The organism is Bacillus sp. GW823-FHT06A11, from assembly GCF_058795355.1.
On the sequence record NZ_JBXAHS010000002.1, the window covers coordinates 491,461 to 717,994 of the forward strand.

General features: G+C 35.8%; 260 protein-coding genes, 1 tRNA gene, 1 pseudogene, 4 riboswitches and 1 other annotated feature (2 of these 267 running past the window's edge). Of the genes and pseudogenes, 194 read left to right on the forward strand and 68 right to left on the reverse strand.

All coding sequences use genetic code 11. From position 1 onward, the window contains the following. The 15 genes from AC1Q8L_RS11015 to AC1Q8L_RS11085 form a co-directional block, all read left to right on the forward strand. A protein-coding gene (locus AC1Q8L_RS11015; protein WP_000091513.1) for an HD family phosphohydrolase crosses the window boundary here: on the forward strand, positions 1-1,997 show its 3' portion. It extends 148 nt beyond the left edge of the window; 1,997 of the gene's 2,145 nt are visible here — the last part of the coding sequence; its start codon lies beyond the left edge, outside the window; it ends in the stop codon at positions 1,995-1,997. Further along, complete coding sequence (gene ybeY / locus AC1Q8L_RS11020; protein ID WP_000054684.1) at positions 1,994-2,464, forward strand: rRNA maturation RNase YbeY; 471 nt, start codon at positions 1,994-1,996, stop codon at positions 2,462-2,464. The genes AC1Q8L_RS11015 and ybeY overlap by 4 nt, the downstream gene beginning before the upstream one ends. Continuing rightward, entirely contained in the window at positions 2,461-2,814 is a 354-nt protein-coding gene (locus AC1Q8L_RS11025) for a diacylglycerol kinase family protein (protein WP_000715464.1), read from the forward strand. Before ybeY ends, AC1Q8L_RS11025 begins: the two co-directional genes overlap by 4 nt. Before the next feature lie 99 nt (positions 2,815-2,913). Beyond that, on the forward strand, positions 2,914-3,312 hold the full coding sequence (locus tag AC1Q8L_RS11030) for a cytidine deaminase (RefSeq protein ID WP_001086285.1): 399 nt from the start codon (positions 2,914-2,916) through the stop codon (positions 3,310-3,312). Beyond that, on the forward strand, positions 3,305-4,210 hold the full coding sequence (gene era, locus AC1Q8L_RS11035) for a GTPase Era (protein ID WP_001080230.1): 906 nt from the start codon (positions 3,305-3,307) through the stop codon (positions 4,208-4,210). The genes AC1Q8L_RS11030 and era overlap by 8 nt, the downstream gene beginning before the upstream one ends. Positions 4,211-4,386: 176 nt before the next feature. Beyond that, on the forward strand, positions 4,387-4,530 hold the full coding sequence (locus AC1Q8L_RS11040) for a YqzL family protein (protein ID WP_000883924.1): 144 nt from the start codon (positions 4,387-4,389) through the stop codon (positions 4,528-4,530). Positions 4,531-4,563: 33 nt separating this feature from the next. Next, complete coding sequence (gene recO, locus AC1Q8L_RS11045) at positions 4,564-5,310, forward strand: DNA repair protein RecO (RefSeq protein ID WP_000487009.1); 747 nt, start codon at positions 4,564-4,566, stop codon at positions 5,308-5,310. A gap of 107 nt (positions 5,311-5,417) precedes the next feature. After that, the gene (gene ccpN / locus AC1Q8L_RS11050; RefSeq protein WP_000583756.1) at positions 5,418-6,050 is read left to right on the forward strand and encodes a transcriptional regulator CcpN; all 633 of its coding nucleotides are present in this window, start codon (positions 5,418-5,420) and stop codon (positions 6,048-6,050) included. A 29-nt stretch (positions 6,051-6,079) separates the two neighbouring features. After that, positions 6,080-6,892 (forward strand): pyruvate, water dikinase regulatory protein, encoded by an 813-nt coding sequence (locus tag AC1Q8L_RS11055; protein WP_088021659.1) that lies wholly within the window; start codon positions 6,080-6,082, stop codon positions 6,890-6,892. A 635-nt stretch (positions 6,893-7,527) separates the two neighbouring features. Beyond that, entirely contained in the window at positions 7,528-7,671 is a 144-nt protein-coding gene (locus AC1Q8L_RS11060) for a hypothetical protein (RefSeq protein ID WP_000479733.1), read from the forward strand. Positions 7,672-7,752: 81 nt separating this feature from the next. After that, on the forward strand, positions 7,753-9,549 hold the full coding sequence (gene dnaG, locus AC1Q8L_RS11065; protein ID WP_098311708.1) for a DNA primase: 1,797 nt from the start codon (positions 7,753-7,755) through the stop codon (positions 9,547-9,549). Between the two features lie 59 nt (positions 9,550-9,608). Next, positions 9,609-10,736, forward strand: coding sequence for an RNA polymerase sigma factor RpoD (gene rpoD / locus AC1Q8L_RS11070; RefSeq protein WP_000764066.1), 1,128 nt, complete (start codon positions 9,609-9,611; stop codon positions 10,734-10,736). Between the two features lie 386 nt (positions 10,737-11,122). Next, on the forward strand, positions 11,123-11,479 hold the full coding sequence (cccA, locus tag AC1Q8L_RS11075) for a cytochrome c550 (protein ID WP_000828142.1): 357 nt from the start codon (positions 11,123-11,125) through the stop codon (positions 11,477-11,479). A 165-nt stretch (positions 11,480-11,644) separates the two neighbouring features. After that, complete coding sequence (locus tag AC1Q8L_RS11080) at positions 11,645-12,352, forward strand: tRNA (adenine(22)-N(1))-methyltransferase (protein WP_001006801.1); 708 nt, start codon at positions 11,645-11,647, stop codon at positions 12,350-12,352. Beyond that, positions 12,349-13,470, forward strand: coding sequence for a Nif3-like dinuclear metal center hexameric protein (locus AC1Q8L_RS11085; RefSeq protein ID WP_000036247.1), 1,122 nt, complete (start codon positions 12,349-12,351; stop codon positions 13,468-13,470). The genes AC1Q8L_RS11080 and AC1Q8L_RS11085 overlap by 4 nt, the downstream gene beginning before the upstream one ends. A 40-nt stretch (positions 13,471-13,510) precedes the next feature. On the opposite strand, the gene AC1Q8L_RS11090 is transcribed toward AC1Q8L_RS11085, so the two are convergent. Together AC1Q8L_RS11090 and vrrA are read right to left on the reverse strand one after the other, a co-directional pair. Then, positions 13,511-14,461, reverse strand: a complete 951-nt coding sequence (locus tag AC1Q8L_RS11090) for a 4-hydroxy-3-methylbut-2-enyl diphosphate reductase (RefSeq protein ID WP_000706657.1) — start codon at positions 14,459-14,461, stop codon at positions 13,511-13,513. Between the two features lie 89 nt (positions 14,462-14,550). Beyond that, complete coding sequence (gene vrrA, locus AC1Q8L_RS11095) at positions 14,551-15,291, reverse strand: VrrA/YqfQ family protein (RefSeq protein ID WP_000484180.1); 741 nt, start codon at positions 15,289-15,291, stop codon at positions 14,551-14,553. A gap of 180 nt (positions 15,292-15,471) precedes the next feature. Here vrrA and AC1Q8L_RS11100 point away from each other — a divergent pair, with 180 nt between their 5' ends. Together AC1Q8L_RS11100 and AC1Q8L_RS11105 are read left to right on the forward strand one after the other, a co-directional pair. Beyond that, positions 15,472-16,782, forward strand: coding sequence for a DEAD/DEAH box helicase (locus AC1Q8L_RS11100; protein ID WP_000194023.1), 1,311 nt, complete (start codon positions 15,472-15,474; stop codon positions 16,780-16,782). Positions 16,783-16,950: 168 nt separating this feature from the next. Further along, positions 16,951-17,847 (forward strand): deoxyribonuclease IV, encoded by an 897-nt coding sequence (locus AC1Q8L_RS11105; RefSeq protein WP_000912471.1) that lies wholly within the window; start codon positions 16,951-16,953, stop codon positions 17,845-17,847. A gap of 18 nt (positions 17,848-17,865) precedes the next feature. Here AC1Q8L_RS11105 and AC1Q8L_RS11110 read toward each other — a convergent pair whose 3' ends face one another. After that, on the reverse strand, positions 17,866-18,120 hold the full coding sequence (locus AC1Q8L_RS11110; RefSeq protein ID WP_001048958.1) for a DUF2624 domain-containing protein: 255 nt from the start codon (positions 18,118-18,120) through the stop codon (positions 17,866-17,868). A 149-nt stretch (positions 18,121-18,269) separates the two neighbouring features. Here AC1Q8L_RS11110 and AC1Q8L_RS11115 point away from each other — a divergent pair, with 149 nt between their 5' ends. From AC1Q8L_RS11115 to AC1Q8L_RS11130, 4 genes are all read left to right on the forward strand, one after another. Beyond that, positions 18,270-19,148, forward strand: a complete 879-nt coding sequence (locus tag AC1Q8L_RS11115) for a YitT family protein (RefSeq protein WP_000435960.1) — start codon at positions 18,270-18,272, stop codon at positions 19,146-19,148. Between the two features lie 179 nt (positions 19,149-19,327). Continuing rightward, positions 19,328-20,098: a metal ABC transporter ATP-binding protein gene (locus AC1Q8L_RS11120; protein ID WP_001059662.1), complete on the forward strand. Its 771-nt coding sequence runs from the start codon at positions 19,328-19,330 to the stop codon at positions 20,096-20,098. Beyond that, positions 20,098-20,931, forward strand: coding sequence for a metal ABC transporter permease (locus tag AC1Q8L_RS11125; RefSeq protein WP_000613817.1), 834 nt, complete (start codon positions 20,098-20,100; stop codon positions 20,929-20,931). Before AC1Q8L_RS11120 ends, AC1Q8L_RS11125 begins: the two co-directional genes overlap by 1 nt. 13 nt (positions 20,932-20,944) lie before the next feature. Next, positions 20,945-21,358 (forward strand): Fur family transcriptional regulator, encoded by a 414-nt coding sequence (locus tag AC1Q8L_RS11130; RefSeq protein WP_001054516.1) that lies wholly within the window; start codon positions 20,945-20,947, stop codon positions 21,356-21,358. A gap of 79 nt (positions 21,359-21,437) precedes the next feature. Here AC1Q8L_RS11130 and ispG read toward each other — a convergent pair whose 3' ends face one another. From ispG to yqgB, 3 genes are all read right to left on the reverse strand, one after another. Next, entirely contained in the window at positions 21,438-22,547 is a 1,110-nt protein-coding gene (gene ispG, locus AC1Q8L_RS11135; protein ID WP_170955788.1) for a flavodoxin-dependent (E)-4-hydroxy-3-methylbut-2-enyl-diphosphate synthase, read from the reverse strand. Between the two features lie 164 nt (positions 22,548-22,711). Beyond that, positions 22,712-23,077, reverse strand: a complete 366-nt coding sequence (gene yqfZ, locus AC1Q8L_RS11140; RefSeq protein ID WP_000825415.1) for a protein YqfZ — start codon at positions 23,075-23,077, stop codon at positions 22,712-22,714. A gap of 65 nt (positions 23,078-23,142) precedes the next feature. Beyond that, positions 23,143-23,901: a protein YqgB gene (gene yqgB, locus AC1Q8L_RS11145; protein WP_000021893.1), complete on the reverse strand. Its 759-nt coding sequence runs from the start codon at positions 23,899-23,901 to the stop codon at positions 23,143-23,145. 242 nt (positions 23,902-24,143) lie between these two features. Between yqgB and AC1Q8L_RS11150 the strand changes: the two genes are divergently transcribed. From AC1Q8L_RS11150 to glcK, 14 genes are all read left to right on the forward strand, one after another. Continuing rightward, positions 24,144-24,217: transfer RNA gene (locus AC1Q8L_RS11150), tRNA-Ile, on the forward strand. 221 nt (positions 24,218-24,438) lie between these two features. Then, positions 24,439-25,050, forward strand: coding sequence for a superoxide dismutase [Mn] (gene sodA, locus AC1Q8L_RS11155; protein ID WP_001052036.1), 612 nt, complete (start codon positions 24,439-24,441; stop codon positions 25,048-25,050). Between the two features lie 117 nt (positions 25,051-25,167). Next, positions 25,168-26,445 carry an MFS transporter gene (locus tag AC1Q8L_RS11160; protein WP_000871362.1) on the forward strand — a complete coding sequence of 426 codons (1,278 nt, stop codon included), beginning with the start codon at positions 25,168-25,170 and terminating at the stop codon, positions 26,443-26,445. Positions 26,446-26,554: 109 nt separating this feature from the next. Further along, the gene (locus AC1Q8L_RS11165) at positions 26,555-28,681 is read left to right on the forward strand and encodes a peptidoglycan D,D-transpeptidase FtsI family protein (protein WP_000038978.1); all 2,127 of its coding nucleotides are present in this window, start codon (positions 26,555-26,557) and stop codon (positions 28,679-28,681) included. A 341-nt stretch (positions 28,682-29,022) separates the two neighbouring features. Next, a complete protein-coding gene (locus AC1Q8L_RS11170; protein ID WP_206702091.1) occupies positions 29,023-29,931 on the forward strand; it encodes a PstS family phosphate ABC transporter substrate-binding protein in 909 nt (302 codons plus the stop codon). A 27-nt stretch (positions 29,932-29,958) separates the two neighbouring features. Beyond that, a complete protein-coding gene (gene pstC / locus AC1Q8L_RS11175; RefSeq protein WP_000940904.1) occupies positions 29,959-30,909 on the forward strand; it encodes a phosphate ABC transporter permease subunit PstC in 951 nt (316 codons plus the stop codon). A 1-nt stretch (position 30,910) separates the two neighbouring features. Further along, a complete protein-coding gene (gene pstA, locus AC1Q8L_RS11180) occupies positions 30,911-31,777 on the forward strand; it encodes a phosphate ABC transporter permease PstA (protein WP_097853905.1) in 867 nt (288 codons plus the stop codon). A 28-nt stretch (positions 31,778-31,805) separates the two neighbouring features. Beyond that, positions 31,806-32,621 (forward strand): phosphate ABC transporter ATP-binding protein, encoded by an 816-nt coding sequence (pstB, locus tag AC1Q8L_RS11185; RefSeq protein WP_000226681.1) that lies wholly within the window; start codon positions 31,806-31,808, stop codon positions 32,619-32,621. Positions 32,622-32,910: 289 nt separating this feature from the next. Then, positions 32,911-33,567 carry a phosphate signaling complex protein PhoU gene (phoU, locus tag AC1Q8L_RS11190; RefSeq protein WP_098311707.1) on the forward strand — a complete coding sequence of 219 codons (657 nt, stop codon included), beginning with the start codon at positions 32,911-32,913 and terminating at the stop codon, positions 33,565-33,567. A gap of 340 nt (positions 33,568-33,907) precedes the next feature. Beyond that, positions 33,908-36,262, forward strand: a complete 2,355-nt coding sequence (locus AC1Q8L_RS11195) for a sugar phosphate nucleotidyltransferase (RefSeq protein ID WP_000679290.1) — start codon at positions 33,908-33,910, stop codon at positions 36,260-36,262. Between the two features lie 69 nt (positions 36,263-36,331). After that, positions 36,332-36,481: a 50S ribosomal protein L33 gene (gene rpmG, locus AC1Q8L_RS11200; RefSeq protein WP_001265616.1), complete on the forward strand. Its 150-nt coding sequence runs from the start codon at positions 36,332-36,334 to the stop codon at positions 36,479-36,481. A gap of 104 nt (positions 36,482-36,585) precedes the next feature. After that, a complete protein-coding gene (locus AC1Q8L_RS11205; RefSeq protein WP_000656861.1) occupies positions 36,586-37,164 on the forward strand; it encodes a 5-formyltetrahydrofolate cyclo-ligase in 579 nt (192 codons plus the stop codon). A 102-nt stretch (positions 37,165-37,266) separates the two neighbouring features. Further along, a complete protein-coding gene (locus AC1Q8L_RS11210) occupies positions 37,267-37,467 on the forward strand; it encodes a YqgQ family protein (protein ID WP_000253699.1) in 201 nt (66 codons plus the stop codon). A gap of 19 nt (positions 37,468-37,486) precedes the next feature. Then, positions 37,487-38,470 carry a glucokinase gene (glcK, locus tag AC1Q8L_RS11215; RefSeq protein ID WP_000391701.1) on the forward strand — a complete coding sequence of 328 codons (984 nt, stop codon included), beginning with the start codon at positions 37,487-37,489 and terminating at the stop codon, positions 38,468-38,470. Between the two features lie 80 nt (positions 38,471-38,550). On the opposite strand, the gene AC1Q8L_RS11220 is transcribed toward glcK, so the two are convergent. Continuing rightward, a complete protein-coding gene (locus tag AC1Q8L_RS11220) occupies positions 38,551-38,724 on the reverse strand; it encodes a DUF2759 domain-containing protein (protein WP_000524852.1) in 174 nt (57 codons plus the stop codon). Positions 38,725-38,894: 170 nt separating this feature from the next. Here AC1Q8L_RS11220 and AC1Q8L_RS11225 point away from each other — a divergent pair, with 170 nt between their 5' ends. Together AC1Q8L_RS11225 and AC1Q8L_RS11230 are read left to right on the forward strand one after the other, a co-directional pair. After that, positions 38,895-39,524: an MBL fold metallo-hydrolase gene (locus AC1Q8L_RS11225; protein ID WP_000871225.1), complete on the forward strand. Its 630-nt coding sequence runs from the start codon at positions 38,895-38,897 to the stop codon at positions 39,522-39,524. A gap of 9 nt (positions 39,525-39,533) precedes the next feature. After that, positions 39,534-40,646 carry a class I SAM-dependent methyltransferase gene (locus AC1Q8L_RS11230; RefSeq protein WP_000525147.1) on the forward strand — a complete coding sequence of 371 codons (1,113 nt, stop codon included), beginning with the start codon at positions 39,534-39,536 and terminating at the stop codon, positions 40,644-40,646. Positions 40,647-40,788: 142 nt separating this feature from the next. Here AC1Q8L_RS11230 and AC1Q8L_RS11235 read toward each other — a convergent pair whose 3' ends face one another. The 4 genes from AC1Q8L_RS11235 to metI all read right to left on the reverse strand — a co-directional run bounded on the left by AC1Q8L_RS11235 (position 40,789) and on the right by metI (position 44,466). Next, positions 40,789-41,079: an ArsR/SmtB family transcription factor gene (locus AC1Q8L_RS11235; protein WP_000894377.1), complete on the reverse strand. Its 291-nt coding sequence runs from the start codon at positions 41,077-41,079 to the stop codon at positions 40,789-40,791. A 433-nt stretch (positions 41,080-41,512) separates the two neighbouring features. After that, on the reverse strand, positions 41,513-42,025 hold the full coding sequence (locus AC1Q8L_RS11240) for a cysteine hydrolase family protein (RefSeq protein ID WP_000379178.1): 513 nt from the start codon (positions 42,023-42,025) through the stop codon (positions 41,513-41,515). Between the two features lie 168 nt (positions 42,026-42,193). Beyond that, positions 42,194-43,357, reverse strand: a complete 1,164-nt coding sequence (gene metC / locus AC1Q8L_RS11245; RefSeq protein WP_000122301.1) for a cystathionine beta-lyase — start codon at positions 43,355-43,357, stop codon at positions 42,194-42,196. After that, complete coding sequence (gene metI / locus AC1Q8L_RS11250) at positions 43,354-44,466, reverse strand: cystathionine gamma-synthase/O-acetylhomoserine thiolyase (protein WP_000103887.1); 1,113 nt, start codon at positions 44,464-44,466, stop codon at positions 43,354-43,356. The genes metC and metI overlap by 4 nt, the downstream gene beginning before the upstream one ends. Before the next feature lie 93 nt (positions 44,467-44,559). Continuing rightward, positions 44,560-44,670, reverse strand: a riboswitch (SAM riboswitch). Between the two features lie 203 nt (positions 44,671-44,873). Continuing rightward, positions 44,874-44,983: riboswitch (SAM riboswitch) on the forward strand. A 70-nt stretch (positions 44,984-45,053) separates the two neighbouring features. On the opposite strand from metI, the gene AC1Q8L_RS11255 reads away from it, so the two are divergent. From AC1Q8L_RS11255 to AC1Q8L_RS11280, 6 genes are all read left to right on the forward strand, one after another. Next, positions 45,054-46,886, forward strand: a complete 1,833-nt coding sequence (locus AC1Q8L_RS11255) for a bifunctional homocysteine S-methyltransferase/methylenetetrahydrofolate reductase (RefSeq protein ID WP_000770354.1) — start codon at positions 45,054-45,056, stop codon at positions 46,884-46,886. Further along, positions 46,886-50,284: a methionine synthase gene (metH, locus tag AC1Q8L_RS11260; RefSeq protein WP_025117832.1), complete on the forward strand. Its 3,399-nt coding sequence runs from the start codon at positions 46,886-46,888 to the stop codon at positions 50,282-50,284. Before AC1Q8L_RS11255 ends, metH begins: the two co-directional genes overlap by 1 nt. Positions 50,285-50,302: 18 nt before the next feature. Then, entirely contained in the window at positions 50,303-51,361 is a 1,059-nt protein-coding gene (gene murG, locus AC1Q8L_RS11265) for an undecaprenyldiphospho-muramoylpentapeptide beta-N-acetylglucosaminyltransferase (protein ID WP_000724770.1), read from the forward strand. 194 nt (positions 51,362-51,555) lie between these two features. After that, positions 51,556-51,816: a DUF3966 domain-containing protein gene (locus AC1Q8L_RS11270; protein WP_000817964.1), complete on the forward strand. Its 261-nt coding sequence runs from the start codon at positions 51,556-51,558 to the stop codon at positions 51,814-51,816. Positions 51,817-51,911: 95 nt separating this feature from the next. Further along, positions 51,912-52,286 (forward strand): nucleoside 2-deoxyribosyltransferase, encoded by a 375-nt coding sequence (locus AC1Q8L_RS11275; protein ID WP_001012331.1) that lies wholly within the window; start codon positions 51,912-51,914, stop codon positions 52,284-52,286. A gap of 79 nt (positions 52,287-52,365) precedes the next feature. Further along, complete coding sequence (locus tag AC1Q8L_RS11280; RefSeq protein WP_000764263.1) at positions 52,366-52,854, forward strand: hypothetical protein; 489 nt, start codon at positions 52,366-52,368, stop codon at positions 52,852-52,854. 34 nt (positions 52,855-52,888) lie between these two features. Here the strand turns inward: AC1Q8L_RS11280 and AC1Q8L_RS11285 are convergent, their stop codons facing one another. Further along, entirely contained in the window at positions 52,889-53,200 is a 312-nt protein-coding gene (locus AC1Q8L_RS11285) for a hypothetical protein (protein WP_001093240.1), read from the reverse strand. Between the two features lie 253 nt (positions 53,201-53,453). Here AC1Q8L_RS11285 and AC1Q8L_RS11290 point away from each other — a divergent pair, with 253 nt between their 5' ends. Further along, positions 53,454-53,669 carry a DUF3912 family protein gene (locus AC1Q8L_RS11290; RefSeq protein ID WP_001008326.1) on the forward strand — a complete coding sequence of 72 codons (216 nt, stop codon included), beginning with the start codon at positions 53,454-53,456 and terminating at the stop codon, positions 53,667-53,669. Between the two features lie 87 nt (positions 53,670-53,756). Next, on the forward strand, positions 53,757-54,149 hold the full coding sequence (locus tag AC1Q8L_RS11295; protein WP_098311706.1) for a hypothetical protein: 393 nt from the start codon (positions 53,757-53,759) through the stop codon (positions 54,147-54,149). 79 nt (positions 54,150-54,228) lie between these two features. On the opposite strand, the gene AC1Q8L_RS11300 is transcribed toward AC1Q8L_RS11295, so the two are convergent. The 3 genes from AC1Q8L_RS11300 to AC1Q8L_RS11310 all read right to left on the reverse strand — a co-directional run bounded on the left by AC1Q8L_RS11300 (position 54,229) and on the right by AC1Q8L_RS11310 (position 56,795). Further along, positions 54,229-55,623 carry an L-cystine transporter gene (locus AC1Q8L_RS11300; RefSeq protein ID WP_001094344.1) on the reverse strand — a complete coding sequence of 465 codons (1,395 nt, stop codon included), beginning with the start codon at positions 55,621-55,623 and terminating at the stop codon, positions 54,229-54,231. Positions 55,624-55,730: 107 nt separating this feature from the next. Then, on the reverse strand, positions 55,731-55,973 hold the full coding sequence (locus tag AC1Q8L_RS11305) for a DUF2626 domain-containing protein (RefSeq protein ID WP_000375619.1): 243 nt from the start codon (positions 55,971-55,973) through the stop codon (positions 55,731-55,733). A gap of 126 nt (positions 55,974-56,099) precedes the next feature. After that, a complete protein-coding gene (locus tag AC1Q8L_RS11310; protein WP_000434124.1) occupies positions 56,100-56,795 on the reverse strand; it encodes a helix-turn-helix transcriptional regulator in 696 nt (231 codons plus the stop codon). A gap of 205 nt (positions 56,796-57,000) precedes the next feature. Here AC1Q8L_RS11310 and comGA point away from each other — a divergent pair, with 205 nt between their 5' ends. From comGA to AC1Q8L_RS11360, 10 genes are all read left to right on the forward strand, one after another. Next, positions 57,001-58,044: a competence type IV pilus ATPase ComGA gene (comGA, locus tag AC1Q8L_RS11315; RefSeq protein ID WP_001013187.1), complete on the forward strand. Its 1,044-nt coding sequence runs from the start codon at positions 57,001-57,003 to the stop codon at positions 58,042-58,044. Beyond that, positions 58,037-59,068 carry a competence type IV pilus assembly protein ComGB gene (gene comGB / locus AC1Q8L_RS11320; RefSeq protein WP_000482394.1) on the forward strand — a complete coding sequence of 344 codons (1,032 nt, stop codon included), beginning with the start codon at positions 58,037-58,039 and terminating at the stop codon, positions 59,066-59,068. Before comGA ends, comGB begins: the two co-directional genes overlap by 8 nt. Positions 59,069-59,079: 11 nt before the next feature. Continuing rightward, the gene (gene comGC / locus AC1Q8L_RS11325; protein ID WP_001178687.1) at positions 59,080-59,379 is read left to right on the forward strand and encodes a competence type IV pilus major pilin ComGC; all 300 of its coding nucleotides are present in this window, start codon (positions 59,080-59,082) and stop codon (positions 59,377-59,379) included. Further along, a complete protein-coding gene (gene comGD, locus AC1Q8L_RS11330) occupies positions 59,376-59,831 on the forward strand; it encodes a competence type IV pilus minor pilin ComGD (protein ID WP_000813141.1) in 456 nt (151 codons plus the stop codon). The genes comGC and comGD overlap by 4 nt, the downstream gene beginning before the upstream one ends. Further along, entirely contained in the window at positions 59,824-60,126 is a 303-nt protein-coding gene (locus AC1Q8L_RS11335; protein WP_000829467.1) for a hypothetical protein, read from the forward strand. Before comGD ends, AC1Q8L_RS11335 begins: the two co-directional genes overlap by 8 nt. After that, the gene (gene comGF / locus AC1Q8L_RS11340; RefSeq protein WP_000923102.1) at positions 60,096-60,566 is read left to right on the forward strand and encodes a competence type IV pilus minor pilin ComGF; all 471 of its coding nucleotides are present in this window, start codon (positions 60,096-60,098) and stop codon (positions 60,564-60,566) included. Before AC1Q8L_RS11335 ends, comGF begins: the two co-directional genes overlap by 31 nt. Further along, positions 60,563-60,934, forward strand: a complete 372-nt coding sequence (comGG, locus tag AC1Q8L_RS11345; protein ID WP_001214888.1) for a competence type IV pilus minor pilin ComGG — start codon at positions 60,563-60,565, stop codon at positions 60,932-60,934. The genes comGF and comGG overlap by 4 nt, the downstream gene beginning before the upstream one ends. A 174-nt stretch (positions 60,935-61,108) precedes the next feature. Then, the gene (locus AC1Q8L_RS11350; protein WP_000183866.1) at positions 61,109-61,759 is read left to right on the forward strand and encodes a 2OG-Fe(II) oxygenase; all 651 of its coding nucleotides are present in this window, start codon (positions 61,109-61,111) and stop codon (positions 61,757-61,759) included. A gap of 115 nt (positions 61,760-61,874) precedes the next feature. Beyond that, a complete protein-coding gene (locus tag AC1Q8L_RS11355) occupies positions 61,875-62,372 on the forward strand; it encodes a shikimate kinase (protein ID WP_000836662.1) in 498 nt (165 codons plus the stop codon). Positions 62,373-62,410: 38 nt separating this feature from the next. Further along, positions 62,411-62,611 carry a YqzE family protein gene (locus AC1Q8L_RS11360; RefSeq protein WP_000106083.1) on the forward strand — a complete coding sequence of 67 codons (201 nt, stop codon included), beginning with the start codon at positions 62,411-62,413 and terminating at the stop codon, positions 62,609-62,611. A gap of 65 nt (positions 62,612-62,676) precedes the next feature. Here the strand turns inward: AC1Q8L_RS11360 and AC1Q8L_RS11365 are convergent, their stop codons facing one another. Both AC1Q8L_RS11365 and AC1Q8L_RS11370 read right to left on the reverse strand, forming a co-directional pair. Further along, positions 62,677-63,309 carry a VC0807 family protein gene (locus tag AC1Q8L_RS11365; RefSeq protein ID WP_001073111.1) on the reverse strand — a complete coding sequence of 211 codons (633 nt, stop codon included), beginning with the start codon at positions 63,307-63,309 and terminating at the stop codon, positions 62,677-62,679. Between the two features lie 141 nt (positions 63,310-63,450). Next, positions 63,451-63,567 (reverse strand): hypothetical protein, encoded by a 117-nt coding sequence (locus AC1Q8L_RS11370; RefSeq protein ID WP_003279814.1) that lies wholly within the window; start codon positions 63,565-63,567, stop codon positions 63,451-63,453. Between the two features lie 73 nt (positions 63,568-63,640). On the opposite strand from AC1Q8L_RS11370, the gene AC1Q8L_RS11375 reads away from it, so the two are divergent. Next, positions 63,641-63,868: a hypothetical protein gene (locus AC1Q8L_RS11375; protein ID WP_000032702.1), complete on the forward strand. Its 228-nt coding sequence runs from the start codon at positions 63,641-63,643 to the stop codon at positions 63,866-63,868. Positions 63,869-63,965: 97 nt separating this feature from the next. After that, a complete protein-coding gene (locus AC1Q8L_RS11380) occupies positions 63,966-64,097 on the forward strand; it encodes a hypothetical protein (RefSeq protein ID WP_000064666.1) in 132 nt (43 codons plus the stop codon). Positions 64,098-64,146: 49 nt separating this feature from the next. On the opposite strand, the gene AC1Q8L_RS11385 is transcribed toward AC1Q8L_RS11380, so the two are convergent. Both AC1Q8L_RS11385 and AC1Q8L_RS11390 read right to left on the reverse strand, forming a co-directional pair. Beyond that, positions 64,147-64,950, reverse strand: coding sequence for a YqhG family protein (locus AC1Q8L_RS11385; RefSeq protein ID WP_001183974.1), 804 nt, complete (start codon positions 64,948-64,950; stop codon positions 64,147-64,149). Then, complete coding sequence (locus AC1Q8L_RS11390; protein ID WP_001100040.1) at positions 64,937-66,619, reverse strand: DEAD/DEAH box helicase; 1,683 nt, start codon at positions 66,617-66,619, stop codon at positions 64,937-64,939. The genes AC1Q8L_RS11385 and AC1Q8L_RS11390 overlap by 14 nt, the downstream gene beginning before the upstream one ends. A 390-nt stretch (positions 66,620-67,009) precedes the next feature. Here AC1Q8L_RS11390 and gcvT point away from each other — a divergent pair, with 390 nt between their 5' ends. The 11 genes from gcvT to AC1Q8L_RS11445 all read left to right on the forward strand — a co-directional run bounded on the left by gcvT (position 67,010) and on the right by AC1Q8L_RS11445 (position 75,430). Next, positions 67,010-68,110 carry a glycine cleavage system aminomethyltransferase GcvT gene (gene gcvT / locus AC1Q8L_RS11395; protein WP_000631769.1) on the forward strand — a complete coding sequence of 367 codons (1,101 nt, stop codon included), beginning with the start codon at positions 67,010-67,012 and terminating at the stop codon, positions 68,108-68,110. 20 nt (positions 68,111-68,130) lie between these two features. Beyond that, positions 68,131-69,474, forward strand: coding sequence for an aminomethyl-transferring glycine dehydrogenase subunit 1 (gene gcvPA / locus AC1Q8L_RS11400; RefSeq protein WP_000903239.1), 1,344 nt, complete (start codon positions 68,131-68,133; stop codon positions 69,472-69,474). Then, complete coding sequence (gcvPB, locus tag AC1Q8L_RS11405; protein WP_000795702.1) at positions 69,471-70,946, forward strand: aminomethyl-transferring glycine dehydrogenase subunit 2; 1,476 nt, start codon at positions 69,471-69,473, stop codon at positions 70,944-70,946. The genes gcvPA and gcvPB overlap by 4 nt, the downstream gene beginning before the upstream one ends. 291 nt (positions 70,947-71,237) lie before the next feature. Beyond that, on the forward strand, positions 71,238-71,441 hold the full coding sequence (locus tag AC1Q8L_RS11410) for a DUF3929 family protein (RefSeq protein ID WP_000262496.1): 204 nt from the start codon (positions 71,238-71,240) through the stop codon (positions 71,439-71,441). A 70-nt stretch (positions 71,442-71,511) separates the two neighbouring features. Beyond that, positions 71,512-71,703 (forward strand): hypothetical protein, encoded by a 192-nt coding sequence (locus AC1Q8L_RS11415; RefSeq protein ID WP_000535933.1) that lies wholly within the window; start codon positions 71,512-71,514, stop codon positions 71,701-71,703. 118 nt (positions 71,704-71,821) lie between these two features. Continuing rightward, positions 71,822-72,196, forward strand: coding sequence for a GntR family transcriptional regulator (locus tag AC1Q8L_RS11420; protein WP_001021349.1), 375 nt, complete (start codon positions 71,822-71,824; stop codon positions 72,194-72,196). A gap of 3 nt (positions 72,197-72,199) precedes the next feature. Then, entirely contained in the window at positions 72,200-73,072 is an 873-nt protein-coding gene (locus AC1Q8L_RS11425) for an ABC transporter ATP-binding protein (RefSeq protein ID WP_000891322.1), read from the forward strand. Then, positions 73,053-73,721 carry an ABC-2 transporter permease gene (locus AC1Q8L_RS11430; RefSeq protein ID WP_001249554.1) on the forward strand — a complete coding sequence of 223 codons (669 nt, stop codon included), beginning with the start codon at positions 73,053-73,055 and terminating at the stop codon, positions 73,719-73,721. Before AC1Q8L_RS11425 ends, AC1Q8L_RS11430 begins: the two co-directional genes overlap by 20 nt. Positions 73,722-73,735: 14 nt before the next feature. Continuing rightward, on the forward strand, positions 73,736-74,368 hold the full coding sequence (locus AC1Q8L_RS11435) for an ABC-2 transporter permease (protein ID WP_001186549.1): 633 nt from the start codon (positions 73,736-73,738) through the stop codon (positions 74,366-74,368). A 32-nt stretch (positions 74,369-74,400) separates the two neighbouring features. Further along, the gene (locus AC1Q8L_RS11440; protein WP_142317965.1) at positions 74,401-74,997 is read left to right on the forward strand and encodes an ABC-2 transporter permease; all 597 of its coding nucleotides are present in this window, start codon (positions 74,401-74,403) and stop codon (positions 74,995-74,997) included. 244 nt (positions 74,998-75,241) lie between these two features. Next, positions 75,242-75,430, forward strand: a complete 189-nt coding sequence (locus AC1Q8L_RS11445) for a hypothetical protein (RefSeq protein WP_025117984.1) — start codon at positions 75,242-75,244, stop codon at positions 75,428-75,430. A gap of 16 nt (positions 75,431-75,446) precedes the next feature. Here AC1Q8L_RS11445 and AC1Q8L_RS11450 read toward each other — a convergent pair whose 3' ends face one another. The 5 genes from AC1Q8L_RS11450 to AC1Q8L_RS11470 all read right to left on the reverse strand — a co-directional run bounded on the left by AC1Q8L_RS11450 (position 75,447) and on the right by AC1Q8L_RS11470 (position 78,095). Beyond that, a complete protein-coding gene (locus tag AC1Q8L_RS11450; RefSeq protein ID WP_000265371.1) occupies positions 75,447-75,704 on the reverse strand; it encodes a DUF3975 family protein in 258 nt (85 codons plus the stop codon). A 15-nt stretch (positions 75,705-75,719) separates the two neighbouring features. Then, positions 75,720-76,034 (reverse strand): DMT family transporter, encoded by a 315-nt coding sequence (locus AC1Q8L_RS11455; protein WP_000312623.1) that lies wholly within the window; start codon positions 76,032-76,034, stop codon positions 75,720-75,722. A 1-nt stretch (position 76,035) separates the two neighbouring features. Next, the gene (locus AC1Q8L_RS11460) at positions 76,036-76,368 is read right to left on the reverse strand and encodes a DMT family transporter (RefSeq protein ID WP_000312339.1); all 333 of its coding nucleotides are present in this window, start codon (positions 76,366-76,368) and stop codon (positions 76,036-76,038) included. Between the two features lie 71 nt (positions 76,369-76,439). Next, entirely contained in the window at positions 76,440-77,021 is a 582-nt protein-coding gene (locus tag AC1Q8L_RS11465) for a TetR/AcrR family transcriptional regulator (RefSeq protein ID WP_002005730.1), read from the reverse strand. A gap of 96 nt (positions 77,022-77,117) precedes the next feature. Beyond that, complete coding sequence (locus tag AC1Q8L_RS11470; protein ID WP_001273986.1) at positions 77,118-78,095, reverse strand: LacI family DNA-binding transcriptional regulator; 978 nt, start codon at positions 78,093-78,095, stop codon at positions 77,118-77,120. A gap of 314 nt (positions 78,096-78,409) precedes the next feature. Here AC1Q8L_RS11470 and AC1Q8L_RS11475 point away from each other — a divergent pair, with 314 nt between their 5' ends. Further along, positions 78,410-78,946: a hypothetical protein gene (locus AC1Q8L_RS11475; protein WP_033657529.1), complete on the forward strand. Its 537-nt coding sequence runs from the start codon at positions 78,410-78,412 to the stop codon at positions 78,944-78,946. A 40-nt stretch (positions 78,947-78,986) separates the two neighbouring features. Here AC1Q8L_RS11475 and AC1Q8L_RS11480 read toward each other — a convergent pair whose 3' ends face one another. Beyond that, positions 78,987-79,370 (reverse strand): rhodanese-like domain-containing protein, encoded by a 384-nt coding sequence (locus AC1Q8L_RS11480; protein WP_000108654.1) that lies wholly within the window; start codon positions 79,368-79,370, stop codon positions 78,987-78,989. A 170-nt stretch (positions 79,371-79,540) separates the two neighbouring features. On the opposite strand from AC1Q8L_RS11480, the gene AC1Q8L_RS11485 reads away from it, so the two are divergent. Continuing rightward, positions 79,541-80,377 (forward strand): lipoate--protein ligase family protein, encoded by an 837-nt coding sequence (locus tag AC1Q8L_RS11485; protein ID WP_000514092.1) that lies wholly within the window; start codon positions 79,541-79,543, stop codon positions 80,375-80,377. Between the two features lie 28 nt (positions 80,378-80,405). Here AC1Q8L_RS11485 and AC1Q8L_RS11490 read toward each other — a convergent pair whose 3' ends face one another. The 3 genes from AC1Q8L_RS11490 to AC1Q8L_RS11500 all read right to left on the reverse strand — a co-directional run bounded on the left by AC1Q8L_RS11490 (position 80,406) and on the right by AC1Q8L_RS11500 (position 82,444). Then, positions 80,406-81,248: a hypothetical protein gene (locus AC1Q8L_RS11490; RefSeq protein ID WP_000111924.1), complete on the reverse strand. Its 843-nt coding sequence runs from the start codon at positions 81,246-81,248 to the stop codon at positions 80,406-80,408. Positions 81,249-81,449: 201 nt separating this feature from the next. Further along, entirely contained in the window at positions 81,450-82,121 is a 672-nt protein-coding gene (locus tag AC1Q8L_RS11495; RefSeq protein WP_000993596.1) for a DUF1129 family protein, read from the reverse strand. Between the two features lie 5 nt (positions 82,122-82,126). Further along, positions 82,127-82,444, reverse strand: coding sequence for a PadR family transcriptional regulator (locus AC1Q8L_RS11500; RefSeq protein ID WP_000556086.1), 318 nt, complete (start codon positions 82,442-82,444; stop codon positions 82,127-82,129). A 157-nt stretch (positions 82,445-82,601) separates the two neighbouring features. Here AC1Q8L_RS11500 and splB point away from each other — a divergent pair, with 157 nt between their 5' ends. The 3 genes from splB to AC1Q8L_RS11515 all read left to right on the forward strand — a co-directional run bounded on the left by splB (position 82,602) and on the right by AC1Q8L_RS11515 (position 84,917). Further along, positions 82,602-83,627, forward strand: coding sequence for a spore photoproduct lyase (gene splB, locus AC1Q8L_RS11505; RefSeq protein WP_098311704.1), 1,026 nt, complete (start codon positions 82,602-82,604; stop codon positions 83,625-83,627). Positions 83,628-83,771: 144 nt separating this feature from the next. Next, the gene (mntR, locus tag AC1Q8L_RS11510) at positions 83,772-84,200 is read left to right on the forward strand and encodes a transcriptional regulator MntR (RefSeq protein WP_001143080.1); all 429 of its coding nucleotides are present in this window, start codon (positions 83,772-83,774) and stop codon (positions 84,198-84,200) included. A gap of 54 nt (positions 84,201-84,254) precedes the next feature. Further along, positions 84,255-84,917 carry an HAD family hydrolase gene (locus tag AC1Q8L_RS11515; protein WP_033657528.1) on the forward strand — a complete coding sequence of 221 codons (663 nt, stop codon included), beginning with the start codon at positions 84,255-84,257 and terminating at the stop codon, positions 84,915-84,917. Here the strand turns inward: AC1Q8L_RS11515 and AC1Q8L_RS11520 are convergent. Further along, positions 84,914-85,315, reverse strand: coding sequence for an SA1362 family protein (locus AC1Q8L_RS11520; protein ID WP_001014464.1), 402 nt, complete (start codon positions 85,313-85,315; stop codon positions 84,914-84,916). The two genes, AC1Q8L_RS11515 and AC1Q8L_RS11520, sit on opposite strands and share 4 nt — an antisense overlap. 79 nt (positions 85,316-85,394) lie before the next feature. Then, the gene (locus AC1Q8L_RS11525; RefSeq protein WP_000807120.1) at positions 85,395-86,315 is read right to left on the reverse strand and encodes a DUF1385 domain-containing protein; all 921 of its coding nucleotides are present in this window, start codon (positions 86,313-86,315) and stop codon (positions 85,395-85,397) included. A gap of 244 nt (positions 86,316-86,559) precedes the next feature. Between AC1Q8L_RS11525 and AC1Q8L_RS11530 the strand changes: the two genes are divergently transcribed. Genes AC1Q8L_RS11530 through efp form a run of 4 tightly spaced genes read left to right on the forward strand, consistent with a single transcriptional unit; the run spans position 86,560 to position 89,186 of the window. After that, the gene (locus AC1Q8L_RS11530; RefSeq protein ID WP_000076886.1) at positions 86,560-87,048 is read left to right on the forward strand and encodes a YqhR family membrane protein; all 489 of its coding nucleotides are present in this window, start codon (positions 86,560-86,562) and stop codon (positions 87,046-87,048) included. Positions 87,049-87,100: 52 nt separating this feature from the next. Continuing rightward, positions 87,101-87,541, forward strand: coding sequence for a type II 3-dehydroquinate dehydratase (aroQ, locus tag AC1Q8L_RS11535; RefSeq protein WP_000735140.1), 441 nt, complete (start codon positions 87,101-87,103; stop codon positions 87,539-87,541). A gap of 4 nt (positions 87,542-87,545) precedes the next feature. Next, positions 87,546-88,607, forward strand: coding sequence for a Xaa-Pro dipeptidase (gene pepQ, locus AC1Q8L_RS11540; protein ID WP_000411057.1), 1,062 nt, complete (start codon positions 87,546-87,548; stop codon positions 88,605-88,607). Between the two features lie 21 nt (positions 88,608-88,628). Continuing rightward, complete coding sequence (efp, locus tag AC1Q8L_RS11545) at positions 88,629-89,186, forward strand: elongation factor P (RefSeq protein ID WP_016512321.1); 558 nt, start codon at positions 88,629-88,631, stop codon at positions 89,184-89,186. 36 nt (positions 89,187-89,222) lie between these two features. On the opposite strand, the gene AC1Q8L_RS11550 is transcribed toward efp, so the two are convergent. Beyond that, entirely contained in the window at positions 89,223-89,525 is a 303-nt protein-coding gene (locus tag AC1Q8L_RS11550) for a hypothetical protein (RefSeq protein ID WP_016512322.1), read from the reverse strand. Beyond that, on the reverse strand, positions 89,506-90,084 hold the full coding sequence (locus AC1Q8L_RS11555; RefSeq protein ID WP_016512323.1) for a GNAT family N-acetyltransferase: 579 nt from the start codon (positions 90,082-90,084) through the stop codon (positions 89,506-89,508). The genes AC1Q8L_RS11550 and AC1Q8L_RS11555 overlap by 20 nt, the downstream gene beginning before the upstream one ends. 191 nt (positions 90,085-90,275) lie before the next feature. On the opposite strand from AC1Q8L_RS11555, the gene AC1Q8L_RS11560 reads away from it, so the two are divergent. From AC1Q8L_RS11560 to AC1Q8L_RS11600, 9 genes are read left to right on the forward strand one after another with little or no spacing between them, the layout of a single operon-like run. Continuing rightward, a complete protein-coding gene (locus AC1Q8L_RS11560) occupies positions 90,276-90,557 on the forward strand; it encodes a YqhV family protein (protein WP_000816050.1) in 282 nt (93 codons plus the stop codon). A 27-nt stretch (positions 90,558-90,584) separates the two neighbouring features. Next, positions 90,585-91,511, forward strand: a complete 927-nt coding sequence (gene spoIIIAA / locus AC1Q8L_RS11565; protein ID WP_000665907.1) for a stage III sporulation protein AA — start codon at positions 90,585-90,587, stop codon at positions 91,509-91,511. Next, positions 91,505-92,020, forward strand: a complete 516-nt coding sequence (gene spoIIIAB, locus AC1Q8L_RS11570; RefSeq protein ID WP_000238703.1) for a stage III sporulation protein SpoIIIAB — start codon at positions 91,505-91,507, stop codon at positions 92,018-92,020. The genes spoIIIAA and spoIIIAB overlap by 7 nt, the downstream gene beginning before the upstream one ends. A gap of 15 nt (positions 92,021-92,035) precedes the next feature. Then, positions 92,036-92,239: a stage III sporulation protein AC gene (spoIIIAC, locus tag AC1Q8L_RS11575; protein ID WP_000020914.1), complete on the forward strand. Its 204-nt coding sequence runs from the start codon at positions 92,036-92,038 to the stop codon at positions 92,237-92,239. Between the two features lie 23 nt (positions 92,240-92,262). Beyond that, on the forward strand, positions 92,263-92,646 hold the full coding sequence (gene spoIIIAD / locus AC1Q8L_RS11580) for a stage III sporulation protein AD (RefSeq protein WP_077393170.1): 384 nt from the start codon (positions 92,263-92,265) through the stop codon (positions 92,644-92,646). A gap of 10 nt (positions 92,647-92,656) precedes the next feature. Then, the gene (gene spoIIIAE, locus AC1Q8L_RS11585) at positions 92,657-93,829 is read left to right on the forward strand and encodes a stage III sporulation protein AE (RefSeq protein WP_000946113.1); all 1,173 of its coding nucleotides are present in this window, start codon (positions 92,657-92,659) and stop codon (positions 93,827-93,829) included. Positions 93,830-93,841: 12 nt separating this feature from the next. Beyond that, positions 93,842-94,474 (forward strand): stage III sporulation protein AF, encoded by a 633-nt coding sequence (gene spoIIIAF, locus AC1Q8L_RS11590; RefSeq protein ID WP_001161037.1) that lies wholly within the window; start codon positions 93,842-93,844, stop codon positions 94,472-94,474. Continuing rightward, positions 94,464-95,126: a stage III sporulation protein AG gene (gene spoIIIAG, locus AC1Q8L_RS11595; protein WP_000368890.1), complete on the forward strand. Its 663-nt coding sequence runs from the start codon at positions 94,464-94,466 to the stop codon at positions 95,124-95,126. The genes spoIIIAF and spoIIIAG overlap by 11 nt, the downstream gene beginning before the upstream one ends. 15 nt (positions 95,127-95,141) lie before the next feature. Continuing rightward, positions 95,142-95,786 carry a SpoIIIAH-like family protein gene (locus AC1Q8L_RS11600; RefSeq protein ID WP_000914710.1) on the forward strand — a complete coding sequence of 215 codons (645 nt, stop codon included), beginning with the start codon at positions 95,142-95,144 and terminating at the stop codon, positions 95,784-95,786. Between the two features lie 113 nt (positions 95,787-95,899). Here the strand turns inward: AC1Q8L_RS11600 and AC1Q8L_RS11605 are convergent, their stop codons facing one another. Beyond that, the gene (locus AC1Q8L_RS11605; protein WP_002000935.1) at positions 95,900-96,094 is read right to left on the reverse strand and encodes a hypothetical protein; all 195 of its coding nucleotides are present in this window, start codon (positions 96,092-96,094) and stop codon (positions 95,900-95,902) included. Positions 96,095-96,563: 469 nt separating this feature from the next. On the opposite strand from AC1Q8L_RS11605, the gene accB reads away from it, so the two are divergent. The 16 genes and pseudogenes from accB (at position 96,564) to AC1Q8L_RS11685 (ending at position 113,271) form a co-directional block, all read left to right on the forward strand. Next, positions 96,564-97,052, forward strand: coding sequence for an acetyl-CoA carboxylase biotin carboxyl carrier protein (gene accB / locus AC1Q8L_RS11610; RefSeq protein WP_000472864.1), 489 nt, complete (start codon positions 96,564-96,566; stop codon positions 97,050-97,052). A 16-nt stretch (positions 97,053-97,068) separates the two neighbouring features. Then, entirely contained in the window at positions 97,069-98,421 is a 1,353-nt protein-coding gene (accC, locus tag AC1Q8L_RS11615) for an acetyl-CoA carboxylase biotin carboxylase subunit (RefSeq protein WP_000592870.1), read from the forward strand. Positions 98,422-98,443: 22 nt separating this feature from the next. After that, on the forward strand, positions 98,444-98,836 hold the full coding sequence (locus tag AC1Q8L_RS11620; RefSeq protein ID WP_000807630.1) for an Asp23/Gls24 family envelope stress response protein: 393 nt from the start codon (positions 98,444-98,446) through the stop codon (positions 98,834-98,836). A 346-nt stretch (positions 98,837-99,182) separates the two neighbouring features. After that, a complete protein-coding gene (gene nusB / locus AC1Q8L_RS11625) occupies positions 99,183-99,575 on the forward strand; it encodes a N utilization substance protein NusB (protein ID WP_000830247.1) in 393 nt (130 codons plus the stop codon). 23 nt (positions 99,576-99,598) lie between these two features. Continuing rightward, positions 99,599-100,459, forward strand: coding sequence for a bifunctional methylenetetrahydrofolate dehydrogenase/methenyltetrahydrofolate cyclohydrolase FolD (folD, locus tag AC1Q8L_RS11630; RefSeq protein WP_000226732.1), 861 nt, complete (start codon positions 99,599-99,601; stop codon positions 100,457-100,459). A 26-nt stretch (positions 100,460-100,485) separates the two neighbouring features. Next, positions 100,486-101,844 (forward strand): exodeoxyribonuclease VII large subunit, encoded by a 1,359-nt coding sequence (xseA, locus tag AC1Q8L_RS11635; RefSeq protein WP_000415244.1) that lies wholly within the window; start codon positions 100,486-100,488, stop codon positions 101,842-101,844. Further along, positions 101,834-102,064, forward strand: coding sequence for an exodeoxyribonuclease VII small subunit (gene xseB / locus AC1Q8L_RS11640; protein WP_000428423.1), 231 nt, complete (start codon positions 101,834-101,836; stop codon positions 102,062-102,064). The genes xseA and xseB overlap by 11 nt, the downstream gene beginning before the upstream one ends. Then, positions 102,064-102,954: a (2E,6E)-farnesyl diphosphate synthase gene (gene ispA, locus AC1Q8L_RS11645; protein WP_000150374.1), complete on the forward strand. Its 891-nt coding sequence runs from the start codon at positions 102,064-102,066 to the stop codon at positions 102,952-102,954. Before xseB ends, ispA begins: the two co-directional genes overlap by 1 nt. A 301-nt stretch (positions 102,955-103,255) precedes the next feature. After that, positions 103,256-105,148 (forward strand): 1-deoxy-D-xylulose-5-phosphate synthase, encoded by a 1,893-nt coding sequence (dxs, locus tag AC1Q8L_RS11650; protein WP_000366452.1) that lies wholly within the window; start codon positions 103,256-103,258, stop codon positions 105,146-105,148. A 3-nt stretch (positions 105,149-105,151) separates the two neighbouring features. Further along, on the forward strand, positions 105,152-105,991 hold the full coding sequence (locus AC1Q8L_RS11655; RefSeq protein WP_000111872.1) for a TlyA family RNA methyltransferase: 840 nt from the start codon (positions 105,152-105,154) through the stop codon (positions 105,989-105,991). Positions 105,992-106,133: 142 nt separating this feature from the next. Further along, on the forward strand, positions 106,134-106,583 hold the full coding sequence (argR, locus tag AC1Q8L_RS11660; protein ID WP_001032580.1) for an arginine repressor ArgR: 450 nt from the start codon (positions 106,134-106,136) through the stop codon (positions 106,581-106,583). A gap of 264 nt (positions 106,584-106,847) precedes the next feature. Further along, positions 106,848-108,587 carry a DNA repair protein RecN gene (gene recN / locus AC1Q8L_RS11665; RefSeq protein ID WP_000947734.1) on the forward strand — a complete coding sequence of 580 codons (1,740 nt, stop codon included), beginning with the start codon at positions 106,848-106,850 and terminating at the stop codon, positions 108,585-108,587. A gap of 118 nt (positions 108,588-108,705) precedes the next feature. Further along, complete coding sequence (gene spoIVB / locus AC1Q8L_RS11670; RefSeq protein ID WP_492339438.1) at positions 108,706-110,004, forward strand: SpoIVB peptidase; 1,299 nt, start codon at positions 108,706-108,708, stop codon at positions 110,002-110,004. Between the two features lie 287 nt (positions 110,005-110,291). Then, positions 110,292-111,086, forward strand: a complete 795-nt coding sequence (gene spo0A, locus AC1Q8L_RS11675; protein ID WP_033657527.1) for a sporulation transcription factor Spo0A — start codon at positions 110,292-110,294, stop codon at positions 111,084-111,086. Between the two features lie 339 nt (positions 111,087-111,425). Further along, positions 111,426-111,520 (forward strand): annotated as a pseudogene (locus tag AC1Q8L_RS11680) (hypothetical protein); the annotation flags it as partial. A gap of 224 nt (positions 111,521-111,744) precedes the next feature. After that, positions 111,745-113,271: a glycosyltransferase family protein gene (locus AC1Q8L_RS11685; protein ID WP_000172827.1), complete on the forward strand. Its 1,527-nt coding sequence runs from the start codon at positions 111,745-111,747 to the stop codon at positions 113,269-113,271. 177 nt (positions 113,272-113,448) lie between these two features. On the opposite strand, the gene AC1Q8L_RS11690 is transcribed toward AC1Q8L_RS11685, so the two are convergent. After that, the gene (locus tag AC1Q8L_RS11690; protein ID WP_001247671.1) at positions 113,449-113,595 is read right to left on the reverse strand and encodes a YycC family protein; all 147 of its coding nucleotides are present in this window, start codon (positions 113,593-113,595) and stop codon (positions 113,449-113,451) included. Between the two features lie 50 nt (positions 113,596-113,645). Here AC1Q8L_RS11690 and AC1Q8L_RS11695 point away from each other — a divergent pair, with 50 nt between their 5' ends. Next, the gene (locus AC1Q8L_RS11695; RefSeq protein WP_000172584.1) at positions 113,646-114,374 is read left to right on the forward strand and encodes a glycerophosphodiester phosphodiesterase; all 729 of its coding nucleotides are present in this window, start codon (positions 113,646-113,648) and stop codon (positions 114,372-114,374) included. Positions 114,375-114,423: 49 nt separating this feature from the next. Here AC1Q8L_RS11695 and AC1Q8L_RS11700 read toward each other — a convergent pair whose 3' ends face one another. Continuing rightward, the gene (locus AC1Q8L_RS11700; protein ID WP_001190211.1) at positions 114,424-114,657 is read right to left on the reverse strand and encodes a DUF2627 domain-containing protein; all 234 of its coding nucleotides are present in this window, start codon (positions 114,655-114,657) and stop codon (positions 114,424-114,426) included. Between the two features lie 137 nt (positions 114,658-114,794). Here AC1Q8L_RS11700 and AC1Q8L_RS11705 point away from each other — a divergent pair, with 137 nt between their 5' ends. The 19 genes from AC1Q8L_RS11705 (at position 114,795) to AC1Q8L_RS11795 (ending at position 133,426) form a co-directional block, all read left to right on the forward strand. Beyond that, positions 114,795-116,867 carry a sigma-54 interaction domain-containing protein gene (locus AC1Q8L_RS11705; protein ID WP_000810977.1) on the forward strand — a complete coding sequence of 691 codons (2,073 nt, stop codon included), beginning with the start codon at positions 114,795-114,797 and terminating at the stop codon, positions 116,865-116,867. Between the two features lie 195 nt (positions 116,868-117,062). Further along, the gene (yqiS, locus tag AC1Q8L_RS11710) at positions 117,063-117,962 is read left to right on the forward strand and encodes a phosphate butyryltransferase (protein WP_000764675.1); all 900 of its coding nucleotides are present in this window, start codon (positions 117,063-117,065) and stop codon (positions 117,960-117,962) included. 34 nt (positions 117,963-117,996) lie between these two features. Then, the gene (locus tag AC1Q8L_RS11715; RefSeq protein WP_000171355.1) at positions 117,997-119,097 is read left to right on the forward strand and encodes a leucine dehydrogenase; all 1,101 of its coding nucleotides are present in this window, start codon (positions 117,997-117,999) and stop codon (positions 119,095-119,097) included. An 87-nt stretch (positions 119,098-119,184) separates the two neighbouring features. Beyond that, entirely contained in the window at positions 119,185-120,288 is a 1,104-nt protein-coding gene (buk, locus tag AC1Q8L_RS11720; RefSeq protein WP_000115781.1) for a butyrate kinase, read from the forward strand. Between the two features lie 4 nt (positions 120,289-120,292). After that, entirely contained in the window at positions 120,293-121,714 is a 1,422-nt protein-coding gene (lpdA, locus tag AC1Q8L_RS11725; protein WP_001051295.1) for a dihydrolipoyl dehydrogenase, read from the forward strand. Positions 121,715-121,741: 27 nt separating this feature from the next. Continuing rightward, a complete protein-coding gene (gene bfmBAA / locus AC1Q8L_RS11730) occupies positions 121,742-122,743 on the forward strand; it encodes a 3-methyl-2-oxobutanoate dehydrogenase subunit alpha (protein ID WP_000852551.1) in 1,002 nt (333 codons plus the stop codon). Positions 122,744-122,756: 13 nt separating this feature from the next. Further along, positions 122,757-123,740 carry a 3-methyl-2-oxobutanoate dehydrogenase subunit beta gene (gene bfmBAB, locus AC1Q8L_RS11735; RefSeq protein ID WP_000290071.1) on the forward strand — a complete coding sequence of 328 codons (984 nt, stop codon included), beginning with the start codon at positions 122,757-122,759 and terminating at the stop codon, positions 123,738-123,740. A 15-nt stretch (positions 123,741-123,755) separates the two neighbouring features. Then, entirely contained in the window at positions 123,756-125,075 is a 1,320-nt protein-coding gene (locus tag AC1Q8L_RS11740; RefSeq protein WP_000257642.1) for a dihydrolipoamide acetyltransferase family protein, read from the forward strand. A gap of 342 nt (positions 125,076-125,417) precedes the next feature. Beyond that, positions 125,418-126,596 carry an FtsW/RodA/SpoVE family cell cycle protein gene (locus tag AC1Q8L_RS11745; protein WP_000831181.1) on the forward strand — a complete coding sequence of 393 codons (1,179 nt, stop codon included), beginning with the start codon at positions 125,418-125,420 and terminating at the stop codon, positions 126,594-126,596. Between the two features lie 108 nt (positions 126,597-126,704). Next, entirely contained in the window at positions 126,705-127,409 is a 705-nt protein-coding gene (locus tag AC1Q8L_RS11750) for a DUF421 domain-containing protein (protein ID WP_000550963.1), read from the forward strand. 70 nt (positions 127,410-127,479) lie between these two features. After that, positions 127,480-127,944 (forward strand): NUDIX hydrolase, encoded by a 465-nt coding sequence (locus AC1Q8L_RS11755; protein ID WP_000542551.1) that lies wholly within the window; start codon positions 127,480-127,482, stop codon positions 127,942-127,944. 121 nt (positions 127,945-128,065) lie between these two features. Beyond that, the gene (locus AC1Q8L_RS11760; RefSeq protein ID WP_000366603.1) at positions 128,066-128,473 is read left to right on the forward strand and encodes a YjdF family protein; all 408 of its coding nucleotides are present in this window, start codon (positions 128,066-128,068) and stop codon (positions 128,471-128,473) included. A gap of 144 nt (positions 128,474-128,617) precedes the next feature. Beyond that, on the forward strand, positions 128,618-129,031 hold the full coding sequence (locus AC1Q8L_RS11765; RefSeq protein WP_001979317.1) for a BrxA/BrxB family bacilliredoxin: 414 nt from the start codon (positions 128,618-128,620) through the stop codon (positions 129,029-129,031). A 252-nt stretch (positions 129,032-129,283) separates the two neighbouring features. Further along, the gene (locus tag AC1Q8L_RS11770; protein WP_098661977.1) at positions 129,284-130,063 is read left to right on the forward strand and encodes a transporter substrate-binding domain-containing protein; all 780 of its coding nucleotides are present in this window, start codon (positions 129,284-129,286) and stop codon (positions 130,061-130,063) included. 36 nt (positions 130,064-130,099) lie between these two features. Continuing rightward, positions 130,100-130,759: an amino acid ABC transporter permease gene (locus AC1Q8L_RS11775; protein WP_001046915.1), complete on the forward strand. Its 660-nt coding sequence runs from the start codon at positions 130,100-130,102 to the stop codon at positions 130,757-130,759. Further along, a complete protein-coding gene (locus AC1Q8L_RS11780; protein ID WP_000590203.1) occupies positions 130,752-131,474 on the forward strand; it encodes an amino acid ABC transporter ATP-binding protein in 723 nt (240 codons plus the stop codon). The genes AC1Q8L_RS11775 and AC1Q8L_RS11780 overlap by 8 nt, the downstream gene beginning before the upstream one ends. 100 nt (positions 131,475-131,574) lie before the next feature. Further along, complete coding sequence (locus AC1Q8L_RS11785) at positions 131,575-132,543, forward strand: aromatic acid exporter family protein (RefSeq protein ID WP_098311703.1); 969 nt, start codon at positions 131,575-131,577, stop codon at positions 132,541-132,543. Positions 132,544-132,559: 16 nt separating this feature from the next. Further along, positions 132,560-133,120: a L,D-transpeptidase gene (locus AC1Q8L_RS11790; protein WP_001146564.1), complete on the forward strand. Its 561-nt coding sequence runs from the start codon at positions 132,560-132,562 to the stop codon at positions 133,118-133,120. A gap of 66 nt (positions 133,121-133,186) precedes the next feature. After that, on the forward strand, positions 133,187-133,426 hold the full coding sequence (locus AC1Q8L_RS11795; RefSeq protein ID WP_000281167.1) for a DUF3894 domain-containing protein: 240 nt from the start codon (positions 133,187-133,189) through the stop codon (positions 133,424-133,426). Between the two features lie 72 nt (positions 133,427-133,498). On the opposite strand, the gene prli42 is transcribed toward AC1Q8L_RS11795, so the two are convergent. Next, on the reverse strand, positions 133,499-133,591 hold the full coding sequence (gene prli42 / locus AC1Q8L_RS11800; RefSeq protein ID WP_000549037.1) for a stressosome-associated protein Prli42: 93 nt from the start codon (positions 133,589-133,591) through the stop codon (positions 133,499-133,501). A gap of 189 nt (positions 133,592-133,780) precedes the next feature. On the opposite strand from prli42, the gene AC1Q8L_RS11805 reads away from it, so the two are divergent. The 3 genes from AC1Q8L_RS11805 (at position 133,781) to AC1Q8L_RS11815 (ending at position 137,154) form a co-directional block, all read left to right on the forward strand. Next, positions 133,781-134,326, forward strand: a complete 546-nt coding sequence (locus tag AC1Q8L_RS11805; protein ID WP_025118231.1) for a GNAT family N-acetyltransferase — start codon at positions 133,781-133,783, stop codon at positions 134,324-134,326. Positions 134,327-134,453: 127 nt separating this feature from the next. Then, positions 134,454-135,572, forward strand: coding sequence for a tripeptidase T (locus AC1Q8L_RS11810; protein ID WP_000609816.1), 1,119 nt, complete (start codon positions 134,454-134,456; stop codon positions 135,570-135,572). Between the two features lie 343 nt (positions 135,573-135,915). Continuing rightward, a complete protein-coding gene (locus AC1Q8L_RS11815) occupies positions 135,916-137,154 on the forward strand; it encodes a DNA polymerase IV (RefSeq protein ID WP_098311702.1) in 1,239 nt (412 codons plus the stop codon). 41 nt (positions 137,155-137,195) lie between these two features. On the opposite strand, the gene AC1Q8L_RS11820 is transcribed toward AC1Q8L_RS11815, so the two are convergent. After that, positions 137,196-137,897, reverse strand: coding sequence for an MgtC/SapB family protein (locus AC1Q8L_RS11820; RefSeq protein WP_000262339.1), 702 nt, complete (start codon positions 137,895-137,897; stop codon positions 137,196-137,198). 73 nt (positions 137,898-137,970) lie between these two features. After that, on the reverse strand, positions 137,971-140,676 hold the full coding sequence (gene mgtA / locus AC1Q8L_RS11825) for a magnesium-translocating P-type ATPase (protein ID WP_142317964.1): 2,706 nt from the start codon (positions 140,674-140,676) through the stop codon (positions 137,971-137,973). Between the two features lie 335 nt (positions 140,677-141,011). Continuing rightward, positions 141,012-141,179: riboswitch (M-box (ykoK) riboswitch) on the reverse strand. A 168-nt stretch (positions 141,180-141,347) separates the two neighbouring features. Here mgtA and AC1Q8L_RS11830 point away from each other — a divergent pair. Further along, positions 141,348-141,887 carry a hypothetical protein gene (locus AC1Q8L_RS11830; RefSeq protein WP_000249062.1) on the forward strand — a complete coding sequence of 180 codons (540 nt, stop codon included), beginning with the start codon at positions 141,348-141,350 and terminating at the stop codon, positions 141,885-141,887. 34 nt (positions 141,888-141,921) lie between these two features. On the opposite strand, the gene AC1Q8L_RS11835 is transcribed toward AC1Q8L_RS11830, so the two are convergent. Then, the gene (locus AC1Q8L_RS11835; RefSeq protein WP_000665709.1) at positions 141,922-142,173 is read right to left on the reverse strand and encodes a DUF3932 family protein; all 252 of its coding nucleotides are present in this window, start codon (positions 142,171-142,173) and stop codon (positions 141,922-141,924) included. 189 nt (positions 142,174-142,362) lie between these two features. Here AC1Q8L_RS11835 and rnz point away from each other — a divergent pair, with 189 nt between their 5' ends. From rnz to sdaAA, 4 genes are all read left to right on the forward strand, one after another. Further along, positions 142,363-143,286, forward strand: a complete 924-nt coding sequence (gene rnz / locus AC1Q8L_RS11840) for a ribonuclease Z (protein WP_000397454.1) — start codon at positions 142,363-142,365, stop codon at positions 143,284-143,286. 485 nt (positions 143,287-143,771) lie between these two features. Continuing rightward, positions 143,772-143,909, forward strand: a complete 138-nt coding sequence (locus AC1Q8L_RS11845; RefSeq protein ID WP_000943432.1) for a hypothetical protein — start codon at positions 143,772-143,774, stop codon at positions 143,907-143,909. A gap of 47 nt (positions 143,910-143,956) precedes the next feature. Then, complete coding sequence (gene sdaAB, locus AC1Q8L_RS11850; RefSeq protein WP_000877448.1) at positions 143,957-144,616, forward strand: L-serine ammonia-lyase, iron-sulfur-dependent subunit beta; 660 nt, start codon at positions 143,957-143,959, stop codon at positions 144,614-144,616. An 18-nt stretch (positions 144,617-144,634) separates the two neighbouring features. Next, complete coding sequence (gene sdaAA / locus AC1Q8L_RS11855) at positions 144,635-145,513, forward strand: L-serine ammonia-lyase, iron-sulfur-dependent, subunit alpha (RefSeq protein WP_000489464.1); 879 nt, start codon at positions 144,635-144,637, stop codon at positions 145,511-145,513. Positions 145,514-145,559: 46 nt separating this feature from the next. On the opposite strand, the gene proI is transcribed toward sdaAA, so the two are convergent. Beyond that, a complete protein-coding gene (gene proI / locus AC1Q8L_RS11860) occupies positions 145,560-146,399 on the reverse strand; it encodes a pyrroline-5-carboxylate reductase ProI (RefSeq protein WP_000027243.1) in 840 nt (279 codons plus the stop codon). 165 nt (positions 146,400-146,564) lie between these two features. On the opposite strand from proI, the gene AC1Q8L_RS11865 reads away from it, so the two are divergent. Then, positions 146,565-147,518, forward strand: coding sequence for an MBL fold metallo-hydrolase (locus AC1Q8L_RS11865; RefSeq protein ID WP_000125133.1), 954 nt, complete (start codon positions 146,565-146,567; stop codon positions 147,516-147,518). Between the two features lie 9 nt (positions 147,519-147,527). Then, entirely contained in the window at positions 147,528-148,322 is a 795-nt protein-coding gene (locus AC1Q8L_RS11870; RefSeq protein ID WP_000147794.1) for an SDR family NAD(P)-dependent oxidoreductase, read from the forward strand. Positions 148,323-148,354: 32 nt separating this feature from the next. Here the strand turns inward: AC1Q8L_RS11870 and AC1Q8L_RS11875 are convergent, their stop codons facing one another. Continuing rightward, on the reverse strand, positions 148,355-148,540 hold the full coding sequence (locus AC1Q8L_RS11875) for a YqzH family protein (RefSeq protein WP_001003221.1): 186 nt from the start codon (positions 148,538-148,540) through the stop codon (positions 148,355-148,357). A 224-nt stretch (positions 148,541-148,764) separates the two neighbouring features. Here AC1Q8L_RS11875 and argC point away from each other — a divergent pair, with 224 nt between their 5' ends. From argC to AC1Q8L_RS11910, 7 genes are all read left to right on the forward strand, one after another. After that, on the forward strand, positions 148,765-149,802 hold the full coding sequence (gene argC / locus AC1Q8L_RS11880; protein ID WP_000861239.1) for an N-acetyl-gamma-glutamyl-phosphate reductase: 1,038 nt from the start codon (positions 148,765-148,767) through the stop codon (positions 149,800-149,802). Between the two features lie 10 nt (positions 149,803-149,812). Next, a complete protein-coding gene (argJ, locus tag AC1Q8L_RS11885; protein ID WP_000598386.1) occupies positions 149,813-151,036 on the forward strand; it encodes a bifunctional glutamate N-acetyltransferase/amino-acid acetyltransferase ArgJ in 1,224 nt (407 codons plus the stop codon). An 11-nt stretch (positions 151,037-151,047) separates the two neighbouring features. Continuing rightward, on the forward strand, positions 151,048-151,815 hold the full coding sequence (argB, locus tag AC1Q8L_RS11890; RefSeq protein ID WP_001286794.1) for an acetylglutamate kinase: 768 nt from the start codon (positions 151,048-151,050) through the stop codon (positions 151,813-151,815). Then, complete coding sequence (gene argD, locus AC1Q8L_RS11895) at positions 151,812-152,972, forward strand: acetylornithine transaminase (RefSeq protein ID WP_000200545.1); 1,161 nt, start codon at positions 151,812-151,814, stop codon at positions 152,970-152,972. The genes argB and argD overlap by 4 nt, the downstream gene beginning before the upstream one ends. A gap of 12 nt (positions 152,973-152,984) precedes the next feature. After that, positions 152,985-153,935: an ornithine carbamoyltransferase gene (gene argF, locus AC1Q8L_RS11900; RefSeq protein WP_000105795.1), complete on the forward strand. Its 951-nt coding sequence runs from the start codon at positions 152,985-152,987 to the stop codon at positions 153,933-153,935. A gap of 138 nt (positions 153,936-154,073) precedes the next feature. Then, positions 154,074-154,634 carry a DUF2062 domain-containing protein gene (locus tag AC1Q8L_RS11905; RefSeq protein WP_002005691.1) on the forward strand — a complete coding sequence of 187 codons (561 nt, stop codon included), beginning with the start codon at positions 154,074-154,076 and terminating at the stop codon, positions 154,632-154,634. Between the two features lie 57 nt (positions 154,635-154,691). After that, positions 154,692-154,907, forward strand: a complete 216-nt coding sequence (locus AC1Q8L_RS11910) for a hypothetical protein (RefSeq protein ID WP_000291956.1) — start codon at positions 154,692-154,694, stop codon at positions 154,905-154,907. A gap of 24 nt (positions 154,908-154,931) precedes the next feature. Here AC1Q8L_RS11910 and AC1Q8L_RS11915 read toward each other — a convergent pair whose 3' ends face one another. Together AC1Q8L_RS11915 and AC1Q8L_RS11920 are read right to left on the reverse strand one after the other, a co-directional pair. Then, a complete protein-coding gene (locus AC1Q8L_RS11915; RefSeq protein ID WP_000445819.1) occupies positions 154,932-155,378 on the reverse strand; it encodes a MarR family winged helix-turn-helix transcriptional regulator in 447 nt (148 codons plus the stop codon). Between the two features lie 72 nt (positions 155,379-155,450). After that, positions 155,451-156,230 (reverse strand): GDSL-type esterase/lipase family protein, encoded by a 780-nt coding sequence (locus AC1Q8L_RS11920; protein WP_000755838.1) that lies wholly within the window; start codon positions 156,228-156,230, stop codon positions 155,451-155,453. 365 nt (positions 156,231-156,595) lie between these two features. On the opposite strand from AC1Q8L_RS11920, the gene cpdB reads away from it, so the two are divergent. Beyond that, positions 156,596-158,920: a bifunctional 2',3'-cyclic-nucleotide 2'-phosphodiesterase/3'-nucleotidase gene (cpdB, locus tag AC1Q8L_RS11925; protein ID WP_000748639.1), complete on the forward strand. Its 2,325-nt coding sequence runs from the start codon at positions 156,596-156,598 to the stop codon at positions 158,918-158,920. 48 nt (positions 158,921-158,968) lie between these two features. On the opposite strand, the gene nhaC is transcribed toward cpdB, so the two are convergent. Then, positions 158,969-160,342, reverse strand: coding sequence for a Na+/H+ antiporter NhaC (gene nhaC / locus AC1Q8L_RS11930; RefSeq protein WP_000253736.1), 1,374 nt, complete (start codon positions 160,340-160,342; stop codon positions 158,969-158,971). A 278-nt stretch (positions 160,343-160,620) separates the two neighbouring features. Beyond that, positions 160,621-160,841: a binding site (T-box leader), on the reverse strand. 143 nt (positions 160,842-160,984) lie between these two features. Between nhaC and AC1Q8L_RS11935 the strand changes: the two genes are divergently transcribed. The 8 genes from AC1Q8L_RS11935 to AC1Q8L_RS11970 all read left to right on the forward strand — a co-directional run bounded on the left by AC1Q8L_RS11935 (position 160,985) and on the right by AC1Q8L_RS11970 (position 167,748). After that, positions 160,985-161,341 (forward strand): hypothetical protein, encoded by a 357-nt coding sequence (locus AC1Q8L_RS11935; RefSeq protein WP_000726898.1) that lies wholly within the window; start codon positions 160,985-160,987, stop codon positions 161,339-161,341. A gap of 77 nt (positions 161,342-161,418) precedes the next feature. Continuing rightward, positions 161,419-162,852, forward strand: coding sequence for an adenosylmethionine--8-amino-7-oxononanoate transaminase (bioA, locus tag AC1Q8L_RS11940; protein WP_002094134.1), 1,434 nt, complete (start codon positions 161,419-161,421; stop codon positions 162,850-162,852). Further along, positions 162,852-163,580 carry a dethiobiotin synthase gene (gene bioD / locus AC1Q8L_RS11945; RefSeq protein ID WP_000012479.1) on the forward strand — a complete coding sequence of 243 codons (729 nt, stop codon included), beginning with the start codon at positions 162,852-162,854 and terminating at the stop codon, positions 163,578-163,580. Before bioA ends, bioD begins: the two co-directional genes overlap by 1 nt. Further along, positions 163,546-164,733: an 8-amino-7-oxononanoate synthase gene (gene bioF, locus AC1Q8L_RS11950; protein ID WP_001077298.1), complete on the forward strand. Its 1,188-nt coding sequence runs from the start codon at positions 163,546-163,548 to the stop codon at positions 164,731-164,733. Before bioD ends, bioF begins: the two co-directional genes overlap by 35 nt. Next, positions 164,730-165,470: an alpha/beta fold hydrolase gene (locus AC1Q8L_RS11955; RefSeq protein WP_001004157.1), complete on the forward strand. Its 741-nt coding sequence runs from the start codon at positions 164,730-164,732 to the stop codon at positions 165,468-165,470. Before bioF ends, AC1Q8L_RS11955 begins: the two co-directional genes overlap by 4 nt. Continuing rightward, positions 165,436-166,245 carry a malonyl-ACP O-methyltransferase BioC gene (bioC, locus tag AC1Q8L_RS11960; protein ID WP_000608912.1) on the forward strand — a complete coding sequence of 270 codons (810 nt, stop codon included), beginning with the start codon at positions 165,436-165,438 and terminating at the stop codon, positions 166,243-166,245. Before AC1Q8L_RS11955 ends, bioC begins: the two co-directional genes overlap by 35 nt. Before the next feature lies 1 nt (position 166,246). After that, positions 166,247-167,245 carry a biotin synthase gene (bioB, locus tag AC1Q8L_RS11965; RefSeq protein WP_000815858.1) on the forward strand — a complete coding sequence of 333 codons (999 nt, stop codon included), beginning with the start codon at positions 166,247-166,249 and terminating at the stop codon, positions 167,243-167,245. A 182-nt stretch (positions 167,246-167,427) separates the two neighbouring features. Beyond that, positions 167,428-167,748, forward strand: a complete 321-nt coding sequence (locus AC1Q8L_RS11970) for a hypothetical protein (protein ID WP_000280032.1) — start codon at positions 167,428-167,430, stop codon at positions 167,746-167,748. Positions 167,749-167,770: 22 nt separating this feature from the next. Here AC1Q8L_RS11970 and ribH read toward each other — a convergent pair whose 3' ends face one another. The 5 genes from ribH to AC1Q8L_RS11995 form a co-directional block, all read right to left on the reverse strand. Next, positions 167,771-168,232: a 6,7-dimethyl-8-ribityllumazine synthase gene (gene ribH / locus AC1Q8L_RS11975; RefSeq protein ID WP_000230895.1), complete on the reverse strand. Its 462-nt coding sequence runs from the start codon at positions 168,230-168,232 to the stop codon at positions 167,771-167,773. An 18-nt stretch (positions 168,233-168,250) separates the two neighbouring features. Beyond that, positions 168,251-169,444, reverse strand: a complete 1,194-nt coding sequence (ribBA, locus tag AC1Q8L_RS11980; protein ID WP_000468981.1) for a bifunctional 3,4-dihydroxy-2-butanone 4-phosphate synthase/GTP cyclohydrolase II — start codon at positions 169,442-169,444, stop codon at positions 168,251-168,253. A gap of 12 nt (positions 169,445-169,456) precedes the next feature. Next, positions 169,457-170,101 (reverse strand): riboflavin synthase subunit alpha, encoded by a 645-nt coding sequence (ribE, locus tag AC1Q8L_RS11985; RefSeq protein ID WP_000493869.1) that lies wholly within the window; start codon positions 170,099-170,101, stop codon positions 169,457-169,459. Next, the gene (ribD, locus tag AC1Q8L_RS11990; protein ID WP_016512334.1) at positions 170,083-171,195 is read right to left on the reverse strand and encodes a bifunctional diaminohydroxyphosphoribosylaminopyrimidine deaminase/5-amino-6-(5-phosphoribosylamino)uracil reductase RibD; all 1,113 of its coding nucleotides are present in this window, start codon (positions 171,193-171,195) and stop codon (positions 170,083-170,085) included. The genes ribE and ribD overlap by 19 nt, the downstream gene beginning before the upstream one ends. 305 nt (positions 171,196-171,500) lie before the next feature. Then, a riboswitch (FMN riboswitch) is annotated at positions 171,501-171,644 on the reverse strand. A gap of 190 nt (positions 171,645-171,834) precedes the next feature. Beyond that, positions 171,835-172,041, reverse strand: coding sequence for a CDGSH iron-sulfur domain-containing protein (locus AC1Q8L_RS11995; protein ID WP_001151582.1), 207 nt, complete (start codon positions 172,039-172,041; stop codon positions 171,835-171,837). Positions 172,042-172,329: 288 nt separating this feature from the next. Between AC1Q8L_RS11995 and AC1Q8L_RS12000 the strand changes: the two genes are divergently transcribed. Continuing rightward, positions 172,330-172,575 carry a DUF2552 family protein gene (locus AC1Q8L_RS12000; protein WP_000360796.1) on the forward strand — a complete coding sequence of 82 codons (246 nt, stop codon included), beginning with the start codon at positions 172,330-172,332 and terminating at the stop codon, positions 172,573-172,575. A 10-nt stretch (positions 172,576-172,585) separates the two neighbouring features. Here AC1Q8L_RS12000 and AC1Q8L_RS12005 read toward each other — a convergent pair whose 3' ends face one another. After that, positions 172,586-173,509 (reverse strand): alpha/beta hydrolase, encoded by a 924-nt coding sequence (locus AC1Q8L_RS12005; RefSeq protein WP_000819228.1) that lies wholly within the window; start codon positions 173,507-173,509, stop codon positions 172,586-172,588. Between the two features lie 81 nt (positions 173,510-173,590). Here AC1Q8L_RS12005 and AC1Q8L_RS12010 point away from each other — a divergent pair, with 81 nt between their 5' ends. Both AC1Q8L_RS12010 and AC1Q8L_RS12015 read left to right on the forward strand, forming a co-directional pair. Next, the gene (locus AC1Q8L_RS12010; protein WP_097845968.1) at positions 173,591-174,073 is read left to right on the forward strand and encodes a GNAT family N-acetyltransferase; all 483 of its coding nucleotides are present in this window, start codon (positions 173,591-173,593) and stop codon (positions 174,071-174,073) included. Between the two features lie 99 nt (positions 174,074-174,172). Continuing rightward, positions 174,173-175,036 (forward strand): LacI family DNA-binding transcriptional regulator, encoded by an 864-nt coding sequence (locus tag AC1Q8L_RS12015; RefSeq protein ID WP_000201347.1) that lies wholly within the window; start codon positions 174,173-174,175, stop codon positions 175,034-175,036. A gap of 24 nt (positions 175,037-175,060) precedes the next feature. Here the strand turns inward: AC1Q8L_RS12015 and AC1Q8L_RS12020 are convergent, their stop codons facing one another. Beyond that, positions 175,061-176,380 (reverse strand): Na+/H+ antiporter family protein, encoded by a 1,320-nt coding sequence (locus AC1Q8L_RS12020; RefSeq protein WP_000994810.1) that lies wholly within the window; start codon positions 176,378-176,380, stop codon positions 175,061-175,063. Positions 176,381-176,511: 131 nt separating this feature from the next. Continuing rightward, positions 176,512-177,510, reverse strand: coding sequence for an alpha/beta fold hydrolase (locus AC1Q8L_RS12025; protein ID WP_000898974.1), 999 nt, complete (start codon positions 177,508-177,510; stop codon positions 176,512-176,514). A 121-nt stretch (positions 177,511-177,631) separates the two neighbouring features. Between AC1Q8L_RS12025 and AC1Q8L_RS12030 the strand changes: the two genes are divergently transcribed. Next, complete coding sequence (locus tag AC1Q8L_RS12030) at positions 177,632-178,108, forward strand: ribbon-helix-helix domain-containing protein (protein WP_000151933.1); 477 nt, start codon at positions 177,632-177,634, stop codon at positions 178,106-178,108. A 125-nt stretch (positions 178,109-178,233) separates the two neighbouring features. On the opposite strand, the gene AC1Q8L_RS12035 is transcribed toward AC1Q8L_RS12030, so the two are convergent. Next, positions 178,234-179,823 (reverse strand): bifunctional metallophosphatase/5'-nucleotidase, encoded by a 1,590-nt coding sequence (locus AC1Q8L_RS12035; RefSeq protein WP_000265557.1) that lies wholly within the window; start codon positions 179,821-179,823, stop codon positions 178,234-178,236. A gap of 201 nt (positions 179,824-180,024) precedes the next feature. Here AC1Q8L_RS12035 and AC1Q8L_RS12040 point away from each other — a divergent pair, with 201 nt between their 5' ends. The 3 genes from AC1Q8L_RS12040 to AC1Q8L_RS12050 all read left to right on the forward strand — a co-directional run bounded on the left by AC1Q8L_RS12040 (position 180,025) and on the right by AC1Q8L_RS12050 (position 181,835). Then, positions 180,025-180,288, forward strand: a complete 264-nt coding sequence (locus AC1Q8L_RS12040; protein ID WP_000727561.1) for a YqkE family protein — start codon at positions 180,025-180,027, stop codon at positions 180,286-180,288. A gap of 67 nt (positions 180,289-180,355) precedes the next feature. Further along, positions 180,356-180,880 carry a GrpB family protein gene (locus tag AC1Q8L_RS12045; protein ID WP_001227176.1) on the forward strand — a complete coding sequence of 175 codons (525 nt, stop codon included), beginning with the start codon at positions 180,356-180,358 and terminating at the stop codon, positions 180,878-180,880. A gap of 127 nt (positions 180,881-181,007) precedes the next feature. After that, positions 181,008-181,835 (forward strand): aldo/keto reductase, encoded by an 828-nt coding sequence (locus tag AC1Q8L_RS12050; protein ID WP_098311700.1) that lies wholly within the window; start codon positions 181,008-181,010, stop codon positions 181,833-181,835. Between the two features lie 58 nt (positions 181,836-181,893). Here the strand turns inward: AC1Q8L_RS12050 and AC1Q8L_RS12055 are convergent, their stop codons facing one another. After that, entirely contained in the window at positions 181,894-182,808 is a 915-nt protein-coding gene (locus AC1Q8L_RS12055; protein ID WP_000747229.1) for an aldo/keto reductase, read from the reverse strand. 92 nt (positions 182,809-182,900) lie between these two features. Continuing rightward, entirely contained in the window at positions 182,901-183,035 is a 135-nt protein-coding gene (gene mciZ / locus AC1Q8L_RS12060; RefSeq protein ID WP_000870292.1) for a Z-ring formation inhibitor MciZ, read from the reverse strand. A gap of 74 nt (positions 183,036-183,109) precedes the next feature. Here mciZ and AC1Q8L_RS12065 point away from each other — a divergent pair, with 74 nt between their 5' ends. Further along, a complete protein-coding gene (locus AC1Q8L_RS12065) occupies positions 183,110-183,649 on the forward strand; it encodes an NUDIX domain-containing protein (protein WP_016080378.1) in 540 nt (179 codons plus the stop codon). 24 nt (positions 183,650-183,673) lie between these two features. Here AC1Q8L_RS12065 and AC1Q8L_RS12070 read toward each other — a convergent pair whose 3' ends face one another. Next, positions 183,674-184,225 carry a GNAT family N-acetyltransferase gene (locus AC1Q8L_RS12070; RefSeq protein ID WP_000803479.1) on the reverse strand — a complete coding sequence of 184 codons (552 nt, stop codon included), beginning with the start codon at positions 184,223-184,225 and terminating at the stop codon, positions 183,674-183,676. 155 nt (positions 184,226-184,380) lie between these two features. Here AC1Q8L_RS12070 and spoIIM point away from each other — a divergent pair, with 155 nt between their 5' ends. The 9 genes from spoIIM to corA all read left to right on the forward strand — a co-directional run bounded on the left by spoIIM (position 184,381) and on the right by corA (position 192,389). Continuing rightward, the gene (spoIIM, locus tag AC1Q8L_RS12075) at positions 184,381-184,998 is read left to right on the forward strand and encodes a stage II sporulation protein M (RefSeq protein WP_013142149.1); all 618 of its coding nucleotides are present in this window, start codon (positions 184,381-184,383) and stop codon (positions 184,996-184,998) included. Between the two features lie 107 nt (positions 184,999-185,105). Continuing rightward, entirely contained in the window at positions 185,106-185,561 is a 456-nt protein-coding gene (gene fur, locus AC1Q8L_RS12080; RefSeq protein WP_000392657.1) for a ferric iron uptake transcriptional regulator, read from the forward strand. Between the two features lie 103 nt (positions 185,562-185,664). Further along, on the forward strand, positions 185,665-185,895 hold the full coding sequence (locus AC1Q8L_RS12085; protein WP_001250432.1) for a YqzK family protein: 231 nt from the start codon (positions 185,665-185,667) through the stop codon (positions 185,893-185,895). A gap of 6 nt (positions 185,896-185,901) precedes the next feature. Next, positions 185,902-186,792 (forward strand): site-specific tyrosine recombinase XerD, encoded by an 891-nt coding sequence (gene xerD / locus AC1Q8L_RS12090; protein WP_000390088.1) that lies wholly within the window; start codon positions 185,902-185,904, stop codon positions 186,790-186,792. Positions 186,793-186,939: 147 nt separating this feature from the next. Further along, a complete protein-coding gene (locus AC1Q8L_RS12095; RefSeq protein WP_000733456.1) occupies positions 186,940-187,680 on the forward strand; it encodes a FixH family protein in 741 nt (246 codons plus the stop codon). Between the two features lie 354 nt (positions 187,681-188,034). Beyond that, positions 188,035-189,219: a phosphopentomutase gene (deoB, locus tag AC1Q8L_RS12100; protein WP_001046079.1), complete on the forward strand. Its 1,185-nt coding sequence runs from the start codon at positions 188,035-188,037 to the stop codon at positions 189,217-189,219. Between the two features lie 12 nt (positions 189,220-189,231). Further along, positions 189,232-190,053: a purine-nucleoside phosphorylase gene (locus AC1Q8L_RS12105; RefSeq protein ID WP_001078446.1), complete on the forward strand. Its 822-nt coding sequence runs from the start codon at positions 189,232-189,234 to the stop codon at positions 190,051-190,053. A 7-nt stretch (positions 190,054-190,060) separates the two neighbouring features. Continuing rightward, positions 190,061-191,365, forward strand: a complete 1,305-nt coding sequence (locus tag AC1Q8L_RS12110; RefSeq protein ID WP_001243080.1) for a pyrimidine-nucleoside phosphorylase — start codon at positions 190,061-190,063, stop codon at positions 191,363-191,365. A gap of 61 nt (positions 191,366-191,426) precedes the next feature. Further along, on the forward strand, positions 191,427-192,389 hold the full coding sequence (gene corA, locus AC1Q8L_RS12115) for a magnesium/cobalt transporter CorA (RefSeq protein ID WP_002026281.1): 963 nt from the start codon (positions 191,427-191,429) through the stop codon (positions 192,387-192,389). Positions 192,390-192,421: 32 nt separating this feature from the next. Here corA and AC1Q8L_RS12120 read toward each other — a convergent pair whose 3' ends face one another. Together AC1Q8L_RS12120 and AC1Q8L_RS12125 are read right to left on the reverse strand one after the other, a co-directional pair. Beyond that, positions 192,422-193,711 (reverse strand): NCS2 family permease, encoded by a 1,290-nt coding sequence (locus AC1Q8L_RS12120; protein ID WP_000676249.1) that lies wholly within the window; start codon positions 193,709-193,711, stop codon positions 192,422-192,424. Positions 193,712-193,845: 134 nt separating this feature from the next. After that, entirely contained in the window at positions 193,846-194,517 is a 672-nt protein-coding gene (locus AC1Q8L_RS12125) for an SIMPL domain-containing protein (protein WP_001161449.1), read from the reverse strand. A gap of 159 nt (positions 194,518-194,676) precedes the next feature. Here AC1Q8L_RS12125 and AC1Q8L_RS12130 point away from each other — a divergent pair, with 159 nt between their 5' ends. Together AC1Q8L_RS12130 and AC1Q8L_RS12135 are read left to right on the forward strand one after the other, a co-directional pair. Further along, the gene (locus AC1Q8L_RS12130; protein ID WP_001003307.1) at positions 194,677-195,096 is read left to right on the forward strand and encodes a MarR family winged helix-turn-helix transcriptional regulator; all 420 of its coding nucleotides are present in this window, start codon (positions 194,677-194,679) and stop codon (positions 195,094-195,096) included. A gap of 99 nt (positions 195,097-195,195) precedes the next feature. After that, the gene (locus AC1Q8L_RS12135; protein ID WP_000873787.1) at positions 195,196-195,741 is read left to right on the forward strand and encodes a hypothetical protein; all 546 of its coding nucleotides are present in this window, start codon (positions 195,196-195,198) and stop codon (positions 195,739-195,741) included. Positions 195,742-195,956: 215 nt separating this feature from the next. Here the strand turns inward: AC1Q8L_RS12135 and AC1Q8L_RS12140 are convergent, their stop codons facing one another. The 3 genes from AC1Q8L_RS12140 to AC1Q8L_RS12150 are packed head-to-tail and all read right to left on the reverse strand — an operon-like array spanning position 195,957 to position 198,301. Further along, entirely contained in the window at positions 195,957-197,045 is a 1,089-nt protein-coding gene (locus AC1Q8L_RS12140) for an ABC-2 transporter permease (protein WP_000468508.1), read from the reverse strand. Next, positions 197,035-197,916, reverse strand: coding sequence for an ABC transporter ATP-binding protein (locus tag AC1Q8L_RS12145; RefSeq protein WP_025118446.1), 882 nt, complete (start codon positions 197,914-197,916; stop codon positions 197,035-197,037). Before AC1Q8L_RS12145 ends, AC1Q8L_RS12140 begins: the two co-directional genes overlap by 11 nt. Next, the gene (locus AC1Q8L_RS12150) at positions 197,882-198,301 is read right to left on the reverse strand and encodes a GntR family transcriptional regulator (protein ID WP_000548027.1); all 420 of its coding nucleotides are present in this window, start codon (positions 198,299-198,301) and stop codon (positions 197,882-197,884) included. Before AC1Q8L_RS12150 ends, AC1Q8L_RS12145 begins: the two co-directional genes overlap by 35 nt. A 166-nt stretch (positions 198,302-198,467) precedes the next feature. Between AC1Q8L_RS12150 and dacF the strand changes: the two genes are divergently transcribed. From dacF to AC1Q8L_RS12220, 14 genes are all read left to right on the forward strand, one after another. Then, positions 198,468-199,658, forward strand: a complete 1,191-nt coding sequence (gene dacF / locus AC1Q8L_RS12155) for a serine-type D-Ala-D-Ala carboxypeptidase DacF (protein WP_000831997.1) — start codon at positions 198,468-198,470, stop codon at positions 199,656-199,658. A gap of 169 nt (positions 199,659-199,827) precedes the next feature. Continuing rightward, complete coding sequence (gene spoIIAA / locus AC1Q8L_RS12160; RefSeq protein WP_000059135.1) at positions 199,828-200,178, forward strand: anti-sigma F factor antagonist; 351 nt, start codon at positions 199,828-199,830, stop codon at positions 200,176-200,178. Next, complete coding sequence (gene spoIIAB, locus AC1Q8L_RS12165; RefSeq protein WP_001243398.1) at positions 200,179-200,619, forward strand: anti-sigma F factor; 441 nt, start codon at positions 200,179-200,181, stop codon at positions 200,617-200,619. 12 nt (positions 200,620-200,631) lie between these two features. Next, positions 200,632-201,390 (forward strand): RNA polymerase sporulation sigma factor SigF, encoded by a 759-nt coding sequence (gene sigF / locus AC1Q8L_RS12170; RefSeq protein WP_000350729.1) that lies wholly within the window; start codon positions 200,632-200,634, stop codon positions 201,388-201,390. Between the two features lie 135 nt (positions 201,391-201,525). Further along, entirely contained in the window at positions 201,526-203,052 is a 1,527-nt protein-coding gene (locus tag AC1Q8L_RS12175) for a sodium-dependent transporter (protein WP_000450088.1), read from the forward strand. After that, positions 203,052-203,150: a methionine/alanine import family NSS transporter small subunit gene (locus tag AC1Q8L_RS12180; RefSeq protein ID WP_000016826.1), complete on the forward strand. Its 99-nt coding sequence runs from the start codon at positions 203,052-203,054 to the stop codon at positions 203,148-203,150. Before AC1Q8L_RS12175 ends, AC1Q8L_RS12180 begins: the two co-directional genes overlap by 1 nt. A 115-nt stretch (positions 203,151-203,265) precedes the next feature. Beyond that, a complete protein-coding gene (locus AC1Q8L_RS12185; RefSeq protein ID WP_000438367.1) occupies positions 203,266-203,886 on the forward strand; it encodes a stage V sporulation protein AA in 621 nt (206 codons plus the stop codon). Further along, positions 203,879-204,295, forward strand: coding sequence for a stage V sporulation protein SpoVAB (gene spoVAB / locus AC1Q8L_RS12190; protein ID WP_000572941.1), 417 nt, complete (start codon positions 203,879-203,881; stop codon positions 204,293-204,295). Before AC1Q8L_RS12185 ends, spoVAB begins: the two co-directional genes overlap by 8 nt. Positions 204,296-204,309: 14 nt before the next feature. Further along, positions 204,310-204,768: a stage V sporulation protein AC gene (spoVAC, locus tag AC1Q8L_RS12195; protein WP_000203808.1), complete on the forward strand. Its 459-nt coding sequence runs from the start codon at positions 204,310-204,312 to the stop codon at positions 204,766-204,768. 13 nt (positions 204,769-204,781) lie between these two features. Then, positions 204,782-205,798: a stage V sporulation protein AD gene (spoVAD, locus tag AC1Q8L_RS12200; RefSeq protein WP_001241140.1), complete on the forward strand. Its 1,017-nt coding sequence runs from the start codon at positions 204,782-204,784 to the stop codon at positions 205,796-205,798. 3 nt (positions 205,799-205,801) lie between these two features. Beyond that, positions 205,802-206,152 (forward strand): stage V sporulation protein AE, encoded by a 351-nt coding sequence (spoVAE, locus tag AC1Q8L_RS12205; RefSeq protein WP_000345907.1) that lies wholly within the window; start codon positions 205,802-205,804, stop codon positions 206,150-206,152. Between the two features lie 5 nt (positions 206,153-206,157). Next, complete coding sequence (gene spoVAEA / locus AC1Q8L_RS12210; RefSeq protein ID WP_492339439.1) at positions 206,158-206,727, forward strand: stage V sporulation protein SpoVABEA; 570 nt, start codon at positions 206,158-206,160, stop codon at positions 206,725-206,727. After that, on the forward strand, positions 206,714-208,186 hold the full coding sequence (gene spoVAF, locus AC1Q8L_RS12215) for a spore germination protein SpoVAF (protein ID WP_000165595.1): 1,473 nt from the start codon (positions 206,714-206,716) through the stop codon (positions 208,184-208,186). The genes spoVAEA and spoVAF overlap by 14 nt, the downstream gene beginning before the upstream one ends. A 97-nt stretch (positions 208,187-208,283) precedes the next feature. Continuing rightward, entirely contained in the window at positions 208,284-209,087 is an 804-nt protein-coding gene (locus AC1Q8L_RS12220; RefSeq protein WP_003271593.1) for a Cof-type HAD-IIB family hydrolase, read from the forward strand. 31 nt (positions 209,088-209,118) lie between these two features. Here AC1Q8L_RS12220 and AC1Q8L_RS12225 read toward each other — a convergent pair whose 3' ends face one another. Continuing rightward, positions 209,119-209,985 (reverse strand): DUF1002 domain-containing protein, encoded by an 867-nt coding sequence (locus AC1Q8L_RS12225; protein ID WP_000850506.1) that lies wholly within the window; start codon positions 209,983-209,985, stop codon positions 209,119-209,121. Between the two features lie 187 nt (positions 209,986-210,172). Between AC1Q8L_RS12225 and AC1Q8L_RS12230 the strand changes: the two genes are divergently transcribed. Next, positions 210,173-210,610 (forward strand): peptidylprolyl isomerase, encoded by a 438-nt coding sequence (locus AC1Q8L_RS12230; RefSeq protein WP_016080395.1) that lies wholly within the window; start codon positions 210,173-210,175, stop codon positions 210,608-210,610. Between the two features lie 460 nt (positions 210,611-211,070). Continuing rightward, positions 211,071-211,439 carry a GNAT family N-acetyltransferase RibT gene (gene ribT / locus AC1Q8L_RS12235; RefSeq protein WP_000908401.1) on the forward strand — a complete coding sequence of 123 codons (369 nt, stop codon included), beginning with the start codon at positions 211,071-211,073 and terminating at the stop codon, positions 211,437-211,439. A 20-nt stretch (positions 211,440-211,459) separates the two neighbouring features. On the opposite strand, the gene AC1Q8L_RS12240 is transcribed toward ribT, so the two are convergent. Both AC1Q8L_RS12240 and AC1Q8L_RS12245 read right to left on the reverse strand, forming a co-directional pair. Next, positions 211,460-211,978 (reverse strand): DUF309 domain-containing protein, encoded by a 519-nt coding sequence (locus AC1Q8L_RS12240; protein WP_000283610.1) that lies wholly within the window; start codon positions 211,976-211,978, stop codon positions 211,460-211,462. Positions 211,979-212,077: 99 nt separating this feature from the next. Continuing rightward, positions 212,078-212,173: a YjcZ family sporulation protein gene (locus tag AC1Q8L_RS12245; RefSeq protein ID WP_000510194.1), complete on the reverse strand. Its 96-nt coding sequence runs from the start codon at positions 212,171-212,173 to the stop codon at positions 212,078-212,080. Between the two features lie 169 nt (positions 212,174-212,342). On the opposite strand from AC1Q8L_RS12245, the gene AC1Q8L_RS12250 reads away from it, so the two are divergent. From AC1Q8L_RS12250 to AC1Q8L_RS12275, 6 genes are all read left to right on the forward strand, one after another. After that, entirely contained in the window at positions 212,343-213,086 is a 744-nt protein-coding gene (locus AC1Q8L_RS12250; RefSeq protein WP_001199751.1) for a segregation/condensation protein A, read from the forward strand. 158 nt (positions 213,087-213,244) lie between these two features. Next, positions 213,245-213,817, forward strand: a complete 573-nt coding sequence (gene scpB / locus AC1Q8L_RS12255) for a segregation/condensation protein ScpB (protein ID WP_025118451.1) — start codon at positions 213,245-213,247, stop codon at positions 213,815-213,817. A 78-nt stretch (positions 213,818-213,895) separates the two neighbouring features. Then, a complete protein-coding gene (locus AC1Q8L_RS12260; RefSeq protein WP_001214828.1) occupies positions 213,896-214,798 on the forward strand; it encodes a ComEC/Rec2 family competence protein in 903 nt (300 codons plus the stop codon). 211 nt (positions 214,799-215,009) lie between these two features. After that, complete coding sequence (gene nagA / locus AC1Q8L_RS12265) at positions 215,010-216,152, forward strand: N-acetylglucosamine-6-phosphate deacetylase (RefSeq protein ID WP_001987227.1); 1,143 nt, start codon at positions 215,010-215,012, stop codon at positions 216,150-216,152. 4 nt (positions 216,153-216,156) lie between these two features. Continuing rightward, positions 216,157-216,945, forward strand: a complete 789-nt coding sequence (gene nagB / locus AC1Q8L_RS12270; protein WP_001024208.1) for a glucosamine-6-phosphate deaminase — start codon at positions 216,157-216,159, stop codon at positions 216,943-216,945. After that, positions 216,875-217,606, forward strand: a complete 732-nt coding sequence (locus AC1Q8L_RS12275) for a GntR family transcriptional regulator (RefSeq protein ID WP_014894892.1) — start codon at positions 216,875-216,877, stop codon at positions 217,604-217,606. The genes nagB and AC1Q8L_RS12275 overlap by 71 nt, the downstream gene beginning before the upstream one ends. A 73-nt stretch (positions 217,607-217,679) precedes the next feature. On the opposite strand, the gene AC1Q8L_RS12280 is transcribed toward AC1Q8L_RS12275, so the two are convergent. Continuing rightward, the gene (locus tag AC1Q8L_RS12280; RefSeq protein ID WP_098311699.1) at positions 217,680-218,486 is read right to left on the reverse strand and encodes an HAD family hydrolase; all 807 of its coding nucleotides are present in this window, start codon (positions 218,484-218,486) and stop codon (positions 217,680-217,682) included. Positions 218,487-218,651: 165 nt separating this feature from the next. On the opposite strand from AC1Q8L_RS12280, the gene glcT reads away from it, so the two are divergent. The 4 genes from glcT (at position 218,652) to ptsP (ending at position 224,014) form a co-directional block, all read left to right on the forward strand. Next, on the forward strand, positions 218,652-219,500 hold the full coding sequence (glcT, locus tag AC1Q8L_RS12285; protein ID WP_001067322.1) for a glucose PTS transporter transcription antiterminator GlcT: 849 nt from the start codon (positions 218,652-218,654) through the stop codon (positions 219,498-219,500). Positions 219,501-219,839: 339 nt separating this feature from the next. Beyond that, entirely contained in the window at positions 219,840-221,903 is a 2,064-nt protein-coding gene (gene ptsG, locus AC1Q8L_RS12290) for a PTS glucose transporter subunit IIABC (protein ID WP_061659903.1), read from the forward strand. Between the two features lie 135 nt (positions 221,904-222,038). Then, positions 222,039-222,302: a phosphocarrier protein HPr gene (gene ptsH / locus AC1Q8L_RS12295; RefSeq protein ID WP_000411080.1), complete on the forward strand. Its 264-nt coding sequence runs from the start codon at positions 222,039-222,041 to the stop codon at positions 222,300-222,302. Beyond that, the gene (gene ptsP, locus AC1Q8L_RS12300; RefSeq protein ID WP_000174216.1) at positions 222,302-224,014 is read left to right on the forward strand and encodes a phosphoenolpyruvate--protein phosphotransferase; all 1,713 of its coding nucleotides are present in this window, start codon (positions 222,302-222,304) and stop codon (positions 224,012-224,014) included. Before ptsH ends, ptsP begins: the two co-directional genes overlap by 1 nt. A 97-nt stretch (positions 224,015-224,111) precedes the next feature. On the opposite strand, the gene AC1Q8L_RS12305 is transcribed toward ptsP, so the two are convergent. The 3 genes from AC1Q8L_RS12305 to AC1Q8L_RS12315 form a co-directional block, all read right to left on the reverse strand. Further along, positions 224,112-224,477 carry a DUF3915 domain-containing protein gene (locus AC1Q8L_RS12305; RefSeq protein WP_000468017.1) on the reverse strand — a complete coding sequence of 122 codons (366 nt, stop codon included), beginning with the start codon at positions 224,475-224,477 and terminating at the stop codon, positions 224,112-224,114. A 195-nt stretch (positions 224,478-224,672) separates the two neighbouring features. After that, positions 224,673-224,891, reverse strand: coding sequence for a hypothetical protein (locus tag AC1Q8L_RS12310; protein ID WP_000100485.1), 219 nt, complete (start codon positions 224,889-224,891; stop codon positions 224,673-224,675). A 234-nt stretch (positions 224,892-225,125) separates the two neighbouring features. After that, positions 225,126-225,743 (reverse strand): nitroreductase family protein, encoded by a 618-nt coding sequence (locus AC1Q8L_RS12315; protein WP_000180387.1) that lies wholly within the window; start codon positions 225,741-225,743, stop codon positions 225,126-225,128. Positions 225,744-226,070: 327 nt separating this feature from the next. Between AC1Q8L_RS12315 and AC1Q8L_RS12320 the strand changes: the two genes are divergently transcribed. Next, a protein-coding gene (locus tag AC1Q8L_RS12320; RefSeq protein WP_001023187.1) for a GGDEF domain-containing protein crosses the window boundary here: on the forward strand, positions 226,071-226,534 show its 5' end (the start). 829 nt of this gene lie beyond the right edge of the window; 464 of the gene's 1,293 nt are visible here — the first part of the coding sequence; its start codon is at positions 226,071-226,073; its stop codon lies beyond the right edge, outside the window.

Below are 226,534 nucleotides of genomic sequence, written 5' to 3' on the forward strand. Positions count from 1 at the left end.
ATTCTATTGCGAAAAAGACAATCCATTCTCCTATAAAAATTGAAGATAAAGTTACAACGGATAAAAAGAAAAAAGAAGCCGCTACAAAAGTTGAAGATCAATATACATATAAAAGTGAGTATAAACAAAACAAAGTTGATATTGTGAATGACGTCTTTGCTAAAGTGGATGAAGTGGTGCAAGAGATTAAAGCTGTTGGACCGGATGATCAAAAAAAGATGACTGATGCTGAGAAAGTGGATAAGTTAAAAAAGAAACTACCCGCTGACTTAACGAAAGAATTATCTGATTCAAACTTACTAAATTTGATTAATGCAGATTCGAGCCAATTAGTATTAGCGAAAGATGCTGCGGTCACAGCGATTAATAGTATCATGACTGAGCATATTAAAATGGACGAATTGAAAGATGCGAAAGAACGATATGTAAGTGAGATGAATAGTGTTAATGTTGATAATGGTTTAAAAGAGTCAATTAAGGCGCTAGGAAGATATGCAATTTCAGCGAACTATTTTTATGACCCGATCTTAACGAAAGAGAAGAGAAAAGCAGAGGAAGATTTAGTTCCACCTGTTTATATTCTTCAAGGACAAGTTCTTGTTAGAGAAGGTGAAACGATTTCAAGTGATGTGTATAATCAGTTGAAATTAGTTGGTTTGTTAGAAAAAGGGAACGGCTTTCAACCTTATGTTGGATTAGCGGTACTCATTGGTGTATTACTATACTTTATGCATAAACAATTTGAATTATTTTTAAAGAGAAAAAGAGAAGATAGACCGTATGTTTTAGCGTATATTACAATTTTGTCTATCACAATCGTCTTAATGAAAATCATTAGTTTGTTTCAAAAACTTGAATACGCAGGGATTGCATATGTTGTCCCAGTTGCGATGGGAACAATACTTGTAAAACTAATGATTGGTGATCGATTTGTCTTTTTAACGAGTATGATTTTTTCTGTATGCGGAAGTATTATGTTTAATGAAGGAGTAACGAGTACATTAAATTATAGTGTAGGGATTTACGTATTGTTAAGTTCATTATCGGTTAGTATTTTCTTGCGAGAAAAAAATCGTCGTACAATGATTTTACAAGCTGGTATACTCGTTTCTGTATTAAATGTAGTCGTATTAGCGGCGCTCTTATTATTACGTAATGGGAATTTTTCGCCTCTTGAAATTGGTACGCAATTATTAATGGCTTCACTTTCAGGGATTATATCATCCGTTTTGGCTATGGGGATTTTACCGTATTTAGAAAGTGGACTTGGAATCGTATCAAGTATGAAGCTTATGGAACTATCAAGTCCAAATCATCCGCTTTTACGCAGAATTTTGTTAGAAGCACCAGGGACATATCATCATAGTGTAATGGTAGCGAATCTTTCTGAGGCTGCTTGTGAAGCAGTTGGGGCAAATGGTGTATTAGCGCGTGTAGGGGCATATTATCATGATGTAGGAAAAACAGTACAACCGCAATTCTTTATTGAAAACCAAATGGGAATTAAAAACCCGCATGATAAATTAGATCCTGTAACGAGTAAAGATATTATAATTGCTCACGTAACGGATGGAGTAAGAATGCTCGAAGAATATCATATTCCACAAGAAATTATTGATATCGCTGGGCAACATCACGGTACAACGTTACTGAAATATTTTTATTATAAAGCTATTAAAGAAGATAAAGAAAAATATACAGAAGAGATGTTCCGTTATCCAGGTTCAAAAGCAACTTCGAAAGAATCGGCAATTGTTGGTATTGCTGATAGTGTAGAAGCTGCGGTACGTTCTATGAATCACCCAACGCCAGAACAAATTAATAATTTGGTGCAAAGTATTATTAAAGATCGACTGCAAGACGGTCAATTTAGTGAATGTGATTTGACGTTTAAGGAACTACAAATCGTTGGAAAAACGTTGTGTGAAACGTTAAATGGTATTTTCCATTCGCGTATTACATATCCGGAACCTCCGGAAGAAAAGGAGAAAGAATGAGTTTGTTAATTGATTTTATTGATGAAACAGAAGAAGTAAAAGAAGAGTATATGAGTTTAATTCGTGAAGTGTTAGAAAAAGCAGCTCAAATGGAAAATATCGAGGATGGTGCGGAGGTATCGGTGACATTTGTAGATAATGAGCGCATTAGAGAAATTAATCGTGATTACCGAGATAAAGATCAACCTACAGATGTAATATCCTTTGCCATGGAAGAGATGGGAGAAGGAGAAATGGAGATTGTTGGTGCAGAGATGCCGCGCATGTTAGGGGATCTTATTATCTCTATTCCAAGGGCGAAAGAGCAAGCTGAAGAGTACGGACATTCTTTCGATCGTGAACTTGGATTTTTGGCGTTACATGGCTTTTTACATTTACTTGGTTATGATCATATGACAGAAGAAGATGAAAAAGAAATGTTCGGAAGACAAAAAGAAATTTTAGAAGCTTTTGGATTAGGACGATGAAAAAAGGAAAACTTATAGATAGTTTTGGATATGCTATAGCTGGTATATTCTTTTGTTTTCGTCATGAACGAAATATGAAAATCCATTATTTAGCCGCAGTCATTGTTATATGCTGCGGCTTTTATTTCCATATTACGAAAATAGAGTGGATGATATTACTTATTGTAATAGGGAGTGTAATGAGTTTAGAGATGGTAAATACGGCTGTGGAAAAAACGGTAGATTTAGCGACTGCCGATATTCATCCGTTTGCAAAAATTGCAAAGGATGTTGCGGCAGGAGCGGTTTTATTGTTTGCAATTATAGCTGTTATAATTGGTGCTATTATCTTTTTACCGTATATGGTATAGTTGCATTCCGAAGCTTTTATTAAGCTTTGGAAGTGCTGTAAGGGCCTTTAATGAGAGAGTGTATCTCTTCATAGCTGTGAACAGGAAGGATGCGGGAATATGAATAGTAAACAATTAATTCTAGAAGCAATCGAAGCGCGTAAACAAGCGTACGTACCATATTCTAAATTTCAAGTAGGTGCAGCATTATTAACGCGCGGTGGAAAAGTATATCGTGGATGTAATGTTGAGAATGCATCATATGGCTTATGTAATTGTGCTGAAAGAACAGCTTTATTTAAGGCGGTTTCTGAAGGAGATAAAGAATTTGTAGCCATTGCGGTTGTAGCAGATACAAAGCGCCCAGTACCTCCTTGTGGAGCATGTCGACAAGTTATGGTAGAATTATGTAAACAGGATACGAAAGTATACTTATCAAACTTACATGGTGACGTTCAAGAGACGACAGTCGGAGAATTGTTACCAGGAGCATTTTTAGCGGAGGATTTACATGAATAGAAAAGGTTATAAATCAGGTTTTGTCTCTATTATTGGCAGACCGAATGTTGGAAAATCTACATTTTTAAACCGTATTATCGGCCAGAAAATTGCTATTATGAGTGATAAGCCACAAACGACTCGTAATAAAATTCAAGGTGTATATACAGAAAATGATGCACAAGTTATTTTCATTGATACACCAGGAATACATAAACCTAAACATAAATTAGGCGACTTCATGGTAAAGATGGCGCAAACGACATTAAAAGAAGTTGATATTGTTCTGTTTATGGTTAATGCAGTTGAAGGATTTGGTCGTGGTGAGGAATTCATCATTGAGAAATTAAAAGAAACGAAACAACCAGTATTTTTAGTCATTAATAAAATTGACCAACTTCATCCAGAGCAATTACTAGAGTTAATTGATCAATATCGTAAACTACATGAGTTTGCAGAGATTGTACCAATTTCTGCGTTAGACGGTAATAATGTGGACGCTTTAATTGGAACAATTAAAAAGTATTTACCAGAAGGACCACAATACTATCCAGAGAATCAAGTAACGGATCATCCGGAGAGATTTATTATTGCAGAGCTTATTCGTGAGAAAGTACTACATTTAACACGTGAAGAAGTGCCGCATTCTGTGGCTGTTGTTATCGATGCGATTCAAAAGCGTGAGGGCGGGGCAGTTTATATAAATGCAACGATTGTTGTTGAACGTGCATCACAAAAAGGAATCATCATCGGAAAACAAGGAAAAATGTTAAAAGAAGTTGGTAAGCGAGCTCGTTTTGATATTGAAGCGCTACTTGGTTCTAAAGTATTTTTAGAAGTATGGGTAAAAGTGCAAAAAGATTGGCGTAATAAAATGTCTCAGCTTCGTGACCTAGGTTTCCGCGAGGATGAGTACTAAAATAGAGTAAAGTTGTAATCAGTGGATGGTTGGTTCATCCACTGATTATTGGTTTTTATGAACTTTGATAAATTAGGAAAAATTTTTCTCACATGAAAATGGACAAAATGGGTCAATTTAATAACAACAAAGGAAATTGGTTTATAGGCTACGCTTATTGAGAAAGGTGGATTCTTATGCTAGATTTTACCTGGAAGTTTTTCTCCAAAACAGGAAGCATTGAAACGTACTTGCTTTTGAAAGAAATGGAAAAAGACGTAAACGATGAGATGGATCAACATGAAGAGGAGCTAGCGCATCTAGACTCTCCAATTTCTTGACCCGTTTTGTTCAAACCTTGGATGGTGACGAACATGTTTCAAAAAGTTGAGGGCATCGTTATCCGTACGACAGATTACGGAGAAACGAACAAGATTGTTACAATATTCTCAAGAGAACTTGGTAAGGTAAGTGCAATGGCAAGAGGGGCAAAAAAACCGAAAAGCCGATTAGCATCTGTGTCGCAATTAATGACACATGGCCATTTTCTTATTCAAATGGGATCTGGGCTTGGAACATTGCAACAAGGCGAGATTATTTCAACTATGAAAGAAATTCGCGAGGATATATTTTTAACTGCTTATGCATCATTTATTGTTGAGTTAACTGATAAAGCAACAGAAGATAAAAAACATAATCCGTATTTATTTGAAATGTTATATCAAACGTTGCATTATATGTGTGAGGGTGTTGATCCAGAAGTATTATCATTAATTTATCAAACGAAAATGCTTCCGGTATTAGGGATGCGCCCGTACTTTGATACATGTGCGATTTGTCATCAAGAAACAGACTTTGTCGCCTTCTCCGTAAGGGAAGGCGGTTTTCTGTGCTCACGTCATGCAGAGCAAGACCCATATCGTATACCGGTAGGAGAAGCTGTTCATAAATTATTACGTCTTTTCTTCCATTTCGATTTACATAGGCTCGGAAATGTATCGGTAAAGGATAGCACAAAAAAACAAATGCGTTTAGTATTGAATACATATTATGATGAATATTGCGGAATTTATTTGAAATCAAGACGTTTTTTAGAACAACTTGATAAGTTTCAAATATAATTTTGGGCCGTATACGGTCCTTTTTACATACTTTCTTTTTCGAATAGCATATTTAGTATATAATATTTAAGAGATAGTATAACTTTTTTCGTTGTGCATTAAAGGTGGTGATTATCATAGAGCTGAATAAACGGCAAGAACATATCATTCAGATTGTAAAAGATCACGGTCCTATTACAGGGGAATCAATTGCAGCGCAATTGGGTCTAACACGTGCGACGCTAAGACCAGACTTAGCAATTTTAACGATGGCTGGTTATTTAGAAGCACGTCCACGCGTAGGTTATTTTTATACGGGTAAAACTGGGGGGCAGCTATTATCTGAAGCTGTTAAGAAAATTAAAGTACAAGATTATCAATCTAGACCGGTTGTAATTGATAAAAATGTTTCCGTATACGATGCAATTTGTACGATGTTTTTAGAGGACGTTGGTACATTGTTCGTTGTAGATCAGATGACTCTATTAGTTGGTGTTGTGTCTCGTAAAGATTTATTAAGAGCGAGCTTAGGAAAGCAGGATTTAACCTCTCTTCCGGTTAATATTATCATGACAAGGATGCCAAACATTGCGATGTGTCGTAGAGAGGATTCTTTATATGATATTGCGATGGAATTAATAGAAAGACAGATTGATGCAATGCCAGTTGTAAAAGATACGAAACAAGGTTTAGAAGTGATTGGGCGAATTACAAAAACAAATATTACACGTGCGTTTGTAAATTTAGTAAATAACGAATAAGTGTAATTTGTTTAAAGTGAGGTAATGTAATGGATAATAAAATCGTATATGTCGTATCTGACTCTGTAGGGGAAACGGCTGATTTGGTTGTTCGAGCAGCAATGGGGCAATTCCCGTTTGCTCCTGATATTAGACGTGTACCGTATGTAGAAGATACAGGGACATTAAAAGAAGTGATTTCGATTGCTAAGAGTAATCAAGCACTTATATGTTTTACGTTAGTTAAGCCTGATATGCGCCAGTATTTAGTAACAGAGGCTGCAAAAGAAGGGGTAGAGGCATACGATATTATCGGCCCTCTTATTGATCAAATTGAAGAAATTACGGGGCAAGTGCCGAGATATGAGCCAGGTGTTGTCCGTAGGTTAGATGAAGAATACTTTAAAAAGATTGAAGCGATTGAATTTGCTGTGAAGTATGATGACGGCAGAGATGCACGAGGTATCTTAAAAGCAGATATCGTGTTGATTGGTGTTTCGCGTACATCAAAAACACCACTTTCCCAATATTTAGCTCATAACAAACGCTTGAAAGTTGCGAATGTACCACTCGTGCCAGAAGTTGACCCACCTGAAGAACTATATCAAGTGGCAAAAGAAAAATGTTTCGGTTTGAAAATTACGCCAGATAAGTTAAATCATATTCGAAAAGAACGATTAAAATCACTTGGATTAAGTGATGGAGCAACATATGCAAATATTAATCGTATTCAAGAAGAAATTAATCACTTTGAGGAAGTAATTAGTAAAATAAATTGCCAAGTAATCGATGTATCGAATAAAGCGATTGAAGAAACAGCAAATATTATTGTGAATGCAGTGCAAAACCAAAAAATGTTTTAGCACATTTACCAAAGGTGAATGTGCTTTTTTCGCTCGTGTGAAATATGATACCTATGGATTTTGTAATAGATTGTAGTGTAATGGTTATACTTATACTCCTTTGTCTTTTAGTATATTCAAGGTGTGAGTTTGTCATCCTGAAATGTAAGCTGAAAAAATAAAGGGATATGTAGCGTAGTTGAAGAAAATATATTATAATAAAAAATTGTGATAAAAACCTATATTTTACGTTTAGACTTTAATTTTTCAGAATAAACTAGGGATAGGATTTACGAAAAAGACATGTAATTACGTTAAATCGACAAAATCTATACAAGAAAACGCACATTATGGAAGGATTCACAGAAGGGATGTAGAATACAGAAATATGCAAAACATCAACAACATATTAGTTGGTGTAGATGTATATCCCGTGAAGGCTGAAATTGTGCAAGTTGGAGCGGAATTTCATGTCGGAATTTTGTTTGTCGCATCATATGCTCATCCTTTAAGGAAATAGCAAGGCAATTGGATCATTGTAGATACTGAACAAAATGGAGTTGATTGTTATATGGATCAACATGAAAAAGTTACAGATTTCAAGATCAAACAGTATATGTGGCTTGCTACTCTTCTTGTAAAAAGGTGTATATGTATTGTTTCTAAGAGATACATTTGTAACAGATGAGCAAATGTATACAATTTTATATAGCAAGTATGTATATGCGATTTATGCAGATAAAGGACCTATAGGAAAGGTTCAAAATCGTTTATACAATGTAATCGGCAACACTTTCTAACAAGTTTAGAAAAATATTGTCGAATTATAAAGGAATTTTTTAATTTATATCGAATACAAAATACGACACGGAGATGGAGTTATGGGGAACAGAATTCCCGAAGAAGTTGTTGAACAGATTCGGACATCATCCGATATTGTAGAAGTCATTGGTGAATACGTTCAACTTAGAAAACAGGGGCGTAACTATTTCGGCCTTTGTCCATTTCATGGTGAGAATTCTCCTTCATTCTCTGTTTCATCTGATAAGCAAATTTTTCATTGCTTCGGATGTGGAGAAGGTGGAAATGTATTTTCCTTTCTAATGAAAATGGAAGGACTGGCTTTTACCGAGGCTGTTCAAAAGCTAGGCGAAAGAAATGGAATTGCGGTTGCAGAGTACACATCAGGACAAGGACAACAAGAAGACATATCTGATGACACTGTCATCATGCAACAAGCTCATGAATTATTGAAAAAGTATTATCATCATTTATTAGTAAATACGGAAGAGGGAAATGAAGCACTTTCATATTTATTAAACCGTGGTATTACGAAAGAGATGATTGAGAAGTTTGAAATTGGTTATGCATCACCTGCTTGGGATGCAGCGACGAAAATTTTACAAAAAAGAGGTTTATCGCTGTCTAGTATGGAACAAGCTGGCCTTCTAATAAGAAGTGAGAAGGATGGTAGTCATTACGATCGCTTCCGTGGAAGAGTTATGTTCCCGATCTATACGTTACAAGGTAAGGTGATAGCGTTTAGTGGAAGGGCGTTAGGAGATGACACTCCGAAATATTTAAATAGCCCTGAAACACCGATTTTTCACAAAAGTAAATTGTTGTATAACTTCCACCAAGCAAGACCGTTTATTAGAAAGCGTGGGCAAGTGGTTCTTTTTGAAGGATATCCCGATGTACTAGCTGCGGTAAAAAGTGGTGTGGAAGAAGCTGTTGCGACAATGGGAACAGCTTTAACTGAAGAACAAGCAAAACTTCTGCGACGTAACGTTGAAACTGTTGTTCTTTGCTATGATGGTGATAAAGCAGGGCGAGAAGCGACGATGAAAGCAGGGCAATTATTGCTAAAAGTTGGTTGCCAAGTGAAAGTCACATCCTTGCCAGATAAGCTTGATCCTGATGAATATGTGCAACAATATGGGACTACCGCTTTTGAAAATCTTGTGAAATCAAGTGTGAGTTTTGTTGGTTTTAAAATAAATTATTTGCGTTTAGGGAAAAATTTGCAAGATGAGTCTGGCAAAGAAGAATATGTGAAAAGTGTTTTAAAAGAGTTATCGTTGTTACAAGATGCGATGCAGGCAGAGTCATATTTGAAGTCATTATCGCAAGAATTTTCGTATTCAATGGAAACACTTTTGAATCAATTGCACCAATATCGCAAAGAACAAAAGGTACAGCAAAAACAAATAAAGCAGGTTGCTAAACCGTCTCAAGTCGTTCAAACAAAACCGAAGTTAACAGGTTTTGAAAGAGCGGAAAGAGAAATTATTTACCATATGTTGCAAAGTGCAGAAGTAGCTGTTCGTATGGAATCCCATATAGAAGATTTTCATACAGAAGAACATAAAGGGATTTTATATGAACTATACGCATATTATGAAAAGGGAAATGAACCTTCAGTCGGAACATTTTTAAGTTGGCTCTCTGATGAAAAGTTGAAAAATATTATCACTGATATTTCGACGGATGAATTTATTAATCCAGAATACACAGAAGAAGTGTTGCAAGGCCATTTGGAGACGCTTAGACGGCATCAGGAAAAACTTGAAAAGATGGAGATCATCTTTAAAGTGAAACAAATGGAAAAAACAGATCCTGTAGAGGCTGCTAAATATTATGTAGCATATTTACAAAATCAAAAAGCGAGAAAATAGCTTTTTTGATAAAGTTTTAGTATAATGAATGTTTGTATCTCGCGTAAGGAGGGGAACAGATGGCTGACAAACCAGCTCGTTCTAAACAAATTGAAACTGAAATGACCCTTGAGCAAGTGAAAGAACAACTCACTGAGCTCGGAAAAAAACGTGGCGTTCTTACATATGAAGAGATTGCAGAACGCATGAATGGATTTGAAATTGAATCCGATCAAATGGATGAATACTATGAATATTTAGGTGAACAAGGCATTGACTTAGTTGGTGATAATGACAACGAAGAAGGCCCTAATAATCGCCAAATTACAAAAACAGAAGAAGAGTTTGACCTCAATGATTTAAGTGTACCACCTGGGGTTAAAATCAACGATCCTGTTCGTATGTATTTAAAAGAAATTGGTCGTGTAGACTTACTATCTGCAGAAGAAGAAATTCGACTTGCAACGCGTATTGAAGAAGGCGATGAAGAAGCGAAACGTCGTCTTGCAGAAGCAAACTTACGTCTTGTAGTAAGTATTGCAAAGCGCTACGTAGGCCGTGGTATGCTTTTCTTAGACTTAATTCAAGAAGGTAATATGGGTCTAATTAAAGCTGTTGAAAAGTTCGATTATCGTAAAGGTTTCAAATTTAGTACGTATGCAACTTGGTGGATTCGCCAAGCTATTACACGTGCGATTGCGGACCAAGCGCGAACAATTCGTATTCCAGTTCATATGGTTGAAACGATTAATAAGTTAATTCGTGTACAACGTCAATTATTACAAGATTTAGGTCGCGAACCGTCTCCTGAAGAGATTGGTGAAGAAATGGATCTTGCTCCAGAAAAAGTACGTGAAATCTTAAAAATTGCACAGGAGCCAGTTTCTCTTGAAACACCAATTGGTGAAGAAGATGACTCCCATTTAGGTGACTTTATTGAAGACCAAGAAGCAACATCGCCTGCGGACCATGCAGCCTATGAATTGCTAAAAGAACAATTAGAAGATGTGTTAGATACACTAACAGATCGTGAAGAAAATGTTCTGCGTCTTCGTTTCGGTTTAGATGATGGACGAACTCGTACGCTTGAAGAAGTTGGGAAAGTATTCGGCGTAACGAGAGAGCGTATCCGTCAAATTGAAGCAAAAGCACTTCGCAAATTAAGACATCCAAGTCGTAGTAAGCGTCTTAAGGATTTCTTAGAATAGGTTATTTTTTAAGTTTACTTCACCTTTGTGAAGTAAACTTTTTTATTTTGTTAATTTTTGTTAAAATTTAGCTATCGGCAACGATTACAATTTCTTGTAATTTATTTTACAGAATTGTCTTTTGATTTGCAAATGCTCATTTTTCGATTTTTCGATTAATTTTGTTTATTCTATACAAAAATATATGTAGAAAAGCGAAAAATATGATGAGAAACGTTAATAATTATCGAAATAATAAGCTATATGACAATAAAAAACAATAAACTGAATTTATGGAATATTTTTAACAAGTAGTAGTTTTCTCTTTTCTGATAGAGCGTTTTCAAGTACAATGGAAATGACTGAATCATCTAACTATTTAGGGGTATAGAGGGGGGAGAAGAGATATGAAACGTAATCCGCTGATTCCGTTCGCTCTTATTGCAGCATTGGGTATTATCGTTATGTTTGTATTTTCATTTCAGGGGCTAAATAAATCTAAAGAGTTAGCTGATGCAAAAAATGGCGGGAAGCCAGCACAAACAGCATCAAAACCAGAGGATATTGTGAAGCAAAGCTGTACGAGCTGCCACGGTGATCAGTTACAAGGGGCAGTAGGACCTAACTTACAAAAAATTGGTGGGAAACTTTCAAAGGATGAAATTAAAGAAATTCTTTCGAAAGGAAAGGGCAATATGCCTGCTAATATAGTTCCAGCTGATCAAGCCACTAAAGTAGCTGATTGGTTATCGAAGAAAAAATAAAGTTCCGTATGACAAGTCTTTTGCTTATGCAAAGGGCTTGTTTTTCTATATTTTCTAAAATACGATGAATGATAGAGAAGTGAATTGTTGTTATAGGCTTGCAACAACTACTATAAATTCATTATCATGGAGACAGACTGACAAGAGAAGGAGTAATGGAAATACATGAATGAAGTAAGGCTTTCAAAACGATTAGAAGAAGTTGTGCGTGAAATACCGGTAGGATCTACAGTTGCTGATATTGGATCGGATCATGCGTATTTACCGTGTTATACAATTATAAATAATATTGCTACAAAAGCAGTTGCTGGAGAGGTTGTAGATGGACCGTTTCGCTCTGCACAAGCAACTGTAGCTGAAAGTGGCTTGCAAGATAAAGTAGATGTGCGTAAAGGGAATGGATTAGCTGTTATAGCGCCAGGAGAAGTAGATGTAATTACGGTTGCTGGAATGGGCGGAGCGTTAATTCGTGACATTTTAGAAAGTGGTAAAGAAAAATTAGAAGGTGTAACACGTTTAATTTTACAGCCGAATATTGCAGCACATCATATTCGTGAATGGTTTGTTGAAAATGGTTGGGAGCTTATCCATGAAAAAATCGTAAAAGAAGATGGGAAAATTTATGAGATTTTAGTAGGAGAGCGAGGAAATGTCGAAGCACCTTACTCGGAAAATAAACAAGCGGGATTGTTTATGGGGCCATTTTTAATAAAAGAAAAAAGTGAAGCTTTCGTTGAAAAATGGGAAGGGGAATTGAAAAACTTCCAAAATATTTTAAAACAGTTAGAACGTGCGGCTAATTCTGAAGAAACAAAAGCGAAACGTGCAGAAGTAGAAGCGAAAATGAAAATGATAGGGGAGATTTTATCATGAGTAAAATTCCAAACGGCCATGAAATTATTTCTTTATTTGAAAGTATGTATCCGAAGCATCTGGCGATGGAAGGAGATAAAATTGGTCTGCAGATTGGAGCGCTTAATAAATCTGTACAACACGTATTAATTGCATTAGATGTAACGGAGGAAGTTGTGGAGGAAGCGATTCAATTAGGGGCGAATGTCATTATCGCGCATCATCCTTTAATTTTTAATCCGTTAAAAGCGATTCATACAGATAAAGCGTACGGAAGAATTATTGAAACGTGTATTAAAAATGATATTGCCATTTATGCAGCGCATACAAATGTGGATGTTGCCAAGGGCGGGGTAAATGATTTACTTGCCGAGGCGTTAGGGTTGCAAAATACAGAAGTTTTGGCACCGACATATGCAGAAGAAATGAAAAAAGTTGTTGTGTTTGTGCCAGTAACTCATGCAGAGGAAGTACGAAAAGCATTAGGAGACGCAGGTGCTGGTCATATCGGCAATTATAGCCACTGTACGTTTAGTAGCGAGGGTACAGGTACGTTTGTACCTCAAGAGGGGACAAATCCTTATGTAGGGGAAACTGGACAGTTAGAGCGCGTAGAAGAAGTGCGGATCGAAACGATTATTCCAGTTTCACTACAACGAAAAGTGATTAAAGCAATGGTAACGGCACATCCATATGAAGAAGTAGCGTATGATGTGTATCCACTTGATAACAAAGGCGAAACATTAGGGCTTGGGAAAATAGGATGCTTAAAAGAAGAAATGACACTTGGACAGTTTGCAGAACATGTAAAGCAATCATTAGATGTAAAGGGTGCACGAGTTGTTGGGAAATTAGATGATAAAGTGCGCAAAGTAGCTGTACTTGGTGGTGATGGTAACAAATACATCAATCAAGCTAAATTTAAAGGAGCAGATGTATATGTAACAGGTGACATGTATTATCATGTTGCTCATGATGCGATGATGCTCGGTTTAAATATAGTTGACCCAGGACATAACGTTGAAAAAGTAATGAAGCAAGGTGTGCAAAAGCAATTACAAGAAAAAGTGGATGCAAAGAAACTCAATGTACACATTCATGCTTCGCAATTACATACAGATCCATTTACATTTGTATAAGAAAAATAAAAACCGTTGCTCATATAGGCAACGGTTTTTATTATTGTTCTTTTTTCACTTTTACACGAGGTAATATTTTTTGTAACGGTACTTTTCGAACTCTCTCCCATGTAGCGGGATTCATTGGGTCATATTGATCTAAGAAAGCGATAACTTCTTTTGTAATTGGAGTTGGAGTAGAAGCACCTGCTGTAACAGCTACGTTTTCTACACCTTGTAGCCACTCTAATTTAATCTCACTTACGTCTGCAACGCGGTATGCTTTCGTACCAGCAATTTCTTGTGACACTTGTGCTAAACGGTTTGAGTTGTTACTTTTCGGATCACCGACAACAATTGTTAAGTCTGCAACATCAGCTTGTTTAGCGACAGCTTCTTGGCGAACTTGAGTTGCTAAACAAATTTCTTTATGGAATTCTGCTGTTGGGAATTTTTTTTGAATGTCCTCCATTAAATGTTGAACATCCCATTGACTCATCGTTGTTTGATTCGTTACTAAAATTTTATCTGTTGGGATTTCTAATGTTTTTAAATCATCGGCTTTTTCGATAAGGTGAACGATGTCAGGTGCAATACCAACTGCGCCTTCTGGCTCTGGATGATTTTTTTTACCGATATAAATGACATGATACCCTTCCGCTTTCTTAGCTTCGATAAGGTCATGTGTCTTGGTAACATCTGGACAAGTGGCATCGATTGTTGTTAAACCTTTTTCTTTTGCGCGTTGTTTAACTTCTGGAGAAACTCCGTGTGCAGTGAAAATAACAGTACCAGAATCAATTTTATCTAAAATTTCTAAGCGACTTGGACCGTCTAATGTGATGATTCCATCTTCTTCGAAAGCGTCTGTAACATGTTTATTGTGAACAATCATACCTAAAATATAAATGGGTCTCGGCAATGATTTATCTAATGCGGCGTTACGTGCAATTACCATTGCATCGACAACACCGTAGCAATAACCACGAGGGGAAATTTTAACAATTTTCATATGAGTAATCCTCTCCTTCTAAACAAGGGATACTTTTGTGCATAGTCTTTTACATTATAAAGGAGGAGTGGATAGAAAACAAAGGATTGTTACACATATAGTTTTGGTTTTGTTGCTGTTTTTTGAACAGGCTCCTCTCGTAATTCTTTTTCTATGACTGGCTCAATCACTATTTTTTTTCTTTTTCTTTTTTTTTGTGGAGGAGGTGGAGTTGCTACCTCAACCTTTTCTGTTATGTCTTCAGCCTGATTTTTAGTTGAATCTTCTTCCGTACTTTTTCCAGAGGTGAGGATTTTAACAATGCTTGGTAGGTTACGCATAATAGGGCCGTACTGTTCGACGACAGGGCTTACAGATTGAACGACTTGGGATACTTTTTCTATATTGTTTATCATATTAGTTGGATTCGAAATTAAATTCGCAAAAAAACTGCCGATGCCGCTACTGGATGCTGCTGTAGTTGTTGCACCGCCGCGCGTTTCGTTTGATTCGTACATTTGAGGGGGAATCATTTGCTCTGGATGCTGCTGCATGTATGGTTGATATTGCTGTGAGTACTGCTGTGGGTATTGCTGTTGATATTGGGGTTGATATTGTTGCCGATATTGAGGTGGCGGTTGCTGGTGCATCATTGGTGGCGGTCCTTCCATTTGTCGATAAGGCGGAACCATTTGCATGTAAGGTTCGGTTGGATCGTGTTTTTTAAAGAGTTTAGCAAGGAACCCTTTCTTTTTTTGTGCCATCGGTGGTAGTTGTGGAATTGGATATGGTGTATAAGGTTGCTGCCCTTGATTTGGATACATTTGTCTTGTGGGGGATTTTGGAAACATGTGAGAAATCCTCCTTTCTTCAGTTAGGTATATACACATACAATATGCAATAAGGGGGAAGAAGGTTAGTTTTTGAAGGGAAAACCTAAACTAAAGATGGATTTTACTTGTAGATTTCGATATAATGTAGACTTGACTGATTTGTGCGCGCAGTAGAAATTTAGAAAGAAGGTGTAACTTATGACACAACAAACTTTTACACAGTATGATTTTAAACCATTTTTAATAGATGCAGTTCGTGAACTACGCTTTACAGAGCCGACAGGAATTCAGCAGAAAATTTTCCCGGTCGTGAAAAAAGGTGTAAGTGTAATTGGACAATCCCAAACAGGTTCTGGGAAAACACATGCATACTTACTTCCTACATTGAACAGAATTAATGCAAGCCGTGAAGAAGTACAACTTGTTATTACAGCACCTACTCGTGAGTTAGCACAACAAATTTACGAAGAGATTGTGAAATTAACAAAATTCTGTGCGGAAGATCAAATGATTACAGCGCGTTGTTTAATTGGTGGAACTGATAAACAACGTTCAATTGAAAAGTTGAAAAAACAACCTCATATCGTAGTCGGGACACCAGGACGTATTAAAGACTTAGTAGAAGAACAAGCATTATTTGTTCATAAAGCAAATACGATTATTGTCGATGAAGCTGACTTAATGCTTGATATGGGATTCATTCACGATGTAGATAAAATTGCAGCACGCATGCCTAAAAACTTGCAAATGCTAGTTTTCTCTGCAACAATTCCTCAAAAACTAAAACCGTTTCTGAAGAAATATATGGAGAATCCAGAGCATATTCATATCAATCCAAAACAAGTTGCAGCTGGAAACATTGAACACTATTTAGTGCCTTCTAAACATCGTAATAAAATTGATTTAGTGAATAAAATGCTACTTCAATTTAAACCGTATTTAGCAGTTGTTTTCACGAATACGAAAAAAATGGCAGATCAAGTTGCTGATGGATTAATGGAACGCGGCTTAAAAGTTGGACGAATTCACGGGGATTTATCACCACGTGATCGTAAAAAAATGATGAAACAAATTCGTGACCTTGAATTCCAATATATTGTTGCGACTGATTTAGCAGCACGTGGTATTGATATTGAAGGAATTAGCCATGTTATTAACTATGAGCTACCATCAGATTTAGATTTCTTCGTTCACCGCGTTGGAAGAACAGCACGTGCGGGGCATTCTGGTATTGCAGTGACGATTTATGATCCAGCAAACGAAGAAGCATTAGATAGCTTAGAAAAACAACGTCATATCGAGTTTAAACATGTAGATTTACGCGGAGATGAGTGGGCGGATTTAGGTGAGCGTCGTCGTCGTAAGAGCCGTAAAAAACCAAATGACGAACTTGATGTTATGGCAACGAAAGTTATTAAAAAACCGAAAAAAGTAAAACCAAACTATAAACGTAAACTTGCAACAGAACGTGACAAAGTGAAGAGAAAATATAGCAATAAAAAAAGATAAGGGGTTTCCCTTATCTTTTTTTAATCCCGCTAATTTAAATGAAGAGTATAGTCTGTTTAAATACTCATATAAATTTGTGTAGTGCGTCTTTTGTGAACAAACAATTCACTACATATTTCTACAAATTATGCTATCATTATATCTATTGTATATTGAAGAGGTGATTGTATGTTAAAGATTGGATCTCATGTTTCCATGAGTGGTAAGAACATGTTATTAGCAGCAAGTGAAGAGGCTGTTTCATACGGTGCAACAACGTTTATGATTTATACAGGTGCACCGCAAAATACACGAAGAAAACCAATTGAAGAATTGAACATAGAAGCAGGAAGAAAACATATGGAGCTGAATGGTATTGAGGAAATTATCGTCCATGCGCCGTATATTATTAATGTTGGGAATACGACGAAGCCAGAAACATTCCAATTAGGTGTAGACTTCCTTCGTATGGAAATTGAAAGAACATCGGCATTAGGTGTAGCGAAACAAATTGTTCTTCACCCAGGAGCGCACGTTGGGGCTGGAGCAGATGCTGGTATTCAACAAATTATTAAAGGGCTTAATGAAGTACTAACGCCAGAACAGACGGTTAACATTGCGTTAGAGACGATGGCAGGAAAAGGAACAGAATGTGGTCGTAGCTTTGAAGAAATTGCAAAAATCATTGATGGCGTAAAATATAATGAAAAGCTATCTGTATGCTTTGATACGTGTCATACGCACGATGCAGGATATGATATTGTAAATGACTTTGACGGTGTATTAAACGAATTTGATAAGATCGTTGGTATAGATCGTTTACAAGTACTTCATATTAATGATAGTAAAAATGTACGCGGAGCAGGAAAAGACCGTCATGAAAACATCGGATTTGGTCACATTGGGTATAAAGCGTTGCATCACATTGTACATCATCCACAGTTAATGCATGTACCAAAAATTCTTGAAACACCGTATGTAGGGGAAGATAAAAAAGATAAGAAGCCACCATACAAATTGGAAATCGAAATGCTGAAAAACGGTACTTTTGATGAAGGGCTTCTTGAAAAAATTAAAGCGCAATAAGGAGGGGATTTCCCCTCCTTATTTTAGTAATTGCTGAAATAAGGTATTTACTTGTTGGGCAGTGGCAGGGGAAGTTACTTTTGCGATCTGTTTTAAGAGCTCTAGTCGCTCGTTGTTATCGTAAATATTAATATTTTTACCTTTCATAAGTAAAACGATTTGGTCAGCTTGTGCAGTCGTAATAGAAACTTCATATTCTTTGCTATATTTTAATAACTCTTTTGTAGAAATATGATTTAATTTTTTATTAACAATTTGTTTAATGAGGTTCATCTTGTTATCCTCCTTCACGCGTTCTTCTATCGAAATATATGAGCATATAGCTTGTACATATTCGTATAGAGTTTCTTTTTTCATGAGGAAAAGAAGCGTATGTTATAATATAAGGACAAAACTACAGAAAAAGAGTAAAGGGAGGACCTATGGAGCAAAAGCAACATCGAAAAGAAAGTGTTATTCATCTCATTTATCGTTTAGTTATGATTATTTTTGGGGCAGCATGCGCAGCGGTAGCGATTGAACTATTTTTAATGCCAAATAAAATTATTGATGGTGGAATTATTGGTATTTCTCTTATATTAGATTATCTTACTCCTAATATTTGGTGGTTAAGTTTTTCTACTTTAGTCGTTGTTCTCAATATCCCATTTATGTATTCGGGTTATAAGCAAATTGGAAAAACATTTATGTTATCTTCGGCATTTGGTATTGTAGCGTTAGCATTCATTGAGTCAACGTTACATGCGGTGCCACCGTTTACAACAGAGCCTATTTTAGCGACTGTGTTTGGTGGTCTTATTTTAGGTCTTGGTGTAGGACTTGTAATTCGTCATGGTGGATCGTTAGATGGAACTGAAATTATGGGGATTTTATTAACGAAGAAATTACCGTTCTCTGTTGGTGAATTCGTAATGTTTGTGAACTTATTTATTTTTGCATGGGCAGCATTTGTGTTTGGTGTGGAACAAGCGATGTATTCTGTTATGACGTACTATATTGCATTTAAAACGATCGATACAGTAATTCAAGGGCTAGATGAAACGAAAGCAGTTTTAATTGTATCTGATCAATATGAGGAAGTATCAAATGCGATTTTACATCGACTCGGCCGTGGAACTACAAAGCTTGTAGCAAAAGGTGGTTACACAGATAAAGAAAAAGAAGTTATTTATGCAGTTGTAACGCGTCTAGAAGTGACGAAGTTAAAGTCAATTGTGCATGAAATTGATGAAAATGCGTTTGTTACGATTATGAGCACGCAAGAGACAAATGGTGGTAAGTTTAAATCGGCTATTCACTAAACATATATAGGAATATTTTTCGAAAGCAGAGAATTTTTCTCTGCTTTTTGTTATAATAGTAAGGTTTCTTGAAAAAATAGATATATTTTAGGCAGATTGGTTTACAACTATAATAAGCTGTACTATAATTCAAATAGATATAAATCGGAATCATTCTGAATTAAAATAGGTGAGATGCTATGAATAATATATTAGAGATTGAAGGTTTAACATTCCGGTATGAAGATCGGAATGTGTTAGAAAATATTAATTTGCAAGTTCCGAAGGGAGCTTTTTTAGGTTTAGTGGGACCGAATGGTTCAGGTAAATCAACTTTACTTAAGTGTTTATTAGGCGTTTTAAAGCCAAAAGAAGGAAGCATTCGTGTGTTTGGCGTTGATAGTAAGAAGTTTAAGGAATGGAATAAAGTTGGTTATGTATCCCAAAAAGCAAATAGTTTCAATTCTGGTTTTCCAGCAACTGTTTCTGAAGTTGTGTCAATGGGACTTGTTTCGAAAAAAGGGCTTTTTCGCTTTTTCACAAAAGAGGATAAGAAAAAGGTAGAAAAAGCAATTGCTGATGTAGGGATGAGTGAGTTTCAAGGTCGTAATATTGGAGAGCTTTCTGGTGGACAGCAACAGCGTGTATTTATTGCTCGTGCGCTCGTTAGTGATCCTGAATTGCTTATTTTAGACGAGCCTACTGTTGGAATCGATGTAAAAAATGTGGAAAGTTTTTACGAAATATTAGAGGATTTAAACAAAAGGCTCGGGATCACATTAATTCTTGTTACTCATGATATGGGAGCTGTTACCGAAAAAGTAACACATGTTGCATGCCTAAACCAACATCTACATTTCCATGGAAATGTAGAGAAGTTCCGAGAGTTAGAAGATGCAGAAATGTCCGTCTTATATGGACATCATGTTCATCGTTTAGAACACGAACATGAGCATCACGGGAGGATATAATGATACAAGATTTTTTACAATATGACTTTTTACGTAATTCTTTATACGCAGGTATTTTAATTGGACTTGTTGCACCGCTAATAGGTGTGTTTGTTGTTATTCGTCGTTTATCTCTTATTGCGGATGCATTAAGTCACGTGACGTTATCAGGTATTGCAGCAAGTTTATTACTTGAAAAAACCATTTTTACAGGTGGATTTTTAAACCCCTTATATATGGGGATGGTTTTTTCAATTGGTGGAGCGCTATTAATCGAAAAGTTAAGAACTGTATATAAGCACTATCAAGAATTAGCAATTCCGATTATCCTTTCGGCAGGGATGGGAGTTGGAGTTATTTTCATTTCACTTGCAAATGGATTTAACACAGACTTATTTAGTTATTTATTTGGTAGTGTCAGTGCTGTAACAAGTACGGATTTAATTATTATTGGGATTGTAGCAATTGTTGTTGTTGCGACAATTATTTTATTATATAAAGAGCTGTTTCTACTATCATTTGATGAGGAATACGCAGTATCAACTGGTTTAAGAGCGAAATGGATTCACTTTATTTTCATTATATTAGTTGCTCTTGTCATTGCAGTATCAATGCGTGTAGTAGGGGTTCTTCTCGTATCATCATTAATGACGTTACCAGTTGCAGCAAGTATTCGTATTGCTAAAGGATTTAAACAAACAATTTTCTTTTCCATTTTATTTGGTGAAATTGCAGTAATTGGTGGAATGTTTGCTTCGTATCAACTTGATCTAGCACCAGGTGGTACAATTGTTATGATAGCAGTTCTTATTTTAATCGGTGCGATTTTATGGAAGAAGAAAAAAACTGCATAAAGTAGGGATAGGTATGAATCTAACAGAAGCTTTACGCCTAATGAAGGAAAAAGGATACAAACATACTGGAAAAAGAGAAGAGATGCTCAGATTATTTGCAGCACATAATCGTTATTTAACTGCGAAAGACGTTTTAGAGCATATGAAAGACGATTATCCAGGGCTTAGTTTTGATACGATTTATCGTAACTTAACAGTTTTTGCTGAGATTGGTGTTTTAGAACAAACGGAATTAAATGGTGAAAAACATTTTCGTTTCACTTGTTCTATTATGGAACATCATCATCATTTTATTTGTTTGGATTGTGGGGGGACGAAAGAGATTACTTCCTGCCCAATGGATTTTATGAATAAAGATTTTACTGGTTATGAAGTAACGGGTCATAAGTTTGAAATATATGGTCGTTGTCCAAAATGTGCAAAGTAAAAGCTCGTCGGTTATATAACTGACGAGCTTTTTTACGTAGAAAAGAAGGTTGCTCACAAATATTGTGGCAACCTTCTTTTTATTGTTCTTGTGTCTCTTTTTCTTTTTCTTTTTCTCGTTCAGCAGCCATTTCAGCAGCGATTACGTCGATTTCTTTTTTCAGTTCTTCTACCATTGTTTCTTCTGGTACTTTACGAACGACTTGCCCTTTACGGAATAATAATCCCTCTCCACGTGCACCAGCAATACCGATATCAGCTTCACGAGCTTCACCAGGACCATTTACAGCGCAACCAAGTACTGCAACTTTAATTGGTACTTGAAGTGTAGAGATGTATTCTTCCACTTCGTTAGCGATGCTAATTAAATCGATTTCAATACGACCACAAGTTGGACAAGAGATAAGTGTCGCTGCGTTAGAAGCAAGACCGAATGATTTTAATAATTCACGAGCAACTTTTACTTCTTCAACTGGATCAGCACTTAATGAAATACGTAGTGTATTTCCGATGCCTTTACTTAAGATTGCTCCAAGACCAGCGGCACTTTTTACAGTTCCAGCAAACAATGTTCCAGATTCTGTAATACCTAAATGTAATGGGTAATCAAAAGCGCGAGCAGCTTTCTCGTATGCTTCGATTGCTAAGTTAACATCAGAGGCTTTCATAGATACGATAATATCGTGGAAATCTAAGTCCTCTAAAATTTTAATATGATGTAGCGCGCTCTCAACCATACCATCTGCAGTTGGGTACCCGTATTTTTCTAAAATGTGACGCTCTAATGAACCAGCGTTTACACCAATACGGATTGGAATACCGCGCTCTTTTGCTGCATTTACAACAGCTTCTACTTTATGGCGACGACCAATATTACCTGGATTGATACGTACTTTATCGATGCCACCTTCAATTGCTTTTAAAGCAAGGCGATAATCAAAATGAATATCAGCAACAAGTGGAATGTTGATTTGTTTTTTTATATCAGCAATAGCATCTGCTGCGCGTTCATCTGGAACGGCAACACGGACGACTTGACAGCCAGCTTCTTCTAAACGCTTGATTTCAGCAACTGTTGCTTCAACATCATGTGTTTTTGTTGTTGTCATACTTTGTATAATTAATTCATTATTACCGCCGATTGTTAAATTACCGACTTTAACTGGACGTGTTTTTGTACGATGAGTCATTTCATTCACGAATAGATCGCTCTCCTTATAAAAGAAGTTTCTTATTTAGTCCCTCATATCAATAATAGTATACGTGATATAGGGCTATAGAAACCGAAGTGCTCGGTTTCACTTTTACTATTGTATCAGCGCCTTTATGTAATTGACAAGGATTAAGTGATGGCTTATTGATATAACGGGAATTTATAAGACTTTCCAATTTGTATTTTTGTAGCAGATGTACTTTTGTTTAATTGTTTAAAGTCGTCAATGACTTTTTCTATGGAAGGAATTTTTTTCTTGTTAATTTGTTCTGTAATAGAAAGAACTGTCTCGCCAGTTTTTACTTCAATTGTTTTATAAGATGTATCCGTTTCTTTTTCTGTTTTATTCTCTTTATTTTGTTGGCTGTCTGTGTTTTCTTTTTTAATCGTTTGGGCAGCAGTTGTTTTTTTATATGAACTTAACATCGGTAAAGTACCGATTTTTATATCGTAATAAAATATATAACCGAGAACAAGCACGAATAGGAATATACCTAACCTCTTCATATTCTTCACTCCTTTGCTAGGAATATATGCTTGTCCAAAAAAAAAATGCCTATTTAGGCATTTTTTTATTTTTCTTTCGGTTGGGGTACCTCTTTAATCGTTAAGTATAGAACGATTAAAACAACAGCGATATAAATGAATGTTGCCCCAGGTACGACGATTTTGAATAAATCCATAATCATGAAGAAAATGGTTGGGATTGTGTAGCTGTATGCAGTTAGTGTCCAAACTTGTTTATAGGATAGTTTACGTTGACCGCTCATAGCAGAACCGATGAACGCAAGTAAAGTCACGCCTACAAAAGTGATGAATAATTGGAATAGGTACACTAAGAATCCAATAACAAATAATAAAATTGGATAAATATTATCGAATAAAGAAATAAATTCTTGTAGATCTTTTTTCTCAATAGATGCACCTAACAAATCGTTATAAGAATACGTTTGTGTTTGACCATTTCCCATAGAGACTACTTTATCTTTTAAAACAAATAAACCTGTTTTATTTTGATATTTTTCTAGGTCTGTTGAATTTGGATCAAATACGAAAAGTGCATTTCCTTCTTCTTTTTCAATAGGCTGATCAATATCGGCTTTTAGTTCGCCATTTTCAATTTTAAAATCAGGTAAATCTTTATCGATGACTTGATTTACCATGCCTACACCATCTTGGATAAAACTACCGTACAAAAAAGTTCTTGGAATAGTAGTAATTAAGCAAAGTAGCATAATATACAAAATGGTTTTACCGATTTTTTGAAAACGGAATAGCGCCATATCTTTAGGCGAGTATATGCTTTTTACGAATTGGGTAAATATGGACATAGATTCACTTCCTTTATGTATGTATAAAATCATTGTAACGTAGGAATCTAGAGAATCTCAAGATATATTATATTTACATATAGTGGAGATAACTAAATTTCTTTTTATTAACTTTCTTCTTTTAAATAAGAAAAATACAATTGACACTTTTCTTTTCTATATGGTAAATTTATCTTACATTTCTTAAAGGGCATATCCGATAGGAATTCCTTTATTTGATATGTTGTTACATACATAATTGTGGACCCTTAGCTCAGCTGGTTAGAGCAGACGGCTCATAACCGTCCGGTCGTAGGTTCGAGTCCTACAGGGTCCATATCCATTTCGCATGTTTATTATGTTAGCAGGAAGCTTCCTTGTAGAAGGAAGCTTTTTTTACGGAATATATGAGCATTTTAATTGAAAAGAAGTGGGAATTTTGCTACTTTAATGATAGCAAGACAATGTGATTTATTTGTTTGCACCCTATGGCAATTAGGGTAGAATGAAGTTGTATGTCACTTAAGTGGCAATACATAAACTGGGAGGAATATAACAATGGCAAAACACGAATTACCAAATTTACCTTATGCGTATGATGCTTTAGAGCCTCACTTTGACAAAGAAACAATGAACATCCATCATACAAAACATCACAACACGTACATTACAAACTTAAACGCTGCTTTAGAAGGTCATGCAGAATTAGCTGACAAAAGCGTAGAAGAATTAGTTACAAACTTAAACGAAGTACCAGAAGCAATCCGTACAGCAGTACGTAACAATGGTGGCGGACATGCTAACCATACATTCTTCTGGACAATCCTATCTCCAAACGGCGGAGGACAACCTGTAGGTGAACTTGCAACTGCAATTGAAGCAAAATTCGGTAGCTTCGATGCATTCAAAGAAGAATTCGCAAAAGCTGGCGCAACTCGCTTCGGTTCTGGTTGGGCTTGGTTAGTAGTAAACAATGGTGAGCTAGAAGTAACAAGCACTCCAAACCAAGATTCTCCTTTAACTGAAGGTAAAACGCCAGTTATCGGTTTAGATGTTTGGGAGCATGCTTACTACTTAAACTACCAAAACCGTCGTCCAGACTACATCGGTGCATTCTGGAACGTTGTAGATTGGAACGCTGCTGAAAAACGTTACCAAGAAGCAAAATAATTGTAATAAATATAGAAAAAAGCTAGGGGAGAACCCCTAGCTTTTTTCTATGCTTTCCTTTTACATAATTGAGCTTGTCTTTGGAAGACTAGAACATGAAGTAAAGGAGAGTTGTGTATGAAGTGGAAACATATAATTGGTGACGTTGAAGTGAATCGGGATTTAGTGTTATTGCTCCTTATAGGAGGTTTATACACGCTCGCAATTTCTTTATCGAATACGTTTGTAAATATTTATTTATGGAAACAAACACAAAATTATGTGAATCTTGGCTTGTATAATTTGGCCAGCGTTATATTACAGCCTCTCACATTTCTTGTAGGGGGAAAATTAGCGAAACGTATCGATCGCTCGATTTTATTACGAATAGGAGTAGGAACGCTCGCAATTTTTTTTATTGTTGTCTTAGTAGCGGGGAAAAGTGCTTCTCAGTATATTTTATTAATGGGGGCTCTTTTAGGAGTAGGATACGGTTTTTACTGGTTGGCTTTTAACTTATTGACATTTGAAATTACAGAACCAGAAACAAGAGATTTCTTTAATGGGTTTCTTGGACTTCTTACATCCTTCTCTGGGATGATCGGACCAATAGCAGCAGGATACACAATTTCACGTATGGAGAAATGGAGTGGTTATACTGTTATATTCTTTCTTTCATTAGTTCTATTTGCAATTGCTGTCGTCTTAAGCTTCTTTTTATCTAAAAGAGAATGTGAAGGGCGTTATGAAATCGTGCAAGTATTGAAAGAACGACGGATTGATAAAAATTGGGGAAAGATTACACGAGCTCATTTTTTCCAAGGATTGAGAGAAGGAACGTTTATTTTTGTCATTTCAGTATATGTTTATTTAGCAACTAATAGTGAGTTTGCATTAGGGAAATACAGTTTAGTGAACTCTGCTGTATCCTTTGTATGTTATTACTTAGTTGCTCGTATGTTAAAGAAGGAGTGGCGAAAAAAAGCAATTTTACTTGGAGGCATTATTTTATATGCTGTCGTCTTTTTAGTTATTTTCAATGTTACATACACGAAATTACTTATTTATGCGGCATGTATTGCAATTGCATATCCTATTTTACTTGTTCCGTACGGATCAATGACATATGACGTAATTGGTAGAGCGAAAAATGCGAGAGAATGGCGTGTGGAATATGTCGTTGTTCGGGAGCTGTGGCTAAACGCCGGAAGAATCTGTTCCATTTTAAGTTTTTTATGTGCTGTACTATTCTTTCCACCTGAAAAAAGTTTACCTTACTTATTATGTATTTTAGGTGCTGGACATTTTCTTATTTATTTTGCAGTTAAAAATGTCAAATATGATGAGGGAAATGCGAGTAAAGCAAGTGTTGTAACGCAAGGGAACGCGCAAAACCAAACTGAACCAGAAGGTTAACTTCTCGTTTGTTTTATGCTAGAATAGAAAAAGATGTAAGACAGCAGTGAGGACACCTGTATGAAGGTGTCCCTTTCACATTACATAGCTGTTGGTAGAGGGGGTTTGTATGAGCAAGAAACAGAAGCAAAATAAGAAAAAGACCCACGTTCCTTTTCGGTTAAACGTGCTGTTTTTCTGCGTGTTTTTAATGTTCTCCGCGGTTATTGTAAGGCTCGGATATGTACAAATTGTTCGTGGTGAAGAATATAAGAATGAAGTGGAGAAGAAAGAAAACTCAACGATAAGTAATCCTGTACCGCGTGGGAAAATATTTGACCGTTATGGGCGAGCTGTAGTAGATAATGTAGCCATTCGTACTATTACATTTACAAAAATGAAAGGATCAACTGCAGAAGATCGCTTAGAAACAGCGAAAAAGCTAGCAGATTTGATTGAAGTACCGACAGATAAATTAACGGATCGCGATAAAAAGGATTATTGGCTTGCTATGCATAAAGAGGAAGCTAAAGAAAAAATTACGAATAAAGATCGTCAAGAGTTTAAAGATAAAAAAATTGATGATAAAGAATTAGACGAGCGCCAGCGAAGTCGTGTAACAGAAGAAGAGGTTAATCAATTATCCGCAAAAGATCTAGAAATACTAGCGATTAAGAGTAAGATGGATGGCGGATATGCAATGACACCTCAAGTTATTAAAAAGGATGCTACAGAAAAGGAATATTCGATTATTAGTGAAAACTTAGCAGTATTACCAGGTGTAGATACGAATGTTGATTGGGATCGAAAATATACGTACGATGATTTATTCCGAAGTGTACTTGGTGGGGTGTCGACATCTGATGAAGGCTTACCTAGAGAAAGACTAGATTACTATCTTGTTCGTGATTATAATCGAAATGACCGAGTAGGAAAAAGTTATCTTGAGCAACAGTATGAAGATAGCCTACACGGTACGAAAGCAGAAGTTAGAAATGTTACAGATAAAAACGGTAATATTTTAGAAACGATTAATGTATCAAAAGGACAAAGTGGTAATGACCTGAACTTAACAATTGATATGGAATTACAAAAGCGCGTGGAAGATATTCTTGCGAAGAATTTAATGAGGTTTAAAGGAAGCGAACCTCTTTTAGATCGCGCATTCGTTGTAATGATGAACCCAAAAAATGGCGAAGTTTTATCTATGGCGGGGAAACAATTAGTTAACGAAGATGGTCAAACGAAAGTAAATGACTTTGCATTAGGTACCATGACAAGTTCTTATCCGATGGGATCAACTGTAAAAGGTGCAACAGTACTTACTGGATATCAAACTGGTGCGATTCAACCAGGATCGGTGCAATTGGATGAACCAATTAAATTAAAAGGTACACCTACGAAGTCGTCTTGGAAAACGATGGGATACATTAATGATCTTACAGCTTTAAAAATGTCTTCTAACGTTTATATGTTTAAAACAGCGATGAATATCGCCGGTGTTCAGTATGTGAGAGGTGGTACGTTAGATATACCTCAAAAAGCATTTGATACGATGCGTTATTATTTCGGACAGTTTGGACTTGGTGTAAAAACAGGAATTGATTTACCGAATGAATCTGCTGGTCAGATGGGTAGAAGTAGTCAACCAGGTTTCTTACTAGATTTATCAATTGGACAGTATGATACGTATACACCGCTTCAATTAGCGCAATATATTTCGACGATTGCCAATGGCGGATATCGTATGCAACCACAAGTTGTAAAAGAAATTCGTCAACCGGCAGTGAAACCGGATGAAGTTGGGAAAGTTGTTCAATCTATGGAACCGAAAGTATTAAATCGTGTTGATATGCCAGAATCGCAAATTAAACGTGTTCAAGAAGGATTTAGACAAGTGTATAATGATTCAGGTGGTACAGCTACAAAATACTTTACAGGTGCAAAATATAAAGCGGCAGGGAAGACAGGTACCGCGCAAACTGTGTATGGCGGAGATAAAGAGATTGGTAGAAAGGCAAACGGTGAACGTGTGGAAACATATAACTTAACATTAGTAGGTTATGCGCCACTTGAAGATCCAGAAGTAGCATTCTCTGTTGTCGTTCCGTGGGTACATGATGATAAGACTGGTATTAATGGATATATTGGTCGTGAAATTATGGACGCTTACTTTGATTTGAAAAACAAAGAAGTAAATGGTGAAGCTCCAAAAGATGATAAAGACAATAAAAATAAAGAGCAAGATGATGAATAAAAAAGTTGTAAAAAAGCACACTATCTGAAAAGATAGTGTGCTTTTTTTTATGGTTTATGCATATCGTGTAATAAATGTGGACAAGTATACAACATTGAAAAAAACGCGGCCGTATAAATGATACTTGTATATGGTGGGATAGGGGATAAATATTTTATAGGGGAATCATCAGAGGAAATGAATAGCTACTACTGAATTAAAATTGTACCGTATGTTGATTTATGTGGAACTTTACAAAACTTTTACAAACAATTAAAACCGAATTAATAGTTTAGCAGTATTCTTATATCTGTAATCCTGTTATTTCCGGTTACTTCTAGGAGGAAGAACACGTGAAATGGATGCGTACACCGATTATAATTTTCGTACTATCGATATGGTTCCTCTGTTTTGAAATGTCTACTGCATTTGCTTTAAATGATATGGGAGAAGTGAGAGTTGATGGATCCTCAACGGTTTTTCCTATTATAGAAGCAGTAGCGGAGGAATATACAAAGGTGCATCCAGACGTGAAAATTTCCATCAGTGTTTCTGGAACTGGAGGAGGATTTAATCGTTTCAGTAAAGGAGAAGTAGATATAAATAATGCTTCGAGAGTAATGAAACAAGTCGAGAAAAATGAGATGAAGAAAAACTCTATTCAGTTCACACCTTTTGAGGTCGCTAACGATGGTCTTACAATTGTTGTGAATCGGCACAATACATGGGTAGACGATATGTCAGTAGACGAGTTACGTTTACTGTGGAGTGAAGATGGAAGAGAGAAGCGATGGTCACAAATTCATTCAACATGGCCACGTGAACAAGTGAAGTTTTATGCACCAGGCGTAGACTCTGGTACTTATGATTATTTTCAAAATGTCATCTTACAAAATCATCGCATTGTAAAAAAAGTCTCTTTGTCTGAAGATGATCAAGTTATTATGCAAGGGGTAATGAATGATAAACATGCCATTGCTTTTGTAGGATATGCTTATTATATGGCTAATCGAGATAAGGTGAAAGCAATAAAAGTGAATGGTGTATTTCCGACGAAAGAGACCATTCAGTCAGGGAAGTATAAGCCGTTATCTAGGCCGCTACTTACTTATGTGAATAATGCATCTATCCGAAATAAAATGAATGTAGCAAACTATGTTGAGTTTATGATTCAGCATGTTGGTAACCTCGCTGAAGAGGTCGGGTATGTAAAATTAAGAAAAGAAAAATACAATGAACAGCTGCGTATGTTAACAGAAATAAAAAGGTAATGTCAGGGTGGAAAGGGGTTTTCATCTTTGGCTCATAATGACAAAAGTCAAATTACATTTTCTGTACAACATTTGATTGAAAGAAATACAAAACAAAGAAAAAAAACACAGCGAATCAATCGAATAATGCCTTTGTTACTAAAAATAATTGCTAGCGTTTCTATTGTTACGACACTTGGAATTGTTTTTACGCTCTCTAATGAAACAATCATGTTTTTTCAAAAAATATCATTGTACTCCTTTTTGACGGAGAAAGAATGGTTACCGTTTTTTGAAAATCCTAAATTCGGTATATTACCACTTATATGTGGAACGTTCCTTGTAACAGCAATCGCTATGTTTGTAGCAATTCCTATCGGTTTAGCGTGTGCCGTATTTTTAAGCGAATATGCTTCAAATAGTGCACGGAAAATATTAAAGCCGATGTTAGAGCTATTAGCAGGTATCCCGACAATTGTATATGGTTTTTTTGCATTAACAATTGTTACGCCGCTTTTACAAAGGATTATACCAGATTTACAGTTTTTTAATGCGATTAGCCCAGGAATCGTTATCGGATTTATGATGATGCCTACAGTTGCATCTCTATCTGAAGACGCGATGAGAGCTGTGGCGAAAGGGACGAAAGAAGCTTCATTAGCACTCGGAGCGACGCGGTTTGAAATGGTAAAACAAGTGGTGTTTCCGTCCGCTTTTACAGGGATTATGGCAGCAATTATATTAGCGGCTTCGCGTGCAATTGGTGAAACGATGATTGTTGTAATTGCGGCAGGATCCACACCAAATGTATCGCTTGATCCGACACATTCTATTCAAACGTTAACAGCCTATATTGTGCAAGTAAGTTTAGGTGATGCTCCGCATGGAACGATTACGTATTACAGCATGTATGCTGTAGGTGCAACATTATTTTTGTTTACTTTTATTATGAACATCATTTCGCAGTCAATTATGCGCCGTTTTAGGAGGATGACATAATATGCGGATGTTGAATCATAAAAAAATACAAAAAAACATGGCATCACGCTTTTTAAAAGATCAAATTTACAAATTGTTATTTTATATAGCAATTTTATTTTCAATCGTAATTTTGTTTGTGTTACTGTTTCAAATTGTTGAAAAAGGTATAAGCTATCTTTCAATAGATTTCTTTACAAATTTCGCTTCACGTAATCCGAAAGAAGCTGGTATTGCTGCAGCTTTGTCAGGGACAATATTATTTATGAGTATTGTTATACCTGTTTCTTTTATATTTGGAGTTGGAACAGCCCTTTATTTAGAGCAATATGCGAAGGAATCTCCATTTAAAAAAATAGTAGAGATTAATAATCAAACGTTAGCAGGAGTACCATCCGTTGTATTTGGATTGCTTGGTTTAACTATTTTTGTATATGCTCTTCATTTAGGAGAGAGTATAGTTGCAGCAGCACTGACGATGAGTTTACTCGTCTTACCAACAGTTGTTGTGGCGAGTCAAGAAGCAATCCGATCAGTACCAAGTGCATTATTAGAGGGTTCTTACGGATTAGGTGCTACGAAGTGGCAAACGATGTATCAAATTGTATTGCCATATGCTTTCCCGGGGATTATAACGGGCTGTACGTTAGCGATATCAAGAGCAATTGGAGAAGCAGCACCACTATTAGTTATTGGGGCACTTGCGTTTGCAAATTATGTTCCATTTAGTATGTTTGATAGATTTACAGTTTTACCAATTCAAATTTTTAATTGGATGAGTAGGCCACAAGAAGAATTTCAGTATGTAGCAGCAGCTGGGATGATTGTTTTGTTAGGTTTGTTGCTATTTATCAATATATTTGTTTTATGGTTACGAAATCGAAAATAAGTTGGAAGTGGATGAAAGGGGAATTCAAATGGTAGCAACAGTAGTAAATGTACAGGTGAAAAACGAAGAGAAAATCGAGACTGCGCCAAAGAAAGTAGTATTTGATACGAAAAACTTAAATTTATGGTATGGGGAAGACCATGCTTTAAAAGATATTAATTTAAGTATTCATGAGAATGAAGTTACAGCAATTATCGGTCCAAGTGGCTGTGGTAAATCAACATACTTAAAAACGTTAAATCGCATGGTAGAGTTAGTACCGATCGTTCGAACTACAGGTGTAATTGAATATAGAGAACGCAATATATTTGATAAATCATATCCAGTTGAAGAATTAAGAACGCACGTAGGAATGGTGTTCCAAAAGCCAAATCCATTTCCAAAATCTATTTATGAGAATGTAGCATACGGTCCAAAAATCCATGGTATCCGTGACAAAAAGACATTAGATGAAATTGTTGAGAAAAGTTTACGCGGAGCAGCGATTTGGGATGAGTTAAAAGATCGTTTGCACGATAATGCATACGGTTTATCTGGTGGACAGCAACAGCGTCTATGCATCGCACGTTGCTTAGCTATTGAGCCAGACGTTATTTTAATGGATGAGCCAACATCGGCACTAGATCCAATTTCAACATTAAAAGTAGAAGAATTAATTCAAGAGTTAAAGAAAGACTTTAGTATTGTTATCGTAACGCATAATATGCAACAAGCAGCGCGTATTTCAGACAAAACCGCTTTCTTCTTAAGCGGGGAAGTTGTGGAGTATACAGATACAAACAAATTATTTACGACGCCTTCAGATAAGCGTACAGAAGATTATATTACAGGTCGCTTTGGTTGATATCGTTGCAAAGCTAAGAGAAAATGCCCTCTTAACAGAGGGCATTTCTTATTTTTATCTCACTTTAATAGGGAAGTAATACCTTCTCTTTATCTTAAGGTTTATTACAAGCGTAAGAGGTTATGTAGGAGGTTTATCCCGCTATTTGCGGGCAGTAAGACCACACCTCAAAATTCAGCAAAAGCAAAGAAGTTAGGTGGGCGGGCGGCCTGTAAAAGCCCGATTGATGAGGGGTGATTAAAGTTTCACTTTGTATATAATGGCACATAATATTGAGGGGGAAGAAAAAATGGTAAGAGAACAGTTTCAAGGTGATTTAAAAGTGTTACAGCAAAAGGTGATTGAGCTTGGCGAATTAGCAAATGCGGCTTTATTGATTGCTATGGAAGGTCTGCATACAAGGGATGTAGAGAAAGCGTTAGAGGTCATTGATGGTGATTACCGTATGGATAATTTAGAAGAGGAAATAAACGATCTTGCGCTTATGCTCATTACGAAGCAGCAACCTGTAGCAAGTGACTTAAGAAGGATCTTTATTTCAATTAAAACAGCGACAGATTTAGAGCGTATTGCAGATCATGCTGTTAATATTGCAAAGGCTACAATTCGTCTTGGGGAAAAAGAAGTGACTGTTAGTTTGCACAACCTGGATGAAATGTTTGCGGTTGCAAATAAGATGTTGCATTTAGCGTTAGAAGCATATGAACAAGAAAATTTAACTTTCGCGAAACAAATTGCTGAAATGGATGATTCCGTTGATGAAATATATGGAAAAGCAATTCGTGAGTTTATATCTTCAGTTCCGGAACAACCAGAAGCAATTACGCAAATTACACAATTATCATTTGTGGCGAGATATATTGAGCGTGTAGCAGACCATATTACAAATATTGCTGAAAATGTATTTTATTTAGTAAAAGGAAAGCATTATTTATTGAATGAGTAGGAATGAAAGTAGGTGATGAGAAATCACCTGCTTTTTTTAGTCAAAACATGACAAAAAAAGCTCGTTGTTTCCTTTAGTTTATGATGATAAGATGTATCATAATGTAATGGGAAAATTAGTATATATGTTGTTTGTTAATAAGTATTATTTATCAATTAATAGTAAGCGCTTTCTTGTTGTTTTAAACGTACGTTTTTATAGGTGGGAAATTTAATTATAGGGTCTTTTAAATGAGGATTCGTTTAACTAATCAAGTTTATGCTGCTAGTTCATGTGGGATAGAGAATATACATATGGTATATGGAGCTACTGAACATTATATAAGTGGAGGCTGAAGTATATGAAGGGGGTTATTTTAGCTGGAGGAAAAGGAAGACGCCTTAGACCATTAACATGTAATACTCCAAAGCCGATGTTACCATTATTAGAAAAACCAGTTTTAGAATACAATATTGAGTTATTACGCCAGCATGGTATTCGTGAAATTGCAATTACTGTTCAATATATGAGTAAGACGATTAAGCGATATTTTGGTGATGGTAGTAAATGGGGAGTTAACTTGTATTATTTTGAAGACTCTCCTCCGCTTGGTACAGCAGGGAGTATTAAACAAGCAGAACAATTTTTAGATGAAACATTTGTTGTAATAAGTGGGGATGCATTAACTGACTTTCAATTATCAGAAGGAATTAGGTTTCATGAACAAAAGAAAAGAATGGTAACAATGTTTGTGAAAGAAGTAGAAAATCCACTCTCATTTGGATTGGTTGTAATGAATAAAGACCAGGAGGTTACACGATATATAGAAAAGCCGGGCTGGAATGAGGTAGTATCTAATGTTGTGAATACAGGCATATATATTATGGAGCCAGAAATCTTTTCTTACATACCGCCTAGACAATTTTTTGATTTCAGTCATGATGTGTTTCCGTTATTGGCAAACAAAAATGTGTTATTCGCATATTTGTCAGAAGGTTATTGGTTAGATATCGGCACATTTAATCAATATCGACAAGCACAATTTGATTTGTTAACGAAAAAGTTACAAGTACCTATTCCTTATACGGAAGTATTACCGATGGTATGGATGGGAGAAGGGGTGACGATTGGGAAAGGGACAAAAATTCATGGCCCCTCTTTCATTGGAGAAGGAGCAAAGATTGGTACAGGAGCTGTAATTGAGCCATATTCTATTATTGGAAAAAATAGTATCGTTTCAAATTATTCTCATCTTCAAAAAAGTATTGTTTTTGCAAATGCCCATATTGGAAAGTATTGTGAACTATTAGAAACGACAATAGGAGAGCGTACAATAGTTGAAGATGACGTTACACTGTTTCAAAAAAGCATTGTAGCGGATCACTGTCATATCGGGAGAAGTACGATAATTAAGCAAAAAGGAAAACTATGGCCTTATAAGGCGATTGATAGTCATTCGATAGTAGGAGCGGCTGGTATTCAAGAGAGTGAAATGAGTGCAGGGTGGTTACAAAAAAGCCGCATTGTAGGAAGAGGGAATGTTGAAATTACTCCCCAGTTTATAGTGAAGATTGCGATGGCGTATGGCTCTCTTTTTACAAAAGGAGAAAGTATATTAATTGGAAGTCAAGAAAATATAGAAACAACCTCTTATAAAAATTTATTTTTACATGCTATTCATGGTATAGGGATTCATACGATGGAATGCAAAGAAATGAACGAGTCACTTTTTCAATATAGTGTTCATCATTTGCAATGTGCAGGTGGGGTTTTCATTCAAGTGGAGAATGAGAATGAGATTGTTATAAAGTTGTATGGTCAAGCTGGCATGCCGTTAACGTATAAGCAGCAAAAAGAGATAGAACAAGTATATATGTCCGAATTATTTTATTATGTGCATGAGAAAGAGATGGGGCGAAATAAGCTGGTTCATGTTTCTATGAATGAGTATATAGAAGTTATATTGGGGCATATTGATATCGAGAAAATACAGATGCAGAAGTTTCATCTTCTTATTAATAAGAGAAATGATACGTTGCAACATTTACTTATGCTCTTTCTACAAAGACTTGGTTGTACAGTTACATGGATTTATGCAAGCGAACAAAAAGATCATGTGAAAGCTTTGATGAAATCAAGTAAAGCGAATATGGCTCTTATGTTTTCTGAGCAAGGAAATCATTTCGAGTTATACGATAAACATAGTAATATTTACCAGGGTACAGATTTGGAAGAGGTAGCTATTCCAGATTTCTTACTCGAATCTACAGGAAATATTTACCCAATGTCTTTGAAATTAGGAGAATGTTATCTTCTGTTTTATACGCAGGATGAAAGGAAGTCGTTTCAAGTAAGGTGGAAGCGAGATATTTTATATCGAATTGGAAAATTATTTGAGCTAATAGCATTGCAAGGAAAAACGTTTCTCAGCATAGTAGAGCAATCACCTCCGCTCTATTTACTTTATGATGAAGTGGTATGTTCATGGAATGAAAAAGGGAAAATTATGAGGAAATTATTGGATGATATTGAAAGGAAGGGAGAAGGTATATTTGAAGGAGTACAGTTCAAATATACTGAAAAAGAGTGGTCTTATATCGTTTCTGACACAAAACAACCAAAATTTTTAGTGTATTCACATGCTAGAAACCCAGTAATAGCAAGGGAAAACATGAAAAATCTTATAGAAAAAATTAGACAATATCAAAAGGTGTAGAATTTTTATTTTAAAAGTGGTATTATAGTATAGTCTGATTTAAGTTATTAGTACTGGAGGGAAATAAGAATGCGTGTGAATATTACTCTAGCATGTACAGAATGCGGAGATCGTAACTATATCTCAAAGAAAAATAAACGTAACAACGCTGAGCGTATCGAGCTTAAAAAGTATTGCAAGCGTGACAAGAAGTCTACGTTACACCGTGAAACAAAGTAAGCAGTAGGAATATTTTCCTACTGTTTCTTTTTTTATTCGATTCCTATGTTAAAAGTGATACACTATCATCATAGAGTAAAGTGTCACTGTAAGGAGGAGAATGTGTGAAAGAAGAGAAAGTGCGTTTGCGTAAACAAATAATAGAACACATGAATTCTTTATCAGAAGAACAATATACAACTTTATCAGAACAGATTGCATTTTCGTTGTATGCGCAAAAAGAGTGGGTTGAAGCTAAAACAATTGGAATTACTCTCTCAATGGAAAATGAAGTGAATACATATCCTATTATCGAAAAAGCTTGGGAAGAAGGAAAGAAAGTTGTAGTTCCTAAGTGTAATAAAGGAACAAGAACGATGTCCTTCCGGAAAATTAGTGATTTTGATCAATTAGAAACGGTGTATATGAATTTACGTGAACCGATTCCGGGACTTACGGAAGAAGTGAGTGCGGATGACATTGATCTTCAAATTGTGCCAGGCGTAGCTTATACAGAGCGAGGAGAACGGATTGGATACGGCGGGGGCTATTATGATCGTTATCTCGTGCATTATAAAGGGAAAACGCTATCATTAGCATATGATTTTCAAATGGTAAAACACATTCCGGTAGAGCCATTTGATAAAAATATAGAAAAAATTATTACAGAAAAAGGAACAATGCTTATAAATGAGCTTGTATAGACAAATAAAAATTGACGAGACTTTTTCTTCTTGATTATAATAAAATATGTGAACGTTTTCTTATTATAATTTTTATAGTAAGTGAGCATAGAGGGTGATGAAATGGTATCTATTTATGATATTCAGCAATTGCTAAAGAAATTTGGTACGATTATTTATACGGGAGATCGAATTGCAGATTTACAATTAATGCAAGATGAATTGCGTGAATTAAATCAATCACAGCTAATCGATCCACAAGACTATCAAACAGCTTTATTTTTATTGAAGCAAGAAATTCAAAAAGAGCTAAATAAGAATTAGATAAAGGTAGGTAAGCAACATGGAAGAGAAATGGTTAGTTGGTGTTGACCTTGGTGGTACAACGATTAAATTAGCATTTATTAATGTATACGGCGAAATTTTACATAAGTGGGAAATCCCTACAAATACAGGTGAGCAAGGAAAACATATTACACTTGATGTTGCGAAAGCAATTGATAAAAAGCTAGAAGAATTAGGCGAATTGAAGAGCAAGTTAATTGGTATTGGTATGGGAGCTCCTGGCCCTGTACATGTGGCATCTGGAATGATTTATGAAGCGGTTAATTTAGGGTGGAAAAACTATCCGCTAAAAGATTTATTAGAAGTAGAAACAGGATTACCTGTTGTTATTGATAATGATGCAAACTTAGCAGCGCTTGGTGAAATGTGGAAAGGTGCTGGTGAAGGTGCAAAAGATTTAATCTGCATGACACTTGGTACGGGCGTTGGTGGTGGTGTAATCGCCAATGGTGAGATTGTACACGGCGTGAGTGGTGCTGCTGGTGAGATTGGACATATTACAGTAGTTACAGAAAATGCTTTCCCATGTAATTGCGGGAAGTCTGGTTGCTTAGAAACAGTAGCATCTGCGACAGGTATTGTACGTGTTGCTATGCAAAAAATACAAGAGACTAATAAAGAAAGCATGTTGCGTTCTATGTTAGCTGAAGAAGGACGTATTACATCAAAAGATGTCTTTGAAGCACTTGGACAAGGTGATGAATTAGCAGGCGAAGTAGTAGAAAAAGTAGCTTCTTATTTAGGGTTAGCTGTAGCGAACCTATCTAGTACGTTGAACCCAGAGAAAATTGTTATTGGTGGAGGCGTGTCTAAAGCTGGAGATGCGCTATTAGAACCAATTCAACGCTATTTCGAGCAATACGCTTTCTCACGTGCTGTAAAGAGCACGAAGTTAGCTATTGCAACACTTGGTAATGATGCAGGTGTTATCGGAGGAGCTTGGCTTGTAAAAAAGCACAAATACGAAGCGAAGATGATATAAGTTTTGAAATATGAAAAGAGGAAGGGGGAACCCTTCCTCTTTTTGTGTGAAATCTCGATGAAGAATAAAGTGTAAACGAATTAAGCTGCTGGTGGATACCCGTTATATAGAACAGTCATGATCGTAAACCATCCGAAAACGAGTACAGTTGCAATTGCAAAGCCGCTCGCGAAAAAGTTTTTTTCACGAAGTGTTCTAAGCGTAGCAAATACAGCTAACAGAGTGACAAGTGTAAAAATAATAACAAGGCCCATGCAATATCCTCCTCTGTCTACCCATTTCTTATTATGAGTTTTTGGAATATTTACTCTTTTATATTGTACATGTTTTAAAAATGATTGTCGAGATAGCATCCTTTCTTTTCCTAAGAGAAAGAAATGTTGTATCATTAAAAGTAAGTTTAATAACTGGAGGAGATTTTCATATGAAATGGATACAAATGCCGTTAGGCCCATTACAAACAAATGCTTATATTTTAATGAACGATCAAAAAGAGTGCATTATCTTTGACCCTGGGCACGAAGGTGAAAAGCTCGTTACATATTTACAAGAAGAACAATTAAAACCATTGGCTGTTTTATTAACGCATGCTCACTTTGATCATATCGGTGCTGTTGATGCGGTAAGAGACGCTTTTCATATTCCTGTATACGTACATAAAGAAGAAGCAGATTGGTTAGGAGATGCAACTGTAAACGGCTCTCAAATTTTTATGATGAACCGCAGTATTACAGCAAAACCAGCGGATCATATTATTGATGCAGAAGGTACATTAACAATTGGATCATTTAATTTTGAAATTTTTGAGACGCCAGGACATTCTCCAGGAAGTATTTCTTATTATAGTAAAGAGGCAAATGCTGTATTCTCAGGAGATGTATTGTTCCAAATGAGCATTGGAAGAACAGATTTGCCTGGTGGAAGTTTTGCTGAATTAATTGGAAGTATTGAAGAGAAATTATTTGTATTACCAGATGAGACAGCGGTGTTATGTGGACATGGTCCAGAAACAAGCATTGGTTTTGAAAAAGAAAATAATCCGTTTTTACAATAAGGAGTCATTATGGGAATGGAGCTCATTTTAAGAGAATGGATGGGGAAAGAAAAGGATTATTCAATTTCATATAGTACGTATATGAACCTTGTATTGTATACAGAAGGTCATGGATATTATATGAAAGAACGTGAAAAGATTGGAAGACAAGGGGATTTTTTTACAAGTAGCAATGTATCCTCTGTTTTTGCAAAAACTTTTGCTAAACTTTTTATTCGTCTTGTTGAAAATGGTGAAGTTGCTTCGAATATTTGTGAGGTTGGTGGGGGAACTGGAAAGTTTGCCTATGATGTTTTACAAGAATGGAAGCAATTATCTCCAAAAACCTTTATTGATTTAAACTATTCAATGATTGAAGTGAGCCCTTTTCATAGGAAATTACAGCAGGAGCAACTTGGCTCATTTTCTAATGTATCGTACTATACCTCCTATAGTGAAATAGGAGATTCTTTCGAGGGAATTCTCTTTTCGAATGAGTTGTTTGATGCATTTCCTGTTGAAATAATTGAGAAAAGAAATGGTATGTTGTATGAAGTACGTATTACATATACAGAGGAAGGAAACCTTTCAGAAGTATGTAGGCCGTTAGATAAAAGAATTGGTCGATATTTATTGAAATATAATATTCATATTGCTGAAGGGCAACGTTTTGAAGTACCAATTGTGATGGAGGAGTATATAAAAGAAATCGCGAAATGGTTTCAAAAAGGTATATGTATTACAGTTGATTACGGATACACAAAAGAAGAATGGATGCATCCAGCACATCGTGAAGGAAGTTTGCGAGGTTATTATCAGCATAAGCTAATACGTAACCCACTAGCGCATCCAGGTGAAATGGATCTTACTACTCATATTCATTGGGACGAGCTAAAGGAGATGTTTAGTATGCAAGGAATGAGTGCGGTATGGCATAAGAAACAATCTGAGTTCTTGTTAGCTGCAGGGATATTAGAACAGCTTACGAGCCATCAAGATATGAATCCTTTTTCTGAAACGCAAAAACAAAATCGAGCAGTTCGTTCTATGATTTTGAATGGAGGAGTAGGGAGTGCGTTTGATGTTGTTATACATACAAAAGATATGCAACATTTACATTTGGAGCGGTATGTAACAATATAAAAAACAAGACACAGTATATACTGTGTCTTGTTTTTTAATACGACTTATGTAGTATTATATATTTCCTCTCATGATATATATTTATATTAAAGATATGAGATAAAAAATATAGAATACGTTCTTTTTCTTCGATTATTAGTCCCTAACCTAATAATACGCGAACGAGTTGAATTATTGTTTCGTTCTCTACTTTGTAATAAATTTCTAATCCTTTTCTTTCACTAGAAACGATTTTAGCGCTTTTTAATTTTGCTAAATGCTGTGAAATTGTAGATTGTGGCATGTTTAAGCCAGTGTACATTGTAGAAACGTTGCTTGGACCGCGCTCAATTAATCCTTTTACGATACATAAACGAACAGGATGAGCCAGCACTTTTAATAATTCTGCATTACTTTCATATAGTTCTAATTCTTTTTGAAAGGTTTCTAACATGTTCTTTTCCACCTCCGTGTGAGCTATTATACCATACTATACATACCAAAAATTTAAAGAAAAGAAAATAGTTGTTGCAGAAAAAAAGTCCTAAAGTAAAGAAATTGTAAGAAAAGAGACCATGATGTAAATAAAATAGGTAAATTAGCACGTTTTTGTAAAATGACATTTTTGGGTGAAAATTTCGATGCGTTTTAAAAATTGAAAGATATAGATATATTTGTAACACAATTTTATCATGATTTTCTTATTCTTTCAAATGAATATACGAAATTTTTAAAATAATATGACAAAGGAATTATAATGATATATATAGAATATAAAACAGGTTAAAAGAAAAGAAGCTGAATGTAATTCGCTTCTTTATGGTGATAATGAAATATTTGATTACGGCTGATAAATCTTAGGATAATCAAGTCATTAGTCATTTATTCTAAAATTCATCTTTTAGCAACGTTAAAAATCTGTGATTCCATATGTTCTCGTAAAAATCAATTGTCTCTTTTGCGGACATAAAAGGATTATTCAACGTAGAGGTTGTTTTCTGTACCATAAAGTTTTCGTATCCCAGTCCGTGGGCAAACTTAATCGTAGCATCCATACAGTACTCTGTTTGGGCGCCACAAAATTCAATGCAATTTACAGATAATTGATCTAAAATTTCTTTTAAGTTTGTTTTATAAAATGAATTTGCATGTGTTTTTCTTACAAAAAAATCTTGTTCTTGAACATCTAGATCGGTATGAATAGCCCAAAGTTCTTTCTCGGGTACTAAATCATCATCACAATGTTGAACAAAAAGGATTGGTTTATTTAATTTTCTGTATGAATAAATTCTTTTATTTACTTTTGTTAGTAAGTTCTGTAAATCAAATAAATGCTCCTCGCTATAACATACGCCATTTTGTAAATCGATAACGATTAAAATATCTGAACAAGTATCCATTATTTTTACCTCTTTTTATTTCTTAATATATCAATTAATCCATTATTTAGAAATAGATGATATACTTTTATTTTTTTATGGACTATAAGAAAAGAAGAAATTCAAATGAATATAACTAAAACGCAGAAAAAGAAGATATGAAAACCTAATCTCATATCTTCTTTTTCTCTATGCATTTACAGGTTCTTCTACATAAGAAAGGGCATTTTCAAAATCGGATATTAAATCGTTAACATTTTCAAGACCGACTGATAACCGAAGTAATGAATTAGAGATTCCTCTTTCATCACGAGCTTCTTGCGACAGTGCTGCATGTGACATTTTTGCTGGATAAGAAAGAATTGACTCTACAGCTCCTAAACTAACTGCAAAAACAGGTAATTTTACTTTTGATAAAAATTGGCGGAGTGCATCTTCTGACTGCAAAGTAAACGATAAGACCGCTCCAGCTGATGTTGCTTGAGATTGTTGAATATCAAATCCGAGATGTGTTTGTAATCCCGGATAATAGACATTTTGTACTTTAGCGTGCTCTTGTAAATAATGTGCGATTTTATTGGCATTTTTAGCTGAATGCTCGAGGCGTACGTGCAATGTTTTTAGACCGCGAAGTACGAGAGAACAATCTTGAGGTCCTAAAATAGCACCGAATGCATTTTGTAAAAATCCAAGCTTTTGAGCGAGTTCGGCATCTTTTACTACTGCTAATCCGGCAGTAACATCACTATGACCAGCAATAAATTTTGTAGCACTATGAAGAACGACATCAGCTCCAAGTTCAAGTGGTTTTTGGAATAGTGGTGTCAAAAATGTATTATCAACAAAAGTAAGAGCGCCAATAGATTTTGCGAGTTTAGAAACCTCGCGAATATCTGTCACTTTTAAAAGTGGGTTAGAAGGTGTTTCTACATAAAAGAGCTTTGTATTTGGTTTCATGTTTTGTTTTATTTCTTCTAAATTGGTCATATCAACAAATGTATGTGAAACACCGTAACGGGAGAGTACCTCAGTTATCACTCGGTAAGTGCCTCCGTATACATCTTCTGAAATGAGTACGTGATCACCTTGTGAAAGAAGGAGGAATGCAGTGGAAATCGCTGCAATGCCTGATGCAAAGGCGAATCCCTTTGTTCCACCTTCTAATAAAGCAATGATATCTTCAAGAGCTTCACGAGTTGGATTTCCTGACCTGCTATAGTCATATTTTCCGAACGTATCTACATCAAACTGGTGAAAAGTTGATGTGTTATAGATAGGAACGTTCACAGCTCCTGTTTGCGAGTCATGTTTATATTGGTTGTGTAGTAAGAGTGTATCTATAGAATAACTCATATTCTTACACCTTCTTTTACAAGTTTAATGGCTTGCTTTAAGTCTTGAATTAAATCGTTACTATTTTCAATGCCAACGGAGAATCGAAGAAGACGATTACATACACCGTTTGCTGTTCTAATTTCTTCAGGAATATCAGCATGTGTTTGCGTTGCTGGATAAGTCATTAAACTTTCTACACCACCAAGACTTTCGGCAAATGTAATTAAGGATAAAGATTGTAAGAATGGATTAATCCAAGCTTCATCTTTAAGGCGAAATGAAATCATGCCGCCTCTTCCAGGATAAAATACATCTGTCACCCCGTCTTCATCATTTAAATATGCAACAACTGCTTTCGCATTTTCTTCATGCTGTCTCATGCGAAGCGCTAACGTTTTCATACCGCGAATTAATAACCATGAGTCAAATGGGCTTAAAACTGCACCTGATGCATTATGATAATGAGCGATTTCTTCACAAAGTTCCTTTCCTTTTGCAATGACAAGTCCGCTTAGTACATCGTTATGTCCCCCTAAATATTTCGTTGCGCTGTGAAGTACAATGTCAGCACCTTCTGTTAATGGTTGCTGTATATAAGGTGTGTAGAATGTGTTGTCTACAATAAGAAGTAGTCCGTGCCTTTTCGCTACAGTTGCGACAGCAGCAATATCAGTAACTTGCATTAATGGATTAGTTGGAGTTTCTATGAAAATAGCCTTCGTTTCAGTTGTGATAGCTTGCTCAATTTGTTTAATAGACTGTGTATTTACGTATCTACATCGAACATTCCACTTTTTTTCATGTTCAGAAAATAATCGATACGTTCCACCGTATAAATCTTCAGATACAATAAGTTCGTCTCCAGAGCGGAATAGAGAAAGGACGAGGAGAACAGCCGCCATCCCTGAACTACAGGCATAACCTTGTTCGCCATATTCTAAGTCTGCGATTGCCTGTTCTAAAAGACCTCGAGTTGGATTGCCAGTTCGTGAATAGTCAAAGCCAGTAGATTTACCAATTCCTTCATGACGATAAGCGGTTGAGAAATAAACTGGTGGATTAACCGTTCCAGTTGTAGTTTCACTGCGATTGCCGATTTGTGCTAGTTTTGTTTCGATTGTTGACATGTGAAAATTCCTCCTTTTAAATTGAAACATTAAGTGAATATAAAATAAAAAAAGCCTTCTAAGAAGAAGGCTTTCGGTTTGAATAGAGTCTTCTTCTCATCTGTCAAATCTTTCACAATTTGCTGGAATTAGCACCTTATTAACAAAATGTTAATGGTTGCTGAGGCGTCACAGGGCCAGTCCCTCTACCTCTCTAGATAAGAATGTTCGTATGAAATTTTTATTATGTTTTTAACTTTACAACAAAAGATAATTGAATTGCAACTTTATTTTAAATAATTTTTATTTTTCCGCAAGTGTCATTGACTTTTACTTTTGTGCATGCTAAATTTATTAAAAAATTAACAAACATTGTTAAAAGGGGAACGCATTTCCTTTTAGCTACATAAATAAAATAATAAAGACAACTCTTATTGAGAGCGGTGGAGGGAAAGGCCCTGTGAAACCCGGCAACCTTCAAACGAAATGTTTGAAACGGTGCTAATACCTGCAAAACGAATGTTTTGCATAATAAGAGGAGGAACGATTATGTCCCCCTCTTCAAAGTGAAGAGGGGGTTTTTATATTGATAGAAATGAGGGAGATTCGTGAAATTACTAGATTTATTATCAAAAGGAATTGTAATAGGTGATGGTGCGGTTGGGACGTTATTGCATTCACATGGCTTGCAAAGTAGCTTTGAAGAATTGAATGTATCTGATCCAGACTTAATTATATCGATTCATAAACAATATGTAGCTGCTGGAGCAGATGTAATTCAAACGAATACGTATGGAGCAAATGAGGCGAAATTACGTATGTACGGCTTAGAAAATCAAGTTACAGAAATTAATAGAGCGGCAGTAAAACTGGCGAAAGCATCTGTTACAGATAAAAATGCAATTTTAGGAACAATTGGTGGTATGAAACATATCGGAGCCGTTACAACGACTGATATGGAAAGGGAGTTTATGCTACTTGAACAGGCAGGGGCTTTACTAGAAGAACAGGTTGATGGATTACTATTAGAAACTTTTTACGATGAATTTGAATTACTTCATGCTGTTAAAGTATTGCGTAAGCAAACGAACATTCCAATTGTTGCTCAATTAGCGTTACATGAAGCAGGTACGACTCAAAATGGAAATGATGTTAATGAAATATTAAAGCAACTTATAGATTACGGTGCAAATGTTGTTGGATTAAATTGTCAACTAGGGCCGCTTCATATGACGGAGGCTTTCAAAATGATATCGATTCCGCAAAATGGCTATTTATCAGCATACCCAAATGCAGGTCTCCCGAATTATGTGGAGGGACGTTACGTATATGAGGGAAGCCCAGCTTATTTTGAGGCGATGACGCCGAGATTTATTGAGCAAGGTATTCGGTTATTAGGTGGTTGTTGTGGTACGACTCCAGAACATATTCAAAGTATGAAGCACGCTGTTGCGAATGTTACACCTGTAATAGAAAAAGACACCATTCAAAGGCCGAAAGTTGTTCATACGCATGAGAAACGTTCGAAGGCTCACGTCACTCTAGCAGAGAAAGCGAAAAAACAAACGACAGTTGTAGTGGAATTAGATCCACCGAAAACGTTAGATACACAGCGGTTTTTTGAAGGAGCAAGAGCTTTAAAAAGAGCGGGAGCAGATGCTATTACTCTAGCAGATAATTCATTAGCATCGCCTCGTATTTCTAATATGGCAATGGGTGCGTTATTAACGAAGCATGATATCCCGGTATTGACACATTTAACGTGTAGGGATCATAACGTCATTGGACTACAATCTCATTTGTTAGGTTTATCGGCGTTAGGGATGGAAGAAGTGTTAGCTTTAACTGGTGATCCAGCGCGCGTTGGTGATTTTCCTGGTGCAACTTCTGTATACGATTTGTCCTCTATTGAGCTCATTAAAATGATTAAAGAAATGAACGATGGACGTTCAATTTTAGGGAAATCACTTGGACCGGCGACAAGGTTTTCTGTAGGCGGCGCATTTAATCCTCACGTGAGGCACTTAAAAGCAGCGGTTAAGCGAATGGAACGAAAAATAGATGCTGGAGCGGAATATTTTTTAACTCAGCCAATTTACGATATCGCGTTAATTGAAGAAGTGTATGAAGCGACAAAGCATTTGGAACAACCTATTTTTATTGGAATTATGCCGTTAGTAAGTAAGCGGAATGCAGATTTTCTTCATTTTGAGGTACCGGGTATTACTCTTCCAGAAGAAATAAGAGAGAGAATGGATGGACACGAAACGAAAGAGGCGGCAATTGAGGAAGGGATTCGCATTTCGCAAGAATTGATCGACGCAGCGATGAAATATTTTAATGGTATTTATCTTATTACACCATTTTTAAAATATGAAATTACAGAACATCTTGTTAAATATGTAAGAGAAAAGCAAGAAGTGAAAGAAGGTATTAATTGATGAAGTGTATAGAAGAAAAATTACAAAATAGCATTTTAATATTAGATGGTGCAATGGGAACAATGATTCAGCAAGAGGATTTAACTGCTGAAGATTTCGGAGGAGAAGAGTACGAGGGCTGTAATGAATATTTAGTAGAAACAAGACCAGACGTTATTTTAAAGATTCATAAAGCTTATATTGAAGCTGGAGCGGATATTATTGAAACAAATACATTTGGGGCAACGAATATTGTACTAAGTGATTATGAGCTGTCTCATTTAGATGAAGAACTAAATGAAAAGGCAGCACTTTTGGCGAAGCAAGCTGTTAAAGAAAGCGGTAAGGAAGTATATGTTGCGGGAGCGATGGGACCAACAACGAAAGCAATTAGTGTTACTGGTGGTGTGACTTTTGAAGAATTGATTGAGGCTTATACAAGGCAGGCACGAGGATTATTAAAAGGAGAAGTTGATGTATTACTCGTTGAGACGAGTCAAGATATGCGTAACGTGAAAGCAGCTTATATTGGAATTCAAGCTGCTTTTGAAGAACTGAAAAAAACGGTTCCTATTATGATTTCAGGAACGATTGAGCCAATGGGAACGACTCTGGCTGGGCAAACAATTGAAGCTTTTTATTTATCAGTAGAACATATGAAACCATTATCTGTTGGGTTAAATTGTGCGACTGGTCCGGAGTTTATGAGGGACCATATTCGTTCACTATCTGATTTATCGGAGTGTTACATTTCTTGTTATCCAAATGCAGGTCTTCCTGATGAAGATGGACATTACCATGAGTCTCCATCTTCTCTCGCTGAAAAGGTGAAGCGATTTGCTGAAGAAGGATGGGTTAATATTATCGGTGGTTGTTGTGGCACGACACCAGAACATATAAAAGCAATGAAAGAAGCACTAGCATCTCTTAAGCCTCGTGACCATCATGAGAGAGAAGGACATGGAATTAGTGGATTAGAGGCACTGCAATATGATGAGTCTATGAGACCGTTATTTGTAGGTGAAAGAACGAATGTTATTGGATCACGTAAATTTAAACGATTAGTAGCAGAAGGGAAATTTGAAGAGGCTGCTGAAGTGGCAAGAGCGCAAGTGAAGAAAAATGCTCATATTATTGATATTTGTATGGCAGATCCTGATCGTGATGAAATAGAAGATATGGAGAAATTTTTGACAGAAGTTACGAAAGTGTTAAAAGTACCGATTATGATTGATTCAACGGATGAAAATGTTATGGCAAGAGCACTTACTTATATTCAAGGAAAAGCTGTTATCAACTCTATTAATTTAGAAGATGGAGAAGAGCGTTTTGAAAAGGTAACACCGCTTCTTCGTAAGTATGGTGCTGCAATTGTAGTTGGTACAATCGATGAAGATGGTATGGCAGTAAGTGCTGAAAGAAAATTAGAAATTGCAAAAAGAAGTTACGAATTATTAACGACGAAATATGGGATACGCCCGTCAGATATTATTTTTGATGCACTTGTGTTTCCAGTAGGGACAGGTGATGAAGAATATATTGGTTCAGCGGCAGCGACTATAGAGGGCATTCGCCTTATTAAAGAAGCGTTACCAGAGTGTTTAACGATTTTAGGTGTAAGTAACATATCATTTGGTTTACCACCGGCTGGACGTGAAGTATTGAATTCCGTCTTTTTATATCATGCTACGAAGGCTGGATTAGATTACGCGATTGTTAATACGGAAAAATTAGAACGCTATGCGTCGATTCCAGAGGAAGAAAAACACCTTGCAGATGCATTACTGTTTGAAACGACGAAAGAGACGTTAGAAGAATTTACAAACTTTTACCGAGTCGCTAAAAAGAAAGATGTCGTTGTGCAAGAAACGTTAACGCTAGATGAACGACTAGCAAATTATATTGTAGAAGGTACGAAACAAGGATTACACGAGGATTTAAGTCTTGCACTTAAAGAAGGAAGAAAACCTCTTAATATTATTAACGGTCCGCTTATGACAGGGATGGATGAGGTAGGACGACTATTTAATAATAATGAACTTATTGTTGCTGAAGTATTGCAAAGTGCCGAAAGTATGAAAGCTGCTGTAAGTTATTTAGAGCCACATATGGAATCTAGCGATAGTGCAAAAAAAGGGAAAGTATTATTAGCAACTGTAAAAGGTGATGTGCATGATATTGGGAAAAATCTTGTTGAAATTATTTTAGCGAATAACGGATATGAGATTATTAATTTAGGAATTAATGTACGTTCGGATCGAATTGTTCAAGAAGTACAAGAAAAGAAGCCGGACATTATAGGCCTTTCAGGTTTATTAGTAAAATCAGCGCAACAAATGGTAACGACTGCTGAAGATTTAAAAGCAGCAAATATTGATGTGCCCATTGTTGTAGGTGGTGCAGCGTTAACGAGAAAGTTTACAGATAATCGAATTTCACCATCATATAAAGGGCTCGTTTGTTATGCGAGTGATGCGATGACGGGGCTCGATATTATTAATAAGCTTCAAAAAGAAGAAGAGCGTGAGAAGATGAAACAGGATAAAAAAGAACGTCATCTTCATATCGTAAAAAAAGAGGAGAAGAAAATAGAAATTCCAACAGTAATTGAGCCATTACCGAAGGCTGAGGTTATGGTGCCTGATTCAACAAAACGAATTGTATTACGTGATATTCCGGCTCTTCATCTCGCTCCATTTTTAAATAGACAAATGCTACTTGGGCATCACCTTGGATTAAAAGGAAATGTGAAGAAGCTTTTGAAAGAGGGAGATAAGAGAGCACATGAATTAAATGATTTAATAGATGAATTATTGCAGGAAGGACAATCTTGGTTAAAGCCGAAAGCAGTGTATCAATTTTTCCCAGCGCAAAGCGACGGACAAAACATTGTAATATATGATCCAGAAAATCATACGCGTGTTATAGAGCGTTTCACATTCCCTAGACAAGGAAAGGCTCCCTATCGTACTTTAGGCGATTATTTGCGCCCAATTGGAGATGAGATGGACTATGTTGCTTTCTTATCTGTTACGGTTGGGGAAGGAGTTCGGGACATTGCTGAAGAGTGGAAGGCGAAAGGTGATTACTTACGTAGTCATGCCATTCAATCGTTAGCGCTTGAATTAGCAGAAGGACTTGCTGAAAAAACACATATGCTCATTCGTGACCGCTGGGGCATTCCAGACTCACCTGAACTGACGATGGAAGAACGTTTCCGTACGAAATATAGAGGAATACGCGTGTCATTTGGTTATCCGGCGTGTCCAGAACTTGCAGATCAAGAAAAGCTATTTCGCTTAATTCATCCAGAGGAAATAGGTATTTCATTAACAGAAGGATTCATGATGGAGCCAGAAGCGTCCGTAACGGCTATGGTATTTTCTCACCCTGAGGCAAGATATTTTAGTGTATTATAGTCTAGAAGGGGGAGACGTATGAAGAAAATAGTCTTTACAGGTGGCGGTTCGGCAGGACATGTAACACCTAATTTAGCCATTATCCCATATTTACAAGAAGACAACTGGGATATCTCTTACATTGGTTCTCATCAAGGTATTGAGAAAACGATTATAGAAAAGGAAGGCATTCCCTACTATAGTATTGCGAGTGGAAAGCTACGTCGTTATTTTGATTTGAAAAATATAAAAGATCCTTTTCTTGTAATGAAGGGTGTTATGGATGCGTATGTAAGGATTCGAAAACTAAAACCAGATGTGATTTTTTCAAAAGGCGGTTTCGTATCTGTACCAGTCGTAATTGGAGGATGGCTAAATAGAGTACCAGTTTTATTACATGAATCTGATATGACGCCAGGACTAGCAAATAAAATTGCGCTTCGTTTTGCTTCGAAAATATTTGTTACATTTGAAGAAGCAGCGAAACATTTACCGAAAGAAAAAGTAATATATACGGGATCTCCTGTACGTGAAGAAGTGCTGAAGGGAAATCGAGAAACAGGTTTAGCATTTTTAGGTTTTTCACGTAAAAAGCCAGTTATTACGATTATGGGAGGTAGCTTGGGCGCGAAAAAAATTAATGATACTGCTCGAGAAGCATTACCAGAACTTCTTAAAAAGTATCAAATTGTTCACCTTTGCGGAAAAGGTAACCTTGATGAAAGTTTACAAAATAAAGAAGGATATAGACAATTTGAATATGTACATGGAGAACTGCCAGATATATTAGCAGTAACAGATTTTGTTATTTCACGCGCGGGCTCCAACGCAATTTTTGAATTTTTAACATTACAAAAGCCGATGGTTTTAATTCCATTATCGAAATTTGCAAGCCGTGGAGATCAAATATTAAATGCAGAGTCCTTTGAAAGGCAAGGGTATGCCTCCGTATTATATGAAGAAGATGTAACTGTAAAATCTCTTATAAAGTATGTCGAAGAATTGAATCAAAATAATGAGAAGTATAAAACAGCACTAAAAAAATATAATGGAAAAGAAGCAATTAAAACAATCATTCAAAATATTTCAGAGGCATGATGAAACAATCATGCCTCTTTTAGTAGGGTGAAAGATTCCAAGAATTGATATTTTTATGTTACAATAAAGTGAAACTTTAATCAGTTGGGGGCATCCTCCATCTAACTTCTTTGCTTTCACTGGAATTTGAGGAGGGGGTTTTACTGCCCTCAAATAGCGGGATAACAAATGGGTTAATAGGGAAATTCCAATTAATGAAGCGTGAAAATACGAATGGATTAGGAGTGACTGTGTTGGAGCTAAGTCTCTATGAAAATACTGCACTTATTATATGCTTTGTGTTGTACGTTGGTAGTGTTATTGTTTATATTTCAAGGAAATTTTCGCAAGAAAGAGAGCTTGAAAAATCAGAGATAACAGCTGAACTAGAAATGTTAGCTGATGAAAGTTATAAAAAACAAAAAATAAAAGAAGACCATGAAGCATCCCATCATTTAAACGCAAATAAGTTTTAAAGATGGGGATTTTTTTTGAAGTTGTTATTTATTATAGCTATAACAAATAACGCTAAAAAGGAGTTTCCCGATACATAATGAAGGAGTGTATATAAATGAATTTTTATATCGCCTCAGGTTTCCAAAATAAACATCTTGTATGTTCCGTAGCAAATGAACTGAAACATGCAGGATGGCACCATACATATGATTGGACCAAAAACGAAAGAGCAGTGAATCAAGAACAATTAAGAGAAATTGGTCAGGCAGAAAAAAATGCTGTAAAAGAAGCGGATGTGTTTTTACTTATATTAGATGGCGGAAACGGGAGCCATACAGAGTTTGGAATGGCGATTGCACTAGAGAAAACGATATATGTATATCATGCAGGAAACCCGCTCCAAACAACGTTCTATCACTTGCCAGAAATAAATATTTTTGAAGGAGATGTAGCTGAGTTTGCATCTTATGTTATGAATCATGTGAAATAATAGTAACTACCTAAAAGGTTATAAAAGTGATCTTTTGGGTACAGTGATGATAAGAAACGTATATAAAGGAGTACATAATATGAAATTAGAAAATGGATGGGAAACGAGCTTTTTAGAAGTCGTACAAAATAGTGAATTTAAGAAAGAGGCACTTCTTAGTCAATTGCTTTGTCAGGATAGTGAAGAAGTAGAAGAGCTTGTGGATGATTACGGCTACGAAGAACTTGTTGAACGTGAACATGATGATGAGTTAGCTGAAATCTTAGGAGAAGAACTTTTTAGTGAGATGGAACGCCAAGTATTCTTATCTTCAAACCCAGAAGAAAAACTTATTGCATTCGTCAATGGATTAGGTTTTCATGTGTTAGATTGGATCGTTCTTCTTGAAACAGAATTTGGCATTGATAGTGCAAACTTTACATCAGATGCTGTAAAGGTGTTAGAAAAGCGTTTCAGACAGTTTCCGTACATAGAGGACAATACAATTTTTGATATGACATTTGGAGAATCGATGGATGTATTAGAATCTGTTACAGGATTACAACTAAAGGAAAAGATGAACATATAATGAAAAAAGAACGTGATTCAATCACGTTCTTTTTTTACATAATAATAATTTTATCATCTAGTTTTGTCTGCCCGGTAAGAAGTGCGTTTAAATATTCCACTTTTCTTATACAAGCTTGTATATGTCTTTCAACCTCTTGTAACTCTGCTTGGTGATGTGTTTCAATTGGATGAATTTGTACGTTGAATTTTTCAAATTGACTACTATATGTTATTTCTGCATAGCCGCTCATAATATCGGTTTCGTTATGAAATAAAAATTGCCTCGTTTTGTCACAGAATGATACATCCTGAAAGCCATATACTTTTAATGCTTCAATTACTTTTTTAATCATTTTTGTATTCATTTTTTTAACCCTCTTTACGAAGTTCTACTTTTATATTATAACATAAAAAATTACATAGAAAGCGCTTCCAAGTGTATTTTATTATAAACTTTACGTTTCAATCACAAAAATGAAACAAAGAAAAAATAATTGTAAAGAAGGAAGGACTCTTTTATTGTTTTGTCATATATATAGAGAAATAGTGCAATGAAAGGAAATTTTCCGAGGTGGAGATCGTATTTCCAATTTGAGCGCAGTAAAAGAGGTGAGAATCTTGAACTTTGATATTGTAGGACAAAAAGCATATATAAAAGATGGACCGCATCGGAACCGAATTGGAATTGTAAAGAAAAACGAGACAAAATTAGCATCGCAGTTTGCTATTGTAATTGGAGAACAAATTATTGATGTAGAGCTAAAGGATATCGTGTTAGTTGGAGTAGACGTAGGACAATTTCATAAATGGTGCGAACAAAATGGTTATTTGTGAAAAGGACGGGCTGTGAGATAATGAAATATATTTGAGGAAAGAGAATATATTATTGTATTCTCTTTTTCTATGTTTAAGGAGGCGAAAATGAAATATAAAGAACAGGAGTTTACGTTGGAGTTAAAAGAGAACATTCAATGTATGGAGAAGGAAATAGAGCGAATGTCACTTAAATTGTATAAAGAGTATTCGCATTTATACATAGAAAAAAACATGGAATTAGATATGGGATTTGCAAGAGAAAAAGAGAATCCCTTTGAGGTGGGTTATTATTCAACAGTTGCTATAGCTATATTAGATGAAGAAAAAGAGATGATTAAATTTCACAATATTCCAATTTGGAAATGTGAAAGAATCTTTTTAGGAATGCCAATTCAATCAAACATTTTGGGTAGTAAGAAAGTAGGAGAACTCGCTGATGAATCTTGTTATGAGATTGAGGAAGAGTTAAAAGAGCAATTAGAAGAATACTTGGAGTGATAATTCTCAAGATAAGATCTATAAAGAGGGAACGGAATAAAAAAGACGCTAACAATTGTATGTTAGCGTCTTTTTTTCATTATGAAGCAATTTCACCAGTTTTTGTATCATCTTGATTGTACGTATCTTGATCTAATTCACCAAGCCATTTACTTGAAATAAGACCTGCTGTCATAGAACCACTTACGTTAAGAGCTGTACGACCCATATCGATTAATGGCTCAACCGAGATAACTAGAGCAACAATACCGATTGGTAAGTTCATTGTAGATAGTACGATTAAAGCTGCGAATGTTGCACCGCCACCAACTCCGGCAACACCGAATGAGCTAATAGCAACAACAGCGATTAAAGTTAAAATAAATTGTGGTTGTAATGGATCAATTCCTACAGTTGGAGCGACCATCATTGCAAGCATTGCTGGATAAATACCTGCGCAACCGTTTTGTCCGATAGATACCCCAAATGAAGCTGCGAAGTTTGCAATTCCTTCGGAGATACCAAGCTTTTCTTTTTGAGCTTCAATATTTAATGGCATCGCACCAGCACTAGAGCGAGATGTGAATGCAAAAGTTAGTACAGGGAACACTTTTTTCAAATATTGAATTGGATTTAAACCAGACAATGCAATTAATAATAAGTGAATGATAAACATTACGATAAGTGCTACATAAGAGGCTAACACGAAGTTACCAAGCTTTAAAATAGCATTTATATCGCTACCAGCAACTGTTTTTGCCATAAGAGCTAATACGCCGTATGGAGTAAGGCGTAAAATTAATGTTACCATACGCATTACGATTGCATATACAGCATCAAGCATTTTCTTAAATAGCTCTGCTTGTTCTGGATATTTTCGTTTTACACCTATAAAGGCAATGCCGATAAAGGCTGCAAATATTACGACAGAGATTGTTGATGTTGGACGAGCGCCTGTTAAATCAAGAAACGGATTTGTAGGCAATAGCTCTAATAATTTATCTGGAATTGTTGTCTTTTCAATAGAAGTAAATCTTTCTTCAACTAGTTTCAGACGAGCAGATTCTGCATCACCTTGTTGCAAGCCTGTTGCAGATACATCAAATCCTGCACTTGCAGCGATACCGACAGCTGCAGCGATTCCTGTAGTAAGAATTAAAATTCCGATAATAAGACCACTAATTTTACCAAGGTTTTTCGTTAACTGTAATTTTGTAAATGCTGAAATAATAGATACTAAAATAAGTGGCATAACGATCATTTGAAGTAATTTCACATAACCGTTACCAATTAAGCCAAACCAAGTATTTGATTCAATAATTACTTTAGAAGTTGGCTCATAAATGAATTGTAATATAAGACCGAATAAAATTCCGACTCCTAAAGCGGTAAATACACGTTTATTAAAAGATACATGCTTACGTTGCATATAATATAATACGCCAACTAAGATGAGCATGACTGCAACGTTAATTCCGACAAGCAGTGTATTCATGTTGATTCCCCCTAATTCCAATCTGTTATATAGAATATAAGGTAATAAAACCTATAAGTCAACTAGGAAATTCCGGGATTAAAAAAAAGATGGCAAAATGCCATCTTTTAATGTCCAGCCCCAGGGACAAGTAAAAATGTCGTGTAGTATGTAAATCCTATGAAGAAAACAGTTAAATATGCCCCGAATACGTATATATACATACGCTCTGTTAATTTTAAATAGCTTAAAAGTACGAAGAAACCTGTTTGTCCTAAAAATAGTAGTGCAGCCTGTTGCATATCTCCTACGTAAAACATAACCGAGAAAATTCCAGTCCAAAAGCCGAGAACGCGAAACATGCGATCCATGCTATTTCCCTCCTTTTCTAGAAAAAGTAAAACCTCTTTTCATTATAGTTTATTTTTCTTACTATTGTAAATATTCTTTCATATAAAAAGAAGCCAATTATTATTGGCTTCTTTTTATATGATAAATTAAATTGTTAGTTTATAATTACAAGATTTACATCCATCTAATAGACTATCATGTCGAGTTAATTCCATGTTAGGGAATAGGATTTCAAAAATGCCTTTCATCATATCTCCGTGCATGTTACAAATTTCAGTTGGATGATGAACAGCAACTTCTTTAAATGGACAATTGTGTACATCATAGAAAATTTTTGTTCCATCTGCACTTAATTCAAATGCAGGTGATAAGCCAGCTGTTGAGAAAGCTTCTTTTGCAATTTGAACTTTTTGTTCCACTGTTAAAGCATCTTCACTCACATTTAAACGTTGCATATGTTGTTGCATTAATTCAGCTCCGAATTGTTTTCCTGTTTCGTATAGCGCTTTCTCACCAGCAGCGCCAAGGCTAAGTAAAGAATTAAATGCGATTCTTGCTAACAATTGATAATCACGGAATGGAAATTGTAATTGGATAACATCTTCAGATAAGACATATAATCTGCTCGGTCTTCCGCCTTTTCCAGTTTTCTTCGTTTCCGATTTTAGCATATGAACATCTTCTAATTTAGATAAATGTAAACGCGCTACGTTTGGATGAATATCGAACTCATCTGCAATTTCTTGTACCGTTACGTAACTATGTTTTTGCGAAATATATTTATAAATGTAATAACGAGTTGGGTCAGATAATACACCTGTAATTTTTAAAGCTTGTTCCATGAGGATCTCCACCTTTATCACTTTATCCAAGATAATAACATTATAATACAGATAAACATTATTATAGGTAATTTCAGACAATAATTCGGAAATTGTTCATAATTTCACAAACATATTTTTCCTTTTTCCTCTATTGAAAATACAAAAGTCCAAATTTTTATTGCGCATGTTTTCATGCTATATACATAGTGAGGAGGGAAAAGTGATGAATGGGATTGAAATTTTTGCGAATACAATTTTAAAAGAAGCGTGTAGGGTACAAGCGTCAGATTTACATATTGTGCCCCGGCAGAAGGATGTAGCGGTGCAACTACGTGTAGGAAAAGATTTAATGACGAGACATTGTATTGAAAAGGAGTTTGGAGAAAAACTTGTCTCACATTTTAAATTTTTAGCATCTATGGACATAGGAGAGAAACGGAAGCCACAGAATGGTTCGTTGTATTTGCAAATTGATGGACAAGAAGTGTATTTACGCCTTTCAACACTTCCAACAGTATATCAAGAAAGTCTCGTTATTCGCCTTCATTTACAAGCATCTGTGCAGCCCTTATCACATCTTTCGTTATTTCCAAGTACGGCAGCAAAACTACTCTCGTTTTTACGCTATTCACAGGGGCTACTCGTGTTTACTGGACCGACTGGTTCTGGGAAGACAACGACAATGTATGCATTATTAGAGGTAATTAGAAAAAAGAAAACACGTCGCATCATTACACTTGAAGATCCGGTTGAAAAAAGAAGTGACGATGTATTACAAATTCAAATAAATGAAAAAGCGGGTCTCACATATGAAACAGGATTAAAGGCTATTTTACGTCATGATCCAGATATTATTTTAGTCGGTGAAATCCGTGATGAAGAAACAGCAAAAATAGCTATAAGAGCAAGTTTGACAGGACATTTAGTCATGACAACGCTGCATACGAATGATGCGAAAGGAGCAATCATTCGTTTCATGGATTATGGTATAACGAGGCAAGAGATTGAACAGTCTTTATTGGCTGTAGCTGCACAGCGACTTGTCGAATTGAAGTGTCCGTTTTGCAGAGGAAAGTGCTCAACTTTATGTAAATCAATGAGGCAAGTAAGGCAAGCAAGCATTTATGAGCTGCTATATGGATATGAGTTAAAACAAGCGCTTAAAGAAGCAGATGGAGAATGTGTTACTTACAAACATGAGACTTTAGAATCGTCAATAAGAAAAGGATATGCTTTAGGTTTTTTAGAAGATGATGTTTATGTTTAATAAAACTTGGAGTTTAAGTGATCAAGTAGTATTGTTGAAACGTTTAGGAGAATTATTAGAAAAAGGCTACTCTCTTTTACAAGCATTAGAATTTTTACAGTTTCAATTACCTGTAGAAAAGAAAGTACAATTGCAGCACATGATTGAGGGGTTAAAAGATGGGAAAAGTCTACACGATTCTTTTCATCAGTTAAAGTTTCATCAGGACATGTTAAGTTATTTATTTTATGCCGAGCAACATGGTGATATTTCTTTTGCTTTGCAACAAGGAAGTGCACTTCTTTATAAGAAAGATAAGTATAGGAGAGACATGATGAAAATCATGCAGTATCCTATGTTTTTAATGTTTTTTCTACTAATCATGCTTTTTATTTTCAACCTCATTTTATTACCTCAGGTTGAAATGGTTTATAGTTCGTTCGGTTCTAATACACCACTACTTACAGAACAAATTTTAAGTGCAATAAAACTGCTACCTTACATTATTTTAACCGCTATTTTAACTGTTATTATTGGATGTAGTTTGTATATGTTGTATTTTAGGAAACTTCCACATATTAGACAGGTAAAAATCATGCTTCGTATGCCCCTCATCAAAACATTTCTTATTTTAAAGCATTCACATTATTTTGCTACTCAGTTGAGTGGTTTATTAAATGGTGGACTATCAGTATGCGAAGCTTTAACAATAATGATGGAGCAAAGATATCATCCGTTCTTTCAATATGAAGCGAGCCGGATTGAAAGACAATTAATTGGAGGAGAACAGTTACAATCTATCATTGCTAAAAGTGGGTATTACGAGAAAGAACTTTCTTATGTTATTACGCATGGACAAGCAAACGGCAATTTAGCGATTGAATTAGGTGACTATAGCGATCTTATTATGGAAAAGATGGAACGGAAAATTAAACATATGTTAGTTATCATTCAGCCTATTTTATTTACATGTATTGGAGGAATCGTTGTCCTTATGTATTTAGCGATGATTATGCCAATGTTTCAAATGATGAATTCTATTTAGGGGGCATTTGTATGCAGAATGAGGAAGGATTTACTCTGTTAGAGATGCTATTAGTAATGGTTGTCATAACGATATTATTACTATTAATTATTCCGAATGTAGTTACACAGCGTTCATCGGTCCAAGGAAAAGGGTGTGCAGCTTACGTGAAATCTATAGAAGCACAAATACAAGTATATCAATTACAACATAATAAAATTCCATCGTTAAAAGAACTGACAGATGAAAAGTATATTACAACTGATAAGTGCCCGAATGGCGAATCTATTCATATTTCAGATGATGGCGCAGTATCAATTAGGGCATTGTGAAACAACAGGGGTTTACTTTTTTAGAAATGTTACTCGTTTTATTTGCTATTTCTGTATTAAGTATAGTTACGTATTTTAGTGTTCATTCCTTATACGAGCGACAAAAAGTTGAACAATTTTTGAGACAGTTTTCAAATGATATTTTGTATATGCAGCAATTAGCGATAAATCGTCAAAAGCACTATACATTACGTTGGCATAAAGATAGAAATATGTATGCTATAAAAGAGTCAGGTACAAAGTATTATATCGTCAAGCGAGAGTATGAAGAAGATATACAAATTGATTTGCATACGTTTCCAAATCCGATGACATATAATCCAAGTGGAAATATTAATAGAGGTGGTACGATTATAATTTCATATCGAAATTATAAATATGAAATTGTATTTCAGCTTGGAAGGGGGAGATTTACTTATCGTGAAATGTCAAAAAGGATCCATAATGGCTGAAATGATTGTATCGTTAAGTGTTTTAATGATGGCTGTATCGTTACTACTACCGCAAACAGTATTAGTTATGCAAGAAAGAAAAAATATACAAATTCGTTATAAGGCATCTGGATTATTAAAAAAGGAAGCAATTATATATATGTATGGAAATGAAGAAAAGCGAATAATAGAAAAGAATATCAATGGAATTGTGTATTACACATATTGGGGAGGCAATGAAGTTTGTACCATGTGGAGAGATGTGAAAGACAGAGTGATGGAACAATGCTTTTATGTAGGAGAAAAAATAAATTAGAATTTGGTTTTTCATTAATAGAAATGATTGTATGTCTGTTTCTATTATCAATATTTTTTTTGCTCTTTCCCCGCCTACATTTCATTGAAATGGAAAATAAACAGTCAAAAGGATTAAATGATTGGGAGTGGGATGTGTATTTAGGGCAAATGCAATTGGAGTTTCGTGAAGTATCATCTGGAGAACAGCTAGCATTTGAAAATGGAGAAAGTATTTTACGATTTCGATCGCGTAATGGGAGTGAAGTATCGTATGAAAAAGAGAATAGTCGTCTTATAAGAAAGGTAAATAGGCGCGGGAGGGAAGTTGTTTTACAAAATATTGGAACGGTTTCTTACAAACTAACACCTCATGTACTCATTATAAATGTGAAAGATACTAGCGGAAAAATATATGAAGGTGTAGTTATGCGATATAGTGAAATGGAAATGAATGTATGAGAGGGCAAAATGGGTTTACAATGCCTGGAACACTCATCTTTCTTATTTTATTAACTTCTTTTTTTATATACGAAACAAATATGTTGTTTACAGATAAAAATTTTTATATAGAAATAGAACAAAAGTTTTTACTGGATGAACTACTTAACCGATCTATTATAGATATAAAAAAAGACTTACAGCAAAAAGAAAAAGAAGGTGCATTTTTCTTTCAGTATGAAAAGGGAGAAGTGAGTGGAAATTATATCTTTGAAAATGATTTAATTCTCGTTGCGTTGCAGTGTACACTCAAACAGGAAGCTTTCTATACGGTGAGCTTTCGGTATAGAAAAAAGGATGGAAAAATAGTCGATTGGATAGAAGGATAATATGTAAAAAATACGAAGAAAAACCAGGGATTTCTATTGTAAATTGAATTGATTTTTTAGAAGAAATGGATAAATATAATGATTAAAAGTTTAAATTTTCTAAAAAAAGAGAAAGGTAAAAAGAATGTGATATATTCATGCTATCCAATCATTATTTTTAGGGAGAATAGGGAAATGACAAACAACAATCAAATAGGTGAAAATAAGGAACAAACTATTTTTGATCATAAAGGAAATACGATTATGACAGAAGATAGAGAAATACACATTATTTCAAAATTCGAAGAACCTCTTATTGTCGTATTAGCAAATGTACTAAGTGATGAAGAGTGTGATAAATTGATTGAAATGTCTAAAAATAAAATGAAGCGTTCTAAAGTTGGTTCATCACGTGATGTAAATGATATTCGAACAAGTAGCGGTGCATTTTTGGAAGACAATGAACTTACTTCAAAGATTGAAAAACGAATTTCATCTATCATGAATGTTCCTGCGTCGCATGGTGAAGGATTGCACATTTTAAATTATGAAGTGGATCAACAATATAAAGCACACTATGATTATTTTGCGGAACATAGTAGATCAGCTGCTAACAATCGTATTAGTACGCTTGTAATGTACTTAAATGATGTAGAAGAAGGCGGGGAAACGTACTTCCCGAAATTAAATCTTTCTGTACATCCTAGAAAGGGAATGGCAGTATACTTTGAGTATTTTTATCAAGATCAATCACTAAATGAGCTTACGTTACATGGAGGGGCACCTGTAACGAAAGGCGAGAAATGGATTGCAACGCAGTGGGTGAGAAGAGGTACTTATAAGTAAAAGCGAGTGTTACGTTTTGTTCTTCATAGTATAAGAACAAAACGTTTTTTTATTAAACAAAGTAGCATCTTTCGTTATAATAACAATTAATAAATGACGATTGAGAGGACAGAAAATGAAATCTATATACATAACCGGCTATATGGGAGCAGGGAAAACAACAATTGGAAAAGCATTAAGTCAAGAACTTCAAATGGATGTTGTAGATACTGATCAAAAAATCGAAGAGAAGCAAGAGAAGGCAATTCGTGATATTTTTGCCGAAGAAGGCGAAACGGCTTTTCGGGAATATGAAAGCGAAATGTTACGTTCGCTACCAGTCCATAATGTCATTATTACAACTGGTGGGGGAATTATTGAACGAGCGGAAAATCGCAAGTGGATGAAAGAGAACGGAACTGTCGTGTATTTATATTGTGATCCAAATGTAATTGCAGAAAGGCTTCGTGAAGATACGACACGTCCACTATTTCAAAAGAAAGATATAGATGCATTCGTAAAGAAATTTGAATCACGCCGAGCTTATTATGAAGAGGCTCATATTCATATCGATACGACAAATAAGTCTGTAAAGCAAATTATGAATGAATTAAAGGAAAAGATTAATGTATAAAAAAGTGGACATACTAATCAAGTAGAGGTGATGATAATATGTCTACTAATGATTATGTTCGCTTTGTGACGCAGCAGTTTGTGTCGTATATGGATGCTCCAAAAGAAGATCGAAAACAAAAGAAAGAACAACGCCGTGCTGAAAAAGAGCCATTTATGAATAAGTGGTTTGGTGTTATGCCGCTGAGTGCTGCTTTGTTTTACCGAAATGTAAAAAGTAAAAGAAAAAAATCAAGTTAAATTTTAGTCATATGTCTAGCAAAATAAAGATGCCCTAGTGTCGTAATACACTAGGGCATCTTTGTTTACTGCACGGATTCTTGTTCTTCCGTAACGGCATGTATTTTATTGTTCACCCATACGAACCCTATTCCGATACAAATAGAAATGCCCCAGCCGACAGCGGTCATAATCGCTCTCATTTCACCGTAGCCATCTACACCAAAAACAGAGATGAAATAAATTTTTAAAAAGCTTTTTAATATAAATTGTAGCCCGAAAAATAACGTTAAATATTGCAGTGCTGGATATATACGACTATCACGATAAAGCTCACGACTTTTATCACGGTCATGACCTTGAAGTGCGGCAATATCTGCTGCGAAATATAACATAAGTGGTTTTTTTATAAAAATTGTACATATGACGATAATACCGAGTACGATGTGATAGTACGCATCGTTCCATAACATTCGTTCAGCTGACCCAGATAATAGATCTACCGTTGTATTAGAAATGAGTGTAATTAAAATAAAGAACCCTGTCACGTTAAACTGTTTTTCTTTTTTAAAGGTATACAGTGTATAAATAATCCCCGGAACAGAGGAAAGTAACATCGCGTAATAAGGATCGATATAAGGTTTTGCAAATTTCCAAATGAGGAATGGGATTACGAGATAAAAGACAAGATCTAATATAGCTTTTTTATTTTGATTCATACAAAGCCTCCTTAAGTCATACATATATTTTATAATATAATTTCTGAAAATTGTATAAGGTTTAATGGGAAAAGAAAAAATATATCAATTTTTGAGGGATTAGTAGATTGAAAAAAATTGCCCCTAGCGTAGTAAGTTTTTTTAGTATATAATAAAGGAAACGCTTTCATTTTTAGTTTGTTCACAAAATGGACGGAAAATCACATATTTACTATCGATATGTTGCTTTATAATGAAACTAATTAAATATACATGCATACAATATTGTGAAATAAATAACATAAATAATCTATATAAATGTAAACGTTATCAAAAGAGAGAGGTGGAGACAATGAGTAAATTTTTCTTCAATCATAATCCAGCAACAGTAGAGGATGGAAGGCTTGTTAAATATGCTGAAATTATTTATGGAGAAGGTGGCCGTTCTGTATTAGAAAATTTAATGGTGAAGGCATCTATCAGATTGCGTGATCGTTATCCGAATAAATCTGACGAGCAGATCTCAAACCTAGTAAATAAAGGCATCCATGATATGTTTCAAAAATATGTGAGCGAGTAAGAGTAGCCAATGGCTGCTCTTATTTTTTTGTATAAGGATTGTAACTCTAGCTGAAAATAAACATGTATTTTGAAAAACGCAAAAAGGAGTGGGAAAGATGAGCAATGGAATTGGACGTTCGAAAGAAAATCTTCCAACTGATGCAAATCATGTGAGCGCGAAGGATCGTGCACAGCAGAAACGTATGGCACAGAAAAAACAGCAAGAGCGTAGTGGCAATAGCGAGTAGGGTAGAAAATAGCTCAAAAGAGGCTCCTTCTAAAGCAGAAGGAGCTTCTTCAAGATAGAAAATGATTCGCGGTAACATAAAAAAGGCCACCGTTAATAATTTGCACTGTAATACGTGGTTCATACTGTTCTTGCAGAGCTTGTTTTTCAATTTCATAGCTCTCAGGAAGTTCGTCACTTTCTTCATAAAAACGGTTTAAAAGGTCTAGATCATGATTCCAACGCACTCTTGCTTCTTTTGCCCACGTATGGTCATCTTCTGCAATTATATTTTTTAAAGCGTCTTCTATGCGTTGTAAACCACTTTGAGGTTTAATGATGGGCGAGAGCGTAAAACAAAAATCAGGTATTTTTGGTGTAAGTTTAATGTTTGTTAATGTTTCATGAAAGTTTGCCATCATTGTTCCAGAAATGAGATGAATGCCAATCGAGTGAAGGATGTCTTTTTTTCGATCACATTGATAGGAAACTTTTATATTAATACCGAGCCAAGGGTGGAGCGGTGTATGTGTTGCCCCATTATGTCTTACATCCTCATATAAACGTATGTAAGAGCCTAATTCTTTTGTCGTTTGGAAAATTTGATGTAGACGTGGTGAACCGTAGTGAATAAGCTCACCATCATTTTCTTCATTTTCTTCATTTTCTGGATTTGTAATAAGAGTAAGGCGCATCGGATTCGGTACGCCTCCTGTTTTCTCAAGATAGTGCCAATAAAAAGGGCGATTCATTAATAATTTATCCATCTCAATTGTTAACTGTACATCTAATAAATGAGGAGAACGTTCTAAAATTTCACAGTTATTCGCCTCAAAGAAATTGTATAAGTAATTATGAATTTCATGTTGCTGCATAGCCTTGCACCTCAGCTTCATTTCGTTTCGCAAAGTCGATAATAGATGTTAAGTTTTCCATCTTAATTCTAATTTCACCTTCGCTTTTTGATTGCGCGAAAATTTCTTGAATGTGCGCGTCGATGTTTTTCATATTAATTCTCGTTAAAATTTCATCGAGTTCACCGATAACACGCTCGAATAAGTTGATTTTTTCATATAACAGTTTCAGAATATGTTCTTCAACAGTATGCTTTGTAGCTAAGTTATAAATATGAACATCATTCTTTTGACCGAGACGGTGAATACGTCCGATTCTTTGCTCAAGACGCATTGGATTCCATGGCAAATCATAATTGATCATATGGCTACAAAACTGTAAGTTAATGCCTTCTCCGCCAGCTTCCGTTGCAATTAACACTTGGGCACGATTTTGGAAAAGTTCCTTCATCCAATCTTTCTTCCCGCGTTTAAATCCGCCGCGGAATGGGACAGAAGAAATACCGTGTTGTTGTAAAAACCATTGTAAGTACATCTGTGATGCTCGGTATTCCGTGAAAATGACGACTTTATCGTCAATTTCTTTTATAAGCTCTAGAGCTTTAGTTGCTTTCGAGTTGAAAGGAATATGATTAATTTTGTCCATTAGCACATCGATATGTGGATCTTTTATATAATGTTCATTTTCTTTCTGTCTTTTTTCTACATGCTTTTTCAATGAATAGTAAACAGCCTCACGACTACTACACGCTTCCCGTTTTAAAGTTAACGATGAGAAAGCAGATGTGAAGGCGTCTTGTCCTCGCCAATTTTCGATATCATTATATAGAGCTTGTTCTTGTTCATTAAACTCAACAAAAATTGTACGTACATGTCTCTTCGGCCAATCGATACCGGTATTATGTCGTCTATTTCGCACCATTACTTTGTTAATGAGAGCTTTTAAGTCTTCATCTGATTCGGCTGAACGATTTTTGGAAGCGTAATATTCTTCAAAGTTGGATTGATTGCCTAGATGTCCTGGCTTTAATAAAGAAACAAGGTTAAAAATTTCATCAATCTTATTTTGAACAGGAGTAGCGGTTAGTAATAAACAAAACTTCTTTTTTAATCGTTGTGCAAATTCATAGTTTTTTGTTTTATTATTTTTCAGTTTATGTGCTTCATCGATAATAATAAGGTCATATTCTAAGTTCAACACGATATCGCGATGTGGTGAACGTTTCGCAGTATCAATTGATGATACGATTACGTCAGCTTGTTCCCACGAGTAGCTTTTCTTTTGTGCTACAGCGGGAATGAAAAACTTTGTATTCAGCTCGTATGCCCATTGTGATACGAGAGAAGCTGGGACAAGTATAAGTACCTTTTTCACAAGCCCGCGGACCATGTATTCTTTCAAAATAAGTCCAGCTTCGATTGTTTTTCCAAGACCTACTTCATCTGCTAGAATCGCTTTACCATTCATTTGTTCAATTACATTTTGAGCGACTTCTAATTGATGCGGAAGCGGTGTGAAATGGGATAAATGTTTCGGTGCTTGTAGTCCATCAAAAGTAGGAACAAGTAACGATTTTTCTGTTTCATAAGCTAAGTGATATAAATCCCAGTTTGTCCAAGGACCATCTTCATCAATTCTATTTAAAAAATTGTTTTGCCACGTCCGATCTACGGAAATATCGACATTCATTACGACTCTCCCACCTTTTATAAACTAAAGTAATTATTTTTTAATGTATGATGATTTGCCTTAAAAGAAGGCATAATTATCGTTATTAAAGGCTATATGATAGACAATAATAAAGTATTAAATCTCAAAAGCTGTATTTATTGTGTTTTAACATAAAAAATTCTAAATTATTTTTTATGCTAGAATATTGATGAAATATAGCGAATGATGTTAGGATAATGGTGTGAAATGTGTGGAATCTTTCGTATTTTATCCAAGAAAGTGATTTTTTATTTACGCTTTCATAAAAAAATATAATGAGATTCCGTATATCCTATCTTTTCAGAATGAAAATGTTTAGAAAAGGGAAGCAACTTTTATTGATTTGTCAAAGCATAAGGGGGAGAGAGCATGATTACATTACAACGTACACCGTTATTTGATGTATACGCGAAGTATGGTGGGAAAACAATCGACTTCGGTGGTTGGGAATTACCAGTTCAATTTTCAAGCATTAAAGAAGAACACGAAGCTGTACGTACAGCTGCAGGTTTGTTCGATGTGTCTCATATGGGAGAAGTTGAAGTAAAAGGTGTAGATAGTTTAGCATTTTTACAACGTGTTGTTACAAATGACGTATCTACCTTAAAGGTAGGGGGCGCACAATATACAGCTATGTGCTACGAAAATGGTGGTACAGTAGATGATTTATTAATCTACAAACGTGGTGAAGAAGACTATTTATTAGTAATCAATGCATCAAATATCGAGAAAGATTACGAATGGTTAGCAAGTCATGTAATTGGCGATGCGACAGTAGTCAATGTTTCTAGTGAAGTTGCACAGCTTGCAATTCAAGGACCAAAAGCAGAAGGCATTTTACAAAAAGTTGTGTCAGAAGATTTGAAAGAAATTAAGTTCTTTAAATTTAAAAACGATATTCTTGTAGATGGAATTCCAGCACTTGTATCTCGTACAGGTTATACAGGTGAAGATGGATTCGAAATTTACTGTAAGAGTGAAGATGCTGCAAAACTTTGGGAGAAACTTCTTGAAGTTGGAGCAGAAGAGGGCTTAAAAGCATGTGGTTTAGGTGCTCGTGATACACTTCGATTCGAAGCAACATTACCACTTTATGGACAAGAATTATCAAAAGATATTACACCGATTGAGGCTGGAATTGGCTTTGCGGTAAAAACAAATAAAGAAGCAGACTTCTTTGGGAAAGCAACGTTAAAAGAGCAAAAAGAAAACGGTGCGCCTCGTAAATTAGTCGGCATCGAAGTAATCGAACGTGGAATTCCTCGTACGCATTACCCTGTATTTATTGGTGAAGAAAAAATTGGGGAAGTAACGAGTGGTACACAATCTCCAACGTTAAAGAAAAGCATTGGTTTAGCACTAATTGATGTAAAATACGCAGCAGTTGATACAGAAGTAGAAATTGAAATTCGTAATAAACGCGTCAAAGCAGTAGTTGTTCCAACACCATTTTACAAACGTTCAAAGTAACGGGGAGAGGGGTAGATTTCATGTTGCATCGTTATCTTCCAATGACAGAAGAAGACAAAAAAGAAATGTTACAAACGATCGGCGTTCAAACGATCGATGAATTATTTTCTGATATTCCAGAGAGTGTTCGTTTTAAAGGGGATTTAAAAATTAAAGAAGCAAAATCAGAGCCAGAGCTTTTAAAAGAGCTATCTCAAATGGCTAGTAAAAATGCTAACTTAAAAGAATACGCTTCTTTCTTAGGAGCAGGCGTATACGATCATTATGCTCCAGTAATTGTAGATCATGTTATTTCTCGCTCAGAATTTTATACAGCTTACACACCATACCAACCGGAAATTTCACAAGGGGAATTACAAGCAATCTTTGAATTCCAAACAATGATTTGTGAATTAACAGGAATGGATGTAGCAAACTCTTCTATGTATGACGGGGGTACAGCTTTAGCTGAAGCGGCAATGTTAGCAGCTGGCCATACTCGCAAAAAGAAAATTCTTGTATCTAGCGCGGTTCATCCAGAATCAAGAGCAGTACTTGAAACGTATGCAAAAGGTCAAAATCTTGAAGTTGTTGAAATTAATCATAAAGATGGTGTAACAGATTTAGACGTATTACAAAGTGAAGTAGATGATACAGTTGCTTGTGTAATCGTTCAATATCCAAACTTCTTCGGACAAGTTGAAAAATTAGCTGATATTGAAAAAATCGTTCATCAACAAAAATCATTATTTATCGTTTCTTCAAATCCATTATCATTAGGCGCATTAACACCACCAGGGAAATTTGGTGCTGATATTGTAATCGGTGATGCACAACCATTCGGTATTCCAACGCAGTTTGGTGGACCGCACTGTGGTTACTTTGCAACAACGAAAGCATTTATGCGTAAAATTCCAGGACGTCTTGTTGGACAAACTGTAGATTCAGATGGTAAACGTGGATTTGTATTAACGTTACAAGCACGTGAACAGCATATTCGCCGTGATAAAGCGACGTCTAATATTTGTTCAAACCAAGCGTTAAATGCATTAGCAGCTTCTGTTGCAATGACGGCACTTGGCAAACAAGGTGTGAAAGAAATGGCACGTCAAAACATTTCTAAAGCACAGTATGCAAAACGTCAATTTGAGGCGAAAGGCTTCATAGTAACATTTGCTGGACCATTCTTCAATGAGTTTGTTGTAGATTGCAAACGTCCAGTGAAAGAAGTAAACGATGCATTATTACAAAAGAATATTATCGGTGGTTACGATCTAGGCCGTGATTATAAAGAGCATGAAAACCATATGCTTGTAGCAGTAACTGAGCTTCGTACAAAAGAGGAAATTGACACACTTGTAAACGAAATGGGGGCTATCCAATGAAGAACCAAGACCAAGCACTTATCTTTGAAGTGAGTAAAGAAGGACGCATAGGATATAGCTTACCCAAATTAGATGTAGAAGAAGTGAAACTAGAAGATGTGTTTGAGAGCGATTATATTCGAGTAGAAGATGCAGAGCTACCAGAAGTATCTGAACTTGATATTATGCGCCACTATACAGCACTTTCAAACCGTAACCACGGTGTTGATTCTGGATTCTATCCACTTGGATCTTGTACGATGAAATATAATCCGAAAATTAATGAGAGTGTAGCTCGTTTCGCAGGATTTGCAAATATTCATCCACTGCAAGATGAAAAGACAGTACAAGGTGCAATGGAATTAATGTATGACTTACAAGAGCATTTAATTGAAATTACAGGTATGGATACTGTTACTTTACAACCAGCAGCTGGTGCACACGGAGAATGGACAGGTTTAATGTTAATTCGTGCATACCATGAAGCGAATGGTGACTTTAACCGTACGAAAGTAATTGTACCTGACTCTGCTCACGGAACGAACCCGGCATCTGCAACTGTAGCTGGTTTTGAAACAATTACAGTAAAATCAAATGAAAATGGCCTTGTTGACTTAGAAGACTTAAAACGTGTTGTAAACGAAGAAACAGCAGCACTTATGTTAACAAATCCTAATACATTAGGTCTATTCGAAGAAAATATTTTAGAAATGGCAGAAATCGTCCATAATGCAGGCGGTAAGTTATACTATGATGGTGCAAACTTAAATGCGGTATTAAGCCAAGCACGCCCAGGAGATATGGGATTTGACGTTGTGCATTTAAACCTTCATAAAACATTTACAGGTCCTCACGGCGGTGGTGGCCCAGGTTCTGGTCCAGTAGGTGTGAAAGCTGATTTAATTCCGTACTTACCAAAACCGATTTTAGAAAAAACGGAAAATGGTTATCACTTCAATTACGACCGTCCAGAAGCAATTGGTCGTGTGAAGCCATTCTATGGTAACTTCGGAATTAACGTTCGTGCATACACGTATATTCGCTCTATGGGTCCAGATGGCTTGCGTGCAGTAACTGAGTATGCTGTATTAAATGCGAACTATATGATGAGAAGATTAGCGCCATTCTACGATCTTCCATTCGATAGACATTGTAAGCATGAATTTGTATTATCAGGTCGTCGTCAAAAGAAACTTGGCGTACGTACATTAGATATTGCAAAACGGCTGCTTGATTTCGGTTACCATCCACCAACAATTTACTTCCCATTAAATGTGGAAGAATGTATTATGATTGAGCCGACAGAAACAGAATCAAAAGAAACATTAGATGGTTTCATTGATAAGATGATTCAAATCGCTAAAGAAGTAGAAGAAAATCCAGAAGTTGTACAAGAAGCACCGCATACGACAGTCATTAAGCGTTTAGACGAAACGATGGCTGCACGTAAACCAGTTTTACGTTATGCAAAGCCAGCTCCTGTACAAGTTTGATTAGAATAACAAAAGGAGAACTCGCTGCGGCGGGTTCTTTTTTTGTATGGAGAATTTGTGCAGAAATAGTGAAGAAAATGTTAAAAAATTATATTTTTTGTTTCCTAATGGTGTAAAGGTGTAGTTTTATAGGTAGTTTTGTTGAAAAAGTCGGTTTGATAAAAGTATTTATTTTTGTTAGAATTTTATTGAAATTAAGAAGATGTGATGAGGAAAAAATTACTCATTTTTATGTATATGTGAAAAAACGAGCAAGACGGGGGTGAAAGTGTGGGATATCGATGTTATAGAATGGTATACCATTTAGAAAATGGAGAAACAATTAAAGATGTAAAAGAATTTTGCTATCGAGACCAAGGAAAAGTGTTAGAAAGAGTAGCAAATCGTGTAATGGATAATAGAGAAGTGACGGCGATTGATAAACAAGGAACAATCATTTCAATAGCATGTGAGGACATTGTAAAGGTGGAACTTGATTACATAACAGAAAGTTAACCTTGAGTCATATCGAATTATTCGATAAAATAAACTGTTGAATGGTGAAGTGAGAAGAGAGGAGTTTATCATGGGTAGTACAAGACACTTTTATATGTTTATCTTAGCGTTTGTTCTTGTTGTGGCATTAACGATTTACTTAATCGTTGACAGCAGCTGGTACAACACGGTTCATCCGGCATTCCTTCTGTTTATGTATATAGGAATTGCAGTAGTAAGTTTCGGAATGAGAGATGAGATGTTAGATCGCTTTGAAAAGTGATACATATACGAAAGACCAACAGGAAAATGTTGGTCTTTTTTTCTTGCCAAAAATAGGATGCTGTGTATATACTGTATATATAAGATATATACAGTATATACACACACTGGAGGAAAACATGAATATTATTATTTCGAATTCTTCCCAAGACCCTATTTATGTGCAAATAAGAAAACAATTAAGCCAGCTTATTTTAAATGGTGGTTTAAAGGGTGGAGACCAATTACCGTCTATTCGTAGCTTAGCGAAGGAATTGCAAATTAGTGTAATTACAACGAAGCGTGCGTACGAGGAGCTTGAAAAAGAAGGATATATAGAAACTGTTGCTGGGAAGGGGACTTATGTTTCACGTAAAAATAATGAACTATTAAAAGAACAGCGGCTACGTCTATTGGAAAGTAAGGCTGAAGAAATCGTAAAAGAAAGTAAAGTGTTGCAGCTTTCACTTGAAGAATTGCAGCAGATGATTGCGTGTTTATATAAGGGGGAATAAGAGATGTTAGAGCTAAAAAATGTTTGTAAAAGTTATCAAGATTTTGCAGTGAACAATATAAGTTTTGCATTACCACGAGGATATATTATGGGGTTTGTCGGACCAAATGGTGCTGGGAAAAGTACAACGATCAAAATGATTATGAATTTAATTAGAAAAGATAGCGGCGATATAAAAATTTTTGGCAAAGACAATAAGAAAGCCGAAAAGGACATAAAACAAAATATTGGTTTTGTATATGATGAAAATCATTATTACGAAGATTTAACGTGTGAACAAATGAAACGTATTATTGCACCGTTATATAAAAAGTGGGACGAAAATCAATACCAATCGTATATGCAAAGATTGCAAGTTCCAAAGTATAAAAAAATTAAAGAGCTATCTAAAGGGATGAAAATGAAGTTTGCGATTGCCATCGCACTTTCACATCATGCAGAGTTTATCATTATGGATGAGCCGACAGCAGGATTAGATCCAGTTGTCCGAAGTGAATTACTTGATATGTTGCAAGAAATTGTAATGGAAGATGAAGTATCTGTATTATTCTCAACCCACATTACAACGGATTTAGAACGTATTGCAGATTATATTACGTTTATCAACGATGGAGAAATTATATTTACTGGTGAAAAAGATGAATTAATGGAGAACTACGTAATCGTAAAGGGAAGCAATGATTTATTAGATCGAGAAGGAAAAGAACTATTTGTTGGATTACGAAAAAATAAATTTGGTTTTGAAGGTTTAGCGAAGGATAAACAAGCAATTATCGATTGGTTTGGAAATGAGGTTGTAATAGAAAAGCCTACATTAGACGATATCATCGTTTACACTGCGAAAGGGAGAGGTGCCTATGCGTCAGCTCGTATATAAAGATTTATTCTTTTTTCGGGTAATTTGGTTAGTGAATCTTGTTATGCCCCTTTTGTTCTTTATGTTAGATGCAAGTGGTGAATTGTTATTTCCAATGAGTTGTCTATTTATAACCTTTTCATCGGTTATGACGTTAACCGTTATGGATGAAAGAAATAAAAGTGACATTGTTATAAATAGTTTACCGGTAAGTCGAAAGGATATCATAATTGCTAGATATATTTCCTGTGCAATATTCATTGTTGGTGCCATTCTCTCTACGATGTTAGTTGTTTTTCTTATAAGGGGTATTGTGGTTATTAGTGATATCGGTGTATATCATCCTAATCTATACATTGAAATTCCATGGTATGAAGTCATAAATGGAGCTGTTTATGCCACATTTTTTGTTGTCACGTTTTTCCCTAGTTATTATGGTACAAAATCGAAGGTAGTAAGAAGTATAGGATCAGCAGCATCAATAGGAGTGGGTGTAATTCTTTGGATATTTATTAGTGATGGGCTGAATGAAACAACATCTTCATTCAGTGAGTGGATTATGAATCCAGTACATATTGGTGTATTTATAGTTGGAGGAATGATATTAGCTAGTGTCTATATCGTTTCTATGTTTCTTACAATTAAAATTTATGAAACGCGTGATTTATAGAGAGGAGAATTTATATGCAACAATTGATTTTGAAGGAGTTTTTCTTACAGAAGAAGATGTTTCCTTTCTATTTTTTAATACCCATTTTATCTATTTTTAAGGATTCCGTCGAACCAATGGGGATTGCAATAGGATTATTTATAACATGCAGTACGATCATATATATTTCTTTTTATTATGAAGAGAAAAGTAAAACAGAAAAAATATTAGTGAGTTTGCCTATAACGAGAACAGAGATAGTTATAGCTAAATATATTGCAAGTTCATTATTTATTATGGCTGGTTTGAGTACAACTTTTATAGTCATAATATTAGGAAATATTCTATTGAACAGAGATATAGGTATGCCTGGATATGCAGTATTTTCAGCAATAGTAGCAACTTTGATTTATTGTGCAGTAACGATACCGACTAATTACATTGGGGGATATAAAGTTATTACTGTCTTGAATTTGATTATGCTTTTTCCTTTAATTGGTATGATTGGTCTTATGTGCAATATTTTTGGTGATAAAACAATTATGTTAAAAGTACTTCACTCTCAAGAGGCTACACAAGCAATGGGTGTTCTTGGTATCGGAGTATTAGTGAGTATATTCGTATCAATGTTCCTCTCAATGAAAATGTTTCAGGAGGCAGAGTTATAGAAGGGACATTTTCATATTAGGGGGTGTAATACATGATCAAGCAACTAATTTTAAAAGATTTCATCATTCAATGGAAATTTTTAATTTGGTACATACTGTATCCTGTTTTCTTTTATATGGCCTTAACAGATACGGAAAATTTATTCATTATTATGTCAGTAATCATTACAATTGGGGCAACAGTAAAAACATTTGAAGCAGATAGTAAAAATGAGAGTGAAGTTATAGTAAATAGTTTACCAATATTGAGAAAACAAATTGTGTATGCGAAATATATAGTAGAAATTATTATTCTTTTTATAAGTGTAACGGTCGGTTGTTTCACGATGGGAATGAAGAGCGGGGTTAACTTATTTGAATTTATTGAAACGACAATAGTTGCTAGTATTAGCTTTATTTTAGTGTATTTAAGCTTTGTATTACCAATATCCTTTTGGCTAGGGTATAAGAAAACTATTTTTATTACGATAGTAATATTCATGGCACCGATAGTTGTTTTAGAAGTTTTGTTTCAAATCAACTTGGAACAAATTCAATTATATAATACCTTGTTATTCATTGGTTCAATATGCATGTTCATAGCATCTATCTTCGTTTCAGTAAAAATATATGAAAAAAGAGAATTTTAAAAGGTGCCTTAAAAAAGGCACCTTCTTCAATAACGACAATACGAGAGCAGTAGTTTATAAAAAGAAACGCTATTTGGTACATCTTTCGGAGTATGTAATATAAAGCTGAAAACGATGATGAGAATAAGAAATAGGAAAAATAAAAATAGGATTTGCTTATGTATAGAATTTTGCATATTATTCACTCCTTTTTTAGGTAGTATGTCCAAAAGAAAGGAGTGTATGAAAAATTTTAGGGGGGAGAATGATGAACAAAAGAAAATGGTTATATAGAATAGGGGTACTTTTTGTTTCAATCGGTCTCATATTAGCAAATTTTTATTTAGACATACCTTCACCGTTTCCTAATTTGCATAAAGGAATTGGTATAAGTATTGTCATAGTTGGTCTTCATTGTCTTATTGCATCTAACTTTTATAGAAAATCTGAATGAATACAAAAAAGGACAGTTACTCTTTTTCAGAAGTACTGTCCTTTTTAAATAACTTATTCCATAGCTTGGCGATACTCCATATAATGACGATTGCAATGGAGGCAATAATTGACCAAGCAATAGATGCAATTTCAAGTGCCATGCTAGGAAGGAAGGTAAGAATGGATACTACTTTATGAAACAACCATTCTATTATATGAAAACTTATTTGTAATAGAATGACGATACCAAGTGTGATCCATGCTAATATTTTCTTTCCTTTTTCTTTCCACATGACATTCACCTCACGTTAGCTTAATAGTTTTAAGCCAACAGCGCCGCATAGAATGCAGCTTAAGAAAGCAAGACGACGCCAATCCGCTGATTCTCGGAAAATGAGAATGCCTAGAAGTGCACTTCCAGCAGTTCCGATTCCAGTCCAAATTGCGTAAGCAGTTCCCATCGGTAACGTGTTCATCGCAAGAGATAAGAAGAAGAAGCTTACGCCGAAGTTAGCGATTAAAATAACTTTTGGTGCCCAGCCTTTCTTTTCAGTGGCTACTTTCATAAAGAGTACACCAATAATTTCACAAATACCAGCTAGAATTAAAAATACCCAAGCCATTTTATGCGGCCTCCTTCGCTTCTTTTTCTTCTGTTACTCGTTTTAAACCAATTACTCCGAAGAAGATTAAACCGATTAATAAAACTTTTACGATAGAGAAAGGTTCTCCGAAGATGAAAATCTCTGTAAGAACGATTCCACCAGCTCCAATTCCTGTAAAGACTGCGTATACAGTGCCGACAGGTAAATCTTTATAAGCTCTAAATAATAAGACGAAACTAATTGTAATTAATAGAGCAACACCAGCCCATTCAAGTGGTGCCTCTGCTTTTTTTAGTCCAATCACCCAAAAGATTTCAATAATACCAGCGATGATTACATAAATCCATGCCATATGTCATTTCTCCTTCCTACCAGTCGTTAGGTAAAGGGCTTAAAAACGACGCATTGCAAAGGAGCAATCCGTCAGTTTGAAAGTCCGCGCCAAAATACTTTCCAAGAAGCGTCTAAACGTGTCTCAAAACGATTTAAACCTGCGTATAGTAGTTCAACCATAAGACCGTCGAGTAAGCATAGAAAAGCCTCTAAGGCGTCTTTTACTTCAATGTTATGCAGCTCATCTTGTTCGCTTGCTCTTTTAAATACAGGGAATAAAAGTTTTCCGACGTTTTCAATGTGTACATTTGCTTTATTAATAATTTGTTCGCGAAATGCATCAGGCGGAAAATAAGAAGTTCGTAACCAAAACATTGATTCTTCACTTTCACCAAAGCGTTTTGCATAGCCTTTTAATAATTTTAAAAGCAATTCTTCAGTAGACGAATTGGAAAAGCTTTCAATATCGCCTGTGAAGCTCTGCAAATCTTTTTGGAGAGCAGATTCTAAGCATATGAAATATAGCTCTTCTTTTCCTTTAAAGTGTGCGTAAATCGATGGTTTTTTAATCCCAACTTCTTGAGCAATATTTGCCAATGAAGTTCCTTCATAGCCGTAGCGTGCGAAATGAGAAAGTGCTACAGCTTTAATGCGGTTTGCTGTCATTTTCATCCCCTACCTACCGTTCGTTAGGTTAATTATATGAGATGAAAACTATAATGTCAATAGGTGAAGAGCTGAAAAAGAGCGTTATAGGTAACGCTCTTTTTAGACAGTCTCTCGCTCAATTAAATGGAATGAAAGTTCTTTTGCGCTGCCGACAATTTGCTCGCTTTGGATCTGCTTATGGAATAAAGAAAAAGCATGTGAGCCCATTGCGAGACCGGGATGTTCAATTGTGGAAATTTCTAATGCCTTTGAAATTTCATGATTATCAAATCCAAGGATAGCAAGGTCTTCAGGTACTCGAATGCCATGTTTTCGAGCCTCTGTTAATAAACCAGCTGCAACTTGATCGTTCGCTGTAAAAATAGCAGTTGGACGATTTTTCATATTTAAAATACGATGGAGTATTTGTGCTCCGTCCTGCATTGTATAGCATTGGTGGAAAATCCATTCAGGATGCAACGTTTTCCCTTCGTTACGAAGGGTATCGGCGAACGCTTTTTCGCGCTCCATGGAGTTTACACTTGTTTTTCTTGCTAAACAAATTCCGATTTTTTCATGGCCTTTACTTAGTAAATAGGCAGTACCGAGACGGAAACCTTCATAATGATCTACGTAGATGGATGAAATGAGGGGGTGCTTCATTTTTTCACATGAAATAATAGGGGCAAATTTTGCGAAAGGTTCGATTTGTTCCCAAGAGCTCGTTCGGGAGCAAATAATCATCCCATCAAATTGTTTCATTTTCATCATTTCAAGAACACGAATTTCTTCAAGGCTATCGTAATTTGTTTGGCATAAATTAATGTGATATCCAGCTAATAATGCTTCGTTACCGATTCCTTCAATAATGGTACTGAAGTAGGGGAGGTTAATGAAAGGAAGCATAACGCCAATTGTATATGTTTTCCCTCTTATTAAATGGACAGCATTTATATTTTTTGCGTAGTTTAATTCTTCAACAGCGTCTAGAACACGCTTACGCTTTTCTTCTTTTACGTAAGGGTGATTATTCAGAACACGAGAAACAGTTGATATCGATACACCAGCAGTTTTAGCAATTTGTTTTATATTGGCCATATGTATCACCTCTTTCCCTTATTATAAAGGGAAAATAATAAGAAAGAAAAAATCTTGACCTGAAAAGCTTTTCACAAACTATGGTATTAATAAGACTTCTTTTTATTCGCGTAACCTTTTCACTTGGGCGTAAGAATGATAGGGGTCTTTTTTGTTTGCAAAAAGTGTTGTCAAAATGTGGGAGAATAACGTGGAAAGTTTTCAAAGGTGGAGTTTGATGACAAAGCGAATATGAAGAGCATATCAACGCTTCGTTCTTTAAGAGAGCGGTATGAAAGGGCGGAAACAAATTGAAAAAAAGAATCATTTGTTTCGTGTTTTCTAGTTTTGTACTTAGTTCGTGTTCGTTTCAGCAAACGATGCAAGAAGAAAAACACTTTGTGGGAACAACAGGAGGAGCTATGGATCGTGTTACGGATCCTATTCCGCTAAAGGAACTTCCAAAATATTTTCCGGTGAAGTTTAAAGTTCCAACGTTTTTACCGTACGACATTACAAGTGATGTGAAGGGTGAAGTAAGAACGCTTGGGAAAAAGAACGCTGTCTTAACGATTAAATATAAACAGCAGGAGCCAGGTCGAAATGAGTATATTGAGTTAAATGTCGCGAACTTTCCTTATAGTTTTCCGGATCTCGTGGAAGAGAAGCGATTTCAAGAACAAATGAAACTGAATAATGGAACGTCTGCTTATTTTAAAAATAAAGATGATTATGAACGTGGTGACGAATTTGCTACGCTTATATGGAAAGAGAAAGGAATTGAATATCAGCTATTGTATCGGAATGTAGAAGAGAACGATAAAGAAACGATTAAGCAGAATTTATTATACATTGCGAACAAGATGAAATGAAAAAACTAGCCGATTTATTCAGCTAGTTTTTTGTATGTTATTATTTCTTTTTAATTTTGCCTGTCCAAGATTTAAATCCACCTTGTAATTGGTAGAAATCTTTGTAGCCTTGTTTTTTTAAGTATTGCGCTGCACGACCTGTACGGAATCCGCTTTGGCAATATAAGTAAACAGGTTGATCTTGACGAAGTTCTTTATGGCGAAGGCGAATTTGTGATAACGGAATGTTACGTGCACCTAAAATGTGCCCTGCGTTATATTCGTCTGTTTCACGAATATCGATAAGCTGTGCTTTACGGTAGCCAGCGCGAAATTCTTCTTCTGTAAGAGTTTTAATTAATTTTTTCTGATAGAAGTACATCCATACAGTGTAGCCGATAAATGCTACGATTACGGCTAATAAAATAATCCAAGTTGTTGACACGATTCTATCGCTCCCTTTTTTCTTATCCTACTTTCAATATTATAATGCCCATATGTATTTATGCAACAGATTCATTTGCATATAAGAAGAAATTTCGTATTCTTTCACAAATTTTGTCGAATTTGGTAGACTAGAGAATGTGAAAAATAATTGGTTATATGAGGTGCAGGATGGGAAAAGAAAAATGGTGTTATATTAACTCTGGTCAATGTTCACCGGCATTCAATATGGCGTTAGATGAATGTTTGTTAAGTTGGCAAAGTGAAAAGAAAATGCCACCAACAATTCGTTTTTATGAATGGGAAGTACCAACATTAACAGTTGGATATTTTCAACGTGTTGAGAAAGATATTAATATGGATGTAGTTAACGAAAAGAAATATGGATTCGTTCGTCGTCAAACAGGCGGCAGGGGTGTACTACATGACAAAGAGTTAACGTATAGTGTTATTGTGTCTGAAGATCATCCGAATATGCCAAAAACAGTTACAGAAGCGTATCGTGTTATTTCGCAAGGCTTATTAGATGGTTTTAAGGCATTAGGGTTAGAAGCATATTATGCAGTTCCAAAAACAGAAGCAGATCGTGAAAATTTGAAAAATCCACGTTCAGGTGTATGTTTTGATGCACCATCTTGGTATGAAATTGTAGTGGAAGGAAGAAAAATTGCTGGTAGTGCTCAAACACGTCAAAAAGGTGTTATTTTACAGCATGGATCGATTCCATTAGAAATTGATTTAGATGAACTATATGATCTATTTTTATTCCCAAATGAACGTGTGAAGGAACGTATGAAGAGTATGTTCTCTTCTAAAGCAGTAGCAATTAATGAATTAACAGACCGTACATTTACGATAGAACAGTTAATTAAAGCGTTTGAAATTGGGTTTGAAAAAGGATTGGATGTAGAACTTGTTCCATACGAATTAACAGAAGAACAGTTACATGAAGTTCAAACGTTAGCGAAAGAAAAGTATGAAAGTAATGAGTGGAATTATAAAAAATAAGAGATGGCAATTGCCATCTCTTATTTTTTTATAGTAAATTAAGTACTTTTTCTACTTTGATTCCTTTATCTTGTAAAGAACGAAGACGACTTACAACGTCCATAATTTCTTTATCAAATGTAACGCTAATACCTTGGCTTTGTAGTTCTTCTTTTAAGCTTTCAATAGAATCATCTATGTCGATGCCAAGCTCGTAATCTTGACAAACCTCAATTGTCTTTTTCACGAGTTTAACATAATTTTCTTGTAGTTTTGAATTTGTTTCAGTCAAAGCAGGCTGCTTCGGTTTTGCAGGAGCAACCGGTGCTGTCTCTTGCTTTGTAACTGGAGTAGGGACTACTTTTTTCACAGGTGCTGGAGTAGTTAGTTCTACAGCCGCTTCTACGCTTACTGGCTTCGGTGTCGGTACCGGAGTAGGCTTAGGTGCCATAGCAGGTGTTTCCACACGCGTAACAGGCTTAGGAGCAGGTGTAATTGCTTTTGGAGCTTCTACAACTACTTCTTTTTTCGGTGCTGCTTCTACCTGTGTTTCTTCTTGCTCGACAGCTTCTTTATTTTCTTTACTCCACATAACGCGTTCAATTTCTAGAGAAACATTGTTTTTGTTCATCGCTGTTAATGTAACTTTACCAACTTCAGCGTTTCCAGTGAAATCAACAATTTTATAAATAACACTTTTGTTCCAATCCACGTTTCCGCTCAAAAATAATTCTTCGTTACATTTCGGCGTTAAGCCCTCGATTTTAATTTCTGCGTTTACACCGTTTTCACTATATACCATAATTAGCGAAGCATTTACATCTTCGTCTGCTAACATTAGTTCACGTACCATTTTGCCGGTGCGTACTTGCGTTTTCTTCTTAACTGACATCTAATTTCTCCTCTCAAAAATTCAGTAATAATAAAAAAATCGTATAACGAAAAATAATTGCTCACGAAGATTTATGATACCGATAATAAAAGCATCACGTCAACAATTAACTTTAATTATTTTGCATTTTTCTTATTTTCTTTATGAAATTTTTCAATTTGTAAAATTAGACAGAAGAAAAAACAGCCTTTTGAAGGGCTGTTAAAAATTTGATTTTTTATATAGTAATTTATATAAAATAAAAAATAAGATAGCAATTAAAGCATTTTGCCAAAAGGTTAGATGATAAATGAGATAAGGTTGCTTTTGGAAATAAATATTTAAGAATACAGCGGAACAAAATGGAGTAGCAAATGCGAATCCAAATAGAATTCTTCTTTTCCAATTCATTTTCTGATCAAAGGAGTAACGCTTTAACAAATATAAAATAAATAGTATACCTAGTATAATTATTGAAACAGACAAAGTAGTTCCAAGGATGCTAAAAGGCGGACTTGATAATGTATTGTTTTTTTCAAATAGAAACATAAAAAATGAAACAATTGCATCGATTCCAAACTGTATAGCAAGAAGTAAGCTAACAGAAAATCCAATTAAAGAAGTTTTTTCTAACTTTGTTTGGGTTGGTAAAGCTGATATAAGTTCATCGCAATAAGATTGTAAATCATTACCGAAAATGTCGTAAGCACTTTTATTTTCTGCTTGTGCTTCGATAAGATGATCTAATATTTCTAGTAAAAGTTCCTCCATTTGTTGCTGAGGTACGTTTGATATTCGAAGATATACTAACATATCGCCATAAGCAGCTTCGTTTTCGGAAGTTAGAAGCTCACGTTTTTTATTATTCAATTCAACCATGTCTTGGGCATTCATCCTCATCACTCCCCCTGTAATAAGTTATTTACCGTAGTAGAAACCATTCCCCAGCTTTGTTTAAATTTTTCAAGCTGTCCTAATCCTTTATCCGTTACGTGATAATATTTTCGCTTTGGACCAAGTGAGGAGGCTTTTAATGTTCCTTCAATCAATTTTTCTTTTTGCATACGTAACAATAACGGATATATGCTTCCTTCGCTTACGAATGTAAAGCCGTGTTTATTTAATTTTGTGCTCAGTTCATATCCGTACACTTCTTCTTGTGAAATGATGTATAGGATGCAACCTTCTAGTACACCTTTTAACATTTGGCTGTGCATGATTTCACCACCTTTTACTCAGGTAACTTGCGTTGCAAGGTAGCCGTTATCCAAATTATAACATTCAGTAACTTGCAACGCAAGTTACTGAAGTGGAAAACTTTAATGAGTGTTAACTTTTCAACGTTTTCCATACTAATGAGAGGGAGGGAAGCACATGAAACCATTTATGCCAAAACTCGTTTACTTTGAACCAAAGGCACTTGAATATCCGCTTGGAAAAGAGCTTTATGAGAAGTTTACGAAGATGGGATTAGAGATTCGTGAAACGACATCACATAATCAAATTAGAAATTTACCAGGAGAAAATGATTTGCAAAAGTATCGTAATGCAAAGGCTACACTTGTCGTTGGAGTGAGGAAGACGCTAAAGTTTGATGCGTCAAAACCGTCAGTTGAATATGCAATTCCGCTCGCCACAGGGTGTATGGGACATTGTCATTATTGCTATTTGCAAACGACACTTGGGAGTAAGCCTTACGTTCGTGTGTATGTCAATCTTGATGAAATATTTGAGAAGGCAAAGCAATATATGGATGAAAGGGCACCTGAAATAACAAGATTTGAAGCGGCGTGTACATCAGACATTGTTGGGATTGATCATTTAACACATGCATTAAAGCGGGCGATTGAATTCATTGGAGAAAGTGAATATGGGCGTTTACGTTTCGTTACGAAATATTCGCATGTTGATCATTTATTAGATGCAAAGCATAATGGGAAAACTCGTTTCAGGTTTAGTATAAATTCACGATATGTAATTAAAAATTTTGAACCAGGGACATCGCCGTTTGAAGAGCGAATTGAGGCGGCTCGTAAAGTAGCAGGTGCAGGTTATCCACTTGGTTTTATAGTTGCACCACTTTATATGCATGAGGGATGGGAAGAAGGATACCGCGAATTATTTGAACGACTGTACAATGCGCTGAAAGATATGTCGATACCAAATTTAACGTTTGAATTGATTCAGCATCGTTTTACGAAACCAGCGAAAAAGGTTATTCAAGAGCGTTATCCAAATACGAAGCTTGAAATGGATGAAGAGAAGCGAAAGTATAAATGGGGACGATATGGAATTGGGAAATATGTATATAAAAAAGATGATGCAGAAGTATTGGAGGAAACGATTCGAGGATATATTCATCACTTTTTTCCTGACGCAGAAATTCAATATTTTACATGAAAGGAACTTGTATTTGAATACAGGTTCTTTTCACTTTTGTAGATTTAGGCTCGTTTCCACCTTGTCACGTTATTCTTTCTGGTGTATCATTTTATTGATTGCTTCGTACGGAATAAGCAAAATGAAATTGGATGGAGGAAACCGATGCCTACCCCTAGTATGGAAGATTATATTGAACAAATTTATTTGTTGATTGATGAAAAGGGTTATGCCCGTGTATCTGATATTGCTGAAGCGCTTAGTGTACATCCATCCTCTGTAACAAAAATGGTACAAAAATTAGACAAAGACGAATATCTAATTTATGAAAAATATAGAGGGCTTGTATTAACATCAAAAGGTAAAAAAATCGGAGAACGTCTCGTATATCGACATGAATTGTTAGAACAGTTTATGCGCATTATCGGTGTGGATGAAAGTAAAATTTATAATGATGTAGAAGGAATTGAACATCATTTAAGTTGGGAATCAATTGACCGTATCGGTGATTTAGTACAATACTTTGAACAAGATGAGGTTCGAGTGGAAACACTTCGTGGTGTTCAAAAAGCAAATGAAGAGAAAAGTAATTAAGGGGAACGGATGGCGTTTCCTTTTTTATTTCAATTCGAAAAGGATGGGAGAATTATGAAAGCAATTATTTTTGATTTTGATGGATTAATTGTGGACACAGAAACGATATGGTTTCACTCTTTCAGAGATGCTGTTCGTGAATACGGCGGAGAGCTACCTTTAGAGGAATTTGCGAAATGCATTGGAACAACAGATGAGGTGCTTTTTGCATATTTAAATGATCAATTAAAAGAGAAGTTTAACAAAAGTGTATTAAAAGAAAAAGTGGCAACTTTACATAAAGAGAAAATGAAAATACCAGAAGCTCGTGACGGGGTAAAAGAATATTTAGAAGAAGCGAAAGAAATGGGATTAAAAATCGCACTAGCTTCTAGTTCGTCTAGAGAATGGGTTATTCATTTTTTAGAAGAGCTACAGATTCGAGAATATTTTGAAGTAATTAAAACGAGAGAAGATGTTGAGAAGGTAAAACCAGATCCAGCTCTTTATCGAGTTGCAATAGAAGAATTAGGAATTAAGCCATCTGAAGCTGTTGTATTTGAAGATTCATTAAATGGATTGAGAGCAGCAGTTGCAGCGGGATTAACATGCGTTGTTGTACCTAATGATGTGACACGGAATTTATTATTTGAAAATCATCATCTTCGAATTGAAAGTATGAGAGAGAAAAGTTTAAAAGAAGTGCTTCAAAGTATAAAAAAAGACCGTATTTCCTAAAAGGAAGCACGGTCTTTCTTTTTGCTTTTTTTGCCTTCAATGACAGTTAAATGAGACTGTTTTCTTTTTCGTTTCAAAGTGGAAGAATTCCCTTTTTTACTTTTGTCATTAGAAGTATTTGACTTAAGGAAAGAATTGCCTAGGGGTGCTACATTTTGTTTCCCATGTTTGCGGTTCGATTGTTTTGCCGCACGCTTATATGAGCTTTGCGAATTTGCAGAACCACTGGAATTTGTAAACATCTTGTATAGCAAGTAAAAGATACCGACAACAAGTAACATGTACCCGATATTTCTTAATACACCCATGGGATTTGTAATAACAGATGAAACAAGGCCGAATATTGCCAATCCAATAATAAGCACAAATATAGCGAAAGTAAACGAACGACCGTTCATAAGGGACACCTCCTAAAAACGTATATTAAAATTAGTATATTAACGATGAGGAAAGGAGTTGAACACCATTTTTAAATAATTATTGTTTGTTCTCTAAACGTAATAATTCTTCAAACGATGCAATTGCTACTTCCACTTGGTCATCTGTTGGTTCTTTCGTTGTTAATAGTTGTAGCCATAACCCAGGATATCCAAGTACGCGTAATACGGGAATATCTCTTAATCGATTTGTAAATTGCAATACTTCAAAAGAAATACCAAGTACAACTGGAATTAATAAAATTCGGTTTATAACTCGTGCCCAAAGAGGATCTGTAGGGACTAGGAAATAAACGAACATTCCAATAATGACTGTAAATATAATAAAGCTACTGCCGCATCTATAATGGAGGCGAGTTTGCTTTTGAACGTTTTCTACAGTCAGAGGAAGGTTATTCTCATAAGCATTGATTACCTTATGCTCTGCACCGTGATACTGAAATACCCGCTTAATAAGTGGGGTTAAAGAAATAAAGTATATATAGCTCAATAATAGCATGAGCTTAATGACACTTTCGACAATGATTTGCCCAGTATGAGATGGGAAAATCGGTCTCGTTAATTCAGCTAATAGTGCAGGAACTGCTGTGAAGATGACTTTACCGAATATGAAAGATAAAACGCCAACAGCTGCAACTCCTAATACCATCGTTAATTTTGATTGTTCTTCTTTTTTATTTGCAATTTGTTCATCATCTTCTGGGTGGACGTCAAATCGTTCTGAAGCGAAGTTTAAATGCTTTGCTCCATTCGCACTTGCATCCACAATAGCGGCAATACCTCGTAAAAATGGAATTTTTTTTAGGATAGATAATACTTTATTACGAACGCGTGGTAATCGATAAAATTCAATCGATTTATCTTTACGACGAACCGCTGTAACAGTATATTCTCTACCGCCAAACATAACTCCTTCAATGACCGCTTGCCCGCCATATATTTGTTTTGACTCTTCTGCCATGTTAACACCAACCTGTATTTGTTTCTCTCTTATGTAGAAAAAGAGGCAATTGTCATACTGGGTTCTGTCGTTTTGAAATAAGACAATCACCGAGTTTCCTTTATTTTATCGGCAAATACAAGTAGATGACAAGGGAAAATGTTATGAGAGTCGGACATTTCTTATTCTTTTTATAGACAAATTTCGCAGGATTTAAACATGCTTCAAAATAGTTTCGGGCATACTATTGAGCGGAGGTGTCGATGTGAGTCAAGAACAATTAGGAACAAGGAATTTTGTACAAATCGGTTTGTTTGGTGGAATCTTTTGGGGCGGGATATGGTATTTCCTTCATATATTTTCATTCACGGAGGCGGGACCGAATTATTTCCTTTTACCATTTGCGTTTGGAAGTTGGAAAGAAGGTGTATGGGGGAATGTGTCAGGAATAGTTTGTATGGGACTTCTTTCAATTTTGATTGCCTTTTTGTATAAAGCATTTTTTGCGAAGTTTGAGGGGATTATTGCGGGAATTATTTATGGATTATTTTGGTGGGCATTACTGTTTTTGGGGATGGGTTTAATGGCTCCTGTTATTAAAAGTGCGCTCCATTTACCAAAAGAGACAATTGTAACGACAATATGTATTTTTATATTGTATGGTGTGTTTATAGCATATTCTGTTTCTTACGCAGTAAATAGCAATAAAGTAGAACAAGAAGGGCGAGAGAAGACGAACTATTCAAATAAGTAACTCCTATGTTAAAATATTGTATAGATATTTAATATTAAGGAGTTTTAAGAATATGAAAAAGTTACTCCTCGTAAACGGGCCTAACCTAAATCGCCTCGGTGTTCGTGAGGTAAATGTATATGGAAAGGGCACGCTAGCGACACTTGAAGCAGATATGAAGCAAGAAGCGGAAACAATGGGAGTGGAGTTAGAATGTTTCCAATCGAATCATGAAGGTGCCATTATCGACATTATTCATGAAGCGGAAGATATATATGAAGGGATCATTTTAAATCCGGGAGCATTTACGCATTATAGCTATGCGATTCGTGATGCCATTGCGAGCATTTCGATTCCTGTTATTGAAGTACATATTTCTAACATTCATCAGCGTGAATCGTTTCGTCACGAATCTGTGACGGCAGCTGTTTGTGCAGGACAAATTGTTGGATTTGGTTTTTATGGCTATAAGTTAGCGTTATTTGCATTAATGGAGAAATTGAGGGAGGCATAAAGTAATGGAGAAAATTGAAAGATTACGAAGTGCATTTGGTGAGGCTGGCATTGACGGTATTTTGTTAACAAATGAACATAGTCGTAGATATATGGCTAACTTCACAGGAACAGCAGGTGTAGTTCTTATTTCAAAAGATCGTGCTCAATTTATTACAGATTTCCGTTACGTCGAGCAGGCAAGTAAACAAGCGGTTGGATATGAGATTGTACAGCACGCAGGATTAATCATTGATGAAGTGGCAAAGCAAGTGAAAGAGCTTGGAATTCAAAAGCTTGGTTTTGAGCAAGATACTCTTACATATAGTTCTTATTCAGCGCATAAGGAAGCGATTGATGCTGAATTTATCCCAACTTCTGGACTTGTAGAAAAGTTACGCTTGATAAAGACTGATTCAGAGATTAAGATATTAAAGGAAGCTGCACAGATTGCAGATGCTGCCTTTGAGCATATTCTATCATTCATTCGCCCGGGAGTATCTGAAATTGAAGTGTCAAATGAACTTGAATTTTTCATGAGAAAACAAGGAGCAACATCTTCTTCGTTTGATATTATCGTTGCTTCAGGTCTTCGTTCGGCATTACCGCACGGCGTGGCATCTGAAAAAGTGATAGAAACAGGAGATTTCGTTACATTAGACTTCGGCGCTTATTACAAAGGATATTGCTCTGATATTACTCGTACGATTGCAGTCGGTGAACCATCTGATAAATTAAAAGAAATTTATAATATCGTTTTAGAAGCACAACTACGTGGTGTGAACGGTATTAAAGCTGGTTTAACAGGTCGCGAGGCTGATGCGCTAACGCGTGATTACATAACGGAAAAAGGATATGGTGAATACTTTGGACACTCTACTGGTCATGGAATAGGTCTTGAAATCCATGAAGCACCAGGTTTAGCGTTCCGTTCTGATACAGTACTTGAACCCGGTATGGCTGTAACAGTAGAACCAGGTATTTATATTCCAGGTATTGGCGGCGTACGTATTGAAGATGATATCATTGTGACAAGTGAAGGTAATGAAGTAATTACGAAATCACCAAAAGAACTTATTATTTTGTAATACACAGGAGGATTTTTTTACATGATTTCAGTAAACGATTTTCGTACAGGTTTAACAATTTCAGTGGACAATGCCCTTTGGCAAGTACTTGATTTCCAACACGTAAAGCCAGGTAAAGGTGCTGCATTCGTTCGTTCTAAACTACGTAACATTCGCACAGGATCTGTTCAGGAGAAAACATTCCGTGCAGGTGAGAAAGTAGAAAAAGCACACATCGAAAACCGTCGTATGCAATACTTATACGCAAGTGGTGAGGCTCACGTATTTATGGATAACGGAACTTATGAGCAAATCGAGCTTGGTGAAAACCAAATCGAGCGCGAGCTTAAATTCCTAAAAGAAAACATGGAAGTAGCAATCATGACTTACCAAGGCGAAGTACTTGGTGTTGAACTTCCAAACACAGTTGAATTACAAGTTACAGAAACAGAGCCTGGTATTAAAGGTGATACTGCTTCTAACGTAACAAAACCAGCTACATTAGAAACTGGTCTTGTTGTACAAGTACCAATCTTCATTAACGAAGGCGAAATGCTTATCATCAACACTGGTGAAGGTAAATACGTTTCTCGTGCATAGTAGAAAAGCACTCGTGATAATTCACGAGTGCTTTTTTTATAGGAAATAGGGTATATAGTAAATAGCTGTTACAATAAAACTGAAAGCTGTAAGACTAGCAGCACCTACTGTGTAAGGGCTCCATGTCATACGAAAAGGTTTTACTTCACCTGTTTTATATATAGTGTGATCAATATTGGCATTTTGGTTTATATTTAAAGCAATGAGCCAAATTGTACCGAATATCCCTAAACTACCAAGGAAAAATGTCTCTATAAATGACCAACCGACCAATAAGGAAAAAAGATAAATAAGAGCTAATTCTACTACAACGGTTAAACTAATTTTCAATTTCTTCATATTTTTCCCCCTCATTCTGTAATCTCAACCAGTTTAAAAAATTTTCACGTGACACGACATGCAAAGAGCAAGTTGACTTTACTTCTTTCTCTAGTGCAGCGTGTTCGTCTGGAAACTTGTTTTCCACATGCAATGAAATATAAGGTAGTTTTTCTTGTGCTTTTAACGAGCGGGTATTATTCGTTTTAGCACCAGCAAATACGTAGGAAAGTTGTAAGTCTAAAAAGGCGATTTTAAAGATTTCTTTTTTTGCAGCCTCGTTATAGCCTTTTCCCCAGTACGGATAGCCGAGCCAACTACCAATGTGAGATTGCTTCTTCTCATCATTAATATGTTTAAGTGTGGTGAGGCCAATTATTTCATTCTCTTCATTCACAATCATTCTCGATAAGGATTTCTTTTGATGTTCTTCTTCTATTGCGAAAAGAAGAAATGCTTTTGTGTCTTCGATGTTTTCTACCGTTATCCCTAATGCATTTTTTATATGTGGATCACTTGATAGCTCGAAAATCACATTTGTATAGCGTAAATCGAGTGGTAATAAAGTAACGTGCTGCATGGTTTATACCCCTTTTAAACTAAATGTACCATAATATACCATAAAATAATATGAATATTCAAATTATAATTCGGGCTTTAGAGAAAAATTATGTTTTTACTTCTGAAATAGACAACCTCTGCATATGGTTGTACAAATATATTCTTTTTAAGAATACGAAGTTAGTAACTGTTACGGGAGAAGGTGGAAGAATGAAACAGTGGCTAGCGGCAATGGAAACATCCGTGCTTGTTATGGGAGCACTTCGATTATTTTCAGGTAGTGCGGAGATATTTGCTGCTTTGCTTATGCTTTATGTGAATGATGCGAAGAAAGCGTTGTTTATAAATGGTATGTTAGCGTTTGTTGGACCTACCGTATTAATTTTAACAATGACAATTGGGATAGCGAGTGTAGCAAGTGAAATTTCTTTCTTGAAGCTCTTTTTTCTAGCGCTTGGAATTTGCTGTATTTTTATCGCATTACTGAAATAGTAAGTCGAGTATAGTGGGGAGAAGCCGATGAAAGAGGTATTAGAAGTTTTACCAAAAACGATGAAGTATTTAATTGAAGAATGTAAGCAATACGATGCTTTAGAGGAAATTCGTGTTCGAATTGGAAGACCGCTAGAGTGTATTGCACACGGAAAGGTGTTTTTTTATGACTATATCACTACTGCAGAGGATGCTATTTACTTACTGAATAAGTTAAGTCAATTCTCAATTTATACGATGGAAGAGGAATTAAAACGTGGGTATGTGACACTTCGCGGGGGGCATAGAATCGGATTAGCGGGAAAAGTCATTACAGAAAAAAGCGCAGTGAAAATGATTCGTGATGTCTCTTCCTTTAATATTCGTATTGCTCGTCAAAAAATAGGGATTGCTGAACCGCTTTTGCCATATTTGTATGAAAAAAGATGGTTAAACACGATGGTAATTGGCCCTCCGCAAACGGGAAAAACGACACTTTTAAGAGATGTAGCTCGTTGCATGAGTCAAGGAGTAAGTGCCTCGGAAATTCCTTCTTGTAAAGTGGGGATCGTTGATGAACGGTCAGAAATTGCTGGCTGTGTGAAAGGGATCCCGCAATATGATTTTGGTACCCGAGTCGATGTGTTAGACGCGTGTCCAAAGGCAGAAGGAATGATGATGATGATTCGTTCTATGAGTCCTGATATTTTGATCGTAGATGAAATTGGCCGTAAAGAAGATAGTGAAGCAATTATGGAGGCAGTGCATGCAGGTGTTCAGCTTTTTATAAGTGCACACGGATTTTCCTATGAGGATGTTGTGAGACGTCCATCGCTAAAGGCAGTGCTAGAGCTTGGTATATTTGATAGGTTTGTGGAGTTGTCAAAAGCGAGGGGTCCAGGAACGGTTATGCAGGTGAAAGATAAATATGGAAAACCAGTGCTATCAAGTAGAAAGGCTGAGGGCGTATGGTGAAAATATTCGGTGCAGTGTTAATCGTTGCGGTCAGCACCTTTTTCGGGTTTTCATACGCTAAAAGATATAGTGAGAGGCCGAGGCAACTTAGATTATTAAAATCAGCACTTCAATCATTAGAAGCAGAAATTATGTATGGACACACACCTTTATCTGAGGCTGCCGAGCGATTAGTTAAACAAATGCCAAAGCCATTAAATTGGATATTTCAAAGTTTCGCCAGAAGATTACAAAGCGGGGAACAAACAGTAAGAGAAGCGTGGATAGATAGTTTGAAAGAGAACTGGAAGTTAACCGCATTTCAACAAACTGAGTATGAAATACTGCAGCAATTTGGTGAAACGCTCGGGCAACATGATCGTGAATCACAACAAAAACATATTCGCTTATGTATTACACATTTGGAGAGAGAAGAAGGAGAAGCGAAAGCGCTACAACTGCAATACGAAAAAATGATTAAGAGCTTAGGGGTACTAGCAGGGCTACTTATTGTAATTTTACTGCTATAGGGGGGGAGAAAGGCGATGTCCATTGATGTTGGATTAATATTTCAAATCGCCGGAATCGGCATTGTTTTAGCTTTCATTCATACTGTACTAAAAGAATTAAAGCGGGAGGATATTGCAAATTGGGTTATCCTTGTCGGTTTTGTCGTCATTTTATTTCATGTTGCATTTTTAATTAACACGCTATTTGACAAGATTAAAAGTGTCTTTCTCTTCCAGTAAAGGAGGCGGTTCGAATCGAAATTATACAAATTGTCGGATTAGGCCTCGTTGCTACGTTTTTAGCTGCTGTTTTGAATCAGCATAAATCTAGTATTACATCTTTATTTATTGTGTTCGTAGGTAGCGTGATGTTTCTTATTTTAATCGATCAAATTCATTCTATTTTACAAATGATTGAGAGAGTAGCAAGTGAAGCGAAAGTTAGTAACGTCTACGTGGAAACGTTACTAAAGATTATTGGAATTGCTTATATTGCTGAGTTTGGAGCCCAAATTACAAAAGATGCTGGTCAAGGTGCCATCGCTTCGAAAATTGAACTTGCTGGGAAAATCTTAATTCTCGTTATGGCGATTCCTATTTTGACGGTTGTAATTGAAACTATTCTCGGATTTTTACCGACGGGATAAGGGGGAGTGAATGTTGAGGAGGTTTGGAGCTAAGCTGCTATTTGCTTGCTTCCTTTTCTTTTCTTTACCGGTTGTTGTACAAGCTTCTCCTGTAGAAACAAACGTCGTTGATCAACAATTGGATAAGCTCGGAATTGAAGATGTGAAGCAATTTTGGGACGGGCTTGTTACAAAATATGGTGGCTATTTGCCAGAGAGTCAAAAAGGGAGCTTTATGGAGTTTGTAAAGGGAGAAAAAGAATTCTCTCTAAAAGAGTGGATGATAGGGTTATTAAAATATTTATTTCATGAGCTTGCTGCTAATGGAAAACTGCTTGGCACACTTATTATGCTCACAATCTTTAGTGCATTGTTGCAATCACTGCAATCCGCTTTTTCAAAAAGTAGCGTAAGTAAAATTGCTGATGCTGTTGTGTATATGGTACTTATTATTTTTGCTTTAAATAGTTTTTATGTCGTTATGACATATGCAAGAGAAACGATACAAACAATGGTAGATTTCATATTAGCGTTATTGCCAATTTTGCTGGCGCTTATAGCAACTGGGGGCGGGGTTGTATCTGTATCATTTTTTCATCCGGTTATCATTTTCTTAATGAATACGAGTGGGCTTCTTATGAATTATATCGTTCTACCACTTTTATTACTGGCAACGATATTAAGTATTGTAAGTACAATGAGTGATCAATATAAAGTGACGAAATTATCCAAGCTTCTGCAAAACGTTAGCGTAGGGATTATCGGTGTCTTTTTAACAATTTTTTTAGGAGTATTATCTGTACAAGGGACAGCAACAGCTGTTGCTGATGGAATAGCTGTGAAAACTGCTAAATTTGTAACAGGAAACTTCATTCCAGTAGTTGGAAGGATGTTTACAGAAGCGGCAGATACTGTTATTAGCGCATCAGGATTATTGAAAAACACAGTCGGAATTATTGGGCTCGTCATTTTATGCTTAATTGTTGCTTTTCCAGCGATTCAAATTTTCTGTATTGCATTTATTTATAAATTCGCAGCAGCAGTATTGCAACCGGTTGGCGGCGGAGCAATTATTCAATGTTTAGACATTATTGGACGAAGCATCATTTACGTATTTGCTTGCTTAGCTATCGTATCATTTATGTTCTTTTTAAGTATTACAATTATTATTGCTGCGGGGAATATTACACTTATGATGCGGTAGGAGGTGAAGAGTATGCAATTTGTTACAGAGTGGATCAGAAATATTATCGTTTTTTTGCTCTTAGCAACAATGCTTCATCTTATTCTTCCAAATTCGAATTTGCAAAAATACGTTAAATTCGTTGTAAGTCTTTTGTTAGTCGTATTAATTTTAACGCCCCTTTTTAAACTATTGCAGACAGATGTAAATGAAGTAATTGCAAATTTTAATGAAGAAAAGTACGTAGCAGAAGGATCTGTAAAAAATTCAATAGATTCGAAGAAAAAAGAAATACAAGCTCTAACACGTGCATATAGTTTAGAAGAGATGGCTACCAAAATGAAAAAAGAAGTAGGAAAAGAGTTTGAGAAAAAGTATGGTATGACTGTCTCTGAAATACAAATAGTCGCAGCAGAAAATACAGAAGAAGTAAAGTCAGCGAAAGATATTCAATCTGTTGTTGTGACGTTGAAAGAAAAAGAACGTAGTAAAAATGATGCAATCGAAACAGTAAAGCCAATTGAAATTAACACGAAAGAGCCTCCAAAAAAAGTGGAAGAAACGAATGTAGAAATGAAAGATTTCTTTTCAAGCAGGTGGCAACTAGAGGGTAAACAAATCCAAGTTCAAATGGAAGGGAGGACAGGTAGAGTAAATGGACAATAAAGATAAAAATTCGAAGTTCTCATTTTTTCGAAACTTATTGAATGGGGATCAAAAAGAAAGCAACGAGAAGGGTAAAAAGGTAACACCTAAGTTTTTACTTGTCCTACTCATACTTGGAATTTTGCTTATGTTTTCTAGTAGTCTCTTTTCAAGTAAAAAAGAAGAAGTACCTGTATTTAAAGAACAAAAAACTCAAAATCAAGAAAAAGACGTACCAACTTTCGGACAAAAAAGTAATGATAGTATGTCAAATGTAGAAAAATATGAAAAAGCGTATGAACAAGAATTAAAAACTGCTTTAGAAGAAATAGCAGGAGTAAAAGACGTAACGATTAAAGTGAATTTAGATTCATCTGAAGAAAAAATTTTAGAAAAAAATACAGTGAAACGCTCACAAACAACAGGTGAAACAGATAAAACAGGCGGTAAGAGAGAAGTAGAGGACGAGTCTCTTGATGAAAAGACTGTCATTATACGTGAAGGGGATAAGGAAACTCCTGTTGTTTTACGAACAGAGAAGCCGAAAGTACGTGGTGTTCTTGTCGTAGCAAAGGGAGTGGATAATATACAAGTTAAAGCAATGGTAAAAGAAGCTGTGATAAGGCTGCTAGATGTACCGGCCCATCGCGTTTCAGTTTCACCGAAAAATTGATAGGGAGGAAATAAAGTGTTAAAAAAACAAACAGTTTGGTTATTAACGATGTTAAGTTTAGTTGTTGTACTATCTGTGTATTACGTGACAACTCCTGACAAAATGAATACAGCATCGCCGGCAACAGGTGAAAAGATTGGACAAGAAAAACAAGGTACTGATAAAGCAGTAACAAACGAAGCGCCTAAAGAAACTCCGAAAAAAGAAAATACAAGCAAGGAAACAACAAATAAAGAAACAGACAAAAAAGAAAATGCAAAAAAAGAGACAAGTAAAAAAGAGGGCAATGTATCAGTTCAATCAAGTGATGAGAATTTCACAGCTTTACGTATGCAAATGGAAGATCAGCGTAGTGAACAAAAAGCAAAATTACAAGAAGTGATGAGTTCAACAAAAGCTTCAGCAACAGAAAAGAATAAAGCAAAAGAAAATTTTGATGCCATTACGACAATGGAAACGAAGCAAGAATTACTTGAGACAGTAATTAAATCTCAAGGAGGATATCCAGATGCTCTTGTAAGAGCTGATGGTACTGACATTAGAGTAACGGTTAAAGCGGCAAAACATTCACAGAAAGAAGCAAATAAAATTATTCAACTTGTAAGAAGTGAAGGCGGATCAAAAGATGTAGGTGTGAAATTTGATCCACCAGCGAAATAGGTGAAACTTTAATCCGCAGGGATTTCCCTGCGGATTATTATCTTTTACTAAGCAAAGGGTATGCAAATAGTAAAATAGAGTATGTAAGTAAATGTGTGAATAGAAAAAAGCTATCATTTTCGATAGCTTTTTTCTATTTCGTCTTTGTAGTTATTTTTACTATGTTCAACTCGGAATGGAGAAACACGTTGCGAGTAAAAGATTAATGGTTCATGGTACTGATGATTACTTTTTCCGGATTTGACGTGGATGCAAAGAACACATGCCCAAACGATTACAGCAGGTAAAAAGAGAATGAGCCATATCATATTTCCACACCTCGACACAATATATTTTCTACACTTTGAACATACTATTCTTATATGAAGGAATGATGAACGGCGTGTAAACAAAAAAATAATATTTGGTAAAAATATGTTATTGACTATAGGTGTAGTGAAGAGTGGAGAGGGAATGGCATGTTTGCTGTGTAACGTTTTGCTAAAGTAGTGAATGTTTTTTAAGAAGTGGTCTTGCCAATTTCATGTGAAACTTGGTATTATTACTAGGTATTAAATTTTTATTGGAATAATATTTTTACAGGAGTTTCGATTTATTATAAAGAAATATAAATTGGAATGTTTAAAAAATTTATCGTAAGATGGAAATAGTAAATATTTCTATTAGTTAATGAAATATATTTTCTAATAGAATACATCGTATTTTTACAGTCAATCTAGTTTTCGTGACGAGAATCTGTAAAAACGGGACAAACAAGAGTATGGGAGTGGATTTTACATGTTTAAAATTCAAGAAGTTCGTGAATTAATTAAATTAATTGATAGCTCTAATATTGATGAATTTGAATACAAAAAAGACGGTACAACAATCAAAATGAAAAAGCGTGGTAATGAAGTTGTTGCTGTGCAAGCACCTGCAGCAAAACAAGCTATGCAACCAGTAGCGCCTGTTGAAGTTGAAACGACAGTAGCAGCAGCGCAAGCAGAAGCGCCAAAACAAGAAGAAAATAAAACTGTTCAAGATGAAAACCTACATAAAATCACATCACCGATGGTAGGTACATTCTATTCTTCTTCTTCACCTGATACACCTCCATATGTAAGTGTTGGGGATAGAGTATCGAAAGATTCTATCGTATGTATTGTCGAGGCTATGAAGTTATTTAACGAAATTGATGCTGATGTAGAGGGCGAAATTGTTGAAATTCTTGTTAATAACGGACAGCTTGTTGAGTATGGACAACCGCTATTTCTTGTAAAAGCGTAATAAGGGAGTCTTTGTGATGATAAAAAAAGTATTAATAGCCAATCGTGGGGAAATTGCTGTACGAATTATTCGTGCTTGTAAAGAAATGGATATTGAAACAGTTGCAATTTATTCAGAAGCAGATAAAGAGTCACTTCACGTACAGATTGCAGACGAGGCGTATTGTGTAGGACCAACGATTTCGAAAGAAAGCTATTTAAATTTGACGAACATTATTAGCGTTGCGAAGTTAACAGGCTGCGATGCTATTCATCCGGGATACGGATTTTTAGCAGAGAATGCAGATTTCGCAGAGTTATGCCGTGAATGTAACTTGATTTTTATTGGTCCAAGTCCAGAAGCTATTTCAAAGATGGGCACAAAAGACGTTGCTCGTGATACAATGAAAGAAGCAGGGGTTCCGATTGTACCAGGTTCACAAGGGATTATTAAAAATACCGAAGAAGCGATCGAGCTTGCTAATCAAATTGGATATCCAGTTATTATTAAAGCGACTGCAGGTGGCGGCGGAAAAGGTATTCGTGTTGCACGTCATGAAGAAGAGCTTATAAAAGGAATTCAAATTACACAGCAAGAAGCTAGTACCGCTTTTGGGAACCCTGGTGTATACTTAGAAAAGTACGTTGAAGATTTCCGCCATGTTGAGATTCAAATAATGGCAGATACACACGGAAATGCCATTCATTTAGGAGAGCGTGATTGTACAATTCAGCGCCGTTTGCAAAAACTATTAGAAGAAAGTCCATCACCTGCACTTGATGAAGATATTCGCAAGCAGATGGGTGAAGCGGCAGTTAAAGCGGCGGTAGCGGTTGATTATACAGGTGCTGGTACGGTTGAGTTTATTTATGAATATAAAACGAAAACCTTTTATTTCATGGAGATGAATACGAGAATTCAGGTTGAGCATCCGGTTACTGAAATGGTAACGGGAATGGACTTAATTAAAGAACAAATTCTTGTTGCTTCAGGAGAAAAGTTATCGTTACAGCAAGAAGAAGTACAATTTAATGGTTGGGCAATTGAATGTCGAATTAATGCGGAAAACCCTGCCAAAAAATTTATGCCATCTCCAGGTAAAGTAGAAATGTACTTACCACCAGGAGGATTTGGTATTCGCGTCGATTCAGCTGTATATCCGGGATATTCAATCCCACCTTTCTATGATTCGATGGTTGCTAAATTAATTGTTCACGGAAAAACACGTGAAGAGGCAATTGCAAAAATGAAGCGCGCACTTAGTGAATTTGTCATTGAAGGCGTACATACAACAATCCCGTTCCATTTGCAATTGCTAGATCATCCTGATTTTGTAAAAGGTGAGTTTAATACGAAATTTTTGGAAGAGCATGAACTTGTGACGCAGTGATACATTAAAGGAGGTTTTTTTCATGGCTGAACATATGTTAGATATGGGTCAAGATACAACTCTTGGTAAAGTAGAAATTGCACCAGAAGTAATTGAAGTAATTGCAGGTATTGCAGCTGCTGAAGTAGAAGGTGTAGCGGCAATGCGCGGTAATTTTGCTACAGATGTTGTTGAGAAGTTAGGTAAGAAAAATCATGGTAAAGGTGTAAAGGTTGAATTAGCAAACGAAGATATTATCGTTGACCTTTATGTTGTAATGTATTTTGGTGTAGCAATTCCAGTTGTTGCACAAAAGATTCAAGACAATATTCGCCAAGCACTCTTTACGATGACAGGACTTGAGCCAAAAGAAGTGAATGTTCACATCGTTGGCGTAACATTCGAAACACAAAAAACAGAAATCGAACCAGTGTAAGAATGAAAAGGTGCCTAGTAACATAGGCATCTTTTTTATCGTTTCATTTCTTCACAAATTACAACCCTCTAATTATTATACTATTTCAAAAAATAAGAAATAAACAAGAAAATGTGTCGTTTTTCCAAAAAACGTACATTGTGATAAGATATGGAACTTGAAGTTAATCTTTTTATTATTTTTCAGCCTTGTAACCCGTGTGTGAAACGATAAATTGTGTTATTATCATTGTATTATAAGGTTGGAAAATCAATGAAAACTGTAAGAGTAAGTGAATTGACGGCTTATAAATTATAATAATATAACAAAGTATAAGGAAAGACTTGAAGCATAAAGGAGAGTTACAATGAAACGTAGGACGGCTAGAGAAAGAGCAATGCAAGCATTATACCAAATGGATATTACAGGTGAATTAGAACCGAAAGTAGCAGTGGAAAACACGCTAGATGAAGGCGAAGAAACAAATGAGTTTCTAGAGTCACTTGTAGTAGGTTTTGTAGAAAATAAAGAAGCAATCGATGAAGCGATTCGTCAAAACTTAAAAAAGTGGAAGCTTGAGCGTATTAGCATTGTTGATCGCAGTATTTTACGTGTAGCTGTGTATGAAATGAAATACATGGAAGAAATTCCACACAACGTAACAATTAACGAAGCAATTGAAATTGCTAAAACATTTGGGGATGAGGAATCTCGTCGTTTTATTAACGGCGTTTTATCTAATATAAAAGATACACTGTAAATTCTTTAAGGGGGAATCTTAAAATGGTAGCAGTAATCATCAAAGGAAATGAAGTTGCGGAGAAAAAACGAGCACAATTAACAGAAGAAGTTGTGAAGTTGAAAGAGCAAGGTATTGTACCAGGATTAGCAGTTATTTTAGTTGGAGAAGATCCAGCATCTCGTTCTTATGTGAAAGGAAAAGAAAAAGGCTGTGAACAAGTAGGGATTTACTCAGAGCTAATTGAACTTCCTGAAACAATTACTGAGGAACGTTTGCTTGCTGAAATCGATCGCTTAAATGGCGATGACCGTATTAATGGCATATTGGTGCAATTACCTTTACCAAAACATATTGAAGAAAAAGCTATCATTGAAAGAATTTCACCAGAAAAGGATGTAGACGGATTTCACCCAATCAGCGTGGGACGTATGATGACGGGACAAGATACATTCCTTCCATGTACACCGCATGGTATTGTAGAATTAGTAAAAGAAACAAATCTTGATATTTCTGGAAAACATGTAGTAGTAATTGGAAGAAGTAATATTGTCGGTAAACCAGTGGGGCAATTGTTTTTAAATGAAAATGCCACTGTCACATATTGTCATTCTAAGACGCAAAATATGAAAGAGTTATCGAAGTTAGCTGATATTTTAATCGTAGCTGTTGGACGACCTAAAATGATAACAGCGGATTATATTAAAGAAGGAGCGGTTGTAATTGACGTTGGTGTTAACCGTTTAGAAACAGGAAAACTTTGTGGTGATGTTGACTTTGACAACGTGTTAGATGTTGCGGGTTACATTACACCTGTGCCAAAGGGTGTTGGTCCAATGACAATCACAATGCTTCTTCATAATACTGTTGAATCTGCCAAACGTGCAGGTGTCGTTTGTAAATAATTTGAGTCGGCTATGAGGAGAGAGAAATGGAGAAGCAATATTTAACCGTTACAGCGTTAACACGCTATATAAAAACAAAAATAGAATATGATCCGCATTTGCAGTCTGTTTGGTTAAAAGGTGAAATTTCCAACTTTAAAAATCATAGCCGTGGCCACATGTATTTTACATTGAAAGATGAAAATGCAAGAATCGCAGCGGTTATGTTTGCGGGTCATAATCGTAATATTAAATTCAAACCTGAAAATGGGATGAAGGTACTCGTGAAAGGGAAAATCTCTGTTTACGAGGCGAGTGGTTCTTATCAAATTTATATTCAAGACATGCAGCCTGACGGAGTCGGAAATTTACATTTAGCGTACGAACAGTTAAAAGTTCGCTTAGAAGAAGAAGGACTTTTTTCTCAAGTTTATAAAAAAGCAATTCCTCCTTACGCTAAAACAATAGGTGTGATTACGTCGCCAACAGGAGCAGCGATTCGTGATATTATAACAACGATTAAACGTCGTTATCCAATTGGGAATGTTATTGTATTTCCGGTACTTGTACAAGGGGAGTCAGCGGCTCCCTCGATTGTACAAGCGATTCGTACAGCGAATGAAATGGGAGAGATAGATGTACTAATCGTTGGTCGTGGTGGAGGTTCTATTGAGGAATTATGGGCTTTCAATGAGGAAATGGTTGCAAGAGCAATCTTTAAGAGTGAAATTCCTATTATTTCGGCAGTAGGCCATGAAACGGATTTTACAATCGCAGATTTTGTTGCAGATTTACGCGCGCCAACACCGACTGCAGCAGCTGAGCTAGCAGCACCTAATATTATAGAGTTACAAGAAAAGGTATTACAAAGAACTCTGAGATTGCAAAGAGCAATGAAAGAGTTAGTACATAAAAAAGAAGAAAAACTACAAGTGTTGCAAAAATCGTATGCGTTCCGTTATCCAAGACAAGTATATGAGCAAAAGGAAGAGCAATTAGATAGAGCGCTAGAACAGCTTGTTTTAGCGAAAGAGCGCTATATTGATAAAAAGGTGAATCAGTTAAAGCAACTTTCATTTTATTTAGAGAAGCACCACCCATCTCAAAAAATTATTCAAACGAAGGTAGCTGTTGAAACGTTGCAAAAGCAATTACAACGTGAAATGCAAACGTTACTTCAAACGAAAGAATTTGCCTTTGTAAGAGCTGCTCAAAAACTTGAAGCGTTAAGTCCGCTTAAAGTAATGATGAGAGGGTACGGGCTTGTATATGATGAAGAGAAGCAAGTGTTAAAAAGTGTGAAAGATGTAAGCCTTGGAGATGCTGTTTCAGTTCAATTACAAGATGGAATACTAGATTGTAGCGTATCAGGCATAGAGGAGCGTGAATTGAATAATGGAAAATAAATTAAGCTTTGAAGAGGCAATTTCGCAACTTGAGCATCTTGTTTCTAAGCTAGAACAAGGTGACGTACCTTTAGAAGAAGCGATTTCTTATTTTAAAGAGGGTATGGAATTATCTAAGCTTTGTGATGAGAAGTTGAAGAATGTACAAGAACAAATGGCAGTTATTCTTGGGGAAGATGGAGAGCTTGAACCGTTTACTGCTTTAGGAGATGAAGCATAGTGACGATTGCTTTTGATACTTTTTTGAAGGAAAGTAAAACTTTCGTAGAAGAGAAACTTGTAAGCTATGCAAATGAATTACAATGTCCAAATGTACTTCGTGAAGCGATGGCATATTCTTTAGAAGCGGGTGGAAAACGTCTCCGCCCGTTACTTTTGTTTGCAACATTACAAGCGTTTGGGAAAGAAAGAAATCTTGGAGTAGGTGCAGCTTGTGCTCTTGAAATGATTCATACATATTCGTTAGTTCATGACGATTTACCTTGTATGGATGATGATGATTTAAGAAGAGGAAAGCCCACAAATCACAAAGTATTTGGTGAAGCGATGGCAGTTTTAGCAGGAGATGGCTTATTGACGTATGCTTTTCAAGTTATTATGGCATATGAGCAAAAAGAAATTTCTGCAGAAAAAAAAGTAAGACTTGTACTTGAACTTGCAAAAGCAGCAGGACCAGAAGGAATGGTTGGCGGACAAGTGGCAGATATGGAAGCTGAAGGGAAACGCCTTACGATTGATGAATTGGAGTACATCCATAAACATAAGACCGGAAAACTGCTTGAATTTGCTGTACTTGCGGGTGCGATACTTTCTGATGCGACAGAAGAGCAAGAAGAAAAGTTGCTTACGTTTGCTAAATATATCGGTCTAGCTTTCCAAATTCGAGACGATATTTTAGATGTCGAAGGCACCGAAGAAGAGATTGGAAAACCGATTGGTAGCGATCTTTCTAATGAAAAGAGCACATATACGACGTTGTTTACTGTAGATAGAGCAAAGGATATTTTAGAAGAAACAATTGCAGAAGCAAAAGGTGCAATTAGCTCCTTGCAATTACAAGATGAATATTTACTATCTATTTGCGATTTGATTGCAAAACGTAATAACTAATATAACAGCGTTTTCATTTGTTGAGTCATTCATCATTTTATGATATAAATGTAGGAAAAGGTTTTTCTTTTCTTGTTATTGGCAAAAATATATGTAGATTACATTGCCGTTATCACTTCGTGTTAGCGGCTATTTTTTTCATCGCCTAAAGAAATATGGTTTATAATAGGATTAAGGCGCAATAGACTGGTTAATAGCGGGACAAGACGAAAAGTAGAAAAGAGAATTTCTTGTTTTGTGTAAATGTTTTTTATAATATTTGACATGTTGACAGATTATGAAATGAAAGTGAGTGATCCATGTGGATCTAACGCAAATTCAAAACCCTAGTTTTTTGAAAGATATGTCTATCAGTGAACTAGAGGGATTGAGTGAGGATATTCGTAAGTTTTTAATTGAAGAGCTCTCTCAAACAGGTGGACATATTGCACCTAATTTAGGTGTAGTAGAACTCACAATTGCTCTGCACAAATTATTTGATAGCCCGCAAGATAAATTTTTATGGGATGTAGGACATCAATCCTATGTACATAAAATTTTAACTGGACGCGCGAAAGAGTTTGGTACATTAAGGCAATATCAAGGTCTATGTGGTTTCCCGAAACGTTGCGAGAGTGAGCATGATGTATGGGAAACTGGTCATAGCTCGACTTCGTTATCGGCTGCAATGGGAATGGCTCTGGCACGTGATTTAAAGAAAACGAAAGAATATGTTATACCAATTATTGGAGATGGTGCTTTAACAGGTGGAATGGCCTTAGAGGCATTGAACCATATTGGACATGAAAAAACAGACATGATTGTTATTTTGAATGATAATGAAATGTCAATTGCACCAAACGTTGGTGCGCTTCATAATGTACTCGGTCGTTTACGTACCGCAGGAAAATATCACTGGGTAAAAGATGAATTAGAGTATATATTAAAGAAAATCCCAGCAGTTGGCGGGAAAGTGGCTGCGACAGCAGAGAAAATAAAAGATAGTCTTAAATATTTACTAGTATCTGGTGTCTTTTTCGAAGAGTTAGGCTTTACATATTTAGGTCCAGTCGATGGGCATGATTATGAAAAGTTATTCGAAACGTTGCAATATGCAAAGAAAACAAAAGGCCCAGTACTTGTTCACGTTATTACGAAAAAAGGAAAAGGTTATAAACCGGCTGAGAGTGACGTTATTGGAACTTGGCATGGAACAGGACCTTATAAAATTGAATCAGGTGACTTCGTTAAGCCAAAAGAAGTTGCACCAGCATGGAGTGCTGTCGTTAGTGAAACAGTACTTAAGCTGGCGAGAGCGGATGAGCGTATCGTAGCAATTACACCTGCAATGCCTGTTGGATCAAAACTTGAGAAATTCCAAAAAGAATTCCCAGATCGTATGATTGATGTAGGTATTGCAGAACAGCACGCTACAACAATGGCAGCAGGTATGGCAACGCAAGGAATGAAGCCATTCTTAGCAATTTATTCGACATTTTTACAAAGAGCATATGACCAAGTTGTTCATGATATATGCCGCCAAAATTTAAATGTTTTCATCGGAATAGATCGCTCGGGATTAGTAGGAGCAGATGGTGAAACGCATCAAGGCGTATTTGATATCTCATTCTTACGTCACTTGCCGAATATGGTGCTTATGATGCCGAAAGATGAAAATGAAGGGCAACATTTAGTTTATACGGCGATGCAATATGAAGATGGACCAATCGCATTGCGTTATGCTCGTGGTAATGGACTTGGCGTTCATATGGATGAAGAATTAAAGGCGATTCCAATCGGTACGTGGGAGACGTTAAAAGAGGGTACACAAGCAGCTATTTTAACGTTTGGTACGACAATACCAATGGCAATGGAAGCAGCTGAGCGTCTTGAAAAAGCTGGGGTTTCAGTGAAAGTAGTGAATGCTCGCTTTATTAAACCAATGGATGAAGCATATTTACATGATCTTCTAGGGAAGAATATACCGATTTTAACGATTGAAGAAGCTTGTTTAATCGGTGGTTTTGGAACAGGAGTAGTTGAATTTGCATCTGAAAATGGTTACCATAGTGCATTAGTTGAACGAATGGGTATTCCAGACCGCTTCATAGAGCACGGAAGTGTAACAAAATTATTAGAAGAAATTGGTTTAACGACAGATGCTGTTGTAGACCGTATTCATACAATGATTCCATCAAAACAAAAAAGGGCGTAACAAATGAGCGTAAAAAAAGAAAGAGTAGATGTACTATTAGTAGAGCGAGGACTTATAGAAACGCGTGAGAAAGCAAAGCGCGCCATTATGGCCGGACTCGTATATGCAAATGAGATGAGACTTGATAAGCCAGGAGAGAAAATCTCGCAAGATACTGAGATTACGGTGAAGGGACAAGTTATGCCGTATGTAAGTCGTGGTGGTTATAAACTTGAAAAGGCATTAGAGACATTTCATCTTGATTTACAAGATAAAGTTATGATAGATATTGGTTCATCAACTGGTGGCTTTACAGATTGCGCGCTTCAAAATGGAGCGAAATTATCTTATGCATTAGATGTAGGATACAATCAACTAGCGTGGAAATTACGTCAGGATGAGCGTGTTGTTGTAATGGAACGAACAAACTTCCGTTACGTGACACCAGCAGACTTAGAACGTGGTTTACCTCAATTTGCAAGTATTGATGTTTCATTTATATCATTAAAGCTTATACTGCCAGTTTTAAAAACAATGCTTATGCCTAACGGAGATGTAGCAGCGTTAATTAAACCGCAGTTTGAAGCTGGAAGAGAGCAAGTTGGGAAAAAAGGTATCGTTCGTGATAGAAAAGTACATGAAGCTGTTGTAGAAATGATTGTCGATTTTGCTTTAAAAGAGGGCTATGATGTGGAAGGTTTAACATTCTCACCAATTACGGGTGGGGATGGTAATATTGAATTTTTAATTCATCTGAAATGGCATGGTGAACGTGAGAATGGCGAAAATCATTCTCCGATTTCTATAGAGCAAGTTGTTACAGAAGCACATGACGTTCTAAAACAAAAAGGGAAAGGGGAATAACATATGTTGTTCCTCTTTTTGCTGTAATTGTATAATGATTGTAAAAACAATTGTGTACAAGAAACGAATTATAAGTTAACATAAATAAGTGAAGTATACCAATGTTTAAACTATGGTAAGAGATAGTGTGAGGTGCAAATGTATGAATAAAGGTCAGCGCCATATTAAAATCAGGGAAATTATTGCAAACAAAGAAATTGAAACACAAGATGAATTAGTTGATATTTTACGTAATGAGGGATTTAATGTAACGCAAGCAACAGTATCGCGCGATATTAAAGAACTGCACTTAGTGAAGGTGCCATTACATGATGGGCGCTATAAATATAGCTTGCCAGCAGATCAACGATTTAACCCGTTACAAAAATTAAAACGAAATCTAGTGGATTCATTTGTAAAATTAGACACGGCAGGACATATGCTTGTGCTAAAAACATTGCCTGGTAACGCTCATTCACTTGGAGCACTTATTGATCATTTAGAGTGGGATGAGATCATCGGAACCATCTGTGGTGATGATACTTGCTTAATTATTTGCCGTACACCTGACGATACAGGTGTTGTCTCTGATCGTTTCTTAAATATGTTGTAACAAAAAATCTTGTTTGCTTTCCATCGTAAAGTGGGAAGTGAACAAGATATTTTTATTGGTCAAAAATATGATTTTTCAATTGTAATATAATATTTTGTTTGCATAAAGTTAGAAAATAGATGGATTGACCCGTAAAACAAATGTTTGGTACAATGAAGCGGGTTAGAAGAGTATATACATACAAATATATAGCATGATTATTTGAATGAAGAAATGAGAAAATCCTTTAGTAAGGGATTATTTTATAACGAGGTGAATGGGGCATTGTTATCGGAATTATCGATTAGAAACTTTGCTATTATTGAAGCATTAAATATTTCTTTTCAAAAAGGTTTAACGGTTTTAAGCGGTGAAACAGGGGCCGGAAAATCGATTATTATTGATGCGATTAGTTTACTTGTAGGTGGCCGTGGGTCAGCAGAATTTGTTCGATATGGAACAGAAAAGGCTGAGATTGAAGGGCTGTTTTATGTTGAAGATGATAAGCATCCATGTATTGAAAAGGCAGAAGAGTTAGATATAGAAATAGAAGATGGCATGATTATTTTAAAGCGTGATATTGCTGCGAACGGGAAGAGTGTATGTCGTGTAAATGGGAAGCTTGTTACACTTAGCATATTAAAAGAAATTGGGAAAACACTTGTTGATATTCATGGACAGCATGAAACGCAAGATTTAATGAATGAAGAACGACATCTGTTTATGCTTGATCACTTTGATGGGGATCGAATCGTTAAACAACTAGACATATATCAAAACGTATACGCTGACTATGAAAAATTAAAAAAACAATTGAAATCGTTAAGTGAAAATGAACAACAGATGGCACATCGCTTAGATTTAATTCAATTTCAGCATGAAGAAATTCGCAAAGCTGATTTAAAGATGGATGAAGAAAATGAATTAACTGAGGAACGATTGCAAATTTCTAATTTTGAAAAGATTTATAAAGCATTAGGTGATGCATATCGTTCATTGAGTGCTGACGGACAAGGATTAGATAATGTAAGAAGCGCAATGGGACAAATGGAAAGTATTACACATTTAGATGAAATGTATCAAGAGAATCATGATTCAATTGCAAATAGTTATTACTTATTAGAAGAGGTTGCATATCAACTGAGAGAAAAGCTCGATATGATGGAATATGATCCAAATCGTTTAGATGAAATCGAAACACGTTTGAATGAAATTCGTATGCTAAAGAGAAAATATGGAAATACTGTAGAAGAGATTTTAGCGTATGCAGATAAAATTGAACAAGAAATATTTACAATTGAAAATAAAGACGTTCATATTGAAACGACGAAGAAACAGTTGAAGGAATTAGAAAGTGTTATTCTGAAAGAAGCAACGTTGTTAAGTAATATGCGTCATGAGCTTGCAGAACACCTTACAAATGCAATTCATCAGGAATTAAAAGAATTATATATGGAAAAAACGAAATTTGAAGTGAGAATTATGAAGAGAGAAGGAAATGCAGAAGAGCCCCTTGTGGAAGGTGCGCCGGTAAGACTTACGGCGGATGGTTACGATCATGTGGAATTTTATATTTCGACGAACCCAGGAGAGCCGCTAAAACCACTTTCAAAGGTTGCTTCTGGCGGAGAGTTATCTCGTATCATTTTAGCTTTAAAAAGCATTTTTTCTAAGCATCAAGGGGTTGCATCTGTTATTTTTGATGAAGTGGATACGGGTGTAAGTGGCCGGGTCGCACAGGCTATTGCTGAAAAAATTTATCGAGTATCAGTAAACTCGCAAGTACTTTGTATTACGCACTTACCTCAAGTAGCTTCAATGGCAGATTCGCATTTATTTATTCGAAAACAAGTAGCGAATGATCGGACAATTACATCAGTTACTGTTTTAACTATGGAGGATAAAGTAACAGAAATAGCTCGAATGATTTCTGGTGTGGAAATCACAGATTTAACGACGGAGCATGCGAAAGAATTACTTACGCAAGCGCATCATTTTAAACAGACAGCAGAGGCTATCCAGTAATGGATAGCTTTTTTTCTCAAATGACGATTTCTTAATTCTTCCGGTTATAAATAAAGCACTGCAAGGAGAGATTAAAAAGTGAAGCCAAGAGGCTGAATGTGGGGTAGGAGCGAGGAGAGTGAACAAGTTGAAATTAGAAAAATTTCGAAAAATAATAGGTCTTTGTCTCCTTGTTTCTTTAGTTTTTATTGGATGTTTTAAACCGCTTCGAACGTTTATTTCATCACCGAAACAACTTGTTGTTTTTGAAGGACAACAATCAGAAATAACATCATTACCAGTTTTCAAAGCTTCATCCACAAATCGTCATGTATTTACAGTGAGTTCGAATGAACAAAAACAAGGACTTATGGTAAATTCTCATCAAAATGGTGAAGCTGATATGGTATTTCAGCTTGCGGGTTTTCCAGTGAAAAAAGTAAATGTGAAAGTGTTAAAAGATTTTAAAGTGATTCCAGGTGGACAATCAATTGGTGTGAAATTAAATACAAAAGGTGTACTTGTTGTAGGCCATCATTTAATTCAAACTGAAAAAGGTAAAATATCTCCTGGTGAAACAGCAGGTGTACAAATTGGAGATATGATTACTGAAATTAATGGTAAAACCATTGAAAGAATGAGTGATGTAGCACCGTTTATTCATAATAGTGGAGAAACAGGTGAACCGCTTAATCTTGTATTGCTAAGAGATGGAAAATATATTCGCACGAAGCTAACGCCGCAAAAAGACAATGGTGAAGCGTCTTATCGAATTGGCTTGTATATCCGTGATTCGGCAGCTGGAATTGGAACGATGACATTTGTTCATCCGGATTCTATGAAATACGGGGCGCTTGGTCATGTTATTTCTGATAATGATACAAAAAAGCCGATTCAAGTCGAAGATGGACAAATTATGCGCTCGACAGTTACATCAATTGAAAGAGGCAGTCATGGGAATCCAGGCGAGAAATTAGCAAGATTTTCACCAGATCGTGAAGTGATTGGCAATATTACAATTAATAGTCCATATGGTATTTTTGGAAAATTAAATACGAATATGAAAAACGGTATAATGGATAAAGCAATGCCTATCGCATTATCTCATCAAGTAAAAGAAGGACCGGCAAAAATATTAACAGTTATTGATCAAGATAAAGTAGAAGCGTTTGATATTGAAGTCGTTAGTACAGTGCAGCAAAAATTCCCAGCTACAAAGGGTATGGTAATAAAAGTAACAGATAAACGTCTATTAGAGAAAACGGGCGGTATCGTACAAGGAATGAGTGGAAGTCCAATTGTACAAAATGGAAAAGTAATTGGTGCTGTTACACATGTATTTGTAAATGATCCAACATCAGGATATGGTGTTCATATTGAATGGATGTTACATCAAGCTGGAATTAATATTTATGATCAAGAGAAAAAAGCGAGCTAATACATATTAGCTCGCTTTTTCTGTTGAAAAATTCGTTGAAATTTTGTAAAAGCTCCGCAAGAGGTGTTTTTTGTTGTAAAATAAAAGAAAAGGGTTGAACGTTTCGTTGTATTTCTATGATGGAATGTGTTGCGAAAGGGAATAAATGAACGATAAACATATTTTTTTGTGATTTTATCGGAAAGTAAGAAACTTTAAAAGGGAATTTTCACACAATTGTCGAACAATTCATGTAGCCTAGAAGGATACACATGTCGGAGAATCGATTCGGTAAGGGAGGAAAAGCTGTGGAGAAAATTAAAGTATGTCTTGTGGATGATAATAAAGAACTAGTATCAATGTTAGAGAGCTATGTAGCTGCTCAAGATGATATGGAAGTAATTGGTACTGCTTATAATGGTCAAGAGTGTTTAAACTTATTAACAGATAAGCAACCTGATGTACTCGTTTTAGACATTATTATGCCACACTTAGATGGTTTAGCTGTATTGGAAAAAATGCGAAATATTGAAAGGTTAAAACAGCCTAGCGTAATTATGTTGACAGCATTCGGGCAAGAAGATGTGACGAAAAAAGCAGTTGACTTAGGTGCCTCATATTTCATATTAAAACCATTTGATATGGAGAATTTAACGAGTCATATTCGTCAAGTGAGTGGTAAAGCAAATGCTATGATTAAACGTCCACTACCATCATTCCGATCAGCAACAACAGTAGATGGAAAACCGAAAAATTTAGATGCGAGTATTACGAGTATCATTCATGAAATTGGTGTACCCGCTCATATTAAAGGATATATGTATTTACGAGAAGCAATCTCCATGGTATACAACGATATCGAATTATTAGGATCGATTACGAAAGTATTGTATCCAGATATCGCAAAGAAATATAATACCACAGCAAGCCGTGTGGAGCGAGCAATTCGTCACGCGATTGAAGTAGCTTGGAGCCGTGGGAATATTGATTCTATTTCGTCCTTATTCGGTTATACAGTATCCATGTCAAAAGCAAAACCTACGAACTCTGAGTTTATCGCAATGGTTGCGGATAAGCTGAGACTTGAACATAAGGCTTCGTAAACGCTGTAGTATCAAGGTGTTAAGCGTATTTCATAATAAAATTTAATAACCAACGAATTACGTATGTAGGCAATAAAGTACATAGGTAATTGGCGGTTAATTTAAAAACCTTCTATTTATTGGATTGAAATTTTGATTCCAATAGCTAGGAGGTTTTTTGTTGTATGAATAACTTTCAGATGAATGTAGAAAACTTTTTACTTCATTGCGATGCAAAGCATCTAAATAGAAGAAAATGATGAACTCTTATTAAGTTGACCTATCAATTTGAGGATGGGCACCAATAAATAGAATCATTTAATGATAGTTATGAAATATACAATGCCTTGATATAGCGATGGTTATACAGTATCCATGTCAAAAGAAAACCTACGAATTCTGAATTTATCGCAATGGTTGCGGATAAGCTGAGAGTAGGAACAGTAAGGGATTGAAGTTATAGTAAAGCTTAATAATTCTTGCAATTTATACTCGATAGTAAATTTAAAATCAATGAGTTTTTTATTTACCTCGATTTAAGGATTTTGAAGGAATACATATTTATATAGAAAAATGCAGTGAAAATACGGATATGTACAGAAAATAAGTGGATTTGACATCATAATCTCTATAACGTATCATTGATTTGGAAAAGTTAGAGATATAGGAGAATGGATGAATGACTTTAAAAAAAATAGTAAATCGAGCGTACCCAATCATTGTCATGACGGTGTTTTTATCTATATTTTCAATGATAGTAAGTAAATTTTTTATCCCAAAAACAATTTTGATGAGTGGTGAATTTCCTTATCCGACTGAGGAGTATACTCCCAAAAAAGTCGCTGCTGTTATAGCGTTGACGTTGCTTTTATTTGTGCTCTTCTTTATGTATTATAAATTGGTTATTAATAAAATGAAAAGAACGTATACAAATATTATGATTGCTTTAGGTATCATAATCATTTTGACGATGGAAATAATTATTACTTCCATAGCATTTAACCCTGTTGTTGGGGATTATGCTATCCTTAAACAAGGAATTGTCTCTGTGTTTAATGGAGATAATCAATTTTTAGAAATGGGACAGCTTTTATTTTATCCATATAATACACATGTTGTATTAATAGGAGGATATTTTGCTAAATTGATAGGGAGCGTAGATTTAGCGATAAAAATATTACCAATAGCTTGTATAACAGGCAGTATTATTTTAAATGTATTGATTGTAAGGAAAATTACAAACTTTAAAGTTGCTCACATATCGATTGTGTTATCTGTGCTAAATATTTTTATATATTGGCAGGCACCAGTTTTCTATACTCATACATTGGTAATATTTTTTATTTCAGCAACAATGTATACATATTTGTGCTTGAAAACGGCGGAAACAAAAAGAATGAAGATTATTTTATGGATTTTATTAGGGGTTTTCGCAGCTTGTACTTATATTATAAGACCGACAGCATTAACCGTAGCGTTAGCGATTTTAATTGAAAATATTTTTAAGTTTCGTAAGGAATACTCTGTAAAGGTGTTAAGTAGTGTTTTATTTTGTTTAATCCTTATTGTAAGTTTTAAAGGTATAACGACAAAGCTAAATCTCAGTACCGATAATGAAATTGAAAAAATTCCATTCACTCATTGGGTGAAAATGGGCCTGAACAAAGATACGTATGGTGTGTGGAATCAGGCAGATGCAGATTATATTGATGATGAAAACATAAAGAATACGAAAGATTTGAATGAGCACAATCAAGAAGTTATAGTGCAACGTTTCAGTGAACTTGGTGTAATGGGTTATGTGCAACATTTGAATGAAAAAATAACTAGAGAATGGGTATCAAGTCAGTTCTCCATGTACCGTATTGGGCAATGGTTTGAACAGAAGAATGACATGGTAACTAATTACGTATCGAATTATAGTACAACGAATTATAAAATCGTTACTATATATTCGTATATTATCAAATTATTTGTTTATATAGCTGTTTTGGCGGCTGTTATTCTTTATAAAAAGAAAGATGAAAATGAATCGGAAGTTATACGAATTGCGATGATTAGTGCATTAGGGGTATTTACTTTCTTGTTACTATGGGAAACAGCTCCTCATTATACGTATGAAGCATTTGCATTTATGAATATTCCAGCTTCTTTAGGATTGTATAAAGTGTTTATGATTTTTAACAAAGAAAAGAAAAACGCATAATTTGAGTAACTAAAACGAGTAATGAGAAGCCCCCTCTTTTGTTAAAAGAGGGGGCTTCATTTAAATGTTTGAAGAAAAGATTAAATGGGATCATAGTATATCCGGTAAGGGATTTTAGCAAGGAAGTCATCCGTGATATAATAGAAAATATAAAAAGCCCTGCAAAACGGGACTGTATTACTCTTCGTCTTTATTTTGTTTTTCTAATTCAACTAGCTTTTGAATTAAAATGTGCTGCGGCATATGCATGAGTTGTTCAAGTGGAACACCTAGTGCTTTTGATAAGCGGACTGCAGTATCTGGAGAAATTTGTAATGGTCTCATAGAAGTACCTCCTTTTTCGTATAGTATAGCATAAGATTGGGGGAGTGAGGATGACTCTTATATTTGCACATCGTGGTGCGGCTGGAACGTACCCAGAAAATACAATGATTTCATTTGAAGCGGCTGAGTCTTTTAGAGCGGATGGAATTGAACTTGATGTTCAATTAACGAAAGATGGGAAAGTTGTCGTCATTCATGATGAAACGGTGGACCGAACAACAAATGGAAAAGGTGCGGTTCGGAATTATGTATATGAGGATTTATGCAAGTTAGATGCAAGTTATAAATTTGGTGATAAAGTAGGGTTTTGTAAAATACCACTTTTAGAAGAGGTATTAGAATGGCTTGAACAAACGAGTTTGCTACTTAATATTGAACTTAAAAATAATAAAATTCCATACAGAGGTTTAGAGGAAGAAGTTATAACGCTTGTACGGAAATTTAGTTTAGAGGATCGTGTTGTATTTTCTTCGTTTAATCACTACAGTATGAAACGGTGCCATATGATGGCTCCTGATATTCAAACAGCTATTTTATATCGCGAAGGTTTGCATAGTCCGTGGGCATACGCGAAAAAAATGGGAGCTACAGCAGTACATCCGAATTATCGTTATCTTCAAGATGCTATTGCCGAACTAACGATGGAAAGTGGTGTAGAGGTTCGCCCTTATACAATTAATGAAGAAACGCTTATGCGTAAATATTTTGATATGAATATATCGGCGATTATTACTGATTACCCTGAAACGGCAAGAACGTTGTTGCCAATAAAAAAATGAGACCGCGTGTAACGGTCTCATTTTTTTATTTATAAATAGTGGGGCATTCCTATCTTCTAAAGCGAGCTTGTACTTTATTTCGTTTACGGTCTCGGTGCAAGACGAAGCCACCGAAGATATAAAACCCGAGCCCGAAGCAGAGAGCGCCGATTAAAAATTGTAACCACAGTATAGAGATTGGTGGAAATAGAATCCCGAATACAGTATCTCTCATTAACTTTATACCAAACACAGCTAATGAAATAGGGATGAGTGCTAATAGTAGAGCAACGTAACGCTGCATACATAACTCTCCTTTTCAGATTATTTCGTATATTTTAATGATGTTATACGGAAAGGGGGTTTGTCAAGAGGGTGCTGAACGAGTAAGATAAGGGTGTGAAAAAATTTGCAGAGTTACTTCGAGAGGAAGTGTAATATATGAAACAAAAAGTATTAATTGTTGGTGCAGGTGAAGGCGGGAGCGCACTGCTGAATCTGTTACAAAGTTCGAATATATTTCAAATTATAGGGATTATTGATATAAATCCATTGGCAAAAGGATTACAAATTGCTAAGGAATATGGAATTTCAATTGGAGAAAGTGTAACTCCATTTCTTTCTATGCATATCGATGTAATATTTGATATGACAGGTGAAGATGATGTCCATAAAATTTTATTGAAAAAAAAGAAAAAAGACACTCTTCTTATACCAGGTGATATTGCAAAAATTGTTACAGGATTAGCGCATGAGAAGGAAGGGTTAATTGGGCGGTTAGAGGAACAGACGCAACAAGGAGAATTAATTTTAAATTCTACGCATGACGGCATGATCGTAATTGATCGAGAGGGACAAGTTCGTCTTTTTAATAAAAGTGCAGAGCGTATTATCGGATATAAAAAAGAAGAGGCGATAGGAAAATATATTTTAGAAGTCATTCCCACTAGTAAATTACTTCGCATTATACGTACGAAACAAATAGAAGTAAATTATGAACTAACATTAGAGAATGGAAAGAAAATTATTACAACGCGTATACCGATATTAAAAGAGGGCGGAGAGGTACAAGGGGCATTTGCAATTTTTAAAGATATAACAGAAGTTGTAGATTTAGCGGAAGAAGTTACAGACTTAAAAGAAATTCAAACACTATTAGAGGCAATTATCAACTCATCTGAAGAAGCGATTTCGGTTGTGGATGAAAAAGGAAGAGGTTTAGTCATTAACCCGGCATATACGAAATTAACGGGTCTAACAGAAGAAGATATTATTGGGAAGCCTGCTACAACTGATATTGTAGAAGGCGAAAGTATGCATATGAAAGTACTTCGAACGCGTCGTGCGGTGCGCGGAATACATATGAAGATTGGGCAAAAAAAGCGCGATGTAATTGTAAACGTAGCGCCAGTTATTGTGGATGGAATATTGAAAGGAAGCGTTGGCGTTATCCGTGACGTGTCGGAAATTCAAAAGTTAACAAATGAATTGAATAGAGCAAGGCAAATTATTCGCACATTAGAAGCAAAATATTCATTTGATGATATTGTCGGAAATTCAGATGAAACAACGGCAGCTATCGAACAGGCGAAGCTAGGAGCGAATACACCAGCAACGGTACTGTTACGCGGTGAATCTGGGACTGGTAAAGAATTGTTTGCACATGCAATCCATAATGGAAGTAATCGAAAATACAATAAATTCGTCCGTGTAAACTGTGCGGCCATTTCGGAGACGTTGTTAGAAAGTGAATTATTTGGTTATGAGGAAGGGGCGTTTTCTGGAGCGAAAAGAGGCGGGAAACGTGGGTTCTTTGAGGAAGCGAATAACGGTAGTATTTTTTTAGATGAAATAGGGGAGTTATCTGCAAATACACAAGCGAAACTCCTTCGTGTATTGCAGGAAAAAGAAATTGTAAAAGTTGGTGGGACGAAAGCGATACCCATTAATGTTCGAGTAATTGCAGCGACACATGTGAATTTAGAAAAGGCTATTCTAGAAGGGAAGTTTAGGGAGGATTTATATTATCGATTAAATAAAATTCCAATTCAAATTCCATCTCTTCGTCAACGTAAAGGAGATATACCGAAAATTGCGGACAGGTTGATTCAAAAAATTAATCAAGATTATGGTCGTAATGTAGAAGGGCTCACTGATTCAGCTATTTTATATTTACAATCATACGAATGGCCAGGAAATGTGAGAGAACTTGAAAATATTTTAGGACGAGCGATTATTTTTATGAATTATAACGAGATCTATATTGATGTACAACATTTACCACCATTACATAATGAAGAGCAGGTGGAGTCAAAGCAATCTCATTTATTACCTGAATTAGAAGAAAAGCCACTTGAACATTTAGTAACAGAGTTTGAAGGGAATATTATTCATGAATATTTGGAGAGATTTGATGGGAATAAAACACAAACTGCAAAAGCGTTAGGAATTTCCGTTCGAAATTTATATTATAAGCTAGAAAAGTATGACCATGCAAAAAATAGCATGCAATAAATTGCGTACCGTGCAATTTATTGCATGGTATACAAAAAGCGACAAAATAAGACAGAATCTTTTGTTATTTTCCAAAGTATTGATTTTACTGCATTTTGAATGCGTTTTCATTATTGGTAAGACCACTTTTAAAAGTTGGCACGGTATTTGCTTTATAAATAGACGAGGGACGACGGAAAGGGTTGATTACAAAATATGAAGTTAGAATACTTAATTGATCAAGCAGCGGGACAGCCTAAAAAAACTGTAGCTGTAGCAGTAGCTGAAGATCATGAAGTAATTGAAGCTGTAGCGAAAGCAATTAAATTACAGCTAGCTCAATTTCGTCTATATGGAAATCAAGAAAAAATAATGGGGATGCTACAAGAACATGGTTTACAAACTTCAGAACATGTTGAAGTGATTGCAGCAATGTCTAATGCAGAGGCTGCAGAACTTTCTGTTAAAGCTGTGAGAAATGGTGAGGCAGACGTGCTTATGAAGGGGAACATCCCAACAGCGAATATTTTGAAGGCTGTGTTAAACAAAGAGTGGGGCCTACGTAAAGGTAGCGTACTTTCACATGTAGCAGCATTTGAAGTTCCAAATTATGATCGTCTTATTTTCGTTACAGATGCAGCGATGAACATCGCACCTGATGTAACACAAAAAGCTGCTATTATACAAAATACTGTAGAAGTTGCCCGGGCAATAGGAATCGACTTGCCAAAAGTGGCACCAATTGCAGCAGTAGAAGTTGTGAATCCAGCGATGCAGGCGACAATTGATGCAGCGATGTTAACACAAATGAATCGCCGCGGACAAATTAAAGATTGTATCGTTGATGGACCACTTGCTTTAGATAATGCAGTATCACAAATTGCAGCAGAGCATAAAGGCATAGTAAGTGATGTAGCAGGTAAGGCAGATATTTTACTCGTCCCAACGATTGAAGCTGGAAATGTGCTATATAAATCACTCGTATACTTTGCGGATGCAAAAGTAGGAGCAATGATTGCTGGCGCAAAAGCACCGATTGTTTTAACATCTCGTGCTGATTCAGCAGAAACAAAAGTATATTCATTAGCATTGGCAGTTGCGACTGCTTCAAAATAAACCAAAAAGGGTAAAACATTAGGGGGAAACGACAATGACATTAGAAATCTTCGAATACTTAGAAAAATATGATTATGAGCAAGTGGTATTTTGTCAAGATAAAGAATCTGGTTTAAAAGCAATTATTGCAATTCATGATACAACACTTGGACCGGCTCTTGGTGGAACAAGAATGTGGACATATGATTCTGAAGAAGCGGCGATTGAAGATGCATTGCGTCTTGCAAAAGGGATGACATACAAAAACGCAGCAGCTGGTTTAAACTTAGGTGGTGCGAAAACAGTAATTATCGGTGATCCTCGTAAAGATAAGAGCGAAGCAATGTTCCGTGCACTAGGACGTTATATCCAAGGACTAAACGGACGATACATTACAGCTGAAGATGTTGGTACAACAGTAGATGATATGGATATTATCCACGAAGAAACTGACTTTGTAACAGGTATCTCACCATCATTCGGTTCTTCTGGTAACCCATCTCCAGTAACTGCATACGGTGTTTATCGTGGTATGAAAGCAGCTGCAAAAGAAGCTTTCGGTACTGACAATTTAGAAGGAAAAGTAATTGCTGTTCAAGGCGTTGGTAACGTAGCATATCATCTATGCAAACATTTACACGCTGAAGGAGCAAAATTAATCGTTACAGATATTAATAAAGAAGCTGTACAACGTGCTGTAGAAGAATTCGGTGCATCAGCAGTTGAACCAAATGAAATTTACGGTGTTGAATGCGATATTTACGCACCATGTGCATTAGGCGCAACAGTTAATGATGAAACTATTCCACAACTTAAAGCAAAAGTAATCGCAGGTTCTGCAAATAACCAATTAAAAGAAGATCGTCACGGTGACATCATTCATGAAATGGGTATTGTATACGCACCAGATTATGTAATTAATGCAGGTGGCGTAATTAACGTAGCAGACGAATTATATGGATACAATAGAGAACGTGCACTAAAACGTGTTGAGTCTATTTATGACACGATTGCAAAAGTAATCGAAATTTCAAAACGCGATGGCATAGCAACTTATGTAGCGGCAGATCGTCTAGCTGAAGAGCGCATTGCAAGCTTGAAAAATTCTCGTAGCACTTACTTACGCAACGGTCACGATATTATTAGCCGTCGCTAATCATTCATATATAACTTTTACAAAAGGTGTGGTTACCTCTTATGAGGTTTCCGCTTCCTTTTGAATTTATTAGTGGAGGTAGCAACATTGTCTGTAAATCGAATTCTTGTTATTAACCCAGGTAGTACATCCACAAAAATTGGTGTTTTTGATAATGAAAGACCCGTTCTAGAAGAAACGATTCGTCATGACGTAGAACAGATTGGAAAATATAAGAGAATTATCGACCAATATGAGTTTCGAAAAGAAACGATTTTAGAAGTTCTACATTCTCATGGTATTAACATTTCAAAATTAAACGCTGTTTGTGGGCGTGGTGGATTACTTCGTCCAATCGAAGGCGGTACGTATACAGTAAACGATGCGATGTTAGAAGATTTGAAAAATGGCTTTAGCGGTCATCACGCTTCAAACCTTGGAGGCATTTTAGCATATGAAATTGCTTCTGGATTAAACATTCCTGCATTCATTGTGGATCCTGTCGTTGTAGATGAGATGGAGCCGGTTGCTCGTATAAGTGGTATTGCTGGTATGGAACGCAAAAGTATCTTCCATGCATTAAATCAAAAAGCAGTTGCTCGTAAAGTAGCTGAACAGTTAAATCACAAATACGAGGATTTAAATTTATTAGTTACACATATGGGTGGCGGTATTACAGTTGGTGCTCATAAAAAAGGAAGAGTAATCGATGTGAATAACGGTTTAAACGGAGAAGGACCATTTAGTCCAGAGCGCGCTGGTACAGTACCAGTAGGGCAACTAGTAGAAATGTGTTTCTCTGGTGAGTATTACCGTGATGAAATGATTAAAAAACTTGTCGGACAAGGTGGACTTGTAAGTTTAATCGGTACAAATGATGCGATTAAAGTAGAGCAAATGGTTGAAAAAGGTGATCCTGAAGCAACTCTTATTTATAAAGCAATGGCATATCAAGTTGCAAAAGAGATTGGCGGAGCTAGCGCTGTACTTCACGGGAAAATCGATGCAATCGTATTAACTGGTGGACTGGCATACAGTAAAATTCTTGTCGATGAAATAAAAGAGCGAGTGGACTGGATTGCAGATGTTATCGTACATCCAGGCGAAGATGAGTTAGAAGCGTTAGCAGAAGGAGCACTTCGTGTATTACGTGAAGAAGAAGCTCCAAAAGAATACGTTGTACGTGAAAAAGAAACGGTAGCTAGGGGTTGAGATAATGGCAAAAGAATATGATTTAGTCATCGTTGGCGGCGGTACTGGTGGATATGTTGCTGCAATTCGTGCATCACAATTAGGGTTAAAAACAGCACTAGTCGAAAAAGAAAATCTTGGTGGTACTTGTTTACACAAAGGATGTATTCCTAGTAAAGCTCTTTTACGTAGTGCGGAAGTATATGCAACTGCTAAAAAAAGCGAAGAGTTCGGAGTTATTGCAAGCAATGTAGAACTAAACTTTGCGAAAGTACAAGAGCGTAAAGAGAAGATTGTAACGCAGCTTCATAAAGGCGTTCAACATTTAATGAAACAAGGTAAAATTGATGTGTTTGAAGGTATTGGTCGTATTCTTGGCCCGTCTATTTTCTCTCCTATGCCAGGGACAATTTCAGTTGAACTTGCAAGTGGAGAAGAGAATGAAATGTTAATTCCAAAAAATGTACTTGTTGCAACAGGTTCTCGTCCAAATTCATTACCAGGTTTAGAATTAGATGGAGAATACGTAATGTCTTCGGATCATGCTCTAAAAATGGAAACGCTTCCTAGTTCGATTATTATCGTTGGTGGCGGTGTAATCGGTATTGAGTGGGCATCTATGCTTGCTGACTTCGGTGTAGAAGTTACAGTATTAGAGTATGCAAAAACGATATTACCACTAGAAGATCAAGACGTTTCAAAAGAAATGCAACGTCTATTCAAGAAAAAAGGTATTAAAGTGGTAACTGGTGCAAAAGTATTACCAGAAACATTGGTAAAAGATAATGGAGTAACAATCCAAGCTGAACACAACGGTGAAAATAAAGAATTTAAAGCAGAAAAAATGCTTGTATCTGTAGGAAGACAAGCGAATACGCAAAATATTGGCTTAGAGAACACAGATATCGTTGTGGAAAAAGGATACATTCAAACAAATGAGTTTTATCAAACGAAAGAATCGCATATTTACGCAATTGGAGATGTAATCGGTGGCCTGCAACTTGCTCACGTTGCTTCTCATGAAGGAATTGCTGCAGTAGAACATATTGCAGGGAAAGAAGTTACACCAATTGATTACTCTATGGTATCAAAATGCGTATATAGCAGTCCAGAAGTTGCTTCTGTTGGCTTAACAGAACAAGAAGCGAAAGAAAAAGGCTATAAGTTAAAAGTAGGTAAGTTCTCATTCCGCGCAATCGGAAAAGCACTTGTATACGGAGAATCAGATGGTTTCGTAAAACTTGTAGTTGATGAAGAGACAAATGACATTCTTGGTGTTCATATGATTGGACCACATGTAACAGATATGATTTCTGAAGCTGGTCTTGCAAGAGTACTTGATGCAACACCTTGGGAAGTAGCACATACAATTCATCCGCATCCATCATTATCTGAGGCGATTGGTGAAGCAGCACTTGCTGTAGATGGAAGAGCGTTACACGCATAAAAATGTGGATTTAGGAGGTTATGAAAAATGGCAGAAGTAAAAGAAAAGCGCCATGAAGAGCTTGGCTTAAGTGATGAGCAAGTATTAGAAATGTTCCGTACGATGTTACTTGCACGTAAAATCGACGAACGTATGTGGTTATTAAACCGCGCTGGTAAAATTCCATTCGTAATTTCTTGTCAAGGACAAGAGGCTGCACAAGTTGGAGCGGCGTTCGCTCTTGATAGAGAGAAAGATTATGCATTACCATACTATCGTGATATGGGTGTTGTACTAGCATTTGGTATGACAGCTAAAGAGCTTATGTTGTCTGCTTTCGCGAAAGCTGGAGATCCAAACTCTGGTGGTCGTCAAATGCCTGGTCACTTCGGTCAAAAGAAAAATCGTATTGTTACAGGTTCATCTCCAGTAACAACGCAAGTACCACATGCAGTTGGTATTGCACTAGCTGGAAAAATGGAGAAGAAAGATTTAGTAACGTTCGTTACATTTGGAGAAGGTTCTTCAAACCAAGGTGACTTCCATGAAGGGGCAAACTTTGCTGGTGTACACAAACTACCTGTTATTTTTATGTGTGAAAATAACAAATATGCAATCTCTATTCCGGTTGAAAAACAATTAGCATGTAAAAACGTATCAGATCGTGCAATTGGTTATGGTATGCCTGGATATACAATAGACGGAAACGATCCGCTTGCAGTATATAAAGCTGTAAAAGAAGCAGCAGATCGCGGTCGTCGTGGTGAAGGCCCAACTTTAATTGAAACAGTATCATATCGTTTAACAGCACATTCTAGTGACGATGATGATCGTGTTTATCGTGATAAAGAAGAAGTAGAAGAAGCAAAGAAAAAAGATTCAATTATAACATTCGCGGCTTATTTAAAAGAAGCTGGTGTGTTAACTGAGGAATCGGAAAAACAAATGTTAGACGAAATTATGCATATCGTAAATGAAGCAACAGAATATGCAGAAAATGCTCCGTATGCAGCACCTGAAGATGCATTGAAGCACGTATACGCAGAATAGGGGGGAACGTTTCATGGCTGTAATGTCTTATATTGATGCTATTACATTAGCAATGCGCGAAGAAATGGAACGCGATGAGAAAGTATTCGTTTTAGGAGAAGATGTTGGTAAAAAAGGTGGCGTGTTTAAAGCGACACACGGTTTGTATGATCAATTTGGTGAAGATCGTGCGCTTGATGCACCGCTTGCAGAATCTGCAATTGCTGGGGTAGCAATTGGTGCAGCAATGTATGGTATGCGTCCAATCGCTGAAATGCAGTTTGCTGATTTCATCATGCCAGCAGTAAACCAAATTGTTTCTGAGGCAGCAAAAATTCGTTATCGTTCTAATAATGATTGGACTTGTCCAGTTACAATCCGTGCACCGTTTGGCGGGGGGGTTCACGGTGCATTGTATCATTCACAATCTGTAGAAGCGATGTTTGCAAACCAGCCAGGTTTAAAAATCGTTATCCCTTCTACACCATATGATGCAAAAGGCTTATTAAAAGCAGCCATTCGTGATGAAGATCCAGTATTATTCTTCGAACATAAACGTGCATATCGTTTAATTAAAGGTGAAGTGCCGGAGGATGACTACGTATTACCAATCGGAAAAGCAGATGTAAAACGTGAAGGTGATGATATTACAGTTATCACGTACGGATTATGTGTTCATTTTGCTCTTCAAGCAGCTGAAAAGTTAGCACAAGATGGCATCTCTGCACACATTCTTGATTTACGTACTGTATATCCATTAGATAAAGAAGCAATCATTGAAGCAGCTTCTAAAACAGGTAAAGTTCTTCTTGTAACAGAAGACAATAAAGAAGGAAGCATTATGAGTGAAGTGGCAGCAATTATTGCTGAAAACTGTCTATTTGATTTAGATGCGCCAATCGCACGTCTTGCAGGTCCAGACGTTCCAGCAATGCCATATGCACCAACAATGGAAAAATTCTTTATGGTAAATCCAGATAAAGTTGAAAAAGCAATGCGTGAACTTGCGGAATTTTAATCGGGGGGACTATACATGGCTGTAGAAAATATTACAATGCCTCAGCTCGGGGAGAGCGTTACAGAGGGCACAATTAGTAAATGGCTCGTTAATGTTGGCGATCACGTAAACAAGTATGATCCGCTTGCAGAAGTAATGACTGATAAAGTAAATGCTGAAGTACCATCTTCTTTCACTGGTATTGTGAAAGAGTTAATCGCTGGTGAAGGTGATACGTTAGCTGTAGGTGAAGTAGTTTGTGTGATTCAAGTAGAAGGCGCAGACGAAGTAGCAGCAACAGCTGTTGAGGAAAAAACGAAAGAAGAACCAAAGGCAGCAGCAATTACGCCTGAAAAAGCACCGAAAGTAAAACAACCAACTGATGGAAAACCACGTTTTTCACCAGCTGTGTTAAAACTTGCGGGTGAGCATAACGTTGATTTAGATCTAGTAGAGGGTACGGGAGCAAACGGCCGTATCACTCGTAAAGATATTTTAAAGCTAGTGGAATCTGGAAATATTCCGCAAGCAGGTGCGGCGAAGAAAGATGAAGCTGTAGCGGCGGTAGTAGAAGCTCGCCCAGAAGCACCAAAAGCAGCACCAGTAGCGCAAAAAGTAGAAGCTGCGAAACCAGTTTCTGTACCTACAATGCCTGGAGATATCGAAATTCCAGTCACAGGTGTGCGTAAAGCAATCGCAGCAAACATGTTACGTAGTAAACACGAAGCACCACATGCTTGGATGATGATTGAAGTAGATGTGACAAACCTTGTGTCATACCGTAACTCAATTAAAGGTGACTTTAAGAAGCGTGAAGGCTTTAACTTAACGTTCTTTGCTTTCTTCGTAAAAGCAGTGGCACAAGCGTTAAAAGAGTATCCTCAAATTAATTCAATGTGGGCTGGCGATAAAATTGTTCAGAAGAAAGATATTAACCTTTCTATCGCTGTTGCAACAGAGGAAGAACTATTTGTACCAGTAATTAAGCAAGCGGACGAGAAAACAATTAAAGGTATCGCTCGTGAAATTACAGAACTTGCAGGAAAAGTACGCACGAAATCGTTAAAAGCAGACGAAATGCAAGGTGGAACATTTACAATTAATAACACAGGATCATTCGGTTCTGTTCAATCTATGGGTATTATTAATTACCCACAAGCGGCTATTTTACAAGTTGAATCAATTGTAAAACGCCCAGTAATTATGGATAACGGTATGTTCGGTGCTCGTGACATGGTTAACTTATGTTTATCACTTGATCACCGCGTACTTGATGGTTTAATTTGTGGTAAGTTCTTAGGACGTGTTAAAGAAATTTTGGAAAACATGTCAGAAAATAATACATCTGTATATTAATAAAAAGCTCGCTTATGCGAGCTTTTTATTATCTTATTTCTTCATCTACATCCTACTATATGTATAAATACCTTTCCCAGTAATCTTACAATAAACGATTATGTATTAGGAATTTACGAAAATACATTGCTGATATATGGTATATGGATATAAAATAAGAAAAGAATAATTTTTTTGGCAAATCTTACTGATGAAACTGTAGTATAATATATTGTATTGTATGAAAAAGAGAGTTATTCTATATAAGTGTTTTATAGATAATGTGTAATCAGTCGTCAAAACATGAAGAATGTTGACTCCTGGTTTTTTATTTTTGCCGTAACAATGTTTCAGGAGGATGTCATGAAAAGAAGTACCGAGTTTCTAAAAAGTTTAGATGTAAAATTAATTTTAATTTTGTGTGCACTATGTGTGACGAGTATAGCTGCTATATATAGCAGTCAGCAAACGGGACAGTATGGAGCTGCAAACTTTGCTATGAAACAAGGTGTTAACTACATAATTGGGGTTGTATTGTTACTTCTTGTTGCAAGCATTGATTTAGATCAGTTACAAAAATTATCTTGGCCGCTTTATATTGCTGGGTTTGCTTCACTTATTCTTTTGAAAGTATTACCACCATCAGGTTTTACACCTGAAAAATTAGGTGCAAAAAGATGGTTTGTTTTCCCAGTATTTGGACAAATTCAGCCGTCTGAGTTTTTCAAAATTGCATTGCTACTTGTAGTAGCGAGTATAGCAGTAAAACATAATGCACAGTATATGGCAAGGACATTCCAAACAGATTTAAAGCTAGTAGGTAAAATTATGCTAGTGTCACTTCCACCTATGGCGGTTGTATATAGTCAACCTGATACAGGTATGGTGTTCTTATATGCTGCTGCTATTGCATGTATTTTATTTATGTCAGGTATTCAAAAGAAATTGATAGCATTATGTACAGTTATTCCGTTGACCATATTATCTGCTTTAATATTTATTTTCTTTAAGTATCAAGATTTTTTCTATAATAATTTAGTTACTTTACTAAAACCTCACCAACAGTCGCGTATTGTAGGTTGGTTAAATCCATTTGAAAATGCAGATCAAGGTTATCAAACGCAACAATCGATTTTAGCTGTAGGTAGTGGAGGAATGGAAGGTAAAGGGTTTGGGGGAGGAAGCGTCTATATCCCAGAGAAGCATACTGACTTTATTTTCGCTACAATTGCCGAAGAAGGTGGATTTATCGTAGCAGCGTTAGTTGTCTTCTTGTTCCTATTACTACTATATCGAACAATTATTATTGGTTATTCCGCTGATAATTTATTTGGTACATTATTATGCGCTGGATCGATCGGTATATTAACAGTTCAAATATTCCAAAACATCGGTATGATCGTTGGATTAATGCCTGTAAAAGGTATTGCATTACCTTTCTTATCGTATGGGGGAAGTTCCTTATTCTCGAATATGATTATGATGGGGCTCATACTATCGGTACGGAAAACTTATAAAAAATATATGTTTTCAGTTAAGTAAAAAAAGCTGGTTCGTTTTTAAACGAACCAGCTTTTTTTACATATATGCTCATAAACGTTGCAAACTAAAACAGGATAGCAGTTTGAGACGGGTAAGGAGTGCAAAGTGATGCATATGCATATTTTTGAAGGAGCACGGCATCTTTCTAATAGTGAATGGGTTATTCGGGCTATTATAGCATACATATTTTTAATATTAGTTGCGAAAGCAATGGGGCAAAGGTCTATCGCACAACTTCGTTTTTTAGATGTTGTATTAGTGTTATTGCTTGGTGGGAATATTTCTAACGCATTGTCTGATGAAAAAGTAGGGTTACTGGGCTCGATGATTACAACGTTCATACTCGTTGTACTTCATATTATAAGCTCAGTTTTAATGCTGAAATGGGATAGATGGAGACGCTTTTTAGAGCCAGCACCTATCATTCTTATACATAATGGTTCCATTGATTTTAGCAATTTGAAAAAGGCGAGAATTACCGTGGAATATTTGTTTTCGGAACTTCGCATGCGAAATGTGAGCGATATTCAAACGATTAAATTAGCATTATGGGAAGCGAACGGTGTCGTTTCTATATTTCGGTATCCAGAATATGAAGCAGTTTCGCGGCTTGATCTTAAAGTGGCGGGAAGAAAATCTCCAGTTTCTTTTGTATTAGTAAAGGATGGGAGGATTCAGAAAGATGTTCTTGCATTATTAGGAAAAACAGAAGCGTGGGCGAGAGAATTTCTAGAGGAGAGTACAGAAGTCGAATCCATTATGTTAGCTACAGTAGATGAATCACATAAAATAAATATTTTGTTAAAAAAATGAAAAATATACGCATTTTGTCGTTTCGTACATATGATACAATAGTGTGGACAACGAAAAAGGAGGCGATACGGTGGGATATGTAGAAGAATTACGAAAAATAGTTGGTCATCGCCCTTTAATTTTAGTTGGTGCTGTTGTACTCGTTATAAATGAAAATGGATATGTTTTATTGCAGCAGCGGACAGAGCCGTACGGAAAATGGGGGCTACCTGGCGGGCTAATGGAGCTTAGTGAATCACCAGAAGAAACAGCTTATCGTGAAGTATATGAAGAGACAGGAATAAAAGTGAAGAACTTGCGACTAATCAATGTATTTTCTGGAGCGAACTACTTTACAAAATTAGCAAACGGTGATGAATTTCAATCTGTAACAACCGCCTATTATACGGATGAATACGAAGGGGATTTTGTTATGAATAAAGAAGAAGCAGTTCAGCTTAAATTCTTTTCAGTAACAGAACTACCTGACTATATTGTAGGATCGCATAAAAAAATGATTGCTGAATATATGAAGATTATGGAAAAAAAGATATAATAATAGTGAAAGAAATACAAAAACACAGTTCTGGTTGGTAGTCCAGACGCATGATTTCATGTCAGTAACCTTCCCCTCCGGGATGTCCCGTATTTCTAATCTTTTAAAGGAGGGGCTGTCAATGGATTTGACAGTATATCACGATGGCCAATTTTTTGTTGGAATTATTACATGCAAAGAACAAGGGAAATTGTATGGAGCGAGGTATATTTTTGGAGCGGAACCGTCAGATGAAGAAGTGCTTATGTTTGTGAATGGTTCACTTTTAGAGCATTTTCAGCATTTTGCAAAATGTGGTGTAGAAGTTAAAGAAAAACAGCGTCCTAAAAACATAAAGCGTATCATACGACAAGCAGCAAAAGAAACAAATGTTAAACGTTTTACTAAGGCGCAAGAGGCGATTAGTTTATCTTATGAATTGCATAAACAAGAAAAGAAAGTGCAGTCTAAGGAGAAGCGAGAAGCTGAAAAAGAAAGAAGACGTTTAATTAAAGTACAAAAAGCAAAGCAAAAACATCGTGGTCATTAAAGAAAAGGTGTTAGAGCAATTGCTCTAACACCTTTTCTATACTGAAATACAAGTAAACTTACTTGTATTTCATAAACATTAACTGGTAAGATACAAATAGGTAGTTTTAGAGGAGGGAAAAGAGTGATTAATTTTAACTTTTTTATGAATGATGTTGTCCGCCAAGCGCGTGAAGAGATTGTCTCTGCTGGATATACAGAATTGACGACGCCAGAAGCGGTAGAAGAAGCGTTTAAAAGAAATGGAACAACACTTGTAATGGTAAACTCTGTATGTGGTTGTGCAGGTGGTATTGCTCGTCCTGCTGCTGCGCATTCCGTACATTATGATAAACGTCCTAACCACCTTGTAACGGTGTTTGCAGGTCAAGATAAAGAAGCGACAGCAAGAGCGCGTGAATATTTCGAAGGGTACCCACCTTCTTCTCCATCATTTGCTTTATTAAAAGATGGAAAAATTGTAACGATGGTAGAGCGTCATGAAATTGAAGGTCATGAACCGATGCAAGTTATTGCGAAACTACAATCATATTTTGAAGAGAATTGTGAAGAACTATAAAAAATAAGAGAAAAGGCGGCACATCCACAATCAAGTGGATGTGCCGCCTTTTTTATTTATTATTAAAATTTCAGAGATATGCATAGTTATGTTGTTTTATGCATTATTTTATACATAAAAAATAGCGTATATATTGTTTTATTATTTATTTTTATTTTATATATTGCATAAAAATAAAAGTGCTGATACAATACAAACATCGAATAAATATTCTATTAAACTTTTAAATATACATTATTAGGGGGAAGAAAGATGAAGAAGTTAGTATCAATATCGTTTGCACTTATTTTAATTGTAAGTATATTCAGCGCTTGTAGTAATGGGGAATCGAAAGAAACAAAAGGAAATAAGAAAGTACTCGTAATGGGGACTTCAGCAGATTATAAACCATATGAATACGTGGAAGCTTCAAAAAGTGATGAAATTATTGGTTTTGATGTTGATGTTGCTAAATATATCGGAAAAGAACTTGGGTATGAAGTGAAAGTGAAAGATATGGATTTTGGTGGTTTATTAGCATCTCTTAGTTCAGGAAAAGTTGATTTCGTAATGGCAGGCATGACGCCAACTGCAGAGCGTAAAAATAATGTTGATTTTACAGATATTTATTTTGTTGCGAAAAATATGGTTGTTTCTAAAAAGGATTCTAACATTAAATCTGTAGAGGATTTAAAAGGGAAAAAAGTAGGGGTACAAACAGGATCTATTCAAGAAGAGAAAGCGGCAGAATTAAAAAAACAAGTAGATTTCCAAGTTGAGGGACGTGACCGTATACCAGAAATCGTACAAGAAATTAAAGCTGGTCGTTTTGACGCTGCAATTATAGAAGACACAGTTGCTAAAAATTATTTAGAGAAAATGAAAGATTTACAAGGAATTGAAATTAAAGAAGCGCCAGAAGAAGTTGGAGCAGCAATTGCCCTTCCGAAAAACAGTGATAAAACAGCTGAATTTAATAAAGTAATTAAAAAAATGCAAGAAAATGGAGAAATGGATAAATTAGTGAAGAAATGGTTTGGCAGCGGAAAATAAGCTGCCTTTCACTTTTCTGTGAGGGGAATGAAAAGAATGAACTTAGATTTTTCGGCGATTACGCCTTCGATACCATATATACTAAAAGGTTTAGAAGTTACTTTGAAAATTGTAGCGGTATCAGCTTTAGCAGGATTTATTTTAGGAACGTTATTAGCACTTTGTAAAATTGCTAGAATACGAGCATTAAATATAGCAGCAGATTTTTATACATCAATTTTTCGTGGTACACCACTTGTATTGCAATTAATGATTATTTATTTCGGTGTCCCGCAAATAATTGGTTATGAAATACCAGCATTCTTAGCAGCTGTACTTGCATTTAGCTTGAATTCAGGTGCATACATGTCAGAAGTAATTCGTGCTGGTATTCAAGCAGTTGATAAAGGACAAACAGAAGCAGCAATGGCTTTAGGGATACCATACGGAAAAATGATGAGAAATATTATTTTCCCTCAAGCATTAAAAAATATATTACCAGCGCTTGTGAACGAATTTGCGACACTTACGAAAGAATCAGCTGTAGTAACAGTAATAGGCGCGACTGATTTAATGCGTCGTGCTTACATCGTAGGCGGTGAGACATTTAAATATCTTGAACCATTACTTTTTGTTGGACTGATTTATTATATGTTAGTCATTATTCTTACATTAGTCGGGAAGGCAATTGAAGGGAGAATGAAGAAAAGTGATTAAAATTGAAAACCTTCATAAATCATTTGGTAAAAACGAAGTATTAAAAGGAATTACAACAACGATTGAAAAAGGGGAAGTAGTTGCAATTATAGGACCTTCTGGATCAGGAAAATCAACATTTTTACGTTGTATGAATATGTTAGAAGCACCAACGGATGGTCACATTTGGATTGGAACGGAAGAAGTAACGAATCCGAAAACGAATGTTATGCATGTTCGTGAAAATGTCGGTATGGTATTTCAGCATTTTCACTTATTTCCTCATATGACTGTATTAGAAAATATTACGTATGCTCCTATCAATGTAAAAGGGGTAACGAAGCAAGAAGCTGAAAAGAAAGCTGAGAAACTTTTAGAAAAGGTTGGATTAGTAGATAAAAAAAATACGTATCCGAATCGTTTGTCGGGAGGACAAAAGCAACGTGTAGCAATTGCAAGAGCGTTAGCGATGGAACCGGAAGTTATGTTATTTGATGAACCGACATCGGCGCTAGATCCAGAGATGGTGAAAGAAGTGTTAGAAGTTATGAAATCGTTAGTTACGACAGGAATGACGATGGCTATCGTTACACATGAAATGGGCTTTGCAAAAGAAGTGGCAGATCGTGTTCTTTTCTTGGACGGAGGAAAGCTTGTAGAAGATAGTGCGCCAGAAGAATTTTTTGCAGCGCCGAAAAGTGAACGTGCGCAACAATTTTTACAAAAAATATTGTAATATGAAAAGGTTATGTGAATAATAAGTAGAAAAGGATGACATTGTGTCATCCTTTTTTTATACTAGCTGTAAATACGTTTATACATATAGGAGCAATGATATGTTCAAAATTGGATACCGTACAGTAAAAACAGCAATAGGGACAGGCGCGGCAGTTTTTATTGCTCAGTTATTAGGATTAGAATTTTATAGTTCAGCAGGTATTTTAGTTATTTTATGTGTACAAAATACGAAGCGCAAATCGCTTCAAGTGTCGTTACATCGTTTTCTAGCGTGTGTATTATCAATGGTATTCGCGTTTTGTATTTTTGAAACGATCGGCTATACACCACTTGCAATTAGTATATTGTTACTTACATTTATTCCGACTGCAGTAATGCTTAAAATTCAAGAAGGTATTGTCACGAGTTCAGTTATTGTTATGCATCTATATTCATTGAAGCAAATTACATGGCTTATAGTTGGAAATGAAATTGCTATATTAACAATAGGAATTAGCGTGGCGTTATTAGTAAATATGTATATGCCGAGTAGTGAAAATAAGCTAAAAGAGTATCAGGATAAAATAGAGAGTAATTTTAAAACGATTTTGTTTGAAATGGTTGTGTATTTACGAAATCGAGAAAGTAGTTGGAGTGGAACAGAACTCATTGAAACCGAGAATATGTTAAATGAAGCAAGAGATTTATCGTTTAAAAAACTTGAGAATGCATTTATGCGAGAAGATGATTATTACTATCGTTATTTTAATATGCGTATGCAACAATTCGAAATTTTAGAGCGAATGATACCATTAGCAGCTTCTTTATCGTGGACGTATGAACAAGCTGACATGATTGCAGATGTTGTTGAAAACATTGGTAATGCTATTAGCCCTGAGAGTACAGGCGTTATTTCCTTAAGGCAGCTTCAAGAAATGAGGGAATTATTTAGAGACATGCCATTGCCAGCTACACGCGAAGAATTTGAGATACGTGCGAAACTTGTTCAACTTGTGTATGAAATGGAACAATATTTACTCATTAAAAGTCGCTTTAAGGGAAAGGATAATATAAAAGAACTTATATAGAAGGTAGGAATTATCTATGCCGTATCTTCTCTCTATCATATTATGTCTTTCTTTATCACCGATTTGGCCTCTTGGGGATAATCCACGTGCCGGAGATCCTTTTATTATTGTAAATAAAGCAACGAATAAATTAGCTTACATTGACGATGGAAAGATTCAAAAGGTTTTTCCAGTAGCGACAGGGAAAACGAATGAATTAACTCCAGAAGGAACTTTTGATGTTGTAATGAAAGCGAAGGATCCGTATTACATTGCGAAGGATATTCCAGGTGGATCGCCAAAAAATCCACTTGGATCCAGGTGGATTGGATTTAATGCAAGAGGAACTGATGGAAGTAAATATGGAATACATGGAACAAACCAACCGAGTTCAATTGGAAAGTATATTTCACAAGGATGTATAAGAATGAAGAAAAACGATGTGGAATATTTGTTTGATCGTATTCCAATTGGAACCAAAGTATGGATTGTGAAATCGAAAAAATCATTTCAGCAATTGGCAAAAGAAAAAGGAGCCGTTGCATATGAAGAAGCCAACGAAAAGGTTGGCTTTTTCTATTGTAATAAGTTGTCTTGACATGTGTACATAACCATGCGTTAATGAAAGTATAGAAAGATAAAATTAGATAAAGGGGTTGCTTATATGTACTTGAATCCAAAACTTTCGTATATGCAGTTTTTTATGGGATTTCTATTTGTTATTACATTCATATTGGCAACTTTTAATATATGTTCTTATCTTGTAGCGATTGTATGTATGGCATTACTTAATCTCACTTTTGTTATTGGGGCATTTCAGCAGAAACAATATACAAGTTTTGTAATAGCACTTGTAATGTCATTTTCCTTTAGTATTGTAGCGATTGTGTTTTATATAAAATAAACCATCTCGATGTCGAGATGGTTTATTTTGTCATGTGTAAAAAGTAAAAAAAGGACGAACACATCGCCCTTTTTACCAAAACATACTCGCGCCAGCAAGTAATGTTGTTACAAGCATAGAAATTAGCATCACATAAACCATAATTTTTTGAGCTTTTTTATGCATCGTTATACCTCCTTGCAAATCAGTACAATTTCATTGTAACGAGAAATGAAATTATGGACAAGGGGAGAGTAAGGACAAAATTCGGGAAGGGGTTGCAAAATATAACAGGAAATTTGAGTGTGTGTAGAGAATATAGTAAAAGGGTATATTGTTAATTTTTAGTTGGGCAAGCTGAAGAATGGAGATACGATGATGAAAATATACGAAACAGATCGTTTATATTTAAAGGAAATTGATGAGTCGTATGCTGAAACAGTTCTTCAATATTACGACAGAAATCGTGAGTTTTTAAAAGCTTGGGAAGAGTATAGACCGGATGATTTTTTTACGCTAGATTATCAAAAGAAAAAGTTGCAAAAGGATAGAAAAGAGTTCGAAGAAGGGAAAATCATCAGACTATGGATTTTTAAAAAGGGTGATGATACGAAAATAATTGGGTGTATTTCATTTAATTTAATCGTTCGTGGCATTTATCAATCTTGTGTACTCGGTTATAAATTAGATAAAGCAGAGTTAAACAAAGGGTATACGACAGAAGCGCTTAGAAAAGCAATTCAAGTTGCTTTTGAGGGATTTCAGTTACATCGTATAGAAGCTCCGATTATGCCTCGTAATTTAGCATCTATACAAGTAGTGACGAAGATAGGCTTTCAATATGAAGGCGTGTCTAGGAAGATGTTAATGGTAAATGGCGTGTGGGAGGATCATATGCGCTGGGTATTGTTAAATGAGTAATAGAAAGCAGATGGTTATCTAGACATGTAAACCATCTGTTTTTTGTCTTGTATTTCGAAACTTTTGCGAAATTCTGTTATAATTAATAGTGTTACATACATAATGGTAGTGCAGGAGGCGCAGTCTTATGATTAATCAAGAACGTTTAGTAAATGAATTTATGGAATTAGTACAAGTAGATTCTGAAACGAAATTTGAAGCAGAAATCTGCAAAGTATTAACGAAGAAATTTACAGATTTAGGTGTAGAAGTATTTGAAGATGACACAATGGCTGTAACTGGTCATGGTGCAGGTAACTTAATTTGTACTTTACCAGCAACAAAAGATGGTGTTGATACAATCTACTTTACTTCTCATATGGATACAGTAGTTCCTGGTAATGGAATTAAGCCTTCTATTAAAGATGGATATATCGTATCAGATGGTACAACAATTTTGGGCGCGGATGATAAAGCTGGATTAGCATCAATGTTCGAAGCAATCCGTGTTTTAAAAGAGAAAAATATCTCTCACGGTAAAATTGAATTTATTATTACAGTCGGAGAAGAATCAGGTCTTGTTGGTGCAAAAGCTTTAGATCGTGAGCGTATTACAGCGAAGTATGGCTACGCATTAGATAGCGATGGAAAAGTTGGTGAAATCGTTGTTGCAGCTCCAACACAAGCGAAAGTGAACGCAATTATTCGCGGGAAAACAGCTCACGCTGGTGTAGCACCGGAGAAAGGTGTATCTGCAATTACTATCGCAGCGAAAGCAATTGCGAAGATGCCACTTGGTCGCATTGACTCTGAAACGACTGCAAACATTGGACGTTTTGAAGGTGGTACACAAACGAATATCGTTTGCGATCATGTACAAATCTTTGCAGAAGCTCGTTCTTTAATCAATGAGAAAATGGAAGCACAAGTTGCGAAAATGAAAGAAGCATTTGAAACAACTGCAAAAGAAATGGGTGGTCATGCAGACGTTGAAGTAAACGTTATGTACCCAGGATTTAAATTTGCTGATGGCGATCACGTTGTAGAAGTTGCAAAACGTGCAGCTGAAAAAATTGGTCGTACACCTTCTCTTCACCAAAGTGGTGGCGGAAGTGATGCAAATGTAATTGCAGGACACGGTATCCCAACAGTTAACTTGGCAGTTGGTTATGAAGAAATTCATACAACAAACGAGAAGATTCCTGTTGAAGAGTTAGCAAAAACAGCAGAATTAGTTGTTGCAATTATTGAAGAAGTAGCGAAGTAATAGAATAGAAAAAGCGTGTAAATCAATTGTGATTTACACGCTTTTTATTTTGATTCGATTGTTTTTACAAGGCGTATAAGCCAATACAAGAAAAATCATAGCAGTATATAATATTAGACGAGAGAAAAATTCAAACGTATTCATGTTGAAAATTGGAAGGAGTAAATAATTATGATGATTAATATAACTACAAGGAACATATAGTTAATTTCACCATAATCAGCCTCTTTCACATGTGTATCCTCTTTATATGGATTATAAAAAAGAACAAGTAATTATTATAACTATTGTGCAAAATTTGATATAATAAAAGAACGAACGTTCTGATTAGGGAGTGAGTACTATGCGAGAAATGTATCCGAAAAATGGTCGTGTAATTTTACATGTAGATATGAATTGCTTTTTCGCATCTGTTGAAATTGCTCATGATCCATCATTACAAGGAAAGCCATTAGCGGTTGCTGGAAATGAAAAAGAGAGAAAAGGAATTATCATAACATGTAGTTATGAGGCGAGAGAATACGGAATACGTACGACGATGCCCCTTTGGGAAGCGAAAAGGTTATGCCCGCAATTAGTTGTAAGGCGTCCTAATTTCACATTATATCGCGAAGCTTCATTTCAAATGTTTCAAGTCCTTTCCCGTTTTACAGAAAAGATACAACCAGTCTCAATAGATGAAGGATATTTAGATATTACAGATTGCTACGCACTTGGTTCTCCTGTTGAAATAGCAAAGATGATTCAACAAGCACTATTAACAGAGTTGCAGCTTCCGTGTAGTATTGGAATCGCTCCAAATCTTTTCCTAGCAAAGACCGCTTCAGATATGAAAAAACCACTTGGTATTACCGTGCTTCGAAAACGCGATATTCCAGAACTGATTTGGCCACGTCCAGTTGGAGCAATGCATGGAATTGGTGAGAAAACAGCTGAAAAATTAAATGGTATTCATATACAGACAATTGAACAGTTGGCAAAGGGAGACGAGCATATCATTCGCGCTAAAATTGGCAAGCACGTTGTTGATTTGCAAAGGCGTGCAAAAGGTATGGATGATAGGGAAGTGGATCCGAGTCAAATGGGACAGCATAAAAGTGTCGGTAACTCGATGACTTTTTCAAAGGATATGGATGAAGAGAAAGAATTACTTGATATGTTAGAACGTTTATCAAAGTCAGTGAGTAAAAGGTTACAAAAGCGAACCCTTGTCAGCTATAATATTCAAATTATGATTAAATACCATGATAGACGAACAGTAACACGGAGTAAGCAATTGAAAAATGCGATTTGGGAAGAACGCGATATTTTTCAAGCAGCATCCCGTTTATGGAAGCAACATTGGGATGGTGATTCCATTCGTTTACTAGGTGTTACAGCTACTGAAATAGAGTGGAAGACAGAATCGGTGAAACAATTAGATTTGTTTTCATTTGAAGAGGATGCAAAAAAAGAACCGCTACTTGCTGTCATTGATCAAATTAATGATAAGTATGGAACACTGCTTTTACAACGAGGTAGTCAACTACTACGTAAGCAAGAGAAGTCGTTTCAACAAAAGTTAGAAAATAAATTTATGTAGAAGGTGTCATGAAGTAGTAAAAATCATGACACCTTTCCTATTTAACTCGCTTCTAAATCTAAAGAAGTCTTCCATCCAGCTCCAGTAACGCCAGATTCTAATAGCATTCTACTTACTATTTTTTCAATTAAGATAGCTGCATTTGTCTTGCAATGTAATATAGCCTGTATACAAACTTTTTGATTAGAATCTACATCTTCACTATACAACTCTTTTAAACTGAGCCCTTCTGTACTTACCATATGCATAAGTAAAAAACGAATATGTGCTTCAGTTTCTTCTGAACAAGTAAGGGAAAGTAAGTAGTTCGTTTGTTCAGGTGATTCTTCTTTTGATTTTTTATTCATAAAAAGAGCAATTGGGCGAAGAAGTATATTTGCTAGTAACACGCCGGCTGCACCTAATATAGCTGCAACGAGGAAACCGGCGCCTGTAAGAGTACCGACAGCAGCTGCACACCATAAAGTAGCTGCCGTATTTAGCCCTCTAATACTAAAACCATCGCGGATAATAACGCCACCCCCTAAAAAACCAATGCCACTAACGACTTGAGCAGCAATGCGTGAGGGGCTAGCATCATGATCAAGCATGACGGATAATAAAACAAATATACAGGCACCAAGTGATACGAGAGCATTTGTCCGTAACCCAGCCATTCGATGTCTCCATTGTCTTTCCATTCCGATGCAAGCTCCTACAATAATTGCTATAACTAATCTGAATATAATGTCGTACCATACCATCATGGTCACCTCCATATATAAATATGTGTTATGTCTTTTAGAATGAGCGGGGAATACCCACTCATTCTTATTTTTACAACCAGCTATGAAACTTTTTAATATAAAGCTTTTTCAGGAATTGTGTTAAAAAAGCGTAGCCTAATAGTATTCCTACTAACCAAGGGAAGTAGCTAAGTGGCAATGCTTGTAAACCAACGGCTGCACCAAGTGGTGAGAATGGAATATAAATCCCTATTGCCATAATAAGAGCGGTTAATAAAACGACGGGTGTTGATGCAGTGCTTTGAATAAATGGAATCTTCTGTGTTCGTATCATGTGAACAATTAAAGTTTGAGTTAACAATCCAACCACAAACCAACCGGACTGGAATAATGATTGCTCGCTCGGTGTATTTGCGCCAAATACATTCCACATGACTACGTATGTGATAATATCAAATATGGAACTAATTGGGCCGATACAAATAATGAAGTTTCGTAAGTTTGCAGTATCCCATTTTCGGGGTTTTTCTAGAAACTCTTTATCCATTTTGTCCCATGGAATAGAAAGTTGTGAAATATCATAAAGTAAGTTTTGAATTAAAAGATGAATGGCAAGCATCGGTAAAAAAGGAATGAAAGCACTTGCTACTAACACGCTAAACACATTACCGAAGTTAGAGCTAGCTGTCATCTTAATATATTTTAAAATATTTCCGAATGTAGTACGTCCTTCTACAATCCCGGCTTCTAATATAGTTAAACTTTTTTCGAGTAGAATAATATCAGAAGCTTCTTTCGCAATATCAGTAGCAGTATCAACAGATATTCCGACATCAGCTTCACGTAATGCTACAGCATCGTTAATGCCGTCTCCCATGTAACCTACAGTGTGTCTGTTTCCTTGTAATGCGTGTATAATGCGAGATTTTTGCATTGGATTAAGCTTCGCAAATACAGTCGTTTCTTCAGCAAGTTTTGCTAATGCTTTATCTGGTAAAGAATCAATCTCGTAACCGAGGATTGGTTCGCCGATATCTAATCCAACTTCTTTACAAACTTTTCGTGTAACAATTTCGTTATCGCCAGTTAAAATTTTTACTTGTACACCATGCTTTTGTAATGCTTGAATTGCAGCTGCTGCAGATGGTTTCGGTGGATCTAAAAAGCCGATATATCCAGCGAGAATCATATCAGTTTCGTCTTTTACTGCGTACTCTTTATCATTTATGTTTCTATCTTTTTTATAAGCCACAGCAATAACCCGCATACCTTCACTATTCAATGTCTCGCTTAGTTTTTTGACATTTGAGCGTATTTCCTCAGTGAGTGTAACGATTTTTTTATCCACTTCAGTGTAGTTGCAAATTGATAAAATTTCTTCTACGGCACCTTTACAAACCATTGTATGTTCACCTGAAATATCTTTTACGATGACTGACATACGCCGGCGGGCGAAATCGAATGGAATTTCATCTAGCTTTTGAAAAGCTGATGGGTCAAATGTATTGTTTTCCTCTGTATGCTTAATAACAGCTTTATCTATTAAGTTTTTCAATCCAGTTTGATAGAAACTATTTAAATAGGCAAATTGCAAGACACGATTGCATTTATTTCCACTAGAATCTAAGTGACGAACAAGGACAACTTTATCTTCTGTTAAAGTTCCGGTTTTATCTGTACAAAGAATGTTCATAGCACCTAAGTTTTGAATAGAATTTAGCTGTTTTACAATTACTTTTTGTTTAGACATGTTAACGGCACCTTTAGCTAAATTAGCAGTTACAATCATTGGTAACATTTCAGGTGTAAGACCAACAGCAACGGCAATAGCGAAGAAGAAAGCTTCTTGCCAATCTCCCTTTGTGAATCCGTTAATGAGAAGGACGATAGGCGCCATAATAAGCATGAATGTAATTAAGAGCCAGCTTACTTTGTTTACACCTTTATCAAAGCTTGTTTCTACACGCTTTCCGATTACCTTATTTGCTAAAGAGCCGAAATACGTATCGGTACTTGTTGAGATGACAACAGCTTTTGCGCTACCACTTACAATATTTGTTCCCATGAAGCAAAGGTTTTCCATATCGAGTGGATTGTAATTTTTTTTCATGTTTTTCGGTAAGATATGCTTATTTTCTGTATGGTAGCAGTGTTCGTATTTTTCTATAGGAAGTGCTTCCCCTGTCAAAGAAGATTGATTAACAAATAAATCTTTAGCGGATACAACACGCACATCAGCTGGAACGATATCACCAGCTGAAAGGGAAATAATATCGCCAGGTACAAGCTCTTCAATTGGAATTTCTGTTGTGTAATTTCGATTTAAATTCGTTACATTTTTTGTTTCATGTACAAATCCATTTATTCTAAATACGCTCGCAGTTGTTCGAACCATAGCCTTTAACTTATCGGCAGCTTTTTGAGAACGAAATTCTTGGGAAAACCGAATCGTTGCACTAAGTAGTACCATTGCAGATACGACAATTGTTCCTTGTATGTCATCTGTGAAAAAGGAGAGTGCTCCAAGAGCTAATAAAACGAAAATAAATGGATTTTTAAATGCCAGCAGAAATTGAATGTACCACGGCGCCATTTTATTATGAGCTATTTCGTTCGGACCGTAAAAAGAAAGTCTACGAGCCACTTCTTGTTTAGATAATCCATCTTGTGTTGTTTCTAGAAGTTTTAACGCAGAGATTACATCTTGTGTTGCAACCTCCACTAATAATTCGTTATTTGTTTTCATGCTATCTTGCTCATAAGCATGCTTTGTTTCTTGTCTTTGTAAATTAAACATCGGTAGTTCCTCCTCTGTCATGAAGGAGGAAACAATCTGTTACCTAACTAACTATTTGAAATGGTGAGGAACAGTTTCTTTCCTACCTACATGATGAAATATGAATGTAAAACGTATGGGTATCTGGGCCGAATCATCAATTGCCAACTGTTCCTCACCTCCGTACAATTTAGTAGTTTCTGAATATGCTATGTTTGTTTCATAGTAAGGTGCATATAGACGTAAAAAGACCTTTACTCAAAACGAGTAAAGGTCTGAATTCGCAGTTAAAAGAGTCCACAACAAAGACTGCTAGTAGACATAAATAAAAACAGTTTTTGTGTATGACAAAATACATGCACCTCTCCCTCGTTGAGTTTTAGCACTGTATAGCATAGGTACTGAAACCAGCTACGTTAAAAAAGGCCTTCATTCCGACCTTTCCTGTTGACCCATTGGCGTCTCTCGACATTTTTGGGCAGCAGCGTTTCTCTATACAGGAGCCTCACCTAACAGAGACCATATTCAATTACATGTTGAATGTTAGCACTGTAAAATCGTAGTGTCAATATCTTTTTTATCTGTGTTTTTAAAATATTAAATGGATTTATAATAGATATATGGGATGAAATACATGATATTAATTATAAATAATGTGGAAAATAAATATTTTTATAAAAGGGGAATTTGTAATGGTACCACAAAATTTTATTATAAATATTGAGAATCAAAAGTGGTTGTTTAATGAGCAGGAAGATTTATGTTCTCACGGGGAAATTTATTTAAATGTGGATGGAACGATTATTACACAAACAGGTATGGATGAGGAATGGGGAATAAGTGAATCAGCTCTAGCTCTGTTACGAACTTTAGATAAAGAATATATTTGTGATATTGAAAATGAAGAGGGGCTTATTTTGCACGGATGTGGCACTATGCTCATGTTAGGATGCCCAATTTTAATTCATTGGACTATAAACCATATAGGTGAAAATGTGGTTTTAAAGGATTTTGTCAAAGTTATTTCTACTGATCAAAAGGCTATATACTATGAAGGGCTTCATATAGAAGTAAATGAAAATGAATATAGAAAACAAATTGTTTCTTTTGCGCTACAAGCAAAAGAATTATTCAATAAATCAAGTGAAAAGATAATTTTAGATGAGTTTGATCAAAGTATGTATACAGACTTGTGGACGGAATATAATCATTTGCTAAATAAGTATAAATAAAAAAGCACTGTAACCAGTGCTTTTTTATTATAGATTACGAGATTGTAGGGTTTTCAAAAATAACAATCTCTGAACTGTTTGTAGTTGAAACGCGTTGGGCGTAATATGTTAAAGCTGAAGAAATATATGCTGGTAACGTATCATTTGTATGTGATGTTGTATATTCATGGATTAATTCCTTTAAAGTTGTCCATTCTAATTGTGCTGGGTGATCAGACACGAAAGAACTTACCCAGCGATCAAATGAAGATGAAAAATCAGTTTGTAAACGAAATACTTCTTTCATAATAAAACGCTCCCTTAAAATGTAGTATAATCATTTTAACACAAAACACGAACGATTGCTAAATTTTTTAAGTATAACGTTCGTGTTATATAGTTGTCTAGATGATTGGTTATGTAAATTCAATTTGCCATTTGAAATAACATTCCGTAAGATGAGAGATAGAGTATATTTAGAGCTGGAGGAAAGAAAGTGGAATTTGTATTTTTAGGAACTGGTGCAGGTGTTCCTTCAAAAGGAAGGAACGTTTCAGCAATTGCTTTACAATTGTTAGAAGAACGAGGACAAACTTGGTTATTTGATTGTGGCGAGGCCACGCAACATCAAATATTACATACATCTGTACGTCCGCGCCGCATTGAAAAAATATTTATTACGCATTTACATGGCGATCATATTTTTGGATTGCCTGGTTTATTAGGTAGCCGTTCATTTCAAGGAGGAACTACGCCTTTAACGGTGTATGGACCGAAAGGAATTAAACAATTTATTGAAGTGGCATTATCGGTAAGTACGACACATGTGAAATATCCACTTGAAGTTGTGGAGATAACAGAAGAAGGTACCGTATTTGAAGATAATGAATTTTATGTAGAAACGAAAAGATTGTCACACGGTATAGAATGTTTTGGATATCGTATTGTAGAGAAAGATATACAAGGTGCTCTTTTAGTTGATAAGTTGCTTGAGATGGGTGTGAAACCAGGTCCAATCTTTAAACGTTTAAAGGATGGAGAAGTAGTTGAATTAGAGGATGGCACGATATTAAATGGAAATGAGTTTATCGGCCCACCTCAAAAAGGAAGAATTATTACTATCTTAGGTGATACGCGATATTGCGAAGCAAGTAGGGAGCTTGCGCAAGATGCAGATGTACTTGTCCATGAAGCGACTTTCGCAGCAGAAGATGAGCAACAAGCGCATGATTATTTTCATTCCACATCTAAGCAAGCTGCGAGCATTGCACTTCAGGCAAATGCGAAGCGATTAATCTTAACTCACATTAGTTCTCGCTATCAAGGAGATACATATAAGGAATTATTGAAAGAGGCAAGAGAGTTGTTTTCTAATACAGAAATAGCGACAGATTTGAAATCATTCCCAGTAGAAAAATAATAATTTTGTAAAAAATGGTAACGGTGGGTTACCATTTTTTTATGTCTAAAAAAATTTAAAAATAAAACTGTTATTATTTTATACTTATACTTGGATGATACAGAAAATTAGAATGGTTTGAATATATACGATAAAAATACGAAATAATGATTATTTAGAAAAACTGTTATATAAGTCAGATGACATACAAGTGATACAAATAGCAGGAATGGACTTTTATTCAGAACTTTTAAAATTCAACAAAAGTAAGCGTTTTATAAAAAACAAGCTATAATGAGGGCAGATTATAATTTATGATAAGTCACATGCTTTTTAGTTATTATCGTAACAAGTGAAGTTGACTAAACCATGAGAGAGTAACATGAGAATTATAATAGGAAAGATATCGCTTGTTTATGCTATCCTTGCAATGGCTTCTGTGTTAAACTTTGGATTGCTACCAGACTTTATTGTGGATTATCTTATATCATTTTTTAATGAAAATAATGCTAAGATTCTTATGTATTATTATAACTGGTATTATTTCAGGTTATATTGGATTACTTTTATTTAAAAATTATCCAATTCATACAGCAGAACAAATTCGTGGTACAACTGGAAAAGCGACAGATGTAGCAGGTTAATAGAATAGTAGAATAAATTTTTGCATAGAGGTTTAGGGGGAGTTATGATGAAGTATCGCTCAGTATTTGATATTATCGGTCCAGTTATGATTGGACCATCAAGTTCACATACAGCAGGCGCGGCAAGAATGGGGCAAGTTGCTCGCCAGCTGTTTCGTCATGAACCAGAAAGAGTAAGCATTTCGTTATATGGATCATTTGCAAAGACGTATCGAGGGCATGGTACGGATGTAGCACTAATCGGTGGAATATTAGGATTTGAAACAGATGACTTACGTATTCCAGAGGCGCTAGAAATAGCAAAAGAGCGCGGAATTGAAGTGGAATTCATTGAAGAAGATGCCAATGCACCTCACCCAAATACAGCGAAAATTCGTTTGTATAAAGGTGAAGAAGAAATTGAAGTTGTTGCTTGCTCAATTGGTGGCGGTAAAATTGAAGTTGTAGAATTAAACGGATTCGATCTTCAATTATCAGGCACAAGTCCAGCACTACTTATTGTAAATAACGATCGCTTCGGTGCTATTGCAGCAGTAGCTTCAATCCTTGCGAAACATGAAATTAACATTAGTACAATGAGTGTTTCTCGTAAAGAAAAAGGAAGAAGAGCGCTTATGGTCATCGAAACAGATGAATTATTAGCAGATGAAGTGATTGAAGAAATAAACGCGCAACAAAATATTTGTCAAGTAACTATTATGGAATAATTGCAGGGGGGACACACCATGTTTCGGAACGCAGCGGAACTAGTGGCGCAAGCTAAAGAACAAAATGTAAAAATCGCAGAAATTATGATTCAATGTGAAATGGAAACAAGAAGTATTTCACGTGAAGAAGTAATTGCTGGTATGGAAAAGAACTTAGTCGTAATGGAGCAAGCAGTAGAACGTGGTATTCGCGGAGTGAAATCACCAACTGGTTTAACTGGCGGAGATGCTGTAAAAGTTCAGGCGTATATGAATAGCGGAAAAGGCTTATCTGGAGATACGATTTTGGACGCGGTGAGTAAAGCTGTTGCAACAAATGAAGTAAACGCGGCGATGGGAATTATTTGTGCAACACCAACAGCAGGGTCTGCTGGAACAGTGCCAGGTGTACTGTTTGCACTGCAAGAAAAATTAAAACCGACACGCGAAGAGATGATTGAATTTTTATTTACAGCAGGAGCTTTCGGTATGGTTGTTGCGAATAATGCTTGTATTTCCGGCGCGGCAGGAGGTTGCCAAGCTGAAGTAGGTTCAGCAAGTGGAATGGCAGCAGCAGCTGCAGTTGAGATGGCTGGTGGAACGCAAGATCAAGCAGCTACAGCGATGGCGATTTCATTAAAGAATATGCTTGGTTTAGTATGTGATCCTGTTGCAGGACTTGTAGAAGTACCTTGTGTAAAACGTAATGCAGCAGGAGCTGCAAATGCGATGATTTCAGCAGATTTAGCATTAGCTGGTGTAACGAGTACAATTCCATGTGATGAAGTAATTGAGGCAATGTTTAGAATCGGACAAACGATGCCAGTAGCACTTCGTGAAACAGCTGAAGGTGGACTTGCAGCAACGCCGACTGGTCGTCGCCTGCAAGAAGAGATTTTTGGGAAGAACAATAACTAAGTGTAATTATAGAAAAAGGAGCTCAAATAAACTTGAGCTCCTTTTTTTATTTTTCTTTTGTTAGTTGTTCTAATGTTTTTCCAAGATTATGTGATCGTTCCGTTGCCTGTGTAATACAAGAAATAAGTGCTTGTTGAAATTTATGTTCTTGTAATACTTCAATGCCTGCCTCGGTCGTTCCGCCAGGCGAAGTAATTTCCTTTCGCAAAACAGAAGGGTGTTTTTCGCTTGCTTTTAGCATTTCAGCAGCACCAATCATCGTTTGAAGAATAAGTGATTTTGCAACATCTTCTTTTAAACCAATTTTTTTTGCAGCTTCTTCCATAGCTTCCACTACGTAATAAATATAAGCAGGTCCACTTCCGGATAATGCAGTGACAGCATGCATATCTTCTTCCTCTACAACAGAGACGAGACCAATCGTTTCAAATAAAGATGTTGCAGTGCGAATATGTTCCGCTGTTGCATGTTTCGAAGGGGAGATAGCGGTAGCTGATTTTAAAATGGCTGCGGATGTATTTGGCATTGCACGAATAATTGGAACGTCTTTTTGAAGTAGTTTTCTAATTGAGTGAGTAGAAACACCTGCTAGTAATGAAATAATAAGCACGTTATTATTTATGTATTCTTTAAAAGGGATAAGCGCCTCTGCAACATCCTTTGGTTTCATTGCTAGAAAAAGAATATTTGCATCAGTAAGTAATTCTTTTTTATTATGAGTACCTTTGACACCGTATTTTTTATGTAGCTCTTGTAATCTTGTCTCGTTAGAACGATTACTTACAGTAATTTGTTCACATTTAACAACATTTGCATGTAACAAGCCACCAATAATAGCTTCAGCAATAGAGCCTGCACCGAGAAAGGAAATGTTTTGAATAGACATGATGTTCCTCCTTTAATTTTGGTTAGAAATTCTTATAAATGTACATACATTCGTTTTTTTATAGGAAACACCTCTTTTTATCTGAAAATAATGACAAATATATATAGAAGTTGTAAACTGAAGAAGTATTCATTTTTGAACCGGAAAGAGACAGGGGGGCTAAGCATGACGGCGATTCACCGAATGGAGATTCCTGTACCATTTGCAGTGGAAACTGTGAATGTGTTTTTAGTTGAGGGGGAGACATTAACATTAATTGATACAGGGACGAATACAGAAGAGGCAAGAAATGCGTTAGAAAGTCAATTAGGTACATTAGGACATACGATAGAAGATATTGAAACAGTAGTCATTACGCATCATCATGCAGATCATTGTGGACTTTTAAATATATTTTCTGAGAAGACGAATATTATTGGACATCCTTGGAATGAGCCTTGGATCACACAAAATCCAGAGTTTTTAAAGCGGTATCATGAATTTTTTAGAGAGACGGCCTTACAGTTTGGTGTGCCAGCAGCATTTTTGAAAGACGATTCGTTATTGACGACGAGGACACTTAAATATTCTTGTAATAGATCGTTAACGCATACTGTGAGAGAAGGAGATCGTATTAATTCTTTGCCTGGATTTACAGTGCTTGAAACACCAGGTCATGCTTCTACTCATATTTCTTTATATAGAGAATCTGATGGAATATTAATTGGTGGAGATGCTCTCATTAGTCATATTTCTTCGAATCCAATACTAGAACCACCATATGAAGGGCAAACAGAACGGGCACGCCCATTACTACAATATAATCAAACATTACAGCGTTTAAGCGAAATGAATATTTCACGCATTTTATCAGGGCATGGGGAAGATGTTCTAAATGTGAAACAACTTATTGAAACGAGATTACAAAAGCAAGAAACACGTGCTTTTAAAGTACTTGAGTTATTAAAGGAAAAACCAATGACAGCATTTGAAGTATGTGTAAAACTATTTCCGGTATTATATAAAGAACAATTACCACTTACTATTTCAGAAACGGTTGGACAATTGGACTATTTAGCATATAATCAACAAGTGATGATTGATGAGTCATCGCAACAATTGATTTATTATGCAAAGTAGGTGACAGCAATGACAGGACGTTTACAAAATAAAGTAATCGTCATTACAGGTGCTTCTAGTGGGATTGGTGAGCAAGTTGCAATGCAAGTTGCAGCACAGGGAGCGACTCCAGTATTAATGGCTCGAACAGAAGAGAAACTACAAGCGTTAGTAGACAAAATTAAAGAAACTTATAATACGCCTTGCTATTATTATGTATTAGATGTAAGTGAAGAGATGGAAGTACAGTCTGTTTTTTCAAAGGTATTACAAGAAGTGGGACGTATTGATATATTAGTAAACAATGCGGGATTTGGTATTTTTAAAACGTTTGAAGATGCGTCAATGGGTGAAGTAAAAGATATGTTCCAAGTAAATGTATTTGGATTAGTAGCATGTACGAAAGCGGTACTACCTTATATGGTAAACAAGAATGAAGGACATATTATTAATATTGCTTCACTTGCTGGAAAAATTGCAACTCCGAAATCGAGTGCTTATGCAGCAACGAAACATGCCGTATTAGGATTTACGAATAGTTTACGCATGGAATTAGCGAATACAGATATTTATGTTACAGCAATTAATCCAGGTCCGATAGATACAAACTTTTTTGAAATAGCGGATCAATCTGGTACATATGTAAAGAATATGGGACGTTACATGTTAAAACCAACATACGTAGCAGAACAAATCGTAAAGTCGATGCACACGAAAAAACGTGAAGTAAACTTACCGAAGTGGATGGGAATTGGCCCGAAACTTTATGCTTTATTCCCAGGTTTATTTGAACGTGTAGCAGGTAAATCATTAAGTAAAAAATAGGAGATTTCCATATGGAAATCTCCTATTTTTTATTATTTTCCAGTTACATAATCATAAACAATATCCTCAATTTCCTCGTATAAATCAATTTCAATATTTGAATGAGTCACCGTTTGAATATGTTTCACTAGCATTTCCTGATCTTCTTTTGATATTGGACTGCATTGATATTGTTGAAAACTTTTTATAATCATTTTCTCAATTAATTTTTCGTTCATATTTTTCCCCGCCTGTATGTACGTATGTATTGTTCTATTGTACTTGAAGTGAAATAAAAAAACTACTATGCACTATTTTTGTATAAAAATCCGGTTGAGTATATTATTTTTCTAATAAAATTAAGTTTTTTTAGAATTAAAAATTTATAAATATTTAATTGACTCTATAAATATACAATATTATAATCATACTTAATTTAAAGAATCGATATGAGGAGGAACTTATGAAAGTCGCAATTATTGGAGCCACTGGATATGGGGGCATTGAGTTAATTCGTTTATTAGAACAACATCCATATTTTTCGATAGCATCTCTCCATTCTTTTTCACAAGTTGGTGAGTGTATAACAAATGTATATCCGCATCTTCGAAATGTCCTTTTTCATACGTTACAAGAAATTGATGTGGAGACGATAGGAAAAGAAGCAGAAATCGTATTTCTAGCAACCCCAGCAGGAGTATCGGCGGAGTTAACTCCCAAGTTATTAGCAGAAGGTTTAAAAGTAATTGACCTATCTGGAGACTTTCGTATGATAGATCCTTCGTCATATGAACTGTGGTATAAAAGGCCAGCAGCGAAAGAAGAAATTCTTAGAAAAGCAGTGTATGGGTTAAGTGAATGGAAAAGGACTGGGATTCAAAAGGCAAATTTAATTGCAAACCCAGGATGTTTTGCTACAGCCACATTGCTAGCGATAGCGCCGTTAGTACGTAGCGGCATGATTGAAGAAGATTCGATTATTATTGATGCGAAATCAGGGGTATCAGGAGCAGGTAAAACACCAACAACAATGACTCACTTTCCTGAGCTATATGATAACTTGCACATTTATAAAGTGAATGAGCATCAGCACGTTCCAGAGATTGAGCAAATGCTTACAGAATGGAATAGTGGATCACAGCCAATTACATTTAGCACACATTTAATACCGATATCACGAGGAATCATGATTACACTTTATGCAAAAGTAAAACAAAAGATGGAAATAAAGCAACTTCAAAAATTGTATGAAGAAACGTATGAACAATCGCCTTTCATCCGAATTTGTACGCAAGGGAAATTTCCAAGTCCAAAAGAAGTGAGAGGCTCAAATTATTGTGATATTGGCATAGCTTACGATGAAAGAGCTGAAAGAGTTACGGTCGTTTCTGTTATAGACAATATGATGAAAGGCGCGGCTGGGCAAGCGATTCAAAATGCAAACATAATAGCGGGACTAGAAGAGACAACAGGTTTACAACATATGCCGCTTTATGTATAAGGGGGACATGATGATTAAAGTAGCGTCTATTACAAAATTAGAAAATGGTTCAATTGTAACGCCGAAAGGCTTTTCGGCAATTGGTACTGCAAATGGTTTAAAAAAGGAGAAAAAGGATTTAGGTGCCATCGTTTGTGATGTACCAGCATCATGTGCCGCTGTGTATACAACGAATCAAATACAAGCAGCTCCTTTGCAAGTAACGAAGGATAGTATAACGGCAGAAGGGAAGTTACAAGCAATTATCGTTAATAGTGGAAATGCAAATGCTTGTACTGGAATGAAAGGATTACAAGACGCATACGAGATGCGCGCATTAGGGGCGGAACATTTTGGGATGAAAGAAAATTACGTTGCAGTAGCTTCAACAGGTGTAATTGGTGTTCCACTGCCGATGGATATAATCCGAAAGGGAGTTGCAACTCTTATACCGACGAAGGAAGAAAGTGAAGCATATTGTTTTTCTGAAGCAATTTTAACGACGGATCTTATAACGAAAGAAACTTGCTATGAAATGATTATTGATGGGAAGAAAGTGGCGATTGCGGGTGTTGCAAAAGGTTCAGGGATGATTCATCCGAATATGGCAACGATGCTTAGTTTTATTACGACAGATGCTCATATAGAGCATGACGTATTGCAAACAGCGTTATCACAAATAACGAATCATACATTTAATCAAATTACGGTAGATGGAGATACTTCTACGAATGATATGGTCATCGTTATGGCAAGTGGATTATCAGAAACAAGGCCGATAAATATGGAACATACAGATTGGGAAACTTTCGTAGGTGCTTTACAGAAGGTATGTGAAGATTTAGCGAAAAAAATTGCGCAAGATGGTGAAGGCGCTACGAAGTTAATAGAAGTAAATGTGCTAGGAGCTCAAACGAATGAAGAGGCAAAAAAAATTGCAAAGCAAATAGTCGGTTCGAGTCTTGTGAAAACAGCAATACATGGTGAAGACCCAAACTGGGGGCGAATTATTAGCAGTATTGGACAAAGTGAAGTAGTTATTAATCCGAACACAATTGACATTACTCTTCAATCTATATCGGTATTAAAAAATAGTGAGCCTCAAATATTTTCTGAAGAAGAAATGAAAGAGAGATTACAAGAAGATGAAATAGTGATTAATGTGTACTTACATTTAGGGGAAGAGACAGGATCAGCTTGGGGCTGTGACTTAAGCTATGAATATGTGAAAATAAATGCTTGTTATCGTACATAAGGAGAGAGAAGATGAGCGATTATATTGTAGTGAAATGCGGCGGTAGTATGTTGAATCAATTAAATGATGTGTTTTTTGATTGTATAAAGAAATTACAGCAGAAGTATAAAGTAGTGATTGTCCATGGTGGTGGGCCAGAAATTGATGCCAAATTAAAAGATTGTAACATCAACGTAGAAAAAAGAGATGGATTACGCGTAACACCAAAAGAAGTTATGGATGTTGTTCAAATGGTGCTATGCGGAAGTACGAATAAAAAACTCGTAATGAATTTACAAAAGCATAATTTACTTGCTGTAGGTTGTTCAGGGTGTGACGGCAATTTACTTCAAGTTCAACCTGTCAGCGAGGAGATAGGATATGTGGGAGAAGTAAGTTATGTCGAAACGTCCTTATTAAAAGGGCTAATGAATATGAATTATATTCCTGTTATTGCTCCAATCGGGATAAATGGTAATGAAATTTATAACATAAATGCGGACAATGCTGCAGCTGGGATTGCGGCCGCGTTAGGGGCAAAAGAGCTTATTTTTATTACGGATGTAGATGGAATATTACATGAAGGGAATTTGGTAAAGGAAACGGATGAATCTGAAATTGCAATTTTTATAGAAACAGGTGTTATTACAGGTGGGATGATTCCGAAAGTACAGGCGGCACTAGCATCATTAAAAATGGGAGTGCAAAAGATAAGTATTGTGAATGGTACAAAAGATTTTACTGAGGTTACGGGAGAGTGTATTGGAACGACGGTAACGAAAGGTGTGAGTATTGCATGACGAGTCATCTTTTTCAAACGTATGGCAGAAGAACTATTGAGTTTGTAAAGGGAACTGGAACGAAAGTTATTGATAATAAAGGTAAGCAATATTTAGATTTTACATCAGGAATTGGCGTATGTAATTTAGGACATTGTCACCCTACTGTTCTCAAAGGTGTACAAGAGCAACTTGATGATATATGGCATATATCTAACCTGTTTACAAACAGCTTACAAGAAGAAGTTGCGTCATTATTAACAGAAAATAGAGCATTAGATTATGTGTTTTTCTGTAATAGTGGGGCAGAGGCAAATGAAGCGGCTTTAAAGTTAGCACGTAAGCATACTGGAAAATCTCTCGTCGTAACATGCCAGCAGTCTTTTCACGGTAGAACATTTGGAACGATGAGTGCAACAGGCCAAGATAAGGTAAAAGAAGGATTTGGTCCATTACTTCCATCTTTTTTACATATCCCTTTTAACGATATTAAAGCATTAGAGGAAGTAATGAATGAAGAAGTTGCGGCGGTAATGGTAGAAGTAGTTCAAGGAGAGGGAGGAGTAATACCTGCTGATCTATCTTTTTTGAAAGAGATTGAAACATTATGTAATAAGTTCGGTTCCTTATTTATTATAGACGAAGTACAAACGGGGATAGGAAGAACTGGAACACTATTCGCTTATGAACAAGTGCGAATAGAGCCTGATATCGTTACCGTTGCAAAAGCACTTGGGAATGGGATTCCTGTCGGAGCAATGATTGGCCGGAAAGAGCTCGGAACGTCGTTTACTGCAGGATCACACGGTTCAACTTTTGGCGGGAATTACATCGCGATGGCTGCAGCGAAAGAAGTATTGCAAGTAAGTAAAAGACCATTGTTTTTAAAAGAAGTACAAGAAAAAGGCGAGTATGTATTAGAGAAGTTGCAAGAGGAATTACAGCATGTCGAATGTATTCAAAATATACGTGGTAAGGGGCTTATGATTGGGATTGAGTGTAAGCATGAAGTTGCAAGTTTTATAGAACAACTAGAAAACGAAGGACTTCTCGTATTACAAGCAGGCCCTAATGTTATAAGACTATTACCGCCACTCATTGTCACGAATGAAGAGTTAGAACAGGCAGTATATATAATAAAAAAAGTAGTTTGTACAAAAAACGTATCAATCATATAAGGGGGAAGTTTCATGTCAACTTTACAAGTACCGAAATTAAATACGAAAGATCTTTTAACACTAGAAGAATTAACGAAAGAAGAAGTTATTTCTTTAATTGAGTTCGCTATATATTTAAAAAAGAATAAGCAAGAGCCTTTATTACAAGGCAAAATATTAGGGCTTATTTTTGATAAGCATTCAACTCGTACTCGTGTATCTTTTGAAGCGGGAATGGTACAACTCGGGGGACATGGTATGTTTTTAAGTGGGAAAGAGATGCAAATGGGAAGAGGAGAAACCGTTTCAGATACTGCGAAAGTATTATCGCAGTATATTGACGGGATCATGATACGTACATTCTCACACGCGGATGTAGAAGAGCTTGCAAAAGAATCGAGTATTCCTGTTATTAATGGATTAACGGATGACCATCATCCTTGTCAAGCATTGGCAGACCTCATGACGATATATGAAGAAACAAATACATTTAAAGGAATAAAATTAGCTTACGTAGGTGACGGAAATAATGTATGTCATTCATTGTTGTTAGCTAGTGCAAAAGTTGGAATGCATATGACTGTTGCAACGCCTATAGGGTATGAACCGAATGAGGAGATTGTAAAAAAAGCGTTAGCGATTGCCAAGGAAACAGGAGCTGAAATTGAAGTTTTGCATGATCCTGAATTAGCGGTGAATGAAGCAGATTTCATTTATACTGACGTTTGGATGAGCATGGGGCAAGAGGGCGAAGAAGAGAAATATTCTTTATTTCAACCTTACCAAATCAATAACGAACTTGTTAAGCATGCGAAACAAACATATCGTTTCTTACACTGTTTACCTGCCCATCGTGAAGAAGAAGTAACAGGCGAAATTATAGATGGACCACAGTCTATCGTATTTGAGCAAGCTGGTAATCGATTGCATGCTCAAAAAGCGTTATTAGTGAGTTTATTTAGAAATGTAGAAGAGCCTTCCTAAAAGGGAGGTTTTTTTATATTAAAATGTCGGATGTATATTTGGTTAACCATTTCGATATCATTTATAATAAAAGAGAAAACTAAATTTGTTTTTCAGAGTGTGTAAGGACATACTACATATAAAAATATAGTTAAAGAGATGATGAGGGTGAAAACAACTAAGAAAACATATTCGTTTTTTCAGCGGATGTGGAGAATATTAAAGTTTCAATATTATAAGTTGCTTCGATCGCCAGAAGGCGCAAAGAAAGTATCGTTAGGGTTTGCTATAGGATTCGGCTTAGAAATGTTAGTCATTTATACGGCATCGCTCGTATATGTAATATTTTATCCAATCGTCAGGTTAGCAAAGGGATCTTTTCCTGCGGCAGTTATTGGCAATATTATTGGGAAAATATCGTTTCTCCCAGTATTTTTATTTCCGCTTGCGTATGCGCTAGGAAAAATGATTTATCCATTCCATGTACAGAAAATTCATCATGAACCATTTACGATATCGGACTTGTTTTCAAGTCACATTTTTACGATATTAAAGAGCTTATTACAAAGTGAAGTGTATGTATTAATTGGAATGACGATTTTAGGAGTTGTGTTTGGTCTCATTTCGTATTTCGTTGTGCATTATTTATACGAAAAGAACCGTAAGTTACGCTTGAAGAAAAGGAAGAAACGAGTGAGAGAACCACTTGTACAATTATAAACAATGTCACATCCATTTTCTCCTTTGAATATGTTTAAGAAAAAGGAGGAGAGGATAATGTATTATTATTACGTACCTCAAGTATATCCATATGTAAATTATTATCCGGTTTATGATACGAGTAGACAATACGAATTATATCGGCAACAACAATTACAGCAATTATCACAAATACCACAATTACCACAACAACAGCCTACACAGGAAAAAAAACCATATTTAACAACATGGCCATATTCCAATGTGTACTATGGTAACTATTACGAATCATAAAGCTGCTTCTATTTAGAAGCAGCTTTATACGTTTGTTTTCAAAATTAAATTTTGAATGGTTTGAAGAGAATGAATGAGCTTTTCGCGCTCTTCCTCAGATAATGTTTGGAAATTTTCTTTTAGTTTGTCTAAAATGAATTGCTGATACTGATTTACTAATAATTTCCCTTCAGCTGTTAGGGAAATTAAAATGACCCGTCGATCTTTTTCGCTATAATGACGCTCTATTAGTTCTTCTTGAATAAGTTTGTTTAATAGAGGTGTCATGTTAGGCCGTGAAATCGCTAGCCGCTTGCCGATTTCGGAAACTGCTAATGTGCCGTTTTCATGCAAAAGCAGTAATACTTGTGTATGTGATGGCGGCATATGTCTTTGAGAAGAAAATTCTCCAGGAAGCATAAATTTGCGATAAAAAAGAGGCACTAGCGAAAGAAGATGATCAACAATACGTTCCCACTCGCGTGATTCCATATAAAGGCCCCCTTCCACTATCATTGTAACAAAAAAGACATGTTATAAAAATAGAATTGTTTCATGGGAATTTTAATATTTGTAGGCCAATACTTTTTTTGTAAATGAATCGGCAATAATCGTATAGCCTTTATCATTTGGGTGTACTTGGTCAAAGAGCAATTCTTTTTTATCATTCGATATTAATTTACGAATTGGCAAAACGATAGATGGTTGATTCACTTTTGCAATGGAATAAACGGATTCATTCCAGCCGTCTAAAAACATATCTGCATAACTTGCGATGGAGTCATCGAGTTGTAACGGGTTATAGAGTTCAGAAAGAATGAGTAAAGCATCAGGATTTTGATCTCGGACTGTCTTTACAATATTTTTTACATCCGCTTCAAAATGAGCTTTTTCTTTATTTAACATTTTAATACCGTCTATAACACCGACATCACGATTTAAGCGAAATAAATTATTTCCCCCAATATTAATTGTAATGATATTTGCTGCTCTAATTTTTTGCTTTACATCTTCTGATTGAACTTTTTTAGCGAGACGATCTGTTGTAAGACCGTTTATCCCAAGGTTTTCTACAGTAATTGGTTTATGAATTTGTGCTTCTATTTGTTTAGAGGCTAATTCAGCAAATCCACCTTGTGTTGATCCATATCCTTTGGCGAGCGAATCACCTAGTACGAGATGATAAAAGGAATCGTTTGTTTGCTTATCAATCCAACTTGGAGTAGATGTTTTTTCTGTTTTTTCTTCGGGTTCATTTTGTTTTGTCTCGTCGTTCTTTTCAAAATAAGAATAAGAAATGATCAGAAGGAGGAGACAAACAATTGTTAAGATGACTTTTTTCATAAATTCATCCTCCTTGTAATTGGTAATTGTATCATATTCAGCAGTATTAGCAATGTAAGGGCATATTATATGTTTATGAAAAGTTTATAATAACTTTACAGAAAATTTGTTGAAGTTTGTCAAAAAATATTGACGATAGGAAAGAACTTTATATATGATAATGTCAGATAAGGTGAAACTTTAATTAGTGGGAGCTTTATTTCCTATTAATTGTTAGTCTTCATCAATCGGGCGTTTAAGGGGACTACTCGTTAGCGCAGGGTGAAATGAAAATTGTGTCTCTAATAGAAGAAAAAAGGTATGTGGTTAGAGACAGATAGGGATTCATTTCATTATTTCTGGTAATTGTATAAGGGGGATTTTTTGTGAAAAAGTCAAAAAAAATGCTAGCTGGAGCAACTCTTGCGATTGGTGTTATAGCACCGCAAGTAATGCCAGCAACAGCTCATGCAGATGAGAACACTGGGGAGAGTACAGTTAAATTACGAATTCTAGAAACATCAGATATTCACGTTAACTTAATGAATTACGATTATTATCAAACGAAAACAGATAATAAAGTAGGTCTCGTACAAACGGCAACACTCGTTAATAAAGCACGTGAAGAAGTGAAGAACTCTGTCCTATTTGATGATGGGGATGCATTACAAGGGACACCGCTTGGGGATTACGTAGCGAATAAAATAAAAGATCCGAAGAATCGTGTGGATCCTAGTTATACACATCCATTATATCGTGTAATGAATTTAATGAAGTATGACGTCATCTCTCTTGGGAATCATGAATTTAACTACGGTTTAGATTATTTAAAGCAAGTGACTAGTAAAACAAAAATTCCGGTTATTAACTCGAATGTCTACAGAGATGACCATGATGGTAATGATGAGAATGACGAGCATTACTTTGATAGACCATATCATATTTTAGAGAAAGAAGTAGTGGATGAAGCAGGCCAAAAACAAATAGTGAAAATTGGTGTAATGGGATTTGTTCCACCACAAATTATGAATTGGGATAAAGCGAATTTAGAAGGACAAGTAAAAGCAAAAGATATTGTGCAAACAGCGAAAAAATTAGTTCCGGAAATGAAGGCGCAAGGTGCGGATATTATAGTTGCACTAGCGCATTCAGGTGTTGATAAGAGTGGATACAACGAAGGAATGGAAAATTCATCGTTTTATTTAGCGACAGAAGTTCCTGGCGTAAATGCAGTATTAATGGGACATTCACATACTGAAGTGAAGGATGTATTTAATGGTGTTCCAGTTGTAATGCCGGGTGTTTTTGGTAGTAACTTAGGTATTATTGATATGCAATTGAAAAAGGTAAACGGAAAATGGGAAGTGCAAAAAGATCAGTCTAAGCCGCAACTTCGTCCGATTGCTGATAGTAAAGGTAATCCATTAGTAGAATCTGATCAAAAATTAGTTAATGAAATTAAAGATGAACATGAAAAGACAATCGAATATGTAAATACACATGTAGGTGAAACGAAAGCACCAATTAATAGTTATTTTTCATTAGTACAAGATGATCCTTCCGTACAAATTGTGACAAATGCGCAAAAATGGTATGTAGAACAAGAACTTAAAAAACCAGAATACGAAAAGATTAAAGATATTCCAGTTTTATCTGCAGGAGCACCATTTAAAGCAGGTGGCCGAAACGGTGCGACATATTATACTGATATTCCAGCTGGAACGTTAGCAATTAAAAACGTTGCAGATTTATACGTGTATCCAAATACGTTATATGCTGTAAAAGTAAATGGGGCACAAGTGAAAGAATGGCTTGAAATGTCTGCAGGTCAGTTTAATCAAATTGATCCAAAGAAAACAGAAGAACAGCCGTTAGTAAATATAGGCTATCCTACATATAACTTCGATATTTTAGATGGCTTAAAATACGAAATTGATGTAACACAACCGGCGAAATACGATAAAGATGGAAAAGTTGTAAATGCAAATGCTAATCGTATTGTAAATATGACATATGAAGGTAAGCTAGTAGCTGACAAGCAAGAGTTTATCGTCGCTACAAATAACTATCGTGGAAGTAGCCAAACGTTCCCAGGTGTAAGTAAAGGGGAAGTTGTATACCAATCACAAGATGAAACACGTCAAATCATTGTGAAGTATATGCAAAAAATAAAAGATATTGATCCAGCAGCTGATCAAAATTGGACATTTAAACCGATTGTTGCAGATAAATTAAATACAACATTTGATTCTTCACCAAATGCACAAAAGTATATAAAGAAAGATGGAAAGATTTCATATGTTGGACCATCTGAAAATGAATTTGCGAAATATGCAATTGATATAACGAAGAAGAATGATGATAAAGAAACTGGTGAAGGAAATCCAACGACACCGCCAACAGGTGGTGGAGAAAATCCGACGACACCGCCAACAGGTAATGGAGAAAACCCAACACCACCAACAGAAGAAGGTAATAATGGTAATGAACCAAAGCAAGATGGAAATAATACCGGATCTGGACAAACTACAACAGATGATCAAAATACAAAAGAAACAACAACAACTGTAAGTGAAAATAAAGAAGCTGAAAAAGATGAACGTGATTTACCGAAAACAGGTGCAAGTATTGCTTCTACAATTGGAGCTGGTCTTGCGTTTGTTGGAGCGGGATTACTTATGTTATTTAGAAGAAAGAAAGCGAATAGATAGTCGAGAAATATAAAAAGGATTACCGATTTGGTAATCCTTTTTGTTATATTATGAAACTGGTACTGCTTTTTCTTTTTTCCATGAAAGGCCGAATCCAGTAAAGCCGACGATAATGGTTACGACTGGACACGCTAAACAGAAGATTGCGTATGGCAAGTAATCGAATGTTGGAACGCTAAGAACGTTTGTTAAGAATACGCCACTGACACCCCATGGTACGAGTGGATTAATTACTGTACCAGCATCTTCTAATACTCGTGATAAATTACGACGTTCTAAACCGACTTCATCGTATTTATTAGCGAATGCTTGTCCTGTTAAAACGATGGATAAGTACTGCTCACCAAGTAAGAAGTTTACACCAATTGCAGTTGAAGCAGTAGAAATAATTAAGCGTGTACTAGTTTTTACGAAGCTAGAGATAATATTCATCAGCTGCGCTATAATACCCATTCCTTGTAATAATCCTCCCATACAAAGAGCTAGGAAAATAAGAGCAATTGACATCATCATACTTTGCAGGCCACCGCGAGATAATAAGCTGTCAATGTCTTTGATACCAGTTTTAGAAACGTAACCGTCTTGCATAATTTTTATTAAATCAGCTAAAGAAGTGCTAGGTTTAAAAATAAAGAGAATAATAATCCCTACCACAATTCCTGCAAGTAATGTTGGAACTGCGGGTACCTTTTTAAATGCGAATAGGAACAGTAATAAAATAGGAATCAGTGTAACGATAGAAATCGTTGCATTTTTTTCTAGTGTGTTAATAAATGCTGAGAAATCAACGTTTCCACCAGATCCGCTTCCTAAAATGAAAAATGCGATAAATGCAATAATGAAAGCTGGCACTGTTGTCCAAAGCATGTTACGAATATGTTCAAATAAATCTACACCTGTTACAGCAGGCGCTAAGTTTGTTGTATCAGATAAAGGAGACATTTTATCTCCGAAGAATGCACCAGAAATAATTGCACCAGCAATAAGAGCTGGATCGTATCCAAGGGCAGTACCCATTCCCATAAAAGCAAGTCCTACAGTTGCAGCAGTTGTAAAAGCACTACCGATACTCGTTCCAACAATTGCACAAACAACAAAAACAGTTGGAACGAAAATTTTTGGAGATACAAGCTGGAAGCCGTATACCATTAAAGTCGGAATAGTTCCAGCTGCGATCCAAACGCTAATTAATACGCCTACAAGTAAGAAAATAAATATAGATGGAATACCAGCTGAAATACTACTAATCATCCCTTTCTCCATAGTAGACCAAGAGATTCTCTTCAGGAATCCAAATGCTAATAAAAGAACGATACCAAATAAAATTGGGATGTGTGGTGAAACTTCTAATTGAATAACACTAAAACCAATACAGAAAAAGATAAAAATTGTTAAAAGAACAGACTCAATTTTTGAAACCATTGTTTTCCCCTCCTAAGTAATGTAAAATAGCTCTTTTTTATATAAAATTCGCCAATATTGTATATTTCCTTCTAAAATTTAGAATTTTATGACAAATTATCGGTAATTGTTAGTCCTTCTATATGATACGGAAATGATTGGATAAAAAAACGTCCCTGCATATAATTATGCAGGGACGAAGAAATCGCGGTACCACCCTAGCTTGTGAAATGAATGCGTCACAAAATAAAGGGTCATATGATATGCGCTTATAAAATAAAAAACGCCCCTGCAATATATGCAGGGACGAAAAATTCGCGGTACCACCCTAAATTGTGAAACAGTGTCGTTTCACCACTCTTTAGACATAACGGTCTATAACCGTCTTTCACTACTCCTCACGTTTCGTAAAAGAAGCTCCAGGGGGTAATTCATAATTCGCTCTGTACTGGTTCGCACCGACCACCAGCTCTCTGAAATCAGAAATCGAAATACTACTAAATCCTATCAACGCCGATTCATATGATGTTAGTTAAATTTTTATCATATTTTCATCTTACATGTCAATAAAAATATTAAATGTTTTTTTAGGGAAATAAAGGATAATTGTTTTTAAAGCTGTAAAAATGTACGTTATAATGAATTTGAAAGGGGGAGGAAAGAGTGAAGAAAAAAATAATTCTTTTTACCACTTTATTAGTTATTGGAGGAAGTGCTGGAATTTACACAGCTTTTGCGGCTGAATCAGAGCAGTTGAAACAAAAGCAAATACAACAGTCAGAAGCGAAGAAAGTAAAAGAAATAGAAGAGAAGAAATCAATGGAAAAAGCAGCAGAAAAACTAGGAGTTTCTACTGAGGGGAAAACAAAAGAAGAGGTTACGAAAGAAGTAAATACCGCTAGATTTGAGAAGCGTCATGATTTATTAATTGAGCACGCTAAGCAACTTGGAATTGATACAGAGGGGAAAAAAGATGAAGAAATTATTTTAGAAATTGGAAAGATACAGCATGGAAAGTAGAACAACTTATCGTATGATAAGTTGTTCTTTTTTAAGAACTATTTGATTTTAAAATAATTGACAGTCATTCGGATTTAATGTTAACTATATTTATAAACAAGTTAACATTAGGGGTGACAGTTGTGACAATAAATAGTAGAACGATTGAAAAATCATCTTATACATATGAAGAATTAGCAGAGAAAAATAAAGCTTACGTATGGCACCCATTTACACAAATGAAAGATTATTTAGAAGAAGATCCTGTCATTATTGAACGTGGAGAGGGAAGAAAACTATACGATGTAAATGGTAATGAATATTGGGATGGTGTTTCATCTATATGGTTAAATGTTCACGGACATCAAGTACCGGAATTAGATGAAGCAATTCGTGAGCAATTAAATAAAATTGCTCATTCTACTATGTTAGGACTTGCTAACGTTCCATCTATTTTATTAGCAGAAAAAATTATTGAGGTTGTACCAGATGGATTGAAGAAGGTATTCTATTCTGATTCAGGTTCTACCGCTGTTGAAATTGCAATTAAGATGGCTTTCCAATATTGGCAGCATAAAGGGAAACCAAAGAAACAAAGATTCGTTACATTAAAAGAAGCATATCACGGTGATACAATTGGAGCTGTTTCAGTAGGAGCAATAGACTTGTTTCACCAAGTGTATAGGTCGCTCTTATTTGATGCGATTAAAATGCCGTATCCATATACATATCGTTCTCCTTACGGAAATAATAAGGAGGAAATTGTAAAAAGCCATTTAGAAGAAATGGAAGAATTGTTGAAAGAAAAGCATGAAGAAGTAGCTGCCATCATTGTAGAGCCATTAATGCAAGGTGCTGGCGGAATGATTACAATGCCAAAAGGATATTTAAAAGGACTGCGCGATTTATGTACAAAGTACAATGTATTATTTATTACAGATGAGGTAGCGACTGGATTTGGGCGTACAGGGAAAATGTTTGCGTGTGAACATGAAAATGTGACGCCAGACATTTTAACTGCTGGGAAAGGTTTAACAGGTGGATATTTACCAATTGCAGTTACGGTAACGACAGATGAAATATATAATGCCTTCTTAGGAGAATATGAAGAACAAAAAACATTTTTCCATGGACATAGCTACACAGGTAATCCGTTAGGGTGTGCCGTAGCAATCGCGAATCTAGAACTATATGAAAAAACAAATTTAATAGAAGAAGTGGCACGTAAAACGGATTATGTGACAGCGCAATTAGAAAAGCTCTTTGCGTATAAACATGTAGGTGATATTCGTCAGTGCGGATTAATGGTTGGTATTGAGCTTGTGAAGAATAAGGAAACGAAAGAAGCGTTTGACTGGACAGAAAGAGTCGGTGTTCAAGTATGTAAACGCTCAAGAGAGCTGGGTATGATTTTACGACCGCTAGGTAACACGATTGTATTTATGCCACCACTTGCTTCTACTTTTGAAGAGATTGATGATATGTTACGCATTTTATATAAGGCAATCTCAGATGTTACGGAGGGAGAATAATGAGTGGTTTTTTCATAACAGCAACTGATACTGAAGTTGGAAAAACAGTAGTTGCAGGTGCTATAGCAGGTGTATTTAGAGAATTAGGATATAACGTAGGGGTATATAAACCGTTACAAAGTGGGCATGTTGCATCAAACCCTGAGGGAGATGCGGCAAGGTTAAAAGTACTATCAGGTGTACCGACACAAGAAAATGAAATTTGCCCTTATTCTATTGAAGAACCACTTGCTCCGAGACTTGCCATGAAAAGAGCTGGAAGAGTAGTAAAGTTAAAAGAAATTACTGATTACTATAATGAACTATTAAAAGAGTTTAATAGCTTATTTGTAGAAGGAGCAGGTGGGCTTGCTGTCCCATATACAGAAGATGCTTTAGTAATAGATTTTGCAACAGAATTACAGTTGCCTCTTATTGTAGTAGCTCGTCCTACATTAGGAACAGTAAATCATACAGTGTTAACGATTGCTTACGCAAAGGCGCATGGCTTAACCGTAGCGGGTGTCATTTTATCAGGTTGCAAAGAATGTGAAATGGAAAGAGTGCAAGAAAATAAAGAGATGATTGAAGAGCTGAGCGGGGTACCAGTTTTAGGATTATTACCATTCTTTGAAGGTGAGTTTACGAAAGAAGAAGTATTGGAATCTGCAAAAGAATATATTATGATTTCAAAATTAGAGGAGTTTATCCAAAATGAATCAAACGTGGCGGGCGCATCTTCAATCTAAATTACAACAATTACATGAGCAAGGGCAGTATCGAAATTTATATGTAACAGAGAAGGCAGAAGAGACTTGGCTTATTCGAGATAAAAAAAGGATGTTAAATTTAGCGTCAAATAATTATTTAGGGTTAGCTGGAGATGAAAGGTTAAAAGAAGCTGCTATTGCCTGTACAAAAAGATGTGGAACTGGAGCGACTGCCTCTCGTCTCGTTGTAGGAAATCATCCATTATATGAAGAGGTTGAGAGAAGCATATGTGACTGGAAAGGTACTGAAAGAGCTTTAATTGTAAATAGTGGGTATACGGCAAATATAGGTGCCATATCTTCTTTAGCCTCTCGGCACGATATTGTTTTTAGTGATAAGTTAAATCACGCAAGTATTGTTGATGGAATCATATTAAGCGGGGCAGAGCATAAAAGGTATCGTCATAATGATTTGGATCATTTAGAGAAGCTGTTGAAAACAGCGTCACCTGAAAAGCGGAAATTAATCGTAACTGATACCATTTTTAGTATGGATGGTGATACTGCTTATTTGAGAGATTTAGTACAGCTGAAAGAGAAATACGGGGCAATCATTATAGTCGATGAAGCACATGCGAGTGGAATATATGGAATCGGCGGAGCTGGGTTATCTCATATAGAAAAAAATCTTGCTCAAAAAATTGATATACATATGGGGACGTTTAGCAAGGCTTTAGGGTGTTATGGTGCGTATTTGACAGGTGATGAAATTTATATAGAGTATTTACAAAATATGATGAGAAGCTTTATTTTTACTACAGCTTTACCACCAAGTACGTTAGGAGCAGTGCAAAAAGCAATTGAAATTGTAAAAGAAGATAACGAAAGAAGAGAGAACCTTATAGCAAACGGAGAATACTTCAGAACTAAATTAAGGGATGCTGGTTTTGATATTGGGAATAGTTCAACTCATATTGTACCGATTGTAGTCGGTTCAAATGAACATGCTTTACGATTTAGTAAAAGGTTGCAAGAGGCAGGGATTGCGGCTATTGCAATTCGTCCGCCAACTGTGCCGGTTCATAGCTCTCGAATTCGCTTTGCAGTTACATCGCAACATACAATAGATGATTTAAAATGGGCTATTGATCGAATTATTCACATTGCGAAAGAAGAGGAGATTTTCGTATGAACGAGCTAAAGATTATTTTTATCCCAGGATGGGGAATGGAAGAGAATATTTGGGATTTAGTATTTCCGTATTTTAAAGGATACCCTGTTCAAAGCATAGATTGGCGTAATGTGAAAGAACGAAGTGAATTTGCGGAACGAATTGTAGATGTAGCGCATAATGACAACGTAATTTTAGTTGGATGGTCACTAGGAGCGTTAGCAGCAGTTGAAGCTTATAAAAAGATTCAGGCAAAAGGCATCGTATTAATTGGTGGTACTGCTAAATTTACAAATACGAGCGACTACAGTAACGGATGGAATGCTTTGCATGTAGAACGGCTGAAAAGGAATTTGGCGAGAAGGAAAGAAGATACGCTCAAGCGGTTTTATGAAAATATGTTTACGAAAGATGAGCTAAAAGAGAATAAAAACTTTGAAGACATTGTAGACCGTTTTAAAGGTGATTCTATTCAGTCTTTACAACTAGGTTTGGATTATTTAATAGAAACAGATATGAGAGAAGAACTAAAAGAAATTAAAGTACCTATACTACTTATTCACGGAGAACAGGATGTAATATGCCCATTGTCTGCGGCACGTAGTATGACGGAGAATAGCAGCAGCGAGCTGAAAGTAGTAAGTGATGCAGGGCATGCGTTATGTGTAACGAATTTTGAATATTGCGCAAATGAGATAATTCAATTTATAGAGGGGATACGACATGATCAACAAAACGTTACTACAAAAACGGTTTAATGGGGCAGCCGTATCTTACGATCGATATGCAAATGTACAAAAAAAGATGGCACATTCATTACTTTCAATCTTAAAGGAACGATATAGTGAAACGGCATCAATACGTATTTTAGAACTGGGGTGCGGGACGGGGTATGTAACAGAGCAATTATCAAAGTTATTTCCGAAAGCACATATTACAGCAGTTGATTTTGCTGAAAGTATGATTGCAATTGCGCAAACTAGACAAAATGTAAAAAATGTAACGTTTCACTGTGAAGATATTGAGCGATTACGATTAGAAGAATCATATGATGTCATTATTTCAAATGCTACATTTCAATGGTTAAATAATTTACAACAAGTGTTAAGAAATTTATTTCAACATTTGTCTATAGATGGGATATTACTCTTTTCAACGTTTGGACATGAAACATTTCAAGAATTGCATGCTTCGTTCCAACGTGCGAAAGAAGAAAGAAATATAAAAAATGAAACATCGATTGGTCAACGTTTTTATTCGAAAGATCAGTTGCTTCATATATGCAAGATAGAAACAGGGGATGTGCATGTTTCTGAAACATGTTACATAGAGAGTTTTACAGAAGTTAAGGAATTTCTACATTCTATTCGAAAAGTAGGAGCGACTAATAGCAATGAAGGATCATATTGTCAAAGTCCCTCACTCTTTCGTGCGATGCTGCGCATATACGAAAGAGACTTCACGGGAAATGAAGGGATAATGGCAACGTATCATGCTTTATTTATGCATATAACAAAAGAGGGGAAGAGATGAAATGAAACAAGTACAAACAAAAAGGGATTGGAAAAAACTTGCATACGACGTAGTGGAAGAGAAGATGATTACGAAAGAAGATGCAATAGCGATATTAGAAGCTGATGATACAGAAGTTCTAGAAATTATGAATGCAGCTTACATCATTCGTCATCATCACTTTGGTAAGAAAGTAAAATTGAATATGATTATTAATACGAAATCTGGATTATGTCCTGAAGATTGTGGATATTGCTCACAGTCTATTATTTCAGAAGCACCGATTGATAAATATGCATGGTTAACGCAGGAGAAGATTGTAGAAGGGGCACATGAAGCAATACGCCGTAAAGCAGGTACATATTGTATTGTAGCGTCTGGTCGTCGTCCGACGGATAAAGAGGTAAATCACGTAATTGGAGCAGTTAAGGAAATTCGTGAAACGACAGACTTGAAGATTTGTTGTTGTTTAGGTTTCTTAAATGAAGATCAAGCAGGACGTTTAGCGGAAGCGGGCGTGCATCGTTATAACCACAACTTAAATACACATGAAAATAATTACGATAGTATTTGTTCAACTCATACGTATGATGATCGTGTTGATACAGTTCAAAAAGCGAAACAAGCGGGCATTTCTCCATGCTCTGGAGCGATTTTTGGCATGGGAGAAACAATTGAAGAGCGTGCTGAAATTGCATTTGAATTACAACGTATAGATGCAGATTCTATCCCTTGTAATTTCCTTGTTGCTGTAAAGGGAACACCTCTTGAAGGGCAAAAAGAGTTAACGCCAGTAGAATGTTTAAAAGTACTGGCAATGATGCGTTTTGTAAACCCGACAAAAGAAATTCGTATTTCAGGAGGACGTGAAATCAATTTACGTTCTGTACAGCCAATCGGTTTATTTGCAGCAAATTCTATTTTTGTCGGGGACTACTTAACGACAGCTGGACAAGAGCCGACTGCAGACTGGGGTATGATTGCAGATTTAGGATTTGAGATTGAAGAGTGTGCATTATAAGATAGATGAAAAAGCAAACTTGTAAAAGGTTTTGCTTTTTTTGTAAATAAAATGTAATAAATAGTTGTGAACGCTTGATATTATTGGTTTTTGAGCGGAAAAAAGAATTTTTGTGGACGAATTTTCCAAGCCCTAGTTGTACATAGTAAATATGTAATTTATATTGGGTTGGAGGATTTTACATGTACAAATACATATTAGCGATTATGACTTGTTTAATTTTAATAAAAGCAATAAGTTCTGATCCAGTTAAGGCTGCTGAAAATCCTGAACAAAAAGAGATGCAACAAAGAATCGAACAACACTTTCGAACGAAAGCTGAACATTTTGGATTGAAAACGGAAGGAAAAGATTTAAAGGAAGTTAGAAAAGAAATTACTATTATAGAAGAAGCGAAAAAAAGAGAGAATGTATGGAGAACAGCACAAGCTCTTCATATAAAAACAGAAGGAAAAACGATGAATGAATTAATAAAAGATGTACAAAAAAAGGTGAAAAAATAAAAAGAGGCCGAAGCCTCTTTTTTTATGCCCATTGTTTTGATAAGTGAGCCATTTCAATTGCAGCAACAGCTGATTCATATCCTTTATTACCAGCTTTCGTACCTGCGCGTTCAATCGCTTGTTCAATTGTTTCTGTCGTTAATACGCCGAAAATAACTGGGATGTCCATTTGTAGTGATAAAGACGCAACACCTTTTGCTACTTCATTACAAACGTAATCGTAGTGAGTTGTAGCACCTCGGATTACAGTACCTAATGTAATAACAGCATCATACTTTCCGCTACTAGCCATCTTTTTAGCGATTAAAGGAATTTCAAATGCACCAGGAACCCAAGCAACATCAATATCATTTTCTTCTACACCGTGACGCTTTAATCCGTCTAAAGCGCCGCCAAGTAACTTGCTTGTAATAAATTCGTTAAAACGTCCAACAACAACTCCAACTTTTAATCCTGTACCAACTAAATGACCTTCGAATACCATAATAAATCTCTCCTTTAATTATAAGTTTAGTAAGTGTCCTAATTTGTTTACTTTCGTTTGTAAATACGATTTATTCTCTTCTTTTGCTGGCATTTGCAACGGTACACGCTCGACTACTTCTAAATCGTAACCTTGTAAGCCAGCAATTTTTCTTGGGTTATTCGTTAATAATCGTAAACTTTGTAAACCTAAATCTTTTAATATTTGTGCTCCGATACCGTAATCACGAAGATCAGCAGGGAAGCCGAGTTTTTCATTTGCTTCTACAGTATCGAATCCTTCTTCTTGCAATTTATAAGCACGAAGCTTATTAAGAAGCCCAATGCCTCTTCCTTCTTGTCTCATATAAAGAAGAACACCTTTTCCTTCACGCTCAATTTGAGCAAGTGCTGCATGGAGTTGTGGTCCGCAATCGCAGCGATGTGAACCGAATACATCTCCTGTTAAGCATTCAGAATGAACACGCACAAGTACCGGTTCACCTATTGAAATATCACCTTTTACAAGTGCGATATGTTCTTTCGTATCTAATGAGTTAGAATAGCCAATTGCGTGGAAAGTACCGAAATCTGTAGGTAATGTAATTTCCACCTCTCTCGTCACAAGTGTTTCATGATGGCGGCGGTAAGCAATTAAATCTTCTATTGTAATCATTTTTATATCAAATTGTTTTGCGCATTCTATTAAATCAGGTACACGTGCCATCGTGCCGTCCTCATTTATAATCTCGCAAATAACTCCAGCTGGTTCGGCACCGCATAGCTTCGCTAAATCAACAGCAGCTTCTGTATGACCTGCACGACGCAGGACACCGCCTTCTTTCGCAATTAATGGAAAGATATGTCCAGGTCGATTGAAATCAGCGCCTTTTGATGCGGGGTTTAACAATTCTTGTATCGTAGTTGCACGTTCGTGAGCGCTAATCCCTGTTGTTGTAGAAACATGGTCAATGCTCACTGTAAACGCAGTATGATGTGAATCTGTATTATGAGATACCATTGGTTCTAATTGTAGACGTTCTGCGTACCCTGCTGTAATCGGTACACAAACGAGACCACGGCCATGTGTAATCATAAAATTAATTGTTTCTGGTGTAATGTACTCTGCTAAAGCAATAAAATCGCCTTCATTTTCTCGGTTTTCATCATCACATACGATAACGACTTTACCTTGTTTTAAATCTTCTAGAGCTTCTTCAATACGATGAAACATTATGCTTCCCCCTTATAGAAATCCGTTTTCTTGTAAAAAGCTTTCAGTCATTGAACCTACTCGTTTTGTAGGTTTAGTAATAAAGCGTTCGATATATTTACCAATCATGTCACACTCAATGTTTACGATATCTCCGGCATTTTTTTCTCCAATGACAGATTCGCTTACTGTGTGCGGAATGAGTGAAATCGTTATGGAAGATTCGTCTATATCAAATATCGTTAAACTCGTTCCATCAACAGCAATGGATCCTTTATGCAAACAATAGCGCAGCAGTTCATCAGAAATTGCTATTTTGTAATAGACGGCATTGTAATGTTGTTTTTTATTTAAAATCGTTCCGATGCCATCAATATGTCCTGAAACGAAATGTCCACCGAATCGTCCGTTTGCAGCCATTGCTCGCTCTAAATTTACTTTAGAGTGCGGTTTAAGCATGCGAAGTGATGTCGACTGCATCGTTTCAGGCATTGCATCAACTGTAAATGAATTAGTTGTAAAGCTTGTTACAGTTAAGCAAATACCGTTCACCGCGATACTATCACCTAAGTGAACATCTGATAAAATTTTCTTTGCATGAATCGTTAATTTCATCGCTTCTCCGCTTTGTTGCATGTTTGCTATCGTTCCTAATTCGTCTACAATTCCTGTAAACATTCCGTCACCTCGTTTCGGGCATTCGCAACAATTTTTATATCATCACCAATTTGTTTCATCTCTTGAATTTTCAAGGAAAGTGCATCTTGTAATTTTGAAAAACCATTTCCTCCAAATAAAGTAGGAGCATCTTTCCCACCAATTAATTTCGGGCTTATATAGGTTACAATTTCATTAAAATTGTTTGTTTTTAAGAAACTTGCATGAATCGATTGGCCACCTTCAACGAATAGAGAAAGAATTTGTTTTTCTCCAAGAAAGGAAAGAAGGTCCTCAATTTCTATATGCTTCGTTTCCATTTGGAATATAGCTATATTTTTAGATTCATAAGAAGATATCTTCTCTTTCTTTACATCCTTACCGACAATAATCCATGTCGGTGCTAAACCATCTGTTATAACATGAGAAGATGGTGGTGTTCGTAAATGGGTATCTAAAACAACGCGAATAGGATGTTTCCCACCATTTGGAATTCTTGTTGTTAAATGAGGATTATCAGCTATAACTGTATTCACTCCAACAAGAATTGCATCATGTATATGGCGATATTGGTGAACATCAGCACGTGCTTCTTCACCTGTAATCCACTTACTTTCACCAGTTACAGTTGCTGTTTTTCCATCTAAGCTCATCGCTGTTTTGATTGTTACAAAAGGGCGTTTCGTTTTCATGTAGTGAAAAAAGTAGCGATTTAATAAAACTGCTTCTGCTTCAAGAACACCGGTAGTTACTTCAATTCTAGCTTCCTCTAATCTTCTTTTTCCGTTACCAGAAACGAGCGGATTACAATCGAGAGTAGCAATTACAACACGCTTAACTCCTTTTTCGATGAGCAATTCACAACAAGGTGGTGTTTTTCCAAAGTGGCTACACGGTTCCAGTGTTACATAAACGGTAGCGTCTTTGGCGTTCTGACCAGCCATTTGAAGGGCATGAACTTCTGCGTGTTCTTCACCAGCTCGTAAATGAGCTCCCATACCAACGATGTTTCCATCTTTTACAATAACAGCACCAACCATAGGATTTGGACTTGTTTGTCCTGATGTTCCTTCTGCTAACAGCAGGGCAATCCTCATATATTCTTGATCTGTCATTTTCTTCACCTCTCCTAAAAAAATCAAAAAACCCCAAGGATTTAATATCCTTGGGGTTTGGGAGACGTGATTTCTAGAAATATAGTTTGAATACGAAAGCATAGGAAAGAAACCTAACGATAATTGATATTTCTGCATAAGGAAAAAACCTAGCAAAATATCGAATTTTTAAACGCTAGTTGTCTCTTTTTATTTCAGTATAAAAAATAAGTATAGAAAATTAAACATATATAAAGAATCAAAATGAATCTTTAAAAATATGCATACTGAAATAAAAGTGTATTCACTATATAAAAAACTAGAAACATATCCTTCTCCCATCCAGACTATACTGTCGGCCCTAGAGTTTCACTAGATCCACCGTTTTCGAGTTGAAAACGGGTCACGGACTTAGAAGTTTTCACTTCATCACCGCCGGTTGGGAATTTCACCCGACCCCGAAGGATGCTGTTTGCTCAAATTATAGCACAAAAAAAATAAAAGGCTAGTAAAAAATATTCGAATGTGAAGAATTGTGTGAAAATATATGCAGGCTGGAATGGAAATAAAAGTATTAGAAATGTTGTAAGGAGAAGGGATATAACGGAGTTGCTAAAAAGAAAAAACATGCACAAAAAAATGTGCATGTCACATGTAAAATTATTCTGCCTCTGGTGCTCTAACAACAGACTCGAATTTACCTTTATGCGAAGCGTCGCAATAAGGCATATTTTTTGATAAACCACAACGGCATAAAGAAAATGCCGGTTTTGCTGGGAATACATTCCCTTGTGAGTCGACTAATTCCACGTCCCCTGTAACGCGAAAAGAGCCATTATCATTTACTTTAATTTGTACTTTTGCCAACGTTATCCCTCCTTCCCAAACGCTTAATTTCATCATATAATCAAGGGAAGTGCTTGGCAATATAAAGTGAAACTTTAATTAGTGGGGGAGGCATCCTCCACTAATTATTAGTTGAACCAATCGGGCTTTTAGGGGCAGTTAATCTCCCACCTAACTTCTCTGTTTCAGCCGAATTTTGAGGTGGGAGTTTTACTGCCCGCAAATAGCGGGGAAAAAAGAGCACTTTGTTTGAGAAAGAAGAGAGTGTTATAATAGTTTTCATAACTGACTAGAGTAAGGTGACGAGAGATGGATAAACAATTACATACATTACGAAACATTGCAAATGAGCGCACGTGGGCATCATTTTTGAATGATAATCATCCATATAGTTTGTTACATTGGTCCATTGCAGGTGTAGGGCAAGAGGTAAAGGATGTTTGGTTACTTCAAGATGAAGTAACATTTCAAACGACAGAATTTCCAACGTTAGATGATGCAATGCAATGGATTTCTGAAAATATGGAACAAGTTACAGACGTTTTAGCGCAATAAAAAAACAGGCTTATGCAAGCCTGTTTTTTGTTTCTTTCACATATGTGTTTAAAAATTGATCGATGGCTGCTTCGTACTCTTCTTTATTTTCGTTATAAGAGCAAGCGTGTGCACCGTGTTCTGCAATATAAAGTTGCTTATTATTTTCTTTCGCTTCATATAACGCTTTTGTCATATCAGCTAAAATATAGTCGTCATCTTTACTATGAATAAAGAGAACGGGATTGTTAATGTTTTTTATACAGTCGATTGGTGAAACTTCACGAATTGTATAACCGTCACGAACTTTTAAAAATGCGTTTGCTAAAGGTAATAAAGGCCATTTTGGTAAATGGAATTCAACCTTTAAACGGTGCTGTAATTGTCCGTGAAAATCAGAGAAAGGACAATCTGCAATATAGAAATCAGCGCCATCTTCTACAAGTCCTGCGTATTGAAGAATTGTTGCGGCTCCCATAGATTCACCATGAATACCAAGTGTAATATTGGTTCCAAAACGGTTTTTTAGCCAGTCAACTACGGATTTCAAATCATGCTTTTCATAGTATCCATAGCTTGTTGTTTTTCCGCCAGTTTTACCATGACGACGATGATCGTAAATGAGGACATTATATCCCCTTTTTAAGAATAAGTTTGCATATTTTACAGAGTTTATTTTATTTACAGTTACACCGTGGCAAAAAACCATAAACTTATTGGAATGACCAGCAGGAATGTAATATCCGTGAAGGTCGTATCCGAATTGTGAAGGGATATGAATTTCTTCTTTATGAAGAGCATCAAAATCCTCTATACGAAAATGTTTTTTCGTTTCTCTTTCGAGTACTTCTTCCTCTGTTTTTTTCTTTAAGTACATCACTTTATTTGTAAAGAAAATCCCAAGGGCAGTTATTGCACCTAGTATAGTAAACAATGCTGCAAAAAAACGTTTCATACTTTACCTCATCCTCCAAATACCGTTACATGTGATACACTTATATTGTATCACAATGATATAAAAGGGGAGAAATAGGAAATGCTGCATATACAAAAAATTACGCCAGCGATGAAAGAAACAATCCGAATGTTCATGTGTAAGAACTGGGGAAGTTCATTGATGGTTTCACGTGGTAAGGGACATCAGTTAGAAGAGTTGCCAGGATTTGTTGCGCTCTCAGATGACAGAATAATCGGAATTATAACTTATGAAGTGACCGGAAATATGTGTGAAATTGTATCGCTAGATAGCTTTGAAGAAAGAAAAGGAATAGGGACGAAACTTGTGGATTGTGTATTACAAGTTGCAGAAGAAGAGCGGTGCAGAGAGGTTTGGCTTATTACAACAAATGATAATATGAATGCGTTACGATTTTACCAAAAACGTAATTTTGTAATGACTAATTTATATGTGAATGCGGTAGAGGAGGCACGAAAAATAAAGAAAGAAATTCCACGTATTGGATATGATAATATCCCAATTTTACATGAAATTCAGTTGGAGTATCATTTAGTCAAATGATGTAACAATTTTCAGAAATATGAGTTATTAATCTTGACGGATATTGTAATTTAGGTTACCGTAAAATTGTAATCTATTACCATATTAAGGGGTGACGATGTGGCAACTATACGTGATGTTGCAAAATTGGCAGGTGTTTCAGTCGCAACCGTTTCACGAGTTATTAATGAAAAAGGATACGTTCATGAGGACACAGTAAAACAAGTAAAGGAAGCAATTGAAGAATTACGTTATAGGCCAAACAGTGCAGCGAAGCCACTATTTAAAGAGAATTCAACGATAATTGCATTACTTGTAGATAATTTATGTAACCAATCAAACATCACTTTGCTACATTGTATTGAGGAAATAGCATATAAAGAAGGCTATCAAATCATTATTTGTAATATAGAGAATAAAGATAGATACATACATATGCTGAAGCAAAATAACATTGCAGGTGTTATTTTGACGAGAGCAGTTTTTAAAAGTGTAGGAGAAATTCCATTTCCGTTTGTTGTGATCGATGAGCAACAATCACATGGAAATTATTATGAAAGTGGACAGAGAGCTGTTTCTTTATTAAAAGAGAAAGGGTGTCACTTTCTTGCATATTTCGGTGAGGGAGAAGAAAGTGAAGAAATGGAAGATTATATAGCAGGGTTTTTAGACGCTGTTTGGGATGAAGGAATCTCTTATCGAGAAGAATGTGTACAAGGGTATACAAATAAACAATTTATTACATTATTGCAAAACAATCCGTATATAGATGGAATTGTAACCTCAAGTGATCAGATTGCTATTGAGTTAATTCGGTCAGCGAGATTTCTAAATATACATATACCAGATAAATTAAAAATTGTTGGACCTAATGGGAGCATAGAGTGTGAATGGATAGGTTCATCACTACCGGCAATTGAAAGCTATGTCAAAGATAATGGAAAATTAGCTTTTCAACAATTAAAAGGAAAAATAAAAAAGTAAAAGGTGCGTTTTATACGCACCTTTTTATAATGTAATTGCGGCAATAAAACCAAATATAAGTAACGGTATATTGTAATGTAGAAAAGTGGGTACACATGTATCCCATATATGATGGTGCTGACCATCAGCATTTAAACCGGATGTTGGTCCAAGGGTACTATCCGATGCTGGAGATCCTGCGTCACCTAGCGCTCCGGCTGTACCGATAATAGCAATTGTGGCCATTGGACTAAATCCAAGCTGAATGCAAAGAGGTACAAAAATGGTTGTTAAGATAGGGATGGTTGAAAAGGATGAACCAATTCCCATCGTAACGAGAAGTCCAATAACGAGCATAAGAAATGCAGCGAGTGGTTTATTATTTCCGATTATATGTGCACTCGTTTGCACCAGAGATTCAACATGTCCTGTTTTTCGAAGAACAGCGCCGAATCCAGCGGCAGCAATCATAACAAAGCCAATAAAGGACATCATACGCATTCCGCTTGTTAATATCGCATCTGCTTCTTTAAGTGGTAGACTGCCGCTAACCGATAAGACGATAATACCTGCTAAAGCACCAAAAATCATTGATTCTGTTGTTAATTGAACAGTTAATGTAGCAATGATAGATAATAACCCGAAAGTAATGCTACGTTTTGTATAGGGAACGATTTCATTTTCGGTAGTATGAATTTGTTCTGTTTCATACGTACGAGGTTTTCGGTACGTAATGAATACCGCTACACATAATCCAATAATCATACCAATTGCTGGAATAGTCATTGCTTTTGGAATAAGTGTGACATCAAATGTAAGGCCGCTTTGCGCAGCGTTGGTTTGTAATACGTCATGATAAATTTTTCCGAATCCTGCAGGGATCCACATATAAGGAGTAATCAATCCAAATGTAATAATACATGTGACAAGTCTGCGATCCACTTTCAGCTCATTTAATACTTTTAAAAGTGCTGGAATTAAGATGGGGATGAAAGCAATGTGAACAGGAATCACATTTTGTGAGAAACAAGCCATCGTTAAAATAATGAATAAAATAAGTATTTTAGAATAAACTTGTTTTTTCGTGTCTTGTTCATTGCCAATCCATTTTAATGCAGTTTGAATCATAGCATCTGGAAGTCCTGTTTTGGAAAGGGAAATAGCGAAACCACCAAGCATTGCATAACTTAAAGCGATTGGAGCACTGTTTCCAAGACCAGTTGTAAAAGTGTTAATCGTTTCTGAAATACCGAGTCCGCCGATAATTCCGCCTGTTAAAGCTCCAACAATGATGGCGACAATGACCTGGACACGTAACAAACTAAGCAATAGCATAATTGCTACTGCGACGAGTACAGCGTTCATAATAAATGTAATCTCCCTAAATTTTTATTCTGTTAAGACAAGTAAATATGAAACATTTTGCGATGTTTATACATACTTGCGACATATTATTATAAAATGTTTTCTATGAAATGTAAAAGAGCCTTTTGTTACTAATGCTGAAAAGCTAGCTCTTGTTTAATTGATTGCAAAGAATTAGCGAATAATTCTGGTTCTTCTAAATCAGGAGAATGTGCTGAATTTGGGAACCAAATCATCTTTTTTATAGGCGCTTCAATAAGATCGCAATATTCCTGAACGAGTGCATAAGGAGTTTGATAATCATAGCGACCAGAACAAAAATAAACTGGAATAGATAAACTTGAGATAGAAGAAAAGAAATCGATTGTCAGCATTTCTTCCCATAAAATTCCAGATTTTAAATTTCCTACGAGAAACTTGAACCAATCTAATAGCGTATACTCAGGAGAAAAGAACCCTTTTCGTATGAAAGAAAAGGAAGATCCGTTTTGGATTGCGCCTCCAAATGTGCCAAGCCACTTTCTTTGAATAATGAGACGTCTCGTATCTAAAAATGGTGGTTTGCCTAATTTTAAAAGGGAAGCTAATGCTTTTTTATGATCATGTTTTTTTGCAGAATGAATTAAATGTTGATATAGCAATTCTTCATTTTGTTTCATATGTACAATTTGCCCAATACCGATGTAAGCCTCGATATACTTTGGATATTGATGTGCTATGTTAAGCCCAATAATACTTCCCCAAGAATGACCAGCGAGAAATAGTTTTTGTTTGTTGAACCTTTTAAGTACATATTGAATCACTTCTTTTGCATCGGAAACGAATTGTTCAATTGTGAAATTTGCTCCGAAATCTTTCATTGAAAAGGATTTACCAGCCCCGCGCTGATCCCAATTAATAACAATAAATTGCTTCTCTAATTCTTTTTGAAAATGGCGAATAAATCCGATTTGTGCCATCCCAGGTCCGCCGTGACAGCATAATAAAATAGGTTGCTCTACGTTTTGTCCACGCATAAGGAGAGTTTGTTTTCGATTATTTATCATAACGCTTTCTATCGTAGCGATACTATTAGGAATGAGTTGTTTGTTTTCGTTATAGAACTGAGGGGTGTAGCTACGAAAAAGCATATTGAAAACCTCCTTTTGTGAAATCGTATGAATCGCACAGGCTATTCATTTTGCATATACTGTTAGAAAATCATTGTAACATACCATACTAGTGTCATTTCAACACGGGAGGAGGGAAATTGTGACGATTGGAGAAATTATAGATGGTTTAAACAGACGTGAATCCATCGCTATTATAGCAAAACGTCTTGAAATAAGCCCGTATACATTATCGAAGAAATTAAGATTGATTGGATACGAATATGATGGAGAGCAGAAGAAACGTATTTTTGTAGGAGATGGAGAAGAACCACGTCACTTACAACTCCAAGAAGCGACCGCCCTTCAATATGAGAAAACAGATTATCAATTATTAATTTACGAGCAATTACAAAGCATTTATGAGTTACTAAGAAAAAGAGGCGAAGTAATTGCACCAATTATGAGTAAGAGTACAGAGAAAAAGAGACGAACCTTTTCTATTAATACAGAAATATTAGCAAGATTGGACCTTATATCAGAATCGAAAGGAATTCAAAAGTCTAAACTTGTAGAAGAGGCGTTGCAACAATTTTTACAGCAATATGAAGTTGACAAAACATCACATTTTGATAACTAAAGAAAAGGATACTATGTTCATTGGAAGAACGAGTATCCTTTTTATGATGTATATTACGTATAAAATAGAGGATCAGTACAAATCCTTTATGGCGTGAAAAATAAAATTTATTATTAGAGAAACACTTAATTTACTTTTTGAATTCTTCCATCAATAACTGGCTGAATTGGTTCTTTTAATTGTTTTACGTAATCGACTAACGCTTCAAAGTCGTTTGGACCAGTTTCTGCATTTTTACCATTTTTAAATGATACGAATCCGTCACCGCCAGAAGCTAAGAAGGCATTTGCAACTACGCTATACGTTTTAGATGGAGATAATTCTTCTCCGTTTGTTAAACGTATATTTGTAACTTTTTCACCGTTTGTTTTATTTGCATCCCACGTATATTGAATACCTGAAATTTGAAGCATTCTTGTTGTTCCTTTTTGCCATTGCTGATTTAAAATATCGCGAATGTCTTGACCTGTTAAATCTACTTTAATCAATTGATTTCCAAAAGGTTGAATGCCGTATAACTCACCCCACGTAATATCACCAGCATCTAAGTCATTACGAATGCCACCAGGATTCATGAGGGCGATTTGAGTTTGCATCGTTTGACGCTGAGCATCGGCAACTAAATTTCCAAGAGTGGACTCACCAGCATCATTTTGTTTACGGTCGATAGGTGCTGTAGATTTTCCGACCACTTCATTTACAAGTGGTGCGATTTTTTCTTTATATTGATCTAGTTTTTTCTTTACTTGTTTATCAGGTTCTACACCTTCATGATACGTTGTAACAACTTCAGCTTTTTTCTTTACAATATCCTTTGTTTTACGATCAATTGTTACATCCACGTCTGAGAAAGCCGTTCCGTATGAATTTGCTTGGACAATTAGTTTATTATTTACTGTACCATTTACATACGTATGACTATGTCCACCGAAAATAACATCAACTTCTGGGTCTGTTTCATTTGCAATTCGAGTAAGATCGCCATTTGTTACCCCAGACTCATCGGTTGTTCCACCGACATGAGCAAGAACGACGATCGATTTAACGCCGAGGCGTTTTAATTGTTGTGTTGATTTATTAATTGCTTCTACTTCATCAGTAATTTGTACATTTTTAAGCATCGTAGGCATAACAACATTTGGTGTATCAGTCGTAACAACACCAATGAATCCAACAGGAACACCATCTACCATTTTTACAGTAAATGGTGGTAAAAATAAGCGACCAGTTGATTTGTTATAGAAGTTAGCAGCTACATAGGGGAAGTTAGCCCCTTTGAAATTCCCTGTTTTTTCATGATATCCACCGTAAATGAGGCGTTTCATTTCATCAATGCCTTCATCAAATTCATGGTTTCCGATTGTACCAACATCAAATTTTAAATCATTTAAAAATTCAATCGTCGGTTCATCTTGTAATAATGCTGAAACTGGTGGACTAGCTCCGACGATATCACCAGCATGTACGAGAAGTGTATTAGGGTTTTGTTTTTTACGTTCTTTTAAATAAGTAGCTAAGTAATCAGCGCCACCAACTTCTTTATTATTGATTTTTTTAACAGTATCTAGTTGTCCATGGAGATCATTAATACCAAGCATTTGTACGTCTATGTAGCGGTTTTGTTCAGCTGGATTCTGAGATGGGGGAGCGGCAAATACGCTTGAAAAAGTAATAGTGCTTAAAACAGCAACGGCAGGAATAATTTTTTTCCACATAATATAATTCTCCTCTTTTTATAATCTGACATCATACGACATAATTTTAATAGATTCATAGGATTATAGCTACATAAAAATTTAGTCTTTTCGAAAAATTAACATATTTACAAAAGGTGAATAATAGAGTAAAGACCCTTTTTTATTGTCGATTTCATCGTGTATCTACTATAATGGAGAAAAAAGTAAAAGGTGAGTAGCATGAAGAAAAAGAAACAAAGACAAATGCAAAGACAATCGCAAGTGAATCAACCAAAGAAAGAAACACTTACATTAGGCGATCAATTAAATGATTCACTCATGCAACAATTAAAGAGTAAGAAGAAAGAGTTGCAAGTGAGAGAAGAGGAAAAAGAGGCAGCTGAACTGGAAAGAAAGCGCCAAGAACAAAAAGAACGTGAAAAGAATAAATCATTTGAAGAACTGCTAAGTGAAAGTAACCTTACTTGGAAAGACTTTAAATAATAAAAAAATGATCAGTGAAATACCACTGATCATTTTTTGACGAGCTTGTAAGAAAAGGGGAGTTAGAATGAGAAAAATTGTCGTTGTTCCACATGAAAACCATTGGATTGAAAAATTTCAAATGGAGGCTGAAAGATTAAAATCAGCGATGCCAGAAACGGTGAAAATGCATCATATTGGAAGTACGTCAGTGCCCGGACTGGCAGCTAAACCTATTATTGATATGATCATGGAAGTAGAAAATATCGAAAGAGTAGATGGGTGGAATGAACGATTTATAGAGCTTGGTTACATCGTAAAAGGGGAAAATGGTATTTCAAGACGCCGATATTTTATTCATGGAACTGAGGAAAAACGTTCGTATCATTTACACGTGTTTGAAAAAGGAAATCCAGAGATAGTAAGGCATTTAGCGTTTCGTGATTATATGATGGCTCATTGTGAAGAAGCAGAGGCATATGCAACCTTAAAGAAAGAATTAGCCGAAAAGTATACATATGATGGCACGTTATATACGGAAGGGAAAAATGAGTTTGTGCGCAATGTGGATAAAAAAGCGAAAGAATGGAGAGAAAATAACGTGAATGAATGAGTTCACGTTATTTTTTAGCTATATAAAAGTGTTATGTAAACTGTACGTATGTTTTGACTTTTTGGATGAATATTGTTGAAATAAAGTTATGGCTTATAAATAATGTAACAATGAAAGGGAGACGACTGTGCATATTCCAACAACTACACTTCATAATGGCGTGAAAATGCCGATGATTGGTCTAGGCGTATATAAAGCGAAAGAAGGAGACGAAGTAAAACAAGCAGTAAAAACAGCGTTAGAGGTTGGATACCGTTCGATTGATACAGCGACTGTATATGAAAATGAAAGCGGTGTCGGAGAGGCGATACGTGAATCAGGAATTCCAAGAGAAGATATATTTATTACAACAAAAGTATGGAACGACGATCAAGGATATGAGGAGACACTAGAGGCGTTTGAAAAGAGTTTAAAAAAATTACAAATGGACTATGTAGATTTATATTTAATACATTGGCCGGTAAGAGGGAAGTATGTTGATACGTACCGAGCTTTAGAGAAATTGTATGAAGAAGGTAAAGTGCGTGCGATTGGTGTTTCTAATTTTCATAAACATCATTTAGAACTATTATTACCAAATTGCAAAGTGAAGCCGATGGTAAACCAAGTGGAACTTCATCCGATGTTGACGCAATTTGAGTTGTGCAATTATTGTCAAGATGAGCAAATTCAAATGGAAGCATGGAGTCCGTTAATGAGGGGCGGAGAAGTATTCCAGCATCCAATCATTCAGGCTATTGCTAACAAATATGAAAAAACACCTGCACAAGTTATATTAAGGTGGGATATTCAAAGCGGGATTGTTACAATTCCTAAATCTGTTACACCATCTCGCATTAAAGAAAACTTTACTATTTTTGATTTTGTACTAACTGAAGAAGAGATACGTCAAATTAACACGTTGAATCGTGATTTACATGTAGGAACGAATCCTGATAAATATGATACGTTATAAAAAAGACTGTCTCTTAATACTGGAGACAGTCTTTTGTTTTATCGGTAATTCGATATTTTTAACGATGCAAAGCATATGTGTCATATTTAACAATCTTTTGAAGTTGTATATATTCTTCTTTCGTTAAAGGTAACTGCTGACTAGCTCGTATATTTTCCTGTAATTGTTGAAGAGAGCTTGCACCAGGTATAACAGCTGCAACAGTCTTATTATGTAAGCAATATTGAATAGCTGTTCCTGTTAAAGAGCGTTCTCCAATTGTTTCTTTTACACTCGCTAGAGTTGTATGTAATTCATCGTAAGAATAAGAGAGATAATCCTTTTCCTTTACTCTTTCTATTTTTCTTGCATTGTTGTCAGTTAAAATTCCTTTTGCAAGTGGCCCGCGGGCAATGACGCTAATTTGGTGTTCATTCAGAAGGGGGAACCATTCTTCTGGACGACGATTTAAAAGGCTATATTCCATTAGTACACTAACGATGTTTGAGCGTTTTGCATACTCACGAACGACATTTGGGCGTATAGAAGAAATACCGTAATGGCGAATAATACCTTCCTTTTTCAATTCTTCAAAGGCTTCAATTGTTTCATCTATAGGATCTTCAATCGTTCCGCCGTGAAGTTGGTAAAGATCAATGTAATCAGTTTGAAGTCTACGTAAACTTTCCTTTACTTCAGTTTTTATGTAAGCTTTAGAAGGATCCCAGGACCAACCGTTTTTTTCTTCTGTCCAACGATTTCCAACTTTCGTTGTAAGAACAATTTGGTCTCTTCTTCTCTTCAAGACTTTTCCAACAAATTCTTCATTTAATCCGTAATCATATAAATCTGCTGTATCAAAAAAATTAATTCCTAAATCGATCGCTTCATCGATAATACGCATAGCTTCTGTTTCAGATGTACCGAGAGACATACAGCCAAGGCCCATTTCTGTAACAAACAAATCTGAGTTTCCTAATTGACGTTTTTTCATAGGTCAACCTCCTTACCTTTATTGTACGAGAGGGAAAAGAGGTTGACAAACGTTTACTTTTCGCTTCGCATTAACTGCCCGTAAAAGCATGATTAATGTTTCACTTTATTTGCTGTAATCCACTCTTGTACAGTTGTATACTCTTTGCTATATTGCTTTAGCTTATGGCGAATTTGCCATGCTTTTCCGACTAACGTGATGCGATTTGGTAAAATATAAACTTTCATTTCTATCACGCTCCTTTCAATGTGGTAAAATGTATGAAGAAAGAATAGGAAATAGAACAGGGAGATGAAGTAGTATGAGTAATCTTACAGAGAGAACAGTAAAAACTGAGCCGATTTTTGATGGTAGAGTTATAAAAGTTCGTGTTGATGATGTAGTATTACCAAATGGAGAAATGAGTAAACGTGAAATTGTAAATCACCCTGGTGCAGTTGCGATTATTGCTATTACGGATGAGGGGAAAATTGTGCTTGTTGAGCAGTATCGTAAAGCGCTTGAAAAGGCAATTATAGAAATTCCAGCCGGCAAGTTAGAACCCGGTGAAAAACCAGAGGTGACAGCAGTTCGTGAATTAGAAGAGGAAACAGGATATGTATGTGAAAATATGGAGCTCATTACTTCTTTCTATACATCTCCAGGATTCGCAGATGAAATTTTATATGTATATAAAGCGACAGGTTTGACAAAAAAAGAAAATAAAGCTGAGTTAGATGAAGATGAGTTTGTGGAATTGATGGAAGTATCGTTAGAAGAAGCGATTACTCTTATGAAAGATCTTCGTATTCATGATGCGAAGACGATGTTTGCAGTACAATATTTACAATTACAAAAATAAACACTCGCCAAAGGCGAGTGTTTTTTAATTGATTTTTGCATATACACGTGCATCACGTAAGCTACCATCTGGTGCTAGGAAATCATTTTCCATTGTACCTTCTAGAATGAATTCTAGACGTTCTGCTAAGCTACATGCATTTATATTTGTTGCATCAGTACGAATTTCGATTCTTCTAGCGCCTAGTTTATCAAAGGCGAACTGAATTGCACCTTTAACAGCTTCGGTCATATAGCCTTGTTTTGTATAGGCACTATGTAGCCAGAAGTGAAGTGAAAACTTTGGAATATCCCAGTTTTCAGGCTTTAGTGTAATTGCTCCGATGAATGTACCAGATACTTTATCGTATAAGTGAAAATCAAGTGTTTCACGAAGTAAAAACTGTCCGTGAGCTTCGCGAACAATTTCTTCAGCACTTTCTTCTGTTTCAGCGTTAATTGGTATCCACGGTACTAAGTCTTCTAGAGAAGCTTGGATTGCTTCATATACTTCTGCACCATCACCTGGAAATGGTTTACGAACTTGCAAGCGTTCAGTTTGAAATAATGTTGGAAAATCTAATAATAATGGTTTCAAGAGAAATCCCTCCTATTCTCTACTTTTTAGTTTAGCAAAGTAGAGCGGAATTTCAATGTTAATTCGTCATACTTTTTTCTTTCTTTCATACATTTTTAATAAGAGTGTGAACGGAGGGAAGAAAAATGTGGCGAAAAAATTGGCAAGACCGTGTAATGTCTCACATACAGGAAAACTCTTCATTATATATATTTAACGCCGTTTTATTATTGATGGGAGTAATATTCGGAGCCATTCTGGTGAATAGTTTACAAATCAATCAAAAACAAGATTTATCATTTTATTTACAACGTTTTTTTGGACAAGTCTCTAAAGGAGAATTTGCCATTGCAGGCGAAATGTTTCGAGAAAGTTACTTTTCGCAATTAAAATACATCGGATTTATTTGGATTTTAGGGATTTCAATTATTGGATTACCACTTATTTTTATTTTATTATTTGTAAAAGGAGTTGTCGTTGGATTTACAGTTGGTTTTTTAGTAAGTCAGCATGGATGGAATGGACTATTATTAGCATTTGTATCTGTTTTGCCACAAAATTTAATTATCATTCCAGTCTTTCTCGTTATGACAACTATTGCTGCAAGTTTTTCTTTACGGATGATTAGGCATCAATTTATTAGAAAAATAACCGAGCCACTATTACCATTATTAATCCGTTATACATGCTTCTTTCTCGTAATTGGAGTGGTGTTAGCACTTGCTTCTAGTGTGGAGGCTTACGCATCACCAGTTTTAATGAAAGAAGTCGTTGAGGCTATTAATAAAAAATAAATACTTTTTGAGAATAATTATCAATTTGTTTTTATTGTTTTTTCTTTTGACAGAAGCCCTTCTTCTGATATAATGGTGTAAGAGTGGCGAGGAGGGAGTAGTACCGAATGGAAGAAAGAATTGAACGAATTAAGAAGCAATTACATGCAGCGAGCTACAAATTAACACCGCAACGTGAAGCAACAGTTCGTGTGCTGCTAGAAAATGAAGAAGATCATTTAAGCGCAGAAGATGTTTACCTCCTTGTAAAAGAAAAGTCGCCAGAGATCGGATTAGCAACCGTCTATCGAACTTTAGAACTATTATCTGAGTTAAAAGTTGTCGATAAGATTAACTTCGGAGACGGTGTTTCACGCTATGACTTACGCCAAGAAGGTGCGCAGCGTTTCCACCATCATTTGATTTGTACACAATGTGGTGCTGTACAAGAAATACAAGAAGATTTACTTGGTGAAGTGGAAAGGAAAGTAGAACGAGACTGGAGCTTTAAGGTGAAAGATCATCGTTTAACATTCCATGGGATTTGTAAAAACTGTCAAGAAAATGAAACGGATGAAAAATAACCTTTTCCTATTTATCTAGGAAGAGGTTTTTTATTTGAATAAGGTATAAATTGGTGAAAGCTTGGCATATGTTGTAATAACTTATATTTTGGAGGAATTTACAATGCGCCGAGCTTTAAAATTAACTTTTGATGGAATAAAAGTATTTTTATTATTTACAAGTTGTACGATTTTGTTTTATTTCGCTATACTATGGATAAATGAAGAATATGAAAGCTATCATCGTTATGAAAAACCTAAAGAAGAGACTGTAGAAAAAGTATCAGGGAATGAAGAACCGGCAAAGGATGCTTTCGTAAATAGAATGATGTTTTTCTATGAAAATGGGGAGTAGTGTAGAGTGGAAGATCAATTAAAAGATTTTATTCATTATATGGTTGTCGAAAAAGGATTAGCAAAGAATACAGTAGTATCTTATGAACGGGATTTAAAAAGCTACGTAAAGTATTTGCAAAATGTGGAACAGACGAAAACTTTTCATGAAGTGACCCGTTTACACATTGTTAACTTTTTGCAGTATTTAAAAGAGAACGGAAAATCTTCGAAAACATTGGCGCGTCATATCGCATCAATTCGTTCGTTCCACCAATTTTTACTTCGTGAACGAGCGGTAGAACACGATCCATCCGTACATATTGAAACGCCACAAGGGGAACGGAAATTACCAAAGGTATTATCAGTTGATGAAGTAGAGGCGTTACTTCAAACACCAAAAATGACAAGTGCTTTTGGGATTCGTGATAAGGCGATGCTAGAGTTACTGTATGCGACAGGACTTCGTGTTTCAGAATTGATTGCACTCAATTTAGAAGATGTACATTTAACGATGGGATTTGTTCGTTGCATAGGGAAAGGGAATAAAGAAAGAATTATTCCACTAGGAAGTTTAGCAACGGAAGCGATTCAAAAGTATATTGAAAAAGGAAGAAGAGAATTAATGGGGAAAAAAGTAGTAGATGCACTCTTTTTAAACCATCATGGTAATCGATTATCAAGACAAGGATTTTGGAAAATATTAAAACGATTAGCGAAAGAGGCAAATATTGAAAAAGAACTTACACCTCATACGTTGCGTCACTCGTTTGCTACGCACTTATTAGAAAATGGAGCAGATTTACGTGCTGTACAAGAAATGCTTGGACATGCAGATATTTCAACTACGCAAATCTATACGCACGTTTCAAAAACTAGATTAAAAGATGTATATAAACAGTTTCATCCGAGAGCATAGTTACTATGCTCTTTTTTTCATAGATTAAGAGGGGAAGACCGTTTCACAGAAACTTCACAAACATTTCGTATATTGTTTTCAGCAGAAGACTGGAATATTACAATGTATTTCCTCTATACTAAATAAAGTATAAAGGAGGAAATGATGATGAAAAAACTGATTATAACTTTATTTATCGCGATGCTAGCGTTGGCTGGCTGTAATACAAACAAAGAAGAACCGAAAAAAGAACAGAAACTTGAAGCTGTAAAAGTAGCAGTCCAAACAAATCCGAAAGAAATTAAACCAGGTGAAAAAACAGAAGTACAAGCACTTGTTACACAAGGGAAAGAAAAAGTAACGGATGCCGATGATGTAAAGTTTGAAATTTGGAAAGATGGCGACGAAAAGCATGAGATGTTAGATGGTAAGCATAAAGGAAAAGGTGTTTATGCAGTAGAGAAAACATTCGAAACGGATGGAGTATACCATATTATTGCTCACACAAATGCACGTGAAATGCACGTTATGCCAGAAGTGAAAGTTGCTGTAGGAAATGCGAAAGTAGAAGATGCGAAAAAAGAAAATAGTGATCACAGTGCAGGACATGGAGATCATAAAAGTGACACAATGATCCATCTTATGGCTGGAGACATAAAGGCAAATGCTGAATCTACAATGAAAGTTCATTTAAAGCAAAAAGAAGAAGCATTAACTGGTGCTGAAGTACAACTAGAGATTTGGAAAGATGGTGTTGAAAAACACGAATTTATTCCAGCGAAAGAAGGAAATAAAGGAGAGTATGAAACAAAACATACTTTCAAAGAGAACGGTGCTTACAAAGTGAAAGTACATGTAAGAAAAGGCGAATTGCATGAACATAAAGAAGAAACAATAGAAGTAAAATAAAAAGTAGCTCTTTAGAGCTACTTTTTATTTTTAATATGAAGAAATAAATCATAAAAAAATTAGCACTTCGTTGCAGAATGGATTACAATAGAAGTGTGAAGAAAATGAGAAATTCTACGAAAATGTATTAAAAAGAAAGCGTAAACATGTTATGATATCAGTATCAGATGTCTGACATCTGACTTAGAAAAAACTAGAAATGTTTTTGAATCGTTTCAAGTAAACGAAATAGGTTAGAAAATGATTTAAAGAAGTACTGTTTGACAATGAGAATTCTTTTGGATAACAGTTTCACTTTATAGCGTTTTGAACATACTACAAGAAGTAGAACTGAACTTATAGGAGGTCGCAGTTATGAATAAATATAAACGTATATTCCTAGTCGTAATGGACTCTGTGGGAATCGGTGAAGCACCAGATGCTGAGCAATTTGGTGATCTAGGATCTGACACAATTGGTCACATTGCTGAACATATGAATGGGTTACAAATGCCTAACATGGTGAAATTAGGTCTTGGTAACATTCGAGAAATGAAAGGTATCTCTAAAGTAGAGAAACCACTTGGATATTACACAAAAATGCAAGAGAAATCTACTGGTAAAGATACAATGACAGGTCACTGGGAAATCATGGGCCTTTACATTGATACACCATTCCAAGTGTTCCCAGAAGGATTCCCGAAAGAATTACTTGATGAATTAGAAGAAAAAACAGGCCGTAAAATTATCGGTAATAAGCCAGCTTCTGGAACTGAGATTCTTGATGAACTTGGTCAAGAGCAAATGGAAACAGGCTCTTTAATCGTTTATACTTCTGCTGATAGCGTATTGCAAATTGCAGCACACGAAGAAGTAGTGCCACTTGATGAATTATATAAAATTTGTAAAATTGCACGTGAATTAACATTAGATGAGAAATACATGGTAGGTCGTGTTATTGCTCGTCCATTCGTTGGTGAACCTGGAAACTTTACACGTACACCAAACCGTCATGACTATGCATTAAAACCATTCGGTCGTACAGTAATGAATGAATTAAAAGATAGTGACTACGATGTAATTGCTATCGGTAAAATCTCTGATATTTATGATGGCGAAGGGGTAACTGAATCACTTCGTACGAAGTCTAACATGGATGGAATGGATAAGCTTGTAGATACATTAAATATGGACTTTACAGGTCTTAGCTTTTTAAACTTAGTTGACTTTGATGCATTATTCGGCCACCGCCGTGATCCACAAGGATACGGAGAAGCTCTGCAAGAATATGATGCACGTCTTCCAGAAGTATTCGCAAAACTAAAAGAAGATGATCTATTATTAATTACAGCAGACCACGGTAATGATCCAATTCACCCTGGTACTGACCATACACGTGAATATGTACCATTATTAGCATATAGCCCAAGCATGAAAGAAGGCGGACAAGAGTTACCACTTCGTCAAACATTTGCTGATATTGGTGCAACAGTAGCAGAAAACTTCGGTGTGAAAATGCCAGAATACGGAACAAGCTTCTTAAACGAGCTAAAGAAATAGGGGGATAAACAAATGAATCGTGAACTTATTACAAAATCAGCTTCATACTTAAAAGAGAAATTTCAAGAGACACCACAAGTAGGACTAATCCTTGGATCAGGACTAGGTGTATTAGCAGACGAAATTGAGAACGCAGTAACAGTACCTTACAGTGAAATCCCTGAATTCCCAGTATCAACTGTAGAAGGCCATGCAGGTCAACTAGTATTTGGTACACTTCAAGGTGTAACAGTAGTAGCAATGCAAGGACGTTTCCACTTCTATGAAGGATACGACATGCAAAAAGTAACATTCCCAGTTCGTGTTATGAAAGAACTAGGTGTAGAAACAGTAGTTGTAACAAACGCAGCTGGTGGTGTAAATACATCATTTGAGCCAGGCGATCTTATGTTAATTTCAGACCACATTAACTTCATGGGTACGAATCCATTAATCGGACCGAATGATTCTGAAATGGGCGTACGTTTCCCTGATATGTCTACATCATATACAGTAGAACTTCGCGAAATGGCGAAACAAGTTGCAGCAGACTTAAATATTAAAGTACAAGAAGGTGTATACGTAGGAATGACAGGTCCTGTATATGAAACACCTGCTGAAATTCGTATGCTTCGTACACTTGGCGGAGATGCAGTTGGTATGTCAACAGTACCTGAAGTAATTGTAGCGCGTCATGCTGGTATGAAAGTATTAGGTATTTCTTGTATTTCAAATATGGCAGCTGGTATTTTAGATCAGCCACTTCACCACGATGAAGTAATTGAAACGACAGAACGTGTTAAAGCTAACTTCTTAGCATTAGTAAAAGCAATCGTAAAACAAATGAAGGGGTGACTTCACAATGAGAATGGTGGACCTAATTGCAAAAAAACGTGACGGACATGCATTAACGACAGAAGAAATTAACTTTATTGTTGAAGGATATACAAATGGTGATATTCCTGATTATCAAGTAAGTTCACTTGCAATGGCAATTTTCTTCCAAGATATGAACGATCAAGAGCGTGCTGATTTAACGATGGCAATGGTAAATAGCGGTGATACAATCGACTTATCAGCTATTGAAGGTGTAAAAGTAGATAAGCATTCGACAGGTGGTGTTGGTGATACAACGACACTTGTATTAGGTCCATTAGTAGCTGCTTTAGGTGTACCAGTAGCGAAAATGTCTGGACGCGGTTTAGGACATACTGGTGGTACAATTGATAAATTAGAAGCAGTTCCAGGATTCCATGTGGAAATTGAAAACGATGAATTCATGCGTCTTGTAAATGAAAACAAAATCGCTGTTATCGGCCAAAGTGGTAACTTAACACCTGCTGATAAAAAGTTATATGCACTTCGTGATGTAACAGCAACAGTAAACTCAATTCCGCTTATTGCAAGTTCGATTATGAGTAAAAAAATTGCTGCTGGTGCAGATGCAATTGTTCTTGATGTAAAAACTGGAGCAGGTGCATTTATGAAAACGGATGAAGATGCAAAACGTTTAGCAGAAGCAATGGTACGCATCGGTAATAACGTTGGTCGTAATACGATGGCAGTTATTTCTGATATGAGTCAACCACTCGGTGAAGCTATCGGTAACGCATTAGAAGTACAAGAAGCAATTGATACATTACAAGGTAAAGGGCCGAAAGATTTAGAAGAGCTATGTTTAACACTTGGAAGTCAAATGGTGTACCTTGCTGGACAAGCTTCATCTTTAGAAGATGCACGTGAAAAGCTAATTGAAGTAATGAACAACGGAAAAGCACTAGAATCATTTAAAACGTTCCTATCAGCGCAAGGCGGCGACGCATCTGTTGTTGATGACCCTTCTAAATTGCCACAAGCACAATTTAAAATTGAAGTGGAAGCGAAAGAAGACGGATATGTATCAGAAATCGTTGCAGACGAAATCGGAACAGCAGCAATGCTTTTAGGAGCAGGACGTGCAACGAAAGAGTCTGAAATTGATTTAGCAGTTGGTCTAATGCTGCGCAAAAAAGTAGGCGATAGCGTGAAGCAAGGTGAATCCCTTGTTACAATTTACGCAAACCGCGAAAATGTTGAAGATGTAAAAGCGAAAATTTATGAGAACATGAAGATCTCTAAAGAACACGTAGATGCACCAACTTTAGTACACGGTATCGTAACGAAGTAATAAAAAAAAGCTGAGGAGATTTCTCCTTGGCTTTTTTTACTATTTTTTGTTTATAATAATAATGGGTGAAATTATGATTAGAATTTGTGCAGTAACAAAAACTGATGAAGTATTATATGATGTTTCTCTAGAAGAAACAAAGAAAGACCATATTGTATGGTATTGGCTAGATTTATATAAGCCAACGAAAGAAGAGTATACATATATTCTGCAAGACCATTTTAAGTTCCATCCCCTTGCAATTGAAGACTGTCTAGAATATGTACAGAGGCCAAAAGTTGATTTTTATGATGGATATAACTTTTTAGTTCTTCACGCGTTTGGAGAAGATGGGCTAGAACCACATGAAATTGATTTGTTTGTTAGTGATCGCTATATTGTTTCTTTCCATTTTTCTCATAATAATGCAATTGAAAGAGTATGGAAAACACTTGGTGAGAAGAGGCGGATTAAGAAAGGGCCTTTACATGTAGCACATACGATCACTGATCAAATTGTAGATGATTATTTCGCACCTGTATATTACATTGAAGATCATTTAAATGCGATTGATGATAATTTAACAGGTGAGACAGCAGGAGCCGTGCTAGAAGAAGTATTTGATATTAGGGCAGATTTATCTAAGTTAAGACGTACAATTATTCCAATGCGTGATTTATTGTATCGTATTTTGAATTCCACTCGTTTTTACGGTATAAGTGATCATGAGATTTATTTTAAAGATATACATGATCATTTACTTAAACTTACGGAAATGATTGAGGCAAGTCGAGAGTTAACGGCGGATATTCGGGATAGTTATTTTTCATTAAACTCACATCATATGAATAACATTATGAAAACATTAACTGTATTCTCGACTATTTTCATGCCATTAACATTTATTGCGGGAGTATATGGAATGAACTTTACGCATATGCCAGAGCTTGGTGGACAATATAGTTATTTTATTTGTCTTCTTCTAATGGCATTAATTGGCGGCGGAATGATGGCCTGGTTTTATAAAAAAGGATGGTTTAAGTAAAAAAACACCGAGGATTTCCCCGGTGTTTTTTCTTAACCAATAGCATGTAATACAAACATAGCTAAGAATAAGCATGTAATGATATACATAGATGGTGCGACTTCTTTACGCTTTCCAAGAGCAACTTTTAAGATAGGGTAAGCAATAAATCCGAACGCAATGCCATCAGCGATACTATATGTGAGCGGGATCATGACGATAATTAAGAACGCTGGAAATCCTTCTGAAAAATCGTTCAGAGGAATTTGCTGAATGCTTGTAATCATCAGGCCGCCAATAATAATTAAGATTGGTGCAATGGCACTATTAGGAATTAGTTTGACAAACGGAAGTGCAAACAATGATGCAAAGAATAACAACCCCGTAACGATAGACGTCAGACCTGTCTTTCCGCCTGCAGTAATACCTGCGGCACTCTCTACTGTTGATACGGTAGGGCTTGTGCCAAATAGACCACATGTCATTGCTGAAATTGCATTGGCTTGGTAAGCACGTGGGAATTTACGGTCATCTTCTAATAAACCGTGCAGAAGTCCCATGTTCTCAAAAATAAGCACCATGCTTAAGGAGAATGTTGCAATCCAAAACGGTAAGGAAGAAAGTTTGCCAAATGACATAGCTCCAAACACATCGCCGTAATTAGCGAATGAGAATGAACTATTTCCGATTTGACTTGTATCAACAAGGCCAAATAGCCATGCAATACCAGTTCCTATTGCAATCGTCCATAAAAAGTTTCCACGTACGTTACGAATAAATAGTACAAGTGCAACGATAAGAGTAAGCACGGTCGCAAGAACGACAGGGTTACTTAATTTACCCATTGCAACAGCAGTATTTGGGTTCGAAACGACTAAACCACCTTTTTGCAATCCGATAAACGCTAAAAATAATCCGATGCCGACAGTAATTGCTTCTTTTAATGACTTTGGAATTGATACTGATAGCACGCGAGCGATTGGTGTAAAAGCGGCAATTGCAAAAATAATACCAGAGATAAAGACAGCAGCTAATGCTTCTTGCCAAGTTAGTCCAAGCGTATGCACAGCTGTGTACGTGAAGAATGCATTTACACCCATACCAGGGACAAGAATAGCAGGTGCATTTGCCCAAAATGCCATGAGTAGACATCCGACAAATGAACTGAAAACAGTTGCTAAAATTCCAGCTTCAAGAGGAATGCCAGCATCGGATAAAATTGACGCATTTACAATCATAATATATACGATCGTGAAAAATGACGTAACTCCAGCTAAAACTTCTTGTTTTGGTGATGTTTCGTGTAAACCTAATTTAAATGTTCTTTCAAGTATTCCTTTCATGTTAAACCTTCTTTTTCATATCCCTCTCCCACCCGTGATATCTCTTTCGTAAGAGCTCACCGTCCTTTATTATATCAGAACATCATGTTTTTACAACAAGGAAAATGATAACGTTTACTTATAAATGAAATTATTTATAAATACGTAAAAATTGCCCGTATTGTTGAAATAATTTCTAATTCTCCCGATTGAATAGGTGGAGCTGCTTGCGCATGTAAAGTAGCATAAGACGTAACCTCCCTTGGTAATTGGGCAGATTCTTCAACGAATGAGAGGGGAACAGGATTAATATTTAAATTATATGTACTCGCAATAGCACGAGCTTTTTCTACTGCCTGGTGCAGAGCTTGAATGAGAGCTTGCTCATAATATTTATTTGGATGAGATACTCGGAAACGTAACCCTTTTGCTACATTTGCGCCATTTGAAACGGCTATATCATATACTTCCCCAGCTTTTTGTACATTTAAAACGGTAATTTCATACAAATGCTCTACACGGTATCCTTGTAGCAATGCTTTATCATTTACATATTCGTATTGAGGAGTAATTGTATAAGAAATCGTCTCTATATCTTTATCGGCAATACCAAGCTGTTTAAGTGCATCCAGCAATTGTTTGGATTGCACTGCATTTTCTTCTTGAGCCTGTTTTACATTTTTATCATCTGTTCGAATGCCGAGTGTTAATATAACAACATTCGGTTTTGCTTTTACAACACCTTCTCCTTGTACAGTAATAGTAGCTTCTTTACCAGTATTAGCAGTGCGTACGTTGTGTAAATAAGGATTCATTCCACCCTGCATTTTCCATCACCATCCTTTTTATATGTATATGTGTGAACAAAAAAGAAATTTATATGAAAAAAGTTACATAAATGAGAATGTTGAGGAAAGAAAGCATATACAACATAGGTATTTATAGATTATAATATGTGTAAATATGATAAAAAAGGGACGAGGCTATTGAACGAAAAAAGAGAAACGCTGATTTTAGATTTATCTGCATCATTTCGAAAAATGATACGTTTATTACAAAATGATATTAATACACGTTTTGCAGAACATATGCCATATAATGAATTTTCTGTATTACGTGCGTTATTTTTAAACAGTCCACAGATGGCTTCGCAAATTGCGAGTGAAGTAAACGTAACCTCCAGTCATATTACAGCTGTTACAGATCGTCTCGTACGAAAAGGATTAGTAGAAAGAAAACGTTCTAATTCAGATCGTCGAATCGTGTACTTAGAAATTACAGAGCACGGAAGAGAAGTAACTGAAAAACTTGAAGCTGTGCGTAAAGAATATTATAAAGAGAGATTTAAAGGTTGGAGCGACCAAGAAATAGAAATGGTCTTAGAACTATTTGGCCGCGTATTATAATAAATGAGGATAGGAAGCGAAAGCACTCCTATCCTTTTTCTTTTGAATAAAAATATTTTGAAACTCCGATACTTTAATTAAAAGATCGGAGGAAAGATTATGAAATATATTGCTGCACTTACCATTTTATTTGGTAGTTTTTTCTGTTTTCAAACATTCACGTACGCAGATACGCCTATCCAAGTGGTGCGAAAAGAAGTGAAGTACATCGAAAACGATAATACAGTCTTATATTCAAAATTATGGGTTCGTTCTATGCAAAACGCAGTATTATTCCACCATAGCGATAATATTCGTAATCGGGACACATTACGTAATGTAACAAGTTCATCGCTTGTTAAAGCGAAGCAACTATCTTTTCAGAAAGCAGCACTTTATATACCGAGACTATCGCAATACGTATCAAAAATAGGGAAAGAAAACATTCAAGTGTACTACATTGCGATTCACTATAATGTGAAAAAAGAAAATGCATATCAATTAGATGGCATGAACTATTTTCTACAAGTATTCGTAAAAGAGCGTGGGGAATGGAAAATTGCCGAAAGTGTAGTTGCACCGACAGAGCAAATTGTGCAAAATGGTGATGGATTTGGGATGAAAGAAGAGATGGTGTATGGGGATAGGAGAGAGAATGTGAAATAACCTCTTTATTTAGATCGGGATATATAATAAAAAAGCATTGCTCTTGTGCAATGCCTTTTTTATTTAGTTCATATAAGAGTTAAATAATTCATAACATACTTCTTTTGTCATTATATACCTTTTTCGTCAGCTTCTATTTAATGTCATTGTTCCGTGTTTATAGTTTCACATCTAAGATGCTTTTGGAAACATGTATCCACCACCTTAATGCATATTTATTTCCCTACAAAAGCAAACTTCAATTTTAATAGACGTGTAAAAATGAAGTAACTTATGGTAGCGAATAGGAAAAATCCAACATAATAAGACAGAAGTGCATCTCGTCCGCCTAATATTCTACCACCAAGTAGTCCGAAGCATAGAACAGTGCAAATTATGAACCATTTTTGCAAGTTAGGAAACAATAGTATTTTTCCACTTTGTTCGTTCGGTGTACGTGTATATAGAAAGGTTGCTATTGATAAAAAGGTAATGATGTAAGAAAATGGTGTTAATAGTGTCCAAGGAGAAGGTACAGAAATACGCTCCGTAGGATTGTCTTGTGATACACTGGGAAGTTTATTGCCATAGTCATCAAATGTTTCTATCGGGTGGTAATCATAAGTAATAGAAAAATATTCTAATGGTGAAATGATACCTATATGTTGTAAGTACTCATGAGTATGGAGCTCTATTTCTCCGATTGCATCTACAGACCATTGTGCGTGTGAATAAATGAATCCGGAAATTAACCATCCAAAACCGTATGGTAAAAATAATAGAATGATAGTTAAAATACTTTGAGAAAATATATGTCCAGTAAAAGTCCCGATAAATAAGGTGAATGTATAAATAGCGATAAGTACAACGGTAGCATATAGAAAGTAACTATAGAACGGAGCAAAGGTTTGATACTCATTGTGAAACGACATGTTCTTTATTCCGTACATGCTAATCCAGCAAACAATTTGTACTATAATAATATTCAAAACACCAAGCCACCATTTTGTTAAAAAAATATCCTTTCGTTTAAAAGGCATCGAGAATAGAAAATCAGTTGATTGATTATTACGTTCCCATCCAATTAAAAGACAAGCGAGTGCAATTAGAGTAGCTCCTTGAAAGAAGACGGCACCATCAGATGTCTGAAAATAGTAGGAGTAGTAATATGCATAGTCACCAAACTTCATTTTTGATAGCTTTAGTTGCATTTGCGCTTCTTGATAATATTTATAAGGTAGTTGATATAAACTAGTTAACCAAAATAATAGAATTATATATTTTCCTTGCTTCCATTGCCTCATCCATAAAGCTTTATGAAACATGTGAATCCTCCTCAAATGTAGTGATAAAAATATCTTCAAGTGACATTGTTAATTCTTCAATGAGTATAGGTTGCTCTTTATAAAACTTCTCAAGCGTTACAGCTACATTTCCTTCAATTAAAATCGTATATACTTTTCCCGTTTGATTTAATATTTTAATATTGCTTAAGTTTTCTAGTTTTTGAGGTAATGATCGTTCATAAGCAACTTGAATTTTAGCAAATTGTGATTTTGCATCGTCTAGTGATGTAATAGAAGATACGGTATGTCCTTTTAATATGATGATTGTATCTGCAATTTGTTCAACTTCATCTAAATGATGGGTAGATATGAAAATGGTAATCTCTTTTTCTGCAACTTCTCCAACGAGAAACTGTAAAATCTGTCTTTTAACGATAGGATCAAGTCCGTTTGTTGGTTCATCTAAAATAATATATTCTGCCTGTGCAGCAACAGCTAAAATGATGGCAAGCAGTGCCTTCATTCCTTTTGAATAACTACGAATTCGTTTGTTTGGTAAGTTGAAACGTTCTAGTAGTTCGTAGAAATATGGTTCATCAAATGCGGTATAAACTGCTTTATAAAACTTCACGATTTCTTTTACTGTATAACCGTTCAGTATGTTAGTAGAATCCGGGACATATACGATTTTTTGTTTCGTTTCAGGATTTTTATGAATGTCGATATCCTCATATGTAACAGTTCCCTCATCTGGGTCTAAAATGCCGACTATCGTTCGTAATAAAGTTGTTTTCCCCACACCATTTCTTCCAAGTAATCCGACGATACTACCTTTTTGTAATGTGAAAGAAACATCGTCTAAAATTGTTTGATTATCAATTGTTTTCTTCAAGCTTGTCACTTTCAACATCCGTATTCCCTCCAATCTCTTTATAGTATGAATCTATCCAATCATGAATTTTATCTTTCGTAATACCAAGATAAGAGGCTTCTAATAGTAATTGATGAAATTGCTTTTCAACCATAGCGATTTTCCTTTCGTCTAATGTTGGGGTAATCGATTGGGATACAAATGTTCCTTTTCCTCGTAACGTTTCAATAATTCCTTGTCGCTCTAACTCTTGATACGCTTTACTCACTGTATTTGGATTTATAACGAGTAAAGAAGCGAGTTCGCGTACAGAAGGAAGTTTATCACTTGGAGCCAACATGTTTTTCAATACGAGTTCTTTTATATTTTGAACAATTTGTTCCCATATCGGAGTGTTGCTTCTTGGGTCAAGTTGAATATGCAAGAGCAATGTCTCCTTCCTCATGTGTATTAAGTGTACTACTATGTGTAATACACTTAATACAATATAGGGGACGAATGTATTTGTCAACTGAAAATAATAGAAAAAATTGGTATTAAAAAAAGGAGAATTGGAAAAAATAGGTCTGATATAGAATGGAGGGTTAGTCATGAAGCGAGTTTTTGGAATACTTGTTTGTTTCATGTTATTGCTTTCTGGAACTTCAGTGAGTTTTGCGCAATCTGAAAAAACGAAGCAGGAGAAAACAGAAGAAACAACGCCGAAGTTAGCGGAACAAGCGTCGTCAGCAATCGTAATTGAGCAAGATACAGGTAAAGTTTTATTTGATAAAAACCCAAATGAAAAATTACCACCTGCTAGTATGACAAAGATTATGACAATGCTTTTAATTATGGAACAAGTTGAAAAAGGAAAACTAAAACTGACCGATAAAGTTAGAGCAAGCGAACATGCAGCTTCAATGGGTGGATCGCAAATCTTTTTAGAACCTGGGGAAGAGATGACTGTAAATGAGATGTTAAAGGGTATTGCAATTGCATCTGGAAATGACGCATCTGTTGCAGTAGCCGAGCACATCGCAGGTTCAGAAGAAGGATTTGTAAATATGATGAACAAAAAGGCGAAAGATTTAGGGCTGAAAAATACACATTTTCAAAATCCAACAGGTCTTCCGGCCAAAGACCATTATTCGACAGCAAATGATATGGCTATAATGGCGAGAGAATTGATGAAGTATCCACTTATTCGTAAATACACAGGTAAGTACGAAGATTATTTACGTGAAGATACGGATAAAAAGTTTTGGCTCGTTAATACGAATAAACTAGTACGTTTTTATCCTGGCGTAGATGGAGTAAAAACAGGTTTTACGACAGAAGCGAAATATTGTTTAACAGCATCGGCTGAAAAAAATGGTATGCGTGTCATTTCAGTTGTCATGGGAGCACCAACATCAAAAGAACGGAACAACCAAGTGACAAAGCTTCTTGACTATGCATTTGGACAATATATGACAAAGAAATTGTATACGCGCGGCGAAAAAATTAAGACAGTTCAAGTAGGAAAAGGGAAAAAAGAAAAAGTAGATTTAGTTGCGTCAGATAATGTTTCTCTTCTTATGAAGAAGGGCGAGAATATGGACAAGGTAAAACAAGAAGTAATTGCTGAAAAGAAAGTAAAAGCACCGATTAAAAAAGGTGACGCGCTTGGCACCCTTGTTATAAAAAAAGATAAAGATGTTTTATTAAAACAAACAATTATAGCAAAAGAAGATGTTGCTGCAGCGAGCTGGTGGGAGTTATTTAAAAGAAGTTTTGGGATGTTTTCAACATCAAAATAGCGGCAAATATTTTGCCGCTTTTCTATTCGTATGTAAGTGAATAATGCTGAAAGGTTTCACTTTATGACGAAATAGTTCTTCTTTTGTCAGCAGGAAGGATTCTTATTTTATATCACGAAAATCTTTATGTATGTGAATAAGTAAAGTTTGAGCATAAGGAGGAAATCGTGTGAGTCTTTCCATGCAATTAGAAGTAAAACGTGACGTCCTATGTGTGAGACTAGAGGGTGAATTAGATCATCATACGGCTGAAGAGTTGCGAACGAAAGTAACAGATATGATTGAGACACATGGTGTTCATCATATTGTTTTGAGCCTAGAGAACTTATCGTTTATGGATAGTTCTGGTCTAGGTGTTATATTAGGCCGATATAAACACGTAAAGGGATTAGGTGGAGAAATGGTTGTTTGTGCAATTTCACCGCCTGTTAAGCGTTTATTTGAAATGTCTGGCTTATTCAAAATCGTTCGCTTAGAAGAAAGTGAAGCGCACGCGCTCGCGACGTTGGGGGTGGCATAGATGAGAAATGAAATGAACCTTCAATTTTCAGCATTAAGTCAAAATGAATCATTCGCTCGCGTTACAGTGGCGGCTTTCATTGCACAACTAGATCCAACGATGGAAGAATTAACGGAGATTAAAACAGTTGTGTCAGAAGCGGTTACAAATGCAATTATTCATGGATACGAAGGAAATGCAGAAGGTATTGTTTATATTTCTGTAATTTTGGAAGAAGCAATGGTGAAACTCACGATTCGAGATGAAGGGATTGGAATCTTTAACTTAGATGAAGCGAGACAACCCCTTTTTACAACTAAACCTGAATTAGAGCGTTCCGGAATGGGATTTACTATCATGGAAAATTTTATGGATGAAGTAGAAGTTATTTCAAACGAATCTTTCGGGACAACAATCCATTTGACAAAATACTTATCAAATAGTAACGCTCTATGCAATTAAGGAGAATAGCCTATGGACATAGAGGTCAAAAATGAGAAGAAGAAACCTCAGTTAAAGGACCACGAGCTAAAAGCGTTAATTCAAAAAAGTCAAGATGGAGATCAACAAGCGAGAGATACAATCGTTCAAAGTAATATGCGCCTCGTTTGGTCGGTTGTACAGCGGTTTCTTAATCGAGGATACGAACCAGACGACCTATTTCAAATTGGATGTATTGGGCTCTTGAAATCGGTAGATAAATTTGATTTATCTTTCGACGTGAAATTTTCAACATATGCAGTTCCAATGATTATTGGTGAAATACAACGTTTCTTACGCGATGATGGATCAGTGAAAGTTAGTAGGTCTTTAAAAGAAACAGGAAACAAAATTCGAAAGATGAGAGATGAGCTTTCGAAAGAATTCGGAAGGGCTCCAACGATTAATGAAGTGGCAGAGGCACTAGAACTAACGCCAGAGGAAGTTGTTCTAGCACAAGAAGCGAGCCGGGCCCCTTCATCTATACATGAAACTGTATATGAAAACGATGGAGATCCAATCACTATTTTAGATCAAATTGCAGATCAATCTGAAACGAAATGGTTCGATAAAATTGCTTTAAAAGAAGCGATCAGAGAACTAGATGAACGAGAGCGCTTAATTGTATACTTGCGTTACTATAAAGATCAAACACAGTCAGAAGTAGCCGAGCGCATAGGCATTTCGCAAGTACAAGTTTCAAGACTTGAAAAGAAAATATTAAAACAGATGAAAGATCGAATAGACGAATAATTGTCTATTCGATCTTTTTATGCCGTTAATAGGAGAGAGATGTTAATTTTTGCAAAAATTAACAGAATTTATTGATAATTTAGTCAATTCAAAATATAATCCAAGTATGAACTTGTCATAAAGGGGGAAGGAAACATGGAAACGAGGCAACAATGGGGAACGAGGGCTGGATTTATTTTCGCAGCGGTCGGATCTGCCGTTGGATTAGGAAACATATGGCGTTTTCCTTATACAGCGTATGAAAATGGAGGAGGAGCATTCTTTTTACCGTATTTATTTGCATTATTAACGACTGGTATTTCATTGTTAGCGTTTGAGTTTGCCCTTGGTCATCGTCATCGTGGCTCAGCACCACTTACATTTTTCCGTATTAGCCCGCGTGCAGAATTTATTGGATGGTGGCAAATGTGCGTAACATTTATCGTTTCAACATATTATGCAGTGATTATTGCTTGGTCTATATCGTATACATACTTTGCAATTACTGGAGCATGGGGAAAAGACACGCAATCATTTTTATTTAAAGAGTACTTACATGTTGCAGATAAGCCAGGACAATTTGGAGGACTTGTACCAGAAGTATTAATTCCGTTAGCTCTCGTTTGGATTATTGTGCTTGGCGTTGCATTTAAAGGAGTTAAAAAAGGAATCGAAGTTGTTAACCGTATATTTATTCCTTTATTAGTTGTTATGTTCCTTATTATCGTTGTTCGTGCAGTGACGATGGAAGGTGCTATGCAAGGACTAGATGCATTCTTTAAACCAGATTGGAGTCGTATTTTTGATGGGAAAGTATGGCTTGCTGCTTACGGTCAAATATTCTTTAGTTTATCTTTAGCATTTGGAATTATGATTACGTATTCTAGTTATTTACCGAAAAACTCGGATACAACAAATAATGCCTTTATTACTGGATTTGCAAACTCAGGATTTGAATTATTAGCAGGTATTGGGGTCTTTGCAGCTCTTGGATTTATGGCAAATAATATGGGAGTACCGGTTGATAAAGTAGCAAGTGCTGGCGTTGGGCTTGCGTTCGTAGTATTTCCCCAAATTATTAATGAATTGCCGATGTCACCGTTGTTTGGTGTTTTATTTTTCTTATCGTTAACGGTTGCTGGAATTACATCACTTATTTCACTCGCGGAAGTATGCTTTGCCGCTGTATCTGAAAAATTCAGTTTAAGTCGGGAAAAAACTATTGGAATTATGGGAACCCTTCTCGTGTTAGTTTCTCTTGTTTTTGCAACACGTGGTGGACTTATGTTCTTAGATGTTGTCGACTATTTCGCTAATAATTTCGGATTAATTACAATTGCGCTTGCGGAAGTAGTTACGATAGGGCTCATTTTACGCCGTTTACCAGTTTATCAAAATCATGCAAACTTTGTATCTGATATTAAATTAGGAACGTTTTGGAGAGTGAGTTTACTCGTTATTACTCCGCTTATGTTAGGCTATATGCTAATTGATGGTACAATCCAAAATATTAAAAAGAACTACGGAGATTATCCGACTGAGTTTGTTGTAACGTATGGTTGGTCGATAGCAGCAGCATTCCTCATAGTTGCAATAATCATTGGCCTGAAAAAATGGGATGCACAAATTCATTCGGATTCTGCCAAGCTTGAAAAAGAATGGAAAGATCGAGGTGTTTCATAATGAGTGGATCAGCGATTATGATGATGGTTATTGGAATAGTAGTCATTTGGGGAGGGCTTGCATTAAGTATTGCAAACTTATTTAAGAAAAAGGCATAAGTAAAAAACATCTGTACCAAAATGGTGCAGATGTTTTTTTATGAAAAAATTGTATTAGAAAAAAATTCAATAACCATACTACAACTACGAGGAAGAGTGAAGGGGTGAATGAAAGTTGGAACAAACGATTTATATTAAAATGCGCAATCGTTTAAAAGTTTCTCCTACTTATGAAGTAAAGCTGGGCGATGTTGCTCAACTTGCCGGAGATTCTTCCGTAGTTGAGTTGTTACAAAATGAGATAGTTTACAAAATAACAGCGCATGATAAGACGCATGTTGTAATTGATGTTATGAAAGTAATTGAGATTATTCAACAGAAAGCATCTCACGTACAAATTAATTTACTCGGTTCCGGACAAACTCTTGTTGAAATTATATACGAAAAAAAGAAGGCACACCCAATTTTTTTCGGGCTTGTATGGCTTTTACTTTTCATTGGAGCAGCTCTTGCAATCATTTATTTCCATGAGGATGTAAGTATGCAACAAGTACATCAACGGTTATATTACATGATTACTGGAGAATTCAATGCACAACCACTTTTATTTCAAATTCCTTATTCTTTAGGTCTTGGTTTAGGGATGGTTCTATTCTTTAATCATGTATTTCAAAAACGAATTAATGAAGAGCCGAGTCCGTTAGAAGTTGAGATGTTTCAATACCAACAGTCACTTGATCAGTATGTAATCGTTAATGAAAACAAGGATAATATGAAACAACTTGCCGATGATTGAGTCTGGGTTTGTTATTTTAATTGGTTTAGCTGGAGGGATAGCGGTAGGTAGCGGATATGTCGCATTTTTAGCTGTACTTGGTATAATCCCCCGTTTAGCCCAATTAACGAGAAGTGGAAAGCATATTCAATATTTTGAGTGGGCAGTCATTGCAGGTACTTTAACAGGGGCTTGGTGCAGTTTGAAAAACATTACACTTCAAACGTCGCAATATTGGCTCGTTATATTAGGGCTATTTTGTGGTACGTTCATTGGAATGCTCGCTGCGGCATTAACAGAGGTGTTAAATGTTCTACCTATTTTAGCTAAACGAGTAGGGGTAGAGGGGAAGATTATTGTTTTACTCGTTGCTCTTGTACTTGGGAAAGTAATAGGATCGTTGTTTCACTGGATTTATTTCGTAAAGTAGGAGGCAATATATAAATGACAAGTCAGAAGTTGAAGGATGATTACATAAATAAAGTGAAGGAGTATCATCCAAAGCCAAACTATTTACTAAATTGTATCAAAGCATTTCTTGTAGGTGGACTCATTTGTACAGTTGGAGAAGTATTGATGAAATTTTATATACATTATTTTCACTTCAGTGAACAAGAGGCAGGAAACCCAACTGTTGCAACGCTTGTTTTATTATCCGCGATTTTAACGGGGTGTGGTGTATATGATAAAATCGGTCAATTTGCTGGAGCAGGATCAGCGGTACCGGTAACAGGATTTGCAAATTCTATGGCAAGCGCTGCTTTAGAACATAAGAGTGAAGGGATTGTTCTAGGGATTGCGACAAATATGTTTAAACTGGCAGGAAGTGTGATTGTATTTGGGGTTGTTGGTGCATATATCATTGGGTTAATAAGGTATACCTTTAAAATTTTTATGTCTTAAAGGAGGGGCTAGTATGAGGTTGACCGGAAAACAAACGTGGGTATTTCAAAACGATATATATGTGAATGCAACGGGTACTGCTGTCGGTCCGAAAGAAGCTGAGGGCCCTCTTGGAAAAGATTTTGATATTTCATATGATGACTTGCATTGTGGAGAGGAAAATTGGGAGCTCGCCGAACGAAGATTAATGTCAGACTCAATTCAACAAGCAGTGCAAAAAGGGAATATAAAAACATCGCAAATTGATTTCTTTTTAGCGGGAGATTTATTAAATCAAACAGTGACAGCAAATTATGTTGCGCGTCAGTGGGGCATTCCTTTTTTAGGAATGTTTAGCGCCTGTGCGACGTCTATGGAGACTTTAGCAGTTGGCTCAGCTTTTATAGACGGTGGATTTGCAAATCGTGTCTTAGCTACAGTAAGTAGTCATAATGCAACGGCTGAAAGACAATTTCGCTATCCAACAGAGTACGGTGGGCAAAAACCAGGGACAGCAAATTCAACTGTGACTGGTGCAGGATCTATATTAATTAGCAATGAAAAAAGTGCAATTAAAATTACGGCGGCTACAATCGGAAAAGTGCAAGATTTAGGAATCACAAATCCTTTGGATATGGGGGCAGCGATGGCTCCAGCAGCAGCTCATACAATTCAACAGCATTTTGAAGATTTAAGAAGAAGTGCCGATGACTATGATTTGATTGTTACGGGTGATTTATCAGCTGTTGGGACACCGATTGCAAAACAACTTTTACTTGAGGAAGGTTACGATCTTGGACATATATACAATGATTGCGGATTAATGATTTATGAATCAAGTCAAGAAGAAGTGTTTGCAGGTGGTAGTGGTTGCGCTTGTTCAGCAGTTGTCACATATGGCCATTTATTACACGAGATGCAAAAAGGGAATTTACAACGAATTTTTGTCGTTGCCACTGGCGCATTATTAAGCCCGATAATGATGCAACAGAAAGAAACGATTCCAACAATTGCACATGGTGTCGTATTTGAGAGAGTTAAAGGAGAGTGAATTGTGGATTTTATATATGCATTTCTTGTAGGTGGAGCTATTTGTGTAATTGGGCAACTATTGTTAGATTTCGCAAAGTTAACACCAGCTCATTTAATGGCAACTTTTGTAGTCATCGGAGCAATTTTAGATGGATTTGGATTGTACGATAAACTAATAAAGTTTGCAGGTGCTGGAGCAACAGTCCCTATTACAAGTTTTGGACATTCACTATTGCACGGAGCAATGCATGCAGCAGAAAAACATGGATATTTAGGAATTGGTATTGGCATGTTTAGTTTAACGTCTGCGGGCATTTCCGCAGCGATATTGTTTTCGTTTTTTATAGCACTTATATGTAAACCGAAAGGATAAATCAAATGAGACGAAGGGTTGTTTTGGTCACAGATGGAGATGAATATGCAAAGCGGACAATTGAGCTTTTAACAAAGGGATTTGGGGGAAGGTGTATTTCAGCATCACAAAGTAATCCAACCAAATTGACAGGGAAAAAAGTTGTTGAGCTTATTATGCAAACGCCATATGACCCTGTATTTGTCATGTTTGATGACAGTGGATTTATTGGAGAAGGATCTGGTGAAAAGGCTTTAAAATATGTAGCTACCCATAAACAAATTGATGTGCTCGGTATTTTAGCGGTAGCGTCTAATACGCATCATTGGGAATGGGCACGTGTAGATGTAAGTGTAGATCGGAACGGAAATTTAACCGAATACGGTGTTGATAAATTTGGACTTCCAGATGGTGAAATTGGCAGAATTAGCGGAGATACAATTTATTGTTTAGATGACTTGAATGTTCCTGTCATCGTTGGAGTCGGTGACATTGGTAAGATGTGCGGGAATGATGAATGGGAGAGGGGATCACCTATTACTAGAAAAGCGATTCAATTAATTTTGGAAAGGAGTGGTTTTTATGACGAAGCCTAAAAAAGTGGATATCCCTATATCAACTTTCATAAGTGATAATGAAAATTATTTAAAGCAGACAGTTGGACTAGGCGTTACATACGATGTTGGCATTCGTAAATTTCAAATTTTGAATAAAGAAATCGGTGTGTTATTTGTAAACGGACTTTGTGATACAAATTATATTATCCCTATTTTAGAAGAAGCGGTGGATACAAATGAGATAAGGGATGTAGAAGAAGATACAGTGAAGCTTTTAGAGAATCGCTTAATCCATCAACAAGTAAGCAAAGTGAAAACGATGGATGAGGTAATGCTCCAAGTATTATCAGGGCTCATTGTGATATTTGTGGAAGGTGAAACGGAAGCGTTCGCGATTGATGTTCGTAGTTATCCAGGGCGAACACCGACAGAACCAGATACCGAAAAGGTAGTACGCGGTGCGAGGGATGGATTTGTTGAAAATATCGTTGTAAATACAGCGTTAATTCGTAGGAGAATTCGAGATCCACGACTTCGAAATGAAATGGTTCGAGTAGGAGATAGATCACAAACGGATATTTGTATTACATACGTTCAAGATGTTGCAAATCCAGATTTAGTAAAGATTATAAAACAAGAATTAAATAACATTGATGTAGATGGAATTACGATGGCGGATAAAACAGTAGAAGAATTTGTTGTAAAGCAAAGCTATAACCCATTCCCGCTTATTCGATATACAGAAAGGCCAGATGTAGCAGCAAATCATCTACTAGAAGGACATGTGTTAGTACTTGTTGACACATCGCCAAGTGCTATGATTACACCGACAACATATTTTCACCATTTACAGCATGCAGAAGAGTTTAGACAAAATCCAGCTGTCGGTACATTTTTACGCTGGGTGCGCTTTTTAGGTGTTATATTCTCGTTATTTTTATTACCATTTTGGTTAGTGTTTGTATTTGATCCAACTCTTTTACCAGCAAATCTTGCTTTTATTGGACCGACTAAGATGACGCATTTACCAATCCTATTACAGGTGTTAATGGCAGAGGTCGGACTTGAGTTTTTAAGGATGGCTGCTATTCATACTCCAACCCCATTATCGTCTGCAGCAGGGTTGATTTCCGCCATATTAATTGGTCAAATTGCAATTGATGTAGGTTTGTTTGTGCCAGAAGTAATTTTGTATGTAGCGGTTTCGATGATTGGTGCATATGCAACACCGAGTTATGAATTAGGATTAGGAAATAAGGTTGGGAAATTGTTTGTTATTATTTTAACAGGTCTCTTCCATGAGATGGGATTTGTAATTGGTATGACGATATTAATTTTATTTTTAACGTCTATAAAAAGTTTACAAACACCTTATTTATGGCCGTTTTTACCATTTGATTGGGGCGCGTTAACAAAAATTTTACTCCGTCCAACGATGTCTAGTTTAAAAGTACGACCAAGTATTGTAAGACCTCAAAATGTAAAAAGACAAAAATAAACGGGATTATACACCCGTTTATTTTTTTTAGTAAAAATTTATTGTTTTTTAACAAAAATCAAACATTTTTTGTGTACACTTAGAGTAGATATTGTGTATGGAAGGGGAAGAGGACATGATTAAATTATTTGTAAGTGATTTAGATGACACGCTCGTTTACGATGTGAATCATATGCAAAAAGAAGATGAACGTGCGCTGTGTTGGTTAGCTGAGAAAGGGACAAATATTTGTTTTGCCTCTGGCCGCTTTACACACAGAATTGATGAAGTTGTAAAAAGGTTTTCATTCCCATATTACACAACTGGCTTAAATGGAGCGACAATGTTACTTCCAGATGGGAATTTATTTCATGAATCGAGTTTTGAAAATACGGTTGCCCAGGAAATATATCGATATATACATAAAAAAGGACTAGCGGATATTGTTTGTGCAAATGAGCAACGATATACAAAAAGGAAAAATGAACATCACCATAATTTTGAAGCGTATATGGGCGTGCATATCGCTGAAATTGAAGCGTTAGAAGAAGAGTTTGGTAAGACTGTACACCCTGCAAAATTGTTTGTTTTTGGAGAAGAAGAGAAAATTGTGACGTTAGATCAAGAGCTACGAGATATGTTTCAAGGCGAAGCGGAAGTTTTTATATCAGGTAAACGCTATGTTGATATTATGCCAAGAGGCGTGAGTAAGGGGAGTGCTCTAAAGCGACTAATGGACCATTTGCAAATTGAAGCAAATGAAGTTGCTTGTATTGGAGATTCCTTCAATGATATTTCTATGTTTGAAGTAACCCCGCATTCATTTACTCTTCATCATGCCCATCCATATGTAAAGGAGAAAGCAAATCATATAGTGCGTTCGGTTGAAGAGGCTGTTATGAAATTACCGTTACTTGTATAAAAAAGAAGCCCGTCACTGGCGGGCTTCTTTTTTACTTGAATAAAGATTTAACAAAATCAATGATACTTGAGAAGAAATCTTTCACTTTATCTAGAAAACTTTGTCCTTCTTCAGATCCTAAAAAGGCAGAAACGTGTTCTTTTGCTTTGTTTAATTGACTACCAACTTGATTCCAATCGATATTAAGATTCTTCATTTTATCAAATAACGCTACTAGGTTATCTAACTGTTCATCTGTTAATGTAATGCCGAGTTGATCAGCAATTTTTTTAATTAATGAACGTAAATCTTCTGTTGTTTTTGGCTGTTCTTTTGCAATTTCTTCTTTAATTTTTGCAACAAGTTGAACTGCTTTTTCTTCACCAATTTTATCACCAAGCTGGGCTGTTTGTACCATTTCTTCATTCGCTACTTTTTTAACTTCTTCCGGAATTGGTTTATTGGACGCAGTTTCATATGCTTTCATTAATCCAGTTAAAGCTGCAGTTCCTGAAACTTTAAAAGGTGCAGTAATTTGAATTTCTGCATCTTTTACACCTGCTGTAATCAAAGCGTTAGTGTACATTGCATCTGTTACCCAGTTAATGTTCTTTGATCGTACAATAAGACCAGATCCTGGTTTTGTGTATGTAATCATAGAAGAAGAAATTGCTCTCGTACCAATTTGTGCTTTTGGAACAATGCCTTCTAGAAATTTATGTTCTTCCGCATTAGATACAGTGATAATTGTAGCATCTTTCGGTGCTTTCATTTCTTTTAACAGATCTTGTTTTTGTTGTTCGGATAAGTTCTCTCCTAGTGTAACAATTGATTCTCCCTCGATGATGTCTGCAAATGAAGCTGTTGGCATTATAAATACCGTTACAGCTAATAGCAGAGCTAATAATTTCGTTTTCACGAAAAACCGCTCCCTTTCTCTTTCTAAAATTTTCGGGCAACAAAGTTATTATAGTATATATTTCTTATTTGTCACCTAGCTTTTTCCACATTTCAAAAAAGAAGTATCTAGATTGTCGGATTCTTTTTGTTTCTAGTCATGAATGTGGTAATATAGTGCTGAGATAGTTGAAAGGAGACATATACATATGAAAACTTTAGGATACATATTAATGGAAAACGGTGAAAAAATCGAATTGGAATTTTTCCCAGAAGAAGCGCCAAAAACAGTAGAAAATTTTAAAAAATTAGCAGAGCAAGGATTTTATGACGGTGTTACATTCCACCGTGTTATTCCTGGCTTCGTAAGCCAAGGAGGAGACCCAACAGGTACAGGTGCTGGTGGTCCAGGTTACTCTATTCCATGTGAAACTGATGGAAACCCTCATAGACACCTTGTAGGATCACTTTCTATGGCTCACGCTGGCCGTAACACAGGCGGTAGCCAATTCTTTGTTGTTCATGAGCCACAGCCACATTTAGATGGCGTTCATACTGTATTTGGTAAAGCAACAAGCGGTATTGAAACAGTATTAAAAATGCGTCAAGGCGATGTAATGAAAGAAGTTAAAGTTTGGGAAGAATAAGGTAAGGAAAAAGAGAGCTTTTGCTCTCTTTTTTATTTTTAATGAGATTGAGTACTTCTTCTATAGCTCATCATACAAGTAGTATTGTTGCTAAAATATATTGCTTGTGAGAACAAAGCTTTAACAAATTACATAGAATACATTACATTATATGTTTCAACAAATATTTTTTGTTATATTAATTTTGCTAGAATTGTGCTGTTTTAGGGGAACTATTAACGAAGTGATGTTGAATGATATGTTTCTTTTCATTCCATATAAAATTTTATTTTTTTCACTCTATTTATTAAAGGAATAGTGCTGAAACATAGATTTGACTTTCTTCTTTTCGCTTTGTATGATTATCAAGTTGTTTTAGACTCTTCTCACTCTGTTGAAAATATTGTAAAATGAATGTGATATGAAAAGAGTGATTGAGGGGATTACTAGTTTGTAACTTTTGTGAGAAGGGATAAGGGTTATGTTAATTCGTTTTAAAAAAAGTTATGAAAAAATTGCAATGGGGCTTCTTTCGTTTATGCCAACTGAAAAAGATGTGAAAACATTACAATTGACAATGAAAGAATATGAAGCAAAAGATGATTGGCAATTGTATTTGTGGAAAGAAAATGAAGATTTTGTTGGAATAATGGGGATTGTAAAAAAAGAGAATCAAGTATTAGAAATCCAGCATTTAAGTGTAAATCCGTCCCACCGTCATGTGGGGATTGGAACGAAGATGGTTCAAGAGTTAAAGAGTAAATTTCTTGAGTTTACAATTTGCGGAAATGAGCAAACAGCAAGTTTTTGCGAAAAATGTAAAGGGCTAGAACAAAATATACATTCGTGAAAGCAGGGATAAGTAGTTTATTATCTCTGCTTTCTTTTTTGTAATTGTTCGTTTCGTTCAGTAATGACCTCTGTGCGATCACGCAAAGTGTGCTTGTGTATAATATATTCACTTGGAATAGCATTCAAGTCTTTCCAAGAGAGGTTTTGTTTTTTGCATAACTCTATGCACTGCTTCTCTAACAATGGATCTGATAAGGGTAAAAATAAAGGTACAAAACGTTCTTTTTTATGGATAGATTGCAATCTTTCATTGAGCAAGGAAAGAAGTTGTACTTGATTAATTCCTAAACGTTGTAAAGACACACCGCTTTTTTCTAAAATTGTGATTGCGCTTTTCATCATTTTTGTGGAACCATTCCAGTTAGCACGTCTTTGGTGGTATAAAGAAACTGCAATTTGAATGAGACCAACTAAGTAATGATCACGATTTCCTCTTGGTTTTGTCTTCCAGTACTCTTCTAGTATTTCGTGGCATTCAAAATAGTCGTAATCTCCTTGGAAATGAATTAAAAATTGTATGTATTCGGTAGGATACATGTTTTCTCGCCCCTATCTAACGGTTATACATATAAGTGTATCATAGAAATATGAACAATAAACGACTAGGAGATTTCCCCCTAGCCGTTATTGTTCATATTAGCAGAAGCAAGCTGCTCCTACAATAATTAGCAAAATAAACAGTACAACAAGTAATGCGAACCCACCGCTAAAACCACAATCAACGTGACCCATAGTTTTTTGACCTCCTACATTGTTCTTACTACACTGTTATCATATGAAGTGGTGGGCATGATGACATAGGCATCGGTCTATTTTTAATTAAATTTCTTAAAAAGGTTGGATAGAACATGAGTATGCTCTATACTTATGTTGTTATAGAAAAAATGTGGTGGGATGCTTTGTGCAATATAATTTTAAAGTAGAGGCTTTTGAAGGGCCTTTAGATCTATTGTTACATTTAATACATCGTTATGAAATTGATATATATAATATTCCTGTAGCAGATATTACAGAGCAATATTTATCTTATGTGCATACGATGAAAGAACTGCAATTAGATGTTGCAAGTGAGTATTTAGTAATGGCCGCAACGTTATTACAAATTAAAAGTAAAATGTTGTTGCCGAAACATGAAGAAGATGTACTTGATAACGGTGATGATTTTATAGATGATCCTCGTCAAGAATTGATGGAGAGGTTAATTGAATATAAGAAATATAAGCAAGTTGCTACTGAGTTAAAAGAAAGAGAACAAGAAAGAGCACAGCTATATACACGTCCACCAATTGACTTTACATCGTTGCAACAAGAAGAAGAGACAAGCTTGCCTCTTGATGTTACGTTATATGATATGCTAGCGGCATTTCAAAAATTAATGCGCCGTAAAAAGGCAAAAAAACCTGTAACAACACGTATTACTCGTCAAGAAATACCAATTGAACAGCGAATGACTGATATTTTAAAGCAGTTAAAAATAAAGGGTGGTCGCCAAAGTTTTCATGATTTGTTTGTTGATGATGAACGTGAAATAATGGTTGTAACATTTTTAGCAGTTCTGGAACTTATGAAAAATCAACAAATCATAATTGAGCAAGAACATAATTTTGATGAAATTTTCGTATCAAGCTCTAATAAATCTGCATAGAGCAAGTATATGAAATTGGGATAGAAACACTTTATCTCATGTTATGTTTTAATGTATCGTTTGGAACAAGAGAAGAAATATTGAACCGAACGCATTGATTGTGATTCGGTTTTTTGATGTGTATTTTTATGGGAAAATAGAAGGAAGGAGCTCGTGAAATGGATAGGAAAGAACAAAAGTCAATTATTGAAGGCCTTTTATTTGTTTCTGGTGATGAAGGGATTTATCCAGAACAAATAGCGAAAGTTCTTGAAATTGAAATGAATGAAGTAATTAATATTTTAGAAGAAATGCAACAAGAATGTGAAGGTACAAACCGTGGTTTGCAAATTGTACAGTATGCAAAAGTATATCGTTTTGCTACAAAGAAAGAACATGCTTCATATTATCAAAAATTAATAGATACACCAACAGCTGCTTCACTCTCACAAGCTGCCCTTGAAACGTTAGCGATTGTTGCATATCGTCAACCAATCACAAGGACTGAAATGGAAGAGATTAGAGGAGTTAAAACCGATAAGGCGTTACAAACGTTGGTTTCACATTTACTTATAAAAGAAATGGGAAGAGCAGAAGGACCAGGGCGTCCTATTTTATACGGAACAACAAAAGAATTTTTGGACACATTTGGATTGAAAACATTAGATGATTTACCGCCGCTTTCTGAAGAGAATGAACAAATGAATGAAGCGGATTTATTCTTCGGTTCCTTACAAGAGATATCGAAATAAAAGCTTAGCATTTTGCTAAGCTTTTTTTGTATATCAATTATTTACAGTGCCATACTAAATGAAAAAAGGAGACGAGTTATGAGAGGTATGCGGATTATTCTATTATTAGTTTCTGTTTTATTATGTTTTTCTTTAAATAGCGCATCAGCTAAAAGGTATATGATGTCTATTCATACTACGTCTCCTTTACATATGCATCGGCAACATCTTAGTAAAATGAAAGTGAGCTTTTTAAAAGTGGGGCAAGGTGATGCAACACTTATCATAATGCCAAACGGACAAACAATGTTAATTGATGGAGGACCTTATGAAGCAGGAGAGGTTATTATTCAGAAATTAATTGAGAAAGGGATTAATCATTTAGATGTAATTGTCAGTACCCATCCTGATATGGATCATATAGGGGGGCTAATTCCAATTGTAGAGCAAATGCCGGTATCGCTTATATTAGATAGCGGAAAAACATATAGTTCTCTTACTTATCATACATATCGGAATAATATTAAAAAAAGAGGGATACCTTTCGTTTCAGTAAAGGAAGGGCAATATATACCGCTGGATCCACATGTTTCTATACAAGTATTAAACAATGGGAAATCAAAAGATGAAAATAATGAATCCTCAATTGTTTTAAAGGTGCGATATGGAAAAGCGGATTTTTTATTAATGGGTGACGCGGATGTACGGACAGAACATGAAATATTAAAACAATTTGATGTACATGCAGATGTTTTAAAAGTGGGGCATCACGGCTCGTATACTTCAACAAGTGAAACGTTTATAAAAAAAGTGGAACCGCAGTTTGCTATTCTGTCTTACGGGAGTAGTAATCCGTATGGACATCCTCATCAAAGTGTAGTAAAACGCTTAAAAAGGCACGGTATAATGGTATATAGAACGAATAAACGTACAGTAGAAATAGAAACAGATGGTGAACATGTTATGTTAGAGTCTAGCGGGTTAATGCCATTGTTGAAGTGATTTCTATATTAGGGGTGGATACTGTCCCTTTTTGGAAAAATGAATAATATATATTATAATTATAAGGGACGTAAGAAATTTCCTTTTTTGTTGAATAAAAAGGAAATTTCATTAGAATGTATAGACAACTACTCGTGCATATATTAAGATGGAACTAGGCGAATAAGGTAATAATAACAAGTAGGTATTTCATGGGAAAGGATCGATGAAAATGAAAACGCAAATTGTCATCAATGCCAAAATTTACACAGGTCAAGAAATAGTGGAAAACGGATTTATCCGTTACGCAGAAACCATTAAAGAAATTGGTTTGATGGCTCAATATGTACCACAAGAAAATGAAACTGTTTTTGATGCTACAGGGAAGATTGTAATTCCAGGTATGATCGATGTTCATATTCATGGTGGATACGATATTGATGCGATGGATGCAAATAGCGATGGGTTAGTAACTCTAGGTAAAGAAATGTTAAAAGAAGGGGTTACAACTTACTTCCCGACAACAATGACACAAGCTCCAGAGGCAATTGAAGCAGCGCTAACTGCTGCGAAAGAAGCAAAAGAAAAAGGAGCGCATTTCGAATATATTCACTTAGAAGGACCTTATGTTTCAAAGAAACGTGCAGGTGCACAACCACTTGAACATATCGTTCCTGCAAATATTGAGCAATTTAAACAATGGCAAGAAGCAAGTGGGAATTTAATTAAATTAGTAACATATGCACCAGAAGAAGAGGGAGCATTAGAGTTTGAACAATATCTTGCTGAAACTGGTGTAGTGGGCACAATGGGGCATACAGATGCAATTGATGCGCAACTAAAAAATAGAAAGATTACACATGCGACACATTTATACAATCAAATGCGTGGATTACATCACCGTGAACCAGGAGTTGTTGGTCATGTGTTATTAAATCCAGATGTAATGGTTGAAGTAATTACAGATGGTATTCATATTCACCCTGATATGGTGAAATTAGCATATAAGTTAAAAGGACCGAAAAAAGTAAGTGTTATTACTGACGCAATGCGCGCAAAAGGTCTTGAAGATGGATTATATGAGCTTGGCGGACAGCCAGTACATGTAAAAGATGGTAGTGCTCGATTAGAAGATGGAACGTTAGCTGGTAGTATTCTAAAAATGGATCAAGCTTTCCGAAATGTAATTGAATTTACGGGTTGTTCAATCGAAGATGCAGTACTGATGACATCAGTTAACCAAGCAGAAGAGTTTGGATTAAATAATAAAGGTGCATTAGCAGTAGGAAAAGATGCAGACTTTGTTGTGATGAATGAAGATTTACATGTATATGATACGGTTCGTTTAGGAATTCATATGAAGGAAGGGAAGTAATTAAATGAATATTCTTGTTGTAAAAACTCCAGAAGAACTAGCCGAAGCAGGTTATAAATTAATTGAAGAAGTTGTAAAAACAAAAGAAAATCCAACATTAGGAATGGCTACAGGAAGCTCTCCATTAGGTATTTATGCAGAAATGCGAAAAAATAAACTTGATACAAGCCGTGTAACCACTGTAAACTTAGATGAGTACGTAAATTTACCACATGAAGATAAAAACAGCTATCACTATTTCATGCAAGAACAGTTGTTTGATCATCTTCCATTTAAACAAACTTATGTACCAAACGGGATGGCAAGTGATTTAGAGGAAGAGTGCAAACGTTACGAGGGCATTCTAACTGCTAACCCAGTTGACCTACAGATTCTTGGAATCGGTGAAAACGGTCACATCGGATTTAATGAGCCAGGAACACCGTTTAATTCTCCAACGAACATTGTTGAATTAACAGAATCTACACGCCAAGCAAACCTTCGCTTCTTCGAAAAAGAAGAAGATGTGCCAACTCATGCGATTACAATGGGAATTGGAAGCATTATGAAAGCGAAACAAGTTCTACTTGTTGCTATGGGTTCTAAAAAGGCAGAAGCTGTTAAAGAATTATTGCAAGGTGAATATAGTGAAGAGTGTCCGGCTACAGTTTTACAACGTCATCCGAATGTAACCGTAATCGCAGATCAAGAAGCTCTATCTTTATGCAGTGAGGCGATTGCTGATGAACATCGACAAGTATTCACCATTTCCGATCTATTATCAGATTCAAGAGTGGGTGAAACAGCTAATTGAGGACGGCGAATGGAAGCCGGGAGATAAAATCCCATCTGAGAATGAACTTTGTGATAAGTTCGAAGTGAGTCGTATGACAATCAGACAGGCGATTAATAATTTAGTGGAACAAGGCTATTTATATCGGAAGCGTGGAATTGGAACATTTGTCCAACTTCCGAAAGTGGAACAAAAATTGCAAGGAATGACGGGATTCACAGAAGATATGATTTCTCGTGGAATGAACCCAAGTAGTCAATTACTTAGTTTCCGCCTAGTTCCAGCTACTGCTAAAATAGCAGACCGGTTGAGAATACAGGAGGGGGAATCGGTTTATGAAGTGAGGCGTATTCGCTTAGCTGATGATGAACCGATTGCTTTTGAGACGACATATTTGTCGCCAGCTCTTGTAAAAGATATTAACGAAGAGATATTGCAACAATCTTTATATGAACATTTAGAGAAAAAACTGGGCTTTAAACTTGTTAGCGCTACTCAGTCAATTGAAGCTTCTGTTGCGACGGAAAATGAAGCTGAACATCTGCATATTCCTAAAAAGGCGCCTGTACTTGTAATGCGTCAATGGTCATATTCAGAAGGTGAGATACCGCTAGAGTACGTGAAATGTATTTATCGTGGAGATCGTTATAAATTTATTACGAATATCGCACGTAACAAATAGTATATTTCAGTTTGTGAAGTACAGTCGAAATGAAAATGGATAACATGTAAAGAAATAAAAATACGACTCATCCTTATAAGGAATGAGTCGTATTTTTATTATGAGCAATTACGTGGTTAACAGCATCTTTGACGTGATTTACTACATAGTGAGCGTGTTTTTTTACTGCATCATCTGCTTGCGACATAGCAAAACTGTGAGGAGTTAAAGAAAACATAGGAATATCATTGTAAGAATCCCCTATACAAGCAATTTCCTCAGGTTTTATTTGAAACTCATTTAATAAAACAGAAATGGCAGAGCCTTTACTAACATTCGGTGGCATTACATCTAAACATTGTTCTGCTGAGATGAAAGTACTAACTTTCCCGTGGAATTTTTCATCAATTTTTTTTTGAAGGAGTTGTAAGCTCTCCTTTGTTCCACCGACAGAAATTTTATTTGGGAAAATTGTATCATCAATCTTCTGTAGTAAGTTTGGTTCTTCAACAGAAGTCATTGTTACTTGTTGTTCAAGTTCTTGAATAAAAGGTGTTTTCTCTTCAATGTAATAATTATGCTCATCACTTACATAACGGAAATAAGGATTTTCATTCGTCATAGCTAACAAATCGGGAAGTATGCTGGAATCAAAAGTTGCAGATAATAGTTGTTTATTTTCATGTGTATATACAAAAACACCATTTACACTAATACGATGAAAATTTGTATTTACAGCTTTCATTAAGTCTGCAATTTCATTATCAAGTCTTCCGGAAGCGAAGCAAAGAATAACATTTTGCTCGGCGAGGCTGCGTAGTGCCGTAACATCTTGTTCATCAATAAGACCTCCGTGTTGCATCATTGTACCATCGATATCACTTACAAACATTTTAATCATGCTGTTATCTCCTTTCTATGTACAGTTGCTCTTACATTATACGCATCATATATAAACATGTCTAAAAAATGAATTTTTATTAAATGGCAGATGTTTTACATTGACGACAAAGAAGAATATTCTGTAACATAAAAGTAGGCTATTTAAGTACGAGGGTGGTGTTATATGAATAATTATCTAGAAATTAAAAAAGTTTTAAATAATAATGTCATCATTGCTAGCCATCCTGAACACGAGGAAGTAGTAGTGATTGGTAAAGGAATTGGATTTGGGAAAAAAGCGAAAGATGTATTGGAGCAAGAACAAATCGAAAAAATGTTTGTCTTAAAAAATGAACGTGATCGTGAACAATATAAATTATTAGTGCCGCATGTTAGTGAAAAATTAATTGAATTGATGAACGATATTATGCTGTACATTCAAGAAAAAGCGAAATCTCCACTAAATGAACATATTCATATTGCGTTAACAGATCATATTTCATTTGCAATTAAAAGGTTAAAACAAGGACTTACAATTGATAATCCTTTTTTAGTTGAAACAAAAATGCTCTATCCAGAGGAATATGAAATTGCGGAAGGTGTTGTAGAACTTTTAAATTCTCGTTTGCAAATTACATTGCCAGAAGGAGAAATTGGTTTTATTGCACTTCACATTTACAGTTCGCTTACAAATTCTGATTTATCTTCAGTTAATCAAAACTCCCGTCTCATTGCACAACTTGTATCTTTAATTGAGACAAACTTAGAAATTACATTAGATCAAGAGAGCATTCATTATTTACGCCTTATTCGTCATCTTCAATATGCTATTGAGAGGGTGAAAAAAGGAGAAAAAGTAGAAGAATCGCAAAGTTTTGCTGATTTATTAAAGGCGGAGTATCCAGTTTGCTATAACGTAGCTTGGAAGCTAGTTAAAGTCATGCAAAAAGAGTTGCAACTACCTGTATATGAAGCTGAAAGTATTTATTTGACGATGCACTTGCAACGCTTAGTCAAGGCAGAGCATGTGTAATAAGTCATATATTTTTGTCTAAAATGAAAACGTTAAAAAAAATGATTGAATCGCTTACAATAGTTATGTATAATAACTATTGCAAAGTTATACAAATTTCGACAAACACATTAAGGTGAGTAACGAAAACGTTTGCCTTAATTATAGTGAACTTATACGTAAACCTATTTTTGACACGTGTTACTGATTCGATCAGGCATGAGTGGAGAAAAGTAAGGAATGTAAGCTAGAGAAAGGGATATACTACCCTTTGTATAGCTATCGTTCTATCTTTTTTTCCTCATGTCTTTTTGGCGTTTGTCGGAAGGTATCAATATAGATAAGAGAGGAAGGGTTTCCATGTTTAAGAAGATCTTTGGTGTTCTTCAAAAAGTCGGAAAAGCGTTAATGCTTCCAGTAGCGATTTTACCGGCAGCAGGTATTTTACTTGGATTTGGTAATGCATTTCAAAATCCACAGTTAACAAATGTTATTCCTGCTTTAAAAGCAGATTGGTTCGTAATGGTTGCAAAAATTATGGAACAATCTGGTGATATTATTTTCGCTAACCTTGCATTATTATTCGCAGTTGGGGTAGCAATTGGTTTAGCTGGTGGAGATGGAGTAGCTGGTTTAGCAGCATTCGTCGGCTACTTAATTATGAACAAAACGATGAGTGTGTTCTTAGAAGTAGATAAGCTAGTGAAAGTAACAAGTTCTGGAGCAGACCCAGTAAAAATTGGATTTGCAGATCCAGCGTATGCAAACGTATTAGGTATTCCAACGCTACAAACAGGGGTATTTGGTGGTATTATCGTCGGTATAGTAGCGGCATATTGCTATAATAAATACTTCAACATTGAATTACCATCATACTTAGGTTTCTTTGCAGGTAAGCGTTTCGTACCGATCGCAACTGCAACATTCTCTTTAATCGTAGGTATTATCATGTGCTTCGTTTGGCCATACATTCAAGGTGGCTTAAACACGTTCTCACATCAAATGATTGATGCAAATAGAACAATCGCAGCATTTATATTCGGTTTAATTGAACGTTCATTAATTCCATTTGGACTACATCACATTTTCTATTCACCGTTCTGGTTCGAATTCGGTCAGTATACAAATGCAGCTGGCGAATTAATCCGTGGTGACCAAAAAATCTTTATGGCACAGTTAAAAGACGGTGTAGAATTAACAGCAGGTACATTTACAACTGGTAAGTATCCGTTCATGATGTTCGGTCTTCCAGCAGCAGCTTTAGCAATGTACCATGAAGCACGTCCAGAAAATAAAAAATTAGCAGCAGGTATTTTAGGTTCTGCAGCATTAACATCTTTCTTAACAGGTATTACAGAGCCACTTGAATTTTCATTCTTATTCGTAGCGCCAGTATTATTCGGAATTCACGCTGTATTTGCTGGTCTATCATTTATGACAATGCAAATTTTAGGTGTTAAAATTGGTATGACATTCTCTGGTGGTTTAATTGACTTCCTATTATTCGGTGTATTACCAGGCCGTACAGCATGGTGGTGGGTAATTATTGTTGGTCTTGTACTAGCAGTTATTTACTACTTCGGATTCCGCTTTGCAATCCGTAAATGGAATCTAAAAACACCTGGTCGTGAAGAGGCAAATGCGAATGACGGTGCAGGAAAAACAGAAGCAGGCGAACTTCCTCGTGAAGTATTAGTAGCACTTGGTGGTAAAGAAAACATTGCTTCTTTAGATGCTTGTATTACTCGTTTACGTGTTCAAGTTAACGAACAAAAGAATGTAAACAAAGACCGCTTAAAAGAACTTGGAGCAGCTGGTGTACTTGAAGTTGGAAATAACATTCAAGCTATTTTCGGACCGAAATCTGACACGTTAAAATCACAAATTCATGATATAATGTCAGGTCGTACACCTCATGTTGAAAAAGAAGAACCTGTAAAAGTGGAAGAAACTCCTCAAAAAGTTGATGAAAATGAAACAATTGTATCACCAATCGAAGGGAAAATCTTACCAATTACAGAAGTGCCTGACCAAGTATTCTCAGGAAAAATGATGGGAGACGGATTTGCAATTGAGCCAACTGAAGGAACAGTAGTTTCTCCAGTTAACGGTGAAATTGTCAATGTATTCCCTACAAAACATGCGATTGGTATTCAATCTGAAGGCGGAAAAGAAATTTTAATCCACTTTGGTATTGATACTGTAAAATTAAATGGTGAAGGATTCGAGGCACTTGTAGCACAAGGTGATAAAGTGAAGCAAGGCCAACCATTATTAAAAGTAGATCTTGCATTTGTAAAAGAAAATGCACCATCTATCATTACACCAATTGTATTTACAAACTTACAACAAGGGCAACAAGTCGAATTGAAAAAAGATGGAAATGTTAAGAAGGGCGAAACCGCTATTATTGACATTCAGTAGGAATTTGACGCAAAATGTTTATAATTATAATAGGCGATGTGGTTGACCGAACATCGCCTATTATATACAATAGATGATGTAGTACTCACGTCTATACAACTAAAAAAAACTGTAATTTAAAGGAGATAAATAATCATGGAAAAGATCTTTAAAGTAACTAGCGACTCAGGAATTCATGCTCGTCCAGCAACTCTACTTGTAAACACTGCAAGCAAATTCGGTTCTGACATTAACTTAGAGTATAACGGAAAGAACGTTAACTTAAAATCAATCATGGGCGTTATGTCTTTAGGCATTCAACAAAACGCAGAAATTAAAATCACTGCAAATGGTGATGATGCAGCTCAAGCACTAGCAGCTATCGAAGAAACTATGAAAAACGAAGGATTAGGAGAATAATGACTCTTAACATTCAAGGGATCGCTGCATCAAGTGGGATTGCTATTGCAAAGGCTTTCAGACTTGAAAATCCTGAATTTAACATCGAAAAGAAATCAATTACAAACGAAGCTGCAGAAATTGCACGCTTAGACGCTGCGCTTGAGAAAGCAAAAACTGAATTAGAAGCTATTAAGGACCACGCATTTGCTGAACTAGGTGCTGACAAAGCTGCGATCTTTGAAGCACATTTATTAGTGTTAAATGATCCAGAACTAGTAAACCCAGTAAAAGATAAAGTAAATAGCGAAAAAGTAAATGCTGAATTTGCAATGGATGAAGTTGCATCAATGTTTATTTCTATGTTTGAAAACATGGATAATGAATATATGAAAGAACGTGCTGCGGACATTCGTGACGTAACAAAACGCGTTCTTGCACATTTACTAGGAATTAACTTCTCAAATCCTGGTACAATTTCTGAAGAGGTAATCATTATTGCTGAAGATTTAACACCATCTGATACAGCTCAGTTAAACCGTAAGTATGCAAAAGGTTTCACTACTGATATCGGTGGACGTACATCTCACTCTGCAATTATGGCTCGTTCTATGGAAATTCCAGCTGTTGTTGGTACGAAAGTTGTTATGGAGAAAATCCAAAACGGCGATATCGTTATCATTGACGGTTTAGATGGAGAAGTAATTGTAAACCCATCAGAAGAAACTCTTCGTTCGTTTGAAGAAAAGAAAGCGAAATTTGAAGAGCAAAAAACTGAATGGGCAAAATTAAAAGACCAAGCTACTGTAACAAGTGATGGACATCACGTTGAGCTTGTTGCAAATATCGGAACACCAAATGATGTACAAGGTATTATCGATAATGGCGGAGAAGGCGTTGGCTTATACCGTACAGAATTCTTATACATGGGTCGTGACAATCTTCCAACAGAAGAAGAGCAGTTCGAAGCGTATAAAGCAGTTCTTGAAGGTGTAAAAGAAGGTCAACCAGTCGTTGTTCGTACACTTGACATCGGTGGAGATAAAGAGCTTCCATACTTACATTTACCAAAAGAAATGAACCCATTCTTAGGATACCGTGCAATTCGCTTATGTCTTGATGAGCAAGATGTGTTCCGTACACAACTTCGTGCATTACTTCGTGCTAGCGTATACGGTAACTTAAAAATTATGTTCCCAATGATTGCAACTCTTGATGAGTTCCGTCAAGCAAAAGCAATTTTATTAGAAGAGAAAGCGAAACTTGTAGAAGCGGGTACAACTGTTTCTGATTCTATTGAAGTTGGTATGATGGTTGAAATCCCAGCTTCAGCTGTATTAGCAGATCAATTCGCGAAAGAAGTTGACTTCTTCTCTATCGGAACAAATGATTTAATCCAATACACAATGGCTGCAGACCGTATGAACGAACAAGTATCATACTTATACCAACCATATAACCCATCTATTTTACGTCTTGTAAAAATGGTTATCGATGCTGCTCATAAAGAAGGCAAATGGGCTGGTATGTGTGGTGAGATGGCAGGCGATTCACTTGCTATCCCATTATTATTAGGATTAGGTTTAGATGAGTTCAGTATGAGTGCAACATCTATTCTTCCTGCAAGAACACAACTAAGCAAGTTGTCAAAAGCAGAAATGGAAACATTAGCAGAAAAAGCATTAATGATGTCAACTGCTGAAGAAGTTGTTGAACTAGTTAAAAGCATATAACCAATAAAAAAACCTGAGTCGATTTGAAATCGGTCTCAGGTTTTTTCTATGAGAAAAATAAATCTTATTTTCTTACTATAGAGGATAAGGAACGGAATTAGATAGCGATAGCAACGATATCAGTTGGGCATACACGTAAAATACCAGTAAAAGTATTTCGATTTTGATTGTTCTTATCGTCTTTATTGTTATCTTTGTCGTCTTTGTTATTACGAGCTAAAGCAGAGAAAAGAGCAACACCGTTAGCGAAACCTTCAAAAATTACATTGTTGAAAGTGCCATTACCTCTAATGCTTAAAAGAGAAAGTTCTGTTCCAACTGAAATGCTAGCAAGTACGTTACATACAGCTGGTTGTTGTGGTCTAACTACTTCTCTCTCTTTCTCTTTCTCATGATGTCTGCACTCTCTTTCATGATGATGACAGTCTCTAAAGTTATCACAGCATCCAAATGATCCAAACATAATCCTCATCACCCCCTTCACACTTATAATCTATGTAAGTTCGGTAGTGAGTGACTGGACAGAGAGTGGAATTTTTTCTAGGGGATTTTCTCATTTTAAATGACTAGCTGGGTGTTTAGTATGGAATGATGTTTAAAATAGGGGAAATATAACAAAAAATGTAAAAACCACCGAAATAAATGAAATAGGTAGCCTTTACACTTTTTTACTTTTATATAAAACGATGATATATACAGGAAGAGCTAGGAGTAGTGGTACAATGGATCGTGCAGTATGTTTTTCTGATTCTAATTGGAATGCTTCTTCTTTTGGGAATTGTAAAATGGAGATGTTTGCGGCATCACCAATAAAATATAGAAGCAGTACAGTTACTATGTAACATAAAAGTGCGATAAAGCTTCCGTATGAACTCAATGAAAATCCCTCTCTTGTTATCTATTTGTTATCATTGTATCATAATTGTAACAAAAATACACGGGTATATTTCAACACCTAAACAAAATTCGACACAAAACGTCAAGTTTATTTATGATAAGGGAATAGAATATACTTTTCCATAAGTATAAATGTCGAATGATTTGTAGTAATATTACAAAAGTATGACAGGAAATAAAAAAACGAAGGCAATGTAGTTACCTTCGTTTTTTATTATTTTGCCCACTCACTCACTTGCTCTACGCTCATACGAGGTGCAGGGTGGCCTTTTAAAGTTGATTCACCAATTGTAATAAGCATAATTGGAACGTAACGAGATGAAACGTTAAATTCGTCTGTCAGTGCTTGTGGATTGAAGCCACCAATAGCACAAGTATCCCAACCAGTTGCTTTAGCTGCAAGCATAAGTTGCATTGCTGCTAAAGATGCATTTGAAAAGGCAGCATCTCTTGGGAATTGTTCACGAGCATATGCAGATTCAATATTTTTAGCTAAGCGTTCTTTTGCTTCTTCTTTCATAAATCCTTGTTCTACAATTGGACCATATACTGGCTCAACATTTTTATAAGCTTCTAAATCACCTAAAATAGCGACTACTGCAGAAGCATCAAGAATTTGTTGTTGGTTATAAGCTATTGGGTGTAATCGTTTTTGTACATCTTCACCTTGAAAAACGAGGAATTTCCAGTGTTGCAAGTTCCAAGCGGAAGGTGCTTGTGCTGCGGCTTTTAAAATCTCATGTAATTCTGTAGATGAGATTTCTTTATTTGGGTTGAATGCACGTGTAGATGTGCGTTCATATAGAACGTTAAAAAAGTTGTCGTTTGTCATTGTATATCCTCCAAATTGTATATCGAATTATTTTCAAAAAAATAATATACACTACTTACATTTTGTAAGTTATCGAATTTAAGAATATAATATCTTTATTTTAATTGTCAAGTTTTAAAAATAAGCTAGGGCATTCATACAAACGATACAATTCCTACAATCATACACTAAAAAAGGAATTTATAGAGTGAAAAGCGAAGATAACATTCTCAATTAGCTTGTTAATATGTATCTCTCACAAATTAAAGTTTATTGGAGAACAGTCTTTTAAAAAAGTTTGTGAGGAATTCAGTAGAACAAGATATATGAAGTGAGTGAAGACTAGTGATGAACATACTACATTTTTTATTAGAGAATACGGTTTTCCAAAATGTGTTACAAGATCTGCAGTTAAATGTCCTTTATATAGAAAATGGATGTAAGCATCAACAAACGGTAGAAAATATCCATCCAAAATGTATGTTTATAGCAAATAGTTTTGAAGAGGGCGAACTATTATTTCAAAGAACGAAACCACACATTATCATTACGTATGTAACAGATTATTCTCAAATAAAATATATAAAGAATATGTATACTCCGCACAGTACATTCATTGTCATTTGGGATCAACAAATAACAAAAGAATTCACAGATGTACTTGCATTAGGAATACGTAATATTGTAATAGCTCCTGTAACTCCGCAAGCAGTGTTAGAGGAAGTGAATAAGAGTTTGTATCAACTTTCTTTAGTAAGGCAAGTCGGTTTGCAGCAGGAATTGCTTCAAACGATGTTTGATTTTCAAAATGA

Excerpts from the sequence above, each read along its gene's own strand:
- AC1Q8L_RS11270 (WP_000817964.1), top strand. The coding sequence starts at position 51,556 with ATGAAGCGTGAAAATACGAATGGATTAGGAGTGACTGTGTTGGAGCTA.
- sodA (WP_001052036.1), top strand. The coding sequence starts at position 24,439 with ATGGCAAAACACGAATTACCAAATTTACCTTATGCGTATGATGCTTTA.
- pstA (WP_097853905.1), top strand. The coding sequence starts at position 30,911 with ATGCGGATGTTGAATCATAAAAAAATACAAAAAAACATGGCATCACGC.
- AC1Q8L_RS11820 (WP_000262339.1), bottom strand. The coding sequence starts at position 137,897 with ATGGTATGGTACGACATTATATTCAGATTAGTTATAGCAATTATTGTA.
- lpdA (WP_001051295.1), top strand. The coding sequence starts at position 120,293 with ATGGCAAAAGAATATGATTTAGTCATCGTTGGCGGCGGTACTGGTGGA.
- AC1Q8L_RS11795 (WP_000281167.1), top strand. The coding sequence starts at position 133,187 with ATGTACTTGAATCCAAAACTTTCGTATATGCAGTTTTTTATGGGATTT.
- AC1Q8L_RS11090 (WP_000706657.1), bottom strand. The coding sequence starts at position 14,461 with ATGAAAATTGTTAAAATTTCCCCTCGTGGTTATTGCTACGGTGTTGTC.
- AC1Q8L_RS11970 (WP_000280032.1), top strand. The coding sequence starts at position 167,428 with ATGTACAAATACATATTAGCGATTATGACTTGTTTAATTTTAATAAAA.
- AC1Q8L_RS11790 (WP_001146564.1), top strand. The coding sequence starts at position 132,560 with ATGCCGTATCTTCTCTCTATCATATTATGTCTTTCTTTATCACCGATT.
- AC1Q8L_RS11955 (WP_001004157.1), top strand. The coding sequence starts at position 164,730 with ATGAACGAGCTAAAGATTATTTTTATCCCAGGATGGGGAATGGAAGAG.
- bioF (WP_001077298.1), top strand. The coding sequence starts at position 163,546 with ATGAATCAAACGTGGCGGGCGCATCTTCAATCTAAATTACAACAATTA.
- deoB (WP_001046079.1), top strand. The coding sequence starts at position 188,035 with ATGAATAAATATAAACGTATATTCCTAGTCGTAATGGACTCTGTGGGA.
- AC1Q8L_RS12045 (WP_001227176.1), top strand. The coding sequence starts at position 180,356 with ATGAGAAAAATTGTCGTTGTTCCACATGAAAACCATTGGATTGAAAAA.
- folD (WP_000226732.1), top strand. The coding sequence starts at position 99,599 with ATGGTAGCAGTAATCATCAAAGGAAATGAAGTTGCGGAGAAAAAACGA.
- AC1Q8L_RS11875 (WP_001003221.1), bottom strand. The coding sequence starts at position 148,540 with ATGAACGAAAAATTAATTGAGAAAATGATTATAAAAAGTTTTCAACAA.
- nagA (WP_001987227.1), top strand. The coding sequence starts at position 215,010 with ATGAAAACGCAAATTGTCATCAATGCCAAAATTTACACAGGTCAAGAA.
- AC1Q8L_RS11230 (WP_000525147.1), top strand. The coding sequence starts at position 39,534 with ATGGGAATGGAGCTCATTTTAAGAGAATGGATGGGGAAAGAAAAGGAT.
- bfmBAA (WP_000852551.1), top strand. The coding sequence starts at position 121,742 with ATGGCAGAAGTAAAAGAAAAGCGCCATGAAGAGCTTGGCTTAAGTGAT.
- AC1Q8L_RS11440 (WP_142317965.1), top strand. The coding sequence starts at position 74,401 with ATGATCAAGCAACTAATTTTAAAAGATTTCATCATTCAATGGAAATTT.
- metH (WP_025117832.1), top strand. The coding sequence starts at position 46,886 with ATGAAGTGTATAGAAGAAAAATTACAAAATAGCATTTTAATATTAGAT.
- AC1Q8L_RS12145 (WP_025118446.1), bottom strand. The coding sequence starts at position 197,916 with ATGTTGAAAGTGACAAGCTTGAAGAAAACAATTGATAATCAAACAATT.
- AC1Q8L_RS11100 (WP_000194023.1), top strand. The coding sequence starts at position 15,472 with ATGACACAACAAACTTTTACACAGTATGATTTTAAACCATTTTTAATA.
- argR (WP_001032580.1), top strand. The coding sequence starts at position 106,134 with ATGAATAAAGGTCAGCGCCATATTAAAATCAGGGAAATTATTGCAAAC.
- AC1Q8L_RS11025 (WP_000715464.1), top strand. The coding sequence starts at position 2,461 with ATGAAAAAAGGAAAACTTATAGATAGTTTTGGATATGCTATAGCTGGT.
- AC1Q8L_RS11390 (WP_001100040.1), bottom strand. The coding sequence starts at position 66,619 with ATGAATGTCGATATTTCCGTAGATCGGACGTGGCAAAACAATTTTTTA.
- AC1Q8L_RS12275 (WP_014894892.1), top strand. The coding sequence starts at position 216,875 with ATGAACATCGACAAGTATTCACCATTTCCGATCTATTATCAGATTCAA.
- scpB (WP_025118451.1), top strand. The coding sequence starts at position 213,245 with ATGGATAGGAAAGAACAAAAGTCAATTATTGAAGGCCTTTTATTTGTT.
- recO (WP_000487009.1), top strand. The coding sequence starts at position 4,564 with ATGTTTCAAAAAGTTGAGGGCATCGTTATCCGTACGACAGATTACGGA.
- AC1Q8L_RS11805 (WP_025118231.1), top strand. The coding sequence starts at position 133,781 with ATGATGAAAATATACGAAACAGATCGTTTATATTTAAAGGAAATTGAT.
- AC1Q8L_RS12175 (WP_000450088.1), top strand. The coding sequence starts at position 201,526 with ATGGAAACGAGGCAACAATGGGGAACGAGGGCTGGATTTATTTTCGCA.
- AC1Q8L_RS11525 (WP_000807120.1), bottom strand. The coding sequence starts at position 86,315 with ATGGCAGAAGAGTCAAAACAAATATATGGCGGGCAAGCGGTCATTGAA.
- metC (WP_000122301.1), bottom strand. The coding sequence starts at position 43,357 with ATGAGTTATTCTATAGATACACTCTTACTACACAACCAATATAAACAT.
- argC (WP_000861239.1), top strand. The coding sequence starts at position 148,765 with ATGAAAGTCGCAATTATTGGAGCCACTGGATATGGGGGCATTGAGTTA.
- AC1Q8L_RS11120 (WP_001059662.1), top strand. The coding sequence starts at position 19,328 with ATGAATAATATATTAGAGATTGAAGGTTTAACATTCCGGTATGAAGAT.
- bioC (WP_000608912.1), top strand. The coding sequence starts at position 165,436 with ATGATCAACAAAACGTTACTACAAAAACGGTTTAATGGGGCAGCCGTA.
- AC1Q8L_RS11700 (WP_001190211.1), bottom strand. The coding sequence starts at position 114,657 with ATGCAGCGTTACGTTGCTCTACTATTAGCACTCATCCCTATTTCATTA.
- spoIIIAC (WP_000020914.1), top strand. The coding sequence starts at position 92,036 with ATGTCCATTGATGTTGGATTAATATTTCAAATCGCCGGAATCGGCATT.
- AC1Q8L_RS11305 (WP_000375619.1), bottom strand. The coding sequence starts at position 55,973 with ATGGATCGCATGTTTCGCGTTCTCGGCTTTTGGACTGGAATTTTCTCG.
- AC1Q8L_RS11490 (WP_000111924.1), bottom strand. The coding sequence starts at position 81,248 with ATGTCAGTTAAGAAGAAAACGCAAGTACGCACCGGCAAAATGGTACGT.
- AC1Q8L_RS11240 (WP_000379178.1), bottom strand. The coding sequence starts at position 42,025 with ATGGATACTTGTTCAGATATTTTAATCGTTATCGATTTACAAAATGGC.
- AC1Q8L_RS11695 (WP_000172584.1), top strand. The coding sequence starts at position 113,646 with ATGACTCTTATATTTGCACATCGTGGTGCGGCTGGAACGTACCCAGAA.
- AC1Q8L_RS11225 (WP_000871225.1), top strand. The coding sequence starts at position 38,895 with ATGAAATGGATACAAATGCCGTTAGGCCCATTACAAACAAATGCTTAT.
- AC1Q8L_RS11380 (WP_000064666.1), top strand. The coding sequence starts at position 63,966 with ATGAGCAATGGAATTGGACGTTCGAAAGAAAATCTTCCAACTGATGCA.
- AC1Q8L_RS11470 (WP_001273986.1), bottom strand. The coding sequence starts at position 78,095 with ATGGCCAATATAAAACAAATTGCTAAAACTGCTGGTGTATCGATATCA.
- AC1Q8L_RS11515 (WP_033657528.1), top strand. The coding sequence starts at position 84,255 with ATGAAAGCAATTATTTTTGATTTTGATGGATTAATTGTGGACACAGAA.
- nusB (WP_000830247.1), top strand. The coding sequence starts at position 99,183 with ATGAAACGTAGGACGGCTAGAGAAAGAGCAATGCAAGCATTATACCAA.
- AC1Q8L_RS11300 (WP_001094344.1), bottom strand. The coding sequence starts at position 55,623 with ATGAATACACTGCTTGTCGGAATTAACGTTGCAGTCATGCTCATCTTA.
- AC1Q8L_RS12280 (WP_098311699.1), bottom strand. The coding sequence starts at position 218,486 with ATGATTAAAATGTTTGTAAGTGATATCGATGGTACAATGATGCAACAC.
- spoIIIAF (WP_001161037.1), top strand. The coding sequence starts at position 93,842 with ATGCAATTTGTTACAGAGTGGATCAGAAATATTATCGTTTTTTTGCTC.
- spoIIIAE (WP_000946113.1), top strand. The coding sequence starts at position 92,657 with ATGTTGAGGAGGTTTGGAGCTAAGCTGCTATTTGCTTGCTTCCTTTTC.
- AC1Q8L_RS11550 (WP_016512322.1), bottom strand. The coding sequence starts at position 89,525 with ATGAAGAAATTGAAAATTAGTTTAACCGTTGTAGTAGAATTAGCTCTT.
- spoIIIAA (WP_000665907.1), top strand. The coding sequence starts at position 90,585 with ATGAAAGAGGTATTAGAAGTTTTACCAAAAACGATGAAGTATTTAATT.
- AC1Q8L_RS11435 (WP_001186549.1), top strand. The coding sequence starts at position 73,736 with ATGCAACAATTGATTTTGAAGGAGTTTTTCTTACAGAAGAAGATGTTT.
- AC1Q8L_RS12220 (WP_003271593.1), top strand. The coding sequence starts at position 208,284 with ATGGAAGGGGAAGAGGACATGATTAAATTATTTGTAAGTGATTTAGAT.
- AC1Q8L_RS11370 (WP_003279814.1), bottom strand. The coding sequence starts at position 63,567 with ATGCATGTATATTTAATTAGTTTCATTATAAAGCAACATATCGATAGT.
- AC1Q8L_RS11555 (WP_016512323.1), bottom strand. The coding sequence starts at position 90,084 with ATGCAGCACGTTACTTTATTACCACTCGATTTACGCTATACAAATGTG.
- yqfZ (WP_000825415.1), bottom strand. The coding sequence starts at position 23,077 with ATGAAGAGGTTAGGTATATTCCTATTCGTGCTTGTTCTCGGTTATATA.
- ribH (WP_000230895.1), bottom strand. The coding sequence starts at position 168,232 with ATGGTATTCGAAGGTCATTTAGTTGGTACAGGATTAAAAGTTGGAGTT.
- splB (WP_098311704.1), top strand. The coding sequence starts at position 82,602 with ATGAAACCATTTATGCCAAAACTCGTTTACTTTGAACCAAAGGCACTT.
- AC1Q8L_RS11745 (WP_000831181.1), top strand. The coding sequence starts at position 125,418 with ATGAAAAGAAGTACCGAGTTTCTAAAAAGTTTAGATGTAAAATTAATT.
- AC1Q8L_RS12085 (WP_001250432.1), top strand. The coding sequence starts at position 185,665 with ATGCGCCGAGCTTTAAAATTAACTTTTGATGGAATAAAAGTATTTTTA.
- AC1Q8L_RS11385 (WP_001183974.1), bottom strand. The coding sequence starts at position 64,950 with ATGCAGCAACATGAAATTCATAATTACTTATACAATTTCTTTGAGGCG.
- glcT (WP_001067322.1), top strand. The coding sequence starts at position 218,652 with ATGAATAATTATCTAGAAATTAAAAAAGTTTTAAATAATAATGTCATC.
- dnaG (WP_098311708.1), top strand. The coding sequence starts at position 7,753 with ATGGGGAACAGAATTCCCGAAGAAGTTGTTGAACAGATTCGGACATCA.
- AC1Q8L_RS11485 (WP_000514092.1), top strand. The coding sequence starts at position 79,541 with ATGGGAAAAGAAAAATGGTGTTATATTAACTCTGGTCAATGTTCACCG.
- AC1Q8L_RS11055 (WP_088021659.1), top strand. The coding sequence starts at position 6,080 with ATGGATAATAAAATCGTATATGTCGTATCTGACTCTGTAGGGGAAACG.
- AC1Q8L_RS11040 (WP_000883924.1), top strand. The coding sequence starts at position 4,387 with ATGCTAGATTTTACCTGGAAGTTTTTCTCCAAAACAGGAAGCATTGAA.
- argJ (WP_000598386.1), top strand. The coding sequence starts at position 149,813 with ATGATTAAAGTAGCGTCTATTACAAAATTAGAAAATGGTTCAATTGTA.
- AC1Q8L_RS11115 (WP_000435960.1), top strand. The coding sequence starts at position 18,270 with ATGGAGCAAAAGCAACATCGAAAAGAAAGTGTTATTCATCTCATTTAT.
- murG (WP_000724770.1), top strand. The coding sequence starts at position 50,303 with ATGAAGAAAATAGTCTTTACAGGTGGCGGTTCGGCAGGACATGTAACA.
- AC1Q8L_RS11715 (WP_000171355.1), top strand. The coding sequence starts at position 117,997 with ATGACATTAGAAATCTTCGAATACTTAGAAAAATATGATTATGAGCAA.
- argF (WP_000105795.1), top strand. The coding sequence starts at position 152,985 with ATGTCAACTTTACAAGTACCGAAATTAAATACGAAAGATCTTTTAACA.
- AC1Q8L_RS11355 (WP_000836662.1), top strand. The coding sequence starts at position 61,875 with ATGAAATCTATATACATAACCGGCTATATGGGAGCAGGGAAAACAACA.
- ribD (WP_016512334.1), bottom strand. The coding sequence starts at position 171,195 with ATGACAGATCAAGAATATATGAGGATTGCCCTGCTGTTAGCAGAAGGA.
- AC1Q8L_RS11445 (WP_025117984.1), top strand. The coding sequence starts at position 75,242 with ATGATGAACAAAAGAAAATGGTTATATAGAATAGGGGTACTTTTTGTT.
- AC1Q8L_RS11455 (WP_000312623.1), bottom strand. The coding sequence starts at position 76,034 with ATGGCTTGGGTATTTTTAATTCTAGCTGGTATTTGTGAAATTATTGGT.
- ribE (WP_000493869.1), bottom strand. The coding sequence starts at position 170,101 with ATGTTTACAGGAATTGTAGACGAATTAGGAACGATAGCAAACATGCAA.
- gcvT (WP_000631769.1), top strand. The coding sequence starts at position 67,010 with ATGATTACATTACAACGTACACCGTTATTTGATGTATACGCGAAGTAT.
- AC1Q8L_RS12105 (WP_001078446.1), top strand. The coding sequence starts at position 189,232 with ATGAATCGTGAACTTATTACAAAATCAGCTTCATACTTAAAAGAGAAA.
- bioB (WP_000815858.1), top strand. The coding sequence starts at position 166,247 with ATGAAACAAGTACAAACAAAAAGGGATTGGAAAAAACTTGCATACGAC.
- AC1Q8L_RS12065 (WP_016080378.1), top strand. The coding sequence starts at position 183,110 with ATGAGTAATCTTACAGAGAGAACAGTAAAAACTGAGCCGATTTTTGAT.
- pepQ (WP_000411057.1), top strand. The coding sequence starts at position 87,546 with ATGGAGAAAATTGAAAGATTACGAAGTGCATTTGGTGAGGCTGGCATT.
- glcK (WP_000391701.1), top strand. The coding sequence starts at position 37,487 with ATGGAAGAGAAATGGTTAGTTGGTGTTGACCTTGGTGGTACAACGATT.
- spoVAB (WP_000572941.1), top strand. The coding sequence starts at position 203,879 with ATGATTGAGTCTGGGTTTGTTATTTTAATTGGTTTAGCTGGAGGGATA.
- AC1Q8L_RS11915 (WP_000445819.1), bottom strand. The coding sequence starts at position 155,378 with ATGGAATCACGCGAGTGGGAACGTATTGTTGATCATCTTCTTTCGCTA.
- AC1Q8L_RS11170 (WP_206702091.1), top strand. The coding sequence starts at position 29,023 with ATGCGTACACCGATTATAATTTTCGTACTATCGATATGGTTCCTCTGT.
- AC1Q8L_RS11420 (WP_001021349.1), top strand. The coding sequence starts at position 71,822 with ATGAATATTATTATTTCGAATTCTTCCCAAGACCCTATTTATGTGCAA.
- AC1Q8L_RS12180 (WP_000016826.1), top strand. The coding sequence starts at position 203,052 with ATGAGTGGATCAGCGATTATGATGATGGTTATTGGAATAGTAGTCATT.
- spoIIAB (WP_001243398.1), top strand. The coding sequence starts at position 200,179 with ATGAGAAATGAAATGAACCTTCAATTTTCAGCATTAAGTCAAAATGAA.
- sdaAB (WP_000877448.1), top strand. The coding sequence starts at position 143,957 with ATGAAGTATCGCTCAGTATTTGATATTATCGGTCCAGTTATGATTGGA.
- AC1Q8L_RS11705 (WP_000810977.1), top strand. The coding sequence starts at position 114,795 with ATGAAACAAAAAGTATTAATTGTTGGTGCAGGTGAAGGCGGGAGCGCA.
- gcvPA (WP_000903239.1), top strand. The coding sequence starts at position 68,131 with ATGTTGCATCGTTATCTTCCAATGACAGAAGAAGACAAAAAAGAAATG.
- mgtA (WP_142317964.1), bottom strand. The coding sequence starts at position 140,676 with ATGTTTAATTTACAAAGACAAGAAACAAAGCATGCTTATGAGCAAGAT.
- ribBA (WP_000468981.1), bottom strand. The coding sequence starts at position 169,444 with ATGTTTCATCGTATTGAAGAAGCTCTAGAAGATTTAAAACAAGGTAAA.
- accB (WP_000472864.1), top strand. The coding sequence starts at position 96,564 with ATGTTTAAAATTCAAGAAGTTCGTGAATTAATTAAATTAATTGATAGC.
- AC1Q8L_RS12000 (WP_000360796.1), top strand. The coding sequence starts at position 172,330 with ATGGATAAACAATTACATACATTACGAAACATTGCAAATGAGCGCACG.
- corA (WP_002026281.1), top strand. The coding sequence starts at position 191,427 with ATGGGTGAAATTATGATTAGAATTTGTGCAGTAACAAAAACTGATGAA.
- AC1Q8L_RS12110 (WP_001243080.1), top strand. The coding sequence starts at position 190,061 with ATGAGAATGGTGGACCTAATTGCAAAAAAACGTGACGGACATGCATTA.
- AC1Q8L_RS11605 (WP_002000935.1), bottom strand. The coding sequence starts at position 96,094 with ATGATATGGCTCATTCTCTTTTTACCTGCTGTAATCGTTTGGGCATGT.
- argB (WP_001286794.1), top strand. The coding sequence starts at position 151,048 with ATGAGCGATTATATTGTAGTGAAATGCGGCGGTAGTATGTTGAATCAA.
- AC1Q8L_RS11845 (WP_000943432.1), top strand. The coding sequence starts at position 143,772 with ATGCTAAGATTCTTATGTATTATTATAACTGGTATTATTTCAGGTTAT.
- AC1Q8L_RS12240 (WP_000283610.1), bottom strand. The coding sequence starts at position 211,978 with ATGTATCCTACCGAATACATACAATTTTTAATTCATTTCCAAGGAGAT.
- AC1Q8L_RS11365 (WP_001073111.1), bottom strand. The coding sequence starts at position 63,309 with ATGAATCAAAATAAAAAAGCTATATTAGATCTTGTCTTTTATCTCGTA.
- vrrA (WP_000484180.1), bottom strand. The coding sequence starts at position 15,291 with ATGTTTCCAAAATCCCCCACAAGACAAATGTATCCAAATCAAGGGCAG.
- rpoD (WP_000764066.1), top strand. The coding sequence starts at position 9,609 with ATGGCTGACAAACCAGCTCGTTCTAAACAAATTGAAACTGAAATGACC.
- era (WP_001080230.1), top strand. The coding sequence starts at position 3,305 with ATGAATAGAAAAGGTTATAAATCAGGTTTTGTCTCTATTATTGGCAGA.
- AC1Q8L_RS11280 (WP_000764263.1), top strand. The coding sequence starts at position 52,366 with ATGAAATTAGAAAATGGATGGGAAACGAGCTTTTTAGAAGTCGTACAA.
- AC1Q8L_RS11760 (WP_000366603.1), top strand. The coding sequence starts at position 128,066 with ATGGATTTGACAGTATATCACGATGGCCAATTTTTTGTTGGAATTATT.
- AC1Q8L_RS12055 (WP_000747229.1), bottom strand. The coding sequence starts at position 182,808 with ATGAAAAAACGTCAATTAGGAAACTCAGATTTGTTTGTTACAGAAATG.
- AC1Q8L_RS11740 (WP_000257642.1), top strand. The coding sequence starts at position 123,756 with ATGGCTGTAGAAAATATTACAATGCCTCAGCTCGGGGAGAGCGTTACA.
- AC1Q8L_RS12230 (WP_016080395.1), top strand. The coding sequence starts at position 210,173 with ATGAAAACTTTAGGATACATATTAATGGAAAACGGTGAAAAAATCGAA.
- AC1Q8L_RS11425 (WP_000891322.1), top strand. The coding sequence starts at position 72,200 with ATGTTAGAGCTAAAAAATGTTTGTAAAAGTTATCAAGATTTTGCAGTG.
- AC1Q8L_RS11375 (WP_000032702.1), top strand. The coding sequence starts at position 63,641 with ATGAGTAAATTTTTCTTCAATCATAATCCAGCAACAGTAGAGGATGGA.
- bfmBAB (WP_000290071.1), top strand. The coding sequence starts at position 122,757 with ATGGCTGTAATGTCTTATATTGATGCTATTACATTAGCAATGCGCGAA.
- AC1Q8L_RS11830 (WP_000249062.1), top strand. The coding sequence starts at position 141,348 with ATGGTACCACAAAATTTTATTATAAATATTGAGAATCAAAAGTGGTTG.
- AC1Q8L_RS11920 (WP_000755838.1), bottom strand. The coding sequence starts at position 156,230 with ATGAAAAAAGTCATCTTAACAATTGTTTGTCTCCTCCTTCTGATCATT.
- AC1Q8L_RS11130 (WP_001054516.1), top strand. The coding sequence starts at position 20,945 with ATGAATCTAACAGAAGCTTTACGCCTAATGAAGGAAAAAGGATACAAA.
- AC1Q8L_RS12245 (WP_000510194.1), bottom strand. The coding sequence starts at position 212,173 with ATGGGTCACGTTGATTGTGGTTTTAGCGGTGGGTTCGCATTACTTGTT.
- AC1Q8L_RS11030 (WP_001086285.1), top strand. The coding sequence starts at position 2,914 with ATGAATAGTAAACAATTAATTCTAGAAGCAATCGAAGCGCGTAAACAA.
- pstB (WP_000226681.1), top strand. The coding sequence starts at position 31,806 with ATGGTAGCAACAGTAGTAAATGTACAGGTGAAAAACGAAGAGAAAATC.
- AC1Q8L_RS11210 (WP_000253699.1), top strand. The coding sequence starts at position 37,267 with ATGGTATCTATTTATGATATTCAGCAATTGCTAAAGAAATTTGGTACG.
- AC1Q8L_RS11905 (WP_002005691.1), top strand. The coding sequence starts at position 154,074 with ATGATGAGGGTGAAAACAACTAAGAAAACATATTCGTTTTTTCAGCGG.
- comGB (WP_000482394.1), top strand. The coding sequence starts at position 58,037 with ATGTTTAATAAAACTTGGAGTTTAAGTGATCAAGTAGTATTGTTGAAA.
- spoIIIAG (WP_000368890.1), top strand. The coding sequence starts at position 94,464 with ATGGACAATAAAGATAAAAATTCGAAGTTCTCATTTTTTCGAAACTTA.
- AC1Q8L_RS11165 (WP_000038978.1), top strand. The coding sequence starts at position 26,555 with ATGAGCAAGAAACAGAAGCAAAATAAGAAAAAGACCCACGTTCCTTTT.
- aroQ (WP_000735140.1), top strand. The coding sequence starts at position 87,101 with ATGAAAAAGTTACTCCTCGTAAACGGGCCTAACCTAAATCGCCTCGGT.
- argD (WP_000200545.1), top strand. The coding sequence starts at position 151,812 with ATGACGAGTCATCTTTTTCAAACGTATGGCAGAAGAACTATTGAGTTT.
- gcvPB (WP_000795702.1), top strand. The coding sequence starts at position 69,471 with ATGAAGAACCAAGACCAAGCACTTATCTTTGAAGTGAGTAAAGAAGGA.
- AC1Q8L_RS12135 (WP_000873787.1), top strand. The coding sequence starts at position 195,196 with ATGAAATATATTGCTGCACTTACCATTTTATTTGGTAGTTTTTTCTGT.
- AC1Q8L_RS11810 (WP_000609816.1), top strand. The coding sequence starts at position 134,454 with ATGATTAATCAAGAACGTTTAGTAAATGAATTTATGGAATTAGTACAA.
- AC1Q8L_RS12095 (WP_000733456.1), top strand. The coding sequence starts at position 186,940 with ATGAAAAAACTGATTATAACTTTATTTATCGCGATGCTAGCGTTGGCT.
- AC1Q8L_RS11655 (WP_000111872.1), top strand. The coding sequence starts at position 105,152 with ATGAGCGTAAAAAAAGAAAGAGTAGATGTACTATTAGTAGAGCGAGGA.
- ribT (WP_000908401.1), top strand. The coding sequence starts at position 211,071 with ATGTTAATTCGTTTTAAAAAAAGTTATGAAAAAATTGCAATGGGGCTT.
- AC1Q8L_RS11125 (WP_000613817.1), top strand. The coding sequence starts at position 20,098 with ATGATACAAGATTTTTTACAATATGACTTTTTACGTAATTCTTTATAC.
- AC1Q8L_RS12140 (WP_000468508.1), bottom strand. The coding sequence starts at position 197,045 with ATGTTTCATAAAGCTTTATGGATGAGGCAATGGAAGCAAGGAAAATAT.
- AC1Q8L_RS11620 (WP_000807630.1), top strand. The coding sequence starts at position 98,444 with ATGGCTGAACATATGTTAGATATGGGTCAAGATACAACTCTTGGTAAA.
- AC1Q8L_RS11685 (WP_000172827.1), top strand. The coding sequence starts at position 111,745 with ATGACTTTAAAAAAAATAGTAAATCGAGCGTACCCAATCATTGTCATG.
- AC1Q8L_RS11295 (WP_098311706.1), top strand. The coding sequence starts at position 53,757 with ATGAAATATAAAGAACAGGAGTTTACGTTGGAGTTAAAAGAGAACATT.
- AC1Q8L_RS11910 (WP_000291956.1), top strand. The coding sequence starts at position 154,692 with ATGTATTATTATTACGTACCTCAAGTATATCCATATGTAAATTATTAT.
- ispG (WP_170955788.1), bottom strand. The coding sequence starts at position 22,547 with ATGACTCATCGTACAAAAACACGTCCAGTTAAAGTCGGTAATTTAACA.
- AC1Q8L_RS11500 (WP_000556086.1), bottom strand. The coding sequence starts at position 82,444 with ATGCACAGCCAAATGTTAAAAGGTGTACTAGAAGGTTGCATCCTATAC.
- AC1Q8L_RS12260 (WP_001214828.1), top strand. The coding sequence starts at position 213,896 with ATGAGAGGTATGCGGATTATTCTATTATTAGTTTCTGTTTTATTATGT.
- AC1Q8L_RS11285 (WP_001093240.1), bottom strand. The coding sequence starts at position 53,200 with ATGAATACAAAAATGATTAAAAAAGTAATTGAAGCATTAAAAGTATAT.
- AC1Q8L_RS12020 (WP_000994810.1), bottom strand. The coding sequence starts at position 176,380 with ATGAACGCTGTACTCGTCGCAGTAGCAATTATGCTATTGCTTAGTTTG.
- ybeY (WP_000054684.1), top strand. The coding sequence starts at position 1,994 with ATGAGTTTGTTAATTGATTTTATTGATGAAACAGAAGAAGTAAAAGAA.
- nagB (WP_001024208.1), top strand. The coding sequence starts at position 216,157 with ATGAATATTCTTGTTGTAAAAACTCCAGAAGAACTAGCCGAAGCAGGT.
- AC1Q8L_RS12035 (WP_000265557.1), bottom strand. The coding sequence starts at position 179,823 with ATGTGGAAAAAAATTATTCCTGCCGTTGCTGTTTTAAGCACTATTACT.
- AC1Q8L_RS11410 (WP_000262496.1), top strand. The coding sequence starts at position 71,238 with ATGGTATACCATTTAGAAAATGGAGAAACAATTAAAGATGTAAAAGAA.
- bioA (WP_002094134.1), top strand. The coding sequence starts at position 161,419 with ATGTTAACTATATTTATAAACAAGTTAACATTAGGGGTGACAGTTGTG.
- AC1Q8L_RS11775 (WP_001046915.1), top strand. The coding sequence starts at position 130,100 with ATGAACTTAGATTTTTCGGCGATTACGCCTTCGATACCATATATACTA.
- phoU (WP_098311707.1), top strand. The coding sequence starts at position 32,911 with ATGGTAAGAGAACAGTTTCAAGGTGATTTAAAAGTGTTACAGCAAAAG.
- AC1Q8L_RS11770 (WP_098661977.1), top strand. The coding sequence starts at position 129,284 with ATGAAGAAGTTAGTATCAATATCGTTTGCACTTATTTTAATTGTAAGT.
- AC1Q8L_RS11450 (WP_000265371.1), bottom strand. The coding sequence starts at position 75,704 with ATGTGGAAAGAAAAAGGAAAGAAAATATTAGCATGGATCACACTTGGT.
- ptsH (WP_000411080.1), top strand. The coding sequence starts at position 222,039 with ATGGAAAAGATCTTTAAAGTAACTAGCGACTCAGGAATTCATGCTCGT.
- spoIIM (WP_013142149.1), top strand. The coding sequence starts at position 184,381 with ATGTCTCACATACAGGAAAACTCTTCATTATATATATTTAACGCCGTT.
- AC1Q8L_RS11160 (WP_000871362.1), top strand. The coding sequence starts at position 25,168 with ATGAAGTGGAAACATATAATTGGTGACGTTGAAGTGAATCGGGATTTA.
- AC1Q8L_RS11765 (WP_001979317.1), top strand. The coding sequence starts at position 128,618 with ATGAATGATGTTGTCCGCCAAGCGCGTGAAGAGATTGTCTCTGCTGGA.
- AC1Q8L_RS12305 (WP_000468017.1), bottom strand. The coding sequence starts at position 224,477 with ATGTTTGGATCATTTGGATGCTGTGATAACTTTAGAGACTGTCATCAT.
- nhaC (WP_000253736.1), bottom strand. The coding sequence starts at position 160,342 with ATGGTTTCAAAAATTGAGTCTGTTCTTTTAACAATTTTTATCTTTTTC.
- rpmG (WP_001265616.1), top strand. The coding sequence starts at position 36,332 with ATGCGTGTGAATATTACTCTAGCATGTACAGAATGCGGAGATCGTAAC.
- ptsP (WP_000174216.1), top strand. The coding sequence starts at position 222,302 with ATGACTCTTAACATTCAAGGGATCGCTGCATCAAGTGGGATTGCTATT.
- dacF (WP_000831997.1), top strand. The coding sequence starts at position 198,468 with ATGAAGCGAGTTTTTGGAATACTTGTTTGTTTCATGTTATTGCTTTCT.
- AC1Q8L_RS11335 (WP_000829467.1), top strand. The coding sequence starts at position 59,824 with ATGGCTGAAATGATTGTATCGTTAAGTGTTTTAATGATGGCTGTATCG.
- prli42 (WP_000549037.1), bottom strand. The coding sequence starts at position 133,591 with ATGCATAAAAAAGCTCAAAAAATTATGGTTTATGTGATGCTAATTTCT.
- ptsG (WP_061659903.1), top strand. The coding sequence starts at position 219,840 with ATGTTTAAGAAGATCTTTGGTGTTCTTCAAAAAGTCGGAAAAGCGTTA.
- efp (WP_016512321.1), top strand. The coding sequence starts at position 88,629 with ATGATTTCAGTAAACGATTTTCGTACAGGTTTAACAATTTCAGTGGAC.
- AC1Q8L_RS11750 (WP_000550963.1), top strand. The coding sequence starts at position 126,705 with ATGCATATGCATATTTTTGAAGGAGCACGGCATCTTTCTAATAGTGAA.
- comGA (WP_001013187.1), top strand. The coding sequence starts at position 57,001 with ATGAATGGGATTGAAATTTTTGCGAATACAATTTTAAAAGAAGCGTGT.
- AC1Q8L_RS11560 (WP_000816050.1), top strand. The coding sequence starts at position 90,276 with ATGAAACAGTGGCTAGCGGCAATGGAAACATCCGTGCTTGTTATGGGA.
- spoIIIAB (WP_000238703.1), top strand. The coding sequence starts at position 91,505 with ATGGTGAAAATATTCGGTGCAGTGTTAATCGTTGCGGTCAGCACCTTT.
- comGF (WP_000923102.1), top strand. The coding sequence starts at position 60,096 with ATGCTTTTATGTAGGAGAAAAAATAAATTAGAATTTGGTTTTTCATTA.
- AC1Q8L_RS11465 (WP_002005730.1), bottom strand. The coding sequence starts at position 77,021 with ATGAAAATGACAGCAAACCGCATTAAAGCTGTAGCACTTTCTCATTTC.
- AC1Q8L_RS11360 (WP_000106083.1), top strand. The coding sequence starts at position 62,411 with ATGTCTACTAATGATTATGTTCGCTTTGTGACGCAGCAGTTTGTGTCG.
- AC1Q8L_RS11835 (WP_000665709.1), bottom strand. The coding sequence starts at position 142,173 with ATGAAAGAAGTATTTCGTTTACAAACTGATTTTTCATCTTCATTTGAT.
- AC1Q8L_RS11870 (WP_000147794.1), top strand. The coding sequence starts at position 147,528 with ATGACAGGACGTTTACAAAATAAAGTAATCGTCATTACAGGTGCTTCT.
- AC1Q8L_RS12010 (WP_097845968.1), top strand. The coding sequence starts at position 173,591 with ATGCTGCATATACAAAAAATTACGCCAGCGATGAAAGAAACAATCCGA.
- AC1Q8L_RS12005 (WP_000819228.1), bottom strand. The coding sequence starts at position 173,509 with ATGAAACGTTTTTTTGCAGCATTGTTTACTATACTAGGTGCAATAACT.
- yqgB (WP_000021893.1), bottom strand. The coding sequence starts at position 23,901 with ATGTCCATATTTACCCAATTCGTAAAAAGCATATACTCGCCTAAAGAT.
- AC1Q8L_RS11690 (WP_001247671.1), bottom strand. The coding sequence starts at position 113,595 with ATGAGACCATTACAAATTTCTCCAGATACTGCAGTCCGCTTATCAAAA.
- AC1Q8L_RS11085 (WP_000036247.1), top strand. The coding sequence starts at position 12,349 with ATGAGTAAAATTCCAAACGGCCATGAAATTATTTCTTTATTTGAAAGT.
- AC1Q8L_RS11415 (WP_000535933.1), top strand. The coding sequence starts at position 71,512 with ATGGGTAGTACAAGACACTTTTATATGTTTATCTTAGCGTTTGTTCTT.
- AC1Q8L_RS11495 (WP_000993596.1), bottom strand. The coding sequence starts at position 82,121 with ATGAATGCCCAAGACATGGTTGAATTGAATAATAAAAAACGTGAGCTT.
- AC1Q8L_RS11520 (WP_001014464.1), bottom strand. The coding sequence starts at position 85,315 with ATGAACGGTCGTTCGTTTACTTTCGCTATATTTGTGCTTATTATTGGA.
- AC1Q8L_RS11815 (WP_098311702.1), top strand. The coding sequence starts at position 135,916 with ATGCGAGAAATGTATCCGAAAAATGGTCGTGTAATTTTACATGTAGAT.
- spoVAEA (WP_492339439.1), top strand. The coding sequence starts at position 206,158 with ATGAGACGAAGGGTTGTTTTGGTCACAGATGGAGATGAATATGCAAAG.
- spoVAD (WP_001241140.1), top strand. The coding sequence starts at position 204,782 with ATGAGGTTGACCGGAAAACAAACGTGGGTATTTCAAAACGATATATAT.
- AC1Q8L_RS12120 (WP_000676249.1), bottom strand. The coding sequence starts at position 193,711 with ATGAAAGGAATACTTGAAAGAACATTTAAATTAGGTTTACACGAAACA.
- AC1Q8L_RS12315 (WP_000180387.1), bottom strand. The coding sequence starts at position 225,743 with ATGACAAACGACAACTTTTTTAACGTTCTATATGAACGCACATCTACA.
- AC1Q8L_RS11275 (WP_001012331.1), top strand. The coding sequence starts at position 51,912 with ATGAATTTTTATATCGCCTCAGGTTTCCAAAATAAACATCTTGTATGT.
- mntR (WP_001143080.1), top strand. The coding sequence starts at position 83,772 with ATGCCTACCCCTAGTATGGAAGATTATATTGAACAAATTTATTTGTTG.
- sigF (WP_000350729.1), top strand. The coding sequence starts at position 200,632 with ATGGACATAGAGGTCAAAAATGAGAAGAAGAAACCTCAGTTAAAGGAC.
- comGG (WP_001214888.1), top strand. The coding sequence starts at position 60,563 with ATGAGAGGGCAAAATGGGTTTACAATGCCTGGAACACTCATCTTTCTT.
- mciZ (WP_000870292.1), bottom strand. The coding sequence starts at position 183,035 with ATGAAAGTTTATATTTTACCAAATCGCATCACGTTAGTCGGAAAAGCA.
- fur (WP_000392657.1), top strand. The coding sequence starts at position 185,106 with ATGGAAGAAAGAATTGAACGAATTAAGAAGCAATTACATGCAGCGAGC.
- AC1Q8L_RS11080 (WP_001006801.1), top strand. The coding sequence starts at position 11,645 with ATGAATGAAGTAAGGCTTTCAAAACGATTAGAAGAAGTTGTGCGTGAA.
- xseB (WP_000428423.1), top strand. The coding sequence starts at position 101,834 with ATGGAAAATAAATTAAGCTTTGAAGAGGCAATTTCGCAACTTGAGCAT.
- AC1Q8L_RS11310 (WP_000434124.1), bottom strand. The coding sequence starts at position 56,795 with ATGGAACAAGCTTTAAAAATTACAGGTGTATTATCTGACCCAACTCGT.
- proI (WP_000027243.1), bottom strand. The coding sequence starts at position 146,399 with ATGTCTATTCAAAACATTTCCTTTCTCGGTGCAGGCTCTATTGCTGAA.
- AC1Q8L_RS11430 (WP_001249554.1), top strand. The coding sequence starts at position 73,053 with ATGCGTCAGCTCGTATATAAAGATTTATTCTTTTTTCGGGTAATTTGG.
- metI (WP_000103887.1), bottom strand. The coding sequence starts at position 44,466 with ATGTCAACAATCGAAACAAAACTAGCACAAATCGGCAATCGCAGTGAA.
- AC1Q8L_RS11195 (WP_000679290.1), top strand. The coding sequence starts at position 33,908 with ATGAAGGGGGTTATTTTAGCTGGAGGAAAAGGAAGACGCCTTAGACCA.
- AC1Q8L_RS11785 (WP_098311703.1), top strand. The coding sequence starts at position 131,575 with ATGTTCAAAATTGGATACCGTACAGTAAAAACAGCAATAGGGACAGGC.
- spoVAF (WP_000165595.1), top strand. The coding sequence starts at position 206,714 with ATGACGAAGCCTAAAAAAGTGGATATCCCTATATCAACTTTCATAAGT.
- yqiS (WP_000764675.1), top strand. The coding sequence starts at position 117,063 with ATGAAGTTAGAATACTTAATTGATCAAGCAGCGGGACAGCCTAAAAAA.
- comGC (WP_001178687.1), top strand. The coding sequence starts at position 59,080 with ATGCAGAATGAGGAAGGATTTACTCTGTTAGAGATGCTATTAGTAATG.
- AC1Q8L_RS11235 (WP_000894377.1), bottom strand. The coding sequence starts at position 41,079 with ATGTTAGAAACCTTTCAAAAAGAATTAGAACTATATGAAAGTAATGCA.
- AC1Q8L_RS11350 (WP_000183866.1), top strand. The coding sequence starts at position 61,109 with ATGACAAACAACAATCAAATAGGTGAAAATAAGGAACAAACTATTTTT.
- AC1Q8L_RS12125 (WP_001161449.1), bottom strand. The coding sequence starts at position 194,517 with ATGCAGGGTGGAATGAATCCTTATTTACACAACGTACGCACTGCTAAT.
- xseA (WP_000415244.1), top strand. The coding sequence starts at position 100,486 with ATGGAGAAGCAATATTTAACCGTTACAGCGTTAACACGCTATATAAAA.
- AC1Q8L_RS11460 (WP_000312339.1), bottom strand. The coding sequence starts at position 76,368 with ATGGCATGGATTTATGTAATCATCGCTGGTATTATTGAAATCTTTTGG.
- AC1Q8L_RS11110 (WP_001048958.1), bottom strand. The coding sequence starts at position 18,120 with ATGAACCTCATTAAACAAATTGTTAATAAAAAATTAAATCATATTTCT.
- accC (WP_000592870.1), top strand. The coding sequence starts at position 97,069 with ATGATAAAAAAAGTATTAATAGCCAATCGTGGGGAAATTGCTGTACGA.
- cccA (WP_000828142.1), top strand. The coding sequence starts at position 11,123 with ATGAAACGTAATCCGCTGATTCCGTTCGCTCTTATTGCAGCATTGGGT.
- bioD (WP_000012479.1), top strand. The coding sequence starts at position 162,852 with ATGAGTGGTTTTTTCATAACAGCAACTGATACTGAAGTTGGAAAAACA.
- sdaAA (WP_000489464.1), top strand. The coding sequence starts at position 144,635 with ATGTTTCGGAACGCAGCGGAACTAGTGGCGCAAGCTAAAGAACAAAAT.
- AC1Q8L_RS12040 (WP_000727561.1), top strand. The coding sequence starts at position 180,025 with ATGAAGAAAAAGAAACAAAGACAAATGCAAAGACAATCGCAAGTGAAT.
- AC1Q8L_RS11865 (WP_000125133.1), top strand. The coding sequence starts at position 146,565 with ATGACGGCGATTCACCGAATGGAGATTCCTGTACCATTTGCAGTGGAA.
- AC1Q8L_RS11105 (WP_000912471.1), top strand. The coding sequence starts at position 16,951 with ATGTTAAAGATTGGATCTCATGTTTCCATGAGTGGTAAGAACATGTTA.
- AC1Q8L_RS11220 (WP_000524852.1), bottom strand. The coding sequence starts at position 38,724 with ATGGGCCTTGTTATTATTTTTACACTTGTCACTCTGTTAGCTGTATTT.
- spoVAC (WP_000203808.1), top strand. The coding sequence starts at position 204,310 with ATGACAAGTCAGAAGTTGAAGGATGATTACATAAATAAAGTGAAGGAG.
- AC1Q8L_RS12025 (WP_000898974.1), bottom strand. The coding sequence starts at position 177,510 with ATGCTTTTTCGTAGCTACACCCCTCAGTTCTATAACGAAAACAAACAA.